General features: G+C 64.0%; 195 protein-coding genes, 3 tRNA genes, 1 other RNA gene, 4 pseudogenes and 1 riboswitch (2 of these 204 cut by a window edge). Of the genes and pseudogenes, 121 read left to right on the plus strand and 82 right to left on the minus strand.

Annotated elements, in window-relative coordinates; translation table 11 throughout:
- The 3 genes from CFR78_RS00560 to CFR78_RS00570 form a co-directional block, all read left to right on the plus strand.
- Positions 1-501 carry the 3' portion of an outer membrane beta-barrel protein gene (locus CFR78_RS00560; RefSeq protein WP_007397194.1) on the plus strand. The gene continues 765 nt to the left of window position 1, outside the view, so only the last 501 of its 1,266 coding nucleotides appear in the window; the start codon falls outside the window, past its left edge; it ends in the stop codon at positions 499-501.
- A gap of 170 nt (positions 502-671) precedes the next feature.
- Positions 672-1,823: a glycosyltransferase family 4 protein gene (locus tag CFR78_RS00565; protein ID WP_034930190.1), complete on the plus strand. Its 1,152-nt coding sequence runs from the start codon at positions 672-674 to the stop codon at positions 1,821-1,823.
- 501 nt (positions 1,824-2,324) lie between these two features.
- Positions 2,325-3,476 (plus strand): polysaccharide biosynthesis/export family protein, encoded by a 1,152-nt coding sequence (locus tag CFR78_RS00570; RefSeq protein ID WP_240471386.1) that lies wholly within the window; start codon positions 2,325-2,327, stop codon positions 3,474-3,476.
- Positions 3,477-3,904: 428 nt separating this feature from the next.
- On the opposite strand, the gene CFR78_RS00575 is transcribed toward CFR78_RS00570, so the two are convergent.
- Positions 3,905-5,191: a glycosyltransferase family 4 protein gene (locus CFR78_RS00575; RefSeq protein ID WP_034930526.1), complete on the minus strand. Its 1,287-nt coding sequence runs from the start codon at positions 5,189-5,191 to the stop codon at positions 3,905-3,907.
- A 479-nt stretch (positions 5,192-5,670) separates the two neighbouring features.
- On the opposite strand from CFR78_RS00575, the gene CFR78_RS00580 reads away from it, so the two are divergent.
- The 4 genes and pseudogenes from CFR78_RS00580 to CFR78_RS00595 all read left to right on the plus strand — a co-directional run.
- Positions 5,671-10,242, plus strand: a complete 4,572-nt coding sequence (locus tag CFR78_RS00580; protein ID WP_110580940.1) for a tetratricopeptide repeat protein — start codon at positions 5,671-5,673, stop codon at positions 10,240-10,242.
- Positions 10,243-10,357: 115 nt separating this feature from the next.
- The gene (gene rfbB, locus CFR78_RS00585; RefSeq protein ID WP_034930518.1) at positions 10,358-11,413 is read left to right on the plus strand and encodes a dTDP-glucose 4,6-dehydratase; all 1,056 of its coding nucleotides are present in this window, start codon (positions 10,358-10,360) and stop codon (positions 11,411-11,413) included.
- Between the two features lie 29 nt (positions 11,414-11,442).
- Complete coding sequence (locus tag CFR78_RS16760; RefSeq protein WP_223846716.1) at positions 11,443-11,520, plus strand: sugar phosphate nucleotidyltransferase; 78 nt, start codon at positions 11,443-11,445, stop codon at positions 11,518-11,520.
- Positions 11,511-11,801: pseudogene (locus CFR78_RS00595) on the plus strand (glucose-1-phosphate thymidylyltransferase); the annotation flags it as partial. The gene CFR78_RS16760 and the pseudogene CFR78_RS00595, both read left to right, overlap by 10 nt.
- A 210-nt stretch (positions 11,802-12,011) precedes the next feature.
- Here CFR78_RS00595 and CFR78_RS00600 read toward each other — a convergent pair.
- The 8 genes and pseudogenes from CFR78_RS00600 to CFR78_RS00635 form a co-directional block, all read right to left on the minus strand.
- Positions 12,012-13,181, minus strand: a complete 1,170-nt coding sequence (locus tag CFR78_RS00600) for an AGE family epimerase/isomerase (protein ID WP_034930513.1) — start codon at positions 13,179-13,181, stop codon at positions 12,012-12,014.
- Between the two features lie 587 nt (positions 13,182-13,768).
- A pseudogene (locus tag CFR78_RS00605) lies at positions 13,769-14,739 on the minus strand (IS481 family transposase).
- 67 nt (positions 14,740-14,806) lie between these two features.
- Positions 14,807-15,454 carry an ABC transporter ATP-binding protein gene (locus tag CFR78_RS00610; RefSeq protein WP_034930510.1) on the minus strand — a complete coding sequence of 216 codons (648 nt, stop codon included), beginning with the start codon at positions 15,452-15,454 and terminating at the stop codon, positions 14,807-14,809.
- Between the two features lie 46 nt (positions 15,455-15,500).
- Positions 15,501-16,694, minus strand: a complete 1,194-nt coding sequence (locus CFR78_RS00615) for a capsule biosynthesis protein (protein ID WP_034930507.1) — start codon at positions 16,692-16,694, stop codon at positions 15,501-15,503.
- 95 nt (positions 16,695-16,789) lie between these two features.
- Entirely contained in the window at positions 16,790-18,064 is a 1,275-nt protein-coding gene (locus CFR78_RS00620) for a polysaccharide biosynthesis/export family protein (protein WP_007397177.1), read from the minus strand.
- A gap of 671 nt (positions 18,065-18,735) precedes the next feature.
- Positions 18,736-24,087 carry a glycosyltransferase gene (locus CFR78_RS00625; RefSeq protein WP_034931243.1) on the minus strand — a complete coding sequence of 1,784 codons (5,352 nt, stop codon included), beginning with the start codon at positions 24,085-24,087 and terminating at the stop codon, positions 18,736-18,738.
- Positions 24,088-24,095: 8 nt separating this feature from the next.
- Positions 24,096-25,055, minus strand: coding sequence for a tetratricopeptide repeat protein (locus CFR78_RS00630; protein ID WP_034931240.1), 960 nt, complete (start codon positions 25,053-25,055; stop codon positions 24,096-24,098).
- 273 nt (positions 25,056-25,328) lie between these two features.
- Positions 25,329-26,141, minus strand: a complete 813-nt coding sequence (locus CFR78_RS00635; RefSeq protein ID WP_007397171.1) for an ABC transporter permease — start codon at positions 26,139-26,141, stop codon at positions 25,329-25,331.
- Between the two features lie 412 nt (positions 26,142-26,553).
- Between CFR78_RS00635 and rho the strand changes: the two genes are divergently transcribed.
- On the plus strand, positions 26,554-27,864 hold the full coding sequence (gene rho, locus CFR78_RS00640) for a transcription termination factor Rho (protein WP_034931237.1): 1,311 nt from the start codon (positions 26,554-26,556) through the stop codon (positions 27,862-27,864).
- Between the two features lie 176 nt (positions 27,865-28,040).
- Here the strand turns inward: rho and CFR78_RS00645 are convergent, their stop codons facing one another.
- Together CFR78_RS00645 and CFR78_RS00650 are read right to left on the minus strand one after the other, a co-directional pair.
- A complete protein-coding gene (locus CFR78_RS00645) occupies positions 28,041-29,012 on the minus strand; it encodes a quinone oxidoreductase family protein (protein ID WP_034931249.1) in 972 nt (323 codons plus the stop codon).
- Between the two features lie 26 nt (positions 29,013-29,038).
- Positions 29,039-29,494 carry a methylated-DNA--[protein]-cysteine S-methyltransferase gene (locus CFR78_RS00650; protein WP_007397165.1) on the minus strand — a complete coding sequence of 152 codons (456 nt, stop codon included), beginning with the start codon at positions 29,492-29,494 and terminating at the stop codon, positions 29,039-29,041.
- A 73-nt stretch (positions 29,495-29,567) separates the two neighbouring features.
- Here CFR78_RS00650 and mnmE point away from each other — a divergent pair, with 73 nt between their 5' ends.
- From mnmE to CFR78_RS16510, 14 genes and pseudogenes are all read left to right on the plus strand, one after another.
- A complete protein-coding gene (gene mnmE / locus CFR78_RS00655) occupies positions 29,568-30,902 on the plus strand; it encodes a tRNA uridine-5-carboxymethylaminomethyl(34) synthesis GTPase MnmE (protein WP_051672083.1) in 1,335 nt (444 codons plus the stop codon).
- A gap of 13 nt (positions 30,903-30,915) precedes the next feature.
- On the plus strand, positions 30,916-32,787 hold the full coding sequence (gene mnmG / locus CFR78_RS00660) for a tRNA uridine-5-carboxymethylaminomethyl(34) synthesis enzyme MnmG (RefSeq protein WP_034931234.1): 1,872 nt from the start codon (positions 30,916-30,918) through the stop codon (positions 32,785-32,787).
- Positions 32,784-33,410, plus strand: a complete 627-nt coding sequence (gene rsmG / locus CFR78_RS00665; protein ID WP_034931232.1) for a 16S rRNA (guanine(527)-N(7))-methyltransferase RsmG — start codon at positions 32,784-32,786, stop codon at positions 33,408-33,410. The genes mnmG and rsmG overlap by 4 nt, the downstream gene beginning before the upstream one ends.
- Positions 33,403-34,227, plus strand: coding sequence for a ParA family protein (locus CFR78_RS00670; protein WP_034931231.1), 825 nt, complete (start codon positions 33,403-33,405; stop codon positions 34,225-34,227). Before rsmG ends, CFR78_RS00670 begins: the two co-directional genes overlap by 8 nt.
- Positions 34,227-35,126, plus strand: a complete 900-nt coding sequence (locus tag CFR78_RS00675; protein ID WP_034931229.1) for a ParB/RepB/Spo0J family partition protein — start codon at positions 34,227-34,229, stop codon at positions 35,124-35,126. The genes CFR78_RS00670 and CFR78_RS00675 overlap by 1 nt, the downstream gene beginning before the upstream one ends.
- Before the next feature lie 85 nt (positions 35,127-35,211).
- Positions 35,212-35,287 (plus strand) — tRNA-Lys (locus tag CFR78_RS00680).
- 178 nt (positions 35,288-35,465) lie between these two features.
- A complete protein-coding gene (locus CFR78_RS00685) occupies positions 35,466-36,206 on the plus strand; it encodes a gamma-glutamyl-gamma-aminobutyrate hydrolase family protein (protein WP_034931247.1) in 741 nt (246 codons plus the stop codon).
- The gene (locus CFR78_RS00690) at positions 36,203-36,982 is read left to right on the plus strand and encodes a pseudouridine synthase (RefSeq protein ID WP_007397156.1); all 780 of its coding nucleotides are present in this window, start codon (positions 36,203-36,205) and stop codon (positions 36,980-36,982) included. Before CFR78_RS00685 ends, CFR78_RS00690 begins: the two co-directional genes overlap by 4 nt.
- Positions 36,982-37,557, plus strand: coding sequence for a 16S rRNA (guanine(966)-N(2))-methyltransferase RsmD (gene rsmD / locus CFR78_RS00695; protein WP_034931227.1), 576 nt, complete (start codon positions 36,982-36,984; stop codon positions 37,555-37,557). The genes CFR78_RS00690 and rsmD overlap by 1 nt, the downstream gene beginning before the upstream one ends.
- Before the next feature lie 165 nt (positions 37,558-37,722).
- Positions 37,723-40,560, plus strand: coding sequence for a DNA translocase FtsK (locus CFR78_RS00700; RefSeq protein WP_110580942.1), 2,838 nt, complete (start codon positions 37,723-37,725; stop codon positions 40,558-40,560).
- Complete coding sequence (locus CFR78_RS00705) at positions 40,557-41,318, plus strand: RluA family pseudouridine synthase (protein WP_051672082.1); 762 nt, start codon at positions 40,557-40,559, stop codon at positions 41,316-41,318. Before CFR78_RS00700 ends, CFR78_RS00705 begins: the two co-directional genes overlap by 4 nt.
- On the plus strand, positions 41,300-43,408 hold the full coding sequence (locus tag CFR78_RS00710; protein ID WP_034931222.1) for a hypothetical protein: 2,109 nt from the start codon (positions 41,300-41,302) through the stop codon (positions 43,406-43,408). Before CFR78_RS00705 ends, CFR78_RS00710 begins: the two co-directional genes overlap by 19 nt.
- Before the next feature lie 37 nt (positions 43,409-43,445).
- Positions 43,446-44,108: pseudogene (locus tag CFR78_RS00715) on the plus strand (histidine phosphatase family protein); the annotation flags it as partial.
- Positions 44,109-44,117: 9 nt separating this feature from the next.
- The gene (locus tag CFR78_RS16510; protein WP_223846724.1) at positions 44,118-44,390 is read left to right on the plus strand and encodes a DNA translocase FtsK; all 273 of its coding nucleotides are present in this window, start codon (positions 44,118-44,120) and stop codon (positions 44,388-44,390) included.
- A gap of 146 nt (positions 44,391-44,536) precedes the next feature.
- Here CFR78_RS16510 and CFR78_RS16160 read toward each other — a convergent pair whose 3' ends face one another.
- Positions 44,537-44,674 (minus strand): hypothetical protein, encoded by a 138-nt coding sequence (locus CFR78_RS16160; protein WP_007397149.1) that lies wholly within the window; start codon positions 44,672-44,674, stop codon positions 44,537-44,539.
- A 235-nt stretch (positions 44,675-44,909) separates the two neighbouring features.
- On the opposite strand from CFR78_RS16160, the gene CFR78_RS00725 reads away from it, so the two are divergent.
- The 4 genes from CFR78_RS00725 to CFR78_RS00740 all read left to right on the plus strand — a co-directional run bounded on the left by CFR78_RS00725 (position 44,910) and on the right by CFR78_RS00740 (position 48,934).
- Positions 44,910-45,377: a nucleoside deaminase gene (locus CFR78_RS00725; RefSeq protein WP_110580961.1), complete on the plus strand. Its 468-nt coding sequence runs from the start codon at positions 44,910-44,912 to the stop codon at positions 45,375-45,377.
- Positions 45,378-45,498: 121 nt separating this feature from the next.
- Positions 45,499-47,070 (plus strand): Do family serine endopeptidase, encoded by a 1,572-nt coding sequence (locus tag CFR78_RS00730; protein WP_034927231.1) that lies wholly within the window; start codon positions 45,499-45,501, stop codon positions 47,068-47,070.
- A 184-nt stretch (positions 47,071-47,254) separates the two neighbouring features.
- Positions 47,255-48,169, plus strand: a complete 915-nt coding sequence (gene folD / locus CFR78_RS00735; RefSeq protein ID WP_034927234.1) for a bifunctional methylenetetrahydrofolate dehydrogenase/methenyltetrahydrofolate cyclohydrolase FolD — start codon at positions 47,255-47,257, stop codon at positions 48,167-48,169.
- Between the two features lie 27 nt (positions 48,170-48,196).
- Complete coding sequence (locus tag CFR78_RS00740) at positions 48,197-48,934, plus strand: methylenetetrahydrofolate reductase (protein ID WP_007397143.1); 738 nt, start codon at positions 48,197-48,199, stop codon at positions 48,932-48,934.
- A gap of 45 nt (positions 48,935-48,979) precedes the next feature.
- On the opposite strand, the gene CFR78_RS00745 is transcribed toward CFR78_RS00740, so the two are convergent.
- The gene (locus CFR78_RS00745) at positions 48,980-49,555 is read right to left on the minus strand and encodes an NUDIX domain-containing protein (protein ID WP_034926774.1); all 576 of its coding nucleotides are present in this window, start codon (positions 49,553-49,555) and stop codon (positions 48,980-48,982) included.
- Between the two features lie 215 nt (positions 49,556-49,770).
- Between CFR78_RS00745 and CFR78_RS00750 the strand changes: the two genes are divergently transcribed.
- The 6 genes and pseudogenes from CFR78_RS00750 (at position 49,771) to CFR78_RS00775 (ending at position 54,677) form a co-directional block, all read left to right on the plus strand.
- A complete protein-coding gene (locus CFR78_RS00750) occupies positions 49,771-50,964 on the plus strand; it encodes an MFS transporter (protein ID WP_034926777.1) in 1,194 nt (397 codons plus the stop codon).
- A gap of 42 nt (positions 50,965-51,006) precedes the next feature.
- Positions 51,007-51,599: pseudogene (locus CFR78_RS00755) on the plus strand (LOG family protein).
- A 56-nt stretch (positions 51,600-51,655) separates the two neighbouring features.
- A tRNA-Pro gene (locus tag CFR78_RS00760) sits at positions 51,656-51,732 on the plus strand.
- A 210-nt stretch (positions 51,733-51,942) separates the two neighbouring features.
- Positions 51,943-52,677, plus strand: a complete 735-nt coding sequence (locus CFR78_RS00765; protein ID WP_258365836.1) for a polyprenol monophosphomannose synthase — start codon at positions 51,943-51,945, stop codon at positions 52,675-52,677.
- Positions 52,678-53,190: 513 nt separating this feature from the next.
- On the plus strand, positions 53,191-53,931 hold the full coding sequence (locus tag CFR78_RS00770; RefSeq protein WP_007397136.1) for a glycosyltransferase family 2 protein: 741 nt from the start codon (positions 53,191-53,193) through the stop codon (positions 53,929-53,931).
- Between the two features lie 38 nt (positions 53,932-53,969).
- On the plus strand, positions 53,970-54,677 hold the full coding sequence (locus CFR78_RS00775) for a TVP38/TMEM64 family protein (protein ID WP_223846597.1): 708 nt from the start codon (positions 53,970-53,972) through the stop codon (positions 54,675-54,677).
- Positions 54,678-54,877: 200 nt separating this feature from the next.
- Here CFR78_RS00775 and CFR78_RS00780 read toward each other — a convergent pair whose 3' ends face one another.
- Together CFR78_RS00780 and CFR78_RS00785 are read right to left on the minus strand one after the other, a co-directional pair.
- Entirely contained in the window at positions 54,878-56,137 is a 1,260-nt protein-coding gene (locus CFR78_RS00780; RefSeq protein WP_240471307.1) for a hypothetical protein, read from the minus strand.
- Between the two features lie 95 nt (positions 56,138-56,232).
- A complete protein-coding gene (locus CFR78_RS00785; protein ID WP_240471308.1) occupies positions 56,233-57,465 on the minus strand; it encodes a hypothetical protein in 1,233 nt (410 codons plus the stop codon).
- Positions 57,466-58,035: 570 nt separating this feature from the next.
- Here CFR78_RS00785 and CFR78_RS00790 point away from each other — a divergent pair.
- Complete coding sequence (locus CFR78_RS00790) at positions 58,036-59,487, plus strand: glycosyltransferase family protein (protein WP_167331772.1); 1,452 nt, start codon at positions 58,036-58,038, stop codon at positions 59,485-59,487.
- A gap of 107 nt (positions 59,488-59,594) precedes the next feature.
- Here the strand turns inward: CFR78_RS00790 and treF are convergent, their stop codons facing one another.
- Positions 59,595-61,844 carry an alpha,alpha-trehalase TreF gene (treF, locus tag CFR78_RS00795; protein WP_371440400.1) on the minus strand — a complete coding sequence of 750 codons (2,250 nt, stop codon included), beginning with the start codon at positions 61,842-61,844 and terminating at the stop codon, positions 59,595-59,597.
- Positions 61,845-62,632: 788 nt separating this feature from the next.
- Here treF and tldD point away from each other — a divergent pair.
- On the plus strand, positions 62,633-64,093 hold the full coding sequence (gene tldD / locus CFR78_RS00805) for a metalloprotease TldD (protein WP_007397128.1): 1,461 nt from the start codon (positions 62,633-62,635) through the stop codon (positions 64,091-64,093).
- A gap of 106 nt (positions 64,094-64,199) precedes the next feature.
- Here the strand turns inward: tldD and CFR78_RS00810 are convergent, their stop codons facing one another.
- The 3 genes from CFR78_RS00810 to CFR78_RS00820 are packed head-to-tail and all read right to left on the minus strand — an operon-like array spanning position 64,200 to position 67,334.
- On the minus strand, positions 64,200-64,949 hold the full coding sequence (locus CFR78_RS00810; RefSeq protein ID WP_034926796.1) for a pyridoxine 5'-phosphate synthase: 750 nt from the start codon (positions 64,947-64,949) through the stop codon (positions 64,200-64,202).
- Positions 64,946-65,935: a 4-hydroxythreonine-4-phosphate dehydrogenase PdxA gene (gene pdxA, locus CFR78_RS00815; protein WP_034926798.1), complete on the minus strand. Its 990-nt coding sequence runs from the start codon at positions 65,933-65,935 to the stop codon at positions 64,946-64,948. Before pdxA ends, CFR78_RS00810 begins: the two co-directional genes overlap by 4 nt.
- A complete protein-coding gene (locus CFR78_RS00820) occupies positions 65,928-67,334 on the minus strand; it encodes a M20/M25/M40 family metallo-hydrolase (RefSeq protein WP_034926801.1) in 1,407 nt (468 codons plus the stop codon). Before CFR78_RS00820 ends, pdxA begins: the two co-directional genes overlap by 8 nt.
- A gap of 363 nt (positions 67,335-67,697) precedes the next feature.
- On the opposite strand from CFR78_RS00820, the gene CFR78_RS00825 reads away from it, so the two are divergent.
- The gene (locus CFR78_RS00825; protein WP_034927242.1) at positions 67,698-69,137 is read left to right on the plus strand and encodes a hypothetical protein; all 1,440 of its coding nucleotides are present in this window, start codon (positions 67,698-67,700) and stop codon (positions 69,135-69,137) included.
- Between the two features lie 55 nt (positions 69,138-69,192).
- On the opposite strand, the gene CFR78_RS00830 is transcribed toward CFR78_RS00825, so the two are convergent.
- Positions 69,193-69,477: a hypothetical protein gene (locus tag CFR78_RS00830; RefSeq protein WP_007397123.1), complete on the minus strand. Its 285-nt coding sequence runs from the start codon at positions 69,475-69,477 to the stop codon at positions 69,193-69,195.
- A gap of 131 nt (positions 69,478-69,608) precedes the next feature.
- Between CFR78_RS00830 and CFR78_RS00835 the strand changes: the two genes are divergently transcribed.
- The 3 genes from CFR78_RS00835 to CFR78_RS00845 all read left to right on the plus strand — a co-directional run bounded on the left by CFR78_RS00835 (position 69,609) and on the right by CFR78_RS00845 (position 71,561).
- Positions 69,609-70,034: a LapA family protein gene (locus CFR78_RS00835; RefSeq protein ID WP_034926803.1), complete on the plus strand. Its 426-nt coding sequence runs from the start codon at positions 69,609-69,611 to the stop codon at positions 70,032-70,034.
- A gap of 55 nt (positions 70,035-70,089) precedes the next feature.
- Positions 70,090-70,797: an orotidine-5'-phosphate decarboxylase gene (gene pyrF / locus CFR78_RS00840; RefSeq protein WP_034926806.1), complete on the plus strand. Its 708-nt coding sequence runs from the start codon at positions 70,090-70,092 to the stop codon at positions 70,795-70,797.
- 134 nt (positions 70,798-70,931) lie between these two features.
- Positions 70,932-71,561 (plus strand): phosphoribosylanthranilate isomerase, encoded by a 630-nt coding sequence (locus tag CFR78_RS00845; RefSeq protein WP_034927244.1) that lies wholly within the window; start codon positions 70,932-70,934, stop codon positions 71,559-71,561.
- On the opposite strand, the gene CFR78_RS00850 is transcribed toward CFR78_RS00845, so the two are convergent.
- Both CFR78_RS00850 and CFR78_RS00855 read right to left on the minus strand, forming a co-directional pair.
- Complete coding sequence (locus CFR78_RS00850; RefSeq protein WP_258365811.1) at positions 71,558-71,905, minus strand: hypothetical protein; 348 nt, start codon at positions 71,903-71,905, stop codon at positions 71,558-71,560. The genes CFR78_RS00845 and CFR78_RS00850 overlap by 4 nt on opposite strands.
- Positions 71,906-72,211: 306 nt before the next feature.
- The gene (locus CFR78_RS00855) at positions 72,212-72,646 is read right to left on the minus strand and encodes a DUF721 domain-containing protein (RefSeq protein ID WP_034926812.1); all 435 of its coding nucleotides are present in this window, start codon (positions 72,644-72,646) and stop codon (positions 72,212-72,214) included.
- Positions 72,647-72,725: 79 nt separating this feature from the next.
- Here CFR78_RS00855 and CFR78_RS00860 point away from each other — a divergent pair, with 79 nt between their 5' ends.
- The 3 genes from CFR78_RS00860 (at position 72,726) to hemH (ending at position 75,128) form a co-directional block, all read left to right on the plus strand.
- Positions 72,726-73,805, plus strand: a complete 1,080-nt coding sequence (locus tag CFR78_RS00860; RefSeq protein WP_034927247.1) for an A/G-specific adenine glycosylase — start codon at positions 72,726-72,728, stop codon at positions 73,803-73,805.
- A 57-nt stretch (positions 73,806-73,862) separates the two neighbouring features.
- Entirely contained in the window at positions 73,863-74,000 is a 138-nt protein-coding gene (locus CFR78_RS16165) for a hypothetical protein (RefSeq protein WP_166498083.1), read from the plus strand.
- Between the two features lie 66 nt (positions 74,001-74,066).
- A complete protein-coding gene (hemH, locus tag CFR78_RS00865) occupies positions 74,067-75,128 on the plus strand; it encodes a ferrochelatase (RefSeq protein ID WP_034926815.1) in 1,062 nt (353 codons plus the stop codon).
- 80 nt (positions 75,129-75,208) lie between these two features.
- On the opposite strand, the gene CFR78_RS00870 is transcribed toward hemH, so the two are convergent.
- The gene (locus tag CFR78_RS00870; protein ID WP_240471309.1) at positions 75,209-75,724 is read right to left on the minus strand and encodes a hypothetical protein; all 516 of its coding nucleotides are present in this window, start codon (positions 75,722-75,724) and stop codon (positions 75,209-75,211) included.
- A gap of 463 nt (positions 75,725-76,187) precedes the next feature.
- Between CFR78_RS00870 and CFR78_RS00875 the strand changes: the two genes are divergently transcribed.
- Positions 76,188-77,561 carry a glycosyltransferase family protein gene (locus CFR78_RS00875; protein ID WP_110580943.1) on the plus strand — a complete coding sequence of 458 codons (1,374 nt, stop codon included), beginning with the start codon at positions 76,188-76,190 and terminating at the stop codon, positions 77,559-77,561.
- Between the two features lie 31 nt (positions 77,562-77,592).
- Here the strand turns inward: CFR78_RS00875 and CFR78_RS00880 are convergent, their stop codons facing one another.
- Positions 77,593-78,663, minus strand: a complete 1,071-nt coding sequence (locus CFR78_RS00880; RefSeq protein WP_050800553.1) for a COX15/CtaA family protein — start codon at positions 78,661-78,663, stop codon at positions 77,593-77,595.
- Positions 78,664-78,779: 116 nt separating this feature from the next.
- Between CFR78_RS00880 and CFR78_RS00885 the strand changes: the two genes are divergently transcribed.
- From CFR78_RS00885 to CFR78_RS00900, 4 genes are all read left to right on the plus strand, one after another.
- Positions 78,780-79,508: a TVP38/TMEM64 family protein gene (locus CFR78_RS00885; protein WP_034926824.1), complete on the plus strand. Its 729-nt coding sequence runs from the start codon at positions 78,780-78,782 to the stop codon at positions 79,506-79,508.
- Positions 79,509-79,584: 76 nt separating this feature from the next.
- A complete protein-coding gene (locus CFR78_RS00890) occupies positions 79,585-80,874 on the plus strand; it encodes a multidrug effflux MFS transporter (RefSeq protein ID WP_034926827.1) in 1,290 nt (429 codons plus the stop codon).
- 185 nt (positions 80,875-81,059) lie between these two features.
- Positions 81,060-81,590, plus strand: a complete 531-nt coding sequence (locus tag CFR78_RS00895) for an adenine phosphoribosyltransferase (protein WP_007397106.1) — start codon at positions 81,060-81,062, stop codon at positions 81,588-81,590.
- Between the two features lie 137 nt (positions 81,591-81,727).
- Positions 81,728-83,962: an FUSC family protein gene (locus tag CFR78_RS00900; protein WP_034926831.1), complete on the plus strand. Its 2,235-nt coding sequence runs from the start codon at positions 81,728-81,730 to the stop codon at positions 83,960-83,962.
- A 125-nt stretch (positions 83,963-84,087) separates the two neighbouring features.
- Here the strand turns inward: CFR78_RS00900 and accC are convergent, their stop codons facing one another.
- Genes accC through aroQ form a run of 3 tightly spaced genes read right to left on the minus strand, consistent with a single transcriptional unit; the run spans position 84,088 to position 86,350 of the window.
- Complete coding sequence (gene accC, locus CFR78_RS00905) at positions 84,088-85,440, minus strand: acetyl-CoA carboxylase biotin carboxylase subunit (RefSeq protein ID WP_007397103.1); 1,353 nt, start codon at positions 85,438-85,440, stop codon at positions 84,088-84,090.
- Positions 85,440-85,898, minus strand: coding sequence for an acetyl-CoA carboxylase biotin carboxyl carrier protein (locus tag CFR78_RS00910; RefSeq protein ID WP_034926834.1), 459 nt, complete (start codon positions 85,896-85,898; stop codon positions 85,440-85,442). Before CFR78_RS00910 ends, accC begins: the two co-directional genes overlap by 1 nt.
- Positions 85,895-86,350, minus strand: coding sequence for a type II 3-dehydroquinate dehydratase (gene aroQ / locus CFR78_RS00915; protein WP_010514708.1), 456 nt, complete (start codon positions 86,348-86,350; stop codon positions 85,895-85,897). Before aroQ ends, CFR78_RS00910 begins: the two co-directional genes overlap by 4 nt.
- Before the next feature lie 369 nt (positions 86,351-86,719).
- Between aroQ and CFR78_RS16515 the strand changes: the two genes are divergently transcribed.
- Complete coding sequence (locus CFR78_RS16515; RefSeq protein WP_110580963.1) at positions 86,720-87,070, plus strand: septal ring lytic transglycosylase RlpA family protein; 351 nt, start codon at positions 86,720-86,722, stop codon at positions 87,068-87,070.
- A gap of 10 nt (positions 87,071-87,080) precedes the next feature.
- Here the strand turns inward: CFR78_RS16515 and CFR78_RS00925 are convergent, their stop codons facing one another.
- Positions 87,081-88,022, minus strand: a complete 942-nt coding sequence (locus tag CFR78_RS00925) for a YihY/virulence factor BrkB family protein (RefSeq protein WP_007397098.1) — start codon at positions 88,020-88,022, stop codon at positions 87,081-87,083.
- A 385-nt stretch (positions 88,023-88,407) separates the two neighbouring features.
- On the opposite strand from CFR78_RS00925, the gene CFR78_RS00930 reads away from it, so the two are divergent.
- Together CFR78_RS00930 and CFR78_RS00935 are read left to right on the plus strand one after the other, a co-directional pair.
- Entirely contained in the window at positions 88,408-89,538 is a 1,131-nt protein-coding gene (locus CFR78_RS00930; RefSeq protein ID WP_034926841.1) for a type III PLP-dependent enzyme, read from the plus strand.
- Positions 89,539-89,791: 253 nt separating this feature from the next.
- Positions 89,792-90,202 carry a copper resistance CopC family protein gene (locus CFR78_RS00935; RefSeq protein ID WP_034926844.1) on the plus strand — a complete coding sequence of 137 codons (411 nt, stop codon included), beginning with the start codon at positions 89,792-89,794 and terminating at the stop codon, positions 90,200-90,202.
- Positions 90,203-90,208: 6 nt separating this feature from the next.
- Here the strand turns inward: CFR78_RS00935 and ccmB are convergent, their stop codons facing one another.
- A complete protein-coding gene (gene ccmB, locus CFR78_RS00940) occupies positions 90,209-90,862 on the minus strand; it encodes a heme exporter protein CcmB (RefSeq protein WP_034926846.1) in 654 nt (217 codons plus the stop codon).
- A gap of 23 nt (positions 90,863-90,885) precedes the next feature.
- On the minus strand, positions 90,886-91,578 hold the full coding sequence (gene ccmA, locus CFR78_RS00945) for a heme ABC exporter ATP-binding protein CcmA (RefSeq protein ID WP_456305858.1): 693 nt from the start codon (positions 91,576-91,578) through the stop codon (positions 90,886-90,888).
- 230 nt (positions 91,579-91,808) lie between these two features.
- Between ccmA and acnA the strand changes: the two genes are divergently transcribed.
- Positions 91,809-94,502 carry an aconitate hydratase AcnA gene (gene acnA / locus CFR78_RS00950; RefSeq protein ID WP_034926849.1) on the plus strand — a complete coding sequence of 898 codons (2,694 nt, stop codon included), beginning with the start codon at positions 91,809-91,811 and terminating at the stop codon, positions 94,500-94,502.
- Between the two features lie 231 nt (positions 94,503-94,733).
- Positions 94,734-95,630, plus strand: coding sequence for a LysR family transcriptional regulator (locus tag CFR78_RS00955; protein WP_007397090.1), 897 nt, complete (start codon positions 94,734-94,736; stop codon positions 95,628-95,630).
- Between the two features lie 82 nt (positions 95,631-95,712).
- Here the strand turns inward: CFR78_RS00955 and CFR78_RS00960 are convergent, their stop codons facing one another.
- From CFR78_RS00960 to CFR78_RS00970, 3 genes are all read right to left on the minus strand, one after another.
- The gene (locus CFR78_RS00960; protein WP_007397089.1) at positions 95,713-96,654 is read right to left on the minus strand and encodes a hypothetical protein; all 942 of its coding nucleotides are present in this window, start codon (positions 96,652-96,654) and stop codon (positions 95,713-95,715) included.
- 111 nt (positions 96,655-96,765) lie between these two features.
- Complete coding sequence (locus tag CFR78_RS00965; RefSeq protein ID WP_007397087.1) at positions 96,766-98,040, minus strand: AAA family ATPase; 1,275 nt, start codon at positions 98,038-98,040, stop codon at positions 96,766-96,768.
- Complete coding sequence (locus CFR78_RS00970) at positions 98,037-98,678, minus strand: hypothetical protein (RefSeq protein ID WP_172459740.1); 642 nt, start codon at positions 98,676-98,678, stop codon at positions 98,037-98,039. Before CFR78_RS00970 ends, CFR78_RS00965 begins: the two co-directional genes overlap by 4 nt.
- 175 nt (positions 98,679-98,853) lie before the next feature.
- On the opposite strand from CFR78_RS00970, the gene rimP reads away from it, so the two are divergent.
- From rimP to rbfA, 5 genes are read left to right on the plus strand one after another with little or no spacing between them, the layout of a single operon-like run.
- Positions 98,854-99,504, plus strand: coding sequence for a ribosome maturation factor RimP (gene rimP, locus CFR78_RS00975; protein ID WP_034926854.1), 651 nt, complete (start codon positions 98,854-98,856; stop codon positions 99,502-99,504).
- Positions 99,505-99,524: 20 nt separating this feature from the next.
- Positions 99,525-101,072 carry a transcription termination factor NusA gene (gene nusA / locus CFR78_RS00980; protein ID WP_034927251.1) on the plus strand — a complete coding sequence of 516 codons (1,548 nt, stop codon included), beginning with the start codon at positions 99,525-99,527 and terminating at the stop codon, positions 101,070-101,072.
- Positions 101,032-101,739, plus strand: coding sequence for an RNA-binding protein (locus tag CFR78_RS00985; RefSeq protein WP_007397083.1), 708 nt, complete (start codon positions 101,032-101,034; stop codon positions 101,737-101,739). The genes nusA and CFR78_RS00985 overlap by 41 nt, the downstream gene beginning before the upstream one ends.
- Entirely contained in the window at positions 101,736-104,411 is a 2,676-nt protein-coding gene (gene infB / locus CFR78_RS00990; protein ID WP_110580945.1) for a translation initiation factor IF-2, read from the plus strand. Before CFR78_RS00985 ends, infB begins: the two co-directional genes overlap by 4 nt.
- Before the next feature lie 23 nt (positions 104,412-104,434).
- Entirely contained in the window at positions 104,435-104,851 is a 417-nt protein-coding gene (gene rbfA, locus CFR78_RS00995; RefSeq protein ID WP_007397081.1) for a 30S ribosome-binding factor RbfA, read from the plus strand.
- A 209-nt stretch (positions 104,852-105,060) separates the two neighbouring features.
- Here the strand turns inward: rbfA and CFR78_RS01000 are convergent, their stop codons facing one another.
- On the minus strand, positions 105,061-106,032 hold the full coding sequence (locus CFR78_RS01000; RefSeq protein WP_007397079.1) for an MlaD family protein: 972 nt from the start codon (positions 106,030-106,032) through the stop codon (positions 105,061-105,063).
- Positions 106,033-106,284: 252 nt separating this feature from the next.
- Between CFR78_RS01000 and truB the strand changes: the two genes are divergently transcribed.
- The 4 genes from truB (at position 106,285) to CFR78_RS01020 (ending at position 111,444) form a co-directional block, all read left to right on the plus strand.
- A complete protein-coding gene (truB, locus tag CFR78_RS01005; RefSeq protein WP_034926864.1) occupies positions 106,285-107,205 on the plus strand; it encodes a tRNA pseudouridine(55) synthase TruB in 921 nt (306 codons plus the stop codon).
- A 24-nt stretch (positions 107,206-107,229) separates the two neighbouring features.
- Entirely contained in the window at positions 107,230-107,499 is a 270-nt protein-coding gene (gene rpsO, locus CFR78_RS01010; protein WP_034927253.1) for a 30S ribosomal protein S15, read from the plus strand.
- A gap of 297 nt (positions 107,500-107,796) precedes the next feature.
- Positions 107,797-109,935, plus strand: a complete 2,139-nt coding sequence (pnp, locus tag CFR78_RS01015; protein WP_034926867.1) for a polyribonucleotide nucleotidyltransferase — start codon at positions 107,797-107,799, stop codon at positions 109,933-109,935.
- A 90-nt stretch (positions 109,936-110,025) separates the two neighbouring features.
- Positions 110,026-111,444, plus strand: coding sequence for an NAD(P)H-dependent flavin oxidoreductase (locus CFR78_RS01020; protein WP_034927255.1), 1,419 nt, complete (start codon positions 110,026-110,028; stop codon positions 111,442-111,444).
- Positions 111,445-111,590: 146 nt separating this feature from the next.
- On the opposite strand, the gene rdgB is transcribed toward CFR78_RS01020, so the two are convergent.
- Positions 111,591-112,211, minus strand: a complete 621-nt coding sequence (gene rdgB, locus CFR78_RS01025; RefSeq protein WP_034926869.1) for an RdgB/HAM1 family non-canonical purine NTP pyrophosphatase — start codon at positions 112,209-112,211, stop codon at positions 111,591-111,593.
- Entirely contained in the window at positions 112,208-112,936 is a 729-nt protein-coding gene (rph, locus tag CFR78_RS01030; RefSeq protein WP_034927256.1) for a ribonuclease PH, read from the minus strand. Before rph ends, rdgB begins: the two co-directional genes overlap by 4 nt.
- Before the next feature lie 143 nt (positions 112,937-113,079).
- Between rph and hrcA the strand changes: the two genes are divergently transcribed.
- The 13 genes from hrcA to rimI all read left to right on the plus strand — a co-directional run bounded on the left by hrcA (position 113,080) and on the right by rimI (position 126,857).
- Entirely contained in the window at positions 113,080-114,159 is a 1,080-nt protein-coding gene (hrcA, locus tag CFR78_RS01035) for a heat-inducible transcriptional repressor HrcA (protein WP_007397071.1), read from the plus strand.
- Between the two features lie 120 nt (positions 114,160-114,279).
- Complete coding sequence (locus tag CFR78_RS01040) at positions 114,280-115,167, plus strand: aldo/keto reductase (protein WP_034926872.1); 888 nt, start codon at positions 114,280-114,282, stop codon at positions 115,165-115,167.
- A 261-nt stretch (positions 115,168-115,428) separates the two neighbouring features.
- A complete protein-coding gene (locus CFR78_RS01045) occupies positions 115,429-117,993 on the plus strand; it encodes a penicillin-binding protein 1A (RefSeq protein WP_034926874.1) in 2,565 nt (854 codons plus the stop codon).
- A 62-nt stretch (positions 117,994-118,055) separates the two neighbouring features.
- Positions 118,056-119,187, plus strand: a protein-coding gene (gene prfB / locus CFR78_RS01050; RefSeq protein WP_099963273.1) for a peptide chain release factor 2 whose coding sequence is annotated in 2 segments (ribosomal slippage) — positions 118,056-118,124 and positions 118,126-119,187 — 1,131 coding nt in all. Because the reading frame shifts where the segments join, the coding sequence is not laid out codon by codon here.
- 145 nt (positions 119,188-119,332) lie between these two features.
- Positions 119,333-119,755, plus strand: coding sequence for a hypothetical protein (locus tag CFR78_RS01055; RefSeq protein WP_223846601.1), 423 nt, complete (start codon positions 119,333-119,335; stop codon positions 119,753-119,755).
- 88 nt (positions 119,756-119,843) lie between these two features.
- A complete protein-coding gene (locus CFR78_RS01060) occupies positions 119,844-120,614 on the plus strand; it encodes a MotA/TolQ/ExbB proton channel family protein (RefSeq protein ID WP_034926875.1) in 771 nt (256 codons plus the stop codon).
- Positions 120,615-120,734: 120 nt separating this feature from the next.
- A complete protein-coding gene (locus CFR78_RS01065; RefSeq protein ID WP_240471310.1) occupies positions 120,735-122,042 on the plus strand; it encodes a tol-pal system YbgF family protein in 1,308 nt (435 codons plus the stop codon).
- Between the two features lie 191 nt (positions 122,043-122,233).
- Complete coding sequence (locus CFR78_RS01070) at positions 122,234-123,007, plus strand: response regulator (protein WP_007397061.1); 774 nt, start codon at positions 122,234-122,236, stop codon at positions 123,005-123,007.
- A gap of 50 nt (positions 123,008-123,057) precedes the next feature.
- Positions 123,058-124,401, plus strand: coding sequence for an ATP-binding protein (locus CFR78_RS01075; RefSeq protein WP_051671971.1), 1,344 nt, complete (start codon positions 123,058-123,060; stop codon positions 124,399-124,401).
- Positions 124,402-124,515: 114 nt separating this feature from the next.
- On the plus strand, positions 124,516-125,079 hold the full coding sequence (locus CFR78_RS01080; RefSeq protein WP_034926879.1) for a NifU family protein: 564 nt from the start codon (positions 124,516-124,518) through the stop codon (positions 125,077-125,079).
- A 33-nt stretch (positions 125,080-125,112) separates the two neighbouring features.
- Positions 125,113-125,697, plus strand: a complete 585-nt coding sequence (locus tag CFR78_RS01085) for a malonic semialdehyde reductase (protein ID WP_007397058.1) — start codon at positions 125,113-125,115, stop codon at positions 125,695-125,697.
- A 3-nt stretch (positions 125,698-125,700) separates the two neighbouring features.
- Positions 125,701-126,411 carry a tRNA (adenosine(37)-N6)-threonylcarbamoyltransferase complex dimerization subunit type 1 TsaB gene (gene tsaB / locus CFR78_RS01090; protein WP_034926882.1) on the plus strand — a complete coding sequence of 237 codons (711 nt, stop codon included), beginning with the start codon at positions 125,701-125,703 and terminating at the stop codon, positions 126,409-126,411.
- Positions 126,408-126,857 carry a ribosomal protein S18-alanine N-acetyltransferase gene (gene rimI, locus CFR78_RS01095; protein WP_034926884.1) on the plus strand — a complete coding sequence of 150 codons (450 nt, stop codon included), beginning with the start codon at positions 126,408-126,410 and terminating at the stop codon, positions 126,855-126,857. Before tsaB ends, rimI begins: the two co-directional genes overlap by 4 nt.
- Here rimI and CFR78_RS01100 read toward each other — a convergent pair.
- On the minus strand, positions 126,847-127,086 hold the full coding sequence (locus CFR78_RS01100; protein WP_007397055.1) for a sulfurtransferase TusA family protein: 240 nt from the start codon (positions 127,084-127,086) through the stop codon (positions 126,847-126,849). The genes rimI and CFR78_RS01100 overlap by 11 nt on opposite strands.
- A gap of 93 nt (positions 127,087-127,179) precedes the next feature.
- Here CFR78_RS01100 and CFR78_RS01105 point away from each other — a divergent pair, with 93 nt between their 5' ends.
- From CFR78_RS01105 to CFR78_RS01125, 5 genes are all read left to right on the plus strand, one after another.
- Entirely contained in the window at positions 127,180-127,587 is a 408-nt protein-coding gene (locus CFR78_RS01105; RefSeq protein ID WP_034926887.1) for a MucR family transcriptional regulator, read from the plus strand.
- Between the two features lie 58 nt (positions 127,588-127,645).
- Complete coding sequence (locus tag CFR78_RS01110) at positions 127,646-128,137, plus strand: Fur family transcriptional regulator (protein WP_034926890.1); 492 nt, start codon at positions 127,646-127,648, stop codon at positions 128,135-128,137.
- A complete protein-coding gene (locus tag CFR78_RS01115) occupies positions 128,134-128,979 on the plus strand; it encodes a GNAT family N-acetyltransferase (RefSeq protein WP_007397052.1) in 846 nt (281 codons plus the stop codon). The genes CFR78_RS01110 and CFR78_RS01115 overlap by 4 nt, the downstream gene beginning before the upstream one ends.
- 39 nt (positions 128,980-129,018) lie before the next feature.
- Positions 129,019-130,581, plus strand: a complete 1,563-nt coding sequence (lnt, locus tag CFR78_RS01120; RefSeq protein WP_034926895.1) for an apolipoprotein N-acyltransferase — start codon at positions 129,019-129,021, stop codon at positions 130,579-130,581.
- A gap of 245 nt (positions 130,582-130,826) precedes the next feature.
- Positions 130,827-131,291: a helix-turn-helix domain-containing protein gene (locus tag CFR78_RS01125; RefSeq protein ID WP_034926898.1), complete on the plus strand. Its 465-nt coding sequence runs from the start codon at positions 130,827-130,829 to the stop codon at positions 131,289-131,291.
- Between the two features lie 10 nt (positions 131,292-131,301).
- Here the strand turns inward: CFR78_RS01125 and CFR78_RS01130 are convergent, their stop codons facing one another.
- From CFR78_RS01130 to CFR78_RS01155, 6 genes are all read right to left on the minus strand, one after another.
- Entirely contained in the window at positions 131,302-131,964 is a 663-nt protein-coding gene (locus CFR78_RS01130; protein ID WP_034926900.1) for a tyrosine-protein phosphatase, read from the minus strand.
- 94 nt (positions 131,965-132,058) lie between these two features.
- Positions 132,059-132,841 (minus strand): succinate dehydrogenase iron-sulfur subunit, encoded by a 783-nt coding sequence (locus CFR78_RS01135; protein WP_007397047.1) that lies wholly within the window; start codon positions 132,839-132,841, stop codon positions 132,059-132,061.
- 26 nt (positions 132,842-132,867) lie between these two features.
- Positions 132,868-134,679: a succinate dehydrogenase flavoprotein subunit gene (sdhA, locus tag CFR78_RS01140; protein ID WP_007397046.1), complete on the minus strand. Its 1,812-nt coding sequence runs from the start codon at positions 134,677-134,679 to the stop codon at positions 132,868-132,870.
- A gap of 100 nt (positions 134,680-134,779) precedes the next feature.
- Positions 134,780-135,211 carry a succinate dehydrogenase, hydrophobic membrane anchor protein gene (sdhD, locus tag CFR78_RS01145; RefSeq protein WP_007397045.1) on the minus strand — a complete coding sequence of 144 codons (432 nt, stop codon included), beginning with the start codon at positions 135,209-135,211 and terminating at the stop codon, positions 134,780-134,782.
- 2 nt (positions 135,212-135,213) lie between these two features.
- A complete protein-coding gene (gene sdhC, locus CFR78_RS01150; RefSeq protein WP_007397044.1) occupies positions 135,214-135,606 on the minus strand; it encodes a succinate dehydrogenase, cytochrome b556 subunit in 393 nt (130 codons plus the stop codon).
- A 253-nt stretch (positions 135,607-135,859) separates the two neighbouring features.
- Positions 135,860-136,879, minus strand: a complete 1,020-nt coding sequence (locus CFR78_RS01155) for an aspartate-semialdehyde dehydrogenase (RefSeq protein WP_034926904.1) — start codon at positions 136,877-136,879, stop codon at positions 135,860-135,862.
- 281 nt (positions 136,880-137,160) lie between these two features.
- Here CFR78_RS01155 and zwf point away from each other — a divergent pair, with 281 nt between their 5' ends.
- Positions 137,161-138,711 (plus strand): glucose-6-phosphate dehydrogenase, encoded by a 1,551-nt coding sequence (gene zwf / locus CFR78_RS01160; protein WP_034926906.1) that lies wholly within the window; start codon positions 137,161-137,163, stop codon positions 138,709-138,711.
- 224 nt (positions 138,712-138,935) lie between these two features.
- On the opposite strand, the gene CFR78_RS01165 is transcribed toward zwf, so the two are convergent.
- The 4 genes from CFR78_RS01165 to CFR78_RS01180 form a co-directional block, all read right to left on the minus strand.
- Positions 138,936-139,472, minus strand: a complete 537-nt coding sequence (locus CFR78_RS01165) for a Spy/CpxP family protein refolding chaperone (RefSeq protein ID WP_007397039.1) — start codon at positions 139,470-139,472, stop codon at positions 138,936-138,938.
- Between the two features lie 58 nt (positions 139,473-139,530).
- Positions 139,531-139,866: a hypothetical protein gene (locus CFR78_RS16720; protein WP_034926909.1), complete on the minus strand. Its 336-nt coding sequence runs from the start codon at positions 139,864-139,866 to the stop codon at positions 139,531-139,533.
- A gap of 86 nt (positions 139,867-139,952) precedes the next feature.
- Positions 139,953-140,600 (minus strand): 2OG-Fe(II) oxygenase, encoded by a 648-nt coding sequence (locus tag CFR78_RS01175; protein ID WP_034926912.1) that lies wholly within the window; start codon positions 140,598-140,600, stop codon positions 139,953-139,955.
- Positions 140,601-140,680: 80 nt separating this feature from the next.
- Positions 140,681-141,019 carry a carboxymuconolactone decarboxylase family protein gene (locus CFR78_RS01180; RefSeq protein WP_034926914.1) on the minus strand — a complete coding sequence of 113 codons (339 nt, stop codon included), beginning with the start codon at positions 141,017-141,019 and terminating at the stop codon, positions 140,681-140,683.
- Between the two features lie 283 nt (positions 141,020-141,302).
- On the opposite strand from CFR78_RS01180, the gene zapE reads away from it, so the two are divergent.
- The 4 genes from zapE (at position 141,303) to lpdA (ending at position 148,752) form a co-directional block, all read left to right on the plus strand.
- Positions 141,303-142,349 (plus strand): cell division protein ZapE, encoded by a 1,047-nt coding sequence (gene zapE / locus CFR78_RS01185; protein ID WP_258365818.1) that lies wholly within the window; start codon positions 141,303-141,305, stop codon positions 142,347-142,349.
- Positions 142,350-142,692: 343 nt separating this feature from the next.
- On the plus strand, positions 142,693-145,566 hold the full coding sequence (locus CFR78_RS01190) for a 2-oxoglutarate dehydrogenase E1 component (protein WP_110580946.1): 2,874 nt from the start codon (positions 142,693-142,695) through the stop codon (positions 145,564-145,566).
- Positions 145,567-145,689: 123 nt separating this feature from the next.
- Positions 145,690-146,949, plus strand: a complete 1,260-nt coding sequence (gene odhB / locus CFR78_RS01195; protein WP_007397032.1) for a 2-oxoglutarate dehydrogenase complex dihydrolipoyllysine-residue succinyltransferase — start codon at positions 145,690-145,692, stop codon at positions 146,947-146,949.
- A 69-nt stretch (positions 146,950-147,018) separates the two neighbouring features.
- A complete protein-coding gene (gene lpdA, locus CFR78_RS01200; RefSeq protein WP_034926922.1) occupies positions 147,019-148,752 on the plus strand; it encodes a dihydrolipoyl dehydrogenase in 1,734 nt (577 codons plus the stop codon).
- Positions 148,753-149,010: 258 nt separating this feature from the next.
- On the opposite strand, the gene CFR78_RS01205 is transcribed toward lpdA, so the two are convergent.
- The 6 genes from CFR78_RS01205 to CFR78_RS01230 form a co-directional block, all read right to left on the minus strand.
- Entirely contained in the window at positions 149,011-150,738 is a 1,728-nt protein-coding gene (locus tag CFR78_RS01205) for a putative bifunctional diguanylate cyclase/phosphodiesterase (protein WP_007397029.1), read from the minus strand.
- 50 nt (positions 150,739-150,788) lie between these two features.
- Positions 150,789-153,011, minus strand: a complete 2,223-nt coding sequence (locus CFR78_RS01210) for an EAL domain-containing protein (protein ID WP_110580947.1) — start codon at positions 153,009-153,011, stop codon at positions 150,789-150,791.
- 315 nt (positions 153,012-153,326) lie between these two features.
- Entirely contained in the window at positions 153,327-153,584 is a 258-nt protein-coding gene (locus tag CFR78_RS01215) for a DUF6587 family protein (RefSeq protein WP_034926930.1), read from the minus strand.
- The gene (gene feoB, locus CFR78_RS01220) at positions 153,584-155,419 is read right to left on the minus strand and encodes a ferrous iron transport protein B (RefSeq protein ID WP_007397026.1); all 1,836 of its coding nucleotides are present in this window, start codon (positions 155,417-155,419) and stop codon (positions 153,584-153,586) included. Before feoB ends, CFR78_RS01215 begins: the two co-directional genes overlap by 1 nt.
- Positions 155,416-155,664 (minus strand): FeoA family protein, encoded by a 249-nt coding sequence (locus CFR78_RS01225; protein WP_034926933.1) that lies wholly within the window; start codon positions 155,662-155,664, stop codon positions 155,416-155,418. The genes feoB and CFR78_RS01225 overlap by 4 nt, the downstream gene beginning before the upstream one ends.
- Positions 155,665-155,793: 129 nt before the next feature.
- On the minus strand, positions 155,794-157,128 hold the full coding sequence (locus CFR78_RS01230) for a cobyrinate a,c-diamide synthase (RefSeq protein WP_172459693.1): 1,335 nt from the start codon (positions 157,126-157,128) through the stop codon (positions 155,794-155,796).
- Positions 157,129-157,196: 68 nt separating this feature from the next.
- Between CFR78_RS01230 and CFR78_RS01235 the strand changes: the two genes are divergently transcribed.
- Positions 157,197-158,288 (plus strand): cobalt-precorrin-5B (C(1))-methyltransferase, encoded by a 1,092-nt coding sequence (locus CFR78_RS01235; RefSeq protein ID WP_034926937.1) that lies wholly within the window; start codon positions 157,197-157,199, stop codon positions 158,286-158,288.
- A 107-nt stretch (positions 158,289-158,395) separates the two neighbouring features.
- On the opposite strand, the gene cobM is transcribed toward CFR78_RS01235, so the two are convergent.
- From cobM to CFR78_RS01250, 3 genes are read right to left on the minus strand one after another with little or no spacing between them, the layout of a single operon-like run.
- On the minus strand, positions 158,396-159,148 hold the full coding sequence (gene cobM, locus CFR78_RS01240; protein ID WP_007397021.1) for a precorrin-4 C(11)-methyltransferase: 753 nt from the start codon (positions 159,146-159,148) through the stop codon (positions 158,396-158,398).
- Positions 159,145-159,519 (minus strand): cobalamin biosynthesis protein, encoded by a 375-nt coding sequence (locus CFR78_RS01245; RefSeq protein WP_034926939.1) that lies wholly within the window; start codon positions 159,517-159,519, stop codon positions 159,145-159,147. Before CFR78_RS01245 ends, cobM begins: the two co-directional genes overlap by 4 nt.
- Complete coding sequence (locus CFR78_RS01250) at positions 159,516-160,763, minus strand: bifunctional cobalt-precorrin-7 (C(5))-methyltransferase/cobalt-precorrin-6B (C(15))-methyltransferase (RefSeq protein ID WP_034926941.1); 1,248 nt, start codon at positions 160,761-160,763, stop codon at positions 159,516-159,518. Before CFR78_RS01250 ends, CFR78_RS01245 begins: the two co-directional genes overlap by 4 nt.
- A gap of 32 nt (positions 160,764-160,795) precedes the next feature.
- Here CFR78_RS01250 and CFR78_RS01255 point away from each other — a divergent pair, with 32 nt between their 5' ends.
- Positions 160,796-161,566: a cobalt-precorrin-6A reductase gene (locus tag CFR78_RS01255; protein WP_034926943.1), complete on the plus strand. Its 771-nt coding sequence runs from the start codon at positions 160,796-160,798 to the stop codon at positions 161,564-161,566.
- On the opposite strand, the gene cobJ is transcribed toward CFR78_RS01255, so the two are convergent.
- From cobJ to CFR78_RS01295, 9 genes are all read right to left on the minus strand, one after another.
- A complete protein-coding gene (cobJ, locus tag CFR78_RS01260) occupies positions 161,530-162,303 on the minus strand; it encodes a precorrin-3B C(17)-methyltransferase (protein ID WP_007397017.1) in 774 nt (257 codons plus the stop codon). The genes CFR78_RS01255 and cobJ overlap by 37 nt on opposite strands.
- The gene (locus CFR78_RS01265; RefSeq protein WP_007397016.1) at positions 162,300-163,037 is read right to left on the minus strand and encodes a precorrin-2 C(20)-methyltransferase; all 738 of its coding nucleotides are present in this window, start codon (positions 163,035-163,037) and stop codon (positions 162,300-162,302) included. Before CFR78_RS01265 ends, cobJ begins: the two co-directional genes overlap by 4 nt.
- Positions 163,034-163,675, minus strand: a complete 642-nt coding sequence (locus tag CFR78_RS01270; RefSeq protein WP_034926946.1) for a precorrin-8X methylmutase — start codon at positions 163,673-163,675, stop codon at positions 163,034-163,036. The genes CFR78_RS01265 and CFR78_RS01270 overlap by 4 nt, the downstream gene beginning before the upstream one ends.
- On the minus strand, positions 163,672-164,907 hold the full coding sequence (cobG, locus tag CFR78_RS01275; protein WP_034926949.1) for a precorrin-3B synthase: 1,236 nt from the start codon (positions 164,905-164,907) through the stop codon (positions 163,672-163,674). Before cobG ends, CFR78_RS01270 begins: the two co-directional genes overlap by 4 nt.
- The gene (gene cobN, locus CFR78_RS01280) at positions 164,904-168,275 is read right to left on the minus strand and encodes a cobaltochelatase subunit CobN (RefSeq protein ID WP_034926951.1); all 3,372 of its coding nucleotides are present in this window, start codon (positions 168,273-168,275) and stop codon (positions 164,904-164,906) included. Before cobN ends, cobG begins: the two co-directional genes overlap by 4 nt.
- Positions 168,276-168,411: 136 nt before the next feature.
- Positions 168,412-169,458 carry a cobalamin biosynthesis protein CobW gene (cobW, locus tag CFR78_RS01285; protein WP_034926954.1) on the minus strand — a complete coding sequence of 349 codons (1,047 nt, stop codon included), beginning with the start codon at positions 169,456-169,458 and terminating at the stop codon, positions 168,412-168,414.
- A 5-nt stretch (positions 169,459-169,463) separates the two neighbouring features.
- Positions 169,464-169,862 (minus strand): DUF1636 domain-containing protein, encoded by a 399-nt coding sequence (locus CFR78_RS01290; RefSeq protein ID WP_034926957.1) that lies wholly within the window; start codon positions 169,860-169,862, stop codon positions 169,464-169,466.
- Between the two features lie 12 nt (positions 169,863-169,874).
- Positions 169,875-170,003 carry a hypothetical protein gene (locus CFR78_RS16525; protein WP_258365819.1) on the minus strand — a complete coding sequence of 43 codons (129 nt, stop codon included), beginning with the start codon at positions 170,001-170,003 and terminating at the stop codon, positions 169,875-169,877.
- A 16-nt stretch (positions 170,004-170,019) separates the two neighbouring features.
- A riboswitch (cobalamin riboswitch) is annotated at positions 170,020-170,253 on the minus strand.
- 54 nt (positions 170,254-170,307) lie between these two features.
- Positions 170,308-170,835, minus strand: coding sequence for a histidine phosphatase family protein (locus tag CFR78_RS01295; RefSeq protein ID WP_034926959.1), 528 nt, complete (start codon positions 170,833-170,835; stop codon positions 170,308-170,310).
- 166 nt (positions 170,836-171,001) lie between these two features.
- On the opposite strand from CFR78_RS01295, the gene CFR78_RS01300 reads away from it, so the two are divergent.
- Complete coding sequence (locus CFR78_RS01300; protein ID WP_007397007.1) at positions 171,002-171,226, plus strand: CbtB domain-containing protein; 225 nt, start codon at positions 171,002-171,004, stop codon at positions 171,224-171,226.
- Positions 171,227-171,291: 65 nt separating this feature from the next.
- On the opposite strand, the gene acuI is transcribed toward CFR78_RS01300, so the two are convergent.
- Positions 171,292-172,272, minus strand: a complete 981-nt coding sequence (acuI, locus tag CFR78_RS01305) for an acrylyl-CoA reductase (NADPH) (protein ID WP_034926962.1) — start codon at positions 172,270-172,272, stop codon at positions 171,292-171,294.
- Positions 172,273-172,599: 327 nt separating this feature from the next.
- Between acuI and CFR78_RS01310 the strand changes: the two genes are divergently transcribed.
- The 3 genes from CFR78_RS01310 (at position 172,600) to CFR78_RS01320 (ending at position 175,266) form a co-directional block, all read left to right on the plus strand.
- Positions 172,600-173,460: a nitroreductase family protein gene (locus CFR78_RS01310; protein WP_007397004.1), complete on the plus strand. Its 861-nt coding sequence runs from the start codon at positions 172,600-172,602 to the stop codon at positions 173,458-173,460.
- Positions 173,461-173,600: 140 nt separating this feature from the next.
- Positions 173,601-174,692, plus strand: coding sequence for a branched-chain amino acid aminotransferase (locus CFR78_RS01315; protein ID WP_007397003.1), 1,092 nt, complete (start codon positions 173,601-173,603; stop codon positions 174,690-174,692).
- A gap of 175 nt (positions 174,693-174,867) precedes the next feature.
- Entirely contained in the window at positions 174,868-175,266 is a 399-nt protein-coding gene (locus CFR78_RS01320) for a hypothetical protein (RefSeq protein ID WP_034926965.1), read from the plus strand.
- A gap of 165 nt (positions 175,267-175,431) precedes the next feature.
- Here CFR78_RS01320 and thiC read toward each other — a convergent pair whose 3' ends face one another.
- Positions 175,432-177,273: a phosphomethylpyrimidine synthase ThiC gene (gene thiC / locus CFR78_RS01325; protein ID WP_034926968.1), complete on the minus strand. Its 1,842-nt coding sequence runs from the start codon at positions 177,271-177,273 to the stop codon at positions 175,432-175,434.
- 394 nt (positions 177,274-177,667) lie between these two features.
- Between thiC and ade the strand changes: the two genes are divergently transcribed.
- The 9 genes from ade to CFR78_RS01370 all read left to right on the plus strand — a co-directional run bounded on the left by ade (position 177,668) and on the right by CFR78_RS01370 (position 186,871).
- The gene (gene ade, locus CFR78_RS01330; RefSeq protein ID WP_034926970.1) at positions 177,668-179,368 is read left to right on the plus strand and encodes an adenine deaminase; all 1,701 of its coding nucleotides are present in this window, start codon (positions 177,668-177,670) and stop codon (positions 179,366-179,368) included.
- 25 nt (positions 179,369-179,393) lie between these two features.
- Positions 179,394-180,269, plus strand: coding sequence for a site-specific integrase (locus CFR78_RS01335; RefSeq protein ID WP_034926973.1), 876 nt, complete (start codon positions 179,394-179,396; stop codon positions 180,267-180,269).
- Positions 180,262-180,966, plus strand: a complete 705-nt coding sequence (locus CFR78_RS01340; protein ID WP_034926976.1) for a hypothetical protein — start codon at positions 180,262-180,264, stop codon at positions 180,964-180,966. The genes CFR78_RS01335 and CFR78_RS01340 overlap by 8 nt, the downstream gene beginning before the upstream one ends.
- Positions 180,963-181,811 carry an aromatic-ring-hydroxylating dioxygenase gene (locus CFR78_RS01345; RefSeq protein ID WP_034926978.1) on the plus strand — a complete coding sequence of 283 codons (849 nt, stop codon included), beginning with the start codon at positions 180,963-180,965 and terminating at the stop codon, positions 181,809-181,811. Before CFR78_RS01340 ends, CFR78_RS01345 begins: the two co-directional genes overlap by 4 nt.
- 599 nt (positions 181,812-182,410) lie before the next feature.
- Complete coding sequence (locus tag CFR78_RS01350) at positions 182,411-183,079, plus strand: energy transducer TonB (RefSeq protein WP_034926981.1); 669 nt, start codon at positions 182,411-182,413, stop codon at positions 183,077-183,079.
- Positions 183,080-183,166: 87 nt separating this feature from the next.
- On the plus strand, positions 183,167-184,219 hold the full coding sequence (locus CFR78_RS01355) for a MotA/TolQ/ExbB proton channel family protein (RefSeq protein ID WP_007396991.1): 1,053 nt from the start codon (positions 183,167-183,169) through the stop codon (positions 184,217-184,219).
- Between the two features lie 2 nt (positions 184,220-184,221).
- A complete protein-coding gene (locus tag CFR78_RS01360; RefSeq protein ID WP_034926984.1) occupies positions 184,222-184,644 on the plus strand; it encodes an ExbD/TolR family protein in 423 nt (140 codons plus the stop codon).
- A 54-nt stretch (positions 184,645-184,698) separates the two neighbouring features.
- Entirely contained in the window at positions 184,699-185,136 is a 438-nt protein-coding gene (locus tag CFR78_RS01365) for an ExbD/TolR family protein (RefSeq protein ID WP_034926987.1), read from the plus strand.
- Positions 185,137-185,503: 367 nt separating this feature from the next.
- Positions 185,504-186,871, plus strand: a complete 1,368-nt coding sequence (locus tag CFR78_RS01370; RefSeq protein WP_258365821.1) for a uracil-xanthine permease family protein — start codon at positions 185,504-185,506, stop codon at positions 186,869-186,871.
- Between the two features lie 83 nt (positions 186,872-186,954).
- Here the strand turns inward: CFR78_RS01370 and CFR78_RS01380 are convergent, their stop codons facing one another.
- Positions 186,955-188,355: an MFS transporter gene (locus CFR78_RS01380; RefSeq protein ID WP_007396985.1), complete on the minus strand. Its 1,401-nt coding sequence runs from the start codon at positions 188,353-188,355 to the stop codon at positions 186,955-186,957.
- A gap of 118 nt (positions 188,356-188,473) precedes the next feature.
- Positions 188,474-189,754: a phosphoribosylamine--glycine ligase gene (purD, locus tag CFR78_RS01385; RefSeq protein WP_034926990.1), complete on the minus strand. Its 1,281-nt coding sequence runs from the start codon at positions 189,752-189,754 to the stop codon at positions 188,474-188,476.
- Positions 189,755-189,821: 67 nt separating this feature from the next.
- Here purD and xseA point away from each other — a divergent pair, with 67 nt between their 5' ends.
- From xseA to CFR78_RS01405, 4 genes are all read left to right on the plus strand, one after another.
- A complete protein-coding gene (xseA, locus tag CFR78_RS01390) occupies positions 189,822-191,282 on the plus strand; it encodes an exodeoxyribonuclease VII large subunit (RefSeq protein WP_034926993.1) in 1,461 nt (486 codons plus the stop codon).
- Between the two features lie 20 nt (positions 191,283-191,302).
- On the plus strand, positions 191,303-191,680 hold the full coding sequence (locus CFR78_RS01395) for a hypothetical protein (RefSeq protein ID WP_240471312.1): 378 nt from the start codon (positions 191,303-191,305) through the stop codon (positions 191,678-191,680).
- A 161-nt stretch (positions 191,681-191,841) separates the two neighbouring features.
- Positions 191,842-192,249 (plus strand): hypothetical protein, encoded by a 408-nt coding sequence (locus CFR78_RS01400; protein WP_034927271.1) that lies wholly within the window; start codon positions 191,842-191,844, stop codon positions 192,247-192,249.
- 126 nt (positions 192,250-192,375) lie between these two features.
- Entirely contained in the window at positions 192,376-193,098 is a 723-nt protein-coding gene (locus tag CFR78_RS01405) for an OmpH family outer membrane protein (RefSeq protein WP_034926996.1), read from the plus strand.
- Positions 193,099-193,232: 134 nt separating this feature from the next.
- Here CFR78_RS01405 and ybaK read toward each other — a convergent pair whose 3' ends face one another.
- The 6 genes from ybaK to metH form a co-directional block, all read right to left on the minus strand.
- On the minus strand, positions 193,233-193,706 hold the full coding sequence (ybaK, locus tag CFR78_RS01410; RefSeq protein ID WP_034926999.1) for a Cys-tRNA(Pro) deacylase: 474 nt from the start codon (positions 193,704-193,706) through the stop codon (positions 193,233-193,235).
- Positions 193,703-194,452 carry an SDR family NAD(P)-dependent oxidoreductase gene (locus CFR78_RS01415; protein WP_110580949.1) on the minus strand — a complete coding sequence of 250 codons (750 nt, stop codon included), beginning with the start codon at positions 194,450-194,452 and terminating at the stop codon, positions 193,703-193,705. Before CFR78_RS01415 ends, ybaK begins: the two co-directional genes overlap by 4 nt.
- Entirely contained in the window at positions 194,449-195,963 is a 1,515-nt protein-coding gene (gene purF, locus CFR78_RS01420) for an amidophosphoribosyltransferase (RefSeq protein WP_034927002.1), read from the minus strand. Before purF ends, CFR78_RS01415 begins: the two co-directional genes overlap by 4 nt.
- A 51-nt stretch (positions 195,964-196,014) precedes the next feature.
- Complete coding sequence (locus CFR78_RS01425; protein ID WP_007396975.1) at positions 196,015-196,581, minus strand: CvpA family protein; 567 nt, start codon at positions 196,579-196,581, stop codon at positions 196,015-196,017.
- 134 nt (positions 196,582-196,715) lie between these two features.
- Complete coding sequence (locus tag CFR78_RS01430; protein WP_034927005.1) at positions 196,716-197,120, minus strand: phosphoribosyl-ATP pyrophosphatase; 405 nt, start codon at positions 197,118-197,120, stop codon at positions 196,716-196,718.
- 66 nt (positions 197,121-197,186) lie between these two features.
- The gene (metH, locus tag CFR78_RS01435) at positions 197,187-200,696 is read right to left on the minus strand and encodes a methionine synthase (RefSeq protein ID WP_034927008.1); all 3,510 of its coding nucleotides are present in this window, start codon (positions 200,694-200,696) and stop codon (positions 197,187-197,189) included.
- Between the two features lie 195 nt (positions 200,697-200,891).
- Between metH and CFR78_RS01440 the strand changes: the two genes are divergently transcribed.
- The 7 genes from CFR78_RS01440 (at position 200,892) to CFR78_RS01470 (ending at position 212,311) form a co-directional block, all read left to right on the plus strand.
- On the plus strand, positions 200,892-201,272 hold the full coding sequence (locus CFR78_RS01440) for a P-loop NTPase family protein (RefSeq protein ID WP_034927010.1): 381 nt from the start codon (positions 200,892-200,894) through the stop codon (positions 201,270-201,272).
- A gap of 83 nt (positions 201,273-201,355) precedes the next feature.
- Positions 201,356-203,602, plus strand: a complete 2,247-nt coding sequence (locus CFR78_RS01445) for a peptidase domain-containing ABC transporter (protein ID WP_007396971.1) — start codon at positions 201,356-201,358, stop codon at positions 203,600-203,602.
- Positions 203,599-205,053 (plus strand): HlyD family type I secretion periplasmic adaptor subunit, encoded by a 1,455-nt coding sequence (locus CFR78_RS01450; RefSeq protein ID WP_007396970.1) that lies wholly within the window; start codon positions 203,599-203,601, stop codon positions 205,051-205,053. The genes CFR78_RS01445 and CFR78_RS01450 overlap by 4 nt, the downstream gene beginning before the upstream one ends.
- An 11-nt stretch (positions 205,054-205,064) precedes the next feature.
- Complete coding sequence (locus CFR78_RS01455; protein WP_034927013.1) at positions 205,065-206,834, plus strand: SEL1-like repeat protein; 1,770 nt, start codon at positions 205,065-205,067, stop codon at positions 206,832-206,834.
- Positions 206,827-209,748 (plus strand): glycosyltransferase, encoded by a 2,922-nt coding sequence (locus CFR78_RS01460; protein ID WP_051671972.1) that lies wholly within the window; start codon positions 206,827-206,829, stop codon positions 209,746-209,748. Before CFR78_RS01455 ends, CFR78_RS01460 begins: the two co-directional genes overlap by 8 nt.
- Before the next feature lie 86 nt (positions 209,749-209,834).
- Positions 209,835-211,016, plus strand: a complete 1,182-nt coding sequence (locus CFR78_RS01465; protein WP_258365822.1) for a hypothetical protein — start codon at positions 209,835-209,837, stop codon at positions 211,014-211,016.
- A 41-nt stretch (positions 211,017-211,057) separates the two neighbouring features.
- On the plus strand, positions 211,058-212,311 hold the full coding sequence (locus CFR78_RS01470; protein ID WP_007396966.1) for a glycosyltransferase family 4 protein: 1,254 nt from the start codon (positions 211,058-211,060) through the stop codon (positions 212,309-212,311).
- Between the two features lie 167 nt (positions 212,312-212,478).
- Here CFR78_RS01470 and ppa read toward each other — a convergent pair whose 3' ends face one another.
- Positions 212,479-213,006, minus strand: coding sequence for an inorganic diphosphatase (gene ppa, locus CFR78_RS01475; protein WP_034927021.1), 528 nt, complete (start codon positions 213,004-213,006; stop codon positions 212,479-212,481).
- A 262-nt stretch (positions 213,007-213,268) separates the two neighbouring features.
- Here ppa and CFR78_RS01480 point away from each other — a divergent pair.
- The 3 genes from CFR78_RS01480 to CFR78_RS01490 all read left to right on the plus strand — a co-directional run bounded on the left by CFR78_RS01480 (position 213,269) and on the right by CFR78_RS01490 (position 215,716).
- Positions 213,269-213,342 (plus strand) — tRNA-Ile (locus CFR78_RS01480).
- 92 nt (positions 213,343-213,434) lie between these two features.
- Positions 213,435-215,114 (plus strand): energy-dependent translational throttle protein EttA, encoded by a 1,680-nt coding sequence (ettA, locus tag CFR78_RS01485; protein WP_007396962.1) that lies wholly within the window; start codon positions 213,435-213,437, stop codon positions 215,112-215,114.
- A 62-nt stretch (positions 215,115-215,176) separates the two neighbouring features.
- Complete coding sequence (locus tag CFR78_RS01490) at positions 215,177-215,716, plus strand: GNAT family N-acetyltransferase (RefSeq protein ID WP_034927024.1); 540 nt, start codon at positions 215,177-215,179, stop codon at positions 215,714-215,716.
- Positions 215,717-215,930: 214 nt separating this feature from the next.
- Here CFR78_RS01490 and CFR78_RS01495 read toward each other — a convergent pair whose 3' ends face one another.
- From CFR78_RS01495 to thyX, 3 genes are all read right to left on the minus strand, one after another.
- Positions 215,931-216,548 carry an MlaC/ttg2D family ABC transporter substrate-binding protein gene (locus CFR78_RS01495; RefSeq protein ID WP_007396959.1) on the minus strand — a complete coding sequence of 206 codons (618 nt, stop codon included), beginning with the start codon at positions 216,546-216,548 and terminating at the stop codon, positions 215,931-215,933.
- 19 nt (positions 216,549-216,567) lie between these two features.
- Positions 216,568-217,323 carry an MlaA family lipoprotein gene (locus CFR78_RS01500; protein ID WP_007396958.1) on the minus strand — a complete coding sequence of 252 codons (756 nt, stop codon included), beginning with the start codon at positions 217,321-217,323 and terminating at the stop codon, positions 216,568-216,570.
- 400 nt (positions 217,324-217,723) lie between these two features.
- Positions 217,724-218,674, minus strand: a complete 951-nt coding sequence (gene thyX, locus CFR78_RS01505; RefSeq protein WP_034927027.1) for an FAD-dependent thymidylate synthase — start codon at positions 218,672-218,674, stop codon at positions 217,724-217,726.
- A gap of 338 nt (positions 218,675-219,012) precedes the next feature.
- Between thyX and ssrA the strand changes: the two genes are divergently transcribed.
- From ssrA to CFR78_RS01525, 4 genes are all read left to right on the plus strand, one after another.
- Positions 219,013-219,335, plus strand: a transfer-messenger RNA (tmRNA) gene (ssrA, locus tag CFR78_RS01510).
- 191 nt (positions 219,336-219,526) lie between these two features.
- Entirely contained in the window at positions 219,527-220,105 is a 579-nt protein-coding gene (locus CFR78_RS01515; protein ID WP_034927030.1) for an SspB family protein, read from the plus strand.
- 100 nt (positions 220,106-220,205) lie between these two features.
- Entirely contained in the window at positions 220,206-221,858 is a 1,653-nt protein-coding gene (locus CFR78_RS01520) for a fumarate hydratase (protein WP_034927033.1), read from the plus strand.
- 69 nt (positions 221,859-221,927) lie between these two features.
- Complete coding sequence (locus tag CFR78_RS01525; protein WP_007396951.1) at positions 221,928-222,320, plus strand: VOC family protein; 393 nt, start codon at positions 221,928-221,930, stop codon at positions 222,318-222,320.
- Positions 222,321-222,458: 138 nt separating this feature from the next.
- On the opposite strand, the gene CFR78_RS01530 is transcribed toward CFR78_RS01525, so the two are convergent.
- Entirely contained in the window at positions 222,459-222,953 is a 495-nt protein-coding gene (locus CFR78_RS01530; RefSeq protein ID WP_034927036.1) for a kinase inhibitor, read from the minus strand.
- Positions 222,954-223,030: 77 nt separating this feature from the next.
- The gene (locus tag CFR78_RS01535) at positions 223,031-223,258 is read right to left on the minus strand and encodes a hypothetical protein (RefSeq protein ID WP_007396949.1); all 228 of its coding nucleotides are present in this window, start codon (positions 223,256-223,258) and stop codon (positions 223,031-223,033) included.
- Between the two features lie 180 nt (positions 223,259-223,438).
- On the opposite strand from CFR78_RS01535, the gene queA reads away from it, so the two are divergent.
- Genes queA through CFR78_RS01560 form a run of 5 tightly spaced genes read left to right on the plus strand, consistent with a single transcriptional unit; the run spans position 223,439 to position 227,865 of the window.
- Positions 223,439-224,497, plus strand: a complete 1,059-nt coding sequence (gene queA / locus CFR78_RS01540; protein WP_034927285.1) for a tRNA preQ1(34) S-adenosylmethionine ribosyltransferase-isomerase QueA — start codon at positions 223,439-223,441, stop codon at positions 224,495-224,497.
- On the plus strand, positions 224,494-225,654 hold the full coding sequence (tgt, locus tag CFR78_RS01545) for a tRNA guanosine(34) transglycosylase Tgt (RefSeq protein ID WP_007396947.1): 1,161 nt from the start codon (positions 224,494-224,496) through the stop codon (positions 225,652-225,654). Before queA ends, tgt begins: the two co-directional genes overlap by 4 nt.
- Entirely contained in the window at positions 225,654-226,727 is a 1,074-nt protein-coding gene (queG, locus tag CFR78_RS01550; protein ID WP_034927038.1) for a tRNA epoxyqueuosine(34) reductase QueG, read from the plus strand. Before tgt ends, queG begins: the two co-directional genes overlap by 1 nt.
- On the plus strand, positions 226,724-227,023 hold the full coding sequence (locus tag CFR78_RS01555; RefSeq protein ID WP_051671974.1) for a ribbon-helix-helix domain-containing protein: 300 nt from the start codon (positions 226,724-226,726) through the stop codon (positions 227,021-227,023). The genes queG and CFR78_RS01555 overlap by 4 nt, the downstream gene beginning before the upstream one ends.
- 26 nt (positions 227,024-227,049) lie before the next feature.
- The gene (locus CFR78_RS01560; protein ID WP_034927041.1) at positions 227,050-227,865 is read left to right on the plus strand and encodes a TerB family tellurite resistance protein; all 816 of its coding nucleotides are present in this window, start codon (positions 227,050-227,052) and stop codon (positions 227,863-227,865) included.
- 97 nt (positions 227,866-227,962) lie between these two features.
- Here CFR78_RS01560 and CFR78_RS01565 read toward each other — a convergent pair whose 3' ends face one another.
- Positions 227,963-228,229, minus strand: partial view of an Mrp/NBP35 family ATP-binding protein gene (locus CFR78_RS01565; protein ID WP_007396943.1) — the final stretch only. Its footprint extends 885 nt past the window's final position; only the last 267 of its 1,152 coding nucleotides appear in the window; the start codon falls outside the window, past its right edge — the gene reads right to left on this strand; it ends in the stop codon at positions 227,963-227,965.

Here is a 228,229-nt window from a genome sequence, read left to right on the forward strand (position 1 = left end):
CGCTTCTGGAACGACATCAACGCAACCTACCAGGTCAATGACCGCCTGACGCTGACGGCCGAGTTCAATTACCTGCATGATGAGGGCGTGCGCGGCCTTGGGGCGAAGGGGCAGTTTGCCGGGGCGGATGCGGAAAGTTTCGTCAGCTTCCTGAGCTACAAGGTCAACGACAGCCTGACCTTCAACTATCGTGGTGAAATCTACCGCGACAACAACAATTCCATGGTCGCCACCTTCATCGGCAACAACTCCTACATGGAAGCCATTGCCGGGACGGGGGGGCTGGTCATGGCCGGGCCTTCTTCCTCAAGCCACGGCACGACCTATGGCGAAATGACGCTGAACATGAGTTACCGCCCGAACCTTGGGCACCATGTGCGCGTGTTCCAGATCCGCCCGGAAATCCGCTTTGACCGCTCGCTCAACGGCAGCACGCCGTTCAATGGGGGCCGCAACAACGGCATGTTCACCTTTGGTGGGGATGCGGTGATCGGGTTCTGATCCCTCACCGCATGGCGGGACACAGGGCAGGGGCGGTCAGGCCAGTGCATTGTAAACAGGGATATGGATGGGATATTGACCTGATCCAGTGGGTGCATGGCTGGTGAACGATCAGCCGGTCCGAGGCCGGGACAGGCCATGCCACCCGGACACTGGATTTGGAATGGCCTATGCCAGACGTATGGATTGATACCCGTGGTACGGCCCTGGACGGGGGCACAGGCATTGCGACCTATGCTACAGGGCTGGCCAGCACGCTTGAGCGGATGGGTATTACGCCAGACTTCCTGCGGCTGGCGCCAACTGGTGCACCCATGGCGGCCCGTCCTGGTGCCCTTGCGGTGGTATCCTGCATTCTGAAAGCACTGACCCCGTGGGTGGGGATAAGGCAGGACCGTATGGGGCATCCGTACCTGCCGTACATGTTCCGTATGGGCAACACGCATCTGCGGTGTTTTGGCAGGCCTCTGTGCCTGAAGGCCGCGGCACCACCCACGGTCATGCACTGGACCTATCCGCTGCCGCTAAAGGTCAAGAATGCGGTCAACATCACCACGATACATGACATCATACCCCTGCTGAATCCTGACCTGACCGGAATTAACCCTGTCAGGATGAAGAGGGTCCTGCGTGCCGTTACGCGAAATATGGATCATATCATAACGGTGACGGAAACGGTCAGGCAGCAGGTGATCACGCATCTGGGTGTGGATAAAAGCCGCATTACCAATCTGTACCAGTGTGCCGGTATCAGCGTTGAAGAGGCACGATTGCTGCCAGAGGCTGAACGCATCGCGCCAGCGGATGCATTTGTATGTGTGGGACGTGTGGAAGCGCGAAAAAATATCCGTCGTCTGGTTATTGCCCATGGCATGAGTAAAACCCGCCGCCCGCTTGTCATTATCGGGCCGGATGGGGACGACCGTCCCGATCTGTCACCGGTGCAGGCTGGCCAGACAATCATCCGCGTGCCCTGGTGCGCCCGGCCATCCCTGCTCCGGGCGATGGCGGAAGCACGGGCACTGCTTTTCCCTTCGCTGGCGGAGGGATTTGGCCTGCCCATCATTGAAGCCATGTCTCTTGATATACCCGTCATGACGTCCATGGGCGGCGCTACGGAAGAGGTGTCCGGTGGCGCTGCATTGCTGGTCGATCCACTGGATATCGACCAGATGTGCAAGATCATTTGTGTATTGGATGGCATGGATGCGGAAAAGCGGGAGAATCTGTGTAAGAATGGTCGGGAAAGGGCAAATTTCTTTTCGATTGATTCCCAGGCTGCGCGAATGAAAGTATTTTATAAAAATCATGCGATTGGTTAAGTTGCAAACAACATATATTTTTGTTTTGGAAATTATAATTTTTTAATTACTTGATGATTCATTGTTTCTGTAGGGATGGCGGAACGCATCATGCAGCGTGAACCGTTTTGCGTGTCCATGCCGGTATCCGGGTATGTCAGGCCCGTGCATACGGATATCCGTAACCCTGGGTTGTGTGCGCATTTCATAGAACCGGAAGGTGGTTGCGATGCCGACAGTATGGTGTGGGGGTAAAACCATTGTCGTGGCACGCCGGAGCTGGCGTTAACAGGATGTGTCGGTTCCCGGACCGGTTCAATATATGTATGGTCAGCCAGAATATGAACTGATAAAAGGGCCGCCTGTCGATTTTTTATCTGCCATGGATGTATGTTCCACTCGGCTCAGTTTTCTGCCGGTTTCTTAATCACTTGCCAGGGTGTTACATTGACCAAATTCTGTTTCCTGAAAGACATGGGGCCAGTTCAGCATCGTGCATTGAGCAGGAAGCGCCTTGCTGTCATGGGCGGAGCACTCATGTTTCTGGCAGGGTGCAATGCCCTGCCCAATAGTGGTCCGACAGAGTCTCAGATCAATCACGCCCAGCAAAATCCCAAAAAGAATGCTGTAGGCTACGGCATCGTTCAGATCAGCCTTGACCTCATCACGTTACTGGACAGCGAAGGGCCGCCATCTTTCAGCAGTCTTGACGCCGATAACGTGCCGGTAGCCCCAGGCAAGAACGATACGGTTGGCCCGGGGGATATTCTCCAGGTATCCATATACGAAGTCGGCAGTTCGCTTTTTAGTGCCAGTAGCGCGACCATGCTTGCATCCAGTGCAAGCGGAACCAATACGCTGCCCAGCAGTGCGTCTTCCTCTACATTGCCGCCAGTTGTCGTTGATGGCAGTGGAAATATTCTGGTTCCGTTCGCAGGCCAGATCCATGTAACGGGCATGACCGCACATCAGGTGGCTGACGCCATCCTGGCCCGGTTGAAGCAGAAATCGCAGTCGCCCCAGGTCCTGGTCAGGATTGCGAGCGATATTGCCAATTCGGTTATGGTCTATGGTGGGGTGCGTATGCCCAGCCGTATACCCCTGACGCCAAACCGTGAGCATATTCTTGATGTCATTGCGCTGGCCGGGGGAGTGGACCATACGACCCAGGCTGACGAGGATTATATGATCCGGCTTGTCCGTAATGGACATATTGCCGAAATGCCCCTTAAGGTTATTGAAAATGAACCTGCACAGAATATTGCCATGCAACCTGGTGACCGGGTTCAGGTAATATATCATCCCCGTACTTTTTCGGTATTTGGTGCGAGTGGCAAGATTACCCAGACACGGTTCTCCATGCCCACATTGACCATGGCGGAAGCCGTGGCGCGTGTAGGGGGGCCTGTGGAATCACGGGCTGATCCGAACGGGATCTATGTTTTCCGGTATGAGAATGCCGATGTCCTGCGTCGTCTGGGCCTTCCTGTTGATGAAAAGGCATCGGTTGCACCCGTGGTCTATCAGCTGGACATGATGAACCCCAGCAACTACTTCCTGGCGCAGAAGTTCATGATGCGGGACAAGGATCTGATCTACATTGCCAATGCTTCGAGCAACAGATTCTACAAATTCTTTGGCCTGATCACGACCGTTATTTCTACTGCCGAATAACCCCTTTTGTTGAACACCATGCGCAATGCTACATGCAGGAATCCGGGCATGTAGCATCTTGCCCGCCTGCTTCACGGCTGTTATGCCGCATGCTTATAAAAGGCTGTTTGAAAAATCAGCAGGAGATATATCCTGCAATCATAAAATCGGGTCCGGGTGAAGCTTTTTCCTGAAGGCTTCAGCAGATGTCGCCTTTCTGAAAATAAGGCGACACCCTCGATCTGTAAGAAATATTTGAAAACAACTCATTGTAAAAAACAATAAAATTTTTTGGGTGCCACCTTTTTTAAAAGTGGCGTTCTTTCGAAGCTTTTGCAAAAAGCTTCACCAAAAAATTTCTTTAATTTTAAAGCACGATCATGAGCTGACTTATCAAACAGTCTCTAAGGTTTTTCGGAATGAATCGTTTTCAAATGGTCTTCGGGATATTATCGTAATACATCCTGATATAAAGCCTTCAGCCGGTCAGCATAACGATCTGGAGAATAGGTTGCCGCCTGTATGGGGCCTTTTGCTTTGAGATTGTTATAGATGGTATCGTCCCTGTCTATTTTTATGATACCGGAGGCAATGCTGTTGGTATCATAGGCATCAACGATCATTGCCGCATCACCAACAACTTCAGGTAGACCACCTTCCGAGGAGCAGATTACGGGTGTACCGCAGACCAGTGCCTCAAGAGCGGGCAGGCCAAAACCTTCTGCAAGTGAAGGAAAAAGCAGGCCGCGTGCATTGATCAATAATGAAGTTAATAAATAACGGGGAAGGTATTCCGTGTGAATAATACGACCAGTATCAATTCCATGTTGCAGGAAACGTAATTCCTTATCATTTTTCCATCCCATTGCCCCAACGATCACCAGTTTCCTTGATGAACTGCTGGCAAGAAATGCCTCTATCAGTCGACCGATATTTTTCTTTGGCTCCAATGATCCAAAAAACACAAAATATCCATCACGATCTATATTGAAAATACGACCGACTTCATTAAAATTTTCATTCTTTATATGATTGTGTATGTCTTCATCATAGGTTTGGTATGCATTATGTATACGTCCGCTGGCTTCCGGGAAGAAAGATAGAATTTCATTTCTGGAGGATTCTGATACGGTGCATATTTTCCCCTGCCCCGAGCAGATATCTTTAATCAGATTATAATAACTACTTTTGTTATCTAGTGTTGTTTGTGGAAGGCGCAGGGGAACAAGGTCATGCAATGTATATATATTTATGGATTGATTTAGTTTTATGGGAAGTGGATAAGTCCAGTGCATTATTTTTGGTGGATTTTTGACCTCTATTTCTATGAATTTTCCAGTTTTTCTATAATAACGATGTGCTTTTTTAAAAATATTACGGATATTTATGATGCGGTCGTTTTTCGGAAGATGACTTTCAAAGCCGCGTGTCTCGACACGGCCACTTAAAAATATTTCTCCTGACCGCCAGTCTTTCATCTGTTGGAGATTGCGCCACCAGCCTAATGAAAAGGGAGAGGACGATTTGACAATTTTCTCGTCGGCTAAATTGTTAAAGAACTGTACTTCCCGTAGCGCGGGTGGGCTATCACAGGGAATATCAAGGCCATATAGTAGATCTACACCATATTTCATCTTGTGTATGGTATTGGCAAGTGTTCGTGCATATGTCGCCACCCCTGTTCCCTTGGGAAGGGCAAGGTTGAGGCCATCAATTCCGACAGACAATTTATTCATGATACTTACTAAACTAATGTCCCGCTGGTTTGGCAACAAATGACATCATACTGTGTTTTCCGTAAAGCAGCATGAAGTATGATTACATATATCTTGAATCCCTTTATAATGCCAGAAGAAAGCGTTTGATGCAAAATGGATGTCCCCGCGGCAGCGGGTTTGGCATGCCTGCCCAAGGTACACATATGACAGGGATCCGGTCAGCCTGAAACTGGCATCCTGGAGCAATCAGGGTACGCGCTGGTTTGCCGCATGGATGCAGGATGTCGTGGCCGATGTTACGACTTTTATCCATATGTACAGCGAAAATTCCAGGCATGACAAAGGGACGTACCACCGGGCAGGCTCTCGCTTCGGTTAATCGCTTCTGCTAAAAGACAGCAAGTGGCTGGATATTTTTTCTTATTCAGATAGTGTTATTGAAAATTTTCATTGATTCATGACCTAAGCCACCAGTTAATATCGGAGATAAGTATTAAATGGAAAAATTTCTGCCTCTTTTGAAAAGGAAATATAAGAAGTTACTTAGTCAAGCTGATATATGCCGGGATAAAGGTGACTGGTCAGGCGCGATTACCTATTATGAAAAAAGTCTGGAGATCAATCCCGACAGACGGGACATCTGGGTGCAGCTTGGCCATGCCCTGAAGGAAGCCAATTTCCCCGAAAAGGCCCTGGAAGCCTATCGTTCTGCCTGCGCCTTACCGGGAAACGATGGTGATGCCCCCCTGCATTTTGGGCTTCTGGCCCAAAGAATGAACAAACTCGTCCTTGCCATGGCAGGCCGGCGCCAGTTACTGCAGGAGAACCCCGATCATCCTGATGCAGACCATATATATTCTTACGAAAGACTGCTGGAGGAAGCGCATACCTGCCGGGATGAAGGAGACTGGTCAGGCGCGATTACCTATTATGAAAAAAGTCTGGAAATCGATCCCGACAGACGGGACATCTGGGTGCAGCTTGGCCATGCCCTGAAAGAAGCCGGTTTTCTCGACAAAGCCCTGGCAGTTTACCGTCATGCCAGCACATTGCCCGGGAATGATGGTGATGCCCCCCTGCATTTCGGGCTTCTGGCCCAAAGAATGAACAAACCCGTCCTTGCCATGGCAGGCCGGCGCCAGTTACTGCAGGAGAACCCCGATCATCCTGATGCAGACCATATATATTCTTACGAAAGACTGCTGGAGGAAGCGCATACCTGCCGGGATGAAGGAGACTGGTCAGGCGCGATTACCCAATATGAAAAAAGTCTGGAAATCGATCCCGACAGACGGGATATCTGGGTGCAACTTGGCCATGCCCTGAAAGAAGCCGGTTTTCTCGACAAAGCCCTGGCAGTTTACCGTCATGCCAGCACATTGCCCGGGAATGATGGTGATGCCCCCCTGCATCTGGGCCTTCTGGCCCAGAGAATGGCCAATATTCCTCTGGCTCTGACGGGTCTGACCCAGGCCTTGCAGGAAAAACCTGATCACCCCGATGCGCTTCGTGAGCTGGACAATATTAAACATGCGACCCAGGGGCCGCGGCATATTATTGTCAAGGAACCGGGGCAGATCCTGAAGCGTGATGTAGCCATCCTTATTACCCATGTACCCGCAGGGCGCCTGAAGCCCCATGTCCTGCCGTATATGAAACAGTTGCGGGATGCTGGCCTGCTGGTCATTCTTGTTGCCGTTGTTGACCGTCCGGTGGAATTTACTGAAGAAGAGAGTGCCGCAGCCAATGGCATCATCGTGCGGGATAATGCCGGCTACGATTTCGGGGCATGGCAACATGCCTTCCAGCTTTATCCTGACCTATTCGGCGTAAATTTCCTTATCATAACCAATGATAGCGTCATACCTACGCTGGAGAGCGATGTATTCCAGAGGATGATCGACCGTATCCGGAGCTGTCCAACGGATATTGCCGGGCTTACGGCAAGCCATGAATATGGTTGGCATATTCAGAGCTATTTTCTCGGCTTTAAACCAAAGGCGCTCCGTTCTTTGGTGTTCAATGATTTTATTCGCAATATAGAACGAATTGATGATAAAGATACGGTAATCCGTATATATGAAATCCCGTTCGCCAAAATAATGCAGGCAGGCGGCCTTACAATCAGGGCGATTTATACAAGTCCTGTCGCGGCCAATCCGACCATTTTTGGCTGGAAGGAACTGATCGATCAGGGTTTTCCTTTCATTAAACTGCTCATGCTGCGCAAGGAATTCGCAGCCTCTACAGGGCACAAGAAATTTCTCAGGAAATTGCAGAAGAGCTGGCCTGCCGTCCTGCAGAAGACAGGCTTTGACATCAATCTGGTCCGGGCTTCGCTTCTTGCAGGGGAACTTTCCGACCTGCCCGTCGGGGCAGAACGCGGGCTGCTGGTCGACAGACAGCCCTATACGGTCATCCTGCCGGACCATCGCCTGCGTGTGGCCTGTCTTGGGCCATGGAATTATGAAGGCAGGATCGGTGTGGCAAGCCGTGAACTGCTATGCACGCTACGGCGCGCCGACATTCAACTTAATGCCTATCCCATTGCCAGACCTTATCATGACCATCAGCAGATATGTCCCGCCATAGAGACGATCGACTTTCATACCCAGCCAGACATTGCCCTGATCCAGTTTGATTCGCTCTGTGCGGAAATGCTGACCGATGCGCAGCATGCTGTCATCGCGTCCGCCAAGCAGCGTATCGGGTACTGGACAACAGAAATGGACAGCCTGCCGCCAGCCTGGCACAAGCAGTGTAAGGGGATGGACCGGATATGGGTGGCTAGTCCACGTTGCGCGGCTTTGCTGGCTGGCAAGGTCAGTGTGCCGGTGGATGTCGTACCCCGTGCCGTTTACATGCCTGCCTCCATCGCGTCGCAGCGTCAAACCATCTTGCAACGTAGCCGGATCGATCCGGACAGCCACATTATTTTTGGCGTTGTGGACATGGGCGATATGCTGGCACGGGAAAATACCGCTGCACTGCTTGACGCCTTTGCCCGGTCTGGCCTGGCACAGGAAAATTGGACGCTGGTTCTGGTGCGTCGAGGTGCCCATACAGAACCGGAAGCCGAAAAAAATCTGTCCGCACTGATGACCCGGACAACTGGCGTCTATGTCCTTGAAGGCCATGTGGATGGCAATGAGGCAGGCAGTCTCTTCAATATATCCGACATCTATGTCTGCCTGCATTCTGCATTGGACGCGAGACAGACCGCTGCCGAAGCCATGGCCATGGGCAAATCGGTCATCGCGCCCGACAGTACGGATATCGCGGAATTCCTGGATAAAAGTTGCGGCTACCCCGTGGCATCCGCACAGGAAATGGGCACGGCCAGCACAGACCGGACCGCACCGGGATACCCGGGCGGCAGGATGGATGAAGCCGCCATGGCAGGCGCACTGGTAAAGGCGGCAGGAGCCGTTGCGAACCGGGACCCTGCCATTGGCATGGCCGCCAGGGAAAAAATTTCACGTCTGTTTTCTGCCGACACGATAGCACACACGATCATGGCGCGTCTGTCAGATGTTGTGGCCAGCACCCAGCCCGACCGGACAACGCTCCCGCACAAGCGGCGGCCGATGACCCATTTGCCCCAGCCCCCCCAGGTCAATCCCACTTTTGCGTCCGCACAGGAATTCGATGCATTCGTACCTGCAGATGGTGTGATGCCTGTCCGGCTTGCCCGTGATCTTTCATGGAATGAAAAACCGCTTCCTGAAGGTGCAGCGGATGACTGGCTGTTTTTCGCGCCCCATAACGCCTATGTCTCCCCCGATGTTGTTTCCCTGCTTCTGGATGCGGCGGAACGGCGGCCGGATGTCGTGCTGTTCTATGCGGACGATATTGCCGCGGAAGAAGACATGCTCAACCGGATCCGCCTGAAACCGGATTTTGACCGCACATTACTGGCGGCACAGGATTATATCGGCGCACCTGTTTTTATTCGTCGTCACACCCTTCTGGAAGTGGGCGGACTGGATTCCCGGCATGGCACGGCGGTTCTTTACGATCTTGTCCTCCGCGTGGCTGAAGCGGGAAAAACGATAAGCCGGATCCCGCATGTCCTGGTCGGTTATAAGGGCCAGCGCCCCGTTGCGGACACCCAGGCGCGTTGTATCGCCCTGTCCGCGCAGGCGTCTGGTGATGGTATCGAATTCGCTCCTGGCAACAGCGCCGGGCTACTCTCGCAGCAAAGGCGTTTCACGGATGATGCGTGCCCGTCCGTCTCGATCGTGATTCCGACCTGCCGGAGCCGGGTATCCGGGTCGGACAAGACCTATGTGGAACATCTTCTGGCCGGGATTGCCCAGGCCCGCTGGCCCATGGACAGGGTAACCGTGATTGTCGGTGATGACGTTGCGGGGGAACCGGACTGGGCGAAGCGCGAATGGCCTTTCGCGTTCAGGCGGATTGAAACCGTAAGGCCGTCAGGCACATGCTTCAACTATGCAGCGAAGATGAACCGGCTGTGGCGAAGTGCTTCGGATGAATACATCATTTTCCTTAACGACGACGCGAACCCGCTTACGCCTGACTGGATAAGGGCCATGCTGGGCTTCGCATGCGATAAAACGGTCGGAGGTGTGGGCGCGCGTCTTTATTACGAGGACGGCAGCCTTCAGCACGCAGGCGTATTTCCTGCCTTCGGGGCTGTTGTCCACGCCTGGCTCAACTGGCCCGCCGGTGCAAAAACCTATCAGGACTGGGCCCTGGCCCAACGTGAGTGGTCCATGGTCACAGGTGCGGTGTTTGCAACCAGACGAACGGTGCTGGAGCGGATAAACGGGTTTGACGAACGCTTCAGCCTTGAATTCAATGATATCGACCTGTGCCTGCGCATTCGGAATCTGGGGTACCGCCTTGTTTACAACCCGGATGCAGTCTTTACCCATGCGGAGAAAATCTCCCGTGGCGAGACGATTCCGCCTGGGGAAGAACGGGCCCTTTTCCTGTCACGGTGGTCCCGCTGGCTTGAAAATGATCCGGCTTCCCATCCCCGGTTTGCCAGGGGGCGGCTGGATCTGGTGGCGGAACCGGAAGCCAGGGCATGGTACGCATGACGGTCGGACGGGGGAAAAGGGCACGCTTTCGATGCCCTTGAAACCTGTGTATTTATTGAATAAAATGGGTGTCAGCTAAGATTTTTACAAAAATTGTTAAGTTTTTGGAAGCATAATGAAAATATTATTAAGTGGGGGATGCGGATTTATTGGTTCTGCTGTGGTAAGGCATCTTATCCACAATACGGAACATGGCGTCATCAATGTAGATTGCATGACCTATGCGGCCTCTCCCGATAGCGTGGCGGAAGTCGCGTCCAGTGACCGCTACCTTCATAGTTCCGCCAGCATCCTTGATGCCGCGGCGATGCAGCACCTGTTTGAAACCCATCAGCCTGATGCCGTCATGCATCTTGCGGCGGAAAGCCATGTGGACCGTTCCATTGATGGGCCGGGTGTGTTCATGCAGACCAATGTGATGGGCACGTACACATTGCTGGAAGCCGCTCATCGCTACTGGAAAGGGCTGGATGGCAGCCGTCGGAAGGCGTTCCGCTTCCATCATATCTCCACCGACGAAGTCTTCGGCCATCTGGAACCGGGCGAGCCGCCCTTTACCGAAACCACACCCTATGATCCCCGCAGTCCCTATTCCGCGTCCAAGGCGGCATCCGACCATATCGTGCGCGCGTGGTACCATACCTATGGCCTGCCCACTTTCGTAACCAACACCACGAACAACTACGGGATCTGGCACTTCCCTGAAAAGCTCATCCCGCTTGTCACCATCAACGCCATCGAAGGGAAGGAACTGCCGGTTTACGGCAGGGGTGAAAACATTCGCGACTGGCTGTTCGTGGAAGATCATGCCGAGGCCCTGGTCAAGGCGATCGAACGCGGGCAGCCGGGTGAAACCTACGCTATTGGTGCGCGCCAGCCCCGCACGAACCTGCAGGTTGTCAAGACCATCTGTGCCGTGCTGGATGAACTGGTGCCTGATCCCGAAGGGCCGCGTGAACGCCTGATCCGTTTTGTCACGGACCGTCCCGGTCATGATTTCCGTTACGAGATTGATCCCAGCCACGCCGAACAGGCGCTGGACTGGAAAGCCCGGCACGATTTTGAAACCGGCATCCGGCGTACCATCCAGTGGTATCTGGATAACCGCGCCTGGTGGGAAGGTATTCGCGCGCAGCGCTACACAGGACAAAGACTGGGAACCAAGGCATGAAAACCACATCCGTGACACAGTCCCGGCCGATGAAGGGCATCCTGCTGGCCGGTGGGTCCGGGACGCGCCTGCATCCTATGACACTGGCAACATCAAAACAGTTTTGAACAAGATGTATCTGGAAGAAGGCACGCTGAATGTTGACCAGTTGGGACGTGGATGCGCCTGGCTGGATGCCGGCATGCCCGACAGCCTGATGCAGGCCGGTAATTTCGTGCAGACCATTCAGTCACGCCAGGGCATGCTGGTCGGTTCGCCCACCGAAGTTGCGTTCCGCATGGGTTATATAGATCGTGATGCCCTGCTGGCACAGGCCGGGAAGATGGCAAAGACCGAACTGGGTCACATGCTTCGGTTTGTGGGACTGGAGCATAGTCCCGGGCATTGACCCTGTTTTTCTGAAATCGCAGTCAGGCTGGCCCGTTGGTCCTGCCGTTGCATTGTGTAGTGCATGACGAAGCCATGAGGCGGGGAGCAGGGTCATACGCGACCTGCCCCCCATGCACGCCATAAAATGCAACTGAGTGTCAGAGGTTGTTTGGAAAGCCTGACCAGAAGATATCTGGCAATCATAAGAAAGTCTTGGATAAAGCGTTTTTCAAACAGCCACTGTGTCATATCCAGGTGTGGATTGGGCACGGAGCAATTCGGTAAACGCCAGTTGCAGGTGATACAGGGAGGTAGACGGAATTTTGTCGACCTTGGGGCTACCATCAAAACGGCGATGGTCAATCCATGTACCCAAGGGGGCATGGTCCAGATAATGGCGGAACAGGTTATCAACAGTCACGCTGATCTGGGGAGATGTATCCAGTCCGAATGTTTCCATCATCGCAATATGTGCCTTTAACGCTTCCGTCTGGGGCCAGAGGCGGCTGTCTCTGCTCAGGGGGGCACCAGTGGACCTGATCTGGTCATAAATGAGACCAGTGTGCGCGTCGGTGCCGTGACAGGTGGCAAAGGCATAAAGACGTTGGACATCATCCAGCGTTGCCAGTCCAAGCAGACGGTGTGCACGCACCAGAATCCATACCCATTCCAGCATATGGCCCGGCTCGATAATATGTCCCTCTGCGGAATCCAGCGGCTTCCAGTCGGCAGTGAAAAATTCACGCAGGACACCTGTTTTGCGGTCTATGATATGATGCAGGAAAAGATCGGCCACCTGATGCGCCAACGCAGCGAAGCGCGCGTCACCACTGGCATCAAGCATTTCGAGCGCCGCTTCCATGATATGCATATGGGGGTTCTGCTGTCGTGGCCCGGAAGTGCCCGTATCGGCCAGCCAGCCAAGGCCTCCGGGTGCCTTCAGGTCACTATTCAGGGTGGTGATCACCCCGGCAGCGCTTTCAATCAATGCCGGGTCGCGCGTCAATCGATAACGCCACGCATGGGCCAGTAGCACGAAGGCCAGATCATAGGCATCGCTGGTCGGGTCAATAATGACACCGGTGCGATCCATGCGCCGTGCCCACCCCCCGTCACCACGCCGGGCATGCCTATCGAAAAATTGCCAGCAGTTATCAGAAATTTCGCGTGCGCCAGGGAGACCCAGAAGAGCGGCCTGTGAAAAGCAGTATAACTGCCGGGCCTGCGCGCGTACGCGCTTGAACGGTGCCCCGCCATCACGACCGGCCAGATCAAGGTATTCGACAAAGCCACCATGCACCCGGTCCACGCCATGCGCCGCCCAATAAGGCCAGGCATGATCATACAGCCAGGTCTGAACCCGCATGCATTCCTGCTTCATCCGTGTTCCCGTGCTCATCTGGGAAAATCCATGCCCGATCGGTCAACTGCCGGTTGCCTGACCTGTGGCAGGTTATCCCCGGTGAAGACTGCTCCTTCAATTCCAACTTACTGCAGTTGCCGCCACGTTCCTATCGGCAGTGCCAATCATGCCCGTATGCGTGTGATCCACATCATAATCTTTCATCCGTGGAATTAGCATGCCTGATGCAGGCTTGCACATTGGCGAAATGTGTCATTAAGCCATGAATCATGTTTTTCGAATGTTGGGGTCACAGGCTATGCCATTGGCGTTCCTGCCTCGCGTAATGTCGCGTCATTCACACGTTTTCTCAGCATAGTCGCCGCATCCAGCGTGCGGATTGTGGTATTCTTTTGCATCAGGTTACTTATTGCCCAATCTGAGTATTCCCCGAGCGCATGGATCAGTCACGGTAGCCGGGGATACCATCCTTCATTGGATCAGACGTAACTGATGCCATCTGTTTTTGCTGACCAGATCGGACTGGGAAGTAGCGGACTGCTTCCCCATAAAGTTTCTGCCTTCATGCAAAATACTCAGGATCAGAATTGCGGATTTTGTATGAACCGTGATGGGTCTTTTTTCTAATACTGGCAAATGAATTCATATGGGGTGAGCCTGCGCAGTGTCTTGAGCCTGCGAGCGAAATTGTAGGCGACGACGAAATCGCTGAGGTGCTGGCGCAACCGGTTGTGCGTTTCGTAAAGGAAGCGCTTGACCGTTGCCTCCTTGATCGTCCGGTTCATGCGTTTGACCTGGCCATTCGTCCACGGATGTCGGGGCTTTGTCAGGCGATGCTCGATATCGAGGTCGGCACAGGCCACTTCGAAAGAATGGCAACGAAACAGGACGCCATCGGCCTGCATGGCTTTGATATCCTCCGGTGTCCATCCGTCGCCGGTCGGATCGGTGAAATGCGTGTCGTTGTCGGTCAGCACGGTATGGATGCGGTATGGAACCGTAGCGGCAAGGGTGTGCAGGAAGTCACCGGCAATGCGACGTGTTGCTTTCTGGTGCAGTTGGACAAATGCGAATTTCGACGTCCGGTCAACCACCACGAAGAGATAGAGGCGCCCCATTTCGGTGCGGACTTCGGCGATGTCGATATGAAAATAGCCGATCGGATAAGTCTTGAACTTCGCGCGCTTCGGCTTGTCGCCCTCGGTGTCGCGGGCAGTCGGCTGATCCCATGGCGCTGAAGACAACGATGCAATGAAGAGCGCGTCAGACGCGGGATCGTCACCTGTAGCGCGTAAAGACAGTCATCCAGGGGCAATAATGTTGTATGGCGACGGAACGCCACGACGATGCCCTCCCCCTCGATCGACAGGACCGTCGAAAGAGGAGCCTTCGGGCCAGTGCGCCGATCCGCCGTATCGGGCCGCCCCTTCCATTTGGCAACCGTCTTCGAGTTGATCCCGTAGCGTTTCGCCAGAGCCCTCAGGCTCTCTTGACTATGCTGTATCGCTCGACGGACTGCCGCTGTCGTCGTGACGTTCCCGTGGTGAACTTGGCCATAGCGCTTCCTTCCACTCTCGTGAAAATAATGCACCATCACATCCTGGGGCTAAACATCTATTTTAAGAATTCACACACAATAATATAATAAAAATTCACATGAACTAAAGAGAATGGTAAAGATCGATACCTTCTTCAACACTACTACATTCAATCATTTTTTTATTATGTATAACTGCACTTCTGTCACATATTTCTTTAATGAAGTTCATGTCATGAGAAACGATAATCAGTGCCCGATCTGCGCGTTTGGTAAAAAGTTCATCGCGGCAGCGTTGATAGAAGCGGGCATCGCCAACCATAATTACTTCATCAATAAGATAGCAATCAAATTCGATTACAACAGAAAGCGCAAAGGCCAGTCGTGCCCGCATGCCAGACGAATATGTTTTTACAGGATCAAGAAGCTGCTTTCCCAGTTCTGAGAAATCATCAACATATTTACGTGTTTTCTTATAATCCAGATTATAGATACGGCAGATAAACCGGAGATTATCAAGTCCGCTCAGACTGCCCTGAAACGCGCCGCCAAATGCAAGGGGCCAGGAAACAGACATGCTCTGTTCAATCCGGCCCGAGGTTGCCAGTTCAACGCCGCCGATAATCTTGATCAGCGTGGATTTGCCTGCGCCGTTACGTCCCAGAATACCAAGCTTTTCGCCCCGTTCGATCTGGAAGCTGACACGGTCCAGTATGCGACGGGAGCCTTTGTCGATATGGTAGTCTTTAACGATATCTATACAGCGCAGCATGATGGATTCTTTTTTGCAAATTACGTCATGAAACGGATCGGACCATCTAGTGCAGATTGCGTTCCTGAGCACTGGCAATAAGAAGCTTGCCCATCACGTACAACCCGAGCAGGGACATAAACACGATGCTGAGAACCAGAAGATTGCGGGGGTATTCGGGCCAGTCGGGTGCATTGGGCTGGGCAACTTCATCCACATAGATCATCTGCTGGTTGGCCTGCTGCTTGGCAGCTTCAAGCGATGCAACATTACTGGCCAGGATACGCTGCTGCAGTTCGCGTTGTACCATCAGGTCATCATAGCCGGTAATTTTGGGAACAAGCGACTCATCGGAACCTGTAATCAGTTTGCCGGATTGCTTTATCTGTTCCTCTAAAATGGCAGCCTGTCGCTTGTAGGCGGCAATCAGGGGGCTGTTCGGCGCTGATTGCTGCAACTGGTTCAGCTGCATGTTTGTGGAAGTCAGCATGTTCTGCAGATTGGTTACAAAGCTGATCATCGGGGTAGATTGCCGCAGGGGATCAATCAGGGCCACGACATTACGGTATTCTGCCAGTTTCTGGTTGATTTCGCGCAGCTTCGCCTCTGATGCCTGCACATCAAGTGAGGTCATATGAATCAGGTTCTCACGCTGGCGCCGATTGATTTCGTTCACCAGGTTTTCGCCAGCATTCAGAAGGGCACGGGCAACATTCTGGGAATCAGCTGCGCGGAAAGTACGAACCGTCAGAATGGAAATATTGGTTTCCGTATCCTGCTCAACCAGTACATGATTCTGGTAGTATTTATAAAAATGCTCGAAGTCTTTCTTGAATCCAAGCCCGGACAGACCGGAAAAGCGGGCAATAAAGTCAGCTTCCGGACGTGTGTAGACATCAAGCAGGTTATTCTGCTTGATCAGAAGTTCGGCTGCGTCGCGGGATTGGAGATAGTCCTGGACTACATATGTATTTTCTGAGGAAACCCCGCCTCCTCCGCCGCTGGATTGCAGGATATTGCTCAGTGAGATGCCCGACTGTGATGAATGGCCGCGCACCACGAAATGTGCTTCTGATATATATTGAGGTGTAGCGATTAATGTCAGGTACAGTACTGTCAGTAAAGTCGGTGCAATAACGAATATAATGAAATACAGATTGTCCCGTATCCGGTTCTGAATTCCGCCCAGCAGCCGTGCCAGCACGGAGACATCTTCGGGGCGATACGACCCTTCATCAGGAGCATGTAGATCGGTATTCATAAAATGGACTTCCGGGAGAGGAGAGAGGAGGGTGTCTTGCTGTAACAGCTATGGAAGGTATTTCTGATGGTCCTGCTACTTTTTGGGCGCGGCTTTTATCTGACAATCCATGCTGCTGCAATTCCCGGTGCAATGACCGTACTGATGAGGCTGAAGAATTTATAGAATTTGTTACTGGCGGCATTGGCTACATAAATAAGGTCCCTGTCCCGCATAATGAATTTCTGCGCAAGGAAATAGTTGCTGGGGTTCATCATGTCTATCTGATAAACCACCGGTGCCGTGGGGGCACTTGTGTCAACCGATATGCCCATGCGCTGAAGGACATCCGTGTGCTCGAAACGGAAGAGATAGACGGCATTCGGGTCGGCGCGTGCATCCGATGGGCCACCGATGAGGGAAATCGCATCCGTCATTGTCAGGATCGGTGTCGGGAACTGGATCTGGTTTACGTGCTCACTCGCACCAAACGATGTAAAGGTACGGGGTTCATATGTTAGCTGGACCCGGTCACCCGGCTGCATGACGATATTCTGGCTGGGGTCATCCTCGACGACCTTGAGAGGGACTTCGGTCACGCGACCATTGCGGGTCAGGCGGACCATATAGTCCTCGTCCATCTGGTTCTGGACCTGATTCTGGGTCTGACTGGCATGTTCCTGTCCGCCCGCCAGTGCGATGACATCCAGGATATGCTCCCGGTTTGGCGTGAGCGGAATGCGACTGGGGCGCCGGACACCCCCGTAAACCATCACTGAATTGGCAATATCCGTTGCAATCCGGACCATGACCTGGGGGGCGGCAGATTTCTGCTTCAGCCTGGACTGGATGGCCTGGGCAGCCTGGCTGGCCGTCATGCCGGCTACATTGATCTGGCCCACAAACGGAACCTGAACGTTGCCATTACCATCCACGCCCAACAGGGGAATGGGGGAGGGCTGGGCAGCCCCCAGCAGACCATTGCCGGAACTGCTGCTTGCCGCGCTCATGGCTGAACTGGATGAACCAAAGAGCGCGGTCCCAACTTCATAGACGGCAACCTGAATGACATCGCCGGGGCCAATCGTATCATTGGTGCTGGTGCGCATCGGATGGGGATCGGCGCTGTCCAGACTGCTGAAAAGAGGGGGGGCCTCGCTTTGCAGGGATGAGATCAGCTGTGGTGTAATGGGGATGATGCTATAGCCAACCGCATTTTTTTTTGGATTACGCTGGGAACTGTTGATCCGTGATTCGGTCGGGCCACTATCGGGTAAGGAATTGCAGCCTGACAGCAGCAGAAGTCCCCCGGTCAGTGCGATGATCCATCTTCTGTTTCGAACATGACGTTGATGTGGCTTCAACTCTTTTGGGAAACAGAAGATTGTCAATTTAGCACCGTGTCTGAGAATTATGGCAAAAAACGGTTGGAATCGAAATAACCTCATGCATCATGCATACTACCAAGAGGCACAGGCACTATCAACGGATCGCCTTTTATCAGGTTTTCTGTAGGCTGACCATATGCAGAATACGCATGTTGTATCCATGGGGCCCGGTTAACCAGTGGGTATCATTGCTGCAGGCATGCAAGAATATGCATCTGCCGATAGGGTGTTCGAAACAGGCCGTGGCGCTTTCGGCCAGACAGGTCGCATAACACTGATTGCCGTTCAGCTGGAAGCATCCGATCTGTAGCCCGTTATTCAGAACGCTGCAGAAGCATTGCCTCCTTAAAGGAGTGTGGTTCCTGAAATATTTCATTCATATCAATGCGTTGTATCTGAATAGTTTCTTACGTCCAGAGGAGTATTGCAGTGACATGCACGACCCTGAAGCGTTTGAACATGCCACACCGTACAAGATCTCTTTAAAGGCGGTTGCCTCAGGCTGCGACCTGCCCGTAAGGGTTCGGGTATGATCGCCGGCCTGCCGGATGGCTGGCGACATTCATACCTGCATGGTCGGCCCGTTGCATCCGAAGCCAATGGGGTGGCAGAACAGTCAACCAGCGCAGGGCTATTATAGGTCGGTCACAGCACTGCGCAGGTATGTTGCCTTTTTAATCGAAACGGTTGCGTGGATGATTCCAGTCCAGACGTTTCTGGCGCACCAGTCCGTAAAGCATGTTTTCCAGATTGCGTGCAATGTGTTGCCAGTCATGGGCCATAAGCCAGTCATGCATGCCGGCCTGTATGGCGCGGCGTTTTTCCGGGCTTTCCAGTAATGGCGCAATGACTTTTGCCAGCTCATCAGGATCATTGTTATCGGCCCAGGCGACCGCACCCTCCAGTTCCGAGAAAATTTTCACGCGGGTGGCGACCAGCGGCACCATGGTGGCAAGCGCGGTCCGTACCGCGCCGCTGGCGGAATCATCACTTTCGTCATAAGGCAGAACAATTACGTCACAGCCCTCAAGCAGGGTTTCGATTTCTGCTACCGGCAGAAAATCAAGATGCCACTCGATGGCATCTTTAAGACCGGCTTTTGCCGCCACTTCACGGCAATGGTCGATAACCTGATCATGACTGCCGTCAGGGAAGCGGGCGTTGACCAGCCTCAGTTTCAGGCCCGGCCACTGGCGGCGCAGTTTTGCAACGGCCTGAATCAGCCTGTCGATCCCCTTGTGACGGAAGAAAAAGCCGTGACAGCCGATAACGGGCGCGTCGTTTCGCTTCAGGATGCGGGGCCAGGGAGTCTGTTTTGGTGCAAAGGCCCCATGGGGGAAGAGACCCAGATTACGTTGCACGCCCAGACTGACAAGATAGTTCATGTCATCGATATTGTGCACAAGAACGCGGGACATCTGGTTCAGTCCCTGTACGGTCTGCTCGATTGTCTGTTTGTCGGCACGCCGTAGATTGCGGGCATTATGAAGGATGACGACGGTCACGACATCGGAAAGACGTGGGTCCTGCCCCAGTCTGGCCAGTTCGTTCCATGCCATCAGCCCATCCTGATGCTGGATGACCAGCGCTTCAACCCCGTGCTCCACGGTGGCTGCGGCAACATCGTGTGCTGTGTCCTGAACATAATCCCATACGAGTGTAAAGGCGATGGGATTGCTGTTCTTTTCTGAACGATGATCGGAGAAAACAGTAATATTCTGTTGCTGCTCATCGCTCATATGGTCGATCAGGTAATTGGAATACTGCGCAATGCCACATTTTATATTCCAGGTGCTGACCCACCCGACCCTGGGCGCTGTCAGGTCCTGCGGCTGGAGCAGGTCACGCACCATGCCACTGAAGCGGCGTACCCATGCGGTATTGTCATTTTCCACATTGCCTGCCACCAGCGCCGCCTGACGCCGCTGCTCGATCAATGCGATATTGGCGGGGTCGGTATATTCGCGCAGGGCAGCCGTCAGGTCGTCCACATCCGGTTCCACCCATAGCGAATGTGAACCTGCGACATGACTGCCGGAACGGGCAAAGGTGAAGCGGATCAGCCTTGCCTGATGCGGCCCGCAGAAATCCCTCTGCCCCCCGTGGCCGGTCACGATCAGGGGCAGGCCCGCCACCATCGCTTCAAGTGCGGGCAGGTTATAGCCCTCCCCGCGTGTGGGCAGGACCATGACATCAGCCGTCCTGTAGAACGTCAGCAGTTCCTCTGGTTCCACATCACGATTGATGATCTGGACGGGAGCCATGGCCGGATATTGCCCGCGCAGGGCATCCAGTTGTTCCTGCACGTCGTTATGGGGGTTGGGGAAGGTCTTGATGACCAGTTCGACATCATCTTTTTTCGTAAAGGCCCTGGCCCATGCGGCAAGCAGGACATCCACGCCCTTGCGGGGAAAGCACGACGAGATATGCAGGAAGCGGCGCATCGGCCGGGTAACGGGCTTGCGCTGGCGCGCCAGTGCCCGTAGGGGGTCAAGCTCAACCGGCTGGCCGATCGTGTCTATGGGCAGGCGGCAGCCGGACAGGCTCAGCGCATCCGTAACGCACTGGGCTGGCGAGATGATCGCATCGAACCCGTTGGTGAGGGTCTGGACGATATCGGACGGAACGCGGGTTTCCTCCCATGCAAACAGGGAAAGTGCCAGTCGCGGATGCGATGGAGGCGGCATGACCGGCCAGTGCTGGCTGATGATCACTTCGCGGTTCGGATCGGGCTGTGGCCGTGCGCACAGATCGATCATCAGCTGCTTTTCGTCGGCCGGAACGCCTTCGGTATGGCTGATGGGGTCGGTCTCGAACGGCAGGAAATGTGTGCGCTTCGGGTAAGCCTGTTCCAGTGTGGTGGCGACGGCACGGTTGATGATTGCGAGGCTGTAGCTGCCCAGCAGATGACCCATGACGGTATACTGCATCGACACTTCACTGTCCGATGCCGTGATCACCTGCTGGTCTAGTGCCTCCACGGCCTGGTCCACCGTAGCGGATGCCTTCACCGGGGTAATGGTCCCGGTCTGCTCCCTGTTTTCACAGTCGGCCGGACGGCCTTCCAGCGAGAAAATGCCGAGTGCCCTGCCCTGCCCGGACAAGCGGCTCAGCAGTTCCGTAAGCTGGATATTTGAGACCTGTTTTTCCCATGCCGATGCGGGAATCACCACGGAGAGCGACTGTTCCGTCGTGGCTTCCCTGGCCCATTGCAGGATCAGGTCCGCAAGTGCTTTATCGCATCCTGACTGTGCGGCAATCCTGCCAGCGGCGAAATAAAGCGCCGTTGCCCCAAATGCCTGGGCCTGCTGCCATGCCGCCTGCGGCTCAAGGGTGGCATACAGGAAATCCAGCCCGATGATGCGGTCCCCCGGACGTGTGGACAGTATTTCATCTGGCAGGTAGAAATTTCTTATGCCTGCCAGCCTGCCCGTAAACTGGTTGGCAAGCATGAAATGCTCACCCGCGCCATAGACGGCATAAACATCCTTGCCACCCTGCCGGAACAGGGTGGCAAGCTGCTGCCGTGCCATGGAATCAAGGCGCCGGATGGCGCCAGGCGCGGCATAGGCTGTGACATCAATGAAAAGGCGTGGTGCCCGCTCGATGGCCCCGTTATGGGCAAGTGCGATTGCAACCGCCCCCAGATCGTCTGAATCCGCCCGTATTTTCCGCACGCTGCCCGGCAGGATCGCCTGGACATGGGAAAGCTGTGAAGGCGTGCTGCGGATGGGTTCGTTTTGCGCCGCCATTATGGCTTCGACCCATGCCCTGATCGGTCGGGAGGGCGGCAGCATGGTCGGTTCTACCCGTTGGGCACCGTTTGTGCCCAGGGGGCCGATAGTATCGGCAATTTCGCGTGAAAGGTCTGTGCGCGTGTCGCCTGCTTCCACAACGGGGCGCTTCAGTCCGCGTGCATCGCTCAGGCAGCGTTCCGCCAGCTCTTCGGGCAGATCCGAACCGAGCAGGATAAGATCCGCGGCAGACAGCAGGCCGCGATAATGCGGGGTCAGCGGACCTGTAAAGGTGTGAATGCCGCCCTGCAGGAGCGTGGGCTTTTCCGACGCCGGTGCGACCGCCCTTTCGCCCGTTACATGGATAACCATGCGTGCATCGGGCAATGTGCGGCCAAGGCCACGGAAGGCTGCCAGGAAACTGCCAACCGTAATACTGCGGGACATCACGACGGCAACAAGTGGTGCATCATCGGCAACCTGCGCAAAGCTGCGGTAATGCGCTGCCGCATGTTTGTCACCGGACAGGGGGAGCAAAGGCAGGGCCGCGCTGCCTTCCGGCAGGGTCCGCAGGGCGTACAGGGAAAGACTGCTGCCCGCCAGTTCCTTCCACTGCGCCAGGGTGCCCGGATCCTGTCTGGCCGTGACAAGCCCGGCCAGGCCCTGGGAGGCGACGATGTCACGCTGCATCGTGGGTGTCAGGATGGCAGTGCCAGCCTCCCCGTCATCGATGGATTCCAGCGGGCGCATCTGCATGAAAAGACCGGGATGGGCGGCCATGGGGGCGGACAGCACCGGGGCGTCATGGCAATCCCCCGCGTAAAGGATCTGGTCGAACTGCGAGGCATCCCAGTCCAGTGCCTCCAGTGTCCGGCATTCGACCTGTGCGGCCGTCCACTGGTCCAGATGGTCGTCGGGTGTCATGGAATACAACGTGACGTCGCATCCGGCACTCAGGGCCGAAACCAGACCGGACAGGCGGCCCGCCACATGGCTGTCCGTATCCATCCGCGCACAGACAAGGGCAACGCGGGGACGCTGTGGCAGGATGGGCTGCTGCGCAGGCTGGCGCGCGCGGGACTGCGCATGCAGTTTTTCAAAGGCAGAAAGGATGATCCGGGCGGGGCGTGTCCATGTGAAGGCCTTGGCCCGCTCGATGCCATACGCACGCAGGTCCTGCTGAACCGCTGGATTGCCGAGGACCCGCTCCATTGCCTGCCCGAAGACAAGGGGGGAGGAGGGATCAACCAGCATGTCCGCACGCCCCACGACTTCCGGCAGGGATGTCGTATTGGCGGAAATGACCGGCGCGCCACAGGCCATGGCCTCAAGCGGGGGCAGGCCGAATCCCTCGCTCCATGCGGGGAAGGCAAACAGGGAACAGGCGGCATAGAGTGCAACAAGATCTTCGTCAGAGACAAAACCCGTCAGCACCAGGGTATCGGCTGGCAGTCCCTCTGCCCGTACCAGCTTGTCAAGATAGGGACGAGCATCCGCGTTCATCTTGCCCACGATGACAAGTTGATGGCTGCTTCTGACCTGTCGGGACATGCTGCCGAAGGCCGCGATAAGCCCTTCAAGGTTCTTGCGATATTCAAGCGGGCTTGTGTTGAGGACAAACGGCCTTGATATCCCCAGGCGACCCAGCAGGGCCGTATGGTCCGTACTGCCCGGCTTGGGGAGGGTAAACCGATGGTCGATGCCATTGAGGGCGGTTATGACCTTTTCCGGTTCCACGCCTATGCGGTTCCTGACCTCGCCCGCCACGAAATCGGAAATCGCGATCAGCAGATCGGCCTGTTTTACGGTGCTGATACGGCGCGCATAGGCATCCTGGTCATTCTGGGCCGGAATATAGCGTTTGGGATCTTCCAGCGGGATCAGGTCATGGATGGTGACTGCGACCGGATAGGGCGCGGGATCAATCGAGACGACCACATTGTCCCACAGCCCCTCAAGGGGGCTGGGGATGAATACCATGTCGGGCTCAAGCCGTGAGATGAAGGCCGTGCGCAGGATCTCGGCGGCGCGGGTGCGCCAGGCATTGTCCGGGCTGGCGGCTTCCACGCTGTCCGTCAGGCTGCAGACGTAAATGGAAGTCTGGGGCAGGAAACCGGCCAGTTCCTTGCGAACATAGTCGACAGAGCCGGGAAAGCGGTCCGTCAGGAAAATCAGGAACTCGTGTTCCTTGCCGACGGTAATCATTTCCTTGGTCAGGCTCATGGCATAACGGCCGATGCCACGGTGGCGACTGCCATTCTGGCATGACTGCAGATCAATGACGATACGCATGGAGTCCGTTATTCCTTGTATGCCAGGGAGCCTGCGAGGAACCTGAAAATGGTGCCCTGTCCGTGGTCCAGTCCCGGTTTCTCGACAAGCCTGCGCCGCCCGCCGCCTTCGGAAGCAAGGGAGGAGGCGTCAGGCGCTGATGCATCCATCCGCAGGTAGGCCCCCGACAGGTCGGCTATCTGGTCATCAGTCAGGTCACCGCTGATTGCGCGTATTTCTCTTTCTGCAGCGGGCAGGCCCGGCCTGAGCCGCCATGCCGCCAGATAGGCCCCCAGCGCGGAATCTATACGCCCCTGCTGCTTAAGTGCGGCACCCAGATGGATATAGAGTTCCGGATCGCGGGGTGTCAGGAGCAGGGCGCGCCGGTAGCAGTCAACCGCTTCATCCGCCTTGTCCTGCTCCCGTAGTGCATGGCCAAGCTGGATCAGGAACCGGACCTGGCCGGGCGCGTATTTCAGGACTTTCCTATAGCTGTTTTCCGCCTCGGGCCAGGCCTTCCTGCGGGCTGCCGCCCGGGCCTGCCTTAATGACAACGCCATGCGCAGGCGTGCCAGCAGGCCGGGGGCGTGTCCCTGCACTTCCGTGCTGGTCAGGCCGCCGCGCAGGTGGCAGGCATCGCGGGCAGTATCATCCTTGACGCCGACACTGCGCAGTTCGTCGCGCATGTCACTCAGGCTGCCGTCCATGGCCAGCGCCCGGGCAAAATAGGCGGCGGCTTCCTTCCTGTATCCCCGCAGCTTCAGGAACAGCCCTGCCTGCCTCTGGGCATCAATGTAATGCGGATTGGTATCCGCGGCATGCAGGTAGGTTGTCAGGGCCGCATCGAAGTCCTCATTTTCCTTGAGGACGTGTCCGAGCTGGATCTGGTCCTTTACCGATGGATTACGTTGTTTACACAGTTCCCGATAGTACCGGGCGGCTTCACCCCACTGGCCACTGCGGGCTGCCTTACGCGCCTTGGAACGCAATTTCTGATTTCTGAGCATATCAATTCAGGATGAATGTGAACCAAAGTAGGGGCGGGGACAGTCCCAAAGATATCGCATTGTGCTTTCAGAAGAAAGGGGTGATTATAACGCACTGATTTATTTGTGTTATTTTTGAGCATTCCTCCGGTTTCATCGCTGGTGACCATCTGTCCGGCAACATCCGCCGTGGGAGGGATTGTGCGTCATCGTCCTGCCAGCGATGGCGCAATCATGAATTGCAACATGACATGGCAGAACGGCAGCAGGGAATACTTACTGAACAAGAATGTATTTACGGACACGCAGGCACAGATAGAAGCCAGCAACCATCAGGAACAGATTTATGCCAAAACAATACGCGATGTTGTAATGAGAGTGCGCATTCAGGCCAAACTGGCCTTCGCGTATCATTTCAATATTATCCACACTGGGGGATAGCATCATGTACCAGCGGTATTTGGGCGGAAGCCAGCTGACCATGGTGAATGCGCCCGTGAAGGGCAGCGACAGATAGCTGAAAACCCCCATTACCTTTTCAATAAGTTCCGACATTTCGCTAAGGGACGCGAAGATCATGGCGGTTGCCGTGCAGAATATGGCATGAAATGCCAGGCCAAGATAAAGCATGCCGTAATATTGGGGCGGCTTCATGAAACCCAGGAAAATTGCGCCGCAGGCGACAAGCAGGCCGGCCATCAGGGTGCCGATTATTTCCAGCCCCGAACGTGCCAGGATGATCGTGACGGGTGTCACCTGACGGTGGAAAAGCAGACTGCCGTTCGATTCAAACGCCTTGATCGACTGGCCAAGACAATGGCGCCACATCGTAAGGGGAACGTACCCCGTAATCACGATGGCCGTCATCGGGAGGCCATGTTCATGCGAGGGGCGGATGGCCGTCCACAGGATCGCAACACCTGCGCAGAACAGGATGGGTTCCCCGAGCACCCAGAGGAAGCCGATGTTTTCGCGTCCGTACCGTGTATGGATCTCGCGCATGATCAGGGCATAGATGACGCGTAGCTGGCGACCGAAAGCAGCCTTCAGATTCTGGTAACTGCTCTGCCTGGCTTCGGATGTTCTCATCGAATGGTGTACTTTCGTCTGTTGACCATCAGAGTGGCTCCTGTCCCCTGGTAAGCATCATCAAGTGGATTTCCAGCCCCCGGTTCACGGCGCGGACGGAACTAGGGTAGCCAGGATGATGCCAGTCATCCAAATGCCGACAGGCCGGTCCGCCGATTGGGCGCTGTTATGGCCATATCTTTACAAATCTGTCGAGAGGCTTGACAGCGCATGGTTAAAGGTATATAACTTTTCCATATTCCAGCAGACTTAAAGTTTTTGGCTGGAATTCCCACCTTATCCGTTAAGCAGCATCAACCATCTTGATTGTGACATGGGTCAGGGTCCTGCACATCAGTGCACCCTGTTCAATGAGTTGCTGGCTTACCGTCTTCCTTTCGTGAACTGCCCACTTAATTTAGGCATATCCTGCATGCAACTCGCCGAACTCAAGGCCAAATCTCCAGCAGACCTTCTGGCTTATGCTGAAAGTCTGAATATTGAAAACGCATCATCTCTTCGCAAGCAGGAGCTGATGTTCACGATCCTCAAGACCCTGGCCGATAATGACCAGGCCATCTACGGGGACGGTACGCTTGAAATCCTGTCCGATGGTTTCGGTTTCCTCCGCTCGCCAGAGGCCAATTACCTTCCCGGACCGGATGATATCTACATTTCTCCCAGCCAGGTCCGCCGCTTCGGACTGCGTACCGGTGATACGGTGGAGGGCCAGATCCGGGCCCCGCGTGATGGCGAGCGGTATTTTGCCCTGCTCAAGGTCAATGCAATCAATTTCGAACCGCCCGAGGCGGTGCGCCAGCGCATCAACTTTGACAACCTGACCCCGCTCTATCCTGAGCGCAGGCTGAAGATGGAAGTCGAGAACTCGGCTGTTGGCGGCGCGGATGAGGCCCCCACCAATGGCAAGGGAAAGGGCAAGGCGCCGAACCGGGATTTCACGTCGCGCGTGATCGACCTGGTTTCTCCCATCGGGATGGGCCAGCGCGCACTGATCGTGGCGCCGCCGCGTACCGGCAAGACCGTGATGCTGCAGAGCATCGCGTCCTCTATTTCTGCCAATCACCCCGAAGTCTTCCTGATCGTGCTGCTCATTGACGAGCGTCCGGAAGAAGTGACGGACATGGCCCGCTCCGTGCGGGGGGAAGTGGTGTCCTCCACCTTTGATGAACCCGCGACCCGCCATGTGCAGGTAACGGAAATGGTGCTGGAGAAGGCCAAGCGTCTGGTCGAGCACAAGCGTGATGTCGTGATCTTGCTGGATTCGATCACCCGTCTGGCCCGTGCCTATAACACCGTCGTGCCCTCATCGGGCAAGGTGCTGACCGGTGGTGTGGATGCCAACGCGCTGCAGCGCCCCAAGCGCTTCTTCGGTGCAGCCCGTAATATCGAGGAAGGGGGATCGCTGACCATCATCGCCACCGCCCTGATCGATACCGGCAGCCGGATGGACGAGGTCATCTTTGAAGAGTTCAAGGGTACGGGTAATTCCGAACTGATCCTTGACCGTAAGCTGGCTGACAAGCGGACCTTCCCGGCCATTGACATCACCAAGAGCGGTACCCGTAAGGAAGAACTGCTGGTTGATCGTGCCGATCTGGCGAAGATGTGGGTCCTGCGCCGTATCCTCGCCCCCATGGGCACGATGGATGCGATGGACTTCCTGCTCGACAAACTCAAATACAGCAAGACCAATCATGATTTCTTCGATGCGATGAATACCTGATCGCACCGGATTATCGTGACGACAGAAACCCCGGCCTTTCAGCCGGGGTTTTTTTATGTCCTGATGATTCATTTGTAAAAGTATAAAAGTTTTTGGGAGCCACCTTTTTTCAAAAAGGCGGCGTTCTTTTGAAGCTTTTTGAAAAAAGCTTCACCAAAAACTTCTTTATGAAAGGCTCAGGGCAGCAGGATGGTGCTGCCCGTGGTCTTGCGTGATTCCAGGGCGATATGGGCTTGTGCCGCATCCTTCAGGGCAAAGGACTGGCCGATACGGGGTTTGATCACGCCCCTTTCCACCAGGCCAAAAAGTTCCCGCGCGGCATGGAGCAGGGCAGGGCGCTGGGCGATATAGGTCATGAGCAGCGGGCGGGTCAGGTACAGGCTGCCATGGGCCGCCAGTGTACCAACATCCACCCCCGTCACGGCACCGGATGCATTGCCGTAGCTGACCATAAGGCCGCGTGGGGCAAGGCAGGACAGGCTGGTCTCAAACGTCGCCTTGCCAATGCTGTCGTACACGACCTTGAGCATGCGGCCATCTGTCAGGTTACGCACCTGCTCGGCTACATGGTCCGTGCCGATAATGACATCCGCTGCGCCATTGGCCCGGGCCAGTTCGGCCTTGGCTTCGGTCGAGACAACGCCGATGACCCGCGCGCCAAGATGTCGTGCCCACTGGCACATGAGCAGGCCCACGCCACCGGCGGCGGCATAGACCAGTATGTCCTCACCGGGCTGGACGCAATGGACCTCACGCAGCAGCATGTGCACGCTCAGGCCGCGCAGCATGATGGCGGCGGCGGTATCGAAACCGATGGCGTCAGGCAGTGGCACGATGCGGTCGGCGGCGATGGTGCGGTACGTGGCATAGCCGCCCGGTGTGGCAGGGTAGGCGACCCGCATGCCGGGGTGGATATCCTGCACGTCCGCCCCGACCGCTGTAACCGTGCCTGCGCCCTCCATGCCCGGAATGGCGGGCAGGGCAGGGAATTTGTACAGCCCGCTGCGGAAATAGGTGTCGATGAAATTGACCCCGATGGCTTCCTGCCGCAGCACGACCTCATTGGCCGCCGGGGTGGGGATGGGGAGGGATTCAACGTGGAGAACTTCGGGTCCTCCATATTCATGGACGCGGATGACGGTGTTCATGGCATTCATTGGTTCCGCTCAGGGGTTCAGGATCTGGGGGTAACGCACAGGGTTTCCAGGTTACGCAGGAACTGGCGGTCCTGCGCGCCTTCCTCGCCGGGATAGGTCTCGGGGTCATAATCCGGGCAGTCATCCAGATCGATGCGGTGGCAGGGGATCAGGATGGGAATGGGGTTTTCCCCACACGCGCTGACAATGGTTTCGGGCGTGACATCGGCCAGACGGGCGGCATCTTTCCAGTACACATGCTGGCCTGCGGGTATGGTCAGCATGAAGCGCCAGGCCTTGACCTGTTCCGGTGTGCCGTAAGGGTCCAGTGGCAGGGTGCACGGGGCGGGATCACCGTCAAAATAGGCCTCCAGCCATGCGCGGGCCTGAAGCAGGACGGGTGTTTCTTCCTGATCGCGGCCCCAGCCCCAGTCCAGCGCGACAATCTTTTCGTCTTCAACGGATACGGTCAGCGGCGCCAGTGGCGAATGCATGGAAAGTTGTGGCATGAGTCACCTTGATCAGGACAAAGAGGTGAACGATAACGCCGTTCCCGCCACTGGCAAAATGACGATGGCCATTATGGAGATTTTCATGCAGGAACGTGATGGTCATCCCCCCGTTATCTTTGCCCTTGCCAGTGGCCTGTCCCGCGCCGCCATTGCGGTGATGCGGCTGAGTGGCCGGGGTACGGGCCGGATTGTCGAAAGCCTGTGTGGCCGCCTGCCTGCGCCGCGCCGGGCTTCGTTACGGGGACTATGGCGACGGGATGGGGGCACACCCGTGCTGCTGGACCGGGCACTGGTGCTCTGGTTCCCCGGCCCGGACAGCTATACGGGGGAGGATAGCGCGGAACTGCACCTGCATGCGGGGCCGGCTGTGATCAATGCCGTGGCCGATGCGCTGGTTGCCCTGGGGGCACGGCCTGCCGAACCGGGTGAATTCAGTCGCCGGGCCTTCATGCACGGGCGCATGGACCTCATGCAGGCGGAAGGCATTGCCGACCTGATCGAAGCCGAGACGGAAGCCCAGCGCCAGCAGGCGCTCTCACAGGTTGATGGTGCCCAGAGCCGCCTGTATCAGCACTGGGCCGACCGGCTGCGAACCCTGCTGGCCCATCAGGAAGCGCTGATCGACTTCCCTGATGAGGAACTGCCGCCAGAAGTGGAGCAGGAACTCTGTAACGGCCTGCGGGAGCTGCATGACACGATGCAGGCTTATCTGGCCGAAGGGGCCGGGGCGGAGCGGCTGCGGCGCGGGCTGGTATTCGCCATTGTGGGGGAGCCGAATGTTGGCAAGTCCAGCCTGCTGAATGCGCTGGCAGGGCGGGATGCCGCCATTGTCTCATCCCGGGCGGGTACGACACGCGATGCGATCGAAGTGCGCTTGGTGCTGGGGGATGTGCCGGTAACCCTTGTCGATACTGCCGGATTGCGCGAAACAGAGGATGAGATCGAAGCCGAGGGCGTGCGTCGTTCATTGTTTCACGTGAAACAGGCTGACTGCGTGGTGCAGGTTTTTGCTGGTAGTCATCTGCCGCCCCGGCTGGAAGGGGCGGATGTACTGGTGTGCAACAAGACGGACCTGCACCCGGCACCTGATGGTGCGATTGGCATTAGTGTGCTCACCAATGGGGGCATGGATGTGCTAAGAACAGTACTGGCCGGTAAGGCGCGCGCGCTTACGGCAGGCCGGGTTGCTGCACCCTTTACCCGTGCGCGCCATCGTGCCGCGATAGAGGAGACGGTGCGCCATATCGGGCAGGCCCTGGCCATGCCGTGGCCCGAAATGCGCGGGGAAGAAATGCGGCTGGCCATGCGCGCGCTGGGGCGCCTGACCGGGGCGGTGGATGTGGAAGCCCTGCTGGATACGGTGTTCGGCCAGTTCTGTATTGGCAAGTAGGAGGGATGGCGGGATGAAGCGCGCATATGATGTGATTGTCGTGGGCGGGGGGCATGCGGGATGTGAGGCCGCCGCCGCCGCCGCGCGCGCCGGTGCCCGCACCCTGCTGCTGACCCACCGGTTTGATACAATCGGCGTCATGTCCTGCAATCCCGCCATTGGGGGGATTGGCAAGGGACATCTTGTGCGCGAAATCGACGCGCTTGACGGGCTGATGGGAATTGCCGCCGATCATGCGGGCATTCATTTCAAGTTGCTCAACCGCTCCAAGGGGCCTGCGGTGCATGGTCCGCGCGCGCAGGCGGACCGTACGCTCTACCGGCTGGCCATTCAGGACCTGCTGGCGTGTACCGAAGGGCTGGATATTGTTGAAGGGGCAGCGGGTGATCTGCTGGTGAATGCACAGGGTGGGGTGGAAGGCGTGGTCTGCGAGGATGGTCGCAGCTTTGCATCTGGTGCCGTGGTGCTGGCCACTGGCACGTTCCTGCGTGGCACGATCCATATTGGTCATGAGAGCGAACCGGCAGGCCGGGTGGGGGACAGGCCCGCCAATGCACTGGGGCGACGTCTGGCAGCACTCGGGTTGCGCATGGGACGGCTCAAGACCGGAACCCCCGCCCGGATCGCGCGCGACAGCATTGAGTGGGATAGTCTGGCCGAAGACAGGGGGGATGCCGTGCCCGAGGCATTCAGCCGCATGACGGATGCCATCACCAATCCCATGATATCGTGCCGCATAACGGCCACTACACCGCGCACGCATGAAATCATACGCGAGAACCTTCAGCTTTCAGCCCTTTATGGCGGTGCGATATCGGGACGCGGGCCGCGCTACTGCCCCTCCATCGAGGATAAGGTCGTGCGCTTCGCGCAGCGTGAATCGCATCAGATTTTTCTGGAGCCCGAAGGCCTGCCCGGTAACCCGGATGGGGCGCTGGTCTATCCCAATGGCATTTCCACAAGTCTGCCGGAGCATGTGCAGCTTGAAATGCTGCGCAGTATTCCGGGGCTGGAAAACTGCCGCATGGTGCGGCCGGGCTATGCAGTGGAATATGACTATGTTGACCCGCGTGAACTGGCCCCCACCCTGGAACTCAAGAACCTGCCCGGCCTGTTTCTGGCGGGTCAGGTGAATGGCACCACGGGATATGAAGAGGCGGGTGCCCAGGGGCTGATTGCCGGCATCAACGCGGCCCGGCATGCGGCGGGTCAGGAAGGGGTGACCCTGGCGCGCGGACAGGCGTATATAGGCGTGATGATTGATGACCTGACTACGCAGGGGGTCTCGGAACCGTACCGCATGTTTACGTCGCGTGCGGAATACAGACTGACCCTGCGGGCGGATAATGCCGATCTGCGCCTGACCCCGCTGGGGCTGGAATGGGGATGCGTGGGATCGGCGCGCGCGGCCCGTCTCCTGTCTGACCGTACGGCGATCGATGCTGCCATGGCACGCGCCAGCAGTGAAACCTGTACCCCGGATGCGCTGCGGCGGGAAGGTGTGAATGTCTCTGCCGATGGTCGCGCGCGTTCGCTCATGGATGTGCTGGCGACGGACGCGACGCCCGAAATCATCACCCGTATTGCCCCATGGTTTGCTGACCTGCCGCCCCGTGTGGCGCAGCATCTTATGACCGAAGCCCGTTACAGCGGCTATATTGCCCGGCAGGAGCGCGAGATCCGCCAGCTTGCCAGTGAAAGCCGGATTGTCCTGCCAGCCGATCTCGATTACCACCAGATCGGTGGCCTGAGTACGGAAATGCAGGAGCGTCTGGCACAGGTGCGCCCGGTTACGTTCGGGGCTGCCCAGCGTATTCCCGGCATTACGCCATCCGCCCTTGTCGCATTGCTGGCCCATGTGCGCCACAGGCCGGTGGCGGCATGACGGCTGTCCCGACCCTGCCGTCAGATCTGGGTGTTTCACGTGAAACACACGAGCGGCTTGAGCGCTATGCTGATATCCTGTTGCGGTGGAACCAGAAGATCAATCTGGTCTCCCCACATGACCTGCCGCATCTGTGGTCGCGCCATATCGCCGACAGCCTGCAACTGGCTGCACTGATCCCCGCAGGTGCGCCGGGTCTGGTGGATATGGGATCGGGTGGTGGTTTTCCCGGTCTGGTCATTGCCTGCGCGACCGATGCGCGTGTTACCCTGATTGAGTCCGACCAGCGCAAGGCCGCCTTCCTGCGGGAGGCGGCGCGTGTGGCGGGCGTGCAGGTGCGGGTCTGCGCGCAGCGACTGGAACAGGCGGATGTGCCGCCCGCGCTGGTGGTAACGGCCCGTGCGCTGGCCCCGCTGCCGCTGCTGCTGGAATGGGGCGCGCGTTTCCTGCGGCCCGATGGTGTCTGCCTGTTCCTGAAAGGCCGCAATGCGGCAGAGGAACTGGCGGCAGCCCATGCTGGCTGGCACATGGCGGTAAACCGGATTCCAAGCCGCACGAATGCGGATGGTGTGATTCTAGAATTGAGCGATATCAGGCGTGTCAGAGACCATAACAATGAATGATACGGGAAGCGGGACCTCATCTTCCCCCCGCATTATCGCGCTGGCCAATCAGAAGGGCGGCGTGGGCAAGACCACCACGGCCATCAACCTTGCGGCCGCCATGGCGGCATCGGGGCTGAAGGTCCTGCTGGTTGACCTGGACCCGCAGGGCAATGCCTCCACCGGGCTGGGCGTGGGGTACGATGCCCGGCGCAGCGGTACCTATGCCATGCTGGAAGATGGCACGCGGGCTGCGCATGTGGTGCAGGCCAGTGCCGTTCCCGGCCTGTCGCTGATTGCGGCGGATACGGAACTGGCCGGGGCGGAACTGGAACTGGTCATGGCCGAGCAGCGTGAATACCGCCTGCGCGATGCATTGCGGCAGGTGGGCGTGGCGTATGACGTGGTGCTGATCGACTGCCCGCCCAGCCTTGGCCTGCTTACCCTCAATGCGCTGGTGGCCGCGCAGTCGGTTATCGTGCCGCTGCAATGCGAGTTCTTTGCACTGGAAGGGATCAGCCAGCTGGTACGGACCATAAACAGCGTAAGGCAGTCCCTCAATCCCGGGCTGATGCTCGAGGGGATTGTGCTGACCATGTATGACCGGCGCAACAACCTGTCGGAACTGGTGGCGGATGATGCCCGTAGTTTCTTTGGGGAAAAGGTGCTTGAAACCCTGATCCCGCGCAATATCCGTATCTCGGAAGCGCAGAGCCATGGGCAGCCGGTCATGAATTACGACCAGCGCTCATCGGGCAGTCAGGCCTATCAGGCGCTGGCCGCTGAAATATCGGACCGTCTTGCCCTGCATGGGGCACGCAAAGGGAAGGCACGGTGATGAAAACCAAAAAGGATGCCGGTCGCCCCCGTCTCGGGCGTGGCCTGGCCGCATTGCTGGGCGAGCAGGTCAATATGCTGCCACCCGCCCCGGCGGTGGAAGGGCGCAGGGTATCGGACGTCATTGCCAGCCTGCCGGTCGATGTAATGGAACCCGGCCCCTTTCAGCCCCGCCAGCAGATGGAACCCGAAGCGCTGGAGGAACTGGCCAGCTCGATTCGTGTGCGTGGCATCCTGCAGCCTATTCTGGTGCGTCCGCATCCCGGACGTGCGGGTATTTACCAGATCATCGCGGGGGAACGGCGCTGGCGTGCTTCCCAGATCGCGGGGCTGCATGATGTGCCCGTCCATATCCGCCCGCTTGATGATGGCGATGCCATGGCGGCTGCCCTGGTGGAAAACCTCCAGCGTGCCGACCTGAACGCCATTGAGGAAGCCGAGGGCCTGCAGCGCCTGCTTGATGATTACGAACTGACGCAGGATGAGCTGGCCAGTGCGATTGGCAAGTCCCGCCCGCATGTAGCCAATATGGTGCGCCTGCTGCAATTGCCCGCACCGGTACGCGATGCGGTGCGTCACCAGAGCCTGTCGGCAGGGCATGCCCGCGCCCTGCTGGCGCATGCGGACCCGGTGGCGGCGCTGAAAATCGTACTGGCGCAGGGACTGAACGTGCGCCAGACCGAGGCCCTGGCCCGTCAGCAGGAGCGCAAGAGTGCGGCCGCACGTGAGAAGGCGGAAAAAGCTGCCCGCAATCCCGAAATCGCCTCACTGGAACGTGATCTCGCGGCCCGGCTGGGGCTGAAGGTCCAGATCAGTTTTGACGGCAGGGGCGGCAGCATAAAGATCGATTACCGTTCGCTCGAGCAGTTCGATGGCCTGCTGCGGCTGCTGCAGCAGTAGGAAATTTTCAAAAAAGTTCAGAAAACCCCTTGTCAGCCAGTGGGGTGACTGCTAGAAGCCCTCTCACCCGAGAGGGTAACCCTGTGGGCGCATAGCTCAGTTGGTAGAGCAGCTGACTCTTAATCAGCGGGTCCAAGGTTCGAGCCCTTGTGCGCCCACCACCGGGTTAAACGGAAATATACAAGTCCCCATCAAGGCTCCGCCGGTGGGGATTTTTTGTATCATGCGTCCCGGGCCTTGTTTCCGCGCTATGGTTTCCCTCATGCAGCACAGGGAAGGGATCTTCATGACCTGTCCATTCCCTTCCGCCAGCCTGAGCCTGATCAAGGGATGGCTGCGATGAATGCCCGGCTTCCCCTGATCGGTGTCACGCTGGATGGCGAACCCCCTGCGCCACAGGGTACGGGTGGCTATTCATGCTTTCCGTGGTATGCGATCCGGCAGAACTACATGGACATGATTGCCGCGTGTGGCGGCCTGCCCGTGGCCCTCGGGCATGACCCGGCGCTGGCTGCACGGATGGTGTCCCGGCTGGACGGTCTGGTGGTGACGGGGGGTGCCTTTGATGTGCCACCCGACCTGTATGGCGCCACCGAAGCCCATGCCAGTGTCCGGACCAAGCCACGCCGCACGGCGGCGGAAGCGGCACTGGTGCGGGCCGCGCTGGCAAAGGGTATCCCCATACTGGGCATATGCGGTGGCATGCAGTTGCTGGCCGTGCTGCTGGGGGGCACGCTCGTGCAGCATATCCCCGATGCCCTGGCGCACGCGCTGGCGCATGAACAGCCCAACCCGCGTGACGAGGCGGGGCATGACGTGTACATCATGGCGGATACACATCTGGCGCGGCTGGTGGGGGCGGATTGCCTGCCGGTCAATTCGTCACATCATCAGGCGGTGCACGATACGGGGCGTGGGATCGTATGCGCGCGTGCGCCCGACGGGGTGATCGAGGCGCTTGAACTTCCCGGGCATCCTTTCTGTATCGGGGTGCAGTGGCATCCGGAATTTGGCATCTCGGCAGGGGACCGTCTCCTGTTCGAAGGGTTGATCGACGCCGCAAGGCAGGCAGGAACATGACACAGGACCATTCTTCTTCCGCTTCCGCTGAACGGGGCGACCGTATCGCCAAATGGCTGGCCCGTTCGGGCGTTGCCAGCAGGCGCGACGCGGAACGCATGATTGCCGAGGGCAGGGTGCAGCTTAACGGCGCGGTCGTGAACCACCCGGCAACCTTCGTGGGGGCAGGGGACATCGTGCAGGTGAATGGCAGCGTGGTGGGCGCGCCTGACCGCACGCGGCTGTGGCGCTACCACAAGCCCGACGGGCTGGTGACCACCCACCGTGACCCCGAGGGCCGTCCTACCGTGTTCGAGTCGCTGCCGCCCGGCCTGCCGCGCGTTATAAGTGTGGGGCGGCTGGACCTGAACAGCGAGGGCCTGCTGCTGCTGACCAATGATGGTGAACTGGCGCGCAGGCTGGAACTGCCCAGCAATGGCTGGATCCGCCGCTACCGGGTGCGGGTGTTTGGCGTGGTGGATGAACGCATGCTGGCCTCCCTTGCCAGGGGGAGCGAATTCGATGGCGTGCGCTACGGCCCGATCGAGGCGCATCTGGATTCGGCCAAGGGGGATAATGCGTGGCTGACCGTATCCCTGCGTGAAGGCAAGAACCGGGAAGTACGCAAGGTCATGCAGGGGCTTAACCTGCATGTCAGTCGCCTGATCCGCACATCCTACGGGCCGTTCCAGCTGGGTACGCTTACGCGGGGCGAACTGGAGGAAGTGACCGGCAAGGTCATCCGCGAGCAGGTGCCCGGCGGCCTGTCCGGTGGCAAGTTCCAGCGCAGGCCGTAATGCGGATCATCGCGGGAGAATGCCGGGGCCGCACCCTGCACGCGCCTGCAGGGCAGACGACGCGCCCCACGGCCGACCGGGTGCGCCAGGCCCTGTTCGACACATTGGCCCATGCGCCATGGGCCGGGCTGGATGGCCTGCGCGGCGCGCGCGTGCTGGACGGGTTCGCGGGCACGGGCGCGCTGGGGCTGGAAGCCCTGTCGCGCGGGGCCGCCAGTGCGTGCTTCGTGGAACGTGACCGCGCCGCCCTGCGTGCCCTGCGGGAGAATATTGCGGCCTGCGGCATGCAGGGCCGCAGTACGGTGCGCGCGCTCGACATGCTGCGCCTGCCGCCCGCCGGTGCCGCGGGACCGGTTGATCTGGTCTTTCTGGACCCGCCCTATAACCAGGACCTGCCGGCCCGGGCGCTGGCGGTGCTGGCACGTGGGGGCTGGCTGGGGCCATCCACCCTTGTCGTGGTGGAAATGGCGGCGGGTGAGGACCCGCCGGTGGAGACGGACAGGCTGCTGCTTGCACGCAGGCATGGGGCCGCCCAGCTGTATGTCTGGCGGAACGGCCAGGGTGACGCGGCGTAAGAGATTGCCCTATTTTATGCAACTGGCCTTCTTTCCGTCCATTGGTCAGGGTTATAGTCAGGCCGTTTGACGGGAATGGGCGGGCAAGGCCTGCGCTGGCCCGGCCTGTTGTGCCTCTGGTCCCTGCGTGCAGGCAGGTGGACCTTCAGATCAGGATATGGATTTTTGGCGATCTTCAGCCGTTTTGTCCCTGACTCGCTTTCCTCCGGCCCGGTGCGCTCGCGCCTGCGCGAACGGTTGGCGGAAGCGGGCGGGCTTGGGCTGTGGATCGTGGCGCTGTGCCTTGCCATGGCATTATGGAGCTATGACCCACGCGATCCGTCGGCCAATACCGCCAGTGGGCAGGCACCGGCCAACCTGCTGGGCAGGCCGGGTGCCTACATGGCCGACTTCATGCTCCAGGATTTCGGGATCGTGGGCATGCTGGCCATCTTCTGCCTGCTGGCATGGGGCTGGCGGCTGATCCGCCACCACGGGCTGGCCTCGGCCATGCTGCGTTTCATCGCCCTTATATGCGGCCTGCCGGTCATCGCGGCGGATATCGCGGCCCTGCCCCTGCTGCTGCCGGGCCTGCATGCCCCGCTCTGGCCAACCGATGCCGGGGTGGGGGGGGCGGTCGGCCTGTCGGTGGCGCATATGTCCATCCAGGCCGCGACCGTGTTCATGGGGCACTGGGGGCCGCTGCTGGTCTGGCTGCTCGGGCTGGTCCTTGGCGGGCTGCTGCTGCTGCTGGCCATGGCGCTTTCGCTGTCCGAATGGAAGGCGATGGGCCGGGGCATCCGTTTCGTCCTGCGCCAGCCCATGGCGCTGGCAGGGTGGCTGCGGCACATGAAGGGCCGGACCCGGCCTGCGCATGATGAAGCCCCCGCGGCGGCCTATCCGGATTATCTGACACGCGGCGCTGAAGCCGATGCCGGGGCGGGGGAAGCCCCGGGCGGGCCGGGAACGTCGCTGTTCCGTACGCCCCGGCAGGAGCGCGCGCCCGTACCCACCCCGCCCACGCCCGGCACCGCCATGATGCCGCTGGAGGGCAGGCCACCAGCAAAAGCCGTATCCGCGCCCGAGGACAGGTCCATAGCCCTGGCCGGGTCACAGGAACAGCCCGGGACCCTGCCAGCCCGCAAGACGGATGGCGCGCGGCCGGCGCAGGTTTCACTCCAGACCAGCTGGATGCATCCACCGGGCATGGATGAAGATGTCTCCGCGCCGCTGCTCATGGGGGGGCCTGTGCCCACCCCCACATCGGATCGTGCGCCGTGGCATGAAGAACCGCCCGTAACCGGGACGAAGCCCTTCATCGTCACGCCCGAGGACGAGGACGACCTGCCGGTAGCCGCGCCCGAACCCGCGCGGCCGACCTTCCTGTCGCGCCTGTTTTCCGGTGGGGGCGGCCGTCAGGCCGAAGATCCCCAGGCCGGGCCGGAGGAATACGTCCCTCCGCCGGCCATGCCCTCCGTCGAGGAGGAAAGCTACACCCCGCCCCCGCAGCCGGAATGGCAGTTCCCGCCGCTGTCGCTGCTCAGGCCGCCGCCATCCGATGCCGCGACCAAACCGACCGAGGAACTGCTCCAGGCCAACGCCACGCATCTTGTGACCGTGCTGTCCGAATATGGCGTGCAGGGGGAGATCGTGGCCTATCACGCAGGCCCCGTCGTCACGCTGTATGAACTCCAGCCCGCCGCCGGGATCCGCGCGGCCCGCGTCATCGGTCTGGCGGATGACGTGGCGCGTTCGCTCTCGGTGCTCAGCGTGCGGATCGCCACCGTGCCGGGGCGCAACGTGATCGGGATCGAGGTGCCCAACGCACGGCGTGAGACGGTCTATTTCTCCGAACTGCTGCAGGACCCGCAATGGGCGCATTCGCGAAACCGGCTCAATCTGGCGCTGGGCAAGGATATCGCGGGCGAATCGGTCTACAGCGATCTGGGCGCCATGCCGCACCTGCTGATCGCGGGCACCACCGGTTCGGGCAAGTCGGTGGGCGTGAACTCCATGATCCTGTCACTGCTTTACCGCCTGTCACCCGAGCAGTGCCGCCTGATCCTGATCGATCCCAAGATCCTTGAACTCTCGATCTACGAAGGCATTCCCCATCTCATGACGCCGGTGGTGACGGAACCGGCCAAGGCGGTTGCGGCCCTGAAATGGGCGGTGCGCGAGATGGACCGCCGTTACCGCGCCATGGCCCATCTGCAGGTCCGCAACATCGCCAGCTATAACGAACGCGTGGCCGAAGCGCGCGCGCGTGGCGAGATCGTGACCCGCCGCGTCCAGACCGGCTACGACCCCGAAACCGGCAAGCCCACCTTCGAGGAACAGCAGCTTGCGCTGGACTCGCTGGCCTATCTCGTCATCGTGGTGGATGAGATGGCCGATCTCATGATCGTGGCGGGCAAGGAGATCGAGGCCCTGCTGCAGCGCCTGGCGCAGAAGGCACGCGCGGCGGGCATCCATCTGATCCTGGCCACCCAGCGGCCGTCGGTCGATGTGATTACCGGCACCATCAAGGCGAACTTTCCCACCCGCATTTCCTTTCAGGTCATCAGCAAGTTCGACAGCCGCACCATCCTGGGCGAGCAGGGGGCCGAGCAGCTTCTCGGGCGGGGTGACATGCTGTTCATGCAGGCGGGCGGCCGGATCACGCGTGTGCACGGGCCATTCGTGGATGACAGCGAGGTCGAGGCCGTGGTCGCCTTCCTGCGCACGCAGGGTGAGCCGATCTATGATGACGATGTCATCTCCCCGCAGGAGGAAGACAGTTCCGGCAAGCCTTTCTCTGCCCCCGCGGGCGGGGCGGAGGAAGATGGCCTGTTTGCCCAGGCGGTCGAGGTCGTGGCGCGCGAAGGCAAGGCCTCGACATCCTTCATCCAGCGCCATCTCTCGATCGGCTACAATCGTGCCGCCAAGATCATCGAGCAGATGGAAAAGGAGGGTCTGGTAAGCGAGGCCAACCATGTCGGGCGGCGTGAAGTGCTCATGCGGCGTACCACGGAAGACGAATGACCGCGCCCGCCCGCCCGCGTGGTCCCGTGCCGCCTGCCCGTTCCCTGCCATGCGCGGTCCTGTACCATGACAGCCGGTTCATCGTGCTGGACAAGCCGCCCGGCCTGCCGGTGCATCCGGCGCGCGCGGGCGGCCCCAGTGTCGAGGACTGGTTCCCCCTGATTTCCCGGCACCGCAACGGCCCGTGGCTGGCCCACCGGCTGGATCAGGACACGGCGGGCTGCCTTGTGGTGGCGCTGCGCAAGCAGGCCCTTGTCGCGGCACAGGAATGCTTTGCGGCAGGGCGGGCGCGCAAGACGTACTGGGCCATCGTGCAGGGCATGCCCGCTGGCCCTTCCGGCACGGTGGATGCCCCGCTTGCGCGTGTGGAACAGGGACGGCAGTGGCGCATGCAGGTGACGACGGCCCGCGGTGGCCAGCCCGCGCGCACGCGCTGGCGCACCCTTGCCACGGGACAGGACGGGGCGGGCAACCCCATAAGCTGGCTGGAACTGGTGCTGGAAACCGGGCGCACCCATCAGGCCCGCGCCCATTGTGCCGCCCTTGGCTGTCCCATACTGGGTGATGCCCGCTATGGCGCGCGGGCGGCGGGGGCGCTACACCTGATGAGCCGGAGCATCCACCTGCCACTGGACGTTCCCGTGCATGCCATGGCCATGCCGCCCGCGCATATGGACCGCCTGATGGCACAGGCCGGCTGGGCCGTTCCGCCCGGCAACGTGGAAAAGGAAGCAACACGGTGTTTGCCCACACATTGACGCAGGAGCTGCTGCGTGTTCTGGAACGGCCCGACCTGCGGGTGATCGCGGGCGGACGGCAGATCATGCTGGACCCGGCGCTCGACCTTCCTTTCCGCATCCTGCCCGGTGGCGCCATCGTGCTGGGACTGCCCGCGCAGGGCCAGCAGGAGGAGACGGCCTTCTTCCTGCGCCATGCCCTTGAACTGGCGCCCCTGCTGGAACTGGCTCCCCATAATGCCCTGTGCGCCGCCTTCTGCGCCGCCCGCACGGCGGCCCTGTTCTGGTATCTGGATACCGGCCGGGCGGATACCGACGCGCCTGCCGCATGGGTGCCGGAGATGGCGCGGGCCGATGTGCCCGCGCCCGGAGCGCTGCGCCTGATCTGGCCCCTGCTGGCCCCTTTGCAACCGGCCCCGGACCATGATGTCGCTCCCGATTCCTTTGTGGCCCTTCATGCCCGCCTGCTGGCGCTGTGGCCCATGCTGGGCCCGACCGAGAATCTCATGGCCACGGGGGGCGACGCCCGGCTGGCCGTGGATGCGGCGACCGGCCTCAACCATTATGGCTGTTCGCACCGGCCCCGGCCATGGGCCATCACCTTTGCGTCCTCCACGGCGTCCTCGCTGTCCGAACGGGGGTTTGCCGGGGCGGAGACGGCACGGCTGTCATTGCTGGCAGGTGCATTGCAGGGCAGGGGCGATGCCACGGCGCGCCAGCTTGATGGCGACATACAGGCCCGGATCGCGGCGCATTTCGGCCTGACGGGGGATGAGGGGGTGGTCCTTGCGCCCTCGGGCACGGACTGTGAACTGTATGCACTGGCGCTGGCGGGTCTGGCGCCGGGTGGCCGGCCGGTCAGCAATATCCTGCTGGCCCCCGAGGAAACCGGCAGCGGCGTGCCGCTGGCCGCCATGGGCTGTCATTTCGCCAACGATACCGCGCTGGGCCATCGGGTGACCAGGGGCGCGCGGATCGCGGGGTTTGCGGAAGATACCCTTGTCATCAACGTGCCCATGCGTGACGGGGCGGGCCATGTGCGCCCCCCTGCGGATGTGGATGCCGAGACCTGCAGCCTGACATGGCGGATGCGGCGCGCGGGCCGGCATGTGCTGCTGCACCGTCTGGACCTGTCCAAGACCGGCCTGCTGGCCCCTGGCCTTGCGGCCCTGGAGCATGCCTGCGCACCGCAGGCCGGTGAAGCCTGCCCCCCTGACGTGGTGGTGGATGCCTGTCAGGCCCGGCTGGACCCGCTGCGCGTGCGGGCCTATCTGGACATGGGGTGGATGGTCATGGTGACAGGCTCCAAATTCTTTACCGGCCCGCCGTTCTGCGGCGCATTGCTGCTGCCTGCCGGTGTCCGGCGCAGGCTGGATGGCGCCCGGCCGCTTCCCGTAGGGCTGGGGGATTACAGCTACCGCCACGCCTGGCCTGTGGGGCGCGCCTGTGACGTGCTGCCGCAGGGGCACAATATCGGCCTGATCCTGCGCTGGCAGGCGGCCCTGGCGGAAATGGCGGCGTTAAGCGCCATTCCCCGTGCCCTGATCCATGACCGGCTGCAGGGGTTCCTGACCGCCGTCGCGGGCCGGATCACGGCGGACCCCGCGCTGGAACTGCTGCCCCCCGTGGCCCCCGCGCGGCCCGTGCTGGACAATGCCTGGGACTGCCTGCCCACCATACTGAGCTTTTTTGTCCGCGCACCCGGTAGCACGGGTGAAACCTTCCGCCCGCTGGCCCTGCCACAGGCACGCCAGCTTTACGCCTGGCTCAATACCGACCTGTCCGATCTGGTTCCGGCGGATGACCCCGATGCTGTCCTTGCCGCCGTGCTGTGCCATGTGGGCCAGCCGGTGCCACTGGCCCATCCCAACCTGCCCGGTGCGGTTGCGGGGGCGCTGCGCATTTCAGCCGGGGCACGGCTTGTTTCGGGCGAGCCGTCGCATGCGGGCATGGACCCCACCGAACGGCTTGGGCGCGAAGTCCGCAATGTCGGCCAGATCCTGGCCAAGATCAGCCTGATCCTGCGCCACTGGTCCCGTCTGGGCCATGCTGCCCCGGTCCAGACCTACCTGCCACGCGGCTGGCAGGCACAGGCCATCCTGCCTGCCTGAAATTTTCCCGCATTTTCACACCCGATGGATTTCAAGCGTGAGCAAACAAACCAATCACGGCAATTTTCTTGATACCCCCCAGTTGCAGAAAGGTGTGACCCGTTTCTGGCTGATCCGGCACGCGCTGGTGGAACAGAATGCCCGCATGCGGCTGTATGGCACGATGGATGTGGCCCTGTGTCCTGACAGCCTGAAGACCCAGCGCTGGATGTATGCCGCCCTGGCGCGCCGCCTGCCGCATCCGGCGCTGTGGTTCACCTCGCCCCTGTCGCGCACGCAGCATACGGCGCGCGCCATACAGGAAGCGGGTTACGGGCAGCACGAACTGCATGTCGAACCGGACCTGATCGAGCAGTCACTGGGGGAATGGCACGGGATTGAACACCATACCCTGCCCGAAAGGCTGAACCTGCCCGCCCATCCGTTCTGGTCCGTCAGTGCGACCGAACAGCCGCCGCAGGGCGAAAGCATGGTACAGGTCTGTGCCCGTGTGGGGGCGTGCCTTGACCGTCTGGCCGCCCGCCATGCGGGGCAGGACATGGTTGTGGTCAGCCATGGTGGGGCCATTCGGGGCGCGCTGGCCCATGCCCTGCGGATTCATGCCGATACGGCACTGCATTTTTCCATCCAGAACCTGTCGCTCAGCATTATCGAACGCCTTCCGGAAGGGTGGCGCATCGTGACCGTGAATGAACTGCCCCAGCCCGCCATGGGCAGGACCGGCCCGCGTGCCATCACCCATGCGGCGGTCATCGATCCCGACCAGACGGAGGATGAGACCTATACGGACGCGCTCTATGCGCGGGCGGTTGCCATCGTGGCGCGTGAGAACAAGGCATCGGCTTCCTTCCTCCAGCGCCTTCTGCCGGTCAGCTATTCCTGTGCCGCCAGGATGATCGGGCAGATGGAAAGGGAAGGGCGTGTCAGTGGTCCCAACCATATCGGGCGGCGTGAGGTCCTGATGAGCCGGACCGGGGATTAGGCGCTCATCCCGCACTGATCCATTGATGGAAAATGAAGGGACCCTGCTGCCCCGTTTCCGCGGAAACGGGGCAGCGGGAAATCTTCATGTTTCCATAAGGTCTTGCAGGCAGGCTTTCGCACCATCCATCAGGCCCGTGCTGGCGTTCAGTGTGTGCGGGCATGCAGCATGCAGGTCAGCACGCAGCCTTCCTCTGGCTGGCTCCGGGGGGCGCGCAGACCGTCCGACGTGGCCATGCCCGCCACTATGGCGGCCGTGGCAAGAACAAGCGTGAGCGTATGCATGACCCTGTCCTTCCCGAAGGGTCGGTGGCTACCGGCGTCACGGCCGGTGCCCCGACCTGTGTTTCCCTGTGTGCTGGCGTCCTGTGTGCTGGCGTGCGGACTCCAGCGTGGCTACCGGCCTGTAACGTATGGTGACAGGTTGACGTGGCATTGATCCAGAAAAAAATTGTCAGCTCCGGTCTCCGGGCAGGCTTCGCATCTTGCCGGCGTACGGGGCGCTGGTATCGTGCCGGGCATGAGTGGTTCATGTTTCCGTCCGGCAGATTTCATGGATATCGCGATGGAGGAAGCCCGTGCCGCCGCGGCGCGGGGGGAGGTGCCGGTTGGCGCGGCCCTGGCGGGGCCGGGGGGGCGGCTGCTGGCACGCGCGGGCAACCGGGTGGAGGCATGCCATGACCCCTCCGCCCATGCGGAAATGCAGGTGATGCGCGCGGCAACCCGCCTGCGTGGCGGCGCGCGGCTGGCGGACTGCACGCTGTATGTCACGCTGGAGCCGTGCCCGATGTGTGCCGCGGCCGCCATCCATTTCCGCATGGGGCGGATCGTGTTCGGGGCCTATGACCCCAAGGGCGGCGGGGTGGAGCATGGACCACGCCTGTTCACGCACCCGCGCTGCCTGCACCGGCCTGAAACGGTGGGTGGCGTGCGTGAGCGTGAGGCGGGCACGCTGCTGCAGGACTTCTTCCGCCAGCTGCGTGCCTAACCTATTTGTCATGCAACGGTATAACACGGGTCGGCTCTCTTGCGGCACAATGCAGGGGATGGGACTGTAAGCCACGGCGGCCAGTCCCGCCCGTATGTTTCGAGTTTTAAGCAGGACCATCATGTTCAGGGATGCCATGTCAGACGTATTGCGGTCGAACACCCTCACTTCCCGCCGGTTTCGCAGCAGGTTGCTGGCTTCGCTGGTTGTCGGCACGGTCGCGGGCGGCTGCCTGCTTGCAGCCCCCCCGGTGCGCGCGGATGATACCGGGGCCATCCACCCTGATACCCAGATCCAGCAGCTGCCGAACTTCGTGCATCTGGTCAAGCAGGTCAAACCGGCCGTGGTCTCCATTACGGCACGCATCAAGGATGCCGATACGGGCGAGGATGGTGGTCCCGGTGGCATGCCCGGTGGCTTCCCGTTCCCCTTTCCCTTCCAGATGATGCCCCAGCAGGCCCACCGCACCGTGGAGGCCCGTGGCTCGGGCTTCGTCATCTCGCCCGATGGTTATGTCGTGACCAACAACCATGTGGTCAAGGGTGCGACCAAGGTCACCGTGACGCTTGATGATGGCACGGCGCTCCCCGCCAAGATCGTGGGCCGCGATTCCAAGACCGACATCGCCCTGCTCAAGGTCTCCCCCTCGGGCAAGCTGCGCTTCATCGAACTGGGTGATTCCGACAAGGTCGAGCCCGGTGAATGGGTCGTGGCCGTGGGTAATCCCTACGGGCTTGGCGGCACGGTCACGGCGGGTATCGTCTCCGCCCGCGGGCGTGATATCGGTGATGGTCCCTACGATTCCTTCATCCAGGTCGATGCCCCCATCAACCGTGGCAACTCGGGCGGTCCGCTGTTCACGCAGGATGGCAAGGTGGTGGGGGTGAATACCGCCATCCTGTCTCCTTCCGGCGGGTCGATCGGTATCGGCTTTGCCATTCCGTCCGACACGGTCAAGAACATTGTCGATCAGCTTGAAAAGACCGGCCATGTCACGCGCGGCTACCTTGGCGTGACGGCGCAGGCCATCACGCCGTCCATGGCCAGCGCGCTTGGCATGAAGCCCTCTGCCACGGGGGCACCGGCAACCGGCGCGCTGGTGGCCAGCGTCAGCGCGGGCAGCCCGGCGGAAAAGGCGGGACTGAAGGCGGGTGACGTCGTGACCGAGCTGAATGGCCAGCCGATCGACACCCCGCATACGCTGGCGGTCAAGGTGGCGACCATCGTGCCGGGCACGAAGGCCACGCTTTCCTACCTGCGCAACAACAAGCCGCAGACGGCCAGCGTGCTGATCTCCACCCTGGGCAAGGGCGGCACGGCCGATGGCACGGTGGGCGATACCACCCATGATGCCGACAAGGGCCCGAAACTGGGCGTGACGCTGGCCCCGCTGACGCCCGACCTGCGCCAGCAGCTGGGGTTGGAGGAAAGCGTGCGTGGCGTTGTGGTGAGCGACGTGCAGCCCGGCTCCGCCGCTGAACAGGCGGGCATCCATGCAGGCGACGTGATCCAGGCGGTGGGTGACGTGCCGGTGGAAAATCCGCGTGCCACCGTCTCCGCCATCCGGCAGGCGTTGCAGGCCAACCATTCCGTGCTGCTGCGCGTCGTGCGGAACGGGCAGAGCGTGTTCGTGGCGGTCAGTCCCAATGCGGACGATGCCGACACCGCCAGCCCCGATGATGATGACCAGTAACATCCCGCCAGCCTGATGGCCCGCTTTGTGGCCGCGACAGTCCTGTCGCGGCCATTTTCGTGCATGCCTGCCGGGGCGGGCGCATTTTTTCGCTGTTTCGGGCAAAAAAGCGGGGGGCGATGATTGTGGCGGACGGGCATCTTGCCTTATCTGCACGCATTGCCATGTTCGCCTTGGAGGGATGATGACCGGTCCAGCACTATCCGATGCCCACGGATCGTCGGGTGCGCGCCTGATTGATGGCAAGGGATTCGCCGCCCGCCTGACGCAGGATATCGCAACCGAGGTCAGCGCGTTTTATGACCGGCACCGCATCACCCCCGGCCTGGCCGTGGTGCTGGTGGGCAACGATCCCGCCAGCGAGGTGTATGTGCGCAACAAGGCGCTGCAGACCCATCGCGCGGGCATGCGCTCGTTCATGCACATGCTGCCTGCCACCACATCGCAGGAAGAACTGCTGGGCCTGATCGCCCGGCTGAACGTGGACCCCGAAATTCACGGCATCCTGGTACAGCTGCCCCTGCCCGGCGGGCTGGACCCGGTGGCGGTGACCAATGCCATCGTGCCCGAAAAGGACGTGGACGGGCTGGGCGTGGTCAATGCCGGCAGGCTGGCGCTGGGCCTGCCGGGCATCGTGCCCTGCACGCCGCTGGGCTGCCTGCTGCTGCTGCGCCATTATGTGGGGGACATGCGGGGCCAGCACGCGCTGGTGATCGGGGCCTCCAACCTTGTTGGCCGGCCCATGGCGCAGCTGCTGCTGCAGGAAGGCTGCACCGTGACCGTGGCGCATATCGACACGCGCGATACGGCGGCCCTTGCCCGGCAGGCCGATATCGTGGTGGTGGCGACCGGCGTGCGCGAACTGGTACGCGGTGACTGGATCAGGCCCGGTGCGACCGTGATCGATGTCGGTATCTCCCGTGTGAGCCTGCCCGGCGGCAGGACCCGGCTGGTGGGGGATGTGAAGTTTGATGAGGTCGCCCCCCATGCGGGGCTGATCACGCCGGTGCCGGGCGGGGTGGGGCCGATGACCATCGCCTGCCTGCTGCGCAATACGCTGGATGCGGCGCGTACCATAGTGGAAGGGCGCGCGCCCTGAAGCGTGCTGCCGGGAAAGGAATGAACCATGGGCCTGACGGCTGTCGAACTGATCCCGCGTGACAGGGAAACCCTGCTGCGCGATGCGGGCGAGGTCAGCCAGCATTTCCCCGATGCGCAGCTGATCAATATTCCCGACCTGCTGCGCTTTCCGCTGCGCAGCTGGGAGGCGGCGCGCCTGATCCGCCCCATCTTCCCGCGCGTGGTGCCGCATGTCCGCGCAATCGACATTGCCCCTGATGCGCCGCTGCCGGGGGCGGATGATCCCGGGCTGCGCGAAGTGCTGGTTGTGGAGGGGGACCCGCCGACCGACCTGCGTCACCGCACCTATCCCAATACCAGCGAGAGCGTGATTGCCCGTTACCGGCGTGAGGCGCCGCACCTGGATGTCTATGCCGCGTTCGACCCCTATCGCCGCGCGCCCTACAAGGAAATGCAGGCCATCGAGCGCAAGAAGGAAGCCGGGGCCATGGGGTTCTTTACCCAGCCGATCTTTGACATGCGCATGCTTGACCTGTGCATGAACTGGCTGGAGGGGGAGACCGTGTTCTGGGGCATCTCGCCCGTCATCGGCCCCAGGTCACGTTCGTACTGGGAGACGACCAATCACGTCATCTTCCCCCATGATTTCGACCCCACCCTTGAAGCCAACATCGCCTTTGCCCGGCAGATGATGGATACGGTGGCGCAGGCGGGGGGGAACACCTATCTCATGCCGCTGCGGGTCAAGCTGGAGCGCTACCTTATCCCCCTGCGCCGCGCATAGGCGGTGCGCCGGGCCTGTCCCGCAGGGAACGGGCCCGGCCGGGGGTCAGATCCAGCCATGGGCGCGGATCAGCCCGAATGCCGCGATCGTGACCATGCAGGTAATCCGGCCATCCACGATCATGGCCTGCATCTCGGCCAGGGTTACGGTGTGGCAGGTGATGTCCTCTTCCGTGTCCTCGCGCTGGTGTGCTCCCTGGCGCAGGCCGGTGGCAAGAAAGGCGCGGCCTTTCTGCGTGGTGTAGCCCGCACCCTGGTACATCAGCCCGGCGTCACGCATGTGTTCGGCCACAAGCCCGGTTTCCTCACGCAGTTCGCCGCGCGCCACGTCCTCGGGGGGGGCGTCGGGGCGATTTTCCCACATGCCCATGGGCAGTTCCCACATCCGCTGCCGGATGGGATAGCGGTACTGGCGGATCAGCGTGACGCGGGGGCCGTCCGGCCCGTCCCATAACGGCAGGATCACGACAAAATCACCCCGTTCCACCACGCCATACAGGCCCTGCCTGCCGTTGGGACGGATGATGATGTCCTCACGGAGCCGGGTCCATGGGTTTTCATAGGCGGTACGGGTGGAAACTGTTGTATAGCCACCCGCATCCGGGGTGGGAGACTGTGTCATGAAACGCCATCCTTCCTGATCGTGTCCATCATGCCCGCATGCGTCATGCACAGTGCTGTGGTGCGGGAACGAATGCGTGGTTTGGTTTTTTCAGCTTTTTCCATAAGCGGTATCAAGGGTCGTTCCACAGGCATTCTGCCCGCTGGCTGGCATGGCCGCCAGCCACGACCGGGCAGGGCCTGTGTTTTTTTCAAACTCTGGAGTGCAAGCGTATCATGACCGGGCAGCAGGCGTCATCTGGGTCACCGACACGACGGATACTGCCCGTCGTCCTGTTCAACCTCCTGTGTTACATCGATATCGGCCTGCCGATGGCGGTCATTCCCGTCTTTGTGCATCAGGTGCTGGGCTACAATACGGTTCTGGCGGGGCTTGCGGTCTCGCTGCAGTACCTGGCCACCTTTGCCTCGCGCGCCAGTGCCGGGCGGCAGGCGGACCGGCACGGGGCCAAGCCCACTGTGGTGGTCGGGCTTGCGGTCTGCACGCTGTCGGGGGCGGCGCTTCTGCTGTCGGGGGTCATGCTGCATTTCGCGGCCCTGTCGATCGGACTGCTGATCCTGAGCCGCATCCTGCTTGGCGTGGGGGAAAGCTGGACCGCGACGGGTGCGATCATGTGGAACATCGGCCGCGTGGGCGCGGCGCGGACCGCGCAGGTGATCTCGTGGAATGGGGTGACATCCTATGGCGGCATTGCCCTTGGCGCGCCGGTGGGGCAACTGCTGGCGGGGCTGCCGCTGCCTTATGGCGGCCTGACGGTGGTGGGGGCGCTCTCGGCGGCGCTGACCCTGTTCGGTTTCGTGCTGGCGCGCCAGTACGCGCCCGTGCCCCCGGTGCCCGGCAAGGGGCCGCCCATGCCGTTCCGCACGGTGTTCATGCGCGTCCTGCCCCATGGGCTGGTGCTGGCCTGCGGGTCCGTGGGGTTTGGCACGATCTCGGCCTGCCTTGCGCTGTTCTATGCCCATAACAACTGGAACGGGGCGGCCATGGCGCTGGCGGGGTTTGGCCTGACCTTCATGCTCATGCGTTTCGTGTTCGCCCGGCAGATCGACCGCCGGGGCGGGCTGGTCGTGGCATTTGTCTCGTTGCTGGTGGAAACGCTGGGTCTGGGGGTATTGTGGCAGTGTGCTTCTCCCGGCGGGGCCGCGCTGGGGGCCGCGCTGACGGGGGCCGGATTCTCACTGGTCTTTCCGGCCATGGGCGTACTGGCCGTGGCGCGTGTGGGGCCGGAAAACCGGGGGGCGGCGCTGGGGGCGTTCTCCGTTTTCCTGGATATCGCGGTGGGCCTGTCCGGCCCGCTGCTGGGGCTGGTCATCCAGACCCTGGGGTATGGCGCGCTGTTTGTGACCTCTGCCCTGTTTACGTTGGCGGGCGTGGGTGCGACCATTGTGCTGAAATTCCTGTCACGCTGAGCGTGGCTGGCTGACATTCTTGCAAGGAGCAGAGCTGGGGCGATGCAGATTTCATCCGTTGCCGTTTTTTGTGGGTCGCGCTTCGGCTCGCGGCCGGAATATGCCGCGCAGGCCCGCGCGCTGGGGGGCGCGCTGGGGCATGCCGGGATCAGGCTGGTTTATGGTGGGGGCCATGTGGGGCTTATGGGCACGGTGGCGGACGCGGCCCTTGCCGCGGGCGGGGCGGTGACGGGCATCATTCCCGCCTTCCCGCCTTCCTGCATTCGCGTGAGATCATGCATGAAGGGGTGACCGACCTGACCGTGACGGAGGGGATGCATGACCGCAAGGCGCGCATGTTCGCGCTGTCCGATGCTTTTGTGGTCATGCCCGGTGGGCTTGGCACGTTTGACGAGACGATCGAGATCATGACCTGGCGGCAGCTGCGCCAGCATGACAAGCCGATCTATATCGTCAACATCGCGGGATGGGCCGATTCCCTGCTGGCCATGATCGAAGGCTGCATTGCCGACGGGTTTGCGGCCCCCGCCGTGCGCGACCTGTTTGCCGTCGTGCCGGATGTACCCGCGCTTATGGCGGCGCTGGAGGCGCTGCCCGCGCAGGCCGGGGCGCGCGATACCGTGGCGACGCTGTAAATCTTTTCATCTATCCCCTTGCCTAAAGCCCGGCGGCCTTGTATAGCCGCCTGCAACGGAGTGTAGCTCAGCCTGGTAGAGCACTGTGTTCGGGACGCAGGGGCCGGAGGTTCGAATCCTCTCACTCCGACCAGATTTGCAAGCCGGAGGCTTTTGGCGTCCGGCTTGTTTCTGTTTGCGGGTGCGCATATCCCTGATATTGCAGCGGTCCGGGAAATCCTTTATTCCCCGTTCCCTGTCATGTGTGATCCGTCGATGGCGCATCCGCCGCCCCGCCATCCGTATGCAAGCCCCGGGATCTTTACCGAGTATGCCAGTTTCTTCAGCCCTCGCGCATCCGGATATGTATGACGGGGGGACAGTCCGATCAGGCCCGGCCCTGAGCATCATCATTCCATGCTATAATGAATGCGGGAATGTGGAGCCGCTGTTCCGTGCGGTGGAACGGGCGCTGCCGCATCTGCACTGGGAACTCATATTCGTTGATGACAGTTCCCCCGATGGCACCATAGGCGAAGTCTGGCGCCTGGCGCAGGCGGACAGCCGCGTGCGCGGTATCCTGCGTGTTGGCCGTCGTGGCCTGTCCTCTGCCGTGATCGAGGGGGTCCTGTCGTCATCCGCGCCGGTGGTTGCGGTGATGGATGGCGACATGCAGCATGATGAACGCCTGCTGGCACGGATGTTCGATGCCATCCAGAATCAGGGTTATGAGGTGGCGATCGGCAGCCGGCATGTGGAAGGGGGCGATAACAGCGGCCTTGCCAATGCATGGCGGCTGTTCCTGTCCGATGCGGGCATCCGCATTGCCCAGCATTTCCTGTCGGTGCGGATCAGTGACCCGATGAGCGGGTTCTTTGCCGTGCGGCGTGACCTGTTTGTCAGTTGCGTCGCCCGGCTTTCCGGCACGGGATTCAAGATCCTGCTGGACATGCTGATGGCGCAGAAGACCGCGCCGCGTGTGGTCGAACTGCCGTTTGTTTTCCGTTCGCGCCATGAAGGGGAAAGCAAGATGGACCGCAAGGTACTGCTGCAGTTCGGACAGATGATTGCCCATCACGTATTCGCGCGAAAGAAATAGCGCGCAAGCCGTGGCATCCGTTGTCCGTCACGGGCTGCGTCCAGTGGCGAGGGGGCAGGAATGGCCTTGTGCTATCCGGTCCAGTCCTGCAAAAGCATTCCCTTCAGAAGGCATGATTTTCGTTACAAAACAAAACAATATTAAAAAAATATTTACTTTATTTTTATGAAACTGCAAGTAAATGTATTTAGAATACATTTACTCTTATTGTAACTTTACTTCAATCCATATTGACAATGAAATGGACCCTACACATCCTTGTGCTTGTCCGTCGTTATTCCTTCGGGCATCAGGAGTTGGGTCCTTATTCCCGTGCCCGTCACGGCATGTCGCATCATAAGACAGTAACAGGAATGGTTTATGACTGATATGCTTATGATGTATGATTGGAATACAGGTCGCATCCAGCGACTAGCACTGCATAAAGAGATGTCAAATCAGGGCGGTTTACGATAGACCATCTGCGTGGATGACCTTGGTTTCATGTTCTATCGATAGGAAACTTCAGCTTTTATGATGGACGGTAAGCGCATTGCGGTGGTTCTGCCCGCATATAACGCAGGAAAGACCTTGCAGCAGACCTATGATGAAATCCCCAGGGACATTGTGGACGACATCATCCTGACTGACGATGCAAGCAGGGACAATACCGCGGAACTCGCCCGTTCGCTTGGCATCCATGTGATTGAACATGACACGAACCGTGGCTACGGCGGCAACCAGAAAACGTGCTATGAAAGCGCGCTGGCCCGGGGTGCGGATATCGTCATCATGCTGCACCCGGACTATCAGTATTCTCCACGCCTGATCCGTGCGATGGCCGCCATGCTGACTTCGGGGCATTATGACGGGGTCATTGCCTCACGCATATTGGGCAAGGGGGCGCTGCAGGGTGGCATGCCGCTGTACAAATACGTGGCAAACCGGGCGTTGACGCTGACGCAGAACATCCTCATGAATGCCAAGCTGTCCGAATACCATACCGGGTATCGTGGCTGGAGCCGCGAAGTGCTGGAGACAATACCGCTTGAGCAGTGCTCGGATGATTTTGTCTTCGATAACCAGATGCTGGCGCAGGTCATCAATGCCGGGTTCCGCATTGGCGAAATTTCATGTCCCACGCGCTACTTTGCCGAAGCCTCGTCCATCAATTTCCGCCGGAGCGTGAAATACGGTCTGGGCGTGCTGAAAACATCCGCATCCTACCGGTTGAACCGGATGGGCATTTACCGTGAGAAAATATTCAAGAAATGAACATGTTGCTGGGTGATGACCGCAAATGCGATGCTGTCTTGAAAAAAGACCGCAGCACCGGTTTCAGGATCATACCCATCGCTTTCGGTTTCATCGTACTGGCCGCCATCCTGTTTCTTGTCCGCTATAATGACATTGCGGCCGTGATCGGGACTGTACTGACCAATGTTCATGAAGACAGTGCCTGGCGCGGCTGGCTGGCGTGTGAACTGATCCAGATTGTGGTTGCCCTGTGCGGCATCCTGCCTGCCTCGGCCACGGCAATGGGTATCGGCGCGGCCTACGGTATTGTGGACGGTTTCCTGCTGGCGGCTCCCGCCACCATGATCGGGGCACTGATCTCCTTTGTCCTGTCACGGACCTTCCTGCGCGGCCTGATCCACAGGTTCCTGTGTAAACGGACCCGGCTGGACCGGCTGGACCGGGTTCTTTCTGCCGAGGGGTGGAAAATTGCATGCCTGTTCCGTCTCTCTCCCATCATGCCATTTGCCATTACCAGTTATGCGCTGGGCATGAGTTCGCTGTCCATGCGGGCCTACCTCATTGGCACGCTTGCTTCCCTGCCGGCCCTGCTGGGCTACATCACCATGGGGGCACTGACGGCCCGTAGTCTTACGTCTGTCACGGGTGAAAGCATCTCCTGGGTCCATGCCGCCATCCTGATATTAGGGGTTGTGGGCACCTTTGCATTGATCTGGCACCTGACGCGCGTCATTACGAAGGTCCTGTCCAGAGCGGACGGGTGACGCCACCGTCCGGGGCCGTCTGGATTGTAAGGGTTTCTGGCGAGGCTTTTTTCAGGAAGCCTCAGGCAATGTCACCTTTTTGAAAAAAGGCGACATCCCGGACTGTCGTTTTTTATCAGCAGGCTGTTCCCGGTCCTGATGGATTTCAGGTCCCTTTCCGCCCCGTGCGCTGTGCCCGGCAAGGGGCGTGCGGACATCATTCAGGGCAGATGCATGGTCCATTCGGGTTCCGCGGGCCAGACCCGCAGGGCATGGCTATGGTCATGCCGCCACAGCGCGACTTCACCCCACCATGAGGGACCATGCAGCATGTTCTTGCCGGTGGCCACATAATGATAGGCCCCCATCACCAGCATGATGGGTACGAGATACGCGCAGATTTTCCTGATGGTCCGGGTTCCCGTCACGGACAGGCAGGCAATGCTGACGGCAAACAGGGACTGGCCGACAAAAACATATCGTTCGGCACAGCCGGCCGGAAGCGCGGTGACCGCCCCGCCCAGCGCGCCGTATAGCGAGGCCGAGCCATGAAGACCCGCAGCCAGCGCGAACCAGACCGCTTCACGCGCATCCCTGTCGCGCATGGCCTGCCTGGCCAGTATGCCGGCCAGCAGTACGATCAGGAGAAGTGTCAGAATCACAAGGGAATAGGGGGTATCGCCCGCCATTTCCATTTTCTGGAGATGATGGCCCGCATGGACGACGAAATGCTTGAACCCGATGAAGGGGTACATGATGTAGCGGCTAAGAAATACCAGGACGAAATCACAGAAATTGAAGTTGTATACCCTGTCATTGAACTTGTGGAAGAAGAAGAGCATCTGTATCGCGCTTGACAGGTTGATGATCAGGCACTCGGCCAGCCTGGAACGCGAACGGTCGACCAGGGCGCGCAGGATGAAGAGCGGCGCCAGTATGACCCCTCCCGGGCCGCTGAGGGGCGCCAGGAAAAGCAGGATGCGGCGCAGGGATTCACGCCATCCCGTTTCTGTCGCCATGGACACGATCAGTCCGCAGCACAGGGCAAGGTGATATTGGGAATGGATGCTGTGCAGGGACACTTCCGCGGATTCGGGAACAAGCAGCAGCAGGGCGGTAACGGTACAGCGGACCCTGAATGTCGAAAGCCATGCATCCCGGGCGGTCAATATGATCAGGGGCGCACAGAGCTGGAACAGCAGGGCAATGGCCATGGTAAGATAGGGCGCATCCGCAACCGGCATGAAGTGGAAGGCCAGCAGTGTGCTGGCATTGGCCACGATGTTCAGGTAGCCGCCATAGGAATAGAAAAGGGCATCGTACCAGGAGGAGGTGCTGGCCTTTTCAAAGAATATGCTGCCTTCTTCCGCCATGAAACGCCCACCCTGCAGCAGGGCGGAATGGAAACGGACCAGAAGCAGCAGGGAAAAGAGGGCAAGCGGAAGAAGGACTTCTTTTTTATTCCTGTAAGGCACATTCATCGGCATGTTCCGGCGGGATGGTACGTTTCAATACCGGAATAGTCATTATCGCGCATTGTGATGACAGTCTGTAACGAATTGCGAAAAAAAACTTTTTATACAGGCGGGTTGCCCGCATCGCATGGCATGCATCCGTCCGATGCATGGGGACGGCAGGCCCTGACAAGGGTGGAGGCAAGCAGGAGTTCTGTCACGCAGGCTATCAGGATTGTGACCAGCACCCACCACATTCCTTCCCGCAGCAGCCAGAGCGCCGACTGGACGACGGTCGTGCCGTGACGGTGGGTCAGGGCACCGTCTATGGAAACAAGGTCATGATACCATGTGCCCGACCATAAGGCCCCCAGTGCCAGTGGCAGTGCGTAACGAAAGCGGCGCAGGCTGCTTGTATCACGCAGGGCCGACAGGGCTGGCAGCACAAGGATGAGATGGATGGCACGGTAGCCGATGTTCTGTGCGGTAAAGAAACAGCTCAGGACCAGCAGCGCCCCCACCAGCAGGAAGGAACGCTCCCGCTCGTTCAGGGCCGCTGTCGCGCGCGAATGGATGCCAAGCCTGACACCGGTGCCAAAGGCGGCCAGGGACATCACGCCTTCCATGATCCGCGCCGCGGTGGCTGGCAGTCCCATGCGTTCCGTCAGGCCGCCCCCCAGTGTCCGGGCGCCGAACATGTCTCCAAAGTAGGAACCGGTCGGGATCAGGGTCAGTGCCCGTGTCAGGTCATGCCAGCTGATGATGACAAACAGCGCCACCAGCAGCGTGCTGGCAGCCGCAACACCAAGGAAGCGGAGCGGTCTTTCGCGTGTGGCGATCAGCATCAGGGTCATGGGATAATATTTGAGCAGTCCGGCCAGCAGGGCCAGTCCATATCCGACCAGGCGGAAGCCATATGACCGGCAGGCCAGCGTGGCCGCGCTGGCGGCCAGTACGAACAGGACCAGGTCATTATTGCCCCGTTCGAGTGCAAACAGGCTGGCGCTGGAGACGACCCCGGCCGTAATCCATCGCGTATCGCGCCATGACCGGCCCGCGGGCAGCAGCAGCAGGGAGGCGAGAAAGGCCATATCCACCCCCAGGCCGATGGGCGGCAGCCAGGCCGGTGTCATGGGAAAGATGCGCAGTACGGTCCATAACGGTGAATAGTCATAGACCCGGTCCAGCAGGTCGCACGGGTTGGCGACATAAACGTCCACGCCCCTGTTGATGCAACGGATCGCGGAAAGGACCGTATCGGTATCGATGAAGGGTACGGGAAAGGGATGGATGCCCCACAGCTTGATGAGACTGCGGTAGAGGGATGTGAAGCCAGAACAGTACAGCGTAGCCATGAAGGCAAAGAGGCCCATGGCGGCCAGCGCTGGAAATATCTGTCTTCCACGCAGATTTCCCAAAGCAGTTTTTTCCTTTCACCCGGTCAGACGGGCTATCCATATGGTACGCCCGATCTCCTGACAAGATTCATCATGGGATGACAAATGTCGCAGGAAACAGGGAAATTCCTCAAATATGGCGCACCGGGAATGTTTCAGCGCAGGGGATCGCCCGTATCCGGCGCGCCCTGTGCGTTGGGACATGGAATTCTGTTTTTTCAATGGTGACGGCGGCATTCCCTGCCAGGCGGGGCGTGCCTGGGGCTGTGTCGGGATCGGCGCGGCACGGGCAGGAAAGGCCGGGCACGCCAGGCATCGTTCGGGCTGGACCGAAACACGATGGTCACACTTATTGGCTTGTCGGGCGGTGGCATGATGCTGTTTATCATACGCCCGTCCCGTCCGGCCCCGGACAGTCCTGAACCGGGCAGGCTGGCCCCCGGGACCGGATAGCCGCATTACGCCGCCACACCATCCGGACGGCTGGCGCTTCCGCCCGTTCCCGCTATGTCATGGCAGAAAAGTAGCATGAGATCCTGTTCCGGCACCTTCCGAGAGACTGTGTACCTGCCGCTGGCCGTCATACTGTTCCTGGCGCTTGCCATCCGTATCCTGCTGGTTTTCCTGTCCCCTGGGCCATTACGGGCAGACGAGTTCTTCCAGTATATGGAGCCAGCCTACCATCATATTACCGGCCATGGTGTCTTTACATGGGAATGGCGCCACGGAATCCGCTCCTGGCTGCTGCCGGACATGATTGCGGGCATGCTGAAGGCCGGTCATGCGCTTGGACTTGGGTATAGTGCCAGTTTCGTGCGCAGTGTGCTGGCGGTGGGCTCACTGGCGCTGGTCGCGGGTTTTGTCTGGGCCGGATGGCTGACCGAGGGGCTGGAGGGCGCATGGATTTGTGGAATGGCCGCTGCCTTCTGGCCCGACATGGTCAATGCATCCTTCCGCACGCTGGGTGAAACCATTGGCGGCAACATGCTGGTGCTGAGTGTGCTTGTCATCTACATCGCGATGAAACGGCGGGGCAGGGCGCATGTCCGCGCGCCCGTGCTGTTCCTGTCCGGGCTGCTGGCCGGCTGCGCCTTTGCATTCCGTTTCCATCTGGCGCCAGCACTCCTGCTGGAAGTCGCCCTTGTGGTCTATCTGGCGGGGCCGCGTGCCATTGTCCCGATCGCGGGTGGTCTGGTCGTGCCCGTATGTGTGCTGGGTATCGTGGATTACCAGACGCTGGGCCATCCGTTTCAGTCCATATACAAGAATTTCCAGATGAACGTGAACGAAGGGGTCGCCCTTCGTTATGGCAGCATGCCCATGGCATTCTACCTGTTCGGACTGTTCCATTACTGGGGCGCGGCCTTTGTGCCGGTATTCTGGCTGTTCTGGAAAGGCATGCGGCAACAGCAATACATGGCATCCATTCCATTATTCATCCTGTTATATTTTTCGCTCATTTCCCATAAGGAAATGTCCTTCATCTATGCCGCGATCCCGATCGTGATCCTTGTGGCATCACTGGCCCTTGCCGGACTGGTCCGCTCGGGCCGCGTCATGCCCCTTCCACTGGTGGTGGGGGGGATGGTGGTTCTGGAACTGGGGGTCTTTGCGTCGTCCTATGCGGATGAAATCCATCGCAACAACCGGATCATGGTCATGCAGATGAAGGCGGCGCAGATGCCCGACATGTGCGGCATGGCGCTGGTGGGGCGGGATGGCGGATGGTGGCTGTCGGGTGGCTACAGCCACATGAAACCGGGCCATGCCCTGTATCTGCTGACATCCGGCCGTGATGGCGATGTGCCCGCATCGCAATACAACTACGTCATCGGGGGCGACGGATTCGACATCTTCAATCCCGATGCGCGGAAGATCACCTGCAAGACGGGTGTCTGCCTGTATCACGTCAATTCGCAATGCGGCGGCACGCCAGATTACACCCAGTTCTCCCGCGCCCTGGCGGGTATGAATGAATGAAGGCCCCAGACGGACAGAAGCGTCCGTCTGCCGTCCTGACGCCTGAACCGCTTCCCGGTCGTGAAAAGCGGGGAGCCGCCCGTTGCGGCGGTTCCCCCTGATCTGTTCTATTTGGAAGGAACCACGTTCTCGCCCGCTGCGGGGCGGCCAGCCGTCGTGGCGTCCTGTGTGGCCTGATCCGCCGTCGGGGACGGGGCCGTGGTCGCGCCATCGTCCTTTGATGAAGGCGCGGCGGAGGACGGCGTGGCCGCCTGCGTGGCCCCAGCCGCCTGTTCCGTGCCAGCCGGCGGTACCGACCCGGGGGTGGTTGCGGCGGGCACGGCCTGCGCGGGCGCGCCGGATGGGGCTGCCGCCGGTGTTCCGGTTGTGGTGCTGGCGGGTTGTGCTGTCTGTCCCGTGGCCGCCGGCGTATCCGTAGCCGTAGTGGCGGGTCTGGCTGGTGGCGCGCCCGGTATGATCGTGGTGGGGGTGGGGGCACTTGCCCCCACGGTCGACATCTGCGGCAGCGCCGGGGTCGGGGCAACCGGGCGCGGGGTCAGGGTTACGGTCGGCTGGGTGTAGCGGCTCAGGGCATCGCTGTCGCTCTGCACGCCATAGGCATTCATGGGCGGCAGGGGCTGGGGCGATGGCTGGTCCGCCGCCGGGTTGCGGTCAAGCACCACGCGGGTGTTCTGCGGGTAGCGGTTCATCAGGCCAAGCAGCGTGCCATTGGTCCAGCCAAAGCCGATCTGCATGGGGTATTCGCCGCCACCCTTGCCGCCCTTGGGGCTGATGAAGGGATTGACCACGTCGTATTTTTCCAGCAGCACGCCGGATTTTTCATACGTGCCGATCACACGCCCCATCCACCGGGCCGCGATATCGCTGGCCAGCGCGTCATAGCCGTACTGGTTCAGGCCCTTGACCGCCATCCACTGCAGCGGCGCCCAGCCATTGGGCGAATCCCACTGCTGGCCGCTGCCGCTGCGTTCGGTGGCGATCAGGCCACCGACCTTGAGCAGTTCCTTGCGGATGGTCTCGGACACGGCCTTGGCCTGTTCCGGTGTTGCCATCTGCAGGAACAGCGGCACGGCGGTAGCGCCCGACAGGATGGAGGTGGATTCCCCCTTCTTCCAGTCATAGTCGATGAAGGCGGCACGCCGTTCATCCCACAGGATACGCTGCGCGGCGTCTATGCGCCCCTGCGCCAGGCGGCTGTAGCGGGCGGCGGCTTCCTTGTCGCCCTTCAGGTCATAGGCATGCGCCAGGGTCTGCTGCAGGTGCGGGATCAGGAAGTTGAGTTCCACCGTCAGCAGGTCCGTGGTGTGGATGGTGGACAGGGTATGCCCGTCGGCCAGCCAGCGCGAGGAGAAGTCCCACCCCGTTTCCGACCCCGCGCGCAGGTCACGGTAGACTTCTTCCTTCGGGCGGCCGGACTGGGCGGCGGTGGCGATGTCCTCCGGGTAGCTTTCATCGCGCGGGGTGTCCATGTCATCCCAGTGGCGGTTCATGACCGTGCCGTCGGGCAGGCGGACCACATGGCGGTAGGCCCCGCCGGGGGGCACGGAATCCTGCCCGTCCATCCAGTAATCGTATTCCGCTTGCAGTTCGGGCAGGAAGGTGGTGTAGGCCACCTGTCCGTCATGCATGGCCAGCAGGTCCACCATGAGCGAGAAGAACGGTGCCTGCGAACGGCTGAGGTAATAGGTCCGGCTGCCGTTGGGAATGTGGCCGTAGCGGTCGATCATCGAGGCCATGTCGCGGATCATGTCGCGCATGAGGTCGATCTTCTGGTTTTCGTACAGCCCGATCATGGTGAAGTAGCTGTCCCAGTAATACAGCTCACTGAAACGCCCGCCCGGCACCACGTAGGTATAGGGCAGCGGCAGCTGGGAGGAATAGGCCACCTGCGTGTCTGGCGGGCGGCTCAGCACGTCCCACATGCCGTTTATGTAGTCGCGCACGTTTTCATCGGGGCTGCGCTGGTAGGATACGGTCTTGCGTTCGGGCAGGGTGAAGTGCCGGGCCACGAAATCCTTCAGCGAGAAATCGGGCCGCAGCCGGGCGGTGTTGTATTCCGCCATCAGGTCGGCCGGGGCCTCGTCGGGTATGGCGTCGGCCGCGGTCTTGGCATCGGTATAGATATGCGCCTCGCCAATGGCCTCAAACAGGCCCGCCAGCACGATGGAGGGCGGCCGCAGGTCCTGCGCCAGTGCCGCCGGCGCCCCCGCGTCGGACAGCAGGGCGGTGGCGGGGGGGACGGGTGTGCTGCCGCTGGAAGCCGGCCCTTCCTTGTGCACGACCTGTGCGGGCTGGGTGCCCGGCGCGGGCGGCGGGGCGGGCACGGTCTGGCTGGCCTGATCCGGGCCTGCGGGCATGGCCGTGCCAGCGGGGGCCGGTGAGGCGGCGGCGGGTGCGCCGTCCTGTGCCGGGACCGTAGCGGTGCCGGGCGGTGCTGCCGGGGCGGCGGATGGCGCGGGTTGCGGCGCGGATTGTGGTGCGGACTGGGCAGGCTGCGTGCCCGTGGCCCCGGTGGGGGGGGCTGATCCGGGTGTGGCCTCCTGCGTGGGCGCGGCCTGTGGCGGCGTGTGGGGGGCGGGTGTCGGGTCCTGTGGCGCGGGTGGCATGCTGCCGCTCCCCGAAAGCGGTTCGGGTGTCGGGACGGAATAGGTCTGCGCCCCGTCAGTTACCGGTCCGGTCGCGGGCGGCGGGGTGGAAAGGGCGGGAGCCGCTGCCGTCCCATCCGTACCGTGCGGTGCGGATGAGATGGAAGCGGGCGCAGCTGCCAGTTCCGCCTGTGGGGTGGCGGGTGCTGTCTGGGCCAGTGCTGACGTACCGGCGTAGAGAAGGCCGGCCAGCACAAGCCCGGCCTGACGGGGCGCGGACCGGGACAGACTTGAACCGCACAGGAGGGAAACTTTCACGAGACGCCATTTCTCCGAACAATGAAAACCTGATCTTTGCACAATGCCCTGCCTTGGTCTGGTATCACAAAGGGAAACCGTGCGGATGGAGGGAAGTTCATTTTCAGGCATGGTGCCTGTCATGAACAGGCACCCGCTTTCCCCCATGGGGCGAAACCGGCTATGCTGGGTGCCCTTTTGGCCCCACATGGGCCGAGCGTTCGTGATTTTTTTCCCGTTCCGCCAACCGGAGTCGCCGCTTCATGCCCTCATCCCTTCAGGGTCTTACCCCGCTGGCCGCAACCGATGCCCTGTTTTACGAACGCGCCGGTGCCCGCCTTGGCCGCCCGGATGCCGAGCGTCTGGTCAACCAGGCGCTTACCGGCATGGATGATGGCGAGCTTTTCCTGGAATATCGTGAAAGCGAGGCCATTTCCCTTGATGAAGGCGTGATCCGCTCCGCCACCTTCGATACCTCATCCGGCTTTGGCCTGCGTGCCGTGCTGGAAGAGGAAACCGGCTTCGCCCATTCCGATGAAATCAGCGAAAGTGCCATCCGCCGCGCGGCCGAGACCGTGACCCAGATCCGCTCCGGCCGCACCGGCACGCTGGCCGTGGGGCCGCGCGCGACCAACCACCGCCTGTATCCCGACATCAACCCGCTGGCGGAGGGCACGTTTGCCTCCCGTGCCGCCATGCTGTCCGAACTGGATGCCTATGCCCGCGCGCGTGATCCGCGTGTGGTACAGGTCATGGCATCGCTTTCGGCGGAATGGCAGGCCGTGCAGATCATCCGCCCCGACGGGCAGCGCATGGCCGATATCCGACCGCTGGTACGCATGAATGTATCGGTGGTGGTGGAACAGGACGGGCGGCGTGAAAGTGGCGGCCACGGCCTGGGCGGGCGTTATGCCTATACCCGCCTGCTTGCACCGCAGGTCTGGCAGGGCGCGGTTGACGAGGCCCTGCGCATGGCGCTGGTCAACCTGGATGCCCGGCCCGCGCCTGCGGGCGAGATGGAAGTGGTACTGGGTGCCGGCTGGCCCGGCATCCTGCTGCATGAGGCCGTGGGCCATGGGCTGGAAGGGGATTTCAACCGCAAGGGCACATCGGCCTTTGCGGGGCTTATGGGCAAGCGGGTGGCGGCACCGGGTGTGACCGTGGTGGATGATGGCACCCTGCCCGAGCGCCGGGGCAGCCTGACCATCGATGATGAAGGTACCCCCACCAGCCGCACCGTGATGATCGAGGATGGTATCCTGACCGGCTACCTGCAGGACCGGCTCAATGCCCGGCTGATGGGTGTGCCGCCGACGGGCAACGGGCGTCGGCAGTCCTATGCCCACGCGCCCATGCCGCGCATGACCAACACCATCATGCTGGGTGGTGACGCCACGACCGAGGACATGATCCGCAGCACGAAACGTGGCCTGTACGCGGTCAATTTTGGCGGGGGTCAGGTGGATATCACGTCCGGCAAGTTCGTGTTCGCCGCGTCCGAGGCGTATATGATCGAGGACGGGAAGATCACATTCCCCGTGCGCGGGGCCACCCTGATTGGCAATGGCGCGGATGCCATGACCAAGGTCACCATGATTGGCAGCGAACCCGCGCTGGACCCCGGCATCGGCACCTGTGGCAAGTCGGGGCAGGGCGTGCCGGTGGGCGTCGGCCAGCCCACGCTCAAGATGACCGGCCTGACCGTGGGCGGCACGGGCGGCTGAACCATAAAAAATAGGGATCAGACGTTTTTGGGTGCCGCCTTTTTTCAAAAAGGCGGCGTTCTTCGAAGCTTTTTGGAAAAAAGCTTCACCAAAAACTTCTTGTTTTTTAAGCGCCTCGTGCCGCCGCCATGACCGCTTTCATATGGCGGATGACTGCGGGCAGCCCGTCAAAAATGGCCTGCCCGATCAGGAAATGCCCGATGTTCAGTTCCATCACCTGCGGCAGGGCCGCGACGGGACTTACGTTTTCATAGCTCAGGCCATGGCCCGCATGGACTTCCAGCCCGCATCGCGCCGCATGTTCCGCCCCCATGGCCAGGCGGCCCAGTTCCACCGCACGGGCGGCCTCATCCACCGCATCGGCATAGGCGCCGGTATGCAGTTCGACCACGGCCGCGCCCAGTTGTGCGGCGGCTTCGATCTGGGCGGCATCAGGGTCGATAAAGAGTGAAACCCGGATTCCGGCATCCCGCATGCGCGTGATGCGCGGGGCAAGGCTTGCGGCTTGCCCGCGCACGTCCAGCCCGCCTTCGGTCGTGACCTCCTGCCGCCGTTCGGGTACCAGGCAGCAGGCATGCGGGCGCAGGCGGGTGGCGATGGTGGTCATTTCCTCGGTGGCCGCCATTTCCATGTTCAGTGGAATGGCAAGTGCTGCGCGCAGGCGCTCAAGGTCGGTATCGCGGATGTGGCGGCGGTCTTCGCGCAGGTGGGCGGTAATGCCATCCGCCCCGGATTCCTGGGCCAGCAGTGCCGCCAGTACCGGGTCGGGATGCGTGCCGCCACGCGCGTTGCGCACGGTGGCGACGTGGTCGATGTTCACGCCCAGCCGGACCGGGGCGGAGGGAAAGGTGTTCATGTCGGGTTCCTGTGTTCGGCCATCCGGCCTGCCATGCGCAGGGCGGCGACAAGGCTGGCCGGGTCGGCCACGCCGCGCCCGGCGATGTCAAAGGCCGTGCCGTGGTCGGGTGACGTGCGGATGATCGGCAGCCCCAGCGTGGTGTTGACCCCGTTTGTCATGTCGATGGTCTTGAGCGGGATCAGCGCCTGGTCATGGTACATGCACATCGCCACGTCATAGCGCGCGCGTGCGGGGGGCGTGAACAGGGTGTCCGGCGGCCAGGGGCCGGTGATGTCCATGCCGTCACGGCGCAGGGTTTCGATTGCAGGGATGATGAGGGTCTGCTCTTCCGTACCCATGCTGCCGTCCTCACCCGCATGGGGGTTCAGCCCGGCCATGGCGATGCGGGGGGCCGCAATGCCGAAATCACGGATCAGGGCCGCATGGGTGGTGCGGGTGGCGGCGATGATGCCTTCGGTCGAGAGTTCGTCCAGCGCGCGGCGCAGGCTGACATGGATGGTGATGGGCACCACGCGCAGTTCGGGGCAGGCCAGCATCATCACCTCGCGCCCCGGCACGTTGCACAGGGCGGCAAGATATTCGGTATGGCCGGGATAGGCGAACCCCGCCTTCTTCAGCACGATCTTGCTGATCGGGTTGGTCACGACCGCGCCCGCCTGCCCGTTGCGGGCCAGTTCCACCGCACGCGCGATGGATGTGGTGATGGCGCCAGCGTTGCGGCTGTCCGGCTGGCCGGGGGTGACGGGGGCGGCAAGGGCGACCGGCAGCACGGGCACTGCCTGGGCAAACACGTCCGCCACCTGCCCGATGGTGCCGATGTCGCGCACCGGCACGCCGTGGCGCGCGATCAGGGCCGCGTCCCCCACCACGGCAAAACGGATGGTGCCGCCGCGCAGGGCCTGCCACGCGCCCGCCGTGATTTCCGGCCCGATTCCCGCTGGGTCGCCCATGGTCAGGGCAAGGGGGCGGTTTTCCTCAGGCATCTGCGGGGGCCATGGCGTGCAGGATGCGGATCCATGAACGCATGCCCTTGTGGAAGGAGGTCAGTTCATATTTCTCGTTGGGCGAATGGGCGCGGTCATCATCCAGCGCGAAACCCACCAGCAGGGCAGGCATGTCCAGTATGCGCTGCATGTCGCCCGCAACCGGGATCGAGCCGCCACAGCCGATGGTCACGGCCGGGGTGTTCCATTCATCACTCAGTGCCTGCAGGGTCAGCCGCAGGCCGAAGGCATCATCGGGCAGCGCACTGGCCATCGAGCCGCCGCAGGGGGTGAAGGTGACCGTGCAGTCATCGGGCAGCATGGCACGCACATGGGCGCAGAAAGCCTGCCGGATGCGCACGGGGTCCTGCCCCGCCACCAGCCGGAACGAGACCTTGGCCACGGCCTCGCCCGGCAGCACGGTCTTGAAACCCTCGCCGGTATAGCCGCTGGAGATGCCATTGATCTCGAAACTGGGGCGGCACCATGTCTGCTCGATGGCGGTATAGCCTTTCTCGCCCGCCGGGATGGAAAGCCCCACTTCCCCAAGGAAGGTCGCGTCATCGGGTGCGATTTCGCGCCAGCGCGCACGGAGCGCGGGTGAGGGGTCTTCCACGCCCGCATAAAAGCCGGGCAGCACGACGCGGCCGGTTTCACCATCGCGGATGGACGACAGGACGGTACACAGCAGTTCCGCCGGGTTGCGCGCGGCGTTGCCGTATATGCCGGAATGCAGGTCGCGCGTTGCGCAGCGCAGGTGGATTTCCTCGCCCAGCATGCCGCGCAGCGTGGTGGTGATGGCGGGCACGCCGGGCAGCATGGCGGTATCGCAGATCAGCCCTACTTCGGCGCGCAGTTCATCCCGGTGGGCTTCCATGAAGGGGACAAGATTGGGGCCGCCGCATTCTTCCTCGCCTTCGATCAGCAGCGAGACGCGCACCGGCAGGGTGCCCGTGGTGGCGCGGATGGCGCGGATGGCCTCGATGAAGGTCATGACCTGGCCCTTGTCGTCCGATGCGCCGCGCGCGACGATGCGCCTTGCGCCATCCGGGCCGGCAACCAGCCCCGGCTCGAACGGACCGCTTTCCCACAGGGCCAGCGGGTCGACGGGCTGCACGTCGTAATGGCCATAGAACAGCACATGCGGCCCGGCGGGGGGCGTGCGGTCATGGGCGACCAGAATGGGGTGGCCGGGTGTTTCATGCATGGTGACGTCAAAGCCGAGGCCGTCAAGTTCATCACGCAGCCACATCGCTGCCCGCCTGCAGTCATCGGCATGTTCGGGCTGGGTGGAGATGCTGGGAATGCGCAGGAACGCGAACAGCCGCGCCAATGCCGCATCGAGTGTGCGGTCCGCCTGTTCCAGGACTGGAGAAAGGGTGGAAGGGGAGGCGGTCATGCGTACTCCATATGCGAAAACAGGCATCCGGCAGCCCGGACGGGGAGAGGCGATTGTGCCTGTTATGGATGCAAAAGCAACGTGTCCCGGCGCTATGGGTCGCATCCGTCAGGCCACGGGCGTGGGAGAGGCACGGGTGTTCAGGCGGCAATATTTTCCATCCGGCCGGGCCATGCCCCGCAATGGAGGAATTGATGGTTCCCGGCGGATATCTGTTATAGGGTCAGGATCGGAACAGGGTTTTGAATTACCAATATGACAGTATGGGAAAACATGAAGTACCTGTCGCTTTCCGTGGGTGCGACTGTCATTTCATATCTTTTTTACACAAGAATATTTTGTGATGCGCCCGGTATCCTGGATATGGTCATCAATTCGGACAGTCTTGTCCTGCCCCGGATGGGGTGGGAGATGTGGCATGTACCGCACGCCTGGCAGCATTTCCAGTGGCCGCGCGTGCCCAGCCTGTTTCCGGACATGCTCTGGTTCTGGCTGGCCGAAAGTGTCCGGCTGGACTGGCGCGTCGCGCTGGATGGTTTTTTCCTGCTCTCGCTGTGCCTGATGACCGCCTGCCTGGCGTCCGTCATCTGGCGCATGGGCGACCTGGCCTGGCCACAGGCCCTGTTCGTGTCTTCCTTTACGCTGGCGGCCGTTGTGGCATGCGTATCGGCTGGCGTGCATGTACAGGGCCTTCGTGACGTATCCGGGCTGCTGGAACTGTTCCTGCCCGCCTATCATGGCAGTGCCTTCATGCTGTCGCTGCTGGCGGCGACACTGGCGAACTGGGAATATGGCAGGGGCGGCCGGATTGCGAATTTTTGCCCGACAGCCTGCCTGTGCCTTGTCGCCACCTTCAGTGATCCCCTGTTCGTGACAACATTCGCGGTTCCCTTTGCCCTGTCGACCGGCCTGTTCGCGCTGCGGCACAGGAAAGACACGACCCCGGTCCGGGTCGCGCTGAAGGACGGGATCGGGCCTTCCCTGTTCCTGCTGGGGGCCTGTACCGTCGGGTTTGTGGGGCAGGAACTGCTTTACAAGCAGAACCTGGGGGGCGTGTTCAAGCACTTCCCGCTGCTGGCCCTGCCGGAAATCCTGTATTCCGCGTGCTTCAGTGTCCGGGCCTTCTGCTGTCTGGCCCTGTTCGCGCTGTCCATCATTCCGTTCATCAGGATAGGTGCGAAAATATCCGCAAAGGCCATCGCACCTTATAAGGAGCGGTTGTTTTACCACGGCTATGCCGCATCCATAATATCCTTGTGCATATTGTCGGTGTCGTATGTTGACGTATCGGTTTACCGGTATGCCCTGCCGGTTACCTGGTGGTCGATCATCTTTCTTGTGTCATGCCCTGATCCTGCTGCCGTCAGGAAAATGTCGGATTATGCGATGGTCTGCCTGCCATGCGCGTTCATGTATTTCGTGCTGATTGGCAACCATGGAAACAGGCTCGCCGGATGGCATTCCCCGCTTGAGAGCTGCATTTCCCAAAATCATGACAGGCTGGGCCTGCGGGGCGGGCTGGCGCAGTACTGGCTGTCGCGAAAGCTGGAGGCGTCCTCGGACTGGGCATTGCAGATCGAGCAGGTGACGGATGGGAACCACATCTTCATCTGGGGCAATAATCCCGACCTGTACGCGCATGACGTGCATGGTTTCGACGGCATGCCCGTATTCAATTACTTCGTTGATGACGGGAAGGAAGATCTGGCGACGCTGTACAGGGACATGGGGCCGCCCGCCCATGTCCTGCACTGTCCCGAAGCGGATGTCCTGGTGTTTGGCCAGCCGGTCAGGCTGCGGTAATCCGGCATGCCGCCCGCCGTGTCCGGGCGACCTGTCATGTCCGGGTGGCATGGGTTCAGCACCGCCCGTGCAGGAACCCCAGTGCCGGCAGGGGGCGCCACGCGCGTGGCAGGTCCGCGCGGCGATAGGGGCGGATGCTGTAATGCGGTATCGCGACGGCATTGCGTTCAAGAAAATTGCGGTAGGCAGCCACCTGCCGGCTGCGCCATTCGCAATCCGCCTCGGCGGCGGCGCGGGTGGGGTAGATGCTGGCGATGCGTGTCTCGCGCCCGGTGGTCGCCACGACCGCCCAGGATTCGTCACGGCGTGCAGTGGTCCGGAATGCGACAACCTTGCCCATAGCCCTGTCCCTGTCCCGGTTTATGGTGCCTCTCCCGCAGGCAAGCATGGGGGCGGCCGGCGGCGCAAGCGGTCCGTCGCATGAATTGATTTTCTTGCAGGTGCCGGTTGTTGGGGGTAGGGAACAGGATCATGATACGTCTTTTCATTACCCTGCCCGTGATCGTGGCACTGATCATTTTCGCGGCCTGCAACCAGGCGCCGGTGGAACTGTCATGGCTGCAGTGGAAATGGACGTCCTCGCCCGGCGTGCTGGCCCTGCTGGTGGCCGCCCTGTTCTATGCCACCGGCTCGGCCAGTGCATGGATCGTGGTGCTGCGCCAGATGCGCCGCGCCCGCCGTGCCGAACAGGAACTGCGCACCCTGCGGGCACGCCTGCCGACTGATGATGCGGCAGGGGCCCGCCCGCCCGGACTGGCCTCCGCCCCGGCTGATTCCCCCATGGTGCAGACCTATGCGGCAGGCCAGCCCGCGGTGACGCAGCCGGCGGTCCCATCCACCGGCGGCATGGCCGTGACCGAAGCCCCTGTTACCACGGAACGGCCCCCGGCTTCCTGAATTCCTGCCGCCTGTCCCGGCCCGTAACCTGTTGCCCGTTTCTGGAGTACCGCCAATGCGTGGACGGTCCACCCGCCTGATTGTTGCCCTCGATACCAAGGATACGGCGCAGGCCGTGAACTGGCGGCAGGCAACCGCCGCCCATGCGGGCGCGGTCAAGCTGGGGCTGGAGTTTACCTATGCAAGCGGGCTGGAGGCGGTGCGGGCCGTGGCGGGTGACAGCCCGCTGTTCCTGGACCTGAAACTGCACGACATTCCCAATACCGTGGCCTCCGCCATTGGCAGCCTTGCGGGCGTGCGGCCCGCCATGCTGACCATCCACGCCTCTGGCGGCCGGGCCATGATCGCTGCCGCGCGGGCGGCGGTGGACGCAACGTTTCCCGCGCAGGCCCGTCCCCTGCTGCTGGGTGTGACCGTGCTGACCAGCATGGATGAAGCCGGGCTGCATGAAATTGGCGTGCCGGGCAGTGTGGAAGCACAGGTGATCCGGCTTGGCCGTCTGGCCATGGAAGCCGGGGCGGATGGGCTGGTCTGTTCCCCGCACGAGATCACGCCCCTGCGGCAGGCACTGGGGGACGATCCCGTTCTGGTGGTGCCCGGTATCCGCCCCGCCGGGAGTGCGGCGGGCGACCAGAAACGGATCATGACACCCGCGCAGGCCCGGGCCGCCGGGGCCGACTGGATTGTGGTGGGCCGTCCCATTACCCGTGCGGCTGACCCGGCCGCCGCCGCCGCCGCCATTGCGGCCGAACTGGCAGCCTGAATGCCCGTTCGGGGCCGCCAGTTTTTTTGGGAAAGCCTGGGGGCACGCCGTCTTTATGGAAAAGGGCGATATCCGGCGGTTTTTATTTTTTCATCAATGAAGTGTACCCAGACCTTCTTCAGGGCGAACGGATGATGACGGTACGTGTCAAGATATGCGGCCTGCGTGACCGCGCGGGAGTGGACGCGGCCTGTGCGGCGGGGGCCGACTGGGTCGGGTTCGTGTTTTTTGAACGCTCCCCCCGTCATGTCACGGCAGATGTCGCGGGCAGGCTGGCCCGCGCCATACCCCCTGATGGCCCGCAGCGTATCGGCCTGTTCGTCCATCCCACGGATGATGCGATCAGGCAGGTTCTGGATCATGTGCCCCTTGACGGGTTGCAGATCTATGATGATGCCGCGCGCGCCGCGGCCATCCGGGCGCGTTTCGGCCTGCCGGTATGGCTGGCGGCCGGGGTCGCAGCCCCCACCGACCTGCCGCATGCCTGTGCGGTGGACGGGCTGGTCATTGAATCCCGTCCGCCTGCCGGGTCGGACCGGCCGGGGGGCAATGCCCGCAGCTTTGACTGGGGCCTGACGGCGCAGTGGCAGGCCCCGGCGCCATGGCTGCTGGCGGGTGGTCTCAACCCCGGCAATGTCCGGCGCGCCATACGGCAGGCCGGGGCGCGGGCGGTTGATGTCTCATCGGGGGTGGAATCCGCCCCCGGTGTCAAATCAGCGTCCCTGATCCATCAGTTCGTGCAGGCCGCGCGGAACCCGGCCTAGCGGTAATAACCGCCGTAATAGCCACCATAATAGGCCGGGGGCGGCGGGGGTGGCGGTGCGGGATAGGCATAGGGCGGCGGCGGATAGCCATAGGCCGGATAACCATACCCGTAACCGTAATAGGGCCGGTAGCGATAGGGGGACATGGCAACCCCAAGCGCCGTTCCCGCCGCAATGCCCATGCCAAAGCCGCCCCAGCCCCAGCCGGGACGCCAGCCCCAGCCGCCGCCACGCCATCCGCCCCCATGCCAGCCACCGCCCCAGCCGCCACCACGCCAGGCATAGGCGGAGGAGGCGGGCAACATACCGGCCAGTCCCATGGATACAGCCAGCAACAGGGCCACCTTAACGCATCGGCTCGCTTCCTTTTCCCAGGCATCGTGCTCCCGCCGATATTGGCATGGGGCTGGTAAATATCCAGCCCGCCACACGCTCCTGTGCAACAGATCGGCGGGCATGCAGGGCTGGTACGGTATTCCGGGCCTGATGCGCCAGGCTGGCAAATCATAATAAAAGCCTTTGGCTGCTGCTCTTTTTTAAAACAGGGGATCTGCGGGTTAGCGTTCCGGAAAATCCTTGCCGGGACCACCTTAAAATTTCTTTATGATTTACCCGCCATGATTGCCCCGTTCCGGCGCGGGCCGCCTGTCTTACCGGCTTCCCGGATTGCGCCGTGTGCCCATCCATCCACCCAGTCGTGCCAGCGCATCCTTCAGCGGCCCGTCGGGCATGTCGTCGATCTGGACCGGGGGGGGCGGGGCGGCTGGCCGTGGCCGCTGTGGCGGGCGGGGGCGCACGGTCAGGTCCTGCACCATTTTCAGGCGGCTGACCACACCCTGGCCGCAGGTGGTGTTGATGCGTGCGATCACGGTGGGGGCCAGGTGCTGCAGTTCCATCGCCACCGGGCCGGAACAGGCGACCGTAAGGGTGCCCCCGCTCAACCGGCGCGGCACCGTCAGGGCCGCCAGGTGGGGGCCGACAATATCCGGCCAGTCCGTCATGACCTGCACGGCGGCGGCCGACTGCTTGCGAAAGACCGGACGACTGACAGCCGGCAGCAGCGACGCCAGGCTGCGCGCGCGCATGGCCCGCCGTGGCGGTTCCGGCGGGGTGGGGGCATTCTTTCGCTTGCTGGCGGGCGGCGGGTTCGTCATAAACGGGTCCGTGTTACCTTCTGCTGCCGATCTGTTGCACTGGTATGACCGGCACCGCCGTATCCTGCCATGGCGTGCCCTGCCGGGCCAGAGTGCAGACCCCTATCGGGTCTGGCTGAGCGAGATCATGCTCCAGCAGACCACGGTTACGGCGGTCATCCCGTATTACGAGCGTTTCCTTGCGGCCTTCCCCGATGTGGGAGCACTGGCCCGTGCCCCGCAGGATCGGGTCATGGCGTTATGGGCGGGGCTTGGCTACTACGCCCGGGCACGTAACCTGCATGCCTGCGCGCAGGTGGTGGCGGCACGCGGTGGCCGGTTTCCCGACACGGTGGAGGGGTTGCTGGAACTGCCCGGAATCGGGGCCTATACCGCCGCCGCGATTGCCGCCATCGCCTTTGGCCGTCCCGTCGTGCCGGTGGACGGGAATGTGGAGCGCGTGACCACGCGACTCTTCGCCCTGACCGACCCGCTGCCCGGCGCGCGCAAAGCCATCGCCCGTCAGGCCATGGGGCTGAATGGCGATGCGCCGGCCCGCGCCCGTCCATCCGATTTTGCGCAGGCCCTGTTTGATCTCGGGGCCGGTATCTGCACGCCGCGCACGCCCGCCTGCGTGCTGTGCCCGTGGCGCGATGCCTGTGCGGCGCACCGGCAGGGAATCGCGGCCACCCTGCCGCGCCGGGCGGCAAAGGCGGCGCGCCCCGTGCGGTACGGAATACATTTCTGCATGATGGACGGTGCCGGGGGCCTGCTGCTGGTCCGTCGCCCCGAAAAGGGGCTGCTGGGGGGCATGATGGGCCTGCCGGGGCCGGCATGGCGCGACAGCCCGTGGACCGCGCCGGATGCCCTGGCCCATGCGCCCACGGCCCCCCGCCTGTGCCCGCAATGGCATGCAGTGGGGCAGGTCAGGCATGTCTTTACCCATTTTACATTGCTGGTGGATGTCTATGCCGCCCGTGTAAAAACCTTTCCCAACAGTCTGGTCGGGGCGCAGGGCATGGTCCACCGCGTGGGAGACGGGGCCGTGGCCCTGCCCTCGCTCATGCGCAAATGCGTGGCGCTGGCGCAGTCCGCTCATGTTTTTGATTGACGGGGGAGGGAGACGCGCGGTTCACTGGTTTCCTGTCCGATATGGAAAGGGACCGTGATGCTCACTTTTGTCCAGATGCTTTCCCCCGTTGTTGCCCTGCTGGGTGTTGCCGGCGTGGCGCGTTATTTCACCATGCAGGCCCCGGCGCTCCAGCCCGTGCGGGTACGGGCCCGTCGCCATGGGCGGGGCATGTAATCAGGCGGCAGGGGGTGTGCTGCCCCTGCTTTGCATCCTGCCACGGCTTCCTGTAGCAGCGATGGCATGACATTCATTACCGTACACCGCGCGGCACCGCACAGGGATGCCGCGCCACGCACCGGGGTGCTGCTGAGCAATCTGGGCACCCCGGATGGCACCGGCTATGCCGCCGTGCGGCGTTACCTGGCGGAATTCCTGTCGGACCGGCGTATTATCGAAGCCAGCCCCCTGATCTGGAAGCCCATCCTGTATGGGCCGGTGCTGACCTTCCGCCCCCGCAGATCGGGCGAGGCCTATCACCGCATCTGGCATCACGATCGTGATGAAAGCCCGCTGCGCACCTATACCCGTGATCAGGCGGAGGGGCTGGGCGCACGGCTTGCGGCGGATGGCGTGCCGGTGGCCTGGGGCATGCGCTATGGCAGGCCCTCCATCCGTCAGGCGCTGCATGAACTGGTGGCGCAGGGATGCGACCGGATTCTTCTGGCCCCGCTTTACCCGCAGTACAGCGCCACCACCACCGCCACGGCCAATGACCAGGCGTTCCGCGCGCTCATGCGCATGCGCAACCAGCCCGCCATCCGCACCCTGCCAGCCTTTGCCGACCATCCGGCCTATATCGCAGCCCTTGGCCGCTCCATTACCGCACGGCTTGGCACGCTGGATTTCAAGCCGCAGATGATCGTGGCGTCCTTTCACGGGTTGCCCAGGGTCTATGTGGAAAAGGGCGATCCCTATGCGGCGGAATGCGCGCGCACCATAACCGCGCTGCGTCATGCCATGGGATATGACGCGCAGATGATGCCGCTGACCTTCCAGTCCCGCTTTGGTCCGGCAAAGTGGCTGGAACCCTATACCGCCCCGTTTATCGAGTCGCTGCCGGCACGGGGAATCGAGCGGATTGCCGTGATCACGCCCGGCTTCATTTCCGACTGTATCGAAACGCTGGACGAAATCGGTAACGAGGCAGGCGATGCCTTCATAAAGGCCGGGGGCAGGGAACTGGCCCTGATTCCCTGCCTGAACAATTCGCCCGACGCCATCGACCTGCTTGAAACCCTTGTGCGCGAGGAACTGCAGGGCTGGATTTCCCGCCAGCCCCCCACCCCGCCGGAAGGGCGATAGCCTGCCGCCCACGCACCCGGATCATCCTGTCCATGCGGAGGGGAGGGACCGGGCGCGCCGTATTCCGGACAGGCCGGGTGTCAGGGCCGGTCACAGCTTTCCGTCAGGTCATTATAGACCTGCCCTGCCTGGCAGGTGGGGCGGGGTGTTGCCGCAGGGGCAGGCGGGCTGACCAGCGTGGACAGGTCCCTGTCATAGACCGAGTCATCCTCGGGCGCGGTATTGCCGGTGCCGTTATAGATTTCCGGCGCGGCTTGGTAACTGGCGCCGGCGGCGGCAGCGCCCATGGCGGCACCGGCGTAATAGCCACCCCAGCCCCATCCCCAGCCGCCACCCCAGCCCCAGCCCGGATAGCCCCATCCCCAGCCGGCATAGGCGGGGGTATAATAGTAGCCACCCCATCCGCCCCAGCCCCAGCCACCCCGTCGGCCGCCGCCATCACGCCAGCCGCCACCGCCGCCGTGCCATCCACCGCCGCCACCGTCACGGCCGCCGCCCGGGCCACCACGGGATTCGGCATGGGCCTGCGGAAGCAGTGCCCCCCATGCGACCAGCGCCAGCATCACGCCTGTCACGACATGTCTCAGCTTGTGCATATTCCATTCCTGCATATCTGGGTGCGATGTATCGCAGAAAACCATCCATCCGGGAAAGAGAGGACGCCCCATGCGCCCTGATCGCTCTGCTCCCGTCCGGGGCCAGGCGGTCCCTGTCCCATATGGGCATTTTCCATCCGGTTTGCACCTGCACGGGGGTGGCGGCGTAACATATGGAATTATTAAGCCACATTCTGAAGGTATCCGTGCGCTCCGCTACGGGTCAGGATGGGCCGCCCGTCATCCGGGTGCCCGTCGGGGCAGGGCATTGTCAGGTCTGGCGCAAAAGAATATCCAGATGCGTCCTGTTCAGGGGGATCGTCGGCCTGCTGCGTATTGAAGTATTCCGAAAGAGAAAAGTCACATATAAACCATGAACTCCAAAAAAAGAGAAATGGATGCCGGAAGTCCAGTATGGCTTCTGTTCGGAATATGTTTTGTCGTTGTTCTTCTCGCTCCCCATGTGGCGTTCATTGCCAGCCATGTCTCGTTATCCAGTAACGAAGGGTGGAACGCCTATCTGGCGCGACGTGCCGTGGGGCTGGATCATGCCCCGCTCTACCCGCCTGCGGGCCAGATGGTGTTCAACAATTATCCGCCCAGTTCCTTCTATGTCGTAGGACTGCTGGGCTGGCTGCTGGGGGACATGATCCTGGCGGGGCGCATCATTTCCCTCCTGGCCCTGCTTGTGTGTGCCGCTACGCTCGGGCGCATCGTGCGCGCCATGGGGGGCACGCGTGGCGGGGCGTGGTTCGCGGCACTGCTTGTTATCATCTATAGTACTGTTTTCTATAGTGATTATGTCGGGATGGATGACCCCCAATGGCTGGGGCAGGCGATTGTGATGCTGGGGTTCCTGCTGCTGGTGGACAGTGGCGGGGAAGCCGGGCGCGGCATGACGCTACGGGCCATGGCCGCGGGTTTCGTGATGGTGGCGGGGCTGACCTTCAAGCATAATATCCTGGCCCTGCCGGCCGCGACCTTCGTGTGGCTGGTGCTGACCGACTGGCGGCGCGCCATTGCGTGGCTGTCCGGCTGCTTGCTGGCCTTCTGTCTGCTGGGCGGGCTGTTCTATGCTGCTTTCGGGCCGGATTTCGTTCATGGTGTCTTTGGTCACAAGCGCCTCTTCCATGTGCATGGCATGCTCAAGGGCATGGGAAACGTGCTGGGGCTGGCTGGCATGGGCGTGTCCTGCCTGTTCCTGCGCCGGATGCGTCTGGCCCATGGCTACGGGCTGCTGGTGGGGGTGTACCTGTTCCTTGCGGCCGCTTCCGCCATCGTGCAGCGCATGGGCATGGGCGTGTCGCATAATGCCTGTTTCGAGGCGCTGGTCGCGGCCGCCCTGTGCGCGGGCCTGGCCGTATCGTATCTGATGCGTGGCGGGAAGACGTGGGGAACCCTGCCGCCGCGTCCCGTCCTGGCCGGGGTGGTGGGGCTGAACCTGCTGCCGGTTGTGGTCAGCCTGCCGGCCTATCTGCCCTACCTGTATCACACCAGCGCGGCGGACATCGCGGCGCATGAAGGGGCATGGAACGAGACGATTGCCGCCGTGCACGCCATTGATGGCAAGGTTGCGTGCGAGACGCTGGCCCTGTGCTACTGGGCGGCCAAGCCCGCGGTGATCGATTTCTTCAACTATTCCCAGCATGTCGCGGTAACGCATGACGCCACGGCCCTGCAACAGGCGGTGGACCATCACGGCATCGCGGCGTTTGTCAGCAGTTCCCGTTTCGGGCCACCGGCCGAGATATGGGAGTTTTCCGATCTGTGGCGCATTGTCCGCGCGCGCTACACCCATGTGCGCGAGCAGGGTGCCGCCTATATCGTGACACCCTGAAAGCCGGGGGTGTGGCCCCGGCTGCCGCCAGTCAGGGCCGTCCCACCCCGCGCAGCCGGTGCAGGGTGATGATGGCCGCCGTCAGCACGATGGCGGCACAGGTCTGGTGCACCGTGCCCGCCCAGACCGGCACCACCAGCAGCAGCGTGGTAATGCCCAGCGCGTATTGCAGCAGCACCAGCCAGCCCAGCACCGCCAGCGCGCCCTGCACGGGTTTGCCCAGCTGCGGCGTGCGCAGCCCCAGCGCGATGGTCAGGCCGATTATGACAACCGTGGTGGTAGCCAGCAGCCTGTGGTCGAACTGGATGGCGGGAATGTTCTGGAACCAGTTGAGCCAGAACGGGTGCAGCCGTGCGTAGCCCGCCGGGATCAGGTGCCCGTCCATGAGCGGGAAGGTATTGTAGGCAAAGCCCGCATGGGTGCCGGCGGTAAAGCCACCGGCGATGACCGTGATGCCCACCAGCAGGCAGATGGCCCAGACCATGCGGTGGACCCGCACCACTTCTGGCGTTGCGGGAATGAAGGCGGGCTGTGGTGTGCGCACCGACAGGGCCGTCCACAGGATGGCGATATAGAGCGCGAAGGCACAGCACAGGTGCAGGACCAGCCGCACCGGGGCCACGGCCGTGCTGTCCGGGTTGAAGCCCGATGCCACCATGAACCACCCGATGGCGCCCTGCAGTCCCCCCAGCACGAAAAACAGCACCAGCCGCAGCGCAAGCCGCCGGTCCAGCGCGCCGGTAACGGAAAACCACACCAGCGGCACCAGCAGCACCAGCCCCATCAGCCGCCCCCAGAAGCGGTGGGTCCATTCCGCCCAGAAGATCTGCTGGAACCCGGCCAGGCCAAAGCCGTCATGCAGGATCTTGTATTGCGGGATGGTCTTGTACAGCGCGAACTGCCGTTCCCATTCCGCATGGCTCAGCGGCGGGATCATGCCGGTAATGGGCCGCCAGTCCATGATGGACAGCCCCGATCCGGTCAGGCGGGTGTAGCCGCCAAGGGCGATCATGCCAACCAGCATGAAGCAGATTGCAAACAGCCACGTCGAGATACGCTGCCGGTTGCGCAGCGCCTGCGCGGACGGGGGCGTGCGGCCCATCAGGGAGCCACTTCGGGAATATGCGGACATAAGCGGATTTAGACCGCCCTTGCAGTCCGCTGCAAGGCGATGCTAGGCGCGAAGGAGCAAATCGCTGTCGGAAACGGGACGCACGCATGACATTACCGCACGCCGCACGGCCTGCCCCCCCTGTGCGGCCCACGTCGCGTGTGCTGGTCCGCCCCGTCGTGCTGCTGGCGGCCTTTGTCGGGCTGGCCCTGGTCATGGGCCGCCTGCCGGGGATGCGTGCCCTGCTGACGGCTGCGCCCGGGTTGCATGCGGGCCGCGAAGGGGTGGCGCTATTCGTTCTGGCCGCCAGTGCGTTCTGTGCGTTCGGCCTGCCGCGACAGGCCGTGTGCTTTGCGGCGGGTGCCGCCTATGGAATCGGGGCGGGCTGCGTGCTGGCCACGCTGGCGACCGTGACGGGCTGCCTGTTCGGCTATGGCTGGGGGCGCTGGGCGGGACGGCCGCGCATGCCCGCGCGGCTTGCGGCAACCATGGCGCGGCTGGATGGTTTCGTGCGGCGCGAACCCTTTGTGTCCGTCCTGACGCTGCGGCTCATGCCGGTGGGTTCGGCGCTGCTTCTCAACCTTGCTTCGGGCATGCTGGGGGTGCGGGTCGTACCGTTCGTGCTGGCCACCGCGCTGGGCAGCCTGCCGCAGACGGTCGTCTTCGTGCTGGTGGGATCGGGTATCCGGCTGGAAGGCCCATGGCGTATCGGTATTGCGGTCATGCTGTTTGCCCTGTCCGCCCTGCTGGGGCTATGGCTGATGCGCCGCATGCGCCCTGTTCCGCCCTGTTCCGCCCTGACACGGGACGGGTATCACGATAGCGAATTGCAGTAATGCCGTAATTAGATGGTGAAAAAGTGGACCCTGCTGGTCTACTAGTCCGGACAGTCTTTCAATACTGGAGTGCCTCATGGGCTCATCCGCAACAGCGGGCCATGCATCCGAAACATCCATGCCGGGCTCGCCCGCCCGCCCGATGGGCTGGATCGCGATCCTGCTGGGGTTCCTGACCGCGGTCGGCCCTGTCTCCACCGACATATACCTTCCCGCCTTCCCCGAACTGGAAGCCTCCCTGCACGGCCGCGCCGGCTCGGCGCAGATGACGCTGGCGGTGTGGTTCGTGGGTCTGGCAATCGGGCAGATCACCATGGGGCCGCTTTCCGACCGTTTTGGCCGCCGCAGGCCCATGCTGCTGGGCACGGTGGTCTATACGCTGGCCTCCATCGGGTGCGCCATGGCGCGCGACATTCCCACCTTCTCGCTGTTCCGGCTGATCGCGTCGGTCGGGGCGTCCGCCAGCCTGATCATTCCCAGCGCCTGCGTGCGTGACATGTCGCATGGCAATGAATCCGCCCGCCTCATGTCGCGGCTGGTGCTGGTGATGGGTGTCGTGCCCATCCTGGCCCCCACGCTGGGGGGGATGGTGCTGTCCATTGCCTCGTGGCGGTCGATCTTCTGGGCATCGGCGGTGTACGGGCTGATCTGCATCGTGCTGATCTGGCGCGTCCTGCCCGAGACGCTACGGCCGGAGAATCGAAGCGAGTTCTCTCCCGTCACCCTGTTCAGCCGCTATGTGATGCTGGCACGCGACCGCGGGTTCATCACGCATGCCATGATTGCGGGTTTCTCGTGCTTCATGTCCTTTACCTACCTGTCGGCGGCGCCTTCGGTGTTCCGGGGCCAGTTTGGCCTGTCGGCGGCGCATTTCGGCATGCTGTTCGGGGTGTTCGCGGTGTGCATGATCGGGGCGTCGCAGCTTAATGGCGTGCTGGTGGGCCGGATTGACGCGGCGCGTATCCTGGGGGCCTCGGTCATGGTTGCGGTGGCCGGCACCATTGCCATGACCGCCATTGCCACGGCCATTACCTTTGCCATGCAGCATGGGGCCCACCCGCCGCTGTGGATGCTGGGCTGCCTGATCCTGACCATGATGGTGTCACTGGGCACCACGGGCATCATCGGCCCCAACGCCACGGTGGGGGCACTGGCCGACCATCCGCGCTTTGCGGGCAGTGCTTCGGCCTTTGTCGGCACGCTGCAATACGTGCTGGGTGCCATTGCCGGTGCGTTCGTGGGCATGCTGCCCGCCAATTCACCCATTCCGATGGCGGGCGTCATGCTGCTGGGGGCTGCGATCATGCTGCTTATGGTCGTGCTGCGTCCCGCCCGCCCGCCCGGTGGCACCGTGGCAAAGGAATAAAATCTTCCTGTCCCCCATCTGCCCCCGGACAGGGGGGCAAAGCATGCATGGCCGCAACGGGTGGGGTTGTCGCCCCGCCGTGTGGCGGCTACAGCGGGGGGCCGTCCGCAGGGGCGACATTTTCGTGAACGGGGCTGGCATGTCCCGAATCTGTATGACCATGCAACGGGGACCGCGCACCGATCATGACGACCGCCAAGATCGACCTGAAACAATACATCCGCAACATCCCGGATTTTCCCAAGCCGGGAATCCTGTACTACGATATCTCGACCCTGATGCGGAATGCCGATGCCTGGCAGATCGCCATGGGGCGTCTGGCCGCCGCCGTTGCCCCCTGGGCGCCGGATATGCTGGCCGCCATCGAATCGCGCGGGTTCCTGACGGCGGCGCCGCTTGCCAGCCGGCTGGGCTGTGGGCTGGTCATGCTGCGCAAGCCGGGCAAGCTGCCCGGGGGTACGGTCTCCTACAGCTATGACCTGGAATATGGTTCCGATTCGCTGCATATCCAGGCCGATGCGATCGAACCGGGCCAGCGCGTGGTGGTGATGGATGACCTGCTGGCCACCGGCGGCACGCTGAATGCGTCCGTGCACCTGCTGCGCAAGGTGGGCGCGGATGTGGTGGGGGCGGCCACCCTGATCGAGCTTACGGGCCTTGGCGGCCGGGGGCGGCTGGATATTCCGGTCAAGACCCTCCTTTCCTACGACGAGTAACCGGCGGACAGGGCGGCGCGGGGCATGGGGCACACGCTTCCTTGCATGCTGCTGCCCGGCTGCCTGCCTGTTCGCGCCGGCAGGATGATGTACAGTGCATGTGGACCGTGTAAGCATGGGGGAGGAAGGGTGCGGGGATGAGAGGTCTTGAGCTTTCCCTGAACCGTTTCCAGGACCAGATCCGCGGGTTCTTCAGGCGGCTGTGGCCACCGGGCGCGACACCGCGGCAGGATCATCTGCGCTGGCTGTACGCGCCTGGTCTCTTTACCTTCGGTTACGCGCTCCGCACCACCATCACCTCGCTTATCGCACTGGGCATCGCCCTGTGGTGGGAACTGGGCAGCCCGCAATGGGCGGCGCTTACGGTGTGGATGGTGGCGCAGGGCACGCGTGGCAAGAGCGTTGCCAAGGCGCGGTGGCACCTGTTTGGCATGGTGGTGGGCACCATCTGCGCGGTGCTGCTTGTGGCGGCCTTTCCACAGGCGCCAATCATGTTCATCCTCATGCTGGCGGTCGGGATCGGGGCATTCTGCTTTATCGGCACGCTGCTGCCCGGCCCCGCCACCATGACCAATTACCGCATCCATGGCATGCGGGCGAGCGGCTTTACCTACGCCATCATCTCGCTGGACGGCATTGCCGACCCCCAGCACATCTTCATGACCGCCATGTCGCGCGCGACCTATATCGTGCTGGGCATCGTGCTGGAGAGTACCGTCTCCTCGCTGTTCCAGTTCCGGCTGGAGACGCGCGCGCAGGAGCGTCTTGCCGCCAATTTCATGACCGCCATCAACGGTGCCGGCCAGACCCTGGCCGCCGTGCTGGCGGGGAACGGGCAGGTGCTCCGTCAGGCGCGGGGTGTCTTTTCCAACATCACCACGCTGAGTGACCAGATCGAATTCGCGGAAGTGGAGATGGGTGCCCATCGCGGGCACGAGGGTGATCACGCCCGTGCCGCCCTGGCGCGCGTGGCCATGCTGCTTTCGCGCGGGCTGGATCTGGCGGCGCTGATGCACGGGGCCAACATGGTGCCGGGCGCGTCCTTCAATGCGATATCGGCGCGGGTGCAGGCCTTCCTTCAGGACATGGCGCCCCAGCTTGAGGCCAGTGACGACATCACGCCCGTTCTGGCCCGGCTGGCCGAGCTGCAGGCCGCGTGCCGGCAGAGCGTTGCCGATTCGCTGGATGAGGAAATGGGCACCCCCGGTGGCCCCCCGGTTGATCCGCAGCTGGTGGCCCTGCTGTCACAGCAGCGCATGCTCCATACCGCCCTGGGGCAGATGCTGGAGGAACTGGAACAGGCGCTGATCCAGTTCGATGCCAGCCGCCACCCCCTGCTGCATGATCATTTCCATTACCGCATCAAGACCTTCCGTGACTGGCAGCAGGCTTTTACCAACAGCCTGCGCGCGTCGGTCACCATATTCGGCTCCGGGGTCATATGGGTGACGACCGCATGGTCGGCGGGGCTGACGTTCATGATGTTCGTCTCCATCGTGTGCAGCCTGTTCTCGACACTGGAAAAACCGGCGCTGGCCACGCGGGCCTTCCTGGGCGGGGCTATTATCGCATCCATCGTGGCGGGCGTCCTGGTGCTGTGGCGGCTGGCCGAGCCGACGACGTACGAGATCATGGCCGTCTGCCTGTTCCTGCCCATGCTGGCGGGCGGGCTGGCCTTTGCCTACCCTGCCCTGATTCTGGGGGCGGTTTCGTACAACCTGTTCCTGCCCATCCTGCTGGGACCGGGCAACCAGAGCCGGCTGGACGAGGTGGCCTTCTTCAACACCGCCATGCCGCTGGTGCTGGCATTGTGGTACGCGATGTGGGCTTTCCGGCTGGTGCTGCCCTTTGATACGAACGACATGCGCTGGCAGATGCGCACCGGCATCCTGCGCGGGCTGCGTTACGTGGCGCGCGCGCGTGTCCTGCCCACCACGCTGTACGTGGTTGAACATAACGTGGACCGTTTTGTCCGCCTGCTGACCAATGCGGAAAACACGCCCGATACGATTATCGACGCCTATCTGCAGGGCATCCTGTCCGCCATGACCATCGGGCTGAATGTCATCCGCCTGCGTGCCATTCTGGAGCGGCACCTGCTGCCAGCCGAGGCCCAGCGCGTGGTGGGTGAGATGATGGGCCGCATGGCGCAGTTCAGCGGCCGGTATGGCGGCCATTACGGACGCACCGCGCGCTCGGCCAAATTCGCCATCGCGCATCTGCAGCAGCTGGCGGGGCAGGAGGACAATCTGGGGGTCAGGCTGGAAATCGACAGTGCGCTGGGCTGCCTGTACGTGATTTCCTTCGAACTGGACCATAACCAGAAGTTCTTTGACGCCGCCAGTCCCTACCTTGATCCGGTCATGCTCTGACCATCCACTGGCCCGCCGGGGCACGACGGTCTGGGGTGCGGGACACAAAAAGGGTGGCGCCCCGGAAGGGTGCCACCCTTTTTGCCACCTGCCATCCCCACCAGTTCTGGCGGGGGATGCCGGGTTCAGTTGCCAGCCTGCTGGCGGGCCACGAAGTTTTCCAGCCAGTGGATGGTGTAGTCCCCCTTGCGGAACTGGGGGTCATCCAGAATCCTGCGGTGCAGCGGGATGACCGTCTTGACCCCTTCGATCACGAATTCATCCAGCGCGCGGCGCATGCGCTCGATCGCCTCGATCCGGGTCGGCGCGCGCACGATCAGCTTGGCGATCATGCTGTCGTAATAGGGCGGCACGCGGTAGCCGGCGTAAAGCGCACTGTCGATTCGCACGCCCAGCCCGCCGGGCGGGTGGTAGACGGTAATCGTGCCCGGCGTGGGCATGAAGGTCTGCGGGTCTTCGGCGTTGATGCGGCATTCGATCGCATGGCCGGAGAAGTGGATGTCCGACTGGCTGTAGCCCAGCGGTTCACCTGCGGCGATGCGGATCTGCTCGCGCACCAGATCCACGTCGCACACCATTTCCGTTACCGGGTGTTCCACCTGCAGGCGGGTATTCATCTCGATGAAGCAGAACTGCCCGTCCTGGTACAGGAACTCCAGCGTGCCCGCGTTGCGGTAGCCCAGCCTGGTCAGGGCGGAGGTAGCGATCTGGCCGATCTCGTCACGCTGGGCGGCGGTCAGGGCGGGAGAACCCGCTTCTTCCAGCAGCTTCTGGTGACGGCGCTGGAGCGAGCAGTCACGCTCGCCAAAATGCACCACGTTGCCATGCGTGTCCGCCATGATCTGCAGTTCGATATGGCGCGGCTTGTCGAGGTATTTTTCCAGATAGACCTCATCATTGCCAAAGGCGGCGCGGGCTTCGGTGCGGGCGACGCTCCACGCTTCCTCCAGGTCGGCTTCGGTGGGGGCGACCTTCATGCCGCGCCCGCCGCCACCCGCCGCCGCCTTGATCAGCACGGGATAGCCGACCTTCGCCGCCACCTCGCGGGCCTGCTCCAGGCTTTCCAGCGCCCCGTCCGATCCGGGAACCAGCGGCACGCCCAGTGCCATCATGGTGGTCTTGGCGGTGATCTTGTCGCCCATCATGCGGATATGCTCCGCCGTGGGGCCGATGAAGGTGATGCCATGGGCTTCCACCGTCTCGGCAAAATCGGCATTTTCCGACAGGAACCCGTAACCGGGATGGATCGCGTCCGCGCCCGTGATGGTGGCGGCCGACAGGATGGCCGCGACATTCAGGTACGAGTCGCGGCTGGCTGGCGGCCCGATGCATACCGCTTCATCCGCCAGGCGGACATACATGGCATCCGTATCCGCCGTGGAATGCACGGCAACGGTCGGAATGCCCAGTTCACGGCAGGCCCGCAGGATACGCAGGGCGATCTCGCCGCGATTGGCAATGAGGATCTTGGAAAACATTACTCTATGATGACCAGCGCTTCGCCGAATTCGACCGGCTCACCGGATTCGATCAGGACCTTGCTCAGCGTGCCCGCGCGGGGGGCCTTGATCTGGTTGAAGGTCTTCATCGCCTCGATCAGCAGCAGGGTCTGGCCCGCGGCCACCTGCTGGCCTTCGGTCACGAAGGGGGGGGAGGACGGGTCGGGCGCCAGATAGGCAACACCCACCATCGGGCTGGTCACGGCGCCGGGGTGCTTGGACAGGTCCGCCACGGGTGCCGCCGGGGCCACGGGCTGTGCCACCGGGGCCGCCGCGACCGGCGCCGGGGCCGGCACGGCATGGGCGACGGGGCTGGCTGCGCGGACCACGCGGATGCGGTTGTCCTTTTCCGCGATCTCGATCTCGGTCAGGCCGGTATCGGTCAGAATCTCAGCCAATGCCCGAATGGCATCCGCATCCACGAGCAGTCGGCTCATTGATCGTCCTCGTCCAGAATCATGTCTGTCATGGCCTGAAGCGCCAGGGCATACCCCCGTACGCCCAGCCCGCATATGACGCCAATGGCGGCGCGGGAGACGTAGGAGTGATGACGGAAGGCTTCACGGCGGTGAATGTTGGAAATGTGCACCTCGATCACAGGCAGATCAACGGCAAGCAGCGCGTCAAGGATCGCGACCGAGGTATGGGAATAGGCCGCCGGGTTGATGATGATGCCGCGTGCGCGGCCCCGGCATTCCTGTATCCATGAAACGAGTTCCCCCTCACCATTCGTCTGGCGGAAGTCGATGGCCACGTCCAGCCGTTCGGCGGCCTGGACGCAGACCTGCTCCACGTCATCCAGCGTGGCGTGACCATAGACCTCGGGCTGCCGGAGTCCGAGCATGTTGAGGTTGGGGCCGTTCAGCACGGCAATGAGAGGGCGCTCCATGATGCACGCGCCTAGCACGCTCGCCGCCGTGTTCCAAGTCTGTTGATGGGCGCCGTGCCCCGCGGGCGCATTATTCGCGTCATCCGTTGCGGCCGGCACGCAGCGCCGGGCCGCCATCCGTAATGGTAGGATATTGGACCGGGTCGTGCTATCATCGGGGGATGACAGGATATCCCGATCACCACGGCGGTGGCGAGGCGACAGGTCACGGCCCCGCGGCACGGTTTGCCTGGCCGGTTGTCATCGCCTGTCTCATGCTGGCGGCATCCGGTGCCGCGAACGCGGCCTGCGCGGTGGCGCGCCATGGCGCGCCATGGCGCGGTCATGGTGCGGCATGGCACGCGCGGCGCGGCGCGGCGGCCGCCCGTCATGTCGCGCGTGCCCCCGCACTGGAGCCAGCACGGGCTGGCAAGCTGGTACGGCACGGGCCGGCAGCTGGGCCACGCCACCGCATCGGGTGAGACGTTTGATCCCGATGCCCTGACGGCGGCCCATACCCAGCTGCCGCTGGGCACGCGGCTGCTGGTCCATTCACGGCGGACGGGGCGCAGCGTTGTCGTGCGCGTCAATGACCGGGGGCCTTTCCGTGGCCATCGCATCCTTGATCTCTCGCCCGAAGCGGCACGCCAGCTGGGCATACTGGGCACCGGCACGGCCCCCGTCGACATAGAACCCGCCGACGTGGCGGCCGATGAGGAAGTGGCCAGCGCCCCGCGCTAGGGGCCTGCAGTTATAGTGACTGGTGCTTGGTCCAGCCTTCCATCTTGCTGTCGGGCGCGCAGCGCAGCTTCATCTCGATTTCCAGCCCCGCGTTCAGTTCCGCGCCCAGCAGCACCACATAGGCCGAGACATAGAACCACATCATGATGGCGATGAACGCGCCCAGCGGCCCGTACGTGGCGCTGTAGCCCGCGATATGGCTGACATAGTAGGAAAACCCGCTGGATGAGAGCAGCCACAGCAGCGTGGCCCCCACCGAGCCGGGCAGGATGCAGCGCCAGTAGGTATGCGGCCGGTTCGGCCCGAAGCGGTACAGTACCGAACATAGCGACAGCACGAACAGCAGCATGAGGATGGGGCCACCCATGTGGATCAGCAGTTCCACCGAACCCGGTGGTGGCGCCAGCGACAGGTGCTCGGGCAGGTAGTCTATCAGGAATGGCAGCGCCACCATGAGCGCCAGCGTCAGGATGCCGCCGCAGATCGAGCAGAACGTAAGCCCCATGGCCATGGCCTGGAAGCGCACGAAGCTGCGGGTCTCGGGCGTGTTGTAGGCCACGTTCATCGCCATGATCAGCGACCGCGTGGCCGCCGAGGCCGACCAGGTGGCGATGGTGGTGGAAATGATCAGGTTGAGCGTGAGGGAGGAATGCGATTCGGCCACCAGCAGATGGATCCGGTCGCCAATCACCCCATAGGCGGAAGGGGGCAGCAGGTTGCGCAGTACCACAAGCTGTGGCTCCACCGTCTGCAGATCGAACAGGAGCCCGTACAGGGAGATGAGCGTGCTCATGGCCGGGAATAGAGAAAGGGTGGCGTAGAACGCACACCCCGCCGCAGCCAGCGTGATCTGGTCGGATACGATATTGCGGGCGACCTGCCGCAGCACCTGCCGGACCTGTGCCCAGGAAAAATGGGGCAGGTGCGGAGTCGGTCGGGCGGTTTCCGTCATGTCGATTTCGGTGGATGGGGAACCAATCAAGGGGAGATTCGTGTCCTGTTATGAAGCGCTGCGGTGTGGCGGGCGGTCCGGGCCGCCCGCATGTGTGTATTGTGCCACGATGATGCAACCCTAGGCCAAAAACTGCATAAGAGGATGATTTTTCTATTGCATGGCGCGCGTATTGTCCTCATATGCGCTTCCTACGCAACAACGCACGTGCCACTGGCCCTCTGAGGTTACGCAACGACGTCAAGCGTTCTGGCAATCGGGCCGCCGTGGAAGCGGGGGTCCTTATTGGTCGCTGGTCCGTTAGACCGTTTCGCAACATCTGTCCGTTTGTGCAATTCCAGAATTGTATGCATCCGGGCGGCAGAACAGAAGGGATTTGGGTGCGATGACTCCCAAAATCGCTCGTTATCTGGCTGAGCAGGCTCCTGCAACGCCATGCCTTGTCGTTGACGTTGACCGGGTGGAAGAACGCTATCGCGCGCTGCGCGAGGCGCTGCCGCTGGCCCGGATCTACTATGCCGTCAAGGCCAATCCCGCCAATCCCATCCTCCGCCGCCTTGTCGGGCTGGGGTCGGCGTTCGATGCCGCCTCGTGGGAAGAGATTTCCATGTGCCTCGAAGCGGGTGCCCGTCCGGCCGACATCTCGTTCGGCAACACGGTCAAGAAGGCCGGCAACATCGCCCGCGCCTATCAGGCGGGGGTGGACATGTTCGCCTTTGACTGCGCGGAGGAACTGGACAAGCTGGCCCGCCACGCACCGGGTTCGCGCGTCTACTGCCGCCTGATCGTGGAAAATGAAGGGGCTGACTGGCCGCTGTCGCGCAAGTTCGGCACTACGCTGGACAATGCGCGCGACCTCATGCTGCGTGCCCGTGACCTGGGGCTGGACCCGTATGGCCTGTCCTTCCATGTTGGCAGCCAGCAGACGGAAACCGGCGCGTACGAAGCCGCGATTGCCCGCGTGGGCATGCTGTTTACCGACCTGAAGGCGGCGGGGCTTGACCTGCGCATGGTCAATCTGGGTGGCGGCTTCCCCATCCGCTACCGTGATGACGTGCCGGGCATCGACCGTTTTGCCGTGGCGATCAGCCACGCCATGACCGAGCATTTCGGCAATGACCTGCCGGAGATGATCATCGAGCCGGGCCGCTTCATGGTGGGGGACGCGGGCGTCGTCTCGTCGGAGGTGGTGCTGGTCAGCCGTCGTGGCATGAATGATGGCGTGCGCTGGGTCTATCTGGATATCGGCCGTTTTGGCGGCCTGGCCGAGACCGAGGGCGAGGCCATCCGCTATGGCATCCGCACCCCGCATGACGGCATGGAAACCGGCCCGGTCGCCATTGCCGGCCCGACCTGCGATGGCGCGGACATCATGTACGAAAAGACCCCCTACGCCCTGCCGCTGGCGCTGGAGTCGGGGGACCGGATCGAACTCCTGTCCACCGGGGCATATGTCTCGACCTACTGCTCCACCGGGTTCAATGGCCTCAAGCCGATCATGGAACATTATATCTGAACCCGGCACGCGGAAGGTCCGGTAAGGCATAGGAAGGTTTTCGGTGAAGCTTTTTCCAAAAAGCTTCGAAGAACGCCGCCTTTTTGGAAAAAGGCGGCGCCCGGAGGCTTTTTCCATGTCTGGTAACGGGCTATTCTGGAATGGTTTCCAGACCGGTACGTGATTTCAGGGCGGCGGGACGAAGGTCTTGCCGCCCTGCGTGTATCAGGGGAATACAGGCGGCAGTCCAACCCATGCCGGAGGTGTCCCGCCCGTGTCCTTTTCCAAAATGCTGCGCCGGTGTGGCGTGTTTGCCATCATGCTGGGCGGGTTTGCCGGACAGGCGGCTGCGGCACCCGTTCTTGTCCATGCGGAACCGGCGGCAGGCCAGTCCGTGCCTGCGGGCAATGTGGCGGTGAAACTGTCTTTTGACAGTGTAATCGACCCGTTCCGTGCCCGCCTGCTGCTGCTGGGGCCCAGCGGGGTGCCGCAACTGCTGCCCGCATCGCCTGTGGATGATGAACAGCATGGGCTGGCCACAACCGTGGCCCTGACGCCGGGGCATTACGTGCTGCACTGGCGCATGCGCGCGCAGGCCGGGAATCCGGTGCAGGGCACGCTGCCGTTTGATGTCACGGCGGGGCCGGCCCCGGCCGGGACACCGGTGCCGATGGTAAAAAAATAGCGCGGTCTATTCCACCGCCGCCCGCAGCCCCGCGCCCGCCGCCAGCGGGCAGAGCGGGATGGCCGCTGCCAGGAAGGCCCCCAGCAGTTCCAGGTCCGGCCCCCATGACAGGCCGGTCTGCGCCGCATCCAGCGCCGCCGCGCCAAAAATCAGCGCGGGTGTGGTCAGCGGCAGCACCAGCAGCGGCAGCAGCACGCCCCCGCGCCGCGCGCCCAGCACGACGGAGGCCGCCATCCCGCCAATCAGCGACAGGATAAGCGTGCCCAGCAGCAGCCCGATCAGCAGCACCGGCATGCTGGGGGTGGGCATGCCCAGCATGATGGCCAGCGGCCCCGCCGCCAGCAGCAGGGGCAGGCCGGTGGTCAGCCAGTGGGCCAGCATTTTTGCCAGCGCGATCAGTGATGGCGGCAGGCCGGTCATGAGCAGCTGGTCAAGCGAGCCGTCCTCCAGCTCGGAACCAAACAGCCGGTCCAGTGGCAGCAGGGCGGCCAGCAGCGCGCAGACCCACACGATGCCCGGCGCCATGCGCCGCAGCAGTTCGGGCGAGGGGCCCAGGGCCAGCGGAAACAGCGCGCCCGCCAGGATGAAGAACAGCACGGCCCCCAGCGTGTCCGCCCCATGGCGCAGGGCAAGGCGCAGGTCACGTTCCAGGATGGCCATGATGAGGGAGGGAATCCGGAATGTCACAGCAGGTCGTCCTCGGGGAAATCCTCGATCGGTTGCGAGATGTCGGATTCGTTCAGGCCCGGCAGCGCCAGCGTGCGGGCATCGGGAAGGGGCAGCGGAACGTGGGTGGTTGCAATCACAATTCCGCCAGCCTGCCGGTGCGCGGCAAACAGGCTGCCCAGCAGGTCCATGGTGTTGATGTCCAGCCCCAGGCTCGGCTCATCCAGCAGCCAGAGCGGGGCCTGCGCCAGCAGCACGCGCGCCAGTGCCGCGCGGCGTTTCTGCCCCGCCGAGAGCATGCGCGCGGGCAGGTCGGCCAGCCCGAGAATATTGAGTGATTTCATGCATAAGTCAGGGTTTCCGCCGCTTGCGCGCATGGCCAGGGTCAGGTTCTCGCGCAGGGTCAGCCCCAGCTTGAGCGCATCCTGATGGCCCAGATAGGCGACACGGTCGGCATGCTGGCTGCGATCGGCCAGCGCATCCACGCCAGACCACAACACATGGCCGCCTTCCGGTTTGCGCAAACCGGCCAGTACACGCAGCAGGGTGGACTTTCCGGCACCGTTCGGCCCGGTCAGAAGCAGGGCGTCACCGGCCCCAAGCGTAAAGCCGACATGATCCAGAACCAGCCGTTCACCGCGGAAAACCGATATATTTTCCACTTCCAGCAATGGACGGCCGGGGGGGGTAAAGGCAGGAATGACGGAAATCCTCCGATCGGTGGGTGACGGGCGGCCTGCGCGAAAAAAAAGCCTGCTCCCGGTTTCTTGTTACCGGGTCCAGCTTGTGTCGCAACCGCGTCCGGGTATGTTCTACCCCCGTTGGGAGATCAAGCAGGTTGTCCCCGACAAGGCCGCAAACCCCGCGCCATGGAAGTGGGGGGAGGGAAAGCGGTCATACGGGATGATCCGTTGCTGATGCCTCGGAGGAAACAAAGCCAATGAAGACGGTTGGGCACGACTCACTGAAAACAGGCCGCACACTCAATGTGGACGGCAAGACCTATCACTATTTTTCAATCCCGGAAGCTGAAAAGACGATCGGCTCCGTACGCCACCTGCCGGTCAGCCTGAAAGTGCTGCTGGAGAACGTGCTGCGGTTTGAGGACGGGCATTCCTACTCGGTCGAGGACGCGAAGGCCATTGCCGAATGGCAGAAGGAAGGGCGCAGCACGAAGGAAGTTCCCTTCAAGCCCGCGCGTATCCTCATGCAGGATTTCACCGGCGTTCCCGCCGTGGTCGACCTGGCCGCGATGCGCGACGGTATCCTCAAGCTCAAGGGTGACCCGCAGAAGGTGAACCCGCTGGTTCCCGTCAACCTGGTGATCGACCACTCGGTCATGGTGGACGTGGCGGGCTCCCCCGAAGCCCTGCAGGACAACGTGACCATCGAGTTCGAGCGCAATGGCGAGCGTTACGCCTTCCTGCGCTGGGGCCAGGAAGCGTTCGAGAACTTCTCGGTCGTGCCGCCGGGCACGGGGATCTGCCACCAGGTGAACCTGGAATACATTGCCCAGGCGGTCTGGACGGCCAATGTGGGCGGCAAGGACTATGCCTACCCCGATACCCTGTTCGGCACCGACAGCCACACCACCATGGTCAATGGCATGGGCGTGCTGGGCTGGGGTGTTGGCGGGATCGAGGCGGAAGCCGCAATGCTGGGCCAGCCCATCGCCATGCTGATCCCCGATGTGATCGGCTTCAAGATGACGGGCAAGCTGCCGGAGGGGGCGACCGCCACCGATCTGGTGCTGACCGTGACCCAGATGCTGCGCAAGAAGGGCGTTGTCGGCAAGTTTGTCGAGTTCTTCGGCCCCGCCCTTGACCATCTGCCGGTGGCCGACCGCGCGACCATCGCCAACATGGCGCCGGAATATGGCGCGACCTGCGGCTTCTTCCCCGTCGATAACCTGACGCTGGACTACCTGCGCCAGACCGGTCGTGAAGAGCACCGCATCAAGCTGACGGAAGAATACCTGAAGGCCCAGGGCATGTTCCGCCATGCCGATTCGGCGCATCCGAAGTTCACCGACACGCTGGAACTTGAACTGTCCACCATCGTGCCCTCCATCGCAGGCCCCAAGCGCCCGCAGGACCGCGTGGTGCTGAAGGGTGCCGACAAGGCGTTCGAGACCGAGCTGACCGGCAGCCTGGGCGTGCCCGCGGCCGACAAGGACAAGAAGGCCAAGGTGGCCGGCACCAATTACGAGATCGGCCACGGCGACGTGGTGATCGCGGCCATCACCTCGTGCACCAACACCTCCAACCCCGCCGTGCTGATCGCGGCCGGTCTGGTGGCCAAGAAGGCGCGTGCGCTGGGCCTGAAGCCCAAGCCGTGGGTCAAGACCTCGCTCGCACCGGGTTCGCAGGTGGTGACGGACTACCTGAACCGCGCCGGCCTGCAGGCGGAACTGGATGCCATGGGCTTCAACACCGTGGGCTATGGCTGCACGACCTGTATCGGCAATTCCGGCCCGCTGGAAGATCACATCGTCGATGCGATCGAGAACAACAAGCTGGTCGCGGTCTCGGTGCTTTCGGGCAACCGTAACTTCGAAGGCCGTATCTCGCCCAACGTGCGCGCCAACTACCTGGCCAGCCCGCCGCTGGTGGTCGCCTACTCCCTGCTGGGCACGATGCGTGAGGACATCACCACCGCGCCGCTGGGAACCTCCAAGGATGGCAAGCCCGTCTATCTGAGGGACATCTGGCCCACCAATCACGAGATCGCGGCCCTGATCGGCTCCGCCATCACGCGTGAGGAGTTCATCAACCGCTACAAGCACGTAAGCCAGGGCACGAAGGAATGGCAGGCGCTGAAGGTTGCCACCGGGTCCGAGACCTACAAGTGGGACCCGTCCTCCACCTATGTGCAGGACCCGCCGTATTTCCAGGACATCACGCCCGAGCCCAAGTCGCGTGGTGACATTGTCGGTGCGCGCCTGCTGGCGCTGCTGGGTGACAACATCACCACCGACCATATCTCGCCTGCCGGTGCGATCAAGGAAAGCTCGCCCGCCGGCAAGTATCTTGAAGCGCATGGCGTGGCGAAGAAGGACTTCAACTCCTACGGTTCGCGCCGTGGCAATGACCGCGTGATGGTGCGCGGCACATTCGCCAACATCCGCATCAAGAACGAGATGCTGCCCGGCACCGAGGGGGGGCTGTCCAAGCACTTCCCCGATGGCAAGGAAGGCTCCATCTACGATGTGGCGATGGAATACAAGAAGGAAGGCGTGCCCCTGGTCGTGATCGGCGGCAAGGAATACGGCATGGGCTCCTCGCGCGACTGGGCGGCCAAGGGCACCCTGCTGCTGGGTGTGCGTGCGGTTGTGGCTGAGAGCTTCGAGCGTATCCACCGCTCCAACCTGGTGGGCATGGGCGTGCTGCCGCTGCTGTTCGAAGAGGGCACGACGCGCAAGACGCTGGGCCTGAAGGGTGACGAGACCTTCGAAATCCGTGGTCTGGACAAGATCACGCCGCGCATGACCATGACCATGACCATCACGCGCGCCGATGGCTCCAAGCAGGACGTGCCCCTGCTGTGCCGTGTCGATACGCTGGACGAGGTGGAGTATTTCCGCAATGGCGGCATTCTCCAGACCGTGCTGCGTGGCATGACGAAGGTAGCCTGACCCTGCATGGCGTTCCGGCCCCGGCCGGAGCGGACTGATCGGACGGCGGCCCAGTCATAGGGGCCGCCGTTTTTTTATGAACAGGTCATATATGCATGTTTTGCATATGTTTTGGCAGTTACCGTTGCGTTTCACACATATCCGTGGTGCCTTTTCTCTGTATTGTGTATAAATAAGATGCCGTCTAAAACCATGATTGTGTAATAACACGTTTGGATGTGATGGAGCCCCATGGATCTGCTTTCTGCCCTGCACAGCTTTGTCCGTGTGGCTGCCACAGGATCGTTTTCCGCTGTTTCGCGTGAGACGGGTGCAAGCCAGCCGACCATCTCGCGCCATATCGCCCTGCTGGAAGCGCATTATGGCGCCACGCTGTTCGCACGCACCACCCGCAGCCTGATGATGACGGAAGATGGCCGCAGCCTGCTGCCCCATGCCTATGAAGTGCTGGAAATCCTGGAAACGGCGGAAACCGCGCTTGGCCGCCGTCGGGCTTCGGTTTCGGGGCTGGTACGGCTGGGCGTGACCACGGCGTTCGGGCTGTACCTGACCAGCCGGCTGGGGTCCCTGCTGGAAGAGCATCCCGACCTGTCGGTGGAACTGGTCATGCGCGACGGGTTTGGCGATCTGGTGGAAGAAGGGCTGGATCTTGCCGTGCGGATCGGCTCCATTGCCGAAGGGTCGCTTATCGCGCGGCGTCTGGGTTCGGTGCATCGTTGTGTGATTGCCTCGACCGATTACCTTGCCCGTCGCGGCACGCCCGAGCATCCGCGTGACCTGCTCAACCATCCCTGTATTGCCTACAGCTATGGCGGCACCCGCCATGACTGGCAGTTTACCCGCAAGGGGGAAGGTGAGACGGCGGTGGCGGCCAGTGGTCCCTTCCGCGCCAACAGCAGCGAAGCGGTGCTGCAGGCCGTCCGGGCGGGACTTGGCATCGGCATGCTGCCCGCCTTTCAGGTAGAGGACGATATCGCATCCGGGAAGCTCAGGCACCTGCTGCCGGAATGGACGATTCCCGAACTGCCGTTTTATGCCGTGCATACCGGCCCGCGCACCCTGCCGCTGCGTACCCGCACGGTGCTGGATTTCCTGATCGAGATTTCAGACGTGCTGCGTCAGGGCTGACAGAAGCATTAAGGAAGGGAAGTTTTTGGGTACCGCCTTTTTTCAGAAAGGCGGCGTTCCATAGGCTTTTCAAAGCCGCCATTCAGTCCAGCGGGTTGCCCTGTCCCGGCGGGGTCGCGGCCGGATCACGGGACAGACGGGCACGCTGCTCCTCGCTTGAAGCCAGCATGTCGCTGTTGAACCCGTCATGCAGGACCTGCGCCCAGCCAGCCATCCATGTATTCGTGCGCTTGACGAAATCGGCCGCCGCCGGCTGCTGGCCCAGCGTGTCCTTGTTCCAGAACTCCGGTGTGCGCAGCATCTTGGTGCTGTCCGTGTTGACCGGGTTGAGGAAGATGGTCACCGTCTCGACATTGACGTTATGATCACCGGCGGGCGTGCTGTAGCTCCAGCCCGCTTTCAGGAATACGGGTGGCAGGATGAAGCCTTCTTCCTTCAGCCGCGTGGCAATGATGGCCGTGCGGTTGATGGATGCGGGATAGACGGCGGCGGTGAACCAGCATTCCATTGCAGGCGGATGCGCCGACAGCACGCGGGACATGAAGTTGCGGTCATCATGGCAGCTGGAGTCGATGGAGGTGATGGCCGTTTCCGGTACGGGCTGGGTGCTGCCTTCCGCGCCGATCAGGCCGGTCACGACATGGCCTTCCACCCGTACCAGGACATTTTCCAGTACCTCGCCATGCGGGCCGTTGATGACGTTCATGACTGGATGCCACACCCCCGCAGGCAGCGGCAGGATGCGCCCGGCAAAGGGAATCGCCTTGGTCAGCCGGTCGGTAATGGGCATCATGGTGATGACGCCATCCCCCCCGTTGCCGTCCGTTGCGCCATCTCCTTCCGCCGGGGCATCGTGCATGCCAAGGCGGTTGTGGATGGCGGTGGAAAGGGTTGCAAGCCTGGGAAGCAGCCGCGTCAGGTAGGCAGGCGGGAAGATGCAGGTCAGCACCCCGAACGGCACGATGAGATACAGGCACAGCCGCCATGCCGGCGCCCGATGCCACAGACGTGAGAAGGCGGACATTCAGCCGTTCAGGCCGCGCACGGCCATCCCTTTGCGGGCAGGAGAAAACGGGCAGGCACGGCTGGATGGCGTATCATATGGCGGCATGGTGCAGGTCACGGTGGCCATGGGTCAGGAACTGATCCGCGCGCGCTGGGCATCTTTGTCCTGATCCGCGATTTCGGCCACGATACCGTCCTCGTTCTGCACCACGCGCACCAGTTTGGCGCCCTGCTGGCGGGCGGTGATCAGGGAATCGCTGATCATGTCCTCGATGGAGCGGGCCAGGTCGCGCGCACTGGCGGCGGGACCCATGCGGTCCTGCCGGCGCATGACCTCGAACAGCAGGGCGGGGTCGATGCCGCCGGTTTCCACCTTCAGGCCGTAGCTGTCGATCATCGCCTCGATCTCGAGCGCGGACACGCGGGCAATGTCCAGCCCCTCCAGCGGACGGAAGACGAAAATGCGGTCCAGCCGGTTCAGCACTTCCGGCGCGAAGCCTGCCTGGCGCAGTGCCTCCACCGACTCGGCACGCATCTTGTCCGGCTCGTCCGCCAGCCGGTCCGCGATCTCGGACAGCGCATCGGTGGCGATGTTGGAGGTCAGGATGAAGATGCAGCGCACGGTCGAGATCTGCTGTCCCGTCGAGGCCTCGGTCACATGGCCGTCATTCCACGCCGTCAGGAATTTCTTGAAGACATCGGGATGCGCCTTCTCGATCTCGTCCAGCAGCACCACCGCATCGGGCTTTTCCTTCAGCCCACCGGTCAGCTTGCCATAGGTATCGGACCCCACATACCCCTTGGGCGAGCCGAACAGCTGCGTCGCGGCATGGGGGGAACTCATCTGCGTCATGTCGAAGTTGAGCAGCGGCCGGTCAAGCTGCCGGGCCAGCTGCTTGGCCAGGTAGGTCTTGCCCGTGCCTGGTGGCCCGGCAAGGAGGAAAATCCCCACCGGCTTGCCGCGCACCTGCAGCGCCAGACGGCGACGCAGCTGGGTCGCCACGTCCTCGCATACCTGGTCCTGCCCGATCACGCGGGCGCGCAGGCTTGCGGCCAGCTCTTCCGCGTCTATCACGGTTTCTTTCTGTTCGCGCGCCAGCATTTCTTCCAGCGCGCTGCGATTGGTCAGCCTGGCGAGTACGTCCATTATCCATCCCCGTCTGCGTCGGATCCCCTTGCGGGCCAGTTTTTCGGCCCGGTTCTCGAACCACAGCCCGGTCAGCGCCAGCAGGGCGCTGGCCGCTGCCACGACCGGATAGGCCGGGGCACACCATTCCATGAAATGCCGCAGGCTGGCGAGCGAAAGATGCAACGCCATAGCCGCCTGAAAGCTGCCCAGCACCAGGAAGATGACCATGATGAGGGGTACAAGCCGTTCCATCAGCGCCGGATAGAGCGGTTTCATTGCACGACCACCCCGATTACGATTTCGGTATCACGCGTCAGGACCGGCAGCGGCGTCGGCCCCGGCACGAACACGGCACCCGCATGGATGCCGGTGGGCCCGGGATCACCCGCCGCGGTAATGGACACGTTGCCGGCAATGCGTATGGGCAGGATCACGCTTTTGGGCTGCGCACCCAGATGCACGGTCTGCACCAGCCCCAGCGACTGCACGTTCACCACCGCATTGCCACCCGTTATGTCATACATCGGCATGTCCGCCAGCACGATTTCCCGCCGTTTCAGCGCAGCCAGGATCTCGGCCTGCTGCTGGATGGAATAGGAAGTCTGGCGCAGCATGTCCACCGCGTGCTCGGGCGAGATCATGGGCATCTGCCCCATCATGTCGGGCCGGTTCTGCACCGGGGCATTGAGCGTGAGATGACTGCCGTCACCAGTGCCCCCGCCCCCGGCTTCGGCCGCGACGGGGGGCGTCTGGCTTCCGCTGCCGCCTTCCCGTGCCGTAAGCAGGCCACCACTCCCCAGCCCCCCTGCCGCCACCACGGCCGCGATCAGCCCCACCACGACCAGCTTGCGGCTGGCGGGGCGTTGTTCACTGCGTTCCCGTGCGGGTTCTGGCGGTGAGTGCAAGGGCGTCATCACTTCATAATGCGGGCGAGGGGGGTGACATGGCAAGACGTTAAGAGACAGGAAATGTAGCCCCGACCCGTATATATAGTTCTTGCGGATATGCTGGCCGTGACCTATGTTGCGGACAATTCCTTCATCTCTGGTTTTTTCTTTGGGGGGTGGCCGCAGGGCTGCCTTTTTTGCATTGGACGCTGATCTGCCTTTCCTGACGGGCCTTGATGCCCGTATTGCCGCGATGGTCGCCCCGGCGCTGGCCGACATGGGGTTCGACCTTGTGCGCGTGGCGGTGCTGGGGCGCGAATCCCCCACCGTACAGATCATGGCCGACCGGGCCGATGGCACGCTGATCGCCATCGAGGACTGTGAGCAGATCAGCCATGCGGTTGGCGCCATACTGGACGTGGAAGACCCGCTGCCGGGGGCGTGGACGCTGGAAGTATCCTCTGCCGGGATTGACCGCCCCCTGACCCGTGCGAAGGACTGGGAGCGGTTCGCGGGCCATCTTGCCCGTGCCGAGATGAACATGCCGATCGAGGGGCGCAAGCGCTTCGCCGGGATCGTGCTGGGTGCGCGTGATGGCCATGGCCTGATGCGCCTTGATGATGGAACCGAGGTTGCGCTGCCTTTCGCCGAGATGCGCAAGGCGCGCCTTGTCCTGACGGACGAACTGATCGAGGCGAGTGCGCGGATGATGCGGCCGGCCGCCTCCAGTAAGGAAAACGGGCCTGACGAAGTGCAGGCCGGGGCGGATGCGGCCATCGGGGATGTTCCCCCGGCGGACACGCGCAAGCCCGGTGCCCGGTCAGGCCGCAAGCCTGCGCGCAAGGCCAATTGAACGATGTTGTGGAGACACTGATGGATACGTCCGTTGCCCGTCCCGAACTGCTGCTGGTGGCCGATGCCGTAGCGCGGGAAAAGTCGATTGACCGCGAGGAAGTGCTGGAAGCGATGGAGCAGGCCATCCAGAAGGCCGGTCGCGCCAAGTACGGCCATGAAAAGGATATCCGCGCCACCATCGACCGCAGGACGGGCGATGTCCGCCTCTCGCGCTGGACCGAGGCGGTCGAGACCGTGGAGAACGAGGAAACCCAGATCCCGCTCTACATCGCGCGCAAGTTCAAGCCCGAGATCCAGCTGGGCGAATACCTGATCGACCCGCTGCCGCCCATCGATTTCGGGCGCATCGCGGCGCAGACGGCCAAGCAGGTCATCGTCCAGCGCGTGCGTGAATACGAGCGCCGCCGCCAGTTCAATGACTTCAAGGACCGTGTGGGCGAGATCATCAACGGTACCGTCAAGCGCACGGAATACGGCAACCTGCTGGTCGAGATTGGCGATGCCGAGGCCCTGCTGCGCCGTGACGAGCTGATCCCGCGCGAGAGCTTCCGCAATTCCGACCGCGTGCGCGCCTACATCTATGATGTGCGTGACGAGCCGCGTGGCCCGCAGATCTTCCTTTCGCGCACGCATCCGGCCTTCCTGGCCAAGCTGTTCGCGCAGGAAGTGCCCGAGATCTATGATGGCATCATCGAGATCAAGGCCGTGGCGCGCGACCCCGGTTCACGCGCGAAGATGGCCGTCATCTCGCGTGATGCCGCGATCGACCCGGTGGGGGCCTGCGTGGGCGTGCGCGGGCGTCGCGTGCAGGAAGTGGTCAAGGAACTTCAGGGCGAGAAGATCGATATCATTCCGTGGAGTCCGCAGGCCGCGACCTTTGTTGTCAACGCCCTTGCCCCGGCCGAGGTCAGCAAGGTGGTGATGGATGAGGAAGCGGGGCGGGTCGAGGTTGTCGTACCTGATGACCAGCTCAGCCTTGCCATCGGGCGCCGTGGCCAGAACGTGCGTCTGGCCAGCCAGCTGACGCGGTGGGATATCGATATCCTGACCGAGGCCGAGGAATCGGAGCGCAGGCAGGAAGAATTCCGCCGCCGCAGCAGCCAGTTCGTCACTTCGCTTGACGTGGATGACGTGATTGCGGGGCTGCTGGTGACCGAAGGGTTCCATTCCGTCGAGGAACTGGCCTTTGCCGACCCCGAGGAACTGGCGAACATCGAAGGCTTTGACGAGGACGTGGCCGGTGAACTCGTCCTGCGTGCCGAGCGGCATCTGGCCCAGCAGGAAGAACAGCTGGACGAAAAGCGTCGTGAACTTGGCGTGAGTGACGACATTGCGGTATTGGGCGTATTCACCAACCAGATGCTGGTGACGCTGGGTGAAAAGGGCGTGAAAACGCTTGATGACCTGGCCGACCTTGCCGGTGACGAACTGGTCGAGATCCTGGGCAGCGATGCCATAGACGAGGATGCGGCCAACGAAATCATCATGGCGGCCCGTGCCCACTGGTTCGAAGGTGACGACAGGGGTGACGCGGAGCCCGGAAAAGAGGAGACGTCCGACGTCTGATCGGGAGCATCTGAACGCGGAAGACGCGGGTGATACGGAACATGAGGAGCGCGGCCCCCTGCGCCGCTGCGCCGTAACCCGCGTGCGGCTGCCAAAGGAGGAAATGATCCGGTTTGTCATTTCCCCTGATGGAGTCGTGATCCCTGATCTTTCCGCACGTCTGCCCGGACGGGGAATTTGGTTGAGCGCGCGTGCGGATGTGTTAGAAACAGCACGCACACGCGGCGTATTCGCCCGTGCGGCAAGGGGAAGGGTTGTTATTCACCCTGACCTGACCCATCTTGCAGGGGATGGGCTGCTGCGACGCATGATGGATGTCGTGGGGCTGGCACGGCGGGCCGGGCAGATTGTCTGCGGCTTTGCCAAGGTGCGTGAGTGGGTTGAGGGCGGTCGTGCCGGTCTGGTCATCCAGGCAGCCGATGGCAGTCCCGACGAGAGGAAGAGAGTTTTGTCTGGTGCACGGGAACTGCCGGTTGTGGCTGTTCCTACGGCATCGGGTCTGGGTGCGGCATTTGGCCGTGACCATGTTGTTCATGCAGCCATGCTGCATGGTGAGCTGGCACGCCGTTTCCGTATCGAGAGTGAACGTTTTGCGGGTCTGTCCGGCAGGACCGGCCCGAATTCGGCGGAGTGTTCCGCCGGACGGTGTGAACAGGCGGGTACATGAGCGAAGGCAACGATCAGGATCAGGGTAAGGGACGCTTGTCCCTGCGGCCGGCGGGCCGGAGGGAAGTCGGACGGACGGTGGATGCCGGTTCCGTGCGGCAGAGCTTCAGCCATGGTCGATCAAAGGTGGTTCAGGTCGAGGTGCGCAAGAAGCGCGGGGCCGGGGCCGCAGGTAACGGATCGGGGCCGGCTGGCGGTCGCGCCGGCGGACGGGGCGGGCGCGCCCTGACGGCAGCGGAACTGGCGACCCGCCAGCGTGTGCTGGAAGAACAGCGCAACGCCGCCATCCAGCGCGAGAAGGAAGCCCGCGAGCAGGAGAAGATCACCATCCTCTCCGCCGCGGAGGAAGCCCGCCGCCAGGAAGAGGAAAACGCCCGCCGCGCCGAGGAAGAAGCCCGCGCGAAGGCAGATGCCGCGGCCGAGGAAGAGGCCCGCAAACGCGAGAGCCGGAGTGCCCAGAAGGCCGCTCCGGCCGAGCCCGAGTCCGCAGGGCCGGTCGTCTCGTCCGTGCCCATTCCCGGCGAGGTCACGCTTGCGCCGCCGATGCAGCGCCTGCGTCCGCTGGCCGAACGGGCGATCATGCCCGCGCAGCCGGTGCGTCCGTCGCGTCCGGCGGGGGGTGCCACGCCGCGTTCCGCCAGTGGCGCGGGTGCCGGTGCTGGCGCCGCGGCGGGCGAGACGCTGCGCCTGCGCAGTGGCCGGGCGGAAGGGGGCGAGGAAGAGCGTCGCCCCAGCCGCCGTCCGTCGGGTGGGGCCAAGAAGAACAGCGACAGCCGCCGGGCTGGCCGCATTGACGTGCAGGCCGCGATCGAGGGGGATGACGACAAGACCCGTTCGCTCGCCTCGGTCCGCCGCCAGCGTGAGCGTGAGCGCCGCCAGGCCGAACTGGAGCGCCTGCGTTCCGATCAGGTCCGCGTGGTGCGTGACGTCGTGCTGCCCGAAACCATCACGGTGCAGGAACTGGCGAACCGTATGGCCGCCCGTCAGGGTGAAGTCATCAAGGCGCTCATGAAGATGGGTGTGATGGCCACGGTTACGCAGTCGCTCGATGCGGATACGGCTGAACTGGTCGTGCAGGAATTCGGCCATCGCGTGCGCCGTGTTGCCGACAGCGATGTCGAGATCGGGATCGAGGGGATCGAGGACCGGGCGGAAGATCTCCAGCCGCGTCCGCCCGTCGTGACCGTGATGGGGCATGTCGATCACGGCAAGACCTCGCTGCTTGATGCGCTGCGTACGACCGATGTCGCCAATGGCGAGGCCGGTGGTATCACGCAGCATATCGGCGCGTATCAGGTCACGCTGGCTTCGGGTGCGAAGATTACCTTCATCGATACCCCCGGCCACGAAGCCTTTACCGCGATGCGCGCCCGTGGCGCGTCGGTAACGGATGTGGTGGTGCTGGTGGTTGCGGCGGATGACGGTGTGATGCCGCAGACGATCGAGGCCATCAAGCATGCCAAGGCGGCCGATGCCCCGATCATCGTGGCCATCAACAAGTGCGACAAGCCGGGGGCAAATCCCGACCGTGTGCGCCAGGAACTGCTGAACCACGAGATCGTGGTGGAAAGCATGGGTGGCGACACGCAGGATGTCGAGGTTTCGGCGCTCAAGCGCACCGGGCTGGACAAGCTTGAGGAAGCGATCCTGCTGCAGGCGGAAATCCTTGACCTGAAAGCCAATCCCGACCGGGTGGCTGAAGGGTCGGTGATTGAAAGCCGCCTTGACCGTGGTCGTGGCCCGGTCGCGACCGTTCTGGTCCAGAAGGGTACGCTGCGTCGTTCCGACATTGTGGTGGCCGGTGCCGAATGGGGCCGCGTGCGCGCCATGATCGATGACCGCAACCGCCAGCTTTCCGAGGCCGGTCCGTCCATGCCGGTCGAGATCCTGGGCATTACCGGGGTTCCGGGTGCGGGTGAGCCGTTCGTGGTGGTGGAAAACGAGAATCGCGCCCGCGAAATCTCCGAATTCCGCCAGCGCGTGATCAAGGACCGCATGGCCGCAGGCCAGACGGCCGCACGCGGCACGCTGGACCAGATGCTGGCCCGTATCCAGGCGGGTGCGCAGAAGGAAGTCGCCGTCCTGATCAAGGCGGACGTGCAGGGTTCGGCGGAAGCGCTTGAAGCCACGGTGCAGAAGCTGGAGCATGAGGAAGTCAAGATCCGCGTGCTCAATGCCACCGTTGGCCAGATCACGGAAAGTGATGTGCAGCTGGCCAAGGCATCGGGTGCCATCATCGTGGCCTTCAATGTGCGCGCCACGGCGCAGGCCCGTGAACTGGCGCAGCGTGAAGGCGTGGACATCCGCTACTATTCCATCATCTATCAGGTGGCGGATGACGTGGAACAGCTGGTTCGTGGCAAGATCGCGCCCAAGCATCGTGAGAAGTTCCTGGGTTATGCCGAAATCCGCAAGGTTTTCGAAATTACCAAGGTGGGCAAGGTGGCTGGCTGTTACGTCACCGAAGGCGTGGTCAAGCGCGGCTGTGGCGTGCGTCTGCTGCGTGACAATGTGGTGATCCATGAAGGCGAGCTGAGCCAGCTCAAGCGCTTTAAGGATGACGTCAAGGAAGTTGCGCGCGGCTATGAATGCGGCCTGTCCTTCGCCGGTTACAATGACCTGCGTGAGGGCGATGTGGTCGAGTGTTATGAAATGGAACTCGTTCCGGCATGAGCCGTAATTCATCCAGAAAAGGGATGGGCGAGAGCGGGCCGGCAGGGAAACTTGCCGGCCATTCCGCGTCAGGCCCCTCGCAGCGCCAGTTGCGCGTGGCAGAAGAAGTCCGTCGCGTGCTGGCGGAGATCTTCGCCCGTACCGAGTTCCGTGATCCGGACCTGGCGGATGTGCGGATTACCGTGACCGAAGTGCGGATTTCGCCCGACCTGAAGCATGCCACCGTATTTGTTGCACGTCTTGGCCGGAGCGACGTTGCCGAACTGCTGCCCGCACTCAAGCGTGTAACACCGTTCCTGCGTACGCGCCTGTCGCACGCGTTGCGGCTGCGTGGTGTGCCGGACCTGCATTTCCAGCCCGATACCGCGCTGGATTATGCCATGGAAGTTGACACCATGCTGCGCCAGCCCGAAGTCCAGCGCGATCTGAAGGAAGACTGAACCGGGTTCCAGAACCCTGTTCATGAAATATCCGGTTCAATTTTAAAGAAGCTTTTGGTGAAGCTTTTTTCAAAAAGCTTCAGAACACAGTGTCTTTTTGAAAAAGGCGACACCCAAAAACTGTTCTTGTTCTTTACCACCAGATTAAAAAGCCCGGTCTGGCATCTGCCAGAACCGGGCTTTTTGCATCGTGCCTTTTCTGGCGAGGCTCAATTGCGCCGGCCCATCAGCAGCAGCTGCGGGTTACGCTCCACATCGGTGGCAAAGCCGCGCAGCGCGGCGGCGGCGGCGGCCAGGTCACGCAGCGACGAATCGATATTGGAGCGGTCGGCGGAACTGGGCGCGGTGATGTCATGCAGTCCGGCCAGCGCGCCGCGTGCTTCGGTTACCGTGTCGTTGGAATTGACCAGCAGGGTGTGCAGTTCGTCGCCGCGCGCATCAAGCTGCGCCGTGCCGGTATCGGCCAGGTGGTTGATGGAGGCCAGCGTGCCGTCCATGCGGTGGTCAAGGTCACGGATGGCATCGGTCGCGGTATCGACCGTAACCCGCGTGTGGTCGGATGTGGCGCGCACGCTGTCCACCAGCGGCGGCAGATCCCTGTCCAGCTTGTCAGCCAGCGTGCGGATGCTGACCAGCATGGCATCGGCATTGTTGGCGATGTTCTTGAGTGGCAGCGCGGTCAGCGCGTCGGTCAGCTTCTGCATGTCCGATTCACGGGCGGGAATTTCGATCAGCGGGCTCAGGCCGGGATGCAGCTTGGCCGGGACCCCGGGGTCGAATGTCAGGTCGATTTCTTCCTGACCGGTCACGAAACTTTGCATGTGCAGTTCCGCCCGCAGGCCGTTTTCGATCAGGCGCGGCAGTTCCTTGGTATCAAGTGCCCGGCCATGGCTGCCCGCCATGCGCGCGCCGTTGGCTTCCAGTTCCAGCGTTACGGGAATATAGGCCTGATGGGTCTGGGGGTCGAACTGTACGGCAATATGGTCCACATGACCGACCTGCACGCCATCGAAAGTGACGGGAGCGCCAACCCCCAGCCCGTTGACCGGGCTGTCGAAGATCACCATCGCGCGGTTGGTGGGGGAGAAGGGATGAAACTGTCCGAACAGCGCTATGGCGGTCACACCAAGCAGGGCCCCACCCAACACAAATGCACCGACCGTGGTCTGCCGTTCAGCCATGGTGTTCAGGTCTCCCTAGACGCAGAATGAAAAAACTCCCGAACACAATCAGCCATGCGCCCGTCTGTCGCAAGATGGCACCGCGCTGGCCGGAGGCAAAGCGGGATACGGGGATGGCAGGCATGTGCCCGCCCTGCCTTTTACCATGTGGGGAGCTGGCCGCCAGCCCCCGTGGCGGAATGGGGCATTGCCGTGCATGCGTGCCTCGTCTAAACGCAGCCCACCCCCATTATCCGTACAAGGTGCCCTGCAATGCGACGCAAACGTGGACGCCCGCTTGATGGCTGGCTGGTGATCGACAAGCCATCCGGCATGACCTCCACCCAGGTCGTGGGCCGGGTGCGCTACCTGTTTGACGCGGCAAAGGCGGGCCATGGCGGCACGCTGGACCCGCTGGCGACCGGGCTGCTGCCCATAGCCTTTGGCAGGGCGACCAAGACCGTGCCTTATATTATGGACGGCACCAAGCGCTACCACTTCACGCTGCGTATCGGTGAGGCACGCGACAGTGACGACGCCGAGGGCGCGGTGACCGCGACATCCTCCGTGCGCCCCGACAATGCGGCGTTCGAGGCCGCATTGCCGGCCTTCCGTGGCGAGATCATGCAGGTGCCCCCGGTCTATTCCGCGCTGAAGGTGGGGGGGAAGCGTTCCTATGACATGGCGCGCGCGGGCTATGCGCCCGAACTGGCCGCGCGGCCGGCGCGCATCGACCGTTTCGAGCTGATTGCGCGGCCCGATGCCGATACGGCCGTGTTCGAGGTGGAATCGGGCAAGGGGGTGTACATGCGCGCGCTTGCGCGCGATATAGCGCTGGCCTGCGGCACGGTGGGCCATGTGGCGGCGCTGCGGCGGCTGAACGTGGGGCCTTTTGATGAATCCCATGCGATTCCACTGGACAAAATTGTCCCAAGCGCCGACAACGCGCCTGCCCCACCGGATCTGCTCCTTCCGGTCGCGACCGCGCTGGCCGACATCCCGGCGCTGGCCCTGACACGGGAGGAAGCGGATGCCCTGTCATTTGGTCAGGTGATCGACCTGAACCAGCTGGCGGACCGGATGCCGGAACACACCGACCCGCGCAGCGGCGTCGTGCGTGCGATGGATGGGGCGCGCGTGGTCGGGCTGTGCCGCCCCGAGGGGGGATGGCTGCGATCAGTGCGCATGCTCTGAACCGGATGACCAATGGAGACGATGATGTCGATTACTGCTGAACGCCGCACGGCGCTTATTGGCGAATACCAGAATGCCGCGACCGACACGGGCTCGCCGGAAGTGCAGGTTGCCCTGCTGACCGAGCGGATCGTGAACCTGACCGACCACCTCAAGACCCACGCGAAGGATTTCCATTCCCGCCGTGGCCTGCTGATGCTGGTCGGCCGCCGCCGCCGCCTGCTGGACTATGTCAAGCGCAAGGACCAGGCCCGTTACGAAACGCTCATCAAGCGCCTTGGCCTGCGTCGCTGATTTGCGACATGGCGGGAACGCGGTCATAATGCGTGCCCGCCCGGCCTGCACGGACGCGGCGCATGCGGCTGCATGCCCGTGCCCGGTCGGGCCGGATATTTTCAGGCGCCCCTAGGGGCGCCGTCAACACGCTGCCATGCCATGGCGGAGATGTCCGGACCCGGATCGCAGCGTTTCAGGCCACATGGTGTTCTGGCGGCCGTGCCGTCGCGCTCCATGCCGTCCGAGGCGCTGCCACCAAACGTTCCCATGTCCGGGCCGCCTGCATTGCGGCACTCAACGGACAGGGTTGTCTGGATGTTTAATTATTTTCGCAAGGAAATCGAATGGGGCGGCCGCCCGCTGGTGCTGGAAACGGGCAAGATCGCCCGCCAGGCCGATGGCGCGGTTGTCGTGACCTATGGCGATACGGTGGTGCTGTGCACGGCCGTGGGCGCCAAGAGTGTCAAGCCGGGGCAGGATTTCTTCCCGCTTACGGTCAATTATCAGGAAAAGGCCTATGCCGCGGGCAAGATCCCCGGTGGCTTCTTCAAGCGTGAAGGCCGCCCGAGCGAGGCCGAGGTCCTGAACTCGCGCCTGATCGACCGCCCGATCCGCCCGCTGTTCCCCGAGAACTTCCGCAACGAAGTGCAGGTCGTCGCCACCGTGCTCAGCCACGACATGGAGAACGACCCGGCCGTGGTTGCGCTGATCGGCTGCTCGGCGGCGCTGACGCTGTCGGGCATTCCGTTCTTCGGCCCGGTGGGTGCGGCCCGCGTGGGGTACAGCAACGGCAAATACGTGCTGAACCCGACCATTTCCCAGCTTAAGGAAAGCGAACTGGACCTGGTCGTGGCCGGGACGTCCGAAGGCGTGCTGATGGTCGAGTCCGAGGCGGTGGAACTGTCCGAGGACGTGATGCTGGGCGCCGTGACCTTTGGCCATGAAGCCTTCCAGCCCGTGATCGACCTGATCATCGACCTGGCCGAGAGCGCTGCCAAGGCACCGTGGGACCTGGCCGAGCCGACGGCCGAGGAAATCAAGCTGCGCAAGAAGGTGGACAAGGCCGGTCGCGCCCTGATCGCCGAGGCGTACAAGGAACGCGCCAAGCAGGTGCGCTACAAGAAGGTCGCCGCGGCGCGTGAGGCCATCCTTGCCAAGATTGGCGAGGCCGACGCCGATGCCGCCAAGCCCATGATCAAGGATCTGGAAGCCGACGTGGTCCGCACCGAAGTGCTCGACACCGGCTACCGTATCGATGGCCGCGATCTGGAAACGATCCGCCCCATCGTGTCCGAAGTCGGCATCCTGCCGCGCGCGCATGGCTCCGCCCTGTTCACCCGTGGCGAGACGCAGGCCCTTGTGGTGGCGACGCTTGGCACCGGCCAGGACGAGCAGATCGTGGACGCGCTGGAAGGCGAATACCGCAACAACTTCATGCTGCACTACAACTTCCCCCCCTTCTCGGTGGGTGAGTGCGGGCGCATGGGCTCCCCCGGCCGCCGTGAAATCGGCCATGGCAAGCTGGCGTGGCGCGCCATCCACCCGCTGCTGCCGGGCAAGGACACCTTCCCGTACACCATGCGCGTGGTGTCCGAGATCACGGAAAGCAATGGTTCGTCTTCCATGGCCACCGTGTGCGGCACCTCGCTTGCGCTGATGGATGCGGGCGTGCCGCTGAAGCGTCCGGTCGCCGGTATCGCCATGGGCCTGATCAAGGAAGAGGACGACTTTGCCGTCCTGTCCGATATCCTTGGCGATGAAGACCACCTGGGTGACATGGACTTCAAGGTGGCCGGCACCGAGCAGGGTGTGACCGCCCTGCAGATGGACATCAAGATCACGTCGATTACGCCGGAAATCATGAAGATCGCGCTGGGTCAGGCCCGTCAGGGCCGCCTGCACATTCTGGGCGAGATGGCCAAGGCGCTGACCGAAGGCCGTTCGGATGTCTCGTCTTCCGCGCCCAAGATCACCACGATCTCGGTGCCCAAGGAGAAGATCCGCGACGTGATCGGCCAGGGCGGTAAAGTTATCCGTGAGATCGTTGAATATTCGGGTGCGAAGATCGACATCAACGATGACGGCACGATCATGATTGCCGCGTCTTCCGACGATCAGGCCGAGAAGGCCATCGAACGGATCCGTGGCATCACGGCCGAACCCGAAGTGGGCCACATCTATAATGGCAAGGTCGTCAAGACCGCCGATTTCGGGGCGTTCGTCAACTTCCTTGGCCCCCGTGACGGGCTGGTTCACATCTCCGAACTGGCCGAAGGGCGCGTTTCCAAGACGACGGATGTCGTCAAGCAGGGAGACGAAGTGAAGGTAAAGGTGCTGGGCTTTGACGATCGCGGCAAGGTCAAGCTGTCCATGCGCGTGGTTGACCAGAAGACCGGCGCCGACATCACCGACACCGTGGGCGCCCGGCCCGGCCGTGCCCCCGGCGCGCGGTAAGACGCGGGTCCCGGCCTATTGATAACCCGGACGCGGGAGCGCCAGATGGCGTGCCCCGCGCCCGGGCAGATACATGACGATGGAATGGTGATGAAGCCGATCAATGCGATCCGTATGGGCGGGACGGATATTCTGCCCCTGGTAGAAGGGGGGAAGGGCGTCTCGATCTCGACTGGCGTTTCCGCCGGACACTGGGCGGCGGCGGGTGGCGCTGGCACGATCTCGATCGTGAATGCCGATTCCTATGATGAGAACGGCAACATCGTCCCCCAGACCTATCACGGCAGGACACGGCGTGAACGGCACGAGGAACTGGTCGATTACGCCATCCGCGGTGGTATTGCCCAGGCGCGCATCGCGCATGAGCTTGCCGGTGGCAGGGGGCGGATACACGCCAACATCCTGTGGGAAATGGGTGGGGCCGAGCGGGTCATCACCGGCGTGCTGGAAGGTGCACCGGGCCTGATCCAGGGGCTGACCTGTGGCGCGGGCATGCCGTACCGCCTGTCGGAAATCGCGGCCCGTTTCGGCATCCATTACTATCCCATCGTCTCTTCCGCCCGCGCCTTCAATGCCCTGTGGCGCCGTTCGTACCATAAGACGGCGGAACTGCTGGGCGGCGTGGTGTATGAAGACCCATGGCGGGCTGGCGGCCATAATGGCCTGTCCAACACCGAAAACCCGCTGGCACCGGAAGATCCGTTCCCCCGCGTGCTGGCGCTGCGCAAGCAGATGCGCGCCTTTGGCCTGGATCAGACCCCCATCATCATGGCCGGTGGCGTGTGGTGGCTGGAGGAATGGCAGGACTGGATCGACAACCCCGAACTGGGGCCGATCGTGTTCCAGTTCGGCACCCGCCCGCTGCTGACGCGCGAAAGCCCGATCCCCGATGCGTGGAAGCGCCGCCTGCTGACGTTGAAGAAGGGGGATGTGTTCCTCAACCGCTTCTCGCCCACGGGCTTCTATTCTTCCGCCGTGAACAACACGTTCCTGCGCGAACTGCGCGGGCGTTCGGAACGGCAGGTGCCCTTCTCGCCCGAGGAAATGGGCGAGCACACCGCGCCACTGGCCATTGGCGCACGCGGGCGGCAGGTTTTTGTCACCCCCGCCGACCGGCAGCGCGCGCAGCTGTGGATGCAGGAAGGCCATACCGAGGCCATGCGCACACCGGATAACACGGTGGTGTTCGTCAGCCCCGGAAAGGCGCGCGAGATCCTGGCCGATCAGGGGGCCTGCATGGGCTGCCTGTCGGAATGCCGGTTTTCCAACTGGTCGCAGCGCCCGCCCGCCTATTCCAACGGGCACAAGGCGGACCCGCGTTCCTACTGCATCCAGAAAACCCTGCAGGCCGCGGCCCACGCCCATGGGCCGGATCAGGAGGCGGTGATTGACAACAACCTCATGTTCGGTGGCACCAATGCATGGCGGTTCGCCACCGATCCGTTCTACGCCAATGGCTTCGTGCCCACCGTGGCGCAGTTGCTCGAACGGATCATGACCGGGCGCTAGGCGCCATTATCGATAAAAAAAGAACAGAAGTTTTTGGTGAAGCTTTTTACAAAAAGCTTCAGGGAACGCCGCCTTTCTGAAAAAAGGCGGCACCCGGAAACGTTTGTCAGTTTCTGAAGGCCGGCCCTGTCGGGGCCGGCCTTATTTTATGCCGCATCCTGCGGCAGGCAGGCATCGCGGAACAGGGCGAAGGCCAGCCCGCGATGGCTTATGGCGTTCTTCTGCGCATCCGTCATGTCGGCAAAGGTGCGGGCGCCATCGCCGGGGGCGAAAATCGGGTCATAGCCGTGGCCGTTGGTGCCATGCGGCGGCCAGACGACATGGCCGTCAATCCGGCCCTCGAATGTTTCGGTCTGCCCGTCGGGCCAGGCAAGGCACAGGACGGAAATAAACCACGCGCCCCGGTCGGGACTGTCGCCGATCTGCTCATGGATACGGCGCATGGCGTCGGGATAATCCTTGTCCGGCCCGGCCCAGCGGGCGGAGAAGATGCCCGGTGCCCCGCCAAGGGCGGAGACGCAGAAGCCGGAATCATCGGCCAGTGCGGGCAGGTTCGCGGCCTTTGCGGCGGCTACGGCCTTGATGGCGGCGTTCCCGGCAAAGCTGTCCGCCGTTTCCTCCGGCTCGGGCAGTGAAAGGTCGCCCGCCGAACGGACATGAATGCCGTAGCCCCCCAGAAGGGCCGCGAATTCGGCAATCTTGCCCTTGTTATGGGTGGCCAGGACCAGTGTGTCGCCCCGGTTCAGGCGGTTGGGTCGGGTTGTCATGCCTTGAGGGCCTCTTCGACTGTGGCGGTCTGGATGCGGAACAGTTCCGCCGTCCCGGTGCGGGCAAGCCGCATGAGGGTATTGAACTGTGCCTCGGTAAAGGGGTCCTGCTCGGCGGTACCCTGTATTTCCACAATGCCACCATCGGCGGTCAGGACAAAATTGGAATCGGCGCGCGCCGTGCTGTCTTCCGCGTAATCAAGGTCAAGCACGGCGCCTTCCTGCGTCAGCCCGCACGATACGGCGGCAACCTGCCCCTTCAGCGGCACGGCGGGCAGGGTGCCCGCGCGCACCAGCGTTTCCAGTGCCAGGCGCAGCGCCACCCATGCGCCGGTAATGGCGGCGCAGCGCGTGCCACCATCGGCGTTGAGCACGTCACAATCCACCGTGATCGAGATCTCCCCCAATGCCCTGAGGTCGGTCACGGCGCGTAGCGAGCGGGCGATCAGGCGCTGGATTTCCTGGGTGCGGCCGCTCTGTCTGCCCTTTGCGGCCTCACGCGGGCCACGGCTGTGGGTGGCGCGCGGCAGCATGCCGTATTCCGCCGTGACCCAGCCCTGGCCCTTGCCGCGCAGGAAGGAGGGGACGCGCGTTTCCACGCTGGCGGCGCACAGGACTTCGGTCCCGCCCATGCGGATCAGGGCCGAGCCTTCCGCATGGCGGGCAAAGCCGGTCTGGATAAAGACGGGACGCAGCGCGTCGGTGGCACGGCCGGATGGGCGCATGGGATGGGTCTCCGCAAGGTGATGGGGCGGCATAGCGTGCAATCCCCGTCTATTTCCAGTCCCGCGTGGGCAGGGAAGCATATGATCTGCTATAATGGCGACATGCGGGGCACCGCAGGGGATGGATGAGGCAAACAGGAGGCATGGCGATGGAAACCCGACCACCGGTACCGCAGCCGGGCCTGCTGTCCGGGCTGGACCCGCGATCCGCCGCGATCCTGCGTGAGATCGTGGAGCAGTATGTCGAAACGGGCGAGCCGATGGGTTCACGCACGCTCTCGCAACGCCTGCCGCTTTCGCTCTCGCCCGCCACGATTCGCAATGTCATGGCGGACCTGACCGATGCGGGGCTGCTGTTTTCCCCCCATGCCTCGGCCGGTCGCCTGCCAACGGAGAAGGGCGTGCGGCTGTTTGTCGATGGCCTGCTGCAGTTCGGCAACCTGAGCGAGGAGGAGCGCGAAAGCATCGCGGGCATGCTGGATGTAAAGGGCCGCTCCTTGGAGGATACGCTGGCGCAGGCATCGTCCATGCTGTCGGGCCTGTCCTCGGCGGCGGGGGTGGTCATGGCACCCAAAAGCGATGGCGCCACCATCAAGCATATCGAATTCGTGGCCCTTGGTCCGGGGCGGGCGCTGGTCATTCTGGTCAGCGCGGACGGGCAGGTGGAAAACCGCGTGATCGAGACCCCGCCGGGCCTGCCGCCTTCCGCACTGGTGGAAGCGGGCAACTACCTTAACGCCCATCTGTCCGGCCAGACGCTGGACCGCCTGCGCGAGACGGTCAGTACCGACATGACGGCCAACCGCAACGAACTGGACCACCTGACGGCGGAGGTGGTGGCCAGTGGCCTTGCCACATGGAGTGACGCTGACGAGCGCGGCGGTACCCTGTTCATACGCGGTCAGGGCCGCCTGCTGGCCGATGTGACCGAGATCGAGCGCCTGACCACCATCCAGATGCTGTTCGAGCGGCTGGAAACGCAGGAGACCATGCTGCGCCTGCTGGACCTTGCCCGTGAATCCGAAGGGGTGCGCATCTTCATCGGGGCGGAAAGCGGGCTGTTCGGTATGGCGGGCATGTCGGTCGTGGTCGCCCCCGCGCGCACCGACAGCAACCGCATCGTGGGCGCGATCGGTGTGATCGGACCCACGCGCATCAACTATGCCCGCATCATTCCCGTGGTGGACTATACCGCCCGCGTGATTGGCCGCATGCTGGGCTGAAGGCCGGTATTGTCATGCAACCCGGCCCGCCGGCGGCCTTTATGTCCACCACACGGCACAACCGCGCGCCGCAGCCTTCCAACGGGGCCGCGACGCGCCTGAACGCGCAAGGAGAACGGTATGTTCACGCCTGATGCAAGGCAGTCCGGTTCATTCATGATCGGGGGTGACCTGGAGGTCACGCGGCTGGGTTTTGGCGCCATGCGCATTACCGGCCCCGGCATATGGGGGGAACCGGCCGACCGGGCGGCGGCACTCGCCACCCTGCGCCGCCTGCCCGAACTGGGCATCAACTTCGTTGATACGGCGGATGCCTACGGCCCGTTTGTGAGCGAGGACCTGATCCGCGAGGCGCTGCATCCCTACACGGACACCATAATCGCCACCAAGGGCGGCCACACCCGTCACGGCCCGGACATATGGAAGCCGGTGGGCAACCCTGACTACCTGCGCCAGTGCGTGCTGATGAGCATGCGCAGGCTGGGGGTGGAGCGTATCGACCTGTGGCAGTTGCATCGTGTGGGTGCCGACTGCACGCCCGAACGGCAGTTCGAGGCGATTGCCACCATGCGCGCGCAGGGGCTGATCCGCCATGTCGGCCTGTCCGAGGTGACGGTGGAGATGATCGAGCGCGCGCGGCTGTATTTCCCGGTGGCGACCGTCCAGAACCGCTTCAACCTCGTCAACCGGTATTCGGAAGATGTGCTGGATTACTGCACGAAGGAGAACATCGGCTTCATTCCATGGGCGCCACTGGCGGCGGGCAGCCTGACGAAGGGCGATACCCTGCTGACCCGCCTGGCCAGCGAGAAGGGCGTGCGGCCCGGCCAGGTCGCGCTGGCATGGCTGCTGCGCCGCGCGCCGGTCATGCTGCCCATTCCCGGCACCAGCAGCCCCGACCACCTGGCCGATAACGCGGCCGCCGCCGCCATTGACCTGAGTGATGAGGAATTCCGCCAGCTGGACAATGACGGCCGGGCCGAATGGGCCAGCCGGAACAATGCCTGAAAGGCTGGTCCGCAGGCGGTAGACCGTGCAGGGGTTTTTGGTGAGGCTTTTTTCAAAAAACTTCGGAGAACGCTGCCCTTGTTGAAAAAAGGCGGCCTCCGGAAACGTTTGCCATGCTTTATCGAAGGCCCGTTGTGGAAACGGTTTCCGGGCGCGCGGACTGGCATGGGCGGATGGATCAGGGGCGACGGCGGCGGCGGACAATGCTAGACAGGGGCCATCGACACATAACGGCCCCTTTCTTTCCCTATTGGATACCGGATGACGCTTGCTGACGGATCAGGCCGTGATGGCCGGATTGATGGACCCTCCCGGCCGGGTCCGGGTGGCCCACGCCGGCCCCGCTACCGGATGGTGCGCTGGCTGGCGGGCGCGACACTGGCCGTGGTGCTGCTGGGTGGCAGCACGGCGGGACTGGTGGCATGGCGGGAATATGAACGCCTGAGCGAGGGCCTGCCCACGGTGGACGGCCTGCGCACCTACCAGCCACCGGTGATGAGCCGCCTGTATTCCGGTGATGACCAGGTCATGGCGGAACTGGCGGCCGAGCGGCGCATATTCGTCCCCTACAGCGCCATCCCCGAGCGCGTGCGCAGTGCCTTCCTGGCGGCCGAGGACCAGAAATTCTTCACCCATGGCGGCGTGGACCCGATGGCCATCCTGCGCGCGGGCCTGACCGACATGATGATGCATGGCACCAAGCATCGCCCCATCGGTGCCTCCACCATCACCCAGCAGGTCGCGCGCATCATGCTGCTGGGGTCGAATGCGGTGTCGATCGACCGCAAGATCAAGGAAGCGCTGCTGGCCATGCGGCTGGAACAGACGCTGAGCAAGGAGCAGATCCTCGAGATCTATCTCAATGAAATCTATCTGGGCGAGGGCGCCTACGGCATCGCCGCTGCCGCACAGACCTATTTCAACAAGCCGCTCGACCAGCTTGACAATGCCGAAGCCGCCTTTCTGGGTGCGCTGCCCAAATCCCCCACCAACTACAACCCGCACCGCTTCGTGCAGGCGGCGACCAATCGCCGCAACTGGGTGCTGGACCGCATGGCGGACCTGAAGGTCATCACGCCGGAGGAAGCCCGTACCGCCCAGCTTGAACCGCTGGTGCCCGCCAACTTCACCCGTCCCGGCCCGGTGCCCGCATCCGAATGGTTTGCCGAGGAAGTGCGCCGCGAACTGATCGAACGCTACGGCATCGGCACCACCATGGAAGGTGGGCTTTCGGTCCATACCTCGCTTGACTCACACCTGCAGCAGGTGGCCACCACCGCCCTGCGCGACGGGCTGCTGCGCTATGACCGCGCCCATGGTGGCTGGCGCGGCGCGTTCGCCCATGTCGATGAAAGCGAGGCGACGGGCGACTGGGCCAACGCGCTGGCCCGTGTCACGCCGCCGGTTGCCATGCTGGAACAGTGGCGGGTGGCGGTGGTGCTGTCGGCCGCCACCGGCCGCGTGGGCTGGCTGGAGGGGCGTGATCCGGTCGTGCCCCGTACGGGTGAACTGCTGGCGCGTGACCGGGCCTGGATGCGCGGTGGCAAGGGCATCCAGACAGGTGACGTGCTGCTGGTCGAACCGCAGGCCGATGGCAGTGGCGTTGCCATCCGGCAGGTGCCACGGGTGGAGGGCGCGCTGGCCACCATCGATGTCCATACCGGCCGGGTGATGGCGATGGTCGGCGGCTGGTCATTCAGGGAATCGCAGTTCAACCGCGCGACACAGGCCGCCCGCCAGCCCGGTTCCTCCTTCAAGCCGTTCGTCTACCTGGCGGCGATGGAACAGGGGATCTCGCCCTCCCAGAAATTCGATGACTCGCCGGTAAGCTACGGTGAATGGCATCCAAACAACTACGAGAAGGATTTCTGGGGGCCGACCACGCTGCATGACGCGCTGCGCGAATCGCGTAATCTTGTCACCATCCGCCTGGCGGCCCAGATCGGCATGAAGCCGGTGGCCGCACTGGCGCAGACACTGGGGCTGGCCCATTCCATGCCGCTGGTGCTGCCCGCAGCCCTTGGTGCGGTGGAAACCACGGTCATGCGTGAGGCCGCCGCCTACGCCACTATCGCCAATGGCGGCAGGCTGGTCACACCCACCCTGATCGATGACATCAAGGATCGCAACGGCAACGTGATGTGGCGTTCCGGCGGTCTCGACTGGCAGCCCGGCGGCACGCCCGCCGATGGCCCGCGGATGGTCGATACCCGGCCGCAGGTCGTCTCCGCCGCCTCCGCCAGCCAGATCGTGGCGATGATGCAGGATGTGATCCGGCGTGGCACCGGCACCCATGCGGGCGCGGGCATCGACCGGCCCATCGCGGGCAAGACCGGCACCAGCCAGGATTTCAACGATGCATGGTTCGCGGGCTTCTCGCCCGATCTGGTCACGGTGGTGTGGGTCGGATTCGATACGCCGCAGTCGCTGGGCAAGAACGAGACCGGTGGCGTGATTGCCGGCCCGATCTGGAATCAGGTGATGAAGGCGGCGCTGGCCACGCGCCCGCGCCTTGACTTCCGTGTGCCCGAAGGCGTGCAACTGGCCCGCTATGATACCGGCATGGGCATGGCGATCGACGCCTTCAAGCCCGGGCAGGTGCCCGGCATAAGCGTTGATCTGGGCGCCGGTTCGGGCATGGCGCTGACCGCGGCGGATACCGGGGCCGAGAACATGCCCGATTCCGAGACGGACATGGCCACCACGCCGGGCAGCCCGGTCGTGGCGCCTGACGGCACCACTTCGGCCGGGCATGCGGCAGCCCCCGGCGCACCGGCCGCATCCCAGCCTTCCGGGGGTGACATTGGCATGGGTGGCCTGTATTGACGCCCCATTGGCGGGTGCCGCGTGCGCCCGGCCCTTATGACCGTTGACCAAGGAGCAAGCCCATGTCTGCCGAGACAGAGGCCCTGAACGACCAGATCAAGCAGTCGGTGGCACTGCTGAGGAGGCATCTTTGACTGGGATGTCGCAATCGACCGCCTGGCGGAACTGAACAACCGGGCCGAAGACCCCGAATTGTGGAACGATGCCGAAGCGGCGCAGAAGCTCATGCGCGAGCGCACGCTGCTGGCCAACCAGATCGAGGGCGTGCAGCGGCTTGAAGCCGATGTGAATGACACGCTCGAACTGGTCGAGCTTGCGGAAATGGAAGGCGACTCGGCCGTAGTGGCCGAAGCGGTGGCGGGCCTGCGCGCCCTAGCCGAGGAAGCCAAGCGCCGCGAGACCGAAAGCCTGCTCTCGGGCGAGGCGGATGGCAATGACTGCTATCTGGAAGTCAATGCCGGCGCGGGTGGCACGGAGGCGCAGGACTGGGCCGAGATGCTGCTGCGCATGTACACCCGCTGGGCCGAGCAGCATGGTTACAAGGTGACCATGATGGAAAGCTCGGAGGGCGAGCAGGCCGGCATCAAGTCCGCCACCATCCAGGTCAGTGGCCCCAATGCCTATGGCTGGCTCAAGACCGAGGCCGGGGTGCATCGTCTTGTCCGTATCTCGCCCTTTGATGCGGCGGCACGGCGGCAGACCTCCTTCGCCTCCGTATGGGTCTATCCGGTGGTGGACGATTCGATCGAGATCGAGATCAACGAGGCCGATCTGCGGGTGGACACCTTCCGTGCATCGGGTGCGGGCGGCCAGCACGTCAACAAGACGGAATCGGCCATCCGTATCACGCACATCCCCACCGGCATCGTGGTGGCCTGCCAGACCGACCGCTCCCAGCACCGCAACCGTGCCACCGCCATGACCATGCTCAAGGCGCGCATGTACGAGCAGGAACTGCAGAAGCGCGAGGCCGCCGCCGCCCAGACCGAGGCGAACAAGACCGATATCGGCTGGGGCCACCAGATCCGTTCCTACGTGCTGGCGCCCTACCAGCTGGTGAAGGATCTGCGGACCAACGTGGAAAAAACCAATCCCGACGCCATCCTTGATGGTGACATTGATGACTTCATGGCCGCGGCCCTGGCCGCGCGCGTGGGGGCGACCCGCTCCGAGGCGAGTGCCCAGGCGCAGTAACCCGCGCCGGTCGTGTTCCACCCCGCAGCCCCGGCTGCGGGGTTTTTTGTGGCATGCAGGGTGAGACATTGTTCCGTAAAGGGAATTTTGTTGCGCATCTGTTGCATAACCTGCTTGACACACACAGCCTGACCACCCCCAATTCATGGTCTGGCAATCAGTTGCGGGCCTGCGCCATACGGGCGGGCCGCTGCTATGGCGGGTGAACAGGGGCGGCATGTGGTCTAACGAAGCGATGGGAATGGAGTACGCGGCCCGGCAGCGCAGGCGGACGCCCTATCTGCGCGTGACCGGGGTGATCGTGCTGGTCCATGTCGTTGTCCTGTCCGTGCTGGCCTATGGGCTGCGCCCCAAGGCCCGGCCCATGTTCCCGGCGCCCTATCGCCCGCTGCCGCCGGTTACGCTGCGGATCATTCCCATGCCGCCGCCCTTCGTGCCGAAGGCGCCCGCCCTGCCGCGCCCGGTCATGGTCCAGCCGGCGGGACCCGTCATTCCCGCCCCGGTCATCGGGGCGGACAGGCGTGTCCGCCAGCCGGAAATTGTTCCGAAATCGTTACAGGTGGATTGATTTTCAATGTCCGGACTGGTCAGATAGCAATCATGAAAAGTGTTGCAGGCCAGAGCCATGGCTTTATTCGTCAGAGGATTTTAGGGAAATGACCCGACAGCATCGTAACTCAGTCATCGCGGCCGCGCTGCTTACCGCCCTGCCAGCCCTTGCGTATGCAACCCCAGCCGCCGCGGCCGACTCCAACCCGTACGGGCTGGGTGCGCTGTGGTCGAATGGTGATTTCATCGCCCGTACCGTGCTGCTCATCATGGTGGTGATGTCGGTGGGCACCTGGTACATCATGATCATCAAGTTCCTGGAACAGGCGCGCATCTTCAAGGACGTGAAGGAAGTAAAGGCCAAGTTCTGGCCCGCGGCCGACATCCGGCAGGGGGCCAGCCAGCTCGATACCGCGTCGCCGTTCCGCTACATTGCCGATACCGGCATCAAGGCCGCCGAGCACCATGAAGGCACGATGCAGGAAACCATCGACCTGCCGTCCTGGACCGCGTTGTCCCTCCAGCGTTCGGTGGACTTTGTCCAGAACCGCCTGCAGGGCGGCCTGGCCTTCCTTGGCACGGTGGGGTCCACCTCTCCGTTCGTGGGGCTGTTCGGCACGGTGTGGGGCATCTATCACGCGCTGACGGCCATCGGCATCGCGGGGCAGGCCTCGATCGACAAGGTTGCCGGCCCGGTCGGTGAATCGCTGATCATGACCGCCATCGGCCTGGGCACCGCGGTGCCGGCGGTGCTGGGCTACAACATGCTGGTCCGCCGCAACAAGGGCGCGCTGGACGAGGTGCGCAACTTCGCGGCCGACCTGCAGTCCATCCTGATTGGCGGCTACCGCCATGAAACGCACGATGTGGCGAAATGACACGCCGCCTGCGCGTGTGAGCTGATCCTGCATTCCGGCGTGGCGGGTCCATTCTGTAACGGACCCTCCGCTGCCGCTGGTCAGGGCGGATTGAATGATGGGCCGAGCGGGTCCATCCTGATGCCCTGGCCGATCAATCGGGCCATGACCCGTTCATGGAAGGACATCCAGTTGAAAAACATCACATCTAAATCGCTCTTCCAGTTGCGCGGGCGCCTGCTGGCGGGGGTCATGATGGCGCTGCCGGTGGCGGGCGTGCTGCCCGCGCATGGCGCCCATGCGGCGGACCAGCTGGGAGAGAAGGTTGGCGTGGCGCTGCAGAGGGCCCAGACCGAACTTGCCGCCAAAAAATACCCGCAGGCCATGGCCGATGTGGACGCAGCCGATGCCGTGAGCGGCAAGTCCGACTTTGAATCCTATACCATCGCGCAGATGCGCGCCGCCGTGGCGGCGCAGTCGGGCAACGTGCCGGCCGCGATCGCGGCCTATGACACACTGATCGCGTCGCCGCGCACGCCCGCCGCCACCAAGGAACAGATGGCGCTGGCCGAGGGCAGCATGGCGTTCACCGCCAAGGATTACCCCACCGCCGTTGCGGTAACGGAAAAATACATCAAGGCGGGTGGCAAGAACCCGCAGATGCTGACCATCCTGATCCAGGCCTATTACCTCCAGCATGATTATGCCAATGCCGCCCGTGTGCAGCAGGCGCAGATCGATGCCACGCTCAAGGCGGGTGCGAAGCCGGCCGAGAACCAGCTCCTGCTGCTGGCCACCTGTCAGGCGCAGCTGAAGGACAACAGCGCGCTGACCAAGACCTATGTCCTGCTGGCAACCTATTACCCCAAGCCCGATTACTGGGCGCAGGTGGTCCATTCCGTGCTGAGCGTGCCCAACATGGCGCCGGGGCTGCGGTTCGATATCGACCGCGTGCGGCTGGAAGCGGGCCTGGTCAAGACACCGTCCGAATACATGGACATTACCGAGCTTGCCATGCAGGCGGGCATGCCGCAGCTTGCGCTTGACATCATCAACCAGGGTTACAGCAGCGGCGTGCTGGGGCATGACGCCAGCGCCCCGCGTGAGGAAAAGCTGAAGGCACTGGTGACCCAGAGCGTGGCAGACCGCAAGGCCGGGCTTGACGCGGCGGCGGCACAGGCCACCACCGGCAACGCCATGCTGACGGCGGGCTACAACTATGTGCTGTTCGGCCAGGCGGACAAGGGGCTGGCCCTCATGCAGCAGGGCCTTTCCAAGGGGCCGTCCGATGTCAATATCGGGCGCCTGCATCTGGGGCTGGCGCAGGCCGCCGCCGGGCAGAAGGCTGCTGCCATCGCCACCCTCGGCAGTGTTGAAGGCAATAACGGCGCGCGTGACATTGCCCAGTTCTGGGTGCTCAAGCTCAACGCCGCCCCCCCCGCGCACTAGCCGCCACGCATAGCGGAACGGGAACGGGGTGCCGGCTGGGTCCGGCACCCCGTTTTTGTTTTCCGCCCGGGCGGGAGAGACATTTTATGACATGAACCATGGTCTTATCCCGTCCCGGTGCGTTGGATATGCTGAAGGGCGTGGCATGAATGGCATCATGCCAGTCCTGAACCGAGAACATGGCCGAGAGAATGACACAGATACCTGCCACTGATGATCTGCCCGCCCGCATCCTTGTGGTGGAAGATGACCCTGGCATGCGCACCCTGCTTGTCCGTGCGCTTCAGGGTGACGGCTACCGCGTGCGTGGCGTGCAGGATGGCCCGGAGATGTGGGATGCGCTGCGTGCGCAGGGGGCCGACCTGATCATTCTGGACGTGATGCTGCCGGGCACCAACGGGCTTGACCTGTGCCGGGGCCTGCGCGCGCAGGCCAGCCCGGCGGCACCGGGGGAGGCACCGCTGACGGAGGTGCCGATCATCATCGTTTCCGCCCGTGGCGAGGAACTGGACCGCGTGCAGGGGCTGGAACTGGGGGCGGATGACTACGTGCCCAAACCCTTTGGCCAGAAGGAACTGCTGGCGCGTGTACGCGCCGTGCTGCGCCGGCGCGGCGGTGGGGTCACCACCCCCAGCGCGGGGCGGCAACGCAGGGAGACCGTGCGCTTCGGCGGGTGGATGCTGGACCTGCGGCGGCGTGAACTGACGGACCCTTCGGGTGTGGCGGTCGAGATTTCCGGTGCGGAGCATGACCTGCTGACCAGCTTCCTTGACAACCCGCAGCGTGTCATTGGCCGCGACCGGCTGCTTGAACTGTCGCGCACCCGGCTGGGGGATGTGTCCGACCGCAGCGTGGATGTGCTGGTCAGCCGCCTGCGGCGCAAGCTGGGACCGGATGCGGACAGCCTGATCCGTACGGTACGGGGGATGGGCTACATCTTTACATCGGAAGTGGAACGGATCTGAGCGCGGATCCGGTGGCAGGCCAGGGGGCGGCCCATAATGGTCGCGTCCCGATGCCCGCGGCGCGGCGGATCACGCTGTGGCCGCGCGGGCTGGTGGGGCGGGTCATGTTCGTGCTGCTGGTGGCCGTGGCCCTTGTCTTTGTGGGCAGCTCCGCCTTCTATGAGGAAGCCGAGACCTACACCATAGATGATGCCCAGCTTGAACAGGTGGGTGAGCGTCTGGTGATCGATGCGCGCGTGCTGGCGGCCACACCCACGTCACAGCGTATGGTGCTGGCCGCCATGCTTTCCACCGGGGACCTGACGGTGGACTGGCGCACGCCGGCGCAGCAGGGTGTGATGAAGGGGCAGCCGGCCTCGCTGCGCATGCTGCACGACCGTATGGCGGGCACGCTGCCTTCGCTGCAGGGGGATGCGCTGAACCTGTCGGGCACCATTGCGGGCACGACCGACGTGCGGGGCACGCTGCGCCTGTCCGATGGCAGTTATATGGGCTTCATGGCGCCTGATATCCTCCAGCCCCACCACATGCGGCGCGGGATCGTGTCGGCCGCGATCCTTGCGGGCGCGGTCCTGCTGGCGGCGGGCATGCTGGTGCGGGCGCTCAGCATGCCGCTGCGCGCACTGGCCGATGTGGCCGATACGGTGGGTTCGGGCCGCTGGGTGCCACTGGCGGACAAGGGCCCGCGTGAGGTCCGCTACCTGGCCCGCGCCATCAACGAGATGCAGGACCGCATCAACCGCCTGATCGCCGACCGCACCGAGGCGCTGGCCGCCGTCTCCCACGACCTGCGCACGCCGTTGGCCCGCCTGCGGCTGCGCGCGGGTTTTCTGGATGACGCGAACGCCCAGAAGGAAATCGAGGCGGATGTGACGGAAATGGAGGCCATGATAACCGGCGTGCTGGCCTATCTGTCGGGGGAGAAGGACCCCGAACCGGCGCGTCCGGCCAATGTCGCCTCCATCCTGGCCACGCGTGTGGATGATGACGCCGATCAGGGCCGTGATGTGACCTATTCCGGCCCTGATCAGGCGCAGGCCATCGTGCGCCCGCTTGCCCTCAAGCGCGTGCTGGGCAACCTGATTGACAATGCCGTGAACTATGGCGGCAATGCCCATGTCAGCCTGACGGTGCTGGATGACAGCCTGCTGATCCGGGTGGAAGATGACGGGCCCGGCCTGCCCGATGCGGAAATCGGCCGTGTCACGACCCCGTTCTACCGGGTGGAGGGATCGCGCTCGCGCAGTACCGGCGGCCTTGGGCTGGGTCTGGCCATTGTCAGCCGGGAGGTTGCGCGTGATGGTGGCCGCTTCCGGCTGTACAACCGCCCGCAGGGCGGGCTGTGCGCGGAAATTGTCCTGCCCCGCAATACCGTGATACGCCCGGCCGGTTAAAAGCGTACCCGTACCTTCGGGTGGGGTTGGATTCGCGGCCGGGTCGATCATATAACAGGACCCGGGCAGTACTTTTGCCTCTCCCCTGTCCCGTCATGTCTGGAAGACCGAGCAATGTTCATCGAAACGGAAGACACCCCCAATCCTGCCACGCTGAAATTCCTGCCGGGGCGCGAGATCATGGCCAACGGTGCCACGGCGGACTTCATCAGCCCCGATTCCGTGGCCGGACGGTCGCGCCTGGCTGAACTGCTGTTTGACCTGGATGGCGTGGCGCGTGTCTTCTTCGGCGCGGATTTCGTGGCCGTGACCCGTTCCGACAGCGTGGAATGGGAGGGGCTGCGCCCGCAGGTTCTGGCCGTTCTGGCCGACTATCTGGCCACCGGACAGGCGGTTGTGGAAAGTGATGCACAGGTGGTGGAAGACCTGGTTGCGCCGGGTGATGAGGAAATCGTGCAGCAGATCAAGGAACTGCTCGATACCCGCGTGCGCCCCGCCGTGGCGGGCGATGGCGGGGACATCGTGTTCCGTGGCTACCGTGATGGCGTGGTGCGCCTGACCATGCAGGGGGCGTGTTCGGGCTGCCCCTCCTCACGCGCGACGCTGAAGCATGGGGTGGAGAACATGCTGCGCCATTACGTGCCGGAAGTGGTATCGGTGGAGCAGGTAGAGGCATGATCGGCAGGCCTGCGCGTAACCTGGGAATGTTTCATGGCGCTTGACGACGCTGGGCTTGATCTTCTGTTTCGGGATGCACGTACGCCGGTTGCGTGGAATGACCGGCCCGTGGGGCAGGATACGCTGCGGCGGTTATATGATCTGGTCCGTCTTGGCCCGACATCGGGCAACTGCTGCCCGGCCCGCTTCGTGTTCATCACCACCGAAGGCTGCCGCGAACGCCTGCGTCCCGCCCTGTCCGCCGGTAACGTGCAGCGGGTGATGACCGCGCCGGTCACGGTCATCGTGGCGCATGACCCGCTGTTTTTCGACCGCATGGACACGCTGAACGCGGCACCCGGCGTCCGGCAGTGGTTTGCCGCCGATGTAGGACTGGCGGAGGAGACGGCCCTGCGCAACGGCACGCTGCAGGGTGGCTACCTGATCATGGCCGCGCGCGCGCTGGGGCTGTCCGCGCTGCCGCTGTCGGGGTTCGATGCGGCCATGGTGGAAGAGGGTTTCCTGTCACAGCAGGGCTGGCAGGCCAATTTCCTTGTCTGCCTTGGCTATACCGATGGGCCGCCGTCCACGCCGCGTGCGCCCCGCCTGGATTTTGATGATGCCTGCGTGGTGGTATAGGCCATGCGGGTCCTGGTGATGGATGGTGCCCCGACCGGGGCGGACGCGCAGGCCGTCATTGCCTGCCTTGTGGTGCGCGATGGCGTGCCCGCCATGCTGGACAGCCGCATTGCCACGGGGCGCGGGGCCGCCGAGCAGTTCCCCCAGCTTGCCACCGAACTGTTCGCCCGGTGTGGCTGGACCCATAGCATGCCGGAACTGATCGGCGTGGTTGTGGGGCCGGGATCGTTTACGGGGTTGCGGGCCTCGCTGGCCTTTGCCCACGGCCTTGCGGCAGGGTCCGGCTGTGCGGTGGTGGGGGTCACGACCGGGGAAGCCATGCGTGATGCCCTGCAGGCCGCCGCCCTGCCGCTTTGCGCCCGTCCCCTGTGGTGCACCATTGCGCGGCGGGGGCGCGTCTTCATCGAAATGCCGGGCGCGGGGGCGGACACGCACGTATCGGCCCACATGCTTGACGCGCTTGACCTGCCCCCCGGCCCGCTGCTGCTGGCCGGTAATGGCGCGCAATGGGTGAAGGATGCCGTGCCCGAACGTCAGGACGTGCATCTCCTTCCCCTGCCGCAGCCTGACCCGCTGGCCATTGCCGCCACCGCCCTGCGCCGCTGGCAGGGCGCCCTGCCGTCACGGGCCGCCCAGCCGCTTTATGTCGACGCGCCGGAAGCAAAACTGCCTGCCGCAGGCCTGCGCCCGGCCCCGGCCGGTTCGGCTGCATGAATCCTGTGCCCCTGGTCCCCATAACACCGTATGCCGCCATGCTGGCCCGTATCCATGCCGCGGCCTTCGCGCCCCTTCACCGCTGGGATGCGCGGGCCATGCAGGCGCTGATCGACATGCCGGGTGTCCTGACCGTGCTGGCGCCGGAGGAGTTGGACGGGGAGGCCAGCGGTTTCATCATGGCGCGCATGATCGGTGATGAAGCCGAGATCCTGACCTTTGCCGTTAATCCCGTATGCCAGCGCCGGGGCATCGGACGTGACCTGCTGGCGCGCTGCGTGCGGCAGGCGGCCTCTGCCGGGGTGGTGAGCGTGTTTCTGGAAGTGGCGCGGGACAATGCGGGCGCGCTGGGCCTGTATCATGCCGCCGGATTCGCGCCGGTGGGGCTGCGGCGCAATTATTACCCCGACGGGACGGATGCCTGTGTCATGCAGCTCAGGATTTGAGCACGACTAGCCGGTGTGTCATGCCATCTGTTTCTGTCTGTATTTCTTCCACAACATGCCCGAGCAGCCCGAGACTGCGGGAAACATTGTCCAGCGGGGTTGCGCCACGCAGGCGGACAATCAGTTTTTCTCCGGTGGACAGTCTGTCAAGTGCCAGTCTGGTACGGACGAAAGTCATGGGGCATACTTCATGGGTGATATCTAGTACCGCCATCTCAATATCGGACATATTACCACAAAACCTCTGTTGTTGCCGGTTGCGATCCGTCCGGAATTATTTATATAGGATACATCATTATTCCAGAGCGACAGGATCAGATTGATGGCTGATGAAACGGCAGAAGTGGAAGTGCGTGAACTGGCTGCCGAAATCGTTTCGGCATATGTCTCCCGCAATGAACTGGAAGCGGAGATGCTGCCCGATCTGATTCACCGGGTCTATGATGCCGTGGCCTCGCTGGGGCGTACGGAACCCGTGCCGGAAAAGCCGGTGCCCGCCGTTCCGCTGAAGAAATCGGTCTTCCCCGATTACATCGTCTGCCTGGAGGACGGCAAGAAGCTGAAAATGCTCAAGCGCCACCTCAAGACCGCCTATAACATGACCCCCGATGAATACCGGGAGCGCTGGGGCCTGCCGCATGACTACCCCATGGTGGCCCCCAGCTATGCCAGCCACCGTTCCACCCTTGCCCGCAAGATCGGCCTTGGTACGAAACAGCGTGAGGACTGAGCCACACGGTGTGTGGGAGTGTGGACAGGTATCTGCATGATCGGCTACGCCCGTAAGCATGGTGATGGACAGTAACGGATTACAGACGCGCATCGAGCGCATGTGCATCGAGCGCGGCCTGAAGATGACAGGCCAGCGCCGGGTCATTGCGCGTGTCCTGTCCGAGGCCCATGACCACCCGGATGTGGAGGAACTGTACCGCCGTGCGTCCATGCTGGATGCGCGCATATCGGTCGCCACGGTGTACCGCACCGTACGCCTGCTGGAGGAGAACGGCATCCTTGAACGCCGGGACTTCGGGGGCAGCCGTGCCCGCTACGAAGCCACCGAGGAAGGCGACCACTATCACCTGATCGACGTGGAAAGCGGGCAGGTGGTGGAGTTCACCCATGCCGCCCATGCCGAGCTGCTGCGCCGGATTACGGCGGAACTGGGGTTCGATCTGGTGTCCCATCGGCTGGAACTGTTTGCGCGCAGGCTGCCGGACGTGCCAGAAGAACAGACGACACAGGTGGCGCAAACGGAGCGGAAAGGCAGATCACGGCCTTGAGTATCGAGAAGACCATACACTCCCTTTCTACACTGGACCTTGAACGCAACGGTTTTCCTGAACTGCGGGGGGGGAATCTTGGCGTCAGGATTGCCGCGACCGATGAAGAACGCGATGCCGCACAGGCGCTGCGTTACCGGGTGTTCTATGAGGAAATGGGCGCCCGCCCCGATTCCCGTACCGCCCGCCTGCGCCGTGATGTGGATGAATTCGACGATTATGCCGATCACCTTCTGGTGATCGACCATGCCATCTCCTCGGGCGCGCGGGGGGTTGTGGGCACGTACCGGCTCATGCAGGGGGATGCGGCCAGGAAGCTGGGCAAATTCTATACCTCCAGCGAATATGACATTTCGCCACTGACCGAATTTCCCGGTCGGCTGCTGGAAGTCGGCCGGTCCTGCGTGGACCGGAACTATCGTGGCCGGGCCGCCATGCAGCTGCTGTGGCGGGGCATTGCCTCCTACATCTTCCTGCACCGCATCGATGTGCTGTTCGGCTGCGCCAGCCTGCCGGGCACCAATCCCGATGCGCTGTCCGATGAGCTGACCTACCTCTATCACAACCACCTGGCCCCGCCCGCGCTGCGTGTGCGCGCGCTGCCGGAACGGCGGGTGGAAATGCTGCGTTCCGACCCGCAGCTGCTTGACCACCGGCGCTCGCTGGCCCGTCTGCCACCGCTGATAAAGGGGTATCTGCGGCTGGGTGGCTATGTTGGTGATGGCGCGGTGATTGATGAGCAGTTCAACACCACCGATGTCGCGGTACTGGTCAAGAGCGAACTGCTGGCCGACAAGTATTACCGTCATTACGAGCGCCGCCTGCGTGACGCGCTGGACTAGTGCTGCCTGCCACAGCCGGGCAGCGGGCCGCCGCAATTCATGACAGTCCTGTTGCGGAAATACGTTGCCCTTGCGCGTCTGCACGGCTGGCGTGCCGATCTGGCCATGGTCATGGCGGGCGGGCTGTATGCGCTGGGCTTTCCGCCGGTGCATGCGGTGGTCGTGCTGCCTGTTGCCTTCTGCCTGCTGGCCCTGGCCATCGATCATGCCACGGGCTGGCGGGAGGCGGCGCGGCGGGGCTTCATGTTCGCCATGGGGCTGTACAGCGCCGGGCTGTACTGGCTTATGTATGCCATCCTGCTCCGGGCGGATGATTTCTGGTGGCTGGTGCCGCTGGCATCACCCGGCTGCGCGCTGATCCTGGCACCGCTGAGCGCGCTGTCGGCGGGTGTGAGCCGACTGGTGCCACGCGGGACGGGACGGCTTGCGGTGCTGGCCGCGCTATGGACCCTGACGGATATGGCGCGGGTCTATGTCTTTAGTGGTTTCCCCTGGAATCCGCCCGGCAGTGTCTGGGAATTTCCCGGCCTGGCCGGTGATGTCATGATCCAGCCGGCCGCCTGGATCGGAGTGGACGGGCTGACCCTGCTCACCTGCCTGCTCTCGCTTGCGCCGCTGTACGGGCGCGTGGGGCGGCTGGCCTGTCTGGGGGTGGCGGTGTTGTGGATCGCAGGCGGCACGCTGCGCCTGAGCAGCCTGCACGATACCTACGACCATAACCCCGAGGTCGTGCTGGTGCAGGGTAATGTGCCGGAGACGGAAAAGATCGCGGGAAATGCGGATGTGGCGATCTTCCGCCGCTATCTTGGCCTGACCCGGCAGGGGGTGACGCAGGCCGTGGCGCAGGCACAGGGGCGGCCGGTCGTGTTTGCCTGGCCGGAATCGGCATTTCCCGGCCTGCTGATGGAAGACGATATCGCACGCCCCATGATCACCCAGGCAGGCAGGGGCGCGGCGGCCGGCGTTATCGGCACGGTGCGCTGGCTGCAGGATGATCATCACTGGCGCAACAGCATGGTTGCCCTGCTGCCGCCCGACGGCATGCCCGCGGCCATATATGACAAGGCGCATCTGGTGCCCTTTGGCGAGTACCAGCCCGCCTTCCTGCCCTTTCATGTCGTGCCGGGGGAAGGGATGACCCCCGGTCCTGCGGTACAGACATGGCACCTGCCCGATATTGCCGCAGTAGGGCCACTGATCTGTTACGAGGTGATCTTCTCGGGACAGGTGGTTGACCCCCATGACCGGCCTGCATGGCTGCTGAACAGTACGAACGATGCCTGGTACGGTAACAGCGCCGGCCCACGCCAGCACCTGGCTGCCGTGCGCATGCGGGCGGTTGAGGAAGGCCTGCCGGTGGCCCGTGCCGCCAATACCGGTATCTCGGCGGTTTTTGACGGGCGTGGCCATGAACTGGCGCGTCTGGGCTGGAACCGGCAGGGTGTGCTGGTTCATGCCATGCCCGATGCGCTGCCCTGTACGGTTTTTGGCCGCTTTGGTCGCTGGATTCCGCTGGTTCTGGCACTGGCCGTGGGGCTGATCGGGTTCTGGCGTGCCTGCGCGCGGGCCAACGTGGCACGGGACAGCCTGCCAGTCCATTGATGGCCTTTATTCATGCATATAAAATGCATGAATATTTTCCTAATTTTACCCACATCCACTTGACCGGCAAATTTTATGCATCCCTGCCCTGTCGTGGAATGGTTATGGCCAAAAATAACATATATTATAGCATGGTTTGATGTAGAAAGACTTAACATCCGGCATGGATATCAAATCTATTTTCACTTTCAGTGGATCACAGAATATCAGACACGGAAGGTAAGGCCATTATTGTGACCGGGAAAATGCCGACGACATCCAATCCTGTTGATGTGCATGTTGGCAACCGTATCCGTCTGCGGCGCACATTGCTGGGTATGTCACAGGAACGGCTGGGCAATGCCCTGGGCCTTACATTCCAGCAGGTGCAGAAGTATGAACGCGGTCGCAACCGGGTCGGGGCGTCACGGCTTTATGATCTGGCCTGTGTGCTGGATGTTCCGGTGGCCTTTTTCTTTGCCGGGCTGCCCGACCCGGTGGGCAGCATGGAACCGTGCCCGTCCGGGCCGGAAGGCGTGTCGGAACCTGCGGTCCCGCTTGGCGGGAGCATGGCGGTGGGAGACATGCCGCCACCTGCCACGAATACGGGTGATCTGGCGCTATTTTCCCGTCGTGAAACCATTGAACTGGTGCGGGCCTATTACGGAATCGAGGATAGCAGCACGCGCCGCCGCGTGCTTGACCTTGTCCGTTCGATGGGGGCGTGCTGAGGCGGCGGCATCATTCCCGCCGCAGGACCCTGTCATTCATGAAGGCCGCGATCCGGCCCGCGCGGAAATCGGCGCGCAGGCGGTCCTCGTCATATTCGGTGCGGACCCAGTCCATGAAGGGAATGCGTCCTTCCGCTTCCGCCTGATAGCGCAGGAAGAAGGCGTCCAGCACCCCGGTGCGTGAACTGTTGAAGTGGCCGTTCTTCCATGAAAGCTGGCGGAGCGCCTGCCGTGCCGTACCCCCTTCGAACAGGATGACAAGCCCTGCCGCCAGTCCCGTACGGTCGGCACCCGACTTGCAGTGCATCAGCATGGGAAAGCGGATGGTGCGGTAGATCCGCTCGAACCGTTCTATGCGGTCACGATGCGGGGCATTGCGGCTTTCGAATGCCATGTCGATATGGGTCAGGCCAATGGCCTGCGCCGCCTCGCGCGACAGTGCATCGGAGCCACATCTGCGGTGCCCGCGCAGGTTGACCAGCGTTTTCAGCCCGTAGCGCCGCGTCGCCAGCCGCAGCCGCCACGGTGTGGGGTGGTTGCAGCGGTAAACCCGCCCTGGAATGACCACGCGGAAGTTGGTCCACGTCTGGCGCAGGATGGCATGGTCCACGAACAGGCTGTCAATCCAGGCACGGCCACGGCCGGCGGGGGTGGACAGGTTTCCCTCAAACAACCGGCCGTCCTTTCAGCTGGGTGGATATGAAAAAGGCGCCGGATTTTTCACATCCGGCGCCTTTCACGTCAATCAGGAATGTATCAGCCGGGCATCAGGCCTTGCGTTCAAGCTGCAGTTCCTTGATCCGCCCGATCGCCTTGGCGGGGTTCAGGCCCTTGGGGCAGGTCTGGGTGCAGTTCATGATCGTGCGGCAGGCATAGAGCTTGAGCGGATCTTCCAGCGCATCCAGCCGGTCGCCCGTGTGCTCGTCACGGCTGTCGGCAATCCAGCGATAGGCCGCAAGCAGCGTTGCCGGGCCAAGGTAGCGGTCGCCATTCCACCAGTAGGACGGGCAGGAGGTGGAGCAGCAGAAGCACAGGATGCATTCCCACATGCCATCCAGCTCGGCCCGTTCCTCGATGCTCTGGCGGCGCTCGGAATCCGGCGGCGGCAGGGTGTCGGATTTCAGCCACGGCTCGATCGAGCGCAGCTGGGCGTACGCCCCGTCCAGATCCGGCACCAGATCCTTGATGACCGGCATGTGCGGCAGCGGGTAGATCGCGATGTCCCCCTCAATGTCCCGGATGGGCTTGAGGCAGGCCAGCGTGTTTTCCCCCGCGATGTTCATCGCGCATGACCCGCAGATCCCCTCGCGGCAGGAACGCCGGAAGGTCAGGGTCGAGTCCACATCGTTCTTGATGTGGATCAGCGCGTCGAGCACCATCGGCCCGATCTTGTCCAGGTCGATCTCGTAGGTATCGACCACGGGGTTCCTGTCGTCATCCGGGCTCCAGCGATAGATCCGGAAGTTCTTGACATTGCTGGCGCCGGGGGTGGCCGTGAAAATGCGGCCTTTGCCCACCGTGCTGTTCTTTGGCAGTCTGAATTCGACCATCGTCTCGTTCCTTTTCCGCCGTTACGTCAGTAGACGCGCTTCTTGGGGGGGAAGACCTGCACATCGTCGGTCAGCGTTTTCATGTGCACGGGGCGGTAGCTAAGCGTGACATCGCCCGCCTCATTCATGTGGGCGACAGTGTGCTTCATCCAGTTCTTGTCGTCACGGTCGGGATAGTCGTCATGGGCCTGGGCCCCCCGGCTTTCGTGACGGGCATCGGCGCCGGCCATGGTGACGGTGGCGTTGGCCAGCAGGTTCTCGAACTCGAGCGCTTCCATAAGGTCGCTGTTCCAGATCAGCGAGCGGTCATTGATCGAGATGTCAGGGATTTCGGACCAGATTTCCTTGATCTTCTCCACACCCTGCGCCAGGCTTTCGGTGTTGCGGAACACGGCGGCATGCTTTTGCATAGTGCGCTGGAGCTTGCCGCGCATGTCGGCCACATGCGTCTTGCCCTTGGCGTAACGCAGGCGGTCGAAGCGCGCGATCGCGGCATCACCCGCACCCGGCGGCAGCGGCCGGATGGTCTCCTCGCTCTTGATGGTGGCGGCGGCGCGCTGGGCAGCCGCACGGCCAAACACCACAAGGTCCAGAAGCGAGTTGGTGCCAAGGCGGTTCGCGCCATGCACGGACACGCAGGCCGCTTCGCCCACCGCCATCAGGCCCGGCACAACCGCATCGACATCGTCCGCCGTGGGGCGGATGACCTCGCCATGATAGTTGGTGGGAATGCCGCCCATGTTGTAATGCACCGTCGGCAGCACCGGCACCGGTTCCTTGGTCACGTCGATACCGGCAAAGATGCGCGCCGTTTCCGAAATGCCGGGCAGGCGTTCATGCAGGATCTCGGGACCAAGGTGCTCCAGGTGGAGCATGATGTAGTTCTTCTCCGGCCCGCAGCCACGACCTTCGTTGATCTCGATGGTCATGGCGCGCGAGACCACGTCACGCGATGCCAGGTCCTTGGCCGTGGGGGCATAGCGTTCCATGAAGCGCTCGCCCTTGGAGTTGGTCAGGTAGCCGCCCTCGCCACGGCAGCCTTCCGTCAGTAGGCAGCCCGCGGGGAAGATGCCGGTGGGGTGGAACTGCACGAACTCCATGTCCTGCATGGGCAGTCCGGCACGGATCGCCATGCCGCCGCCATCACCCGTGCAGGTATGGGCGGAGGTGCAGGAATGATAGGCGCGGCCATAGCCGCCTGTGGCCAGCACGACCTTCTGCGCGCGGAAGCGGTGCAGCGTGCCGTCTTCCAGGCACCAGGCCATGACGCCACGGCAGGCGCCCTCTTCATCCATGATCAGGTCGATGGCGAAGTATTCGACGAAGAATTCGACGTTATGCTTGAGGCACTGCTGGTACAGCGTGTGCAGGATGGCATGGCCCGTGCGGTCGGCGGCGGCGCAGGCGCGGGGCACGGGGGCCTCGCCATAGTTGCGCATGTGGCCACCAAAGGGGCGCTGGTAGATCTTGCCATCTTCCGTGCGGGAAAAGGGCACACCCATGTGCTCGAGTTCCTGCACGGCGGGTACGGCCTCGCGGCACATGTATTCGATGGCGTCCTGGTCGCCCAGCCAGTCCGATCCCTTGACGGTATCGTACATGTGCCACCGCCAGTTGTCCTCGGCCATGTTGCCAAGGGAGGCACCGATGCCGCCCTGTGCGGCCACGGTATGGCTGCGGGTGGGGAAAACCTTGGTCACGCAGGCGGTCTTGAGGCCGGCGGCCCCCATGCCCAGCGTGGCCCGGAGGCCGGAGCCGCCGGCGCCGACGACAACCACGTCATATGCGTGGTCGACAATCCTGTAGGAGCCGGTGAGTGGTGAAGTGGTCGCGTTCATTTCTTGGACGTGTCCCGATGCTCGTTCGGACGGCCAGCGGCCTGCGCCGCCTGCCGGCCCGCGAATGTCATGTTCTGCGCGAAAGGGTGGCGCCGGGGCTTCAGCCCGCGGCGACGCGTCCCTTCGTGCTACCGGCAAGGGCCAGCTTCAGCACGGAAACCGTGCCGAACAGCCCAAGAAGGAAGACGATCCCCTTCATCAGCAACCCTGCGGGCAGGTGCGCCTTGCCATGCACGTAGTCATCGATGATGACCTGCAGCCCAAGCTGGGTGTGATAGAAGGTCAGGATCACCAGTGACAGCATCATGGTGGTGTTGAACGGACGGGCACCCCACTTCGCCACTTCCGGCTGGGATGCGCCCGCCAGGCGGAACACCTGGATCACGAACCAGCCCGACAGCGGCACAAGCGCGACTGCCGATGCGCGTTCCGCCCACCAGTGGCCCACCCCGGCCTGACCCGAACCCAGGCCGCGCGCGCGCGACAGCTGGGAACGCATGACCGTGATATGCGGCTTCTTCATGTTGCTCATGGTCAGGATGCCTTCTTGCGGGAACGACAGATCGCAACACCAAGGATGGTGGTGACCAGCGCCAGCGTGGTGCCTAGCGTCACACCCACCGCCACGGGGCCATCCTCGTTGATTTCCTTCTTGGAGAAGCGGTAGCCGCTGTCCCACGCAAGGTGGCGCAGCCCCGCCACGAAGTGGTAGACCAGCGCCAGCGCCCACCCGGCCAGCAGCAGCTGCCCCAGCGGGTTGCCGGTGACCTTCTGCACCTTGCTGAAAGATTTGGGTCCCTTCGCCGCCGCGCTGATCCAGCACAGGCCAAGTGCCGAGCCGCCCGCGGCTGCAACACCGGCGGCGCGGTTCGCGATTGAAAGGAACATGGAAAGACGGAAGCGGTAGACCTGGAGGTGTGGGGACATAGGCCGCCTGGTCAGAGTTCCGTCGCTTCGCTGCCCTACATAGAGCGCATCACGGACATCCTGCATGGTCGTCTCGTCAATTTCCCTGTTATGGCTTCGGTTTGTTCCGTTGCCTTGTCTGAATTCGGTCCTACGCCTGGCGGAAGGCCGGGTCAACGCACGCCCGGAACACGAGGTTGAGAGACACAGGCCCGCCCCCACGGCGGTACAGCCCCGCCAGACCGCCATCCAGGCCCGTCCGGCGGGGTGTCGTTCAGTGCCCGAGCAGGTCGAGTGCGACCATGGTCTCGGCAATCTGGACCGCGTTCAGCGCGGCCCCCTTGCGCAGGTTGTCGGCCACGCACCAGAACCCGAGTCCATTGGGCACGGTGGGGTCGATGCGCAGGCGCGAGACATAGGTCGCATCCTCGCCCGCGACTTCCAGCGGGGTGGCGTAGCCGCCATCCTCGCGCTTGTCGTGCAGCACCACGCCGGGGGCCGTGCGCAATGCAGCGCGCGCGCGTTCGATATCAACGGGTTCCTCGAATTCCACCGTTACGGCCTCGGCATGGCCAATAAACACGGGAACCCGCACGCAGGTGGCGAAAACCGCGATGTCGGGATCAAGGATCTTGCGGGTTTCCACCGCCATCTTCCATTCTTCCTTGGTCGCGCCGTCATCCATGAAGCGGTCGATGTGGGGAATGCAGTTGAAGGCGATCTGCTTGGTGAACTGCTCGGCCTTCAGCGGGTCGCCCACCAGGCTGCCGCGTGACTGGTTGAACAGTTCGTCCATGCCGCTTTTGCCCGCACCCGCCACCGCCTGGTAGGTGGCCACCACGACGCGCCTGATCGTGAACAGGTCATGCAGCGGCTTCAGCGCCACCACCATCTGGATGGTCGAGCAGTTGGGGTTGGCGATGATGCCGCGCTTGGCCTTCTTCACATCATTGGGATTGACCTCGGGCACCACCAGCGGCACATCCGGCTCCATGCGGAAATGCGAGGTGTTGTCGATCACGATGCACCCCGCCTTGGCCGCGCGGGGCGCGTGCACGGCCGAAACCGCCCCACCGGGGGAGAAAAGGGCGACATCCCATCCGGTAAAGTCAAAGGTTTCCAGGTTCTGGACCTTCAGCACCTTCTTTTCGCCAAAGGAGACTTCCTTGCCCGCCGAACGGGCGGATGCCAGGGCCACGATCTCATCCACAGGGAACTGGCGCTCGGCCAGAGTCTTGAGGATTTCGCGCCCCACAGCGCCGGTGGCGCCCACCACCGCAACGCGGTAACCCATAATCTTCTTTCCTGTCCTGTCATGCCGGCCCACCCGCAAGACCGGAATGCGCCGTAACTCTAGCGACACCTAGAGCCTGCGCCCCAAAGGTGCAAGCAGCACGACCCGCGTCAAACCGGGAATCGAATCGGGGGTAAGGTCAAGGTTGCATGCCCCATGCGGTGGTAGGCATTGCCCATCGGTGCGTGCCGGGTGCACACTTGATCCATTGCGCCGGCGCGCGGGCGGTTCATGCCGCCTGTCCGCCATGCGGCGCACAGGCAAGGACGGTTAGAGAGATCATGCCCCTATCAGCTGACACTTCCACAACATCCGCCCCCGTGGCCCCGCTTCCGGTAACGCCCGCGGGCGTGCGCCCCGCACCCGCATGCACCCTTGTCATATTCGGCGCGCATGGTGACCTGACCAAGCGGCTGCTCATGCCAGCACTCTACAACCTGGCGGGCAACCGGCTGCTGGACGGGAATTTCCGCATCATCGGCGTGGACCGCGTGGACAGCACCACCGGACAGTGGCGCGACGGGCTGGCCGCGATGATGCAGTCTTTCACCACCGACCCCAATGCCGAGTTCCATCCCGCCCATATCGATGCCGCGCAGTGGGGCTGGCTGGCGGAGCGGCTGGAATACGTGCGGGCGGATTTCACGGATGTGGATGCCATCCGCGCGCTGGGGGAAAAGCTGCCTGGCAATGCCATTTTCTACCTTGCCATTCCCTCGCGCTTCTTCGCCCCCGTGGTGGAGACGCTGGGCCGCGCGGGCGTGGTGGCGCAGAAGGATGGCGCGTTCCGCCGCGTGGTGATTGAAAAGCCCTTTGGCTCCGACCTGGCCAGCGCGCAGGAACTCAACCGCCGCGTGCTGGCGGTCCTGGACGAGTCGCAGGTCTTCCGCATCGACCACTTCCTGGGCAAGGAGACGGTGCAGAACATCCTGGCCATGCGATTCGGCAACCTGATCTTCGAGCCGCTGTGGCGCAACGAATATGTGGACCATATCGAGATTACCGCCGCCGAGACCATTGGCGTGGAACAGCGCGGCGCGTTTTACGAACCCACCGGCGCGCTGCGCGACATGGTGCCCAACCACCTGTTCCAGCTTTTTGCCATGGTGGCGATGGAGCCGCCCAACACCTTCGATGCCGAAAGCGTGCGCAACGCCAAGGAACAGCTGTTCGAGGCCGTGACCCCGATCGACCCGCGCGATGCGGTGCGCGGGCAGTACGCGGCGGGCACGGTGGAAGGCAGGCCGATGGTAGGCTACCGTGAAAGCCCGGGCGTTTCCCCGCACAGCAATACCGAGACCTATGTGGCGCTCAAGCTGCATGTGGAGAACTGGCGCTGGGCGGGGGTACCGTTCTACCTGCGCACCGGCAAGGGGCTGGGTGGCCGCCGCACCGAGGTGGTGGTCCAGTTCCGCAAGCCGCCCATGCTGATGTTCCGCAATACCGAGACGGCTGACCTGCCGCCCAACCGCATCATCCTCAACATCCAGCCCGCGCAGGGGCTGACGGTGGAACTGGGGGCCAAGAAGCCGGGACCGGAAATGGACCTGACCGACGTGCAGGCCCGCTTCCGTTACGAGGACGTTTTTGCCGCCAGCCCCAATGTCGGCTACGAGACCCTGCTGTATGACTGCCTGATTGGTGATGAGACGCTGTTCCAGCGCGCCGATAACATCGAGGCGGCCTGGAAGGCGGTTGACCCCGTGCTGCAGGCCTGGGCGCAGGACCGGGCGGGGCCGGAACCGTATGCCGCCGGTACGACCGGCCCGAAGGGGGCGGACGACCTGCTCCAGCGCGACGGGCGGGCATGGTACCCGCTTGACGGAGCCTGAATGACGGAAGTTTCTGGGTGTCGCCTTTTTTTAAAAAGGCGGCGTTCTTTCGAAGCTTCTGCAAAAAGCTGCACCAAAAACCTTCTTTGATTTTAAAGCGCTATCATGAGCTGACTTATCAGACAGTCTCTTATTTTCCCAACCTGATATGAAAAAAGCCCACCCCGTCACAGGGTGGGCTTTTTGTACGGCGGCGGGTCACCCCGCCTGTTTCCGGCCCGGTATTACTGGGCGGCGGGCGCGGCCGTGCCGGTCTGGGCCGCCGCGCGGGCCTGCTGCTGTTCGGCATGCTCGGCGTCGCCCTGCGTGAACAGGGTGTCGGCGTTCTTGCGCTGCTTCTTGCTGAAGCTCTGGTACAGCGTGGCGAAGGCGGAATTCAGGGTCTGCATGTCATGCGCGCGCTCTTCCACCAGTTCGGCATAGGACTGCATGTTCTCCACCGCGTTCATCTGCGGCAGTTTTTCGCGGCGCGTCTCGATGGCGTCATGCAGGCGCTGGCCATTGGTGCGCATGTCCTCGGCGAAGGGAGTCCAGAGGGCTTCCTGCTTTTTGGTGATGCGCAGCTGGTCATGCAGGGCCTTGATATGGGCTTCCACCTGCTCGGGCTCCGGGTCACGCGGGGTATGCGCGAGGGAGGCGGTCGGGTTGGCCTGGGGGGCCTGCGTCTGGGTGGCCGGTGCCTGGGTGCCCGGTGTCTGGGCCATGGCAAGGGCAGGCAGCATGAACAGGGCGGCGGCAGGCAGGAAACGACGGAACATCATGATATGTAGTGTCCTTGGCGGGATATTGGAGGAAGAGGGGCTGGCTGGCGCCGCGCGCTCAGTAGCCACCACCATACGGGTAATAGGCCGGCGGCGGCGGGGGCGGGGGCGGCGCGGGGTAATAGGCGGGCGGGGGCGCTACCGCGCCACGTTCCGCCATGGCGCTGCCCAGCATGGCACCGACCGCAAGCCCCGCGAGTCCGCTGCCCACCGCCAGGCCCGCACCGCCGCCCCGGCGGCCATCATGCCAGCCGCCCCGTCCGGGCGGCGGCCCGCCATGCCACTCCCGACCACCCCGGAAGGGCTGGGCATGGGCCGCGGGCGCGGCCGCTGCCATGATGCCCAGCGTCAGACTGGCGGAAAGGAGGGATGCTGTAAGTTTGTGCAGGTGCATGGCGCTTGAAAACCTCGACATGTCGTAAAACCGGGTAACGGGACCACAATGGTCCGTGCTCGTGTCGAAACGATGGCCGTGCGGGCCTACGCCACCCATGGCAACCGTTTTGTCAGGGCGGAGAGCCGGTGGCGGCGCAGTTCGCTGCGCGCACGGGCGTCGTTTGTCATGTAATTGAGCTGGATGGTATAGCGCGGCCCGACATAGGGCCGGTGGCCATGCCAGGTATCCGGCCCGTTGGGGAAGACCAGCAGCGTGCCGTTCACGGGCGGGATCTCGGCGGCGAAGTCTTCCAGGTCATCCGGGCCGCGCAGCAGGCGCAGGCAGCCTTCGTGGCGTGACCAGGCCTCTCCTTCGCTGTCCCCGTTCAGGTACAGCAGCACGGTCACCCGCTTGCTGTCGGAATCGCGGTGGATGCGCCCGTCCCGCGCCCGCGTGCGGCCGCGCAGGGTCAGCATGGTGGGCGCGGTATCAAGGTCCAGCCCGAACTTGCCCGCGATCAGCCCGCGCAGGCGTGGGCCCTCCAGCTCTGTCACAAGCCGTGACATGAGCGGGGAAAGGTCCAGCGCCTCGGGTGGGAAGGACCCGCCGGAGCGGATCAGGGGCAGGCTGGCCGCAAGGGCGTGCAGATCCGCCGCCCCGATGAAATGCGGCACCACCACATGGGCGAATGGCGTGCGGGAGACGGGTGCCGCCTCGAACGCCGCATAGTCGGGGGTGACGGGCTGGATCATGCCATCCTGCAGGCGGGGGTTGGTGGACAGGGCCGAGACTACGGCCAGATCGGCTCCCCCGCAAGGCATGACCGCGCGGCTTACGGCACGACCGTATCCACCGCGTCCAGCACGCGGCTGGAATAGACCACGGCGGCACCCGCGTTCAGCGCCACGGCAACGCCCAGGGCCTCGGCAATTTCCTCCCTGCTGGCGCCCGCCTTCACGGCGGCGGTGGAATGGACGGAGATGCATCCGTCGCACCGTGTGGTGACGGCAACCGCCAGTGCGATCAGTTCACGGGTCTTGGCATCCAGCCGGCCGGTTTTCATGGCCGCGCCGTCCAGCGTCTGGAGTCCCTTCAGCGTGTCGGGGGACAGGGTGGCAAAGGCGTGGATGGACTCGCCCAGATGGGCGCGGTAGGCGTTCCAGTCAGTCATCACAAACTCTCCATTTCGGACCCTTTGAGTTCACCAGATGGAGAGAACCCCTGTCATGACACAGTTTGGCGAGTTTGTGCCCTTGAAGGGGTTTTTTTAACGGACTATCGCCAGATTATTATGGATACGGACATAGCCCCCGCCCGCCCGTCCACTGCGGCGCTGCCCGCAGGCACCGGCCCCTTCGCCGCCTATGAGGCCCGCGTGGCTTCTGGCCGTCTTGATCGTGATCCCGAGCAGGAAAAGGCTGCCCGCAGGCTTGACCGCCTGTGGCGGGAACTGCGTGACTACCACCCCGTGGTCCAGCAGGCCGCGCCACAGGCCACAGGCCACGGGCTGGCTGGGCGGGCTGAAGGCGCGCCTGGGCCTGGCCCCGCGCCCCGCCACCGAAAACCCCCGTCCGCGCGGCGTCTACATGGTGGGGCAGGTGGGGCGGGGCAAGACCATGCTCATGGACCTGTTCTTCAGCCTTGCCCCGGTGGAGCACAAGCGCCGGGTGCATTTCCACCGCTTCATGCAGGACGTGCACCAGCGCCTGCACGACATGAAGGAAGCCGACCCGGACCTTGCCGATCCCATCCCGCCGCTGGCCCGCCAGATCGCGCAGGAGGCGTGGCTGCTGTGCTTTGATGAATTCCAGGTCAATGACATAGCCGACGCCATGATCCTTGGCCGCCTGTTCGACTACCTGTTCGCCGATGGCGTGGTGGTGGTGGCCACGTCCAACACCCGGCCCGAGGACCTGTTCCAGGACCGTCCCGGCGCCGATGCCTTCAAGCCCTTCATTGCCGCCATCCTGAAGGAAGTGGATACCGTCATCCTCGATTCCCCGCGTGATTACCGGCGCGGCAACGCGCATGGCATCCAGACATGGATCATCCCCGCCGATGACGCGGCGCGCAGGGCGCTCGACTCCGTCTTTACCCGTCTTGCCGCCGGTGCGCCGGTTATTCCCGTCACGCTTGACGTGATGGGCCGCGGCCTGAAGGTGGCGCAGGCGGCGGGCCCGGTTGCCCGCTTCTCCTTCGCCGATCTGTGCGGCAGGCCGCTTGGGGCGGGGGACTACCTGGCGCTGGCCACGCGCTTCCCCAACCTTGTGCTGGACGGCGTGCCCCGCATGGGGCCGGACAATTTTGACGAAGCCAGGCGGTTCATCGTCCTGATCGACACGTTGTACGAACAGAACGTCAAGCTGTTCGCCTCCGCCCAGGACAGGCCCGACGCCATCTATGCGAAGGGGCAGGGGGCGACCGCCTTCGAGCGCACGGCCTCGCGGCTGGAGGAGATGCAGAGTGCCGCCTACATGCGGCTGCCGCACCTGAACGCCTAGGCGGCTGGAATGGCGGCAGGGTCACGCCATCGTGACGGTTATGGCGGTGGTGTGACTGCCGGGGCGGTAGGCAAGCGGCACCGTCTTTGCTTGGGTATGGGCAAGTTCGCATCAGCCGGGCGCGTGGCTGCGGATAAGGATGTTTTGCAGCGCCCCGTCCCGCCATCCGGGGCAGGCACGAAAATGTCAGTATGCGCGGCAAGCAGACCTGCTCCTGATGAATGATGGCGGCACCCGGCCAAGGGTGCGGCTAGGGTAGCGATACAAATCGGGCCGGTGGAAGTCTGGCCGGACCCGAAAATAGCGCGGCCACAAAGGCCGCCAGCGAGGAGATGTCTTCAATATGGCGGGCGTAGATATTCTTTCGACCGCATTCAGCGGTGCCAATACGGCCTATCTGGCCGAATTGTATGCACGCTGGGTGGCCGATCCCAACAGTGTCGATCCTTCCTTTGCCTCCCTGTTCCAGGAACTGCATGAGGAAGGGGCGGAAATCGTTCATGATGCGGAAGGCGCCTCCTGGGCGCCGCGCCCGCATATCATCACCGGCGATGAACCGGCCCCCGTGGCTGGTGGCCGGCCGGCGGGCGTCACGGCCGAAGGGCTGAAGGCGGCGGCCGATGACAGCCTGCGCGCAACGCAGCTGATCCGCGCCTTCCGCGTGCGCGGCCACCTGGAGGCCCGGCTTGACCCGCTGGGCCTGCAGGTGCCCAAGCCCCATGCCGACCTGGACCCGGCCACCTACGGCTTCGGCCCCAAGGATCTGGACCGCCCGATCTATCTTGGCCATATCGTCGCCAGCCTGATCGGTTCGGACACCGCCACCATCAATCAGGTGCTTGATGCCCTGCGCGCGGTGTACTGCGGGCCGATCGGCGCCGAGTTCATGCATATCCAGGACCCCGAGCAGCGCATGTGGGTGCAGGCGCGGCTGGAAGGCGACAACTGGCGCAAGGGGGCCTCGCCGGAGCAGAAGAAGGTCATCCTCCAGCAGTTGACCGAAGCGGAAGGTTTCGAGGCCTTCTGCCAGAAGCGTTACGTCGGCACCAAGCGCTTCGGCCTTGAGGGCGAGGACGTGACCATCCCCGCCCTGCACGCGATCATTGACCAGGCGGCCGCCGGCGGCGTGCGCTCGGTGGCCATCGGCATGCCGCACCGTGGTCGCCTGAACACGCTGGTCAACATCGTGCGCAAGCCCTACACCGCCATCTTCAGCGAATTCGCCGGTGCGTCCTTCAAGCCCGATGACGTGCAGGGGTCGGGCGATGTGAAATACCATCTTGGCACCTCCACCGATGTCGAGATTGGCGGAACGCCGGTCCATATCTCGCTCCAGCCCAACCCCTCGCATCTCGAGGCGGTGGACCCGGTCGTGATCGGCAAGGTCCGCGCGACGCAGGATGACGATGACCACACCCAGCGCGGCCGCCACATGGGCGTGCTGCTGCATGGTGACGCGGCATTCGCGGGCCAGGGAATCGTGTACGAGACGCTGGCCATGTCGCAGCTGATCGGCTACCGCACGGGTGGCACGATCCACGTTGTGGTCAACAACCAGATCGACTTCACCACCGTCTCGGTCCATTCCTTCTCGGGTCTGTACTGCACGGACGTGGCCAAGGCGGTGCAGGCCCCGATCCTGCATGTGAATGGCGACGAGCCGGAAGCGGTGATCTACTGTTCGCGCCTTGCGGCCGAGTTCCGCCAGAAGTTCGCATCCGATGTGGTGCTGGACATCGTGGGCTACCGCCGCCACGGCCATAACGAGTCCGATGAGCCGTCCTTCACCCAGCCCACCATGTACAAGGCCATTGCCGCGCGCCCGACCATCCGCACGCTGTATTCCGACCGTCTGGTGCGCGAAGGCGTCGTGACCGAGGCGGACGTCACGGCCGAATGGGATGGCTTCCACAACAAGCTGGAAGAAGCCTATCAGGCGGCACAGGGCTACAAGCCCAACAAGGCCGACTGGCTGGAAGGCGCGTGGAAGGGCCTCAAGCCGCCACCGGTGGACACGACACTGCCCGCGCCGGAAACCGGTGTGGCCATTGACCGGCTGAAGGAAGTCGGTGCGGCGCTGGCCCATGTGCCCGATGATTTCAACGCCAACCCCAAGATCGTCCGCCAGCTCAAGGCCAAGGCCAGGATGTTCGAGACGGGTGAGGGGATCGACTGGGCAACGGGTGAGGCGCTCGGCTTCGGCACCCTGCTGCTGGACAGGCACAAGGTCCGCCTGTCGGGCGAGGACTGCCAGCGCGGCACCTTCAGCCAGCGCCATGCGGTGCTGATCGATCAGGTCAACCAGAACACCTATGTCCCGCTCAACAATATTGCCAAGGACCAGGCGGCAATCGAGATCTACAACTCGCTCCTGTCCGAGTTCGGCGTGCTGGGCTTTGAATACGGCTATTCGCTGGCCGATCCCAACGCGCTGGTGCTGTGGGAAGCGCAGTTCGGTGACTTTGCCAACGGCGCGCAGGTCATCATCGACCAGTTCATCGCATCGGGCGAGACCAAGTGGCTGCGCATGTCCGGTCTGGTGATGCTGCTGCCGCATGGCTACGAGGGGCAGGGGCCGGAGCATTCCTCCGCACGTCTTGAGCGCTACCTCCAGCTGTGCGCCGAGAACAACATGCGCGTGTGCAACCTGACCACGCCCGCCAACTATTACCATGCGCTGCGCCGCCAGCTGTTCCTGGACTACCGCAAGCCGCTGATCATCATGACGCCCAAGTCACTGCTGCGCAACAAGCTGGCGGTGTCGGAGCTGAAGGATTTCGGGCCGGGCACGCGCTTCCTGCCGGTGATTGGCGAGATCGACCCGATTGCCGCGCCAGACAAGGTCGAGCGCGTGGTGATCTGCTCGGGCAAGGTCTATTACGACCTGCTGACCGAGCGCCGCGAGCGCAAGCTGGACAATGTGGCCATCCTGCGCCTGGAGCAGTTCTATCCGTTCCCCGAAAAGATGCTGGCCGAGGAACTGGCCCGCTACAAGCAGGCCAAGGTGATCTGGTGCCAGGAAGAACCGGAAAACATGGGGGGCTGGAACTTTGTCGATCGCCTGATCGAAGGCGTGCTGACCTCCGTGGGCCACAGGAGCACGCGGCCCACTTATGTCGGGCGCGTGGCGGCCGCAAGCCCGGCCACGGGTCTGGCCAGGGTGCATGTTGCCGAGCAGGCGGCGCTGGTGAACAGGGCGCTGGGTGTCAGCGCCTGACCGCCAGCGGACGGAACCATAAAGCGTACGGGGGCGGCGGTCCGGCCGTTCCCCTGAATAATGATAAGGCCGTCCCGGCGCGTCATTGAGGCGTCAGGACGGCAAGGGATTGGGAAACAAGAGATGTCTGCCGAGATCAAGGTACCGACACTGGGTGAAAGTGTTACCACAGCAACCGTCGCCAAATGGCTGAAGCATCCGGGCGATGCGGTGAACGAAGACGATCCGTTGGTGGAACTGGAAACCGACAAGGTCAGCGTGGAAGTGCCCGCCCCGCAGGCCGGTGTGCTTGGCCCGCTGCTGGTGCCCGAGGGTGAGGAAGTGGAAGTGGGCACCGTGCTCTCCACCATCGAGGCGGGCAGTGGCGCGGCCCCGAAGGCCGCCGCCGCTCCGGCCCCGAAGAAGGAAGCCGCGCCCACCGGCGTACAGGCCCAGCCCGTGGCCAGCGGTCCGGTTGCCCGTCCGGCCACCCCGGCCTCCGACATCGCGGCACAGGGCGCCGCCGCCGTTGCTTTCCCCAGCGCGCGCAAGATCATGGCCGAGCAGGGTGTTTCCCCGGCACAGGTCGGCACCGGCACCGGCAAGGATGGCCGCATCACCAAGGGTGACGTGCAGAGCTTCCTGGCCCAGCCGCGCGCGGCCCAGCCCGCTGCCGCCCCGCGTCCGCCCCGGCAGGATGACCCGCGTGAGGAACGCGTGAAGATGACGCGCCTGCGCCGCACCATCGCGCGCCGCCTGAAGGACGCCCAGAACACCGCCGCCCTGCTGACCACCTTCAACGAGGTGGACATGTCCGGCGTGATGCAGATGCGCGCCGAATACAAGGACCTGTTCATCAAGAAGCATAACGGCGTGAAGCTGGGCTTCATGTCCATCTTCAGCCGTGCCGCGATTGCCGCGTTGCAGGAATTCCCGGCCATCAATGCCGAGATCGACGGCGATGACGTGATCTATCGTGAGTTCGTCAACCTTGGCATTGCCGTGGGCGGCCCCAACGGGCTGGTCGTTCCCGTGATCCGCGATGCCGACAAGATGAGCTTCGCCCAGATCGAAGGGGCCATCGCGGGCTTTGGCAGGAAGGCGCGCGAAGGCACGCTGAAGATTGATGAACTGTCCGGTGGCACGTTCTCGATCACCAATGGCGGTATCTATGGCTCGCTCATGTCCACGCCCATCATCAACGCGCCGCAGTCGGCCATCCTGGGCATGCATGCCATCCAGGACCGCCCGGTTGCCGTGAACGGGCAGGTGGTGATCCGCCCGATGATGTATATCGCGCTGACCTATGACCACCGTATCGTGGATGGCAAGGAAGCGGTGAGCTTCCTTGTGCGCGTCAAGCAGAACGTGGAAGACCCGCGCCGTCTGCTGCTGCAGGTCTGATTGCCTGCCGGGGCCGTGCGCGTGCATGGCCCCCAAGCGCAACCGCAACGCAAGCAGGACAGAAGAGACATGACAATCGACATCAAGGTGCCCACGCTGGGCGAGAGTGTGACCACGGCCACGGTTGCCAAATGGCTGAAGCAGCCCGGTGACAGCGTGAACGCCGATGACCCCATCGCCGAACTGGAAACCGACAAGGTCAGCGTGGAAGTACCCGCCCCGCAGGCGGGCGTGCTGGGTGCCCATGCCGTCAAGGAAGGGGATGAGGTCGAGGTCGGCACCGTACTGACCACGCTCACGCCCGGCGCCGGTGGCACGGCGGCTGCACCCGCACCCGCTGCTGCCAAACCGGCCCAGCCCGCGGCACCGGCCGCGGCACCCGCCGCCGCCAAGCCTGCCGCGCAGCCGCCGGCGGAGACGGATTACGATGTGGTCGTGATCGGCGCGGGTCCGGGCGGGTATGTATGCGCCATCCGCGCCGCCCAGCTTGGCTTCAGGGTGGCGTGCGTGGAAAAGCGCGCGACGCTGGGGGGCACCTGCCTCAATGTGGGCTGTATCCCCTCCAAGGCGCTGCTGCAGCAGTCCGAGAACTTCCATGCCGCCAAGGATGAATATGGCGAGATGGGCATCATCATCGACAGCGTGAAGCTGGATCTGGCGAAGATGATGGCGCGCAAGCAGTCCGTGGTCGAAGCCAATGTGAAGGGTGTCGAGTTCCTGTTCAAGAAGAACAAGGTCACCTGGCTCAAGGGCACCGGCAAGGTTGAGGGCACCGGCCGGATCACGGTTGACGGCAAGCCGGTCACGGCCAGGCACATCGTCATTGCCAGCGGCAGTGACAGTGCGGGCCTGCCGGGTGTTGAAGTGGACGAAAAGCAGATCGTCACTTCCACCGGGGCGCTGGAACTTTCCGCCGTTCCCAAGAAGCTGGTGGTCATTGGCGGTGGCGTGATCGGCCTGGAGCTGGGCAGCGTATGGCACCGCCTTGGCGCGGATGTGACGGTGATCGAATATCTCGACCGCCTGGTCCCCGGCACGGATAACGAGGTGGCCAAGACCTTCCAGCGCATCCTGACCAAGCAGGGCCTCAAGATGAAGCTGGGTCACAAGGTGACGAAGGCGGAAAAGAGTGCCAAGGGCGTCACCCTGACCGTGGAACCGGCCAAGGGGGGTGCTGCCGAAACGCTGGAAGCTGACGTGGTGCTGCTGGCCATTGGCCGCACGGCAGCCAGCAAGGGCTTCGGGCTGGAGGAAGCGGGCATCGAACTGGACAAGCGTGGCCGGATCGTGACCGATGCGCATTACGCCACCAGCGTGCCGGGCATCTACGCCATTGGCGACGTGATTGCAGGCCCGATGCTGGCCCACAAGGCCGAGGAAGAAGGTGTTGCCGTGGCCGAACTGCTGGCAGGGCAGGCGGGCCATGTGAATTACGGCGCCATTCCCGCCGTGGTCTACACCTGGCCGGAAGTCGCGACCGTGGGCAAGACCGAGGAAAACCTGAAGGAAGAAGGCGTTTCCTACAAGGTTGGCAAATTCCCCTTCACCGCCAATGGTCGCGCGCGCGCCATCGGCATGACGGACGGGTTTGTAAAGGTGCTGGCGGATTCCACTACCGATCAGGTACTGGGCGTGCACATCATCGGCCCGATGGCGGGCGAACTGATTGCCGAATGCACCATGGCGATCGAGTTCGGTGCTTCGTCGGAAGATATCGCGCGTACCTGCCACGCCCACCCCACGCTGAGCGAGGCGGTGAAGGAAGCGGCGCTGGATGTGGACAAGCGCGCCATCCATATCTGACCACAAGGCCCGGGCGTAAATCGGAACCACCCGGCAGGTATCCCTGCCGGGTGGTTTTTTACAGGGTACTATATCCCTGCAGCCATGTCGGCATGCCTGTCAGATGTCGATAAGAAATTGTTTGAAAACAAATCATTGACAAAAAAATAACAGTTTTTGGATGCTGCCCTTTTTTAAAAAGGCGGCGTTCTTTCGAAGTTTTGCAAAAAGCTTCACCAAAAACTTCTCTATTACTTGTCAGGTATTTTACGGAATGGTTCAGTTCAGCACGGGGTTCCAGGCTTCCTCGTGCGTGATACGGATCAGTTCACTGGCCGAGACCGCGCGTGAGATGAAGAAACCCTGCACGTAATCCACGCCCAGCTGGCGCACGGTATCGAATTCCTCCTGCGTTTCCACCCCTTCCACCGTCACGGCCAGATTGTAGCCATGGCCCAGCTTGATGAGGGAGGCCAGAAGGCTGCGCGCCTTGTCATCGGTATCGATATTGCGTACCAGGCAGCGGTCAAGCTTGAGCGACTGCAATGGCAACTCGCGCAGGGTGGACAGGCGCACCGTGCCATAGCCGAAATTGTCCATCGCCAGCCCGAACCCGTCTTCCGCCAGTCCGCGCAGGCGCAGGCGGCTTTTTTCCGCGCGCCGTCCCTGCAGCATCTGTTCGGTCACTTCCAGCATGAAGGTGCTGGGGTCAAGGTTGAGCTGCCGGATCTCGCTGAACAGGTCGATCTGCTGCTCCAGGTTAAGCAGGTCCAGATGCGACAGGTTGACCGCCAGCCGCAGGCTGGGCAGGCCCGCTTCCTTCCATTTCTGGATATCATCATGGAAGGACTGTACCAGATGCGTCTCCATGATCTGGGCCAGGGCGGAATCGGCAAAGACATCGGTAAAGGCACCGGCCGACAGCAGCCCGCGCTCGGGGTGGTGCCAGCGCATCAGCGCTTCTGCCTGCTCGATGCGGCCGGTACGGGCATTGAGAATGGGCTGGTAGTAAACCTCGAACTGTTTCTGCACCACGCCCTTGCGGGCTTCTTCCAGTATCTTGGCGCGCTCCATCGTGGTCTTGTGCAGGCTGGGCGTGAACATGCGCGCCTGCTTGCCGCCTGCCTGCTTGGCGGCATAGACCGCCACGTCGGCATTTTTCTGCAGGCCCTCCATCGTGTCCTCGCTGGTAATGGGGGTCGCGCCGATACTGCCGGAAATGCGCACGGTGGCACTTTCCAGCATGATCGGTTCTTCCAGCAGGTTCTGCAGTTTGGTCAGGATGGTCTCAAGTGGCGTGATCTTCAGGCTTTTATGCAGGATCAGGGCGAATTCATCCCCGCCCAGCCGGCTTATGGCATCCTGCGTGCCCACCAGTTCGATCAGGCGTGTCGCGATGGTCTTGAGTACTTCGTCACCCGCATGGTGGCCATGGATGTCATTGACCGGCTTGAACCCGTCCAGGTCGAACATGACCAGGACCTGCGGGTCGGGATCGCGCCGCTTGCTGGCTTCCACCGCCGCGACCAGACTGGCATTGAAGCCGCCGCGGTTGAGCAGGCCGGTCAGCATGTCGGTCGCGGCCTGTTTTTTCAGCCGGACCTTGGTGTTCATGAGTTCGGTGATCTCGAAACGGGTCGCGACGAACCCGCTGATCTCGCCCCGTGCGTCATGGTGGGGAATGATGGTGGTGGCCACCCAGTAGTGGCTGCCATCCTTGGCCCGGTTGCACAGGTTGCCATGCCACGTCTTGCCCGCGTAAAGCGTGCGGTACATGTCACGGAAGAAAGACTTGCCGTGCTCTCCCGAATTCAGGATACGGTGGGTATGGCCCAGCAGTTCCTGACGGGAATACTGGCTGATCTGGCAGAACTTGTCATTGACATAGGTAATGATGCCCCGGCGGTCGGTTACGGCCACGATCAGTACGTTATCAACCACGTCCGCCCAGAAGTCGGCATCTTCATGCGTAAGGGCGCGAAGCCTGTTATCATGCTGGGCGGACATTCTGTTACCTCGAAAACGGATCGGAAAACCGGGGCGGGCCTGACGATAAATTAGGACGGTTTCTTCTTGGTTGAAACAGTTTTGGCAGCCTTGGTATCGGGCAGGATGGCGCGGATCGTCTGGTGGTGCTTCACCCATTTTTCCAGGTCATCGGGCGCCAGCGGCTTGGCGAACAGGTAGCCCTGCATCACGTCGCAGTTCAGTTCCTCCAGCAGGGCGCGCTGCTGCTCGGTCTCGACCCCCTCGGTCACCACGGTCATGCCAAGGCGCGAGCCGATGCCGATCACCGCCATGGTCACGGCCTGGGCATTGGTGTCGTATTCGAAATCGTTGATGAAGCTGCGGTCGATCTTGATCTCGGTCAGCGGCAGGCGCGTCAGGCGCGAAAGCGATGAATAGCCGGTGCCAAAATCATCCATCGACAGCCCGCAGCCCAGGTTGCGGATGGACTGGAGCACCTCCTCGGTGTCGCTGCTGCTGTCCATCATCACGCTCTCGGTAATTTCCACCGTCAGGCGCGAGGGCTTGAGGTTGTGGTCCTTGAGCAGGGCGGCAATATGCTCGGGCAGCGCGCGGTTGCGGAAATGCACCGCCGACAGGTTGACCGCCACGGTCGGCACATGCACCCCGTCACGGTCCCACTTTACGATCTGGCGGCACGCTTCCAGCAGGGACCACCGGCCAATGGCCTCGATCTGCCCGGTTTCCTCCGCCACGGCGATGAAGCGGGAGGGGAAGATGTTGCCCAGATGCGGATGGTGCCAGCGCGACAGGGCCTCCACCCCGCTCAGTTCCAGCGTATGGGTGCGCACCTGCGGCTGGTAGTGCAGGTTCAGCATGCCCTTGGCCAGGGAATCGCGCAGGGCGGAACCCAGCACCAGCCGGTCCTGCGCCACCTGGTTCTTTTCCAGGTTGGCGAAGCGGAAGGTGCCGCGCCCGTCTTCCTTGGCCTGGCGAAGGGCCACGTCGGCAGTGCTCAGCAGGGACTCGCTGTCCGGTCCGTTGTCGGGATAGGTGCTGATGCCGATGCTGCACGAGATGGTGAGCGTGTTTTCACCAATCTGCATCGGCTTGGCGATGGTGGCGAGCAGGCGCTCGGCAAAGGCGGTGGCTTCCTTGTTGGGGCAGTTGGGTACCACGACCACGAACTCGTCCCCGCCAGAGCGGCTGACCACGTAGCCATCAAGCGAAATGGCACGGATGCGGGCCGCGATCTCGACCAGGAACTGGTCGGCATAGACATGGCCCAGCGCGTCGTTGATATCACGGAAGCGGTCGATATCGAGCATGAAGATGGCGAACTGCCGGTTGCCATCCTGCTTGCTGATCATGCTCTCGATCACCTTGTGCACCGAAGATCGGTTGAGCAGGCCGGTCAGGCTGTCAAAATTGGCAAGGTGGGAAATATGTTCCTTCGTTGCATTCTGCTCAAAGGCCAGCGCGCAGAAGGGAATGCACGAATCGACAATGCGCTGTGGCCATGTGTTGCGGCCCTGGTCCTCACGCGCATAGAGGGCGAAAATGCCCTGCACCTGTCCCGACCGCGTCTTGACCGGCGTGCAGAAACACTGCTGCAGCCCCAGCGATATGCCCAGCGAGCGGTAGCTGTCCCATATCAGGCGGGTGGTGTAATTGGGGTCAAGCCGCAGTTTTTCCTGTTCGGACGGGGAAATGAACAGGCTTTCAAGCGAGGTACGATACCGTTTGGGCAGGGTTGGGCTGGCCAGGACACGCAACTGCCCGCTGGGGGCGATCAGCATGAGCACGGCCACCGTGCCGGGCACGAAGCTTTCCACGCGGCGGCACAGCAGGTCGGCCACGTCCTGGATCAGCATGTCGCTGGCCAGCGCCTGCAGCACGTCGTTCTGCAGGATCAGGATCTTGCGCTGCTGGCTCTCGTCGGTGACATTCTTCATCACCCCCATGTAGAAAATGCGCCCGGTATCCGTGATGACCTTGGAGAGCGAAAGCTCGCCACACACATATTCCCCGTTCGCGCGCGTGAACTCGACTTCCCGCGATGTACCGACAATGCGGTTGAGCCCACTTTCACGATTGCGGTCTATGAAGGCGTCATGCCCGGCACGATGCAGGGCGGGCACCAGCACGTTCACGTTCTGACCAAGTACCTCTGCCTTGTCCATGCCCCATAGGTTGGCCGCAGCATTATTGAAAAAGATGACGTCATTCCGGTCATCGATAATAATGGTTGCGTCTATCGCCTGTTCCAGTGCCGAAAGCAGGACTTCAGCACTCAGGTTGGGCTGTGACATCGGGTTACCTCGCAAAAGGGACAAGGCCGGACTGCCGCGACCCGGCATGGTGGCGGTCAGTGCTCATGCACTCTTGAATTGATGGTTGCCCCTACACTGCCCGTAAGGGCGGCATGGACAGGCATACCGGCTGGTTATGGCGGGCGCAGGCATATCATACGACCGGGGGAAATGTATTACATATCAAAAAAAATAATACTCTTTCCTTATTTATATAAATAGGAACCATCATGGGTCATGCTGATTGATGACCATATGGTCTATATACCATTTGCCACGCCATCGATCCATTACCTAAAACAACATGTCCTGCGCTCAGTCATGCGGGCGCTGTCTGGCATCGGGGCCGCCGCAGCCCGAACATCCGCCACATCCCCTGCGTGCGCGTGGCCCGGCGCGCCGGGTGGCATAGGCGACAAGGCGGGCAGGCGCATGGAGCCTGCGCAGCACCGTGCCCGCGCCCAGCCAGTACCGGTGGCCAAAAGCGGGGAACAGCCGTCCCAGCCAGTACAGTGCACAGGCCATGACCACCAGTGTCGTGACCATGATCTGGATCATGGATGCCACATGCATCAGAGTGCGCGCACAATATGGTAGGTCAGAAAGGCCGCCAGATAGGCAAGCCCGAACAGGTACCCCGCCGTCACCGCGACCACGCGCCACGATGTGGTCTCGCGGCGGATGACCGCCAGTGTCGCCACGCATTGGGGGGCGTATACATACCACGCCAGCAGTGACAGCGCCGTAGCCAGGCTCCAGTGCGTGGGCAGCATCTGCCCCAGCTGTGCCGCCGCCTGATCGGTATCGGTACCCGACCCCAGTGAATAGACCGTGGCCAGCGCGCCCACCGCCACCTCACGCGCGGCAAGGCCGGGGATAAGGGCAACGCAGATCTGCCAGTTGAAACCCAGCGGCGCGAACAGGGGCAGCATCAGATGCCCGATCCGGCCCGCCAGGCTCCAGTCGATGGCAGGCCCCGTGGCGCCCGCGGGCGGCGGGGGAAAGCTGGACAGCCCCCACAGTAGCACGGTCAGCGAGACGATGGTCGTACCCACGCGTACCAGGAAGATGCGCGCGCGCTCCCACAGTCCCAGCGCGATGTCACGCGGGTTGGGCAGGCGGTAGGCGGGCAGTTCCATGAGCAGGGTTGCCTCCCGCCGGTCGGCGTTGCGCCAGCGCAGTACCAGCGCCACCAGCACGGCGGAGACGATGCCCGCGGCATACAGCCCGAACAGCACCAGTCCCTGCAGGTTCATGAATCCCAGCACGGTGCGGTGCGGCACGAAGGCCCCGATCAGCAGCGTATAGACCGGCAGCCGGGCCGAACAGGTCATGAGCGGGGCGATCAGGATGGTGATCAGCCGGTCACGCGGGTTCTGGATGGTGCGCGTGGCCATGATGCCGGGCACCGCGCAGGCAAAGCTGGACAGCAGCGGGATGAAGGACCGTCCGCTCAGACCCGCAAACGACATGAGCCGGTCCAGCAGAAAGGCGGCGCGCGGCAGGTAGCCCGATTCCTCCAGCACCAGTATCCACGCGAACAGGATCAGGATCTGCGGCAGGAAGGTCACCACGCTGCCCGCGCCGGCAATCACGCCATCCACGATCAGGCTGCGCAGCGCGCCCGCGGGCAGGAGCCGGCCCACCTGCTGGCCCAGCAGGCCCATGCCTGCGTCAATCGCGTCCATGAGCGGCTGCGCCCAGGCAAAGACCGCCTGGAACATGAGGAACAGCAGCACGACCAGAATGACCGGCCCCCAGACCGGATGCAGTACCCAGCGGTCGAGCCGTTCCTCCACCCGGTCGGACAGGGGGGTGGTGTGGGTCACGCAGTCTGCCAGGATCTGGCGCACCATGGCATGCAGGTCCGTGCCCGGCGGCAGGGGCGTGGGGACGGGGGGCGGCGTGCCATCCAGTTGCGCCAGCAGGGCGCGCGCGCCATCGCGTTTTATGCCCACGGTGGGAATGACGGGCATGCCGGTTTCCGCCTGCAGGCGCGGCAGGTCTATTTCCATCCCGTTGCGCGTTGCGGCGTCAATCATGTTCAGCGCCAGCACCACCGGACGGCCCAGTGCGCGCATTTCCAGCACGAAGCGCAGGTGCAGCCGCAGGTTCGTGGCATCGGCCACGCAGACCAGCAGGTCGGGTGCCGCCTCGCCACGATAGGTACCCGCGCAGACATCGCGGGTCACCGCCTCATCGGGGCTGGTGGCGTTCAGGCTGTAGGCACCGGGCAGGTCCAGCAGCCGCACGCCGCGGCCAGCGGGGGTTGTGAACCAGCCTTCCTTGCGTTCAACGGTGGCGCCCGCGTAATTGGCCACTTTCTGCCGGCTGCCGGTCAGCAGGTTGAACAGGGCGGTCTTGCCACAGTTCGGGTTGCCAACCAGGGCGATGTTGAGCGTGGTCATGCCGGGTTTTCCGCAATATGCACGGTAACGCGGTCGGCTTCGGTGCGGCGCAGGGCGAAGCGTGTAAAGCCGATGCGCACGGCCATCGGGTCGCCCCCCAGCGGCGCGGTTGCGATGATACGTACCGGCTCACCCGGTACGAAGCCCAGTTCACGCAGCCGCCGGGCCACCGGGTCGTTGCTGGCGGTGTCATTTACGCTGTCGATTATGGCATCCGCCCCGCGTGGCAGGTCACTCAGTCGCATCAGGCGATCTTGTCCAGATAATAAAAGCAAGTAATAATTATTATTAAATATACGCAGGCACACTGTCCATCATGTTTGTCCCTATACCTGCGCTGTGACCGGTACGGCCATGTTTGCAGTGCATGTACATCATGCACCGCCGCCTGTCATGCCGGTGGCCAGAACGTGGAAAAACGTGCCCGATACCAGCCCGCGCCGCAGGCCACCCGGCGGCCGGGCGGTGCCATAACCGTCATGCATGTCGGCCAGCGGCGCGTCCGGGCCGGGATGTGTCAGCGTGGCGTAGTGGAATTCATGCCCGCGCAGGGTTGTGCCTGCGGTGCCGATCGAACAGTCATGGCGCAGGGTGGCACTCCGGTAGCCCAGGTTCATGCGGCGCGTGGCAAAGGATGTGGCATGTCCCAGCAGCCCGGCCATGCGATGGGTCTCACCTGCCTTGTCCGTCAGGCTTTCGCCCAGCACCATGAAGCCGCCGCACTCCCCATGCACCGGGCGGGTACGGGCGAAATCGGCCAGTCCGGCGCGGAAACGCGCGGCCTGCGCCAGTTGCCCGGCATGCAGTTCCGGATAGCCCCCGGGCAGCCAGCAGGCATCGCAGTCAGGTGCCGGGCCTTCATCCGCAAGCGGGGAGAAAGGCCGCAGTTCCGCTCCGGCTTCCTGCCATCCCGCCACCACATGGGCGTACAGGAAGGAAAACGCGGCGTCATTCGCCACCGCAATCCGCTGGCCCGGCGGCGGCAGGGCGCGGGCCTGCCCCACCGCTGGCGGCAGGTCCGCCATGGTGGCGCAGGCCAGTATGGCGTCCAGGTCCAGGTCGCGTTCGGCCTGTGCCGCAAGGCGCGTGGCCAGTGCGTCCAGCCCGTCATGCTCGCGTGCCTGTACCAGCCCCAGATGGCGTTCGGGCAGTTGCAGTCCCGCATCGCGCCCGAACGCACCCAGTACGGGCAGGCCCACGGCATTGATTGCCTGCGTGGCCATCGCGGCATGGCGTGGTGAGCCGACACGGTTGAGGATGACACCGGCAAGCCGTACATCGGGGTTCAGGCTGGCAAAGCCCAGCGCGGTGGCCGCCGCCGACTGGCCCTGCCCGGAAATGTCCAGCACCAGCAGTACCGGCAGGCCGTAGCGCGCGGCGATATCGGCTGGTGCGCCACGCGCGCCCTGTGGCCCCGTCAGGCCATCGAACAGCCCCATGGAAGCCTCGGTCACCACGATTTCACAGCTGGAATGGGCCTGCGCCATCACGCTGTCCAGTAGGGGAAATGGCATGGCCCAGCTGTCCAGGTTGAGGCTGGACAGCCCGGTCAGGGCTTCATGGAAGGCCGGGTCGATATAATCCGGCCCGGTCTTGGCCCCGCGCACGGCAACGCCCCGGCGGCGCAGGGCCGCAAGGATGGCCAGCGTCAGCGTGGTCTTGCCGCTGCCAGAGCGGGGGGCAGCGATCATCAGCCCTCGTGTCATCATGTCCGTTCCTGCTAGACCGTGGTGAGCGGAACCACCTTTTACCCCTGTCGGGAAAGAAGAACACCCAGATGGAGCGTACCCATGACAGCCTGCGCCGGGGATGGACCACAGGCAGCTGCGCCACCGCCGCCGCCCGTGCCGCGTGGCGGGGGCTGTGCGGGGGGGAATTTCCCGATCCGGTCACCATCACGCTGCCCGGTGGGCAGGACGTGGCATTTGCACTGGCAGGCCATGGCCATGCGGGCGATGGTGGTGCCTGGGCGGAGGTGGTCAAGGATGCGGGCGACGACCCGGATGTCACCCACGGTGCCCATGTGCGCGTGGACGTGCGCCGGGGCGCGCGGGGTAGCGGCGTGGTGTTTCACGCAGGCAGCGGAGTGGGCACGGTCACGCTGCCGGGCCTGCCCGTTCCCCCCGGCCAGCCCGCCATCAACCCCGTGCCCCGGCACATGATCCGTACGGCGCTGCGCGATGCGGACGGTCATGAACCCGATGTGGACGTTACCATATCCATTGCCGGCGGCCAGGACATGGCACGCCATACGCTCAATGCCCGGCTGGGCATTGTGGGGGGGCTGTCCATTCTGGGTACGACGGGCATCGTGGTGCCGTTTTCCTGTGCGGCGTGGATCGACAGCATCCACCGTGGGGTGGATGTGGCGCGCGCGCTGGGCCTGCCCCATGTGGCGGGCTGCACCGGCGATGTATCGGAACGCGCCACACAGGCCCTGTATGGCCTGCCGCCCGAGGCCATGCTGGAAATGGGGGATTTTGCCGGTGGCCTGCTGAAATACCTGCGCCGCCACCCCGTGGGCCGCGTGAGCATCGGGGGCGGTGTGGCCAAGATGACCAAGCTGGCGCAGGGGTTCCTTGACCTGCATTCCCGCCGGGGGCAGGCGGACATGGCCCGCCTTGCGGAACGTGCACATGGTATTGGCGCACCGGATGGGCTGGTGGCAGCCATTGCGCAGGCCCATTCCGTTGCCAGTGCCTTCGCGCTGGCGGCGGATGCAGGCTGTCCCCTTGGCCCGGTTGTGGCGCGGGATGCGTGGCGGAAGGCAGCCGATGTGCTGGCGGGAACGCCGTGCATGCTGGATGTGCTGCTGTTCGACCGCGCGGGCACGCTGGTCGCCCGGCATGGCCCGCACCCTGTGCCGTAAGCCGTAAGGAAGTTTTTGGTGAAGCTTTTTTCAAAAAGCGTCAGAAAATACCGCCTTTTTGAAAAAAGGCGGCACCCAGAAACTTTTATTCTCCTGTAGCTTCCGGTTCAGGACCGGAAACGGCGGTGGTAATCAGCGTCATACAGCGCGCTTTCACGGAAATCATGCGCCCCCAGCGCGCGCCCGACCAGCACCAGCGCTGTGCGTTCGATCGGATTTGCGGCCAGTTTTTCACAAATGTCGCCCAGCGTGCCCCGCAGCACGACCTGATCGGGCCATGTCGCCCGCGCCACGATGGCCACCGGGCAGTCCGCGCCATAGAACGGCGTCAGGTCAGCCACGATCCGGTCCAGCACATGAATGGCCAGATGGATGGCAAGCGTCGCCCCCGTGGCGCCAAAGGCGGCCAGTTTCTCGCGCTCCGGCATGGCCGAGGCCCGGCCGCTCACGCGTGTCAGCACCACGCTCTGGGCCACTTCCGGCACGGTCAGTTCCCGCCCCAGAACGGAGGCGGCGGCGGCAAAGGCGGGCACGCCCGGTGTCATGGTCCATGGAATGCCGTTGCGGTCCAGCCGGCGGATCTGTTCGGCCACGGCGCTGTAGAGTGAAAGGTCACCCGAATGCAGGCGGGCCACATCCTGCCCCGCCGCGTGGGCGCGGATGTATTCCGCCTCGATCAGGTCCAGCGTCAGCGGCGCGGTATCGACCAGCCGTGCATCGGGCGGGCAGTGTTCCAGCATCTCGGGCGGCACGATGGAGCCCGCGTACAGGCATACCGGGCATTTTGCCAGCAGGTCGCGCCCGCGCAGGGTCAGCAGGTCAGCGGCACCGGGGCCTGCGCCAATGAAGTGTACGGTCATGCATCCTCTCCCTGTGCCATGGCACATGTTGCGTGCGGGCCGGTCAGGCGCGGCACGATCAGCCGTGCGCTCCCGCCCGCCGCCGCCAGCGCGCAGCCTTCCGCCACGGAGGCCACGCCTAGGGCCGCCAGCGCGCGGGCCGAGCGGGTAACGCAGCGTGGCTGTACAGCCAGCAGTTCTTCGGGCGTGATGGCCCGCAGGCCCAGCCCCAGCCGGGCCATCGCGGCCTGTAGCCCCGCCTCGCGGTAGCGGAAGGCGGGCACGGCCACAAGGTCCGGCCGCCTGCCACAGCGCGCCTGTGCGCTGTGGATCAGATCAATGATTCCTTCCGCCCCGCATCCGCTGCGCAGGCCAAGACCCGCCACGATCATGGCCGGTCTTCCGTGCGGGTTACGGCATAGCTGGTTACGGTCATGCCGGGACGGAAGGTGTTGAAGCGCCCGATGGCTTCCAGCCGCTCCACCTGCAGGCGCGTCAGCGTGCCGCCCCATCTTGCGTGCGCGGCCATCACGCAGGCTTCGCTTTCCAGCGTGACGGCATTGGCCACCAGCCGCCCGCCGGGGGGCAGGGCCTGCCAGGCGGCTTCCAGCATGCCGGGGTTGCTGATGCCACCGCCGAGGAAAATGGCATTGGGTGCCGGCAGGCCGTCGGCCCGCATCCGCGCAATACAGGCCGGAGCCTCTCCCGCTACAACCTGAAGTGCGGGTACGCCAAGGTTGAGCGCATTATGGGCAATACGGGCGCGGCGGATGGCCGATTTTTCAACGGCAATGGCGCGGTTGGCGGGGTGGCGCAGCATCCATTCAATGCTGATGGAGCCAGACCCCGCGCCAATATCCCACAGCACTTCCCCCCGGCGTGGCGCAAGGGCGGACAGGGTGGCGGCCCGGATCTCGCGCTTGGTGATCTGCCCGTCATGGGCGAACAGGTCATCGGGCAGGCCGCAGGCCAGCGGAATGACCAGCGCGTCGCGCGCGGCCACCACTTCCAGCGCCATGAGGTTGAGGCGCGGCACATCCGGCCCCTTCGCCCGTGCCACGTCGGCCACCCGTGCGCTCTGGTGGGTCTGCGCCCCGCCGCCCAGCCTGCCCAGTATGTGCAGGGTGGAGCCGCCAAAGCCCCGCCCGTCCAGCCATTGCGCGAAGGCATGGGGCGTGTGTTCATCCGCCGAGAGCACGACCAGCCTGCCGCCGGGTTGCAGGGCGGGGGCCGTGGCCTCCATCGGGCGGCCACACAGGGAAAGCAGGGTTATGTCCTGTTCCGCCCAGCCCAGCAGGTTGCACGCCAGCGCTACCGAGGAGGGGACGGGCAGGCATGCCATCTCCCCCATCGGTACATGGCGGCGCAACGTCGTGCCAATGCCGAACAGGAACGGGTCGCCCGATGCCAGCACGCAGACCCGCCTGCCACGCCAGCCCAGCAGTCCGGCCATGCCATCGGCCAGCGGGTGCGGCCATGCCAGTGTCCGGCCCGTGACCAGCGGGGCGGCCAGGGCCAGGTGGCGCGCGCCACCAGCCACCAGTTCCGCCCCCGCGATCAGCGCGCGGTGGGTTGCGGGCAGGGCCTCGACACCGTCTTCCCCAATGCCGATAACATGCAGCCACGGGATGGTCATGCGCGTGCCGTGCTGGAGGGGAGGGGGAAACGATGCGGGTTCTGGTTCTGGGTGGCACGACGGAGGCACGGCAGCTTTACGGCCTGCTGGAGCAGCAGGCCGCGCGTTTTCGCACCACCGTCTCCCTTGCCGGCGTGACCCGCGCGCCCGTCCTGCCCGCGCTGGACGTGCGCATTGGCGGCTTTGGCGGGGCGGAGGGGCTGCGGGAATGGCTGCTGGCGCACCGCACTGATGCGGTGGTGGACGCCACCCACCCCTTTGCCACCCGGATCAGCGGCAATGCGGTGCGGGCCTGCATGCAGGCGCACGTACCCCTGCTGCGCGTGGAGCGGCCGGGCTGGACACCCGTGGCGGGTGATCGCTGGACCATCGTGCCGGATATGGAAGCCGCCGCCCGCGCGCTGGGCACCGCGCCCCGGCGCGTACTGCTGACGGTCGGCCGCAAGGACCTGCTGCCCTTTGCCAGCGCCAGGCCACATGACTGGCTGCTGCGTAGCGTGGACCAGCCTGATGCCGGCCTGCTGCCCCCGGGTTGCCGGGTGCTGCTGGCCCGTGGCCCCTTTGATGAGGCGGGGGAGGAAGCCCTGCTGCGCCATGAGCGCATTGATGTAGTCGTGACCAAGAATTCCGGCGGCAGCGCCACTTACGCCAAGCTGGCGGCGGCGCGCAGGCTGGGGGTGGCGGTGATCATGGTGGCCCGCCCCCTCGTGGCGGCGGCCCAGACCGTAGCGGATGCCACCGCCGCCATGGCATGGCTGGACGGGCTTCACGCGCACGGGGCCGCCACGCTGCGGGATGTATAAAGCCATTTTTCCCCGTTCGCGCGGGTAATGGTGTGGGTGAGCGGGCAGCCGATCAGCACCAGCGTGCTCATATCCACCTGTTCGGGGTCGGCATGGGCAATATCGGTCAGGATCACGCGCTCATCCGCACGCCCTATGGCGCGGGCAAACGCTACCGGCACCGTGCCGGGCAGGATGGTACGCAGCAGGGCAAATGCCGCGCCCAGCTGGTCCGGCCGGGCCCTTGAACGCGGATTGTAAAGTGCCACGACCAGTCCCGCCCCGGCCGCCGCCGCCAGCCTGCGGTGGACGACCTCACGCGGCTTGAGGTTGTCGGACAGTGAAATGACACAGAAATCCCCCCCCAGCGGCGCGCCCAGCCGGGCCGCCGCCGCCAGCACGGCGGACAGGCCGGGAATGACCGTGACCTCCACCCCGCGCCATGCGGCGGGACCGTGGTCGATGGCCTCGAACACGGCGCTGGCCATGCCGAAGACCCCGGCATCCCCGCCGGAGACAACCGCCACGGTCCGTCCCGCCAGCGCAAGTTCCACCGCATGGCGCGCGCGGTCCAGTTCCACGCGGTTGTCGCTGGCATGGCGCACCACGTCCGGCCCGGCTTCAACGCGCGCCACATAGGGGGCGTAGCCGATCAGGTCGGTGGCCTGCGCCAGCGCGGCGTCGGCTTCCGGCGTGCGCTGGGCCGCGTTCCCCGGGCCAAGCCCCACGACAAAGATCCGCCCGGTCCCGCCCGTCATCGCGCGCCCTCCCGTCCGGGTACGAGAATGATCGAGAAATAGGGAGCAGGCCCGGTCATGTCGGCAAGCTTCATGCTGCGCTGCTGCGGCTGGGTCGCGCGTTCGACGTAAATCGCACGCGCCTCCCGTCCCGCAGCACGGAGCGCGCGGCGCACTTTTTCCAGGTTGCGGCCCAGCTTCATGATCACGGCGGCATTGGCCTGTTCCAGCCATTGCGTCAGGGCCGCTTCATCCAGCGTGCCGGGAATGACGCACAGCACGTCATCGCCATGCACCATGGGGCGCTGTGCCGCCGACCAGCAGCCGCTCATGGCGGTTATGCCGGGCACGATGGTGCATGCGAAGCGTTCATGCAGCCGGTCGAACACATACATGGCCGAGCCGAACAGGAAGGGATCGCCCTCGCACAGCAGGGCCACGTCCGTGCCGGCCAGCAGGTGGTCGGCCACCTGCCGGGCGCAGTCATCATAAAAGGCTGCCATGCGCACCAGATAGGCCGGGTCGCTGACCGCGATCTCGGTGGTGAAGGGGTAGGCGAAGCGCAGGGTGGTGGCCGTGGGGGGCAGCAGGTCGCCCGCGATCTGGCGCGCATGGCCGGGGCGGTCATGGCGGCAGAACCAGGCGATGACCGGGCTTTCACGTAAGATACGCGCGGCCTTTACGGTCATGAGTTCCGGGTCCCCCGGACCCATGCCAAGTATGGACAGGCGGCCTGCCTGTGTGCCCTGCGTCATTCCGCTTCACTCGCCAATGCATTGACGGTGGCCGCCGCCATGGCGCTGCCCCCCAGTCGCCCGCGTACGATGATGAAGGGCAGGTCGCCAAATTCCGCCAGGGCTTCCTTGGATTCGGCAGCGCCCACAAAACCCACCGGCATGCCGATTACGGCCGCCGGGCGGGGTGCGCCCGCGCGGAGCATTTCCAGCAGGTGGAACAGTGCGGTCGGCGCATTGCCAATGGCCACCACGGCATCCTTCAGGTCATCGCCCCACAGGTCCATGGCGGCGGCCGAGCGGGTATTGCCGATTGCCTTCGCGATTGCGGGCGTACGCGGGTCACGCAGCGTGCAGATGACCGGGTTGTCAGCCGGCAGGCGCGCGCGGGTCACGCCATGGGCCACCATGTTGGCATCACACAGCACGGGCCTGCCCGCCAGCAGGGCGGCGCGTGCGCGGGTAACGAAATCGGGCGACATGCGGATGGATTTCGCCACGTCCACCATGCCGCAGGCGTGGATGATGCGTACGACCACGCGGGCCTCGGCCTCGGTCAGTCCGTCCAGATCGGCCTCGGCGCGGATGATGGCGAAGGACCGGGCATAAATGGCCGCGCCATCGTGGATGTAATCGTACGGTTCCGTCTGCGGGGTCATGCCGGTCGTGTTCTCCCGTTGGGGTGGGTGGCGTCGTAGGCGGGCGGGGTCCATGCCCGCAGGATCTGCTGTATCTGTGCCAGCGAAAGCCCGCTGTCTACAGGTGTATCGTCCGCCCGGCCATGCGGGCACAGGCTGTAGCCATCCGTTCCGGCCACCAGCGTCAGGTCCGTCGGGGCGGGATGGGCGCAGCCCTTGGTGCAGCCCGAAACATGCAGGCGCATGGATGCAGGCAGGTCCGGGGCCAGGTACAGGGCATCGGCAATCACGTCACGCGGCGCGCAGCCGCAGCCGCGCGCGCCAATGCACGCCCATATGCGCAGGCGCGGATCGGCCGGGTCGGTTATCAGGCCGGTCTGGGGCGGTGGCGTTGTGCAGTGTTCGAATATGATCGATCGCCACGGGGCAATGCGCATCTGGCCGTTGCCCCGGTCCGTGCACCACCGGGCCATGTCATCCAGCAGGTCAGCGCTGATCGGGCCGGGCGGCAGGACAGCACCCATGGCGTGGCCGGGCAGGGGGCCTGCCAGCGGGGGCGGTTCATGGCGTTCCTGCGGTGCCGGTTGTGTTGCATCCAGCACGCCAAGGATTGCAAGGGCGGCATCGGCCTGCGTCGGGTCACGTAGCGGACGGGCGGGCGCATCCAGCGCTGCCAGCGCATGGGCAAGTGCCAGGACCATTTCCACCCCTGACATTCCGGTGCAGGGCCACGCCCGTGCGCCACAGATGACCAGCCAGCCCGCTCCGCTGGCGCGCAGCGTGATATCCGCCCGTAGCGTGCCGGTGGGCACGTAGCCCCCGCATTCCACCGCAATCACGAATTTGGCGGGCAGGCCGCACAGGGTGGTGGCACCGGCAAGGGCGGCATCCAGCGCGCGGATGACATCCGGCGCATTGGGGGCGGCGCGCGGGTCGATCCCGGCCAGTGGCGAGAGCAGCAGGCCGCGCCGGGCCTCGGTCGCGGCATCCGTGCTGGCCAGTCCCGCCACCTGCATGTCACGGGCAAAGGCACGGGCACTGTCCGGTGTCAGGCCACGCAGTTGCAGGTTGCCCCGGCTGGTCAGTTCGATCAGCCCGTTGCCGTGCGTCCGGGCCGCCCGGGCAATGGCATGCGCCTGCTGGCCCGACAGGCGGCCAAGCGGCGGGCGCACGCGCACCAGCCAGCCATCGGCGGCTTCCATGGGGGTATGCAGGCCGGGGCACCAGCCGCGCACGCCGGGGGGTGCGGTCATGGTGCCAGGTCCAGCAGCATGGCGGCGCTGTTGGCGCGCGGGCGCCACAGGTCGCGGCGCAGGGCATCGGCCATCAGGCGGCGGATGGCATCACGCGCGTCGGGGTTGGTGTCCAGCAGGAAGGCATCCATCTGCGGATCGTCCAGCACGGCGGCGAAGGTCAGGTCGAACTGCCTGTCAAGCCGGGTGGGCAGGGTGGCCGCAAAGCCGTGCAGGGCCTCAACGGTGCGGGCAATCTCGGCCGCGCCCCGGTAGCCATGGCGGCGCATGCCCGCGAGCCATGCCGGATTGGCTAGCCGCCCGCGTACTACACGTGCCACTTCCTGCGCGGTGGTACGCAGGCGGGGGGCGTCAGGGCGCGAGGTATCGCCATGCAGCAGGCGGGGCATGTTGCCCAGCATGGCGGCGGCGGCGGCCATGCCGCCTTCATGGGTGGCGGTCTCCACGCTTTCCAGTATGTCGGTTTCCGCGTTGTCCTGCACATGCAGCACGATGGCGGCCTGTGCCATGCGCGCGGCCAGCAGGTCGGGCGCCTGCGTGCCCTCGCGGTTGCCGCCATAAGCCCATGCGGAGCCGTTCAGCCAGGCCCTGCCCAGTTCGTCACTGGCCTGCCATGCGCCATTTGCCAGCACATCTTCCACTCCGGTGCCATAGGTGCCCGGTGCCGCGCCAAACATGCGCGCCGTGGCCGCCTGTCGCGCGTTCCCCTCCAGCCCCGCCGTGCTGGCGGCCAGCGGGTTCAGGTCGGGGGCTTCGGAAGTGCGGGCCGCAATGGCCTGCACCGCCTGTTCGAACAGCGCGATCTGGCCGGGAAAGGCATCGCGAAACAGGCCCGACAGGCGTAGCGTCACATCCACGCGCGGGCGGTCAAGTTCCGCCATGGGAATGATCTCGATGCCCGTAACCCGCCCCGAAGCCTGATCCCAGACCGGCTTTACCCCCATCAGCAGCAGGGCGAGGGCCAGGTCCTCGCCGCCGGTGCGCAGGCTGGCCGAACCCCACAGGTCGATCACCAGGCCGCGCAGCGGTTCGCCCTGATCCTGCAGATGGCCTTCCAGCAGCAGTGCGGCGGTGCGCTGCGCCAGAACCAGTGCCGAGCGGGTGGGGATGGCGCGCGGGTCCATGGCATACAGGTTGCGCCCCGTGGGCAGCACGTCCGCCCGCCCGCGCGTGGGGGCACCGGCGGGGCCTGCGGGGATGAAGCGCCCGTCCAGTGCCGCCAGAAGGGCACGGCTTTCCGCCTGCCCGCAGGCATGTAGCCGGGCCGGGATGTCCGCCGGGGCCTGCGTGCCGCAGGAGCGGGCGATGGTGCGGGCCAGTTCCGCCATGTGCGGCGCGGGACGGCCAAAGACATGCAGCCCGTCGCGGATCTGCAGGTCCTTCACGTCACACAGATAGGCATCAAGGCGGGCAAGGGCCTCGTCCTCGTCCGCTGTCCGGTCCACGCCGCTTTCGCCCAGCAGGCCAAGGCTGTCGGCGCGTTGCAGGATCTCGCCCCGCAGGATGGCGCCCCGCCTGCGGTCCAGCCCGTCGGCTGCGGCATATTCATCAATCAGGCGTTCCAGTTCGCCCGTGTCATTGCCCGCATGGCCCGCCGCCATGATGGGGGGGGTGAGGTGCCCGATAGTGACGGCCCCCAGCCTGCGCCGCGCGGCCGCCGCCTCGCCGGGGTTGTTGACAATGAAGGGATAGATGACCGGCATCCCGCCCACCAGCACCGAAGGCCAGCACCCCGCCGAAGGTGCCGCCGCCTTGCCCGGCAGCCATTCCAGCGTGCCATGCGTGCCCAGATGCACCATGGCGTCCAGCATCAGGGTGTTTTGCAACCACAGGTAGAAGGCCACATAGGCATGGCGTGGGGGTGTATCGGGGTCATGGTAGCCGCCATGCCGGTCGGTGGTCGTGCCGCGATCGGGCTGTAGCGCCAGAAGGATATGCCCCGGTTGCACATGGCGCAGGTAGAACTGGCCATCGGTGCAGGCGGGGTCCGTCTCCGGCGCGCCCCAGCAGGCTTCAAGTTCTGCCTGTAGCGCGGGCGGCAGGTCCGCCAGCCAGTTTTTGTATGTGGCAACGGACACGAAGGGCCGGGCAGGCGCGCGGGCCAGTGCATGGGCCAGCTCGTCCGCCGTTGGCAGGGGAAGGCTGCCCGTATCGTAACCCGCGCCGTGCAGCAGGTGCATGATGTGTTCAAGGCTTGCAAGACTGTCCAGCCCCACCGCATGGGCCGCCTGCCCGGTGGGGGCCCCCTGCGCGCCGGGATAGTCGGACAGCACGATGCCCACCCGCCGCCCGGCAGCCGGCCTGTGGCCCAGCCGCGCCCAGCCTGCCGCGCGCGCGCAGGTCAGTTCCACGCCCTGCGGGTAGGGCACATGGCGTGCGGGCAGGCCGGGTGTGGTTTCTTCCTTGAAGGAAATGGGGAAGGCGGGAATCCGCCCGTCCAGTTCAGGCAGCACGACCTGCATGGCCAGATCGGCCTGCGACAGGCCGCGCACGCTGTCGCGCCATAAGGTATAGGGAATGCCGGGCTGCTGGACCTGCAGCACCGGCACCCCGGCCAGGTCAAGCGGGGAGACGTTCTCCACGCCCGTGCGGGCGGAAAAGAAGGTGGCGTTGATGATCACATCAGGCGGTGCCGCCGCAAGGCGGGCGGCAAGGACACGCATGGATGCCGCATCCTTGAGCGAGGTGACATAGACAAGGTCCACCCCCATGCCGTGGCATGCCAGTCCGGCCGCCAGCGCCATGATGGGGTCGATATCCGACGCCAGCAGGTGCGCGCGGTAGAACACCACCATCGCGCGCAGCGGCAGGGCAGCATCAGCCGCCTGCAGCAGCCCGGCTGGTGGCAGGGGTTCGGGGGGCGTGTTCTCGTCCGGCCCGCACCCGGCCAGATGCGCCATGAGCCGCAGGGCGGTAGCCATGTTGGCTGCCCCACCCGCGCGCAGCAGCGCATCAAGGCGGGCGCGGACGGGTTCATCCACGGTGGAAAGTGCGGCAAGGCGCGGGTCATCGCGCCCGTCGCCTGCAACAAAGGCCAGCGGGATGCGGGCCTGCTGGCAGGCGCGGGCCAGTTCCTCCGCCCCGTAGCGCCAGTATTCCACCCCGCCCAGCAGCCGCACCACCACGCAGCGCGAGTCCATGATGGTATCGGCCACATACAGGTCGATGGACATGGGGTGCAGCAGGCAGGACAGGTTGGCGCTGCGCAGGCTGGCGGCCGGTGCGCCCCCTGCGGCATGCGCCGCGTTCAGGCACAGGAGGTCACTGTCGGAAAAGGACAGGAACACGATATCGGCCGGGGCATGCCCCAGGTCCTGCGCCTGATCGCCGTCATCCAGCGTGCGGATTTCGCGTGCCAGCAGATGCATGGTGCCCGCTCTGTTTCCATACCCTTGAAATCATAAAAAAGTTTTTGGTGAAGCTTTTTTCCAAAAAGCTTCGAAGAACGCCGCCTTTTTGAAAAAGGGGGCACCCAAAAACTTTTATCAGTTGGTTTAAAACATTTTATGCCAGCATGCCCGCAATCGCCGCCTGGTCCAGCCCCTTCTGGCCAATCACCACAAGGCTGCCGCCGCGCGGGCCATCCTGGGGCAGCGGCTGGTCGAACTGGTGGCGGAAGCGGCTGCCCACGCCCTGCACCGCCAGCCGCATGGGCTTGCCTGCCACCGTGGCGTAGCCCTTCATGCGCAGGATGTCGTGCTGCTCGGCCACGGTTTTCAGCCGGGTGATGAAATCCTCCACGCTGGCCTGTTCGGCAACCGGCAGCACGAAGCTCTCGAAATCATCATGCTCGTGCTCGCCGCCCTCGGCATCGTGGTGGGAAGGGCGGGCCGCAAGGTCGTCTTCCGCCGCCGCATCCAGCCCCAGCAGGATGGCGGGGTCCACCTGCCCGTCGGTCGCGCGCACCACCTTGACCGCGCGCGGGATCTCGGCACGGATCGCGGCTTCCACCGCATCGGCCTGTGCGGGGGTCATGAGGTCGGTCTTGTTCAGCACCACCAGATCGGCACACAGGAGCTGGTCCTCGTATACCTCGGCCAGCGGGTTGTCGTGGTCGAGCGAGGGGTCGGCGGCCTGCTGGCGGGCCACTTCTTCCGGGTCATCGGCAAAGCGGCCGGCGGCCACGGCGGGGCCATCCACCACCGTCACCACGCCATCCACCGTCATGCGCGTGCGGATGGTGGGCCAGCCGAATGCCTTGAGCAGCGGCTTGGGCAGGGCCAGGCCCGATGTCTCGATCACGATGTGATCCGGCGGGCTGGCGCGGTCCAGCAGGGCCTCCATGGTGGGCAGGAAGTCATCCGCCACCGTGCAGCACAGGCAGCCATTGGTCAGTTCCACGATGTCCTCATCGCGGCAGCCTTCCACGCCGCAGGCGCGCAGCGTGTCGCCATCAATGCCCAGCGTGCCGAATTCATTGACCACGATGGCAATGCGCCTGCCTTTTGCATTGGCCAGGACATGGCGCAGCAGCGTGGTCTTGCCCGCACCCAGAAAGCCGGTGATGACGGTAACGGGCACGCGCGCGCGCGCGGTGGGGGAAGGGGGCATGACGGTCAGGCTCCAGAAAAAAGCGATGCGGGAAAGCGGCCGCGCACCATGTCCGACAGGCTGGCGGGGCGGCGTGACGGCATGACGGTGCCACTGCGCGAGGCGGCATAGGCGGCGGTATAGGCCAGCAGGTCGGCGGCCTTCTCCGGGCCAAGCCGGGCGAGCAGCCAGCCCCATTTGCCGGGGCTGGCCACCACGGCGGTGCAGCCTTCGTCACAGGCCGCAAGGCAGGACACTTCGTGGATGATGACCTGCGGATTGTCCCGTGCCAGCGCCATGAGCGCATCATGCAACTGCCGCCCCTGCGGGTTGTCGGATGCGGGCAGCCCACGGCGGCACGTCACACAGACATGCAGGTGAACGGGCGCTGTGCCCGTAGGGTCCGGCTGCGGTGGCGTGGTCATGGCGGCGTACCCTCAATGCGGTCTGCCGCGCGGGCGGCAGGGTGATGGGGTGCACGGTTGCGGCCCCGCCCGCAGGGCCTGCGTGGCGGTGGCCTGTCGCGTGCCGGGCACCCCGCCAGCCATGCGATTGGATTCGGTCATGTTCCACGCCGCCCATGGGGCGGTGGGAAGGATGGCAGGTCTCCTGGCTTGTGGCGGAGGGCGAACCCTCCCTTTTCCGGCGGCCTTCCCGGTGCCGCCCTGCGGCGGCAACCAGTGACGCTGCCAGCCCCGTTTTGGGGGCGGGCCGGAAAACAGCCACCTACAGTTGCGGGGGCAGCGACGGACTTGCCCATGGGCGCACCGTCTTCCCTATTCTCCCCAAGGGGGAACCATCAAGGGCTGGATCTAGACGATTGGCCCCCGCGCTGTCAAAGGCACGCGCCGCCATGGGCATGCCGTGCCATCATGACAGGGGTGCCCCCGCGACCGCCACGCGCCAGCCCGTGTGGCGGGTCAGCCGCGTGGTGCTGGGTGGGGCGATATCCAGCTTTGACAGCATGGCGGGTGTGCCGCCCAGCGCCGCCACCACGATGGCGCGTATTACGGCCGCATCCGCCGCCACACACAGATGCGCGGGCGTGCGGGGCAGGCCCGCAAGCCATGCCCGCATGTGGCCCAGATGCGCCGCCCGGCTCTGGCCGCCCGGCGGGGCAAAGCCGGGGTCGGTCACCCAGCGGGCAAGGTCCGTGGGGGGCACGTCCTTCAGCGGCATTCCCCGCCATGCGCCCATGTCCACGCCGTTCAGGCTGGCATCCGGCCGGGCGGAGGGACAGGCCGGGAGCAGGGCAGGCGGCACAAGGGCCAGTTGTGCCGCGGACAGGGCGCGGCCTGTCGCAGGCGGCAGCGTGACGGGTGCGTCCGGGTCGGGAAAGACGCCCCGGCGCAGGCTGTCGGGCGCGGGCAGGGCAAGGCAGGTCAGGATCTGGTTCATGGCAGGGGGCCTGCGTGGGGCGAAAGGGCGGCACGCGCAAGGAGTGATTGACCTTTCATGCCAATTTTGGAAACATGCCGCCAGATCCGGGTTACGGGAGCAGGCGCGGGCGCCGGGTTCCAGGCATACTGCTCCGGGTCGTGCGTGATCCATGGAGTTTTCCGGTATGAGCCAAGATACATCCGTCCTGTCCAGCACGGGCATTGCCGCACCGCAGGTTTCCATCCCGGTGCGTGACCTGCTGCCGTGGGGTGTATTCGGGCTGGTACTGGCGTCGCTGCTGATTTATTTCGTCGGCGCGGAACAGGGGGCGACCGCACTCATTTCCGGCCATTACGTGCATGAATTCGTACATGACGGCCGCCACCTGCTGGGCTTCCCCTGCCACTAGGCAGCAGGCTCCGGCTACGTGCGGAAAGGCGGTGTTCCCCTGCGGGAATGCCGCCTTTCCGCTGTTCAGGCAACGGTAATGACCGTCCGCCCCCGGATGTGACCGGCCAGGATGCGGGGGGCTATGCCGATGGCATCGGCCAGTGGCGCGTCATGCAGCATGCTGTCCAGCCGGGTCGGGTCAAGATCGCGCGCCAGCCGTGCCCATGCCGCCATGCGGCGCGGGCGCGGGCACATGACACTGTCGATTCCCTGCAGGCGTACATTGCGCAGGATGAAGGGCGCCACGGTCAGCGGCAGGTTCATCCCCCCGGCCAGCCCGCAGGCCGCAACCGTGCCGCCGTGCATGACCGAGGCGCACATGGTGGCCAGCGCATCGTTGCCCACCACGTCAATCCCGCCCGCCCAGCGCGCCGTTTCCAGCGCCTTGCCGGTCGGGCTGAGCGTATCGCGGGGCAGGATCTCGGCCGCCCCCAGGCTGGTCAGGTAGGCATGGAGCTGGGGCCGTCCCGTTACCGCCACCACTTCATAGCCAAGCTGGGCCAGCAGCATGATGGCCATGCCCCCCACGCCCCCACCGGCCCCATTGACGATGATCGGCCCCGAGGCGGGGGTCAGCCCCCCGTCTTCCAGTGCCATGACACACAGCATGGCGGTAAAGCCGGCGGTGCCGATTCCCATCGCCTGGCGGGCGGACAGGCCGCCGGGCCGCGGCAGGAGCCATCGCCCCGGCAGGCGCGCCATGCCCGCAAGGCCACCCCAGTGGCTTTCCCCCAGTCCCCACCCGGTGGCGATGACCTGGTCCCCCGGCTGGTAGACGGGATCGTGCGACTGCACCACGCGCCCGGCCAGGTCGATGCCCGGCACCATGGGGAAGCGCCGCACCACTGGCGCGCCACGGGTCATGGCCAGGGCATCCTTGTAATTCAGGCTGGAATGGCTGACCTGCACGGTCACGTCGCCCTCGGGCAGGGCATCGGGTCCGACCTGTTCCAGCCGGGTGGTGACAACGCCGTCGGCACGGCGGATCATGAGGGCCTCGAACATGCTGGCGTGGTTCCTTTGATGCAGGGAAGATGATGCGTGTGGGCCACCAGTGGTGTGATTTCATGCATTATTTAGGTCTATCTTCCTATAGCCGGGGGCTGGACTTCGCATGAACGTGAAGGCAGGAAACGAAAAGATCCTTTGATTCAGAAGGAATTTTAAAAAGACCAAATGGTATATTCTATGAAGGGGCACCATGGTTTCCGCCCGCGCCGCCTTTCCGCCGGAATGCGCAGGGCTGGTGTGATGTTTCGCCTGCTTTTCGTGCACGGGGTGGTGTGATCTGCTGCGCTCTCCGCCACCGTTGTGCAGGCAGGAGGCATGCCAATGTCCGACATCACCCTTTCTTCCTTTCCCGCCCTGTCATCCATGAATGCCCTGTGGCAGGCCCGCTACGGCACCCCGCCGGCCATTCCCGCCCTGCCCGAAAGCCCGGTGGCGCGCAGCCTCATGGCGCATCGCTCCGTACGGGCCTTCAGTTCCGCCCCGCTGCCCGATGGCGTGCTGGAAGCGGCCGTGGCGGCGGCGCAGTCGGCGTCCACATCCTCTAACATGCAGGCCTGGAGCGTCGTGGCCGTGCAGGACGGGCCACGCCGGGCGCGGATTGCCGAACTGGCGGGCGCGCAGGACTTCATTGCCCAGGCACCGCTTTTCCTGGCCTGGGTGGTGGATCTGGCGCGGCTGGCGGCGGTGGGCCATGCCCATGACCGTGTCCTGCCGGGGCTGGACTGCCTGGATACATTCCTGGCGGGGGTGATGGATACCGCGCTGGCCGCCCAGAACGCGGCCGCCAGCCTGGAATCCTACGGGCTGGGAATCGTGTATGTGGGCGGGGTGCGCAACAACCCCGAGGCCATTGCCGCCGAACTGGGCCTGCCGCCCCGCACGATGGCGGTCTTTGGCATGAGCGTGGGCTATCCCGACCGCAGGCATCCCACCACCATCAAGCCACGCCTGCCGCAGCAGAGCGTGCTGCACCGGGAACGCTATGATGCGGCAGCGACCACCGGCGCGGAAATCGCGGCCTATGACGAGCGCCTGCGTGCCGTCCGGGCCAGTGCCGGGCAGCCCGCGCGCAGCTGGAGCGAAGCGATGCTGGCGCGGCTGGGTGACGTATCGGCGCTGCATGGCCGCGAGCGCCTGCCGCAGGCGCTGCGGGCCATGGGTTTCCGCCTGGATCAGGCATGAAATGCGGGCCTGCCCCCCGTGCACGGGGTTGACCGGCGGAATGTTCTGGTGAACTTCTGCTAGCACTGCCTGCTGCCGCAGCGGGCAGGCGCGCGTTTTCACAAGCGTGCCCGCGCCATGATGAAAGAGAAATAAAGGCTATGGACAGCGCCACTTCCCTTCCCTTCACCCTTTCCCCCAATGCGTCGCCGGTTCCGGCGCAGCAGCGGGCGCAGATTCTGGCCAGCCCCGGTTTCGGGCGTGTCTTTACAGATAACATGGTCGTTATCCGCTATCAGGAAGGCAGGGGGTGGCATGATGCCCGGGTACAGCCCTTCGCGCCGCTTACGCTCAACCCCGCCTGCGCCGTGCTGCACTACGCGCAGGAAATTTTCGAGGGGATGAAAGCCTACCGCACGGCGGAAGGCGGCATCACCCTGTTCCGCCCCTATGCCAATGCGGCGCGCTTCCGCAAGTCGGCCGAACGCCTGGCCATGCCGGAAGTGCCCGATGAAGTGTTTGTCGAGGCGGTGCGCCAGCTGGTGCGCGTGGATCATGAATGGGTGCCGGGCAAGCCGGATGAAAGCCTGTACATCCGCCCCTTCATGATCGCGAGCGAGACCTTCCTGGGTGTGAAGCCCGCGTCGGAATACCTGTTCATGGTCATTGCCTCCCCCGTGGGGGCCTATTTTGGTGAAGAGGCGGTGAGCGTGTGGGTATCCGATTTCTGCCGCGCCGCCCCCGGTGGCACGGGGGAGGCCAAGTGCGGTGGCAACTATGCCGCAAGCCTGCTGGCCCAGCAGGAAGCCAAGGGCCATGGCTGCGCGCAGGTGCTGTTCCTTGATGCGGTCGAGCGCCGCTGGATTGAGGAAATGGGCGGCATGAACGTGTTTTTCGTGTTTGATGACGGCTCCATCGCCACCCCGCCGCTGACCGGCACCATCCTGCGTGGCATCACCCGCGATTCGCTGCTGACCCTGGCCCGTGCGGAGGGCCTGAGCGTGCGCGAGGCGCCCTACGCCATCGACCAGCTATATGCCGATGCCGCGTCCGGCCGCCTGCGCGAAGTATTCGCCTGTGGCACGGCGGCGGTGGTCTCGCCCATCGGGCGCTTCCGTGGCCCCAAGGGCGATGCGGTCATTGGTGAGGGCAGGGGCATCGGCCCCGTGACCGGGAAGCTGCGCAGCGCGCTGATTGCCATCCAGCGCGGCACGGCACCCGATCCCCATGGCTGGGTGGAAAAAGTCATCTGATCGTATGGTCAGGGCCGGGATGAAGAACACCCTGACCCTGACCACGCCTGGCAAATCATAAGAAGGTTTCTGGTGAAGCTTTTTTTCAAAAAGCTTCGGAAAGATGCCGCCTTTTTGAAAAAAGGCAGCCTCCGGAAGCTTTTGTCTTTTTTATCAAAGGGAAAGAACGGGTCCGATGGCTGAGAAGGCTCTGGATGTAACGGGACAGTGGGACGGGCAGTTCAGCTATCCCCATGCGTTGCCGCCGGAGTTTTTCTCCGCATCGCTGTTCGAGACAGCAGACGGTCTTGGTGGCACCGTGACGGAGCGCGCGGCCAATGGGCAGGGGGAGACGTGCTTTGTCTCAACCATCCGGGGCGTGCGCCATGGGACCAGCGTGCGGTTTACCAAAACCTACGAAGGTGGCGGCCGACAGCACGCCGTGCTGTATACTGGCGCGCTGAACGCTGATGGCAGCGAGATCGAGGGGGAATGGCGTATCGCCGGTTCCTGGTCGGGCCGGTTCCTCATGCTCCGCCGCGGCGGTGGGGGTGGTGCAACCATGCGGCAGGCAGAAGAAGCCCTGACCGACTGAGCCTGTTACCCGCACCCGACCGGCCAGCATGTGGTGGTGCCTGCGGGGGCGGCAAGTCATGGACAGGTTTTTGGTGAAGCTTTTTTCAAAAAGCTTCGGAAGAACGCCGCCTTTTTGGGAAAAAGGCGGCGCCCGGCAATTTTTGTTATTTTTGAAAATACCCTCCTATTCCGCCGGTGTCACGGCCTCTTCCACCGGCACATAGATCCGGTTGCCGTTGCTGCGGAACTCTTCCTTCTTCTGCTCAAGCCCGGCCAGCCGCTGCGCATCGGCCTTCAGGTCATGGCTTATGCGCATGGAGCAGAATTTGGGGCCGCACATGGAACAGAAATGCGCGTTCTTGTGCGCTTCACGCGGCAGGGTCTCGTCGTGGTACGAACATGCCGTGTCCGGGTCGAGGGACAGCTTGAACTGGTCATTCCAGCGGAAGTCGAAGCGCGCGCGGCTGATCGCGTCATCGCGGATGCGCGCCGCCGGGTGCCCCTTGGCCAGATCGGCGGCATGGGCGGCAATGCGGTAGGTCACGACCCCCACCTTCACGTCATTACGGTCGGGCAGGCCGAGATGTTCCTTCGGCGTGACGTAACACAGCATGGCGGTGCCGAACCAGCCGATCATGGCCGCCCCGATGCCTGATGTGATGTGGTCGTAACCCGGTGCGATATCGGTCGTGAGCGGGCCAAGCGTGTAGAAGGGGGCTTCGCCGCATTCACGCAGCTGCTTTTCCACATTGACCTTGATCTTGTGCATGGGCACGTGGCCCGGCCCCTCGATCATGACCTGGCAGCCTTTGGCCCATGCGATCTTTGTCAGTTCGCCCAGCGTTTCCAGTTCCGCGAACTGGGCTGCGTCATTCGCATCGGCAATGGAGCCGGGACGCAGCCCGTCACCCAGCGAGAACGAGACATCATAGCGGCGCATGATGTCGCATATTTCCTCGAAATGTTCATACAGGAAGCTCTCGCGGTGGTGGTGCAGGCACCATCCCGCCATGATCGACCCGCCGCGCGAGACGATGCCGGTCACGCGGTTGACCGTAAGCGGCACATGCCGCAGCCGCACGCCGGCGTGGATGGTGAAGTAGTCCACCCCCTGTTCCGCCTGTTCGACCAGCGTGTCACGGAAGATCTCCCATGTCAGGTCCTCGGGCACGCCGCCCACCTTTTCCAGCGCCTGGTACAGTGGCACCGTGCCGATGGGCACCGGCGCGTTGCGCAGGATCCAGTCGCGGATGTTGTGGATGTTGCGCCCGGTGGACAGGTCCATCACCGTATCGGCCCCCCAGCGGATGGCCCAGACCATTTTTTCCACTTCCTCCGCGACCGAGGACGTAACGGCGGAATTGCCGATATTGGCGTTGACCTTCACCAGGAAGTTGCGCCCGATCACCATCGGTTCCAGTTCCGGGTGGTTGATGTTGGCGGGCAGGATGGCGCGGCCGGCGGCAATTTCGGAGCGCACGAATTCGGGGGTGACGAATTCGGGTATGTCCGCCCCGAAATCCTCGCCATCGGCACGGCGGGCGGCAGCCCCCTCGACCATCGTGGCGCGGCCCAGGTTCTCGCGGTGGGCGGCGTAGATCATTTCCTCGGTAATGATGCCGGCGCGGGCAAATTCATACTGCGTGACCCGCTGGCCGGGGCGGCCTTCATGCACCGTATGGGGGGCGGGGCAGGACGGGATCAGGTGCTCGCCCTTGGCAAAGCCGTTATCCTCGGGGCGGACGGCGCGCGGGGTGATGGCGGGCAGGTCGCGCGCCGCGATCCATGGCGCGCGGATGGGGGGCAGCCCGTGGCGCACGTCAATGCGGGCGGCGGGGTCGGTATAGGGGCCGGATGTGTCGTACACCCGCACCGGGGGTTCGTTGGCGCCGGGTTCCAGCGCGATTTCACGGAAAGGCACGCGGATATGCGCGTGCCCCTCGGGTGAGGACCAGACCTTGGTGGACCCCATGATGGGTCCGGTGGTGACATGGTCGGGAGATGAAGGCGAAGCAACGGTGGACATGGCAATGCTCCTCGCGTTCTCTCCGACAGGGGGGTGTGGGGGAGAAAACCGGGCGCCACGCGGCTTGCGTGTTTACCTGCGGGCGCTATGCCGCAGCCTTGTGCCGATTGTCTGCACCAGTCCCTCCGCCGGTATGAGCCGGATCAGGTTCCCCGGAACGCACGATGCGCCCGGCAGGGTCTCCGCGCGCATGGTGGTCCATGCCAGCGGTCTCTCAGCCCCTTGTCGGGACTCCCCTTGGTCGCTTCAGGATCGGGAAACACGCGGCCCTTGTCAACGTACCTGTGGGGGCAACAGGGGTGGCGGTGAAAAAGAATCCGTGTGCTGACTTGCGTGCCAGCGGGTTGTGATAGACTGGTGTCCACCATCACCAACGGTACGAAAGCGGGACAGTATGGCAGGCAGCGTGATTTCCGACCGGATTGCACAGGGCAGCGGGCGCATGGTGGCGGATACCGTCATCCGCGACGTGCGCCTGTTCGATCTGGTGACGGGCGAACTGCTGCCAACCGACATCGCGCTGTGTGGCGATACCATTGTCGGCACGCTGGACCGCTACGAGGGGACGCGCGTGATCGAGGGGCGCGGGCGCATTGCCGTGCCCGGCTTCATTGACACGCACCTGCATGTCGAATCCTCGCTCATCACGCCTTTCGAGTTCGATCGCTGCGTCCTGCCGCACGGCGTGACCACCGCCATATGCGACCCGCACGAGATGGCCAATGTGCTGGGCCGCCCGGCGCTGGACTATTTTACCGAAGCCGCCCTGCGCACGGTCATGGACCTGCGCGTCAACCTGTCCAGCTGCGTGCCCTCCACCCATCTGGAAACATCGGGGGCCGCGCTGGGGGCGGCGGACCTGCTGGCCTATCGGGGTCACCCCAAGGTCATTGGCCTGGCCGAGTTCATGAACATCCCCGGCGTGCTGAACAATGACCCGGTCTGCATGGAAAAGCTGGAAGCCTTTGCCGGCGGCCATATCGATGGCCATGCCCCGCTGCTGCGCGGGCGAAAGCTCAATGGCTACCTGAGTGCGGGCATCACCACCGACCATGAGGCCACCACGGCGGAGGAAGCGCTGGAAAAGGTGCGCAAGGGCATGACGGTGCTGATCCGCGAAGGCTCGGTGTGCAAGGACCTGCGGGCCCTTGTGCCGCTGCTCAACCCGGTTACGTCGCCGTTCTTCGCCTTCTGCACCGATGACCGCAACCCGCTGGAAATCGCGCATGAGGGGCATCTGGACTACCTGATCCGCCTGGCCATCTCGCTGGGGGTGGAACCGCTGGCCGCCTATCGCAGCGCCTCGCTCAGTGCCGCCAACGCCTTTGGCCTGCGTGACCGGGGCCTGATCGCGCCGGGAAGGCGGGCGGATATCGTGCTGCTGGATGACCTGCGGGAATGCCGGGTGTCGGACGTGATTAGCGCGGGCAGGCTGGTGGATGACGCGCTGTTTGCCGCCCGTGACATCATTCCCCCCGTGGGCACGGGCAGCATCAGCCTGCCCGGCCCCGTCAGTGCGGCGGACATGCAGGTGGCGGGTTCCGGCACGCGGCGTCCCGTGATCGGCCTGCTGCCCGGACAGATCATCACGCCCTTCCTGCATGCCGACCTGCCGGTGGTGGACGGTATTGTCCAGCCCGACCCGGCGCAGGATATCGCGCGCATCTGCGTGGTGGCGCGGCATGGGCATAACGACAATATCGGGCGTGGCTTCGTTAAGGGGTTCGGCCTGTCCGGCGGGGCGCTGGCATCCTCGGTCGGGCATGACAGCCACAATATCTGCGTGGTCGGCATGGATGATGCGGACATGGCGCTGGCGGTCAACCATCTGGAAAAGACGGGGGGCGGTTTTGTGGTGGTGCGGGGCGGACAGGTCATGGCCGACATGCCGCTGCCGGTGGCAGGACTTATGAGCGATGCCCCGTTCGAGACCGTGCGTGACCAGCTTGTGGTGCTGCGCGCCGCCGCCCGCGCGCTGGGCTGCGGGCTGGATGAGCCGTTCCTCCAGCTTGCCTTCCTGCCGCTGCCGGTCATCCCGCATCTCAAGATCACGGATTTCGGCATGGTGGATGTCAACCGGATGACGCTGGTCTGATACTGGTGGCACACGGAACCCGCCCATGACCACGGCCGCCGATCCCGCCCCGCCGCCCGCGCGCGCGACTGTTGCCACGTTGCGCGCCTACCGGGCGGACTGGGTGCATTTTACCCGCTGGTGCGCGGCGCAGGCCGTGGCCCCCATTCCCGCAACGCCGGAGGTGGTTGCAGCCTACCTGCGCAGCCTGGCGGAATTCGCCCCCGCCACCATCCGCCGCCGCCTGGCCGCGATTGGCAGGATGCACCGCTTCAACAACATGGCATGGGATGTGACCGATACCCGCATCCGTGCGGCCCTGGCCCACATGCTCGACCTGCCCCGCGTGTCGGCACCTGCCCCTGAAGTGGTGACGCCGGGCATGCTGCGCGCCATGGTGGAACGGTGCGAGGATGGCGTCCGTGGCCTGCGGGACCGCTGCCTGCTGCTGTTCGGCTTTGCCGGTGCCCTGCGCCGTTCGGAACTGGTTGGCCTGCAAGTGGAGGACGCCGTGCCCGGCCGCACGGCGCTGGTGCTGAATATCCGCGAGGGCGATGGCCACCAGCCTGTCAGCCTGCCCCTGTCGGCCGAAGGGCTGCCGTGCCCCGCCGCCGCCCTGGCTGCATGGCAGCAGGTCGCGCACCGCCAGACCGGGCCGCTCTTCCGCGCCATTTCCAAGGGCGGGCGCGTGGGCGGCCGGGCGCTTACGCCCTATGCCGTGACCCGCATCCTGCAACGCCGCGCACTGATGGCCGAAGTGGCCCCCGATGTGGTGGCCCGCCTGAGCGCGCACGCCCTGCGCTCGGGCTACATCATGGAAGCGCTGCGGCAGGGCATGGAAATCACGGCGCTGTGCCGGCATACCCGCTATCGTGACCCCCGCGCCCTGCGGCCGTACGAATGCCAGCTTGCCAATGACTGAAAACCTGCGCCTGCCCTGGGCTGAACTGCCTCCCCCCGCCACGCGGGACGGGGAAGTGCCGGCCGGTGCCCTCCGCCGGCCACCGGCCCGGCGCGGGCGGCGGCCGCTTTCGGCATGGCCCAAGCCGGCCGGCCCGGTGCCATGGCAGTGGTGGCACCTGCTGGTACACGGACCGGATGCGGCCATGGATGCCTTCGGGGCGGAAGCGGCTGGCCCCGGTCTCATCCCATGGCCCTTCGATGCCGAACGGGTGGAGGAGGACATGTTCGCACTCGCCATCGGCCGGAATGGTCCCGCGCGCGGGCGGGCCGGACTGTCGGTTGAAGGCTGTCGCATCCTGGCGCGCCAGTTCCGTGCCGCGGCCGAAGCGCGCCATGCCCGGCTGACCCTGCTGCCCGCCGGTGCCTGCCCGCTGGACTTCCATCGCCTTGTGCCGGTGCCCGATGCCATCCTGGCCCTGGGCGCCACCCATCCCGATGCCCGCGCGTGGCTGCAGCGCCACTGGGGCATTGCTGAGGCCCCCCGACAGGTGACGTACCTGCCCGGGCGCAAGGCGGGCCGCAGGCTGGCCCGTGGGCACCGGGCAATGGTCTTCGGTTTCTTTACCCGTGGGGGCAACCCCATGCCCGTGGTGCGTCGGGCGGAGGAACATTACCCCCGGCTTGTCTTCGGCCTGACGGAACGCCCGCTGACATGACGGACCAGTTCATGCTGTTTGCCGGTGGCGTGGTGCCCGATGGGGAGCCGGTTGTCAGGCTCGCGCTCTATCAGGGCAGCCTGTCGCACCTGCTGGAACTGGCCCATGCGCGTGAAATCGACTTGGCCCGGCTGGATATCGTAACCCTGATCGACCAGTTGGCCGAAGCCGTGCGGGCATGCACCACCCTGCCGCTGGGGCAGAAGGCGCAGTGGGCGGTCATGGCATCAGGGCTGCTGCTGCTGCGCTCGCGCCTCATGCTGCCCGAAGATGATCCCCGCCAGCAGCAGGCCACGCAGGAAGCCGCCGACCTGCGCACGCGCCTGCTGGCCGCCGAGGGCGCGTCAGCCCTTGCGGGCTGGCTTGCCGCGCGCGCCCAGCTGGGGCGCGACGTGCATGGCTTTGGCGGCGCACGGCCGCCCGAAAGCGACGAATCGGACCAGTGGGAAGTGGACCGGATCGAGTTCCTGTGGGGCTGCCTTGCGGTGTTTGATGGCAACTGGGGGGCCATGCCGACCGAGACCCCGTTCTATGCGCCGGTGCAGCTGGATCTGTTTTCCGTGGAGGATGCGCGCATGCGGGTGCGCACCTGCCTGGCACAGGCGCGCCATACGCCGGTGCCGCTGGACTGGATGCTGCCCGAGTGCATGCGCGAAGGCGAGGGGAGCAGCCTGTCGGCAGGGCAGCGCCGTTCGGCATGGAGCAGTACGTTCGCCGCCTGCCTGGAAATGGTCAAGCAGGGGGAGGCCGTGGCCTACCAGCCCGAAGCGCGGATGCTGCCCCGCTTCAGCGGGGTGGAGGCCGCCGGGGGGCAGGAGCCCGAATCTGTTTTTACCAAGAAATAACGTGAAAGCCGCCTATCGTTTCGAAATGCGTTCTTTCCGTTCCGGCATCCATGTTGCAATAACAATATTGCGCGCAAACAGGGCTTTCGAAGGGCCGGGATCGATTTTTTCCTTATTTTTTTAACAGTTTGCTTGACTGGGATTTTTTTTTGATCAAGCTGGCATTAACGGTTTTTCACGACCCCGCCCGACACGGGAAGGGTCAGTTTCATTGGTCCGGTCGGCCCGTCAGTTCATGATCTGGCGGGCGGGTCATTCAGACAGACTATTTCAGACAAGATCAGGGTTGATTTCGAGTTGGTAATAATGTTTATGGATAAATCGTGATGAATGAGTGGTTTGGCCAGTTGGGGCAGGGTGCATGCGGTGTCCGTGCATTGGCATATGCACTGTCCGGGGCTGCGGCCATCACGCTTTTCCGTTCCGCCGGGAAAGGGGATGGCCATGTTTCACGGCTGAACCGGGGAGAACAAGGCGGATCGCATCAGTCGTTTCGTAGAAATCTGGTCATACTCCCGTAGTAGATTTGGTGAAATCAGAACATCCAGAATAAATTTTCCAATAATTCCTTCCTAAAACTATGCCGTTCTGAGTGAGGTATGGGTATGACGTATGCGGAACAGAGTGATAATACACTACAAAAGGTAATTGTTTTCGCCCTTGTCCTGGCATTTGAAGGACTGCTGGTTGTAGCGCTCCTGTACGGGCTTGGCTCCGCGCCTGATGCCCCGAAGGAACCGCCCAAGCCGCCGGTTGAAGTGCACATGATCAAGGAGCCGCCACCGCCGCCACCGCCGCCGCCGCCGCCACCACCGCCGCCGGAGATTACGCAGCCGCCGCCGCCGTACATTCCGCCGCCGAAGATCCAGGTGCCGACACCGCCGCCGCCGATGAAGGTGACGCACACGAAGCCGCCGAAGGCGATGCCGCCCGCCCGGGCGACCCCGCCGTCCGATGCGCCCGTGTCCAACGCGCCGCCCGTGCCCGACCACATGGCCGGAACGTCGCCGCTGAACCATGTGGTGCCGGAATACCCGGAAGAAATGTCGGAAGAAGGCCGTGAAGGCGTTGTGTCCGTCGCCTGTGACGTGGAACCCAGCGGCGTCACCAGCAACTGCCAGGTGGTGAGTGTAAAGGGTGGCCAGGCATTTGCCGATGCCGCGCTGAAGGCGGTCCGTCGCTCACGCTATGCACCGGCGGTCAAGAATGGCGTTCCCGTAAAGGAATTCCATCATCTCTATACGATCACGTTCAGTCTGAATGACTGAGCCTGAGTATCAAGGTCAGGCACGGCGGGGGCCGGCAGCACCCCGCCGCCTCGGAAAAAACATCCTGCTCCAGAGGATTTTGGTTAAATGATCAGACTGCATCGTAAACACACTCTTGTTGCCTCGGCTGCTTTCGCTGCCATGCTGTGCGCGGCTTCCCCGCTCGCTGCGCTTGCACAGGATGCCGCCCCGGCCGCTAGCGATGCGGCCACGGCGCCTGCGGTTTCCGCGCCCCCGACCGATGGCAATGGCGCCCCGGCCACTCCGGCACCGGGTGCCGATGCCCCGGCCGTGCAGGCTCCCGCCGCCACCGATGCCGCACCGGCAGCCCCGGCCGAAGCGCCGCCCGCTCCTGCCCCTGCTCCCGCTCCCGCAGCGGATGCGGCTCCCCCGGCCGATGCCCCCAAGGCCCCCGAGGGCAACCCCTACGGTCTGGGCGCGCTGTGGGCCAATGGTGACTTCATTGCCCGTGGCGTCCTGCTGATCATGGTCTTCATGTCGCTTGGCACCTGGTACATCATGATCACTAAGTTCTTCGAGCAGGCCCGCGTCATGGCCGCCGCCAAGCAGGTGATGACCGATTTCTGGACCAAGGGTTCCATCAAGGAAGGTGCCGCGGCCCTGCCCGCGAACTCCCCCTTCCGCTATATTGCCGATACCGGCGTGAAGGCGGCGGAACACCACGAAGGCACGATGCAGGAATCCATCGACCTGCACTCCTGGACCACCATGTCCATCCAGCGTTCGGTTGACGTGATCCAGACCAAGCTGCAGGGCGGCCTGGCCTTCCTCGGCACCGTGGGTTCCACCTCTCCGTTCGTGGGTCTGTTCGGCACGGTGTGGGGTATCTATCATGCGCTGACGGCCATCGGCATTGCAGGCCAGGCCTCGATCGACAAGGTTGCCGGCCCGGTCGGTGAATCGCTGATCATGACCGCCATCGGCCTGGGCACCGCGGTGCCGGCGGTGCTGGGCTACAACCTGCTGGTCCGCCGCAACAAGGGCGCCATTGACAAGGTGCGCAACTTCGCGGCTGACGTGCAGTCGATCCTTATGGGTGGTTATCGTCATGGTGCCGAGATCGTGGTGCACCCCGACAACTCCCCGACCACAACGACTATCGACAACCGGGTGGGCTGATCATGGGTATGCAAGTTGGAGGTGGCGGCGATGAAGACGAGGTGGTGTCGGCCATCAACACCACACCGCTTGTCGACGTCATGCTGGTGCTGCTGATCATCTTCCTGATCACCATCCCCGTCGCGACACACACCATCAAGGTCAACCTTCCGATGGATGCCAACCAGCCGACCCGCACGATGATGAACAACATCGTCATCGCGGTGACGCCAACCGGGCAGGCCTACTGGAACGAGACACCCCTGACCAGCTATGCCGACCTGGAATCCCACCTGGAGCATGTGGCTGCGGAAAATCCGCAGCCCCAGATCCAGATCCGTGGTGACCAGATGGCGAAATACGAGGGGGTGGGCAAGGTGATCGCGGCCTGTCAGCAGGCGGGTATCGTCCACATTGATTTCATTACCGAGCAGCCGCACGGCTGATATCCATTCCCGGCCGGGGCACATGCCCCGGCCATTCCTGGGAGAGTAGACACCATGGGCATGAATGTCGGCTCAGACAGCACCACAGAGGACGAAGGTATTGTCGATATCAATACCACGCCCCTGATTGACGTCATGCTGGTGCTGTTGATCATGCTGATCATCACCATTCCGCTCCAGACGCATTCGGTTTCCATCGATCTGCCGCAGGGCAATCCGCCGCCGTCCACCGCGCCAGACCCGGTTGTGGACACGGTGGCGATCGATTTTGACAATACCATCACCTGGAATGGTGAGCCTGTCCCCGATGAGGCAGCCCTGCAGGAACGCTTCAAGGATGCGGCAGCGCAGCCCGTCCAGCCGGAAATGCATATCCACCCCGACCGTCTGGCCAGCTACAAGGTCGTGGCCAGGGTGCTGGCGGACGCGCAGCGTCTGGGCGTAAGCAAGCTGGGTATCATGGGTAGCGATCAGTTCATGGACGCGCAGTAAGGTAACACGGCGACGTGGCCCTGATTGTGCTTATGGACAGCGTTTCAGAACGGCTCTTCCTGTGGGAAGGGCCGTTTTTTCATGCCTGTCGTGCCATATGCTGACAGTCCATTCTCATGGGGCGGTCTGGCATGGTGGCGGGCGGGGATGTGCCGGATTGCGGGGAAATACCCGGTCATCATCAGGAAGTTTCCGGTGAAGTTTTGTTCAGGATGCTTCAGGGCGGGAGACTCGTTTGTGACCGGGCCGTCGTGTTCCGGACATCCACATGCATGGCACGCGCTCCCTTTTTCCAAAAAGTGGGGTTCCCTGCATGGCCACCGCCCCGCAAGGTGGGCATGGGCCTGCCTGCATGGAGGAATGGCGCGTGACAGCAGAGATAACACCCCATCCGGTGGATGAAATGCTGCCAGCCGGCATGCTGTTTGCCTTCGGGCTGCAACATGCCCTGGTCATGTATGCCGGCACCGTGGCCGTGCCACTGGTCTTTGCCGCCGCGATGCACATGTCCGCGGCACAGACGATATTACTGATCAACTGCGGGCTGATGACATCGGGCGTCGTCACCATCGTGCAGAGTGTGGGGGTGTGGAAATTCGGCTCGCGCCTGCCCATCGTGCAGGGGTCTTCGTTTGCCATGCTGGCATCCTTACTGCTGATCGGGCAGGTCTATGGCCTGCGTTCGGTTTTCGGCGCGGTCATGGGGGCGGGGCTGGCCATGGTGGTACTGGCGCCGGTCATGGCGCGGCTCATGCGCTTTTTCCCGCCGGTGGTGATTGGCTGCCTGATCACCACCATCGGGCTTACGCTCATGCCGGTCGCGGGGCGCTGGGTGGGGGGCGGCACGCCGGGGGCACCCGGTTTTGGCAGTGTCGCCAACCTGCTGCTGGCATTCGTCACCATTCTCATGACCGTTGCGGTGCAGGCGTGGGGCCGGGGGTTCATGGTCAATATCAGCGTTCTGGTGGGGCTTGTGGCGGGTAGTATCGTGGCCGCGCTATGCGGCATGGGCCATTACGGGATGGTGGCGCAGGCCCCATGGTTTGCCGTGAGCATGCCCTTTGTCTTCGGCATGCCGGAATTTCATGTCATGCCGGTCGTTATCGTGCTGCTGAGCATGATCATCATTGTGGCCGAAACCACCGGCAACTGCCTGGCCATTGGCCGGGTGGTGGATGTGCCCGTGACCGATGCCACCATAGCGGGCGCCCTGCGCGCCGATGGACTGTCCACCCTGCTGGGCGGTGCGTTCAACAGTTTTCCCTATAATGCCTTTACCCAGAATACCGGGCTGATCGCCATGACCGATATCCGCAGCCGTTTTGTCGTGGCGGGGGCGGGCGTGATCATGATCGGGCTGGGTCTGTTCCCCAAGCTGGGCGCGCTGATCGCGGCCCTGCCGCCGCCGGTGCTGGGCGGGTGCGGCGTGGTCATGTTCGGCATGACCACGGTAGGCGGCATACGTGAACTGCTGCATGTACGCTTCGAGGGCACGCGCAATGCCCTGATCGCGGCTGTATCCATGGGGCTGGGCGTGCTGCCCATGGCATGCCCGGACCTGTTCGTGCATCTGGGCGGGCTGTGGCGGCTGCTACTGGGTAACGGGGTGCTGCTGTGTATCCTGTCGGGGGTGCTGCTCAACCTGCTGGTAGGCAGCCGCGCACCGGATGCGGCGGATGCCGTGGACCCCATGCCACCATCGTCTGGTCCTGATAACGTCTTGATAAAAAGATAAAAGTTTTTGGGGGCCGCCTTTTTTCACAAAGGCGGTGGTCTCGTAAGATTTTTGAAAAAAGCTTCACCAGGAACGTTCCGGCTTCAGGTGGCGTGCGTGCGCGCGGTCGGGCGCGGACCCAGCAGCCGGGCCGCGCTGCACAGCATGCCGATAAAGGCGACAATGGCGCCAAAGCCCAGGCAGCTCCGTTCCGCGTCATGCGTGATCAGGCCAAAGGCCATGGCCACGAACATGGCCCCCGTGGCCTGTCCGCACTGCCGCGCGATCTGCACCATGCCCGACGCGCTGCCCGAACGCCCGGGGGGGGCGGTCACCATCATGATGCGGTTGTTGGGCGGCTGGAACACCCCGAACCCCATCCCCCCCAGGGCGATGCGCCAGGCGATGTCGAACCAGGCGGGAGCGGCGGGCAGCAGATACAGCGCCAGGAACCCAAGGGATGTCATGCCCAGCCCGACCGAGGACAGGATGGCCGCCGGTACCCGGTCTGACAGCCTGCTGATGAGCGGGGCCACCGCCATGATGCCGACCGGCCACGGTGTCATGAGCAGGCCGACGATGGAAGGCGGGTAGTGGAACATGGACTGGAGCGTGAAGGGGAACGAGATCATGAACAGGTTCGAGGCCACGAACGCCACGAACCCCACCAGCGTGCCGTTGCGGAAGGCCCGGATACGCAGCATGTCGATGGGAAACATGGGGTGCGTCTGCCCATGCTGGCGGCGCACCAGCAGCCAGCCCGCGGCCAGGCCGGTGATGGCCAGCGCGGTCACCTGCACTGCCCCGGCATGGTGGGCGATCGAATCCCCCGCCATGATCAGCGCACCGAAGGCCAGCACGTTGAGCAGCGCGCTGGCGCCATCAAACGAGCCGGGGCTGACCGGTGTGCGCGGCAGGGAAACCAGCGCCAGCACAAGCGCGGTCGCCCCCAGCGGGATGTTGATCAGGAACAGCCAGGGCCAGCTGGCGAAGGACAGGATGATGGAGGCCACGGTCGGCCCGCCCCCCACGCCCAGCGCCACCATCACGCCGTTAAGCGCGATTCCCCGCCCCAGTATGGCATGCGGGTAGATGAAGCGGATCAGCGCGATGCTGACGCTCATGATGCATGCGCCGCCCACGCCCTGCACCGCGCGCGCCAGTGCCAGTGCCAGCAGGCTGTGCGACAGCGCGCAGAACAGGGAGGCCACGGTCAGCAGCGCCAGCCCGATCTGGCACAGCCGCGCAAACCCGATGCGCGTGCCAAGGGCGGCCATGGGCAGCAGCGAAACCACGCTGGCCAGCTGGTAGGCATTGACGATCCAGACCGCGGATGCGGGCGAGACATGCAGGTCCCCCGCTATGGTGGGCAGGGCGACATTGGCAATGGCGTAATCCAGCAGCGCCAGCAGCACCGACAGCGCCACGGCGGTCACCGCGCGTACGCGCGCGGCGCCATGCAGGCCTTCGCCTTCTGTCAGGACGGGTTTGGATGGGGGGGGCATGGGCAGGGGCTTTTCGGGCGGGGGAACGTCATGTTTCGGAGAAACAATGATAACCGGCGCGGGATGGATACGGCAACCTGCCCCGCCGCCGGCAGGCCCGGTCCCCCCCCCCGCGTGGTCAGCCCGCGGCGTCCAGCGCGCGCTGGCCGATGTCGTGGCGGTAGACGCCATCGGGCCAGTCGATTTTCCCTATGGCGGCATAGGCCCTGTCACGGGCCTGGGCCAGTGTGTCGGCCGTGGCGCATACGGCCAGCACGCGCCCGCCCGCCGCCACAAGCGCGCCGGCGGCATCCAGCTTCGTGCCCGCCTGGAACACGCGTACGCCCGGCACGGCCTCGGCCTCCGCAATGTTGCGGATGACCCCGCCAGTGACCGGCGTGCCGGGATAGCCGCGTGCCGCCATCACCACGCTTATGGCGGACTGGCTGGAAAAGCGGATGTCGGTGCGGGCCAGGTCTCCCTTCGCCACGGCGGCCAGCGCGGCCAGCAGGTCGCTTTCCAGCCGGATCAGCAGGGCCTGCGCCTCCGGGTCACCCAGGCGGACATTGTATTCGATCAGCTGCGGGCCGGACGGGGTCAGCATGAGGCCCGCGAAGATGATGCCGGTAAACGGCGTGCCCCGCCGCGCCATTTCACGCAGCATGGGACGTACCAGCAGGTCAAGGGCGGCTTCCTGCGCCGCGCGGTCAAAGCCCGTGGGGGGCGAGACCGCGCCCATGCCGCCGGTGTTGGGGCCGGTATCGCCGTCACCAATGCGCTTGTGGTCCTGTGCCGCGCCGATCAGCACGGCGGTCTCGCCCGCGCAGAAGGCGAAGAGCGAGACCTCATCGCCGACAAGGCAGTCCTCGATCACCACGCTGTGGCCTGCCTGGCCCAGCGTGCCCCCCGTCATCATGTCGGTAATGGCCTGTTCGGCCTCGGCAACACTCTGGGCCACCACCACGCCCTTGCCCGCCGCCAGCCCGTCCGCCTTGACCACAACCGGCGCGCCATGGCGGCGTACGTAGTCCAGCGCGGGGGCGGCCGCGTCAAAGCGGGCCCAGCGTGCGGTGGGAATGCCCGCCGCGTCACACACTTCCTTGGTGAAGGTCTTGCTGCCTTCCAGCGCCGCCGCCGCCCGGGCGGGCCCCGCGCAGGCAATGCCGGCAGCCTTGCAGGCATCGGCAATGCCCGCCACCAGCGGGGCCTCGGGGCCGGGGACGACCAGATCGATGCGCTCGCGCCGTGCCAGCGCGATCAGGCCCGCCACGTCATCAGCCTTTACCGCGCAGTTGGTGCCCAGGGCGGCGGTGCCGGGATTGCCCGGCGCAATGAACAGGGCATCGAGCAGGGGAGAGCGCGCAATGGCAGCGGCCATGGCATGTTCCCGTCCGCCCGATCCAACCAGCAGCACCCGCATCACTCTGTTTCTCCCGTTTTTCATATCTGCCCTTTCGGGGTGGCCGTCTCTATCATACCTTGGGCGGATGGATGAACAGTTTCCCGACTCCGGCCGCGTCATGGGCGGCAATACGCCCGAATTCTCGGTAGCCGAGATTTCAGGCGCGATCCGCCGCACGCTGGAGGGCACGTTCGGCCGCATCCGCGTGCGCGGCGAGATTACGGAGTTCAAGCGCTACCCTTCCGGGCATCTCTATTTCTCGCTCAAGGACGAGGGGGGCAAGCTGTCCTCCGTCGTGTGGCGCGGGACGGTGTCGCGGCTGGGGCTGAAGCCGGAAAACGGGGTGGAGGTCATCGCCACGGGCAAGATTTCGGCCTATGGCGAGCGCTCGTCCTACCAGATGGTGATCGACCGGCTGGAATATGCGGGCGAGGGCGCGCTGCTGGCCCGCATCGAACGCCTGCGGCTGCGCCTGGCGGAGGAAGGGCTGTTCGATTCGGCACGCAAGCGCCCGCTGCCCTTCCTGCCGCGCGTGATCGGGGTGGTCACATCGGCGCAGGGGGCGGTGCTGCATGATATCCGCACCACCATCGCCCGCCGCTTCCCCCATCCCGTTCTGGTCTGGCCCGTGCCGGTGCAGGGGGACGGGGCCGCCGAACGGATTGCGCAGGCCATTGCCGGATTCGACAGGATTGAAGGGAGTCCGGCGCTGCCCCGCCCCGATGTGCTGATCGTGGCGCGCGGGGGTGGCTCACTGGAAGACCTGATGGCCTTCAATGACGAGGGCGTGCTGCGTGCCGTGGCCGCGTGCCGCATTCCGGTCATTTCCGCCGTGGGGCACGAGACGGATACCACGCTGGTCGATTTCGTATCCGACTGCCGTGCCCCCACGCCCACCGCCGCCGCCGAAATGGCGGTGCCGGTGCGCGCGGAACTGGAGGCGGCCCTGGCCCAGCGCGACGCGCGGCTGCGTGGCGGCCTCGGGCGCTGCCTGCAACTGGCGCGCGCGCGTCTGGACCGGGCGGCGGCGGGACTGCCTGACCTGCCCGGTGTGGTGGAAAACGCGCGCAGGCGGCTCGATGACCTTGGCTACCGGCTGGACCTGGCACTGCCCGCGCGCGTGCACGCCATGCGGGGGCGGTTGCAGAATGCGTCCGACCGGTTGCCGGCACCCCACATGCTCCTTGCGCTGCGCCGGGCGGATCTGGCCCGCGTTGGCACCGCCAGCCAGCAGGCGATGGGTGCCCTGCTGCGGCGACGGGAGGCGATACTGGCCGGTCTGCGTGTGCCGCCTGCGGTCCTGGTGTCGCAATTGCGCGCCAGCACCAGCCGCCTGGCGGGTACCGGCGGCAGGCTGGACGCGCTTTCTCCCCGGGCGGTGCTGGAGCGGGGCTACGTACTGGTGACCGACAGCGCGGGCAGGCCGCTTGCGCACGCGGCACAGGCCCGCGGGGCGCCGGAAGTGGTCATGACCTTTGCCGATGGCAAGGTGGCCGCCCGGCCGCTCGGGGAGGCATCACGCGCGCAGGGGCTTCTGGATCTGTAATGCACATACCGGCAGGATACATGACAATACGCTTACGACTCTGCACCATCGGCGCGGCCGTGCTGCTGGCTGGCTGCGCGGCGCAGCCCGCGCGCCAGAGGCCGGACTCCGTCATCGCGGCACAGGCCACGACACCCGGCCGCATCCCGCCGCAGGATTTCGCCCCCGGCATGACGGGGGAGGAAACGGCGCCATCGGGCGTCGTGCTGACGAACGACCCCTCCGCTCCGGCCGATACGCCCCTGTGCGGCCATGCCGCGCGTGAGGCCAATGCCCTTGGCGCCACCGTCCACCCGGACATGACGCCTGCCGCCAGTCCCTGCGCCGCCAATGCCTGCCTAGACCCGCAGACCGGCACCTATATTGCCGATGACGGCAGCCGCAGGGTCTGCCGCTAGCGCATCCGGTCTCCGCCGTCCTGCATGGGTCATATGCCGGATGTGGGCAGGAACGCCCCATATTCCGATTGACTTGCCGCGCGGCGATGGTGGACCTTTGGCCCATCATGAACCTTCCCCCACCACCCGGCCCGGCAGGTGACCCGCAGGCGACGGTGCACATGTTTCCCCTCAAGCGCATGCTTTCCCTGCGTGAGGCGGCGGGACACCTGGGCATTACCGTACTGCGGCTGCGTGCCCTGCGCCTTGTCGGCGCGGGACCGCATGCCGCCATGCGCAACAAGGGCGGGGTCATGTTCCGCATCGAGGATCTTGACGAGTATGTGGACGGCCTCTACCGCCGTGCCGACATCTCGCATACCGAGCAGGCCCGCCACCGCAATGCGTGGCGCGGGCGGGTCGCGGCCGTGCCGGAAGCGGCGCGTACCGGACTGACCGATTCCTTCATGCAGATCGTGACGCGCGACGAACTGCTGGAAAAAGGCGCGAACCGGGGTTTCCGCGTCCTGTTCCTGGGGGGGCTGTGCCTTATTTTCCTGTCCCATACACCGCTGATCTGGCGGCTGTAGGGCGGGCGGGGGCGCATTTCGTGGCAAATGCGCTTTTTTTGCCTGTGCGGGTATGTTCTTTCGCCATACGATCCGCTACGCAGAAACCACGATAGCGGAACAATAATGGATCGTATGATGACAGGTATGCGCAGCAGCATCATGGCCCGTACAGGTAAGGTGGGCCTGCGGGGCGCACTTTGCGGGCTGGCTCTTGCCCTTGCTCCGGCCCTTGCCATGGCGCAGGATGCCGGCGGTGGACAGCCTCAGCAGAACCCCATCCTGCCCATGCCGCCCGTGCCGGAATTCAAGCCGCTGCCCGCGGGCGCGCATCCGGCCGCGCCTGTTATCGGCATTTTCAACACCCAGCAGATCATGGCGCAGTCCACTGCCGTGCAGAAGCTGCAGACCGAACTGGGCGCCCGGCGCGAAGCGCTGGTGAAGGACGTGCGGGCCGAGGATGGCCAGCTTCAGGCGCTGCGCCAGTCCATCATCAAGGCAGGCAAGGCCCCCACGCCGGAGCAGCAGCAGGACCTGCAGAAGCGCGTGATGGCCGACCGCACCAAGTTCGGCAACCGCAACCGCATCCTTGAAGAGGACGCGCAGGTCGCCCTGAATCAGGTCCAGCGTGAAATGCAGCAGATTGTCAGCGCCATTGCCGCCTCACGCGGGATGACGCTGGTGCTGCAGGCCGGCACCGCCGCCCTGCACGACAACAGTCTTGATATCAGCGACCAGGTCGTAACCTACCTGAATCAGGCGCTGCCCACCGTCTACCTGCCCGGCCCGACGGAAGACCCCGAGGACATTGCCAAGAGCGGCAAGTATCCGGTCATGCCGTTCCAGCCTTCCGATAATGGTGGCGAGTAAACCGTTGTTTGGAAACAACGTGTTTATGACAGCATAAAAGTTTCCGGATGCCGCCTTTTTTCAAAAAAGGCGGCATTTTTTATGCTTTTTACAACAAGCTTCACCAAAAACTTTTTATGGGTACACGATATGCGTCAGGCCAGCAGGTCCGCCGTCAGCGCGCCGGTGGCCCTGATCGCATCGGCGGCCGACAGGCGTACCAGATAACCACGTTTTCCCCCGTTTATGATGACATGGGGCTGGTCCAGCGCTTCCCGCGCCAGTGCGGTCGTGACGCGCCTGCGCTGGCCAAAGGGGCTGATCCCGCCCACGTGGTACCCCGTGGCGCGCTCGGCATCCGTGGGGGGCATCATCTCGGCGGACTTGCCACCAAAGGCCGCCGCCACTTTCTTCATGCTGATCGTGGCCGCCACCGGCACCACCACGCAGGCGGGCTTGCGGTCCACCAGCACCATCAGCGTCTTGAAGACCCGATCGGGATTTTCCCCGATGGAGGCGGCGGCATGGTTGCCGGTCTGCCCGGCGGTGGGGTCGTATTCATATTCCACCACGTCAAAGGCGATTCCCGCCTTTTGCAGTGCCGCGGTGGCGGGGGTTGCCCGGCTCATGTGCTGGCTTCCTGTACTGGTACATCGGCATGAAGGCAGGCCCCCTGTGACTGGGGGCCAGGCAGGCATAGCCGCACGATATGGGGGGCTATGGCATCGGGGGCGGGCAGGCTGGTCATGTCCAGCGCGGGCATGGCCAGCCTGCGCAGGCGGGTGGCCACCATGCCGGGTTCAAACAGGTTGATGCGCAGCGGGCTGTGCGCGGGCAGTTCGCGCACCCATGTCCGTACAATGGCATCCTGTGCCGCGCGGGTGGCGGCAACCAGCCCCCAGAAGGGTTCCGGCGCGCGGCCATGGCGGTCGGTCAGGAAGACCGCCCGCCCCGCGGGTGCCCGCTCAAGCAGGGGGGCCAGCGTGCGGATCAGCCGCCATGTCGTCATGGGGCCTGCCTGCAGCCCGCGTTCCCAGTCCTGTGGCTGCAGGTGGACCAGCGGGGAGAGCACGCCCAGTTCACCCGCGCAGTGGACCATGCAGTCCAGCCTGCCTTCCTGCGCCTTGATGGAGGGGCCAAGTGTATCCACCCGGTCGCCGTCACCCAGATCCAGCGGCAGCAGGGTCGCCCCCTGTCCGGTATGCTGGCGGATCAGGTCATCGGTCTGTTCCAGCGCACCCTGCGTGCGGGCGGTGATGATGCAGCGCGCACCCGCCCGCGCCAGGGCCACGGCCACCGCGCGACCGATGCCACGGCTGGCGCCGGTAACCAGGGCCACGCGCCCGGCAAGCGGCGTGCCCGGCACGATGGTCATGCGGGTTCGGGATGGTGTTCGGCTTCGTAATCAACCAGTTCGATCGGATAGTCGCCGGTAAAGCAGGCATCGCAGTAGCGGTTGCATGCATCCTTGCGGTCCTTGTAGCCCAGCGCGCGGTACAGCCCGTCAAACGAGATGAAGGCCAGGCTGTCCACCCCGATCAGCTTGGCCATTTCCTCCACATTGTGCTGGGCGGCCAGAAGCTGGCTGCGTTCGGGCGTGTCGATGCCGTAGAAGCACGAATGCGTGGTGGGGGGGGAGGAGATGCGCATGTGCACTTCCTTCGCCCCGGCCGCGCGCACCATGTCGACGATCTTGCGTGATGTGGTGCCGCGTACGATGGAATCATCCACCAGCACCACCCGCTTGCCATCCAGCACCGGGCGGTTGGTGGAATGCTTCATCTTGACGCCCAGGTTGCGGATCTGGTCGGTCGGTTCGATGAAGGTGCGGCCCACGTAATGGTTGCGGATGATGCCCAGTTCGAACGGAATGCCGCTCGCGGCGGCAAAGCCCATGGCCGAGGGCACGCCTGAATCGGGCACGGGCACGATCACATCGGCATCCACCGCGCTTTCGCGCGCCAGTTCCACCCCGATCTGCTTGCGGGTGTCATACACGGCCTTGCCGTCCATGATGGAATCGGGGCGGGCGAAGTAGATGTATTCAAACACGCAGAAGCGCGACTGCCTGCTGTCGAAGGGCTTGAGCGAGCGGATGCCCTCGTCATTGATGATCACGATCTCGCCCGGTTCGACATCGCGCACGAACTCGGCGCCCACGATATCAAGCGCGCAGGTCTCGCTGGCCAGGACCCATCTGCCGTCCGAGCCATCTTCTTCCCGCAGGCGGCCAAGGATGAGCGGGCGCACGCCCAGCGGGTCCCGCACGCCAATCAGTTCGTTGCGCGACAGCACGATCAGCGAATAGGCGCCCAGCACCTGCTTGAGCGCGTCGATCAGCCGGTCCACCACGTTGGAATACAGCGAAATGGCGATAAGGTGGATGAACACCTCGCTGTCGGTGGTGGACTGGAAGATGCACCCGCGCCGCACCAGTGCCTTGCGCAGGGTCTCGGCATTGGTCAGGTTGCCGTTATGGGCCACCGCCAGGCCACCGAATTCAAAATCGGCAAAGAGCGGCTGCACGTTGCGGATCAGCGTCGCACCCGTGGTGGCATAGCGGTTATGGCCCACGGCACAGGTGCCGGGCAGCGTGGCCATGACGCGTGAATCCCCGAACACGTCCCCCACCAGCCCCAGCCCCTTGTGGGTATGGAAGCGCGTGCCGTCATACGACACGATGCCCGATGCCTCCTGCCCGCGATGCTGGAGCGCATGCAGGCCGAGTGCCGTCAGCGCGGAGGCGTCATTGACGTTCCAGACGCCAAAGACTCCGCATTCCTCATGCGGCTTGTCATCATCATGCCGCCACTGGGCGGCGATATCATCACGTTCGTGCTGGGGGAGGGGCGTACCGGAAACAGCATGGAAGGTGGTGCGGGACATGATCAGCGATCTTTCCTTGACGGACGGAGGCGGCGGGTACCGACAGAAGGCTCAGATGGGCGCGTCATGCCGCGTCCGGGCGGGTTGCGCAAGGTGCGCGGGCAAGTTATCCGCCCCATGGGCGTTCAGGTAGGTCACACTGTTGCCAATAAGGGGCATGATCCGGCTCGATCGCATGACATCGGGCCATTCGGCTGCGGGCACCAGTGCCGTAATGCCCGCGTAAAGGATGACAAGGCAGATATAGCCACGCACGGCCCCGAACAGCAGGCCCAGGACGCGGTCCAGCCCCGACAGGATGGAACCCTGCACCGCCCGTCCCGAAAGATGGGCAGTCGTGGTGAAGATGACAAGAAGCACCAGGAACAGCACCGCGAAGGAGGCAAGGCCGGCCAGGGTGTGGCTGCTGATCCACTGCGTGGCATAGGGCATGAGCGCGCCATGCCAGGCCACCGCCAGGATGAAGGCCATGATCCATGCGGCCAGCCCCAGTATTTCGCGCGAGAACCCGCGAACCACACCCACCAGTGCCGAAAGCCCGACAATGATGGTGGCTGCTATGTCAATCCAGTTCATGCGTGCCAGACCGGAGGGGGCCGACAGGCATGTAACAGGCATGGACCCGGTCCATCGATCGCGACATTCCCTGCTGTTCCGCCTGCGGCCAGCTTATGCCACCGGCACGCCCCATAGCATAGGCCAAAAAGGGGCCTGTTGCGATTTGGTGGCGATACGGGCCGGCCCGCGTGGGCTCAGGGTAGTTTGGTGGTGCGGATTTTCCATGACCGCTTGCGCGCGGTGGCGGGCGTTGCACGGCGCCGGGTCATGTTCAGGCTCAGCAGCAGGTTGCCCATGCGGGTACGGCGGTCGAGTTCGGTCCAGACCTCTTCGGCATCGACACCCTGTTCGGCCCAGATCCGCAGCAGCTCGGCCAGTACGTCGGCACTGTGCGCCACCAGTCCCGCATGGTCGCGGGCAATCAGGTCCATCACGCATTCTTCCGCGGCACAGGTAAAGGCCCGCCCGGCGGCGTGGTGGTCATTGCCCGGCCCCGCCGTGGGCGCACGCGCCGCCATCCTGGCCTGAAGCGGGCCAAGTGCGGTAGTGGCGGTCAGCGCATCGGGGGCTTTTTCCGGCGCGGGGTGGGAGCGGGACATGCCGCGATGATGGACATTATTTCGCCCCCCGGTCAACCGGCCCCGCCGGGTGGCAGCCGCCCGCCCTTAGATCGAGAAATACTTGGCGTGCGGGTTCAGGATCACCAGTGCCGACGTTGACTGCTCGGGATGGAGCTGGAAGCCATCGGTCAGCGAGACGCCGATCCTTTCCGCATCCAGCAGCTTCAGGATCGGCTCCTGTTCCTCCAGCCGGGGGCAGGCGGGGTAGCCGAAGGAATAGCGCGAACCCCGGTAGCCCTGCTGGAGCAGTTTCGCCATGTCGCGGTCGTCCTCGGCGGCGAAGCCCATCTCGGCGCGGATGCGCTTGTGGGTGTATTCCGCCATGGCTTCCGCCATCTCCACCGACAGGCCATGCAGGTAGAGGTAGTCCTTGTAGCGATCCGCCTCGAACCATTCGCGCGCGCGGTCCGATGCATCCTGCCCCACGGTCACGACCTGCAGGCCGATCACGTCGCGCTGTGCATCGTCAATATCGCGCACGAAGTCCGCAATGCAGGCCCCGTCCGCGCGTGGCTGGCGAGGCAGGGTGAAGCGGGCGACCGCGTTCGTGCCGTCCTCGCCAAACAGCACCAGGTCGTTGCCCTCGCCCGCCGCCTTCCAGTAGCCGTAGCTGGCGCGGGGGTGCAGGATATCCTGCTCCGCGCACAGCGCCAGCATATGGCGCAGCACCGGGCGCAGTTCCTTGCGCGCCCAGACCATGAAGTCATCCAGCGAGCGGCCCTGTTTGCGGAAGCCCCACTGGAACTGGTAGAGCGAGCGTTCATTGAGGAACGGCAGCACCGCCTCCGGTGTCGCCTCCAGCACGCGCGGCCCCCAGAAGGGCGGGACCAGCACGGGCTCGTCCGCTGTCAATTTTTCGCGCCGCGCGCGGGCGGCGGCCACGTCAACCGGGCCGAAGCCACGGGTTTCGGCGGCCTCGATATCCTGCGTGCGGCTGGTGCGCGTGGCCTTGCCCGCGCGGCGGGACTGGATGGCGGCAAGGTAGGTGTCGAACTCACCCTGCACCACCTTGTCCATCAGCGACAGGCCGTCGAACGCATCACGCGCATAGGCCACCCGCCCGCCCTCGCCATAGGCTGCGGTGCAGTCTTCCTCCACGTAATTGCGCGTCAGCGCCGCACCGCCCAGCATCACGGGCACATCAAGGCCCTGGCGCTGCATTTCCTCAAGGTTTTCACGCATGATGACGGTGGACTTGACCAGCAGGCCGGACATGCCGATGGCATCCGCCCTGTGCTCGCGCGCGGCCGCGATCATGTCCGCCACCGGCACCTTGATGCCCAGATTGATCACCTGATAGCCGTTATTGGTCAGGATGATGTCAACCAGATTCTTGCCGATATCATGCACGTCGCCCTTCACCGTGGCCAGCACCATGGTGCCCCGGGCCTGGCCTTCGGTGCGTTCCATGTGGGGTTCCAGCCACGCCACGGCGGCCTTCATCGTCTCGGCGGACTGGAGCACGAAGGGCAGCTGCATCTTGCCCGCGCCAAACAGTTCCCCCACCACCTTCATGCCATCGAGCAGCACGGTGTTGATGATGTCCAGCGGCGCCATGTCGCGCATGGCTTCGGCCAGATCGTCTTCCAGCCCCTTGCGGTCGCCATCGACAATGCGGTCCTTCAGGCGCTCGGGCGCGGTCTCGGCCCGGGCCTTCTTTACCGCATCGGCGGCCTTGCGGTCGGCAAAGATTTCAAGGATGCGCTGTAGCGGGTCATAGCCTTCCGCGCGGCGGTCGAAGATCAGGTCCTCGGCCACCTTCACCTCATCGGCGGGGATCAGGTGCAGCGGGCGGATTTTCGAGACATGCACGATTGCCGCCGTCATGCCCGCGCGCACCGCGTGGTCAAGGAAGACCGAGTTCAGCACCGCGCGCGCCGCCGGGTTCAGCCCGAACGAGATGTTGGACAGCCCCAGCACGATCTGGATATCGGGGAAGCGTTCGCGGATCAGGCGGATGCCCTCCAGCGTCCATTCCCCCAGCTTGCGGTCATCTTCGGTGCCGGTGCCGATGGTGAATGTCAGCGGGTCGATCATCAGGTCGGATTGCGGCAGGCCGTGCTTTTCACAGGCGAATTCGACCAGCCTTGTGGCAATGCGCAGCTTGTCTTCCGCTGTCTTGGCCATGCCCACCTCATCAATGGTGAGCGCAATGACGGAAGCGCCGAACTTGCGCGCCAGCAGCATGCGCTCGGTGGCAATCGCCTCGCCATCCTCGAAATTGATGGAGTTGATGATCGGCTTGCCGCCATGCAGCTTCAGGGCTGCCTCGATCACCGGGGTTTCGGTGGAATCGATGACCAGCGGCGCGTTGACCGAGGATGTGAAGCGGGTCACGACCGCGTTCATTTCACGCATTTCGTCGCGGCCGACGAAGGCGGTGCAGATATCGAGCGCGTTCGAGCCTTCGGCCACCTGTTCGCGGCCCAGCGCAACACAGCCATCCCAGTCGCCGGCTTCCTGCAACTGGCGCCATTTTTTCGATCCGTTGGCGTTGCAGCGCTCACCGATCGAGAAATAGCTGTTCTCCTGCCGCAGCGGCACCTGTGAATACAGGCTGGCGACAGAGGGAATCCACACCGGCCTGCGCGGCACGGGGGCGGGGCGGATGCGGCCGGTGCCCTCGGCGCGCTTACGGAGCATCTGGTCCAGCGCCTGCGTGTGCGGCGTCGACGTGCCACAGCACCCGCCAATCAGGTTCAGCCCGTCCTCGGTAATGAAGCGCTCGACCCAGCTTGCCATTTCGGCGGGTGTCAGCGGGTAATGCGTGGTGCCATTGACCAGTTCGGGCAGGCCCGCATTGGGCTGGACCGAGAGCAGGCCGGGCCAGTTTTCGGCCAGCCAGCGCACGTGTTCCGCCATTTCCTGCGGGCCGGTGGCGCAGTTCAGGCCCATCAGCGGCACATCCAGCGCGTTGATGACGGTGGCGGCGGCCGCAATGTCCGGGCCGACCAGCAGCGTGCCGGTGGTCTCGACCGTGACCTGCACGAAAATGGGGGTGTCCACGCCCATCTCGGCGCGTGCGATCTTCGCACCATTGACGGCGGCCTTGATCTGCAGCGTGTCCTGGCATGTCTCGATCAGGAAGCAGTCAACGCCGCCCTCGATCAGGCCCCGGCACTGTTCGGTCAGGCCCGCTTCCAGCGTGTCGTAATCGATATTGCCCAGCGAGGGCAGCTTGGTCCCCGGCCCGATGGAGCCGACCACATAGCGGTGGCGGCCATCGGCAAAGGTCTCGGCGGCCTCGCGCGCCAGATGGCCCGCCGTGCGGTTGATCTCACGCGCGCGGTCGGCCAGCCCGAATTCGGCCAGCGTTATGGGCGAGCCGCCAAAGCTGTTGGTTTCCACCATGTCCGCCCCGGCCTCGAAATAGCCGCGATGGATCTCGCGCACCAGTTCGGGGCGCGAGAGGTTCAGGATCTCGGTGCAGTTTTCCTGCCCCCAGTAATCGCGCTCGACCTCAAGGTCCAGAAGCTGCACGCGCGATCCCATCCCGCCATCACAGAGCAGGACCTGGTCGCGAAGGGCGTCGAGAAGATGGGGGCGAATGGTCATTGTTATCCTGAAATCTGCTGACAGGGGACAGGGCATACCCTGATGCCGTCCTGTATCCACGGCTGGCATGTTCGGGCCTGTCCGGCATGAGGGGACTATGCCGGGGGTTCCTTATTCCCTTAACTTCCGCCCTGTGTCCAGCACCCGTATCCCCTGTGCGGGCACGAAGGGCCGCAAGACGGCAAGGAGAAGGCGATGAGTGACGACCGGCGTATCATGCTGGAATTTCCTGCCAGCCCGGTGGGGCCGCCGCGCGGCGATACGCTGCTGGTGGTGGGGGCGGACCGGCTGCCGGCCGTCGTGTCGGGCTGGGCCGGGGTCGTGGCCGTGCCCGCCTCCACTGCCTTCGCCACGGCGGCGCACGGGGCGGGATGCGCGTGCTGCACGGGGCGCGGCGGGGGCGTTGCCGCCGTGCTGGCCGATGTTTTCCGCAGGCGGGCGACCGGCGCGCTGCCCTGGTTCGACCGCGTGGTCCTGGTCGCCCCGCCGGGGCAGGCGGGCGCGTGGCGCATGGCGCTGGAAAGGGATGTGCTGGTCACGGCCCGTTTTGCGCTGCACCCCGCACCGGTGGGGTGAAAGACGGGGGCGTTAAGGAACATTTTGCTTTCTGTCCCTAGGCTCTGGTGTGTCAGCAAACACATGCAAAGCAAAGGGATGAAGTGGGCCATCCAGACCAATCAGAGGACCCATCGGCCAGCGGGCCGCAGGCGGCCCGCCCCGCGCCGGAACTGATCCGCCTGCAGGCGGTGCTGCGTGCGGCCCGTTTCCATGGCATCGACCTCGACATACGTGATTTTGCCGGTGAACCGGGCGAGGCCACGCCCTCCATCCCCGCCCTGGCGCGCTGGGTGGAGGAAAGCGGGGGCGCAACACAGGGCATGCACCTGCAATGGCGCGAACTGGTGCGCCTGCGCGACGTGCCGCCGGTCGCCCTGATGTTCGCCGATGGCTCGGCGGGGCTGATGGTGGGGGCGGATGACACCAATGGCGTGATCTGGCTGGTCGATCCCTTCGCCAGCCCCGACATGCCGCCCGTGGCGGTGGATGAACTGCGGCTGAACGCCGTGTGGACGGGGGATGTGCTGCTGGTGCGCGGCCGCCATGGCACGGGGCCGGCGGAGGAGCGCATCGACTTCGCCTGGCTGCGGCGGCTGGTGGCGGGGGAGCGGGTGCTGCTGCGCGACGTGGTCATCGCGTCCATGGTCATGAGCGTGCTGGCCATCTTCCCCCCGCTTATCGTCATGCAGGTGATCGACCGGGTGGTGAACTTCCATTCCCTGTCCACGCTCATTTCCCTGAGCGTGATGGTGACGGTCATGGCGTTTTACGAAATCCTGCTGGGCCATGCCCGGCGCGAGATCACGCTGGTGCTGACCACGCGGCTGGACACGCGCATCTCGCTTGCGGTTTTTGACCGCCTGCTGGCCCTGCCGCTGGAGTTTTTCGAGCGCGAGCAGGCGGGCAACGTGATCGGGCGTGTCAGCGCCATCTATAAGGTGCGCCAGTTCATGACCGGGCGGCTGCTCAGCACCTTTCTCGACCTGTTCACCCTGCTTGTGGTGCTGCCCTTCCTGTTCTGGCTCAGCGGGGCGCTGGCCTGGATGACGGTGGTGGCCGCCGCCCTGATCGGGCTGGTGATCCTGGTGGCCATGCCCACCATGGGGCGGCTCATGGGCAGGCAGGTCCGCGCCGAGATGGCGCGCAGTGCCGCGCTGTATGAAACGGTGGCCGGTATCCGCACGGTCAAGACGCTGGCGCTGGAGCCGGTGCGGCGCGCGGTATGGGACGAGCGGACCGCCGATGTGGTCGGGGCCTCGCTGGATTCGGGGCGCATGGGCAACTGGGTGTCCACCGCCGTCATGCCGCTGGACCTGTTCATCAATCGTGGCATCATCCTGATCGGCGCGTACCTGGCCATCACCTCCACCACGTCGGGCATGGAGGCGGGCGCGCTTATGGCGTTCATGATGCTGGGCAACCGGGTCGCGGCCCCGCTGGTCGGCATGGCCCGGCTGATTGATGACCTGAACGAGGTGCGCACCGCGCTGGCCGAGGCCGGTTCCGTGCTCAACCGCCCGACCGAAACCCGCGCGCTGACCACCGGCCTGCGCCCGCCCATCCATGGCGCGCTGTCCTTTGTGGATGTGGGCTTCACCTATCCCGGTGGCGCCACGCCCGCGCTGTCCGATGTCACCTTCAGCGTGCCCGCGGGCACCATGCTGGGACTGGTCGGGCGCAGCGGGTCGGGCAAGTCCACCATCACCCGGCTGCTGCAGGGGGTCAGCCGCAGCTATACCGGCCAGCTGCGGCTGGACGGGATTGACCTGCGCGAGATCAACCTGACCTACCTGCGCCGCTCCTGCGGGGTGGTGTTGCAGGACAATTTCCTCTTCCGTGGCACCATCCGCGACAACATCATAGCCGGCCGTCCCGGCCTGACGCTGGAGGATGTGGTCCGCGCCGCCCGCATGGCCGGCGCGGAGGAGTTCATCGAGCGCATGCCCGCGGGTTTCGATACCTGGATCGAGGAAGGTTCCACCAACATCTCCGGCGGCCAGCGCCAGCGTCTTGCCATTGCGCGCGCGGTGATTTCCGACCCGAAACTCATGATCCTCGATGAAGCGACCTCCGCCCTTGATCCGGAAAGCGAGGCCGTGGTCAACGCCAACCTGCGCCATCTGGCGCAGGGGCGCACGATGGTCATCGTCTCGCACCGGCTTGCGTCCCTTGTGGCGTGTCACAGGATCTGCGTGATGGATCAGGGACGGGTGGCCGATATCGGCACGCATGACGAACTGCTGGCGCGCTGCGCCATCTACCGCACGCTGTGGCGGCAGCAGAACCGGCATATGGAAGGGGATGACGGCATCCCGCCACCGGACCATGCGCAGGGGGACGCGGCATGAACGGGCACGACCTTGTTCCCCCCACCCCAGATGATGGGGACGGGGAAGGCGCGGGCGGCATCCTGTCGGTACTGCCCCCGCCGGAAGCGGACATGCCAACCGACTTGCCGCCCGCGCTGCTGGCGTTCTATTCCCCCAGTGCGGCGCTGGTCGAACTGCCGCCATCCGACGCGGCGCGCTATGTGATCTGGCTGGTCGCGGCCCTTGCGGGCATGGGGCTTGCGGTCATGACGTTCTTCCCGCTGGACCGGGTGGTGAGCGTGAACGGCAGGCTGACCCCGTTTGACGAGACGATGGTCCTCCAGCCGCTGGAAACCTCCATCATCCGTTCGATCGAGGTGCATGAGGGCGATACCGTGCACAAGGGCCAGATCCTGGCCCGGCTGGACCCCACCATGACCGATGCGGACGTGAACAACCTGCGCCGGCAGGTCACGGCCTACCGTGCCGAGGTCGCGCGCCGCACGGCGGAAGCGGCGGGCCGGCCCTATGTGGCGGATGTAAGCGACCCCGCTTCGGTGCAGGAAGCGGCGGCCTACCTGCGCCGGCAGGCGGAATACAATGCCCAGATGTCCAGCTACGACCGGCAGGTGGCGGGATTGCAGAGCGAACTGCAGGGCTATGAGGCCAGCGCCGCCATGTATGCCGCCCGTGCGCGCGTGGCGCATGACGTGCAGGACATGCGCCTGCAGCTCCAGCACGAGCAGGTGGGCAGCCGCCTGTCCACGCTGGCGGCGCAGGATACGCTCATGGAGGTCACGCGCTCACAGGTTGCCGCCCGGCACGAGGCCGACAGCACCCGCGCCCGGCTGGACGCCATGAAGGCCCAGCGCGATGGCTACGCCAGCAACTGGCATGCCACCGTGTACCAGGACCTGGCACTGGCCCAGCACCGGCTGGCGGATGCCGATGGCAGCTACAGCAAGGCCATCTTGCAGCATGAACTCATCATCATGCGCGCCGACCGCGATGCGACGGTGCTCAGCATTGCCCATCTCTCGGCCGGTTCCGTCATCCAGGCGGCCAGCCCGCTGCTGACGCTGGTGCCGGCCGGCAGCCATCTGGACATGGAGGCCACGCTGCGCGGGGTGGATGCGGGCTACGTGCGGGCAGGGGATCATGCCCTGCTCAAATTCGCGGCCTTCCCCTACACCCAGTATGGCGGGGCGGAGGCATCCGTCCGCGTCATAAGCCCCGATTCGTTTGCACAGCCGGGTGACGGGCCGGGCGGCGGCGCCCAGCAGGGCAGCGCCCCGGGGGATTCGATGAATGCCTATTACCGGGTGCGCCTGTCCATTGACCGCTACACCCTGCACGGCGTGCCCGCCTTCTTCCATCCCCAGCCCGGCATGCCGGTGGAAGCCGATATCCATGTGGGGCGGCGGACCGTGATGCAATACCTGCTCAACCGCCTGATTCCCGCCGTGACCGACGGCATGCGCGAACCCTGACCGGGGTGTCCATGCGCAAGCTCCTGTCCGGCCTGCTGGATGGCATGACGCCTGCCGGCCGCTTCCGCCATGCCTGTCGCCTGCTGGAGGATGAAGGCCATTCGGCACGGGGCTTCGCCCGTCTCGGGCAGATGGCCGGGGCGGGCATGGTGGCGGCGCAGTACCAGGTGGCCCGTGCCTATCTGGAGGGCAGTGGCGTACCCCGCAGTCCGCTGGAGGGCGTGCGCTGGATGCATCGCGCGGCCAGCGCGGGCCATGTGGAGGCCTGTTTTTCCCTCGCCCTCATGCTGCTGGTTGACCCGCCGGGGCAGGGTGGGGCCGATGGCCTGCTGCCCGCTATGTGGCCTGATGGAATCACGGCATGGCCCGACCCGGTGGCCGCCGCCGGCTGGGCCGGGCAGGCGGCGCGGGCAGGGCTGCCCGATGCGCAGGCCCTGTACGGCTACCTGCTGGCCACCGGGCCGGACAGCGTGCGTAACCCGCAGGAAGCTGCGGCATGGTGCGCGCGCGCGGCACAGGCGGGCTGCCCGCAGGGGGATCTGGCGCTGGCGGTGACCCATCTGTCCGCGCCCGACCAGCCGCCGGGCAGCGACCCCGATGCGGTGGCGGCCCTGATGCGGGCGGCGGAAAGCGGCCTGCCCACCGCGCAGTACATGCTGGGCCTGCTGAACGAACGCGGCTGGGGCATGGCGCGCAATACCGCCGGGGCCGAAGAATGGTACGCACGTGCGGCGGCCGGTGGCGTGCGCCCCGCGCAGGCGCGTTATGGTGTCATGCTGCTGCGCAACGGGGCGGACAGCCCGCGCGCCATCATGGCGGCGGAGACATGGCTGCGCCGCGCCGCCCTGGCGGGTGACCGGGAAGCCGCGGCCCTGCTGGGTGACCTGCATGCGCGCGGTGAGGCGGCCCTGCCCGGTGACCATGAGGCCGTGACCTGGTACCGCATGGCGGCCGAACACGGTCACGCCGTTGCCTGCCGCATGCTGGCCCTGCTTTATGTACAGGGGCGGGGGGTCGCGGCCGATCCGGCACAGGCGCGCCACTGGCTGGCGCGCGCGGCGGCACTGGGTGACGCAGCCGCCATGACCGACCTTGCCGCTACCCTGCTGCCCGAGGTTTCCCCCGGTACCGCGCCACCGGATGGAGTATGCATTGATTTCCGGCCCATGGCGCAGGCGGGCGACCCGGTCGCGGCCTTCAACCTGGCGGTCAGCCTGCACAGGGGCATGGGCTGCGTGCCCGATCATGCACAGGCGGCGGTGTGGATGGAACGCGCGGCCGGCGCGGGCGTGGTGAACGCGCAGTACTGGTACGGGCGCATGCTGCTTGCGGGCGAGGGCGTGGTGGCCAGCCCGTCGCAGGCCCGGTACTGGCTGGAACGCGCGGCCGGTCATGGTCTGCCCGAAGCCTGCATTGCCGCCGCCCAGATCCGGCTGGAAGGCCATGGCGGCCCGCGCGACCACGCGGGCGCGCTGGCCCTCTATCACCGCGCGGCGGCGGCGGGCCGGGCAGAGGCCATGTTCTCCCTTGGGGCGATGTATGGCGGTGGCCATGACGTGGCCCCCGACCGGGCACAGGCACTGCACTGGTTCACGCAGGGGGCGCAGGCGGGCAATGCGCCCGCGCAGTTCATGCTGGGCCGCTATCTGGCCCGTGGGCTGGCAGGCCCGGTGGACATGGCGCAGGCCCGGTACTGGTTCGCGCAGGCCGCAGGGCAGGGAGTGGCGGCGGCCCGTGCCGCACTGGACGGGATGGCGGTGGCGGATGGCCATAATGCCTGATGACCCGTGGGTACCCGCAGGCGACGGCGCCGTACCGGCCACATGCCTGCGCCATGCCCGTCATCTGGCGCGACAGGGCCAGCCCCTGCTGGCGCTGGCCTGGATGGAGCGCGCGGCCCGGCAGGCCCCCGATGACCCGCGCGTACGCTTCGCGCTGGCGGCCGCCCGGCTGGGGGCCGGTGATGGGGCGGGCGCGGCCGACGCGGCGGAGGCCGTGCTGGCCGGTCAGGAATCCCGTGCGGGGCTGCGCCTGCTGGTTCTGGCGTGCTGCATGGCGCGGGACTGGACGCGGGCGGTTCCGGTGCTGGAACGTTTCCTGACTGGCTACGGGTTCGACCCGGCGCTGTCCGTTGCGGCGGGGCTGGTCTGCCGGCATGCGGGCTGGCCGGGATGGTGCGCGCTGGATGCGCGGGGCACGCTGCACTGGGGTGGCCTGCCTGCGGGTTGCGTGCCCGATATATGGCTGGGGGGGCGGCCCTTTGCCGCTCCATGCCAGTCGGGAGCCTGTGCCATGGCGCTGCCCCGTAGCGGTTCTGGCGCGGTCGAGGTGCGCCATGCGGGGCAACTGCTGCTGGGGGGCAGGCCGGAGCGGACGGCCCTTGCACGCGTGGCCGGTGCCGTGCTGCCGGGTGACGATGGGCTTGCGGGCTGGGCCTGTCTGCCCGCGCAGCCCGAACGCGCGCCTGTGCTGTACCTGTGTGACGACAGGGGCAGGCGCGAACTGGCACTGCACCGGACGGAAGGGGCCGCGCATGGCAGCCCCGCCGGTCCCGCCATGCCGGTCTGGGGTTTTGACCTGAAATGGGATGAAATCGCGCCGCAGGGCAGCGTGCGCGTGACCTTCGCGGATGGGCGGGACCTGACCGGCTCCCCCCTGCCCGTGCGCCTGCCCCGCGCGCGGCCCGTGTTTCCCGCCATGCGGATGCGGGACAGGGCTGCCGCGCCCATGCCGCGCCCGGCGGGGCGCTGCCGGATCGTGGTGCCGGTCTATGCAGACTGCGCGGGCACGCTGGCCTGCCTGAAGAGCGTGATGGAGACATGCCTTGCACCGGATTGCGGCCCTACGGTCGAGATCATGGTGGTGGATGACGCAACGCCCGATGCCGGTCTGGCCACCGCACTGGACGCACTTGCCGCACGGGGGCGGATCATCCTGCGGCGGCATGATGCCAACAGGGGCTATCCCGCCGCCATCAATACCGCGCTGGATGACGCGACGGGCATGGATGTCGTGCTGCTCAACAGCGACACGCTCGTCGCTCCCGGCTGGCTGGGGGAAATGCGGCGCGTGGCCTATGCGCGCGCCGATACGGGCACGGTCTCGCCATTGTCCAATGATGCCTCGATCCTGACATGGCCTGACCCGTCCCGTCCCGCGCCCCTGTCTGGCGGAATGGAGCGCGTGCGTGCCCTCATGGCCGCCAGCCTGCGCGCCAGCGGGGGCCGGGATGTCGAGATCCCCACGGCGCATGGTTTCTGCATGCTGATCCGCCATGACTGCCTGGCCCGCACCGGCCCGTTCCGGCCCGAACTGTATGGGCGGGGCTATGGGGAGGAAAATGATTTTTCCATGCGTGCCCGGCTGGCTGGCTGGCGGCACAGGGCGGCGCTGGGGGTATTCGTGGGGCATGTGGGGGGCGTCTCCTTTGGCGCGACGCGCAAGGCCCTGCAGCAGCGCAACCTGTGGGTGCTGAACCGGTTGTTCCCCGGTTATGACGCGCTGGTGCAGGCCCATGTTGCCGCCGACCCGCTGGCGGCGGGGCGGTTGCGGCTGTCGCTGCTGGTCTGGCACCGGGCGGCGCGGCAGGCCGGCGTGAACGGGGCCGTGCTGCTGGTGACCCATGGGGGGGCCGGTGGCGTGGCCCGTGTCGTGGCGGCGCGGGCGCGGCAATGGGCGGCGGCGGGCCTGCTGCCGGTGGTGCTGGAGCCGGAAGACGGCGGCTTCCGCCTGCGTGATGGCAGGGAGGATGCGCCCTGTCCCCCGCTGCGTTTTGCATGGCCCGCGCAGGCCGGTGTGCTGGTCACGTTCCTGCAGGCGCTGGACCTGCGGCAGATCGAGATTCACCACCACATGGGCCATGGCCTGCGGGCGCGCGAACTGTGTGCGATGCTGGGCGTGCCCTATATGGTGCATGTGCATGACTATGCCGGGATCTGCCCGCGCGTGACGCTGGTGGGACCAGCGGGGCGCTATTGTGGCGAGCCGGGCCCTGCCGCCTGCCGTGCGTGTGTGGGCAGCCTTGGCTCGCTGGTGGGGGAGACGGATGTGGCCCGCCTGCGGCGTGATACGGCGCGCGAACTGGCCGGTGCCCGGCATGTGGTGGTCCCGTCCGCCGATGTGGCGACGCGGCTGGCGCGTTATTTCCCTGCCGTCCCCTGTCATGTCGCGGCGCTGGAGGATGACCGTCCCGACCAGTCCCTGCGCCAGTTTGCCGCCGCTGTCACCACGGCGCCTGCTTCCGGCCTGCCGCCGCCCACGGGCCGGTACCGCGTGGTGGTGGCGGGCGGAATCGGACCGGAAAAGGGACATGGCGTGCTGCTTGCCGCCGCACGCGATGCGCGGGCGCGGGACCTGGCGCTGGAATTCGTGGTGGTGGGCCATACCTCGGATGACGCGCCCCTGCTGGAAACCGGACGGGTGTTCATGACCGGCCCGTACGGGCCGGCGGACGCGATCGGCCTGCTGCGCGGCTGCGGGGGGCATGTCGGTTTCGTGCCCTCCGTCTGTCCCGAGACATGGTGTTTCACCCTGACGCAGCTGTGGCGTGCGGGCCTGCGCGGTGTGGCCTTTGACCTGGGTGCCGTGGCCGCGCGTATCCACGCCACGGGGCGGGGGGCCTGTGTGCCGCTGGGGCTGCCCGTTCACCAATTGAATACGTTTTTGCTGTCTTATGCCCGGCAAGCGTGTTCCTGATGACCATAGAAGAGGCCACCCGTCTTGACCCCTGCCATCCCTGTCGGCCCGCGTGCCCTGTCGCCCTTCCATGTGGGGAGGGGATGATGGAAACCGAACCGGCCCCCATGCCCCGCGCGCAGGCGGGTGGTATCCAGGCGACTGCCCGGCTCATGCGGCTGGAAGCGGGCACATACTGCATTTTCCATGCGCCCGGCCCCCTGCCGGGTGCATGCGGGCCGCTATCGGGCATGCGGATCAGTCCGCCACCGGGTGAAAGCGGGGTGCGGGTGAGTACATTCGATGCCGATGGCTGGATTGGCAGCCAGAACGGCGCGGCGCTGGTGCGGGTACCGCCCCCCGGTGGGGTTGTGCTGGTCACGACCTACCACGCGGAGGAAGCGCCCGAACTGCCGGGGTTGCAGGTGGTCCGTCTGGGGAATGGCGCATCCGCGCCCGCGTCCCGTGCCCCCGTACCCGTCAGGGCGGCGGTGCAGGCCGAAGCCGGCAGCATGGTGGCCCATATCCAGCGCCGGGGCGACGTAAAGGCGCTGCTGGGGGCATGGATGGGCAGAAGTGGCAGTGGCCAGTGGCTGGAAGGGTTCATGATCAGCCCTGCCAGCGGCCTTGCCGCGTCCGATATCGAATATCAGGCCATACTGGGGCAGGACTGGTATTCACCCTGGGTGGAAGGTGGCCAGTATTGTGGCAGTCGTGGCATGGCGCTGCCGCTGCTGGGGCTGCGCGTGCGCCTGAAGGCGGCTGTGGCTGAAAGCCTTGCCTGTCGCGTCGAGGCCAGTTTTACCGATGGAACCCGTCTGGGCCCGGTGGAGGACGAGCCGCTTATGGCCACCACACGCGCCCCGCTGGAAGCCTTCCGTATTGAAATCGTGCCGCGGGCCAGTGGGGAACAACAGCCCGTGCCATCCGATAACGCGGCCGAGGACAGCCTGCTGGCCGCCTGCGCCGGGGCCGATGCACAGGCACCGGGCCGGGGGCGGCGTGGCAGGCGTGGCCGTCCGGCCAGGCTTCCGGCACGGCAGGAAGCGCGGCCCGGTGCGTCGGGTATGCAGGCCGGAACCCCGCAAGGGGAGGACATCGTGCCCGCAGAGGCGGGGGAAGCCGCCGCGACAGGGAAGGGGGACGCAAAAAAGGCCGCGGCCTCCCCTGTCGTGCCGTGGTGGAACCGCAGGCCTGAGCGGGCTGGCGCCGGTTCCCCCCCACCAGTCCCCGCGTCGGGCCGCCGGGGCAAGGCTGCCCGCCGGCCCCGTGACCGGGCGGATGCGTGAGTGCGGGCGGGCGCACCGGGGCGGTACGGGCCGTGCCGGGTATGAAATACCTGTTTGTGCACCAGAATTTTCCGGCCCAGTTCGTGCATCTGCTGCGTGACCTGTGCGCGGGGAGCGGCAACGAGATTGTTTTCATAAGTGAATCGGGGCGTGCGCAGATGGCGGGCGTGCGGCGCGTTGCCTACCGCATGCCCCCGGCCCCGCGCGCGCCGGGTCCCGCCCCGGTAGCGGAACTGGCGCGTGGCATGCAGCGCGCGGCCGAAGTGGCGCGTGCGGCGCGCACGCTGCGCGGTCTGGGTTATGTGCCCGATATCATCATCGGCCACCATGGCTGGGGCGAGATGCTGGAACTGGCCGATGTCTACCCCGGTGTGCCGATGCTGGGCTATTACGAATTCTTCTATCATCCCACCGGTCTGGATGTGGGGTTCGACCCCGAATTCGCCCCCGGGCCGGACGTGGCCCCGCTGGTCCGTGCGCGCAACACGCTCAACCTGCTGGCCCTTGCCGGTCCCGGCTGGGGGCATACGCCCACCCGCTTCCAGCGCGACACCTATCCCGACTGGGCGCGGGCACGCCTGACCTGCCTGCCCGAAGGCGTGGACCTGAACCGCTGCGCGCCCGACCCGCAGGCGCGCAGGCGGGTCTTTACGCTGGGGGATATTGAAATCCTGCCTACGGAAAAGCTGGTTACCTATGTTGCGCGCGATCTGGAACCCTATCGTGGCTTCCATGTGTTCATGCGCGCGCTGCCCCGTATCCTGGCCGGGCGGCCGGATGCGCGGGTGGTCCTGGTGGGGGGGGATGGTGTCAGCTATGGCGGCCGTGCGCCGGGTGGCGGCTCATGGCGGGAGCATATGCTGGCTGAACTGAAGGGGCGGATCGATCCCGCGCGCGTCCATTTTGCGGGGCGGGTGGGGTATGACCGTTTCTGCCGGCTGCTCCAGCGCTCGGACGCGCATGTGTACCTGACATATCCGTTCGTGGTGTCATGGTCGCTGCGTGAAGCCATGGCGTGTGGCTGTGCCATCGTGGCCAGCCGGACCCCGCCGGTAGAGGAATTCCTGCAAGATGGCCGGACGGCGCGGCTGGTCCCGTTCCTTGACCCGCACCGTATCGCCGATGGCGTGCTGGAACTGCTGGAGGACGGACGGCTGGCCCGCAGGCTGCGCGTCAATGTGCGCAGGCAGGCGGAACGCACGCTGGACATGGGCAGCTACATGGCGCGCTATCATGGCCTGATCGGCCGGCTTGTGGCCGGTGGCGGGCATGTGGCCCTGCGCGGTGTGGCATGATTACCCGGCATCATCCCGCATCCGGCCGGCCGGTCGGGCCGTCATGCCCCGTGGGGCGTCAGGAAACCGCCAGCCCGGCAGGGCCCGGGCGCTGCCACCCGTCGGGACAGGGGCAGCACCCGGCCGTCCTGCCGTTTTTTATGAAGCCGGTGTTTTCGGGCAGGCCCTTACTTGCCGGCCACGGCCTTGATGGACTCAACAATGATCTCGCCTGCGACATTCTTGTCGGCCCAGCCGGACACCTTGACCCACTTGCCCTTTTCCAGATCCTTGTAGCGGGTGAAGAAGTGCTCGATCTCCTTCAGCACGATCTCGGGCAGGTCTTCCAGCTTCTCCACCTTGGAGTAGTAGGGATGCACCTTGTCGTGGGGCACGCAGATGATCTTTTCATCCTGTCCGCTCTCGTCTTCCATCCGCAGCACGCCAATGGGGCGGGCACGCACCACAACGCCGGGCACGACGGCGGCGGGCATCAGCACCAGCGCGTCGGTCGGGTCGCCATCGGCGGCCAGGGTGTTGGGAATGAAGCCATAGGCAGCGGGATAGACCATGGGCGTGAACAGGATGCGGTCCACCACCAGTGCGCCGCTGTCCTTGTCGATCTCGTATTTGACGCCTGAACCCTGCGGGATCTCGATCACGACGTTGATGTCGTTGGGTACGTCCTTGCCGGGGGAAATCTTCGATACGTCCATTGCTGTTCAGGCCTCCTGCTGCCTGTGTGTGCGTTAAGGGCCACCCCGAAGCGTGGCGGCGTGATTTAACGGGGAATGACCGTATAGCTCCCCCCGTTTCCTGTGCAAGTCATGTTCCGTGGCAGGGACCCCGACCATGAGCCAGATCATGAACCTGTTTTTTTTATGGCAATGCCGCCCCTGGCGCGGAAAAAATTACGTGGAAAAAAGCATGTGGATCTTGCCAAATCCCTCCACATGCGCGAGATCAGGGGCTGCCTGCGCGCCCGTAGCTCAATTGGTTAGAGCGGGCCGCTCATAACGGCTTGGTTGCGGGTTCAAGTCCTGCCGGGCGCAGGCAGGCTCTTTGCATGCAGTACCCGCACGCGCGCCCGACCATGCCGTGCGGATGACCTGCCCACTTCCTCATTGATCAGGAGCCGACCGTCATGGCCGCCACGCAATATGTCTATGTGATGAAGGACCTGACCAAGGCGTATCCGGGTGGGCGTGAGGTCTTCAAGGGCATTACCCTGTCCTTCCTGCCGGGCGTGAAGATTGGCGTGCTGGGTGTGAACGGCGCGGGCAAGTCCACCCTGCTCAAGATCATGGCGGGCGTGGAAAAGGAATTCGGTGGCGAGGCCTGGGCCGCCGAAGGCGCGCGCGTGGGCTACCTGGAGCAGGAACCCAAGCTGGATGAAAGCCTGACCGTTGGCGAGAACGTGGCGCTGGGCTTTGGCGCGCTGAAAAAGGCCGTGGACCGCTTCAACGAGATCTCGATGAAGTTCGCCGAACCCATGTCCGATGACGAGATGAACACCCTGCTGGCCGAACAGGCCGAACTGCAGGAAGTGATCGATGCCGGCGACGGCTGGGAACTGGATCGCAAGCTGGAGATCGCGCTCGAGGCCCTGCGCTGTCCGCCCGCCGACAGCCCGGTGGACAAGCTTTCCGGTGGTGAGCGCCGCCGTGTGGCGCTGTGCCGCCTGCTGCTGGAAAAGCCCGACCTGCTGCTGCTGGATGAGCCGACCAACCATCTGGATGCGGAAAGCGTGTCATGGCTGGAAAAGACCCTGCGTGACTACGAAGGCACCGTGATGGTCATTACCCATGACCGTTACTTCCTTGATAACGTCACCAACTGGATCCTTGAGCTTGAGCGTGGCCGGGGCTATCCGTTCGAGGGCAACTACTCCTCCTGGCTGACCCAGAAGCGCAAGCGCCTGGCGCAGGAAGAAAAGGAAGAAAGTGCCCGCCAGCGCGCCCTTGCCGCCGAGCAGGAATGGATCGGCTCCTCCCCCAAGGCCCGTCAGGCCAAGAGCAAGTCCCGTATCGCGCGGTATGAGGAAATGCTGGCCCAGAATGCCGAGAAGTCCGGTGGCGTGGCCGATATCGTCATCCCGCCCGGCCCGCGCCTGGGGGGTACCGTGATCGAGGCGCAGGACCTGCGCAAGGGCTTCGGCAACCGCCTGCTGATCGATGACCTGAACTTCAAGCTGCCGCCCGGCGGCATCGTGGGCGTGATCGGGCCGAACGGCGCGGGCAAGTCCACCCTGTTCAAGATGATCATGGGGCAGGAAACGCCCGATGGCGGGTCGCTTACCATCGGTGAGACGGTCAAGCTGGGCTATGTGGACCAGTCGCGCTTCAGCCTGGATGACAACAAGACCGTGTGGGAGGAAATCTCCGGCGGGACGGATGTCATCTATCTGGGCAAGCGCGCCGTGCCGTCGCGTGCCTATGTCGGTGCCTTCAACTTCAAGGGGCCGGACCAGCAGAAGAAGGTGGGCGTGCTGTCGGGTGGTGAGCGCAACCGCGTGCACCTGGCCAAGATGCTGCGGCAGGAAAGCAATGTCATCCTGCTGGATGAGCCGACCAACGACCTGGATGTCGATACCTTGCGCGCGCTGGAGGAGGCCCTGGCCGAATTCGCGGGCTGTGCGGTGATCATCAGCCATGACCGCTGGTTCCTTGACCGTCTGGCCACCCATATCCTTGCCTTTGAAGGCGACAGCCACGTTGAGTGGTTCGAAGGCAACTTCCAGGCGTATGAGGAAGACAAGCGCCGCCGCCTTGGCCCGGATGCGACCGAACCCAGCCGGATCAAGTACCGCCCCATCGAACGCTGATTCCATTTGCCATCCGGAATGTTATCTGTCTCAATAACGCTCAGGTCTTTACTCCTGCCGTTATGGAGGCAGCCATGGGGTGTAGGAACAGCATACGGACGGCGCGCCTGCAGCTTGATCCCGTGTCATGGACCGATCTGGAAGATGTGGTCCGGCTCAAGGCCAGCGCCGGCGTAACCGGGCGGCTGGCGGGGGGTGTGTGCAACCGCGCCCTGAGTGAGCAGGACATGATGACCGACCTCATGACATGGGGGCGGGAGGGCGTTGGTATGTTCACCATACGCCAGCAGGGTCATTTCATTGGCCTTGCGGGGGTGCAGCCTTCCGCCACGCTACCCGACTGTCACGAAATGCAGTTCGCCGTCGTCCCGCAGGCCCATGATACCACCCTGACGCGGGAGGCGGCGAGTACCGCACTGGCCTTCGCGCATGCGGGGGGTGTGGAGCGTGTCATCGCCTATGTCAGGGCGGAAGATATCGTGGCCCGGCAGGTTTTCGGGGGGGCTGGCATGCGGGCCTGTGCGGCCCCGCAGGCCGGGCGGCCCGATATCCTGCTTTACCATAGTACCCGGCCGCGTATGGAGCGGGCACGCCTGCACTGAAGGGCGCGGACATGCGACGGGTGCAAAATAACGCGTTGATGAAGGATGATGAAAGTTTCCGGATGCCCCCTTTCTCCCAAAGGCGGCATGGCCTGATGCTTCCCGACAAAAGCTTCACCAGAAACTTTTCCATGATGCGCGGGGTATGACAAAAAAAGCCGGTATTGCTACCGGCTGTTATGCTGCATGCCCTGTCTGACGGCACGAATGGGGATTAGTGGTGGTTCGCGATCTGCTTGTCCAGCGCACGCAGCAGCCCGTCAAGATTGCCGCCATTGCGCGCGATGAAGGATGTGTAGTCACCGCGCTGGGTCAGGCGCAGGCTGGCGCCTTCGCCCACCACGTCCACCACCTTGGGGCTGCCGCTGGCGGTGCTTATGATCCATTGCGTATCGGCGCCCGGCTGGCCGGGGCGGTTGATGACGGTGGAGACGGCCGTGTCATCGCCTGACGGCGCGCTGGACCCCACCACGAAGGTCACGCCACGGTAGTCACCGATCTTGTCGGTAATGGCGTTGACCAGTACCTGATGGAACAGCTTGAGGTAGCGGTCCTGCTGTTCGGGTGTTGCGGTGCGCCAGTAGCGGCCCAGGCAGTAGCGGCCGATGGCGTCCACATCCACGTACTGGCCCAGCAGCGGCAGGATGTCCTGCTTCTTCTTTTCCAGCGCGATATCGCTGTTGACGATGGCGACAAGCTTGTTACCGAACATGGTGACAAAGGAACGCGCCTGCGCGCCGGCATCAACCGCCCATGCTGAAGCAACAGGCATGGCGGCGGACGTTGCTGCCAGCAGAGCCAGTGCGTGGCGACGGGGGATGGATGACTGCATCGCTTTGTCCCTTGTTTTATTATCTGGTGTGGTACCAGTCGGGCACGGTGGCCCGATGGTCGTTCTTTATGGCTTCCGCCATCGCCTTGCGCTGCTGCTGGTAGGCACTGCGGATGGTGGCGTAGGGATCAAGCGAATCCTTCATGACCTGGTCCAGCGCGTCGACATTGGTCGCCATGCCGTTGATGGTGCCCATGATGTTATAGGCCCAGTTGAAGGTTAACAGCCCATAACCGCGGGGCACGTAGTTCCATGGCGACAGGCCGACATCCAGCCCGTAGCCCAGACCATCACGGAAGGAAGACGGGCCAAGCGCTGGCAGGAACAGGTAGGGGCCTGACGGCACGCCCCATGTGGCCAGCGTCAGGCCACCGTCATTGTCATGATGCTTGTAGCCCGCGTAATTGGCCACATCGATCAGGCCACCCAGCCCGGCGGTCATGTTGATGCACCAGCGTACGAAGGCATCGCCCGCGCGGCGGGGCTTGCCGGCCCCCACGTCGTTGAAGAACACGACCGGTTCGTTCATGGTCTGGTACAGGCTGCCGAACGAATTGCGCAGCGGGCGCGGCACGGCCCAGATATAGGCCTTGGCCACGGGGCGCAGGGTATATTTGTTGGCCCACATGGTCAGGCCGAAAGCCTTGCGGTTGAGCTTTTCGTACCGGTCGTTGGCTTCCTTGTATTCCGCCAGCGCGTCGGGGTCCTTTGGCGGCGGGGCCGCGCATGAGGCAAGGCCAAGCAGTCCAAGAGCCACCCCCGCGACGCGCAGCATCGAACGACGCGGGGAAGGGAACGGGCGGGACGACCAAGAATTCGATCCTGTCTCTGCGCGCATACTCGTTTCCGCTTCCCTCTGTCTTCGCTTGCCCGCCATGGCATGGCGGGGTGGCTCAATGCGTTTGCAAGAATCCTGAACCGGGCGATGACGCCCTTTCTTGCGTCACTCTCTAGCATGGGATCGCTGTTGTGCAATCCGCTTGCCTGATTACAGGGGAAGATTGTGCCTGCCCTGCACGGGGCACATGGGCGCGGATGCGGCCCCATGCCGCCCGTAAGGGAAGGATGCTGGCAGAATTGCCGCGTTGAGTGTGATATGGAATCCACACGCTTCAAACGCCACGGCACGGGGAGGGTGGCGCGAAATCACGGTTTGTTGAAGTTCCCGTACCCCTTCAGCCATGCAGGCGGGGCGCGATTTCGGGAAACATGTCAGCCAGTTCGCGTATTTCCCGCTTCGACAGCCCTTCCGCCGCCGGATTGACGGTCCCGCCCCCCATGGCCGCGCGCAGCACGCGCAGCGCCGGGCCGGACAGCAGCACCGCATCGCGCATGTAGTCGGTAAAGGCCTCGAAGGTCAGCGGCGCCCATTTTTCCACGATCTGCAGGATGGCGTCGGCATAGGCGCGGATTTCGTACTGGGCGTGGCTGTCCGCGCGCAGGCGCAGGAAATGCAGCAGGTTCCACAGGTTAATCTGCCAGTAGAACTGGGTCATGATGTTGACCGGCAGGTTCATGCGCGCAAGCTCGCGCGCGATGGCGGGGCGGCTGGGGTCGCGCCGTTCGCCGTTCTCGTCCTCGTTGAGCAGGTCAAGGTAATGGTCATAGCAGCGCGCGGCGTCATCGCGCAGGATGTCGAGCACCTGTTGCGCCTGCTCGGGCGGCAGGGCGTCGGCACGGCCCTGCTTGTTGTTTGTGGACTGGGTGGCGATGTCCTCGGGGCGGGGGAAGTAGAATTCCTTCTCCAGCACGGAATAGCGGGCGGAGTATTCGTTGATGCTGGCGGTGCGGTGGCGGAACCACTGGCGGGTGACGAAAATGGGCGCGCGCACATGCAGCTTCAGCACCGCCAGTTCGAACGGGCTGGTGTGGCGGTGGCGCATGAGGTAGCGGATCAGCCCCCGGTCATCGGATGTGCTGCGCGTGCCCTTGCCGTAGGAAACACGCGCCCCCTGCACGATGCCGCTGTCACCGCCCATATAGTCCACCGCGCGCACGAATCCGCTCTCCAGCACGGGAATGGGGGAATAGAGCATGTCTTCCACCGCGGGCACGACCAGGCGGCGGGTCTGTGCCCATCCGGCGCGGGCTGCCTCGATTGCCGATTTCTGCTCACTGGAAAACATGTGCCGTCCCGTCCGTGTCGATCATTAGGTGGAGGAGGCGGGGCATACCATATGGGTCCTGCCCCATAAAGTATGGTGGTCCGCCATCCGGTCCCGCCTGTGCGCCACGGCTGTGGCGGCATCATGGCGCAGCCGGTTCCCGGTCATATAAGGGACAGTTCCGGAAAGAAGGAAGTCCTTTGGGGAAGTCTCCACGGCGGCCACCGGCCTGGAAAAGGGTAATGTCCGGAAACTTTCATTCTCTGTCAGACGGTTGTTCCGACGTGACCAGCCGGGAAAGGGGCGGCCGGGCGGCAGGCGCGGGCGGTGTTGCGCCCCTGTCCGCCCCGCCCCGCGCACCCCTTGCCAGAGACGGGGGGAAAGCCTATATCCACAGGTGCCGGAGGGGCTTGCCCCTTGGCTATGGCGATAAACGGCGCGTGGAATAAGTGTTGTGGACCCGGGGGCGGTACCCGGCGTCTCCACCAGTTTTCCCCTGATGGGGAACATGGGGACGAAACAGGCTCGACACGCATGGTAAAGACCCGCCTTTTGCCCGGCATTGTACCACCGTTATCGGGCTAAATCACAAGTGCCAATGATAACTCTGAGGTGCTCGCTGTCGCTGCATAAGCGATAAGCGCGGTTCGGGAGGGCACCGGGCAACAGAAGCCCTCCCACTTCTTTTTCTCTCGTGTCCGGCGCGGGCCGTGGTATCCGCTTCGTGAAGGGACGGCGCACGCCAGTGGCTTGCCACGCCCCGAAGTTTGACGCACAGCTTGAAGCTGTGGCACGGCGTGGTCTGAACCCGCATGTCTGCAAAAGTCCGGTCCGGCGGTTCATCGTCCGGGCGGATGTACGGAGAAGTCCGAAATGTCTGATGATCATGACGAGGAAAACGGTTTTGACACCGCCCTCCCCGACAGCCTCATGCCCTATGATTCCTGGATCGAGGATGCCTACCGCCAGGTCATGCTGCGCGCGCTTGAACATGCCGCCGAACATGGCCTGCCGGGTGATCATCATTTCTACCTGACCTTCCGCACCGACTGGCCCGGCGTCGGCATGCCCGACCGCCTGCGTGCCCAGTACCCGCACGAGATCACGATCGTGCTCCAGCACCAGTTCTGGGACCTGAAGGTGGATCGCGCCCGGCAGGTCATCTCGGTCGGGCTGTCCTTTGGCGGGGTTGCGTCCACGCTGGTCATTCCGGTGGCCGCCGTGTCGGCCTTTGCCGATCCGCATATCCGCCTTGCCCTGCGCTTCAGCGTGCCCGAACACCCGCCGGTGGCCGGTGGCGCGCCCAATGTGGTGGCGGTACAGCCCGCCACCGCGCATGATGCCGCCCCCGTCCAGGGCGGTGCCGACGGCACGGATGCGGAAAAGGACGACAGCCCGCAGGTCGTAAGTCTTGCCGCCTTCCGCAAGAAGGGGCCGGGGGGACCGGGCTGAGCCACATCTTCCATCCGGGCGCGCCGGATGCGCCGGGCGCGCCCTGAACCTGAACGCCGCCACCCGGAAACAATCCGGGGGAACAGGCAGGAGACGTCCGTTGAATGTATCTGCACCCACGCGCAAGCCATTTGTCTATGGCCCGCTCTTTCCGCTGCATGATGATGACACACCGTGGAAGAAACTGGAGATCGAGGGGATTACCACCTCGGTCCTTGGCGGGCGCACGGTGGTCCATGTCCGCCCCGAAGCCCTGACCGCGCTGGCCGCCCGCGCGTTCAACGATGTGGCGCACCTGCTGCGCCCCGGCCACCTGGCGCAGCTTGCCAAGATCCTCAAAGACCCCGAAGCATCGGAAAACGACCGCTTCGTGGCCATGGACCTGCTCAAGAACGCCTGCATTGCCGCGGGCGGCGTGCTGCCCATGTGCCAGGATACCGGCACCGCCATCGTGTACGGCAAGAAGGGCCAGCGCGTATGGGTGGATGGCAATGAGGAGGAAGCCTTCTCACGCGGGGTGTACGATACCTATACCGGCACCTCGCTGCGCTATTCGCAGATGGCGCCGGTCTCGATGTTCGAGGAAGTGAACACCGGCACCAACCTGCCCGTGCAGTTCCACATCTCGGCGACCCCCGGTGACTACCATGCCGAGCAGATGGATCTCATGTTCATCGCCAAGGGGGGCGGGTCGGCCAACAAGACCTTCCTGTTCCAGGAGACGCGCGCCCTGCTGTCGGGCAAGGAAAACCTGCTGAAATGGCTGGATGGCAAGATCCGCACGCTGGGTACGTCGGCCTGCCCGCCGTACCATCTGGCGGTGGTGATCGGCGGCATGTCAGCCGAACAGAATCTGGAAACCGTAAAGCTTGCCTCCACCCGCTGGCTGGACAGCCTGCCGACACAGGGCAGCCCGCTGGGCCACGCCTTCCGTGACCTGGAAATGGAAGAGGAAATCCACAGGCTGACCCAGCGCCTGGGCATTGGCGCGCAGTTTGGCGGCAAGTATTTCTGCCATGACGTACGCGTGGTGCGCCTGCCGCGCCATGGCGCGTCACTGCCGGTGGGAATCGGGGTTTCATGCTCGGCCGACCGTCAGGTCAAGGCACGGATCACCGCCGATGGCGTCTTCCTTGAACAGCTTGAGACCGACCCGGCCCGCTTCCTGCCCGAAACCACGGATGGCGACCTGGAGGGCGAGGCGGTCCAGATCGACCTGAACCAGCCGATGGACGAGATCCGCCGCACGCTCTCGAAATATCCGGTGCGCACCCGCCTGTCCCTGACCGGTACGATGGTGGTGGCGCGCGACATCGCCCATGCCAAGTTCCGCGAGCGGCTGGAAAAGGGCGAGGGCCTGCCCCAGTACCTCAAGGACCATCCCGTCTATTACGCCGGCCCCGCCAAGACGCCGGAGGGCATGCCCACCGGCTCCTTCGGTCCCACCACGGCGGGCCGCATGGACAGCTATGTTGCCATGTTGCAGAAGGCGGGCGGCTCCTACGTCATGCTGGCCAAGGGTAACCGCTCCAGGGCCGTGCGGGAGGCATGCAAGGAATATGGCGGCTTCTACCTTGGCTCCGTAGGTGGCCCTGCCGCCCGCCTGGCGCAGGACTGCATCCGCAAGGTGGAGGTGCTGGAATATCCCGAACTGGGTATGGAAGCGGTCTGGAAGATCGAGGTCGAGAATTTTCCGGCCTTTATCGTGATCGACGACAAGGGTAATGATTTTTACGACGGCCTGACCGGCTGAACGTAACCGCCGCGGGCGTTGCGTCCGGCCTGCCCGGCGGGCCGGACATAGCGGAGGTTTGGGAGCGCCATGCGTTTTACCGTCGATCGTCTTGACCACCTTGTGGTGAGTGTCCGTGACCTTGAGGTCTCGGCCTCGTGGTTCCAGCGCGTGCTGGGCATGGAGCGTGAGGAATACGGGCGCAACAACCGCACGGCCCTGAAATTCGGCGGCCAGAAGATCAACCTGCGCCCGCACGGGGCGGAAGGCTGGACCACGGCGGAAGATGCGCTGCCGGGCACCAATGACCTGTGCTTTACCACCGCGCTGAGCAGTGCCGATGTGATCGAGCATCTTGAACAGTGCGGTGTGCGCGTGACCGAAGGCCCCGTGGCCCGGCTTGGGGCGCTGGGGCCGGTCACGTCCGTCTACTGCAACGATCCCGATGGCAACCTGATCGAGATCGCATCCTACCAGGGATAGGGCAGGGGGCGTGCGCTCTCCATGGCCTGCAAATCATAGAAAAGTTTTTGGTGAAGCTTTTTTCAAGAAGCTTCAGGGAACGCCGCCTTTCTGAAAAAAGGCGGCACCCGAAAACATTCAGGCTTTTACCAGGGCGCCTTATTTCGGCTTCTTGCCATACACGGCGGTCAGCGTGGCCGAGCCAAGGCGGTGCTGGTTGATGACAAAGCCCACCATCGCGCCCGAAGCGTCACTGGGCAGTTCGATGCGTTCAATATCGAGCGCATGGATGGTGAAGATGTAATGATGGTCCGGCCCCGGCGGGGGGGCGGCGCCACCATACACGTTGCCGCCAAAATCGGTGCGCGTCATTTCGGCGGGTTCGGGCAGGTTGTTATCCCCCGATCCCGCGCCGGCGGGCAGGGAGGAGACGGTGGCCGGGATGTTGATGACCACCCAGTGCCACCAGCCCGAGCCGGTGGGCGCATCGGGGTCGTACAGCGTTATGGCAAAGCTCTTGGTCCCGGCGGGCGGGTCCTGCCATGCCAGCGGGGGCGAGATGTTGCCGCCGCAATAGCCCATGCCCTCGAACACCTGGGCTTCGGGCAGGCGGTCCCCGTCGTGGAAGGAGCGGCTTGTCAGTGTGAACGTCATGTCGGTTTCCTGCTTTCCGCGCGGGGGCGGGCGGATCGGGGTCAGCGATGGCGGGGTTGCCCCGCGCGTGGCCGGTCTTACCAGTTCTGGCTGATCAGCCAGAATTCTTCCGATGTCAGGGTAATGGCCTGATCACCGTTCTTGCTTTCGGCGGCGGCGCGGGCCAGGGCCTCGATGCGCTGGATCATCAGCGTCTTGCGCTGGTAGGTTTCGTTGCGGTCCTTTTCCTCGACCGTTTCCAGCACATGCAGTGCGGTCTTGCAGGCCTTGGCAATACGGACGGCATCAAGTGCAGCGTAGGACATGGGTCTGTGTCTCCATAAGGTTCGCCCGCCCGGCATGGGGGCGGGATGAAAAATTCCCGTACGGGAATCGCCATGTCATTCTGGCTTCCCCCGCCGCTTCTGTCCAACATCGGGCTGCATGCGGCCCCCGCGCACAGTTCGGACTGGCAAGAGCCGTGGGGATTCCGTAAAGGGAGCCGCATGACGGACCTGGTTTCTGATTTCGACTTCACCCTGCCCCCCGACCGGATAGCCGACCACCCGGCCCGCCCGCGTGACAGCGCGCGGCTGCTTGACGTGCCGGTGGCAGGTCCGATCATGGACCGCCATGTGCGCGACCTGCCGGGCTGCCTGCGCGCGGGCGACATTCTGGTGGCCAATGATACGGCGGTCATTCCCGCCCAGCTTTCAGCCACGCGGGGGGCGGCCAGGATCGGCATCACGCTTGACCGTATCCTGCCCGACGGGTCATGGCACGTGCTGGCCCGCAATGCCCGCCGCCTGCATCCCGGTGATAGGCTGGCCTTTGGCGCAAGCCCCGTCACGGCGGACGTACTGGCGTGTGGCGATGCGGGCGACGTGACCCTGCGCTTCAGCGTGGAAGGGGCCGCGTTCGACCAGTTCCTGCATGATACGGGACATCTGGCGCTGCCCCCCTACATTGCCCGCCCCGAAGGCCCGACCGAGCAGGACCGCAAGGACTACGCCACCATCTTCGCCCAGCACCGGGGCGCGGTAGCCGCCCCCACGGCGGGGCTGCATTTTACCCCCGACCTGCTGGCGGCACTCGACCACGCTGGCGTGCTGCGCCAGACGCTGACGCTGCATGTGGGGGCAGGCACCTTCCTGCCCATGCGCAGCGAACAGATTTCCGCCCACCGCATGCATGCCGAACGGGGCACCATCACCCCGCATGCCGCCCGGCGCATCAACGCCGCCCGTGCGGCGGGGGGGCGGATCATTGCCGTGGGCACCACGTCGCTGCGCCTTTTGGAAAGTGCGACGGATGAGGACGGCGTGGTGCATCCCTTCCATGGCGAGACCGCCATTTTCATCAAGCCGGGCTACCGTTTCCGCGCGGTGGACATGCTGCTGACCAATTTCCACCTGCCGCGCTCCACGCTGTTCATGCTGGTCTGCGCCTTTGGCGGCTACCACCGCATGCAGGCGGCCTATGCCCATGCCATAGCAAAGGGTTACCGTTTTTATTCATATGGCGATGCCTGCCTGCTGCATCGCAGTGAGGGAGACCTGCCATGACCACATTCCGCTGGCGGCCCGAAGCCCGCACTGGCCATGCCCGCGCAGGCTGGCTGGATACCGCGCATGGCAGCGTGCCCACCCCCACCTTCATGCCCGTGGGCACGGTGGGCACCGTCAAGGCCATGACCATGGACAACGTGCGCGCCACGGGGGCGGGCATCGTGCTGGGCAATACCTATCACCTCATGCTCCGCCCCGGTGCCGAACGGGTGCGCCAACTGGGGGGGCTGCACCGCTTCATGGACTGGCCCGGCCCGATCCTGACCGATTCGGGCGGGTTCCAGGTCATGTCGCTCGGCCCGCTGCGCAAGCTGGACCAGGACGGGGTGACCTTCCGCTCCCATATCGATGGCTCGAAGCATCGACTCACACCCGAACGCTCGACCGATATCCAGCATGCGCTCGATGCCACCATCAGCATGTGCTTTGACGAATGCCCGGCCCTGCCCGCGGCACCCGATGTGATTGCAAGATCCATGCGCATGTCCATGCGCTGGGCGGAGCGGTGCCGCACGGCATTTGTCCAGCGCCCCGGTTATGCGCAGTACGGCATCATCCAGGGCGGCACCGAGCCGGAACTGCGCGCCGAAAGTGTCAGGGCGCTGACCGGCATCGGGTTTGAGGGCTATGCCATTGGTGGCCTTGCGGTCGGAGAGGGGCAGGAACTGATGTTCGCCACCCTTGATTCCACCGTGCCGCTGATCCCCGATGCCAGCCCGCGCTACCTGATGGGGGTGGGCACGCCCGATGACCTGCTGGGCGCGGTGGAACGCGGCGTGGACATGTTCGACTGCGTCATGCCCACGCGCGCGGGGCGCACGGCGCGCGCCTATACCGAGCGCGGCACGCTCAACCTGCGCAATGCGCGCCATGCCACCGATTCCCGGCCCATTTCGCCGCATTGCGACTGCCTGGCCTGTTCGCGCCACAGCCGCGCCTACCTGCACCACCTGTTCCGCGCCAATGAAATCCTCGGCCCGATGCTGCTGACATGGCATAACCTAGCCTATTACCAGCGCCTGATGCGCGGGATGCGGGCGGCGATTGTCGATGGTGCGTTCGCCGCCCATGCCGACCACCTGCGCGCGCAGTGGGCGATGGATGACTGGAGCGGTGATGAAATGCCCTATCCCGACTTCCCCCCGGTGCCCTGATGGCCCGCGCCGCCTGCGCGCATGATCCGGCGGCCCTTGCCGCGCGCATTGCCGATCATGCGCGCAGGCTGGGCTTTGATGCGGTGGGATTCACCCCCGCCCGGCTGGATGACGGCACGCGCGCCCGCCTTGCGGCGTTTGTGGAAAACGGTTTTGCCGGCAGCATGGGCTGGATGGCGCAGCGCATGGAACAGCGCGGCGACCCGCGCGGCCTGTGGCCCGAGGTGCGCAGCGTGATCGCCCTCGGGGTCAGCTACACGCCCGATGGCGACCCGCTGGCCACCACCCGTGTGCCCGATGCGGGCAACATTTCCGTCTATGCCCGCAACCGTGACTATCATGATGTGGTCAAGGGCATGCTCAAGCATCTGGCGCAGTTCGTGGTCAATGAAGGGCGCAGGCAGGGGAGCGACACGGAAGTGAAGGTGTTTGTCGATACCGCCCCGGTCATGGAAAAACCGCTGGCGCGGGATGCGGGCCTGGGATGGCAGGGCAAGCATACCTCCCTTGTCTCGCGCCAGCATGGAAGCTGGCTGTTTTTAGGGGAGGTGTATACCACGCTGGACCTGCCGCAATCCGCCCCCTCGGGCGGGGGATGCGGCACCTGCACGCGCTGCCTCGTGGCCTGCCCGACCGATGCCTTTCCCGCCCCCGGCGTGATGGATGCGCGGCGCTGCCTGTCCTACCTGACCATCGAGAACCGGGGGCCGATTCCCCATGCGCTGCGCCCCGCCATGGGCAACCGCATCTATGGCTGTGATGACTGCCTGGCCGCCTGCCCGTGGAACCGTTTTGCACAGGCGACCCGCCATATGAAACTGGCCGCGCGTGACGACCTGCGGGCCCCCGCGCTGCGTGAACTGGCCGCACTGGATGATGGCGGATTCCGCCGCCGGTTTTCCGGCTCGCCCATCAAGAGGATCGGGCGGGAGCGTTTCGTGCGCAACGTGGCGGTGGCCATTGGCAATAGCGGGCAGCCTGCACTCCGTCCCGCAGCCATGGCCCTGTGCTCGGACCCCGACCCCGTGGTGGCGGAGGCGGCGCGGTGGGCGGTGGCGCGCCTGCCCCGATGAGTGGCACTACCCCCCTGCCGCTGCCCACCCAGCGCGGCGCGCGGCTGTTGCGCAAGCGCAGCCTGAACCTGTCGGGTCACCGCACCAGCGTGGCGCTGGAGCCGGAGTTCTGGCATGCCCTGCGCCTGATTGCGCAAAGGCGTGGCCTGACACTGGCGGGGCTTGTGGGGCAGGTGGACGGGACGCGCCCGCCCGACCGCCCGCTGGCATCCGCACTGCGGGTGGAGGCATTGCGCGAATGGATGCCTGCCCTGCCGGAAATGGCAGGTAGCGACAGGGAAGACTGGTTGGGTTGACCGTCCATCCGTGCTAGCAGTGGGGCATGGCAATCTGGGGCAAAATCTTTGGTGGCGTTGCGGGGTTCGCGGTCGGCGGCCCCATGGGCGCCGTTGTGGGCACGGCGCTGGGGCATGCGGCGGATAACGGGTCCCTGCTGGAAACCCCGGTAGGTGGCTGGACCGACCGCTGGGGCCCCCGGCTCAATGCCGATCCCAACGGGGCGGCCACCTTCATGGCGGCCAAGATGGCGGCGGTCATGGGCAAGCGTGACCAGATGTATGGCCTTGTCATCATCATCCTTTCGGCCAAGATGGCGAAATGCGATGGCGCGGTGAACCGGGCCGAGATCGATGCCTTCAAGCGCCGCTTCAACCTGCCGCCCGAGAACATGAAGGAAGTCGGCCGCCTGTTCGACAGCGCGCGCCAGCGGACGGATGATTACAGGCAGTTCGCCACCGAACTGGGCCGTGCCTTCGCCAACAGGACCGGCATGCTGGAGGAGGCATTGGCCGCCCTGTTCGTGATCGCGCGCGCGGATGGTGAGATCAATGCGCGGGAGGAAGCCTTCCTGCGCGGCGTGCACAGGGCCTTCAACCTCAGCCCCGGTGCGTGGGACCGCGCGCGTGATGGGGGGGCCCGCCCCGGCGTGAGCGAGGTGGACGCCTACGCCGTGCTGGGTGTGGCGCGGGATACCAGTGATGAGGAAGTGCGCATGGTCTGGCGCCGCCTTGTGCGTGAACACCACCCCGATGTGCTGAGCGCGCGCGGGGCCACACCCGCCCAGCAGGCGCAGGGGGCGGCCCGCATTGCCCGGATCAATGCGGCATGGGACCGCATCAAGCGCGACCGCAGGCTGTAGCTTCTTAAAACATCAGAAAGTTTTTGGTGAAGCTTTTTCCAAAAAGCTTCAAAGGACGCCGCCTTCTTGAAAAAAGGCGGCACCCGAAAAACTTCTGTTATTTTTCATTCGTGGTTTTTGGCTTCTTGTCCAGCAGCCTGCGCAGCGCGCCCGCCACCGTGTGGGCCAGCGCGCGGTAGGCCTGGCCTGCCGCACTGTCGGGTGCTGCAATGACAATGGGCGCGCCCGCGTCGGCGCTGGCGCGGATATCGGCCAGCAGCGGGACCTCACCCAGGAAGGGCACGCCCATCTTTTCCGCTTCCGCCCGTGCGCCGCCATGGCCGAACAGTTCGGTGCGGTGGTTGCAGTTGGGGCAGCAGAAATA

The organism is Komagataeibacter rhaeticus (assembly GCF_003207855.1).
In the GTDB taxonomy this organism is placed as follows: Bacteria; Pseudomonadota; Alphaproteobacteria; order Acetobacterales; family Acetobacteraceae; genus Komagataeibacter; species Komagataeibacter rhaeticus.

What these genes read in the sequence shown, in the direction of transcription:
- CFR78_RS00925 (WP_007397098.1), bottom strand. Translation starts at nt 88,022, where the DNA reads ATGACGGAAACCGCCCGACCGACTCCGCACCTGCCCCATTTTTCCTGG.
- accC (WP_007397103.1), bottom strand. Translation starts at nt 85,440, where the DNA reads ATGTTTTCCAAGATCCTCATTGCCAATCGCGGCGAGATCGCCCTGCGT.
- CFR78_RS00575 (WP_034930526.1), bottom strand. Translation starts at nt 5,191, where the DNA reads ATGAATAAATTGTCTGTCGGAATTGATGGCCTCAACCTTGCCCTTCCC.
- CFR78_RS01165 (WP_007397039.1), bottom strand. Translation starts at nt 139,472, where the DNA reads ATGATGTTCCGTCGTTTCCTGCCTGCCGCCGCCCTGTTCATGCTGCCT.
- CFR78_RS01085 (WP_007397058.1), top strand. Translation starts at nt 125,113, where the DNA reads ATGGCGCTTGACGACGCTGGGCTTGATCTTCTGTTTCGGGATGCACGT.
- CFR78_RS01440 (WP_034927010.1), top strand. Translation starts at nt 200,892, where the DNA reads ATGAGTGACGACCGGCGTATCATGCTGGAATTTCCTGCCAGCCCGGTG.
- metH (WP_034927008.1), bottom strand. Translation starts at nt 200,696, where the DNA reads ATGACCATTCGCCCCCATCTTCTCGACGCCCTTCGCGACCAGGTCCTG.
- CFR78_RS01250 (WP_034926941.1), bottom strand. Translation starts at nt 160,763, where the DNA reads ATGACCATCCCGTGGCTGCATGTTATCGGCATTGGGGAAGACGGTGTC.
- CFR78_RS01155 (WP_034926904.1), bottom strand. Translation starts at nt 136,879, where the DNA reads ATGGGTTACCGCGTTGCGGTGGTGGGCGCCACCGGCGCTGTGGGGCGC.
- CFR78_RS01500 (WP_007396958.1), bottom strand. Translation starts at nt 217,323, where the DNA reads ATGCTGCGCGTCGCGGGGGTGGCTCTTGGACTGCTTGGCCTTGCCTCA.
- CFR78_RS00670 (WP_034931231.1), top strand. Translation starts at nt 33,403, where the DNA reads ATGAATGATACGGGAAGCGGGACCTCATCTTCCCCCCGCATTATCGCG.
- CFR78_RS00955 (WP_007397090.1), top strand. Translation starts at nt 94,734, where the DNA reads ATGGATCTGCTTTCTGCCCTGCACAGCTTTGTCCGTGTGGCTGCCACA.
- CFR78_RS00855 (WP_034926812.1), bottom strand. Translation starts at nt 72,646, where the DNA reads ATGCGCGCGCGCAGCCTGGCGTCGCTGCTGCCGGCTGTCAGTCGTCCG.
- CFR78_RS00770 (WP_007397136.1), top strand. Translation starts at nt 53,191, where the DNA reads ATGATGGACGGTAAGCGCATTGCGGTGGTTCTGCCCGCATATAACGCA.
- CFR78_RS00725 (WP_110580961.1), top strand. Translation starts at nt 44,910, where the DNA reads ATGAGTGGTTCATGTTTCCGTCCGGCAGATTTCATGGATATCGCGATG.
- CFR78_RS01310 (WP_007397004.1), top strand. Translation starts at nt 172,600, where the DNA reads ATGTCCGACATCACCCTTTCTTCCTTTCCCGCCCTGTCATCCATGAAT.
- CFR78_RS01560 (WP_034927041.1), top strand. Translation starts at nt 227,050, where the DNA reads ATGGCAATCTGGGGCAAAATCTTTGGTGGCGTTGCGGGGTTCGCGGTC.
- CFR78_RS00810 (WP_034926796.1), bottom strand. Translation starts at nt 64,949, where the DNA reads ATGAACACCTTTCCCTCCGCCCCGGTCCGGCTGGGCGTGAACATCGAC.
- sdhC (WP_007397044.1), bottom strand. Translation starts at nt 135,606, where the DNA reads ATGTCCCCACACCTCCAGGTCTACCGCTTCCGTCTTTCCATGTTCCTT.
- hemH (WP_034926815.1), top strand. Translation starts at nt 74,067, where the DNA reads ATGACATTCATTACCGTACACCGCGCGGCACCGCACAGGGATGCCGCG.
- CFR78_RS00880 (WP_050800553.1), bottom strand. Translation starts at nt 78,663, where the DNA reads ATGGGCCGCACGCCCCCGTCCGCGCAGGCGCTGCGCAACCGGCAGCGT.
- CFR78_RS01255 (WP_034926943.1), top strand. Translation starts at nt 160,796, where the DNA reads ATGCGGGTTCTGGTTCTGGGTGGCACGACGGAGGCACGGCAGCTTTAC.
- CFR78_RS01380 (WP_007396985.1), bottom strand. Translation starts at nt 188,355, where the DNA reads ATGCCCCCCCCATCCAAACCCGTCCTGACAGAAGGCGAAGGCCTGCAT.
- xseA (WP_034926993.1), top strand. Translation starts at nt 189,822, where the DNA reads ATGGATGAACAGTTTCCCGACTCCGGCCGCGTCATGGGCGGCAATACG.
- CFR78_RS01555 (WP_051671974.1), top strand. Translation starts at nt 226,724, where the DNA reads ATGAGTGGCACTACCCCCCTGCCGCTGCCCACCCAGCGCGGCGCGCGG.
- CFR78_RS16515 (WP_110580963.1), top strand. Translation starts at nt 86,720, where the DNA reads ATGTCGCGCGTGCCCCCGCACTGGAGCCAGCACGGGCTGGCAAGCTGG.
- CFR78_RS00820 (WP_034926801.1), bottom strand. Translation starts at nt 67,334, where the DNA reads ATGACCGCCTCCCCTTCCACCCTTTCTCCAGTCCTGGAACAGGCGGAC.
- queG (WP_034927038.1), top strand. Translation starts at nt 225,654, where the DNA reads ATGGCCCGCGCCGCCTGCGCGCATGATCCGGCGGCCCTTGCCGCGCGC.
- CFR78_RS00625 (WP_034931243.1), bottom strand. Translation starts at nt 24,087, where the DNA reads ATGCGTATCGTCATTGATCTGCAGTCATGCCAGAATGGCAGTCGCCAC.
- CFR78_RS16525 (WP_258365819.1), bottom strand. Translation starts at nt 170,003, where the DNA reads ATGACCGAATCCAATCGCATGGCTGGCGGGGTGCCCGGCACGCGACAG.
- CFR78_RS01060 (WP_034926875.1), top strand. Translation starts at nt 119,844, where the DNA reads ATGACCCGACAGCATCGTAACTCAGTCATCGCGGCCGCGCTGCTTACC.
- thyX (WP_034927027.1), bottom strand. Translation starts at nt 218,674, where the DNA reads ATGTTTTCCAGTGAGCAGAAATCGGCAATCGAGGCAGCCCGCGCCGGA.
- CFR78_RS00740 (WP_007397143.1), top strand. Translation starts at nt 48,197, where the DNA reads ATGGGCCTGACGGCTGTCGAACTGATCCCGCGTGACAGGGAAACCCTG.
- CFR78_RS00965 (WP_007397087.1), bottom strand. Translation starts at nt 98,040, where the DNA reads ATGAAACCGCTCTATCCGGCGCTGATGGAACGGCTTGTACCCCTCATC.
- rfbB (WP_034930518.1), top strand. Translation starts at nt 10,358, where the DNA reads ATGAAAATATTATTAAGTGGGGGATGCGGATTTATTGGTTCTGCTGTG.
- CFR78_RS01215 (WP_034926930.1), bottom strand. Translation starts at nt 153,584, where the DNA reads ATGCATGTGGCATCCATGATCCAGATCATGGTCACGACACTGGTGGTC.
- CFR78_RS00835 (WP_034926803.1), top strand. Translation starts at nt 69,609, where the DNA reads ATGATACGTCTTTTCATTACCCTGCCCGTGATCGTGGCACTGATCATT.
- CFR78_RS01040 (WP_034926872.1), top strand. Translation starts at nt 114,280, where the DNA reads ATGTTCACGCCTGATGCAAGGCAGTCCGGTTCATTCATGATCGGGGGT.
- CFR78_RS01190 (WP_110580946.1), top strand. Translation starts at nt 142,693, where the DNA reads ATGGCGGGCGTAGATATTCTTTCGACCGCATTCAGCGGTGCCAATACG.
- pnp (WP_034926867.1), top strand. Translation starts at nt 107,797, where the DNA reads ATGTTTAATTATTTTCGCAAGGAAATCGAATGGGGCGGCCGCCCGCTG.
- feoB (WP_007397026.1), bottom strand. Translation starts at nt 155,419, where the DNA reads ATGACCACGCTCAACATCGCCCTGGTTGGCAACCCGAACTGTGGCAAG.
- CFR78_RS00870 (WP_240471309.1), bottom strand. Translation starts at nt 75,724, where the DNA reads ATGCACAAGCTGAGACATGTCGTGACAGGCGTGATGCTGGCGCTGGTC.
- CFR78_RS00900 (WP_034926831.1), top strand. Translation starts at nt 81,728, where the DNA reads ATGAGAGGTCTTGAGCTTTCCCTGAACCGTTTCCAGGACCAGATCCGC.
- CFR78_RS01495 (WP_007396959.1), bottom strand. Translation starts at nt 216,548, where the DNA reads ATGCAGTCATCCATCCCCCGTCGCCACGCACTGGCTCTGCTGGCAGCA.
- truB (WP_034926864.1), top strand. Translation starts at nt 106,285, where the DNA reads ATGCGACGCAAACGTGGACGCCCGCTTGATGGCTGGCTGGTGATCGAC.
- CFR78_RS01365 (WP_034926987.1), top strand. Translation starts at nt 184,699, where the DNA reads ATGGGCATGAATGTCGGCTCAGACAGCACCACAGAGGACGAAGGTATT.
- CFR78_RS01515 (WP_034927030.1), top strand. Translation starts at nt 219,527, where the DNA reads ATGTCTGATGATCATGACGAGGAAAACGGTTTTGACACCGCCCTCCCC.
- CFR78_RS01405 (WP_034926996.1), top strand. Translation starts at nt 192,376, where the DNA reads ATGCGCAGCAGCATCATGGCCCGTACAGGTAAGGTGGGCCTGCGGGGC.
- CFR78_RS01345 (WP_034926978.1), top strand. Translation starts at nt 180,963, where the DNA reads ATGACGGACCAGTTCATGCTGTTTGCCGGTGGCGTGGTGCCCGATGGG.
- cobM (WP_007397021.1), bottom strand. Translation starts at nt 159,148, where the DNA reads ATGACCGTACACTTCATTGGCGCAGGCCCCGGTGCCGCTGACCTGCTG.
- CFR78_RS00705 (WP_051672082.1), top strand. Translation starts at nt 40,557, where the DNA reads ATGACCGCGCCCGCCCGCCCGCGTGGTCCCGTGCCGCCTGCCCGTTCC.
- CFR78_RS00960 (WP_007397089.1), bottom strand. Translation starts at nt 96,654, where the DNA reads ATGTCCGCCTTCTCACGTCTGTGGCATCGGGCGCCGGCATGGCGGCTG.
- CFR78_RS01490 (WP_034927024.1), top strand. Translation starts at nt 215,177, where the DNA reads ATGGAGGCAGCCATGGGGTGTAGGAACAGCATACGGACGGCGCGCCTG.
- CFR78_RS01020 (WP_034927255.1), top strand. Translation starts at nt 110,026, where the DNA reads ATGAAGCCGATCAATGCGATCCGTATGGGCGGGACGGATATTCTGCCC.
- CFR78_RS00635 (WP_007397171.1), bottom strand. Translation starts at nt 26,141, where the DNA reads ATGAGAACATCCGAAGCCAGGCAGAGCAGTTACCAGAATCTGAAGGCT.
- CFR78_RS00650 (WP_007397165.1), bottom strand. Translation starts at nt 29,494, where the DNA reads ATGCATTCGCCACTGGCGCCGCTGACCGTATCCGTTGAAGACGAAAAG.
- CFR78_RS01125 (WP_034926898.1), top strand. Translation starts at nt 130,827, where the DNA reads ATGCCGACGACATCCAATCCTGTTGATGTGCATGTTGGCAACCGTATC.
- CFR78_RS00765 (WP_258365836.1), top strand. Translation starts at nt 51,943, where the DNA reads ATGTATGACGGGGGGACAGTCCGATCAGGCCCGGCCCTGAGCATCATC.
- CFR78_RS00730 (WP_034927231.1), top strand. Translation starts at nt 45,499, where the DNA reads ATGTTCAGGGATGCCATGTCAGACGTATTGCGGTCGAACACCCTCACT.
- odhB (WP_007397032.1), top strand. Translation starts at nt 145,690, where the DNA reads ATGTCTGCCGAGATCAAGGTACCGACACTGGGTGAAAGTGTTACCACA.
- CFR78_RS00685 (WP_034931247.1), top strand. Translation starts at nt 35,466, where the DNA reads ATGAATGCCCGGCTTCCCCTGATCGGTGTCACGCTGGATGGCGAACCC.
- acnA (WP_034926849.1), top strand. Translation starts at nt 91,809, where the DNA reads ATGAAGACGGTTGGGCACGACTCACTGAAAACAGGCCGCACACTCAAT.
- CFR78_RS01470 (WP_007396966.1), top strand. Translation starts at nt 211,058, where the DNA reads ATGAAATACCTGTTTGTGCACCAGAATTTTCCGGCCCAGTTCGTGCAT.
- CFR78_RS01230 (WP_172459693.1), bottom strand. Translation starts at nt 157,128, where the DNA reads ATGATGACACGAGGGCTGATGATCGCTGCCCCCCGCTCTGGCAGCGGC.
- sdhA (WP_007397046.1), bottom strand. Translation starts at nt 134,679, where the DNA reads ATGAACGCGACCACTTCACCACTCACCGGCTCCTACAGGATTGTCGAC.
- CFR78_RS01080 (WP_034926879.1), top strand. Translation starts at nt 124,516, where the DNA reads ATGTTCATCGAAACGGAAGACACCCCCAATCCTGCCACGCTGAAATTC.
- purD (WP_034926990.1), bottom strand. Translation starts at nt 189,754, where the DNA reads ATGCGGGTGCTGCTGGTTGGATCGGGCGGACGGGAACATGCCATGGCC.
- CFR78_RS00890 (WP_034926827.1), top strand. Translation starts at nt 79,585, where the DNA reads ATGGGCTCATCCGCAACAGCGGGCCATGCATCCGAAACATCCATGCCG.
- CFR78_RS01105 (WP_034926887.1), top strand. Translation starts at nt 127,180, where the DNA reads ATGGCTGATGAAACGGCAGAAGTGGAAGTGCGTGAACTGGCTGCCGAA.
- CFR78_RS00565 (WP_034930190.1), top strand. Translation starts at nt 672, where the DNA reads ATGCCAGACGTATGGATTGATACCCGTGGTACGGCCCTGGACGGGGGC.
- lpdA (WP_034926922.1), top strand. Translation starts at nt 147,019, where the DNA reads ATGACAATCGACATCAAGGTGCCCACGCTGGGCGAGAGTGTGACCACG.
- rdgB (WP_034926869.1), bottom strand. Translation starts at nt 112,211, where the DNA reads ATGACAACCCGACCCAACCGCCTGAACCGGGGCGACACACTGGTCCTG.
- CFR78_RS01245 (WP_034926939.1), bottom strand. Translation starts at nt 159,519, where the DNA reads ATGATCGTGGCGGGTCTTGGCCTGCGCAGCGGATGCGGGGCGGAAGGA.
- pdxA (WP_034926798.1), bottom strand. Translation starts at nt 65,935, where the DNA reads ATGCCTGAGGAAAACCGCCCCCTTGCCCTGACCATGGGCGACCCAGCG.
- CFR78_RS00745 (WP_034926774.1), bottom strand. Translation starts at nt 49,555, where the DNA reads ATGACACAGTCTCCCACCCCGGATGCGGGTGGCTATACAACAGTTTCC.
- ccmB (WP_034926846.1), bottom strand. Translation starts at nt 90,862, where the DNA reads ATGGCCATCCTGGAACGTGACCTGCGCCTTGCCCTGCGCCATGGGGCG.
- CFR78_RS00750 (WP_034926777.1), top strand. Translation starts at nt 49,771, where the DNA reads ATGACCGGGCAGCAGGCGTCATCTGGGTCACCGACACGACGGATACTG.
- CFR78_RS01180 (WP_034926914.1), bottom strand. Translation starts at nt 141,019, where the DNA reads ATGACTGACTGGAACGCCTACCGCGCCCATCTGGGCGAGTCCATCCAC.
- lnt (WP_034926895.1), top strand. Translation starts at nt 129,019, where the DNA reads ATGACAGTCCTGTTGCGGAAATACGTTGCCCTTGCGCGTCTGCACGGC.
- CFR78_RS01270 (WP_034926946.1), bottom strand. Translation starts at nt 163,675, where the DNA reads ATGACCCCGCAGACGGAACCGTACGATTACATCCACGATGGCGCGGCC.
- CFR78_RS01100 (WP_007397055.1), bottom strand. Translation starts at nt 127,086, where the DNA reads ATGTCCGATATTGAGATGGCGGTACTAGATATCACCCATGAAGTATGC.
- thiC (WP_034926968.1), bottom strand. Translation starts at nt 177,273, where the DNA reads ATGTCCACCGTTGCTTCGCCTTCATCTCCCGACCATGTCACCACCGGA.
- CFR78_RS01135 (WP_007397047.1), bottom strand. Translation starts at nt 132,841, where the DNA reads ATGGTCGAATTCAGACTGCCAAAGAACAGCACGGTGGGCAAAGGCCGC.
- CFR78_RS01110 (WP_034926890.1), top strand. Translation starts at nt 127,646, where the DNA reads ATGGTGATGGACAGTAACGGATTACAGACGCGCATCGAGCGCATGTGC.
- cobN (WP_034926951.1), bottom strand. Translation starts at nt 168,275, where the DNA reads ATGCATCTGCTGGCACGCGAAATCCGCACGCTGGATGACGGCGATCAG.
- CFR78_RS01355 (WP_007396991.1), top strand. Translation starts at nt 183,167, where the DNA reads ATGATCAGACTGCATCGTAAACACACTCTTGTTGCCTCGGCTGCTTTC.
- acuI (WP_034926962.1), bottom strand. Translation starts at nt 172,272, where the DNA reads ATGTTCGAGGCCCTCATGATCCGCCGTGCCGACGGCGTTGTCACCACC.
- CFR78_RS01205 (WP_007397029.1), bottom strand. Translation starts at nt 150,738, where the DNA reads ATGTCCGCCCAGCATGATAACAGGCTTCGCGCCCTTACGCATGAAGAT.
- rsmG (WP_034931232.1), top strand. Translation starts at nt 32,784, where the DNA reads ATGACGGCTGTCCCGACCCTGCCGTCAGATCTGGGTGTTTCACGTGAA.
- CFR78_RS16720 (WP_034926909.1), bottom strand. Translation starts at nt 139,866, where the DNA reads ATGCACCTGCACAAACTTACAGCATCCCTCCTTTCCGCCAGTCTGACG.
- sdhD (WP_007397045.1), bottom strand. Translation starts at nt 135,211, where the DNA reads ATGAGCAACATGAAGAAGCCGCATATCACGGTCATGCGTTCCCAGCTG.
- cobJ (WP_007397017.1), bottom strand. Translation starts at nt 162,303, where the DNA reads ATGACGGGCGGGACCGGGCGGATCTTTGTCGTGGGGCTTGGCCCGGGG.
- rimI (WP_034926884.1), top strand. Translation starts at nt 126,408, where the DNA reads ATGAATCCTGTGCCCCTGGTCCCCATAACACCGTATGCCGCCATGCTG.
- CFR78_RS00910 (WP_034926834.1), bottom strand. Translation starts at nt 85,898, where the DNA reads ATGAGCCGACTGCTCGTGGATGCGGATGCCATTCGGGCATTGGCTGAG.
- CFR78_RS01055 (WP_223846601.1), top strand. Translation starts at nt 119,333, where the DNA reads ATGGTCTGGCAATCAGTTGCGGGCCTGCGCCATACGGGCGGGCCGCTG.
- infB (WP_110580945.1), top strand. Translation starts at nt 101,736, where the DNA reads ATGAGCGAAGGCAACGATCAGGATCAGGGTAAGGGACGCTTGTCCCTG.
- folD (WP_034927234.1), top strand. Translation starts at nt 47,255, where the DNA reads ATGACCGGTCCAGCACTATCCGATGCCCACGGATCGTCGGGTGCGCGC.
- CFR78_RS00885 (WP_034926824.1), top strand. Translation starts at nt 78,780, where the DNA reads ATGACATTACCGCACGCCGCACGGCCTGCCCCCCCTGTGCGGCCCACG.
- pyrF (WP_034926806.1), top strand. Translation starts at nt 70,090, where the DNA reads ATGCGTGGACGGTCCACCCGCCTGATTGTTGCCCTCGATACCAAGGAT.
- CFR78_RS01075 (WP_051671971.1), top strand. Translation starts at nt 123,058, where the DNA reads ATGCCCGCGGCGCGGCGGATCACGCTGTGGCCGCGCGGGCTGGTGGGG.
- CFR78_RS00780 (WP_240471307.1), bottom strand. Translation starts at nt 56,137, where the DNA reads ATGAATGTGCCTTACAGGAATAAAAAAGAAGTCCTTCTTCCGCTTGCC.
- CFR78_RS01300 (WP_007397007.1), top strand. Translation starts at nt 171,002, where the DNA reads ATGAGCCAAGATACATCCGTCCTGTCCAGCACGGGCATTGCCGCACCG.
- CFR78_RS01320 (WP_034926965.1), top strand. Translation starts at nt 174,868, where the DNA reads ATGGCTGAGAAGGCTCTGGATGTAACGGGACAGTGGGACGGGCAGTTC.
- ettA (WP_007396962.1), top strand. Translation starts at nt 213,435, where the DNA reads ATGGCCGCCACGCAATATGTCTATGTGATGAAGGACCTGACCAAGGCG.
- CFR78_RS01210 (WP_110580947.1), bottom strand. Translation starts at nt 153,011, where the DNA reads ATGTCACAGCCCAACCTGAGTGCTGAAGTCCTGCTTTCGGCACTGGAA.
- CFR78_RS16760 (WP_223846716.1), top strand. Translation starts at nt 11,443, where the DNA reads ATGAAGGGCATCCTGCTGGCCGGTGGGTCCGGGACGCGCCTGCATCCT.
- CFR78_RS00690 (WP_007397156.1), top strand. Translation starts at nt 36,203, where the DNA reads ATGACACAGGACCATTCTTCTTCCGCTTCCGCTGAACGGGGCGACCGT.
- rph (WP_034927256.1), bottom strand. Translation starts at nt 112,936, where the DNA reads ATGCGCCCATCCGGCCGTGCCACCGACGCGCTGCGTCCCGTCTTTATC.
- CFR78_RS00570 (WP_240471386.1), top strand. Translation starts at nt 2,325, where the DNA reads ATGGGCGGAGCACTCATGTTTCTGGCAGGGTGCAATGCCCTGCCCAAT.
- tgt (WP_007396947.1), top strand. Translation starts at nt 224,494, where the DNA reads ATGACCACATTCCGCTGGCGGCCCGAAGCCCGCACTGGCCATGCCCGC.
- CFR78_RS16160 (WP_007397149.1), bottom strand. Translation starts at nt 44,674, where the DNA reads ATGCATACGCTCACGCTTGTTCTTGCCACGGCCGCCATAGTGGCGGGC.
- CFR78_RS01465 (WP_258365822.1), top strand. Translation starts at nt 209,835, where the DNA reads ATGGAAACCGAACCGGCCCCCATGCCCCGCGCGCAGGCGGGTGGTATC.
- CFR78_RS01175 (WP_034926912.1), bottom strand. Translation starts at nt 140,600, where the DNA reads ATGATCCAGCCCGTCACCCCCGACTATGCGGCGTTCGAGGCGGCACCC.
- CFR78_RS01335 (WP_034926973.1), top strand. Translation starts at nt 179,394, where the DNA reads ATGACCACGGCCGCCGATCCCGCCCCGCCGCCCGCGCGCGCGACTGTT.
- ppa (WP_034927021.1), bottom strand. Translation starts at nt 213,006, where the DNA reads ATGGACGTATCGAAGATTTCCCCCGGCAAGGACGTACCCAACGACATC.
- CFR78_RS01535 (WP_007396949.1), bottom strand. Translation starts at nt 223,258, where the DNA reads ATGTCCTACGCTGCACTTGATGCCGTCCGTATTGCCAAGGCCTGCAAG.
- rho (WP_034931237.1), top strand. Translation starts at nt 26,554, where the DNA reads ATGCAACTCGCCGAACTCAAGGCCAAATCTCCAGCAGACCTTCTGGCT.
- CFR78_RS00825 (WP_034927242.1), top strand. Translation starts at nt 67,698, where the DNA reads ATGGTCATCAATTCGGACAGTCTTGTCCTGCCCCGGATGGGGTGGGAG.
- rbfA (WP_007397081.1), top strand. Translation starts at nt 104,435, where the DNA reads ATGGGCGAGAGCGGGCCGGCAGGGAAACTTGCCGGCCATTCCGCGTCA.
- CFR78_RS00970 (WP_172459740.1), bottom strand. Translation starts at nt 98,678, where the DNA reads ATGACGCCCTTGCACTCACCGCCAGAACCCGCACGGGAACGCAGTGAA.
- CFR78_RS00895 (WP_007397106.1), top strand. Translation starts at nt 81,060, where the DNA reads ATGACGACCGCCAAGATCGACCTGAAACAATACATCCGCAACATCCCG.
- CFR78_RS01360 (WP_034926984.1), top strand. Translation starts at nt 184,222, where the DNA reads ATGGGTATGCAAGTTGGAGGTGGCGGCGATGAAGACGAGGTGGTGTCG.
- hrcA (WP_007397071.1), top strand. Translation starts at nt 113,080, where the DNA reads ATGGCGATGGAAACCCGACCACCGGTACCGCAGCCGGGCCTGCTGTCC.
- CFR78_RS00785 (WP_240471308.1), bottom strand. Translation starts at nt 57,465, where the DNA reads ATGGCTACGCTGTACTGTTCTGGCTTCACATCCCTCTACCGCAGTCTC.
- CFR78_RS00830 (WP_007397123.1), bottom strand. Translation starts at nt 69,477, where the DNA reads ATGGGCAAGGTTGTCGCATTCCGGACCACTGCACGCCGTGACGAATCC.
- CFR78_RS01530 (WP_034927036.1), bottom strand. Translation starts at nt 222,953, where the DNA reads ATGACGTTCACACTGACAAGCCGCTCCTTCCACGACGGGGACCGCCTG.
- CFR78_RS01295 (WP_034926959.1), bottom strand. Translation starts at nt 170,835, where the DNA reads ATGAACCAGATCCTGACCTGCCTTGCCCTGCCCGCGCCCGACAGCCTG.
- CFR78_RS00845 (WP_034927244.1), top strand. Translation starts at nt 70,932, where the DNA reads ATGACGGTACGTGTCAAGATATGCGGCCTGCGTGACCGCGCGGGAGTG.
- cobG (WP_034926949.1), bottom strand. Translation starts at nt 164,907, where the DNA reads ATGACCGCACCCCCCGGCGTGCGCGGCTGGTGCCCCGGCCTGCATACC.
- CFR78_RS01460 (WP_051671972.1), top strand. Translation starts at nt 206,827, where the DNA reads ATGCCTGATGACCCGTGGGTACCCGCAGGCGACGGCGCCGTACCGGCC.
- CFR78_RS01455 (WP_034927013.1), top strand. Translation starts at nt 205,065, where the DNA reads ATGCGCAAGCTCCTGTCCGGCCTGCTGGATGGCATGACGCCTGCCGGC.
- CFR78_RS16165 (WP_166498083.1), top strand. Translation starts at nt 73,863, where the DNA reads ATGCTCACTTTTGTCCAGATGCTTTCCCCCGTTGTTGCCCTGCTGGGT.
- CFR78_RS01430 (WP_034927005.1), bottom strand. Translation starts at nt 197,120, where the DNA reads ATGTCCCGCTCCCACCCCGCGCCGGAAAAAGCCCCCGATGCGCTGACC.
- CFR78_RS01070 (WP_007397061.1), top strand. Translation starts at nt 122,234, where the DNA reads ATGACACAGATACCTGCCACTGATGATCTGCCCGCCCGCATCCTTGTG.
- CFR78_RS01225 (WP_034926933.1), bottom strand. Translation starts at nt 155,664, where the DNA reads ATGCGACTGAGTGACCTGCCACGCGGGGCGGATGCCATAATCGACAGC.
- ybaK (WP_034926999.1), bottom strand. Translation starts at nt 193,706, where the DNA reads ATGAGCCGGGCAACCCCCGCCACCGCGGCACTGCAAAAGGCGGGAATC.
- CFR78_RS01525 (WP_007396951.1), top strand. Translation starts at nt 221,928, where the DNA reads ATGCGTTTTACCGTCGATCGTCTTGACCACCTTGTGGTGAGTGTCCGT.
- CFR78_RS00675 (WP_034931229.1), top strand. Translation starts at nt 34,227, where the DNA reads ATGAAAACCAAAAAGGATGCCGGTCGCCCCCGTCTCGGGCGTGGCCTG.
- treF (WP_371440400.1), bottom strand. Translation starts at nt 61,844, where the DNA reads ATGCCCGCAGGCCCGGATCAGGCCAGCCAGACCGTGCCCGCCCCGCCG.
- queA (WP_034927285.1), top strand. Translation starts at nt 223,439, where the DNA reads ATGACGGACCTGGTTTCTGATTTCGACTTCACCCTGCCCCCCGACCGG.
- CFR78_RS01450 (WP_007396970.1), top strand. Translation starts at nt 203,599, where the DNA reads ATGAACGGGCACGACCTTGTTCCCCCCACCCCAGATGATGGGGACGGG.
- CFR78_RS01415 (WP_110580949.1), bottom strand. Translation starts at nt 194,452, where the DNA reads ATGACCATCGTGCCGGGCACGCCGCTTGCCGGGCGCGTGGCCCTGGTT.
- mnmE (WP_051672083.1), top strand. Translation starts at nt 29,568, where the DNA reads ATGACGATGGCCATTATGGAGATTTTCATGCAGGAACGTGATGGTCAT.
- CFR78_RS01425 (WP_007396975.1), bottom strand. Translation starts at nt 196,581, where the DNA reads ATGCCTGTTACATGCCTGTCGGCCCCCTCCGGTCTGGCACGCATGAAC.
- CFR78_RS01315 (WP_007397003.1), top strand. Translation starts at nt 173,601, where the DNA reads ATGGACAGCGCCACTTCCCTTCCCTTCACCCTTTCCCCCAATGCGTCG.
- CFR78_RS00580 (WP_110580940.1), top strand. Translation starts at nt 5,671, where the DNA reads ATGGAAAAATTTCTGCCTCTTTTGAAAAGGAAATATAAGAAGTTACTT.
- CFR78_RS01350 (WP_034926981.1), top strand. Translation starts at nt 182,411, where the DNA reads ATGGGTATGACGTATGCGGAACAGAGTGATAATACACTACAAAAGGTA.
- CFR78_RS01000 (WP_007397079.1), bottom strand. Translation starts at nt 106,032, where the DNA reads ATGGCTGAACGGCAGACCACGGTCGGTGCATTTGTGTTGGGTGGGGCC.
- mnmG (WP_034931234.1), top strand. Translation starts at nt 30,916, where the DNA reads ATGAAGCGCGCATATGATGTGATTGTCGTGGGCGGGGGGCATGCGGGA.
- CFR78_RS01235 (WP_034926937.1), top strand. Translation starts at nt 157,197, where the DNA reads ATGGAGCGTACCCATGACAGCCTGCGCCGGGGATGGACCACAGGCAGC.
- CFR78_RS00600 (WP_034930513.1), bottom strand. Translation starts at nt 13,181, where the DNA reads ATGAGCACGGGAACACGGATGAAGCAGGAATGCATGCGGGTTCAGACC.
- aroQ (WP_010514708.1), bottom strand. Translation starts at nt 86,350, where the DNA reads ATGGAGCGCCCTCTCATTGCCGTGCTGAACGGCCCCAACCTCAACATG.
- CFR78_RS00790 (WP_167331772.1), top strand. Translation starts at nt 58,036, where the DNA reads ATGAGATCCTGTTCCGGCACCTTCCGAGAGACTGTGTACCTGCCGCTG.
- zwf (WP_034926906.1), top strand. Translation starts at nt 137,161, where the DNA reads ATGCCCCTATCAGCTGACACTTCCACAACATCCGCCCCCGTGGCCCCG.
- CFR78_RS01045 (WP_034926874.1), top strand. Translation starts at nt 115,429, where the DNA reads ATGACGCTTGCTGACGGATCAGGCCGTGATGGCCGGATTGATGGACCC.
- tsaB (WP_034926882.1), top strand. Translation starts at nt 125,701, where the DNA reads ATGCGGGTCCTGGTGATGGATGGTGCCCCGACCGGGGCGGACGCGCAG.
- CFR78_RS01395 (WP_240471312.1), top strand. Translation starts at nt 191,303, where the DNA reads ATGACAATACGCTTACGACTCTGCACCATCGGCGCGGCCGTGCTGCTG.
- CFR78_RS00615 (WP_034930507.1), bottom strand. Translation starts at nt 16,694, where the DNA reads ATGAATACCGATCTACATGCTCCTGATGAAGGGTCGTATCGCCCCGAA.
- cobW (WP_034926954.1), bottom strand. Translation starts at nt 169,458, where the DNA reads ATGCCCCCTTCCCCCACCGCGCGCGCGCGCGTGCCCGTTACCGTCATC.
- CFR78_RS00930 (WP_034926841.1), top strand. Translation starts at nt 88,408, where the DNA reads ATGACTCCCAAAATCGCTCGTTATCTGGCTGAGCAGGCTCCTGCAACG.
- CFR78_RS01340 (WP_034926976.1), top strand. Translation starts at nt 180,262, where the DNA reads ATGACTGAAAACCTGCGCCTGCCCTGGGCTGAACTGCCTCCCCCCGCC.
- tldD (WP_007397128.1), top strand. Translation starts at nt 62,633, where the DNA reads ATGCCCTCATCCCTTCAGGGTCTTACCCCGCTGGCCGCAACCGATGCC.
- CFR78_RS01065 (WP_240471310.1), top strand. Translation starts at nt 120,735, where the DNA reads ATGCCCTGGCCGATCAATCGGGCCATGACCCGTTCATGGAAGGACATC.
- CFR78_RS00610 (WP_034930510.1), bottom strand. Translation starts at nt 15,454, where the DNA reads ATGCTGCGCTGTATAGATATCGTTAAAGACTACCATATCGACAAAGGC.
- rsmD (WP_034931227.1), top strand. Translation starts at nt 36,982, where the DNA reads ATGCGGATCATCGCGGGAGAATGCCGGGGCCGCACCCTGCACGCGCCT.
- nusA (WP_034927251.1), top strand. Translation starts at nt 99,525, where the DNA reads ATGGATACGTCCGTTGCCCGTCCCGAACTGCTGCTGGTGGCCGATGCC.
- CFR78_RS00645 (WP_034931249.1), bottom strand. Translation starts at nt 29,012, where the DNA reads ATGAACACCGTCATCCGCGTCCATGAATATGGAGGACCCGAAGTTCTC.
- rpsO (WP_034927253.1), top strand. Translation starts at nt 107,230, where the DNA reads ATGTCGATTACTGCTGAACGCCGCACGGCGCTTATTGGCGAATACCAG.
- CFR78_RS01290 (WP_034926957.1), bottom strand. Translation starts at nt 169,862, where the DNA reads ATGACCACGCCACCGCAGCCGGACCCTACGGGCACAGCGCCCGTTCAC.
- CFR78_RS01265 (WP_007397016.1), bottom strand. Translation starts at nt 163,037, where the DNA reads ATGACGCAGGGCACACAGGCAGGCCGCCTGTCCATACTTGGCATGGGT.
- ade (WP_034926970.1), top strand. Translation starts at nt 177,668, where the DNA reads ATGGCAGGCAGCGTGATTTCCGACCGGATTGCACAGGGCAGCGGGCGC.
- purF (WP_034927002.1), bottom strand. Translation starts at nt 195,963, where the DNA reads ATGTCCCGCACCACCTTCCATGCTGTTTCCGGTACGCCCCTCCCCCAG.
- CFR78_RS16510 (WP_223846724.1), top strand. Translation starts at nt 44,118, where the DNA reads ATGGGCAGGACCGGCCCGCGTGCCATCACCCATGCGGCGGTCATCGAT.
- CFR78_RS01400 (WP_034927271.1), top strand. Translation starts at nt 191,842, where the DNA reads ATGTTTCCCCTCAAGCGCATGCTTTCCCTGCGTGAGGCGGCGGGACAC.